This window comes from Streptomyces sp. NPDC090445, assembly GCF_044769385.1.
In the GTDB taxonomy this organism is placed as follows: domain Bacteria; phylum Actinomycetota; class Actinomycetes; order Streptomycetales; family Streptomycetaceae; genus Streptomyces.
Window position 1 is genome coordinate 680,598 of the sequence record NZ_JBIVXV010000001.1, and the last position, 230,686, is coordinate 911,283.

The window sequence follows — 230,686 nt, forward strand, 5'->3', positions numbered from 1 at the left end:
CCGCTGGCCGCACTGGGGCCGGTCGACGCCATCGTGATCTCCCACGACCACTACGACCACCTCGACCTGCCGACCGTCAAGCAGCTGGCCGGCACCGACACGGTCTTCGCCGTCCCGCTCGGCGTCGGCGCGCACCTGGAGCACTGGGGCGTCTCCGCTGACCGGCTGCGCGAGCTCGACTGGAACGAGACCACCGAGATCGCCGGCCTGTCGCTGACCGCCACCCCGGCCCGCCATTTCTGCGGGCGCGGGCTGCGCAACGAGCAGCACACCCTGTGGGCCTCCTGGGTCGTCGCCGGCGACGAGCACCGGATCTTCCACAGCGGCGACACGGGCTACTTCCCCGGGTTCAAGGACATCGGCGCCGAGCACGGCCCCTTCGACGCGACCATGATCCAGATCGGTGCCTACTCCGAGTACTGGCCGGACATCCACATGACCCCCGAGGAGGGCGTCCGCGCCCACCTCGACCTCCAGGGGGCCGCGCCGCACGGGGTGCTCCTGCCGATCCACTGGGGGACCTTCAACCTCGCGTTCCACCCGTGGGCGGAGCCGGGCGAGTGGACCCTCGACGCCGGCGCGGAAGCGGAGCAGCCGGTCGCCGTCCCCCGGCCGGGCGAGCCGTTCGAACCGGGCGGCGTCCTCCCCACCGACCCCTGGTGGCGCCCCGTGACCCGGCCCATCGACCGCCCGTGGCGGCAGCCCGCGCCGGCGGACCGGGCGGCTGCCGGCGCCGTCCCCCCGACCGACCGCGACCTGGACCTCGCCGGCGAGAGGTGACGGCCCCGCCGCGCGGGCGGCCCGGGTGAGAGCCGACGACCCGGCCGGCGGGCGGGCCGGGCGAGGGACGACCCGAGCCGGCCGCCCGCCGGCGGGTGGGACGACGGGGACGGCTCCCCCGAACGCTGACTGCGGCTTGTGATCGACGCCCGCGCCGAGCCGCCTCTCGCGGTCCGGCGCGGATCGCCAGGGGCCGTGCGCCGGTGTCATCAGCGACAGCAGGTGCACCAAGGTGAATGGGGGTTCATGTTGCGGACGATGGCTCTGCTCGCAGCGAGGCTGGAGTCGACGAGCTGCTGACGCAGGCGGGACAGCTCCTGCTCCCGCCGGACCTTGAGCGCGGCCGCGGCCGCCGGGTCGGTCTTCGCCAGCTCGGCGACCTCCCGCTTGTGGCTCTCGGCGAGCGCTCCGAGAGCGTCGGCCGGAGTCTGCGGGCGGTTGCGCAGAGCGGATGCGATGCCGCGCAGCACCTTGACGGCGATCAGGCCGCCCACGGCGAGGGCTCCCGCGCCGACGAGGGCCGCAGTGCCGCCGGACGGCAGCGTGGGGGGCGGTGTGTTCGTCGGCTGCCCCCAGGGCTGTGCACGGTCGTCGCCGGGGCGCGTCCCATCCGGGCCGGATGCCTGCCTGTCAGCCATGTTGCTCCCTCTTGTCGGCCGCCGCACGGCGTGCGGCGGCGGATGGCACCGGCCCCGCTCCACCACGGCGATCCGGGTGCTAGAACGGTGGATACGGCGACGAGGCCAAGGGGTCGATATTCGCGACGATCTGACTTTGGGTGTAGATGACGGACTGGACCATCCCGCTGAGCACGGCCGGGTCCATACCGGTGGGCGGCTCGACCTGAAGGCCCGTGAGGTAGTCGTCGGACGCATCCGCCGCGGTGAGCGAAGCGGGGTCGATGTCGTACGCATCCGCGCAGGGCAGCACCCCGAGTGACTCCAGGCTGTCGGCGAGGGCGTCCAGGCCGAGTTCGATCTGGTCCCCGAGGTCTTGCACCACTTCCAGCACGTGCTCGGTGACGTCATGGATCTCGTCGAACATCGTCAGCTGTTCCCTTCAGTCGAATCGGGGCCGGCGATCGGCTCCGGAGGCCGGCGTCCCGGCAACACCCGCTTGGATGCCGCCTTGACCGTGCGGAAGGTGTCGTGCGCCTTCCGCGTTTGGCCGGCGGCCACGGCCTTGGCGAAGGTGCGGGCATCGAAGTCGAACCCGAAGTACGCGACCCTGTCCGCGCCTCTGATCCGCCCGACCAACTGCACGTACTCGGCCTGACGCTGCTCGCGCTCGGCCTGCCGGAAGCGGATGTCGGCGATGACCTGCAGACCCAGCGAGTGCCCGCCGCGCAGTGCCAGTTCGGACGCCGCGATTGCCGAGGCGGTGTCACCCACCACCTGGTAGACCCGGGCGAGGGTGACCAACGGGGAACCTCGGCGGTCCGGCGGGGAGGTGTCGATCGCCAGCTTCGCGTATCGCAGCGCAGCGCGGTGATCTCCCCTGATCAGCTGGATCCGCGTGAGCACCTCCACGGCCGCAGCGTCTCCCGGGTCTCGCTTGAGGGCCTCAACGGACAGCAGCATGGCGCATTTCAGCAGATGCTCCGACGGAGAGGCCTGGTCTTCGGCGGCCATCCCGGTGACCCCCTGGATCAGGGCCCGCGTCACGAGCTGCGTGGGGTCGATGACGCTCCGCGCCGCAGAGTAGATCCGCCGGTCGTGTTCGACGGCCATCAGGACCTCGGCGAGGTTGAGGCTGCGGAGCGGGTCGTCCGGTGCCTCCACGAGCCTCGCCATGACCGCGGACAGGCCGTGTCGCTCGCCGATGACGTCGGTCGCGAGGGTCACACCCGGAAGTGTCGCCATGCCACGGGTCAGCCGACGCGCCCGGTCGCCGATGCGGGCGCCCGTCTCGGTCTCCCCGCAGGCCTGTACGACAAGGCTGCCGAGTCCGGCGACCGATGCCCCGGCCTGCTTCGCCCCCCTGCCCGCACGGCGGGCCAGCTCCGTCGCTTGCTCGTAGCGTTCCGGGTCCTTGGCTGCCACCCGCTCACCGGCCGACGCCGCCTGCTCCTTCGCCCGCTGGAGGCCCTCCTTGCCGATCCCGCGCGCTCGATCGATGAGACCCATGGCTCTCCAAGGTGCTTCCAGCTGATCGGGCCCGGCGGTTGATGCCGTGAGGATGAACCTGAACGGGGCCGCCCACTTCCTCATTTCATAGCACCGGCATGTCAGTGCCGGCCGAATGTTCGGGATTGGGCGACCTTTGCGCCATATTGCACACTGGCGAGCGTTTGGCTTGCTTTCCCCTGTACTTCTGATCGCTTCCTCTCGCGAGGAGATGAGGAGATGAGCTGTCCGATGCTCATCACGCTGAAGGCGCAGGGGGGTGATGCCCAGGTGCCGCCCTTGAGAGCGGTCCGGGTGGCGGGCGTACGGACGGCGTGCTGCTGCCGGACCGCCTCGCGCAGGCGCCGGGCGGCCGCGGCGTGCAAGCCGGGCGGCGGTGGAGAACGCGCGAAGCCGACCGTCACCCCGCCGGTGGGAGGGGAGGGCGCCGTCGGGGGCCGCGCGCGGGCGCTCGTACGGCAGCCCGAACACGCGCTCGCGGCGGATTCGGGCTGCCGTGCGAGCGCCCCCTCGGGAGCGGGAAGCACCCCGGTGAAGTTCCCCAACTGGGCGCCGACGGCGGGATTCTGCGGTCTAGCGTGGGTATCCGGTGATCAACACCGGGCCCGGAATCCATGGGGGCCCGGGCCCATGTATGAGGACACCTGAGGACGCCGATGTCCGGACCCCGCGCCGCCCGCCACACCCCGTCGAGACATGCCGCCGCCGGTCCGGAGCGGCAGATACGGCCCCAGATGGTGCGCGCCGCCGTGCTGCCCACCCTCGCCGCCGGTCTCAGCGGAACCGCCGCGGTGATCTTCACCCTGCAGCTCGGCGGCGGGGGCGGGCACCGGGACGCCCGGCTCTGGCCCGTCCTCTTCGGCTGCGCCCTGCTCGTCGTCGGCGCGCTCGCCGCAGCCCTGCTCGGCGCGCAGCGCAGCGCCAAGGCGGTCCGGGACCGCTGCGAGGACCTGCGCCGCTCCAGCGTGCGCGGCCGCCAGGAGCTGCGGACCAGCGCGGAACGGCTCGAACGCGGCGAGCAGCCGGCCCGGCCCGTCCGCGGCGGCCCGACCGCGCCGCCGCCCGGCACCGACCCCGGGCAGGTCGACGAGTTCTGGCTGCTGTCCCAGGAGCTGCGCGGCGCCCGGGAACAGGCGCACGCCGCCCTCGTACGGCTGGCCGGGCCCGCCACCCCCTGCGACAGCGAGCGGAAGGTCGAGGTCTTCGCCAATCTCGCCCGGCGCCTCCAGTCCCTCGTGCACCGCGAAATCTCGCTGCTCGACGGGCTGGAGGACACCGTCGAGGACCCCGACCTGCTGAAGGAGCTCTTCCACGTCGACCACCTGGCCACCCGGATCCGCCGGCACGCCGAGAACCTCGCCGTGCTCGGCGGCGCCGGCTCCCGCCGCCAGTGGACCCGCCCCATCGACCTGAGCGAGGTGCTGCGCTCGTCCGTCGCGGAGGTCGAGCAGTACACGCGGGTCAAGGTGGTCCCGCCGGCCGGGGGCACCGTCCGCGGCCACGCCGTCGCCGACGTGGTGCACCTGCTCGCCGAACTGATCGAGAACGCCACGGTGTTCTCCGCCCCGGACACCGACGTCGTCGTGCGCGCGGAGCGGGTCACCGCCGGCATCGCCGTGGAGGTCGAGGACCGCGGGCTGGGCATGCCGGCCGCGGAACACCACCGGATGAACGCCCTCCTCGTCGATCCCGACCAGGTCAGCGTGCGGCACCTGCTGGCGGACGGGCGGATCGGCCTGTACGTGGTCTCGGCACTGGCCCGGCGGCACGGCATCGCCGTCGAGCTCAAGTCCAACATCTACGGCGGGGTGCTCGCCGTGCTCGTCCTGCCGCAGGACCTGCTCGGTGCCGAGGCGCCCGGCGCCGCCGACGCGATCGGCGGCTCCCGGGCCACCTCGTGGGGGACGGGCGCGGGGGCTGGGGCCGCGTTTGGCCACGGGGCCGGGGCCGCAGTGGAGCCCGGGGCCGGGCCCGCGCCCGCGCCCGGGATGCCGCTGCTGGAGCCCGCGCGGGTGTCCGTGCCCCGGCCGGAGCCCGCAGCCCAGCGGCCGACGGCACCGGCCTGGGCGACGGCTGCCCCGGGGCCGCGGACCGGCCGTACGGGGCCGACGGGGCCGACGGGACCGGTGGCCTCGCCGCCGGCTCCGGTCCAGCACCCGGCACCTGCACCTGCCCCGGTCCGGGCTCCGGCGGTGGTGCAGCCGCCGCAGCCGCAGGCTCCGTACGCCGCCGAGGCCTGGGCAGCGGCTCCGGGTGCGGGGCGGGTGGCTCCCGCCCCGGCGGCGCGGCCCGACCGCAGGCCCGCTCCCGGGGCGGGCCCGGGCCTCGGACCGGATCCGCGGCTCGGCACGCACCCGGCGGACCCCTGGCCGGTGGCCGGGGCCCGGCCAGGGGGCTCGGCCCGGAACACGGCACCGGCGGCCGCGTCCGTGCCGGCCGCCCGGACCGACCCGGACCGGCCGCCCCTGCCCCGCCGGCGGGCCCAGGCCCACCTGGCCCCCGAGCTGCGGGACGCCCCCGCCCCGCGGCGGGCCCACACCCCCGACCAGCCCGTTCACGACCCGGGCCTGATGGCCGCCTTCCGGCGCGGCTTCGGCCTCGCCCAGTCGGAGAACGACGACGTATGACCCCGAACCCCCACCCCGGCAAGGAGCGCACCACCATGGGCGGCGAAACGGCCACCACGACGGCCCCGACAGCGGCAGCGGCAGCGGCCCCGGCACCGGCGGCGACCAGGACCCCGACCACCACGATCCCCACCACCACGACCCCGACCACGCAGGCCGTCCGGCTCGCCGATCTCGACTGGCTGCTCAGCGGCCTCGTCCAGCGGGTCCCGTACACCCGCAGCGCGGTGCTCCTGACCACCGACGGCCTCGTCACCTGCCTCCACGGCCTCGACTCCGACAGCGCCGACCACCTGGCGGCGCTGGCCTCCGGCCTGTACTCCCTGGGCCGCAGCGCCGGATCCCGCTTCGGCGACGGCGCGGAGGTCCGGCAGGTGGTCGTCGAGCTCGACACCGCGCTCGTCTTCGTCACGGCCGCCGGATCCGGCACCTGCCTGGCCGTCCTCGCCGACCGGGAGGCCGACGCGGGCGTCCTCGGCTACGAGATGGCGATGCTGGTCAAGAGCGTCCGGCCGTACCTGGCGGCCCCGCCGCGGCGGCCCGCCGCCGGCCGGGAGTGATGCGGTCCCGGGCCGCGCACGGCAGGGGAGCCCCGCGCGAGACGACGCCCTGGCTCGACGACTCGGCCGGGCGGGTGATGCGCCCGTACACGGCCAGCGGCGGGCGGACCCGGCCGGCCGTCGCCCTCGACCTGCTGTCCCTGGTCACCGCGACCGGGGTGCGGCCGCGTACCGCCCTCGGCGCCGAGCACACCCTGGCACTGCGCCTGTGCGCGGGCACCGCGGCCGTCACCGTCGCCGAGGTGGCCGGGCAGCTGCGGCTCCCGGTGGTGGTGGTGAAGGTGCTCCTGTCCGACCTGATGGAATCCGGGGCCGTCACGGCGCAGGCGCCGCGGTTCCCGGGCGGCGGAACGTCCGCCGCAGCCGATGACCAGACCCTGCTCCGGGCGGTGCTCGATGGCCTACGCCGACGACTGTGACACCCGTACCCACCCCCGCGCGGCCGCCGCCACCGCCGCGCTGCCCGTGACGCTGAAGATCCTCGTCGCGGGCGGGTTCGGGGCGGGCAAGACGACCTTCGTCGGGGCGGTCAGCGAGATCGAGCCGCTGTGCACGGAGGAACTGCTCAGCGGCATCGGCGAGGCCACCGACCCGCTGGACGGCGTCGAGACGAAGACGGCCACCACCGTCGCCCTCGACTTCGGCCGGATCACCCTGGACGAGCGCCACGTCCTCTACCTCTTCGGCACACCCGGCCAGCAGCGCTTCTGGTTCCTCTGGGAGGAGCTGTGCATCGGGGCGCTCGGCGCGGTCGTGCTCGCCGACACGCGCCGCCTCGCCGACTGCTTCCCGGCCGTGGACTTCTTCGAGCGGCGCGGCATCGGATTCATCGTCGCCGTCAACGAGTTCGACGACGGCCACCGCTACACCGCGGAGGAGGTCCGCGAGGCGGTGGGCCTCGCGCCCGGCATCCCCGTCGTACGGTGCGACGCGCGGCTGCCGGGCTCCGGTACGGGGGTGCTGGCCGCCCTCGTCCGCCATCTGCTGTTCCCGGCCGCACCGCAGCAGCCGGATCGGTATGCCTGAATCGGTATTCGTAAGGGGGGAACCGTCATGACGTACTACGAGTCGACCGGACACCTGCTGCTCACGCCGGTGGACCGGGAGGCGCCCGCGCGCGCCGTCCGGCTGCGCGAACTGGGCCTCGGGCAGCGGGCGGACACCGAGCTGGACGCCTTCGCCCGGCGGATCGCCGAGGTGCTGCAGGCCCCGTACGCGGGGGTCAACTTCGTCGGCGAGGAGCGGCAGTTCTTCGCCGGCCTGCACCACGCGCCGGACGCGCCGCTCAGCGGCTACCCGGCGCGGGTACTGCCGCGGGACCACGGGTACTGCCCGCACGTGGTCGTGCGGCGGCGGGCGCTGGTGCTGGAGGACGTACGGGACTTCGCGCGGTTCGCCGGGAACGCCGTGGTCGACGAGAGCGGGGTGCGGTCCTACGCGGGCGCGCCGCTGACCGACCGGCAGGGGATGGTCCTGGGCACGGTGTGCGCGGTGGACGTGGCGCCCCGCCGGTGGGGGACCGAGGGCCTGGCGACCGTGAAGTCCCTGGCGGCGGAGCTCGCGAACCTCGTCCGGGCGCGCGAGGACGCGGCGCGGGCCGGCTGAGCGGGCACCGGTCGGGCGGCCGCCGTCGGGGCGATCGTCAGTGCCGGACGCTACGGTCGCCGACGTGGCCGGTTCTTCGTCCGGACCGGCCACGACGACTACGCCTGGCTCCGGGTCCGCCTGGGGGCGCTGGAGGACACGGCCGAGCTGCGCGCGATCCTGGTCGACTCCTGGCGGCAGGCGGCCCCCAAGCGCCTGGCCGAGGCCCATCCGGAGCCGGCGGGGGAGTGACCGGGCCTGGCGCGCGGGGCACGCGGGGCGGGATCACCGCAGGAACGCGGTGATCCGCTCCCGCAGGGACCGCGCGTCCAGGCCGTGGGCCGCGGTGTGCTCCTCGATCGTGCCGTAGCGGCGCAGCTCCGCCCGGCCGACCCCCAGCCCGAGGACCCGGTGCGGCACGTCGACGAGCGCCTGCCCGGCGGCCGCCGACGAGGTCCCGGCCAGGTACGGCTCGACGAGGACGACGTCGGCCGAGGCCCGGCCGACGGCCTTGCGCAGCGTCTCCTCGTCGAAGGGCCGCACGGTGGCGGCGTACAGCACCGTCACGTCCAGCCCCTCGGTCGCGGCGAGGACCTCGTCGAGCAGCGGGCCCACGGCGACGACCACCCCGGCAGCGCCCTCCCGCACGGCCTGCATGCGCAGACCGTCCACCGTGCGCGGAGCCGCGTTCGACTGCATCGAGAGGCGGACGTACACCTTGTCGTCGCCCGCGGCGTAGGCGTGCCGGAGCAGGGCCTCGGCCTCGTCCGGGTGGCCGGGCACGTGGACCGTCCAGCCGTCCAGGGTGTCCATCAGCGCCACGTCACCCGGTGACATGTGCGTGAAGCCGCCGGCCGGCCAGTCGTAGCTGGCGGCCGCACTGACCAGGACCCCGCCGGTGCCCTGGTGCCCGAAGTCCAGCTTGAGCTGCTCGAACGGCCGCTCGACGAGGAAGCTCGCGAAGGTGTGCATGACCGGCCGCATCCCGGTGAGCGCCAGCCCGCCGCCCACGCCGACCAGCAGCTGCTCCCGGATTCCGACGTTGATCAGCCGGTCCGGATGGCGCCGCTGCGCCGGCCGGAACCCGTCCATGCTGATCTCGGCCAGCACCACGGCCAGCCGGGGGTCCTCGTCGAGCATCCGCGACGTGACCGCGATGAACCGCTCCCGCATGTTGTCCATGGTCTTCTCCCCTCAAGCCTTCTTCTCGACGCGGGCGACCACGGCGTGCGGCCGTCCCGGATGCGGTGCGGTGAACGCGGCGTACAGCGCCTCGTGGTCCCGGCCGTCCACGGTCACCGCGGACCAGCCCGCAGCCTCGAAGCGGGAGGCGATCCCGCCCCGCCAGCCGTGGGTCGCCGAGTCGTTGTCGATCACCACCGTGTGCAGCCGTTCCAGCCCGGCCGCACCCGCGTACGCCAGTGCCTCGTGGTTGCTGCCCTCGTCGAGCTCGGCATCGCCGACCAGCACCCACACCGCCGGATCGGCCAGCCCCTGGGCCCGCAGCCCGAGGGCGCTGCCGACGGCGAGCGGCAGCCCGTGCCCGAGCGAGCCGCTGGCGATCTCGACGCCGGGGACGAGCACCCGGTCGGGGTGGTGGCCGAGCGGGGAGTCGTACGAGCCGAAGCCGCCCAGCCAGTCCACGGGGAAGAACCCCTTCGCGGCGAGCACGGCGTAGTACGCCATCGGCCCGTGCCCCTTGGACAGCAGGAAGCGGTCCCGCGCCGGGTCCTCGGCGGTCCCGGGCCCGACCCGCAGCACCCGGTCGTAGAGCACCCACAGCACGTCGAGGGTGGACGTGGCGGCCGGCCCGTGCTTCTCGGCCCCCGTCATGAGCGCCATGAGACGCGCCAGATCCTGGTGGCGGAACTCCGTGTCCGCGGTTCCTTGTGTCATGCATGGATCATGCAACCTCAAGTGCGGTTGAGGTCAACTGCAAGCCCCGCAATCCGACGACCGAAATCCGCGCGCAACCACCCCGGGAAGTGCGGTATTGTTCTCATGCGCGTTCGGCCAGGGAAACCCCAGGTCAGCGGGCATCGGGACGTGGCGCAGCTTGGTAGCGCACTTGACTGGGGGTCAAGGGGTCGCAGGTTCAAATCCTGTCGTCCCGACTCGAAAGAGTCGCAGATCAGGGGCCGTTTTGGAGCACTCCAAGACGGCCCCTTGATTTTTTTGGGGACCAGTTGGGGACCAGTCTTCAGTTCCGCAACGCTTCTTGACCCAGTCAAGGTGCGCTACAGGCCGCAGGTCTGCGGCATGGACGGAGCGCCTGCCCATCGCAGTAGACATCGGCGGCCTTGTCGTAGGGGCTTCAGACCGGTCAGCGCGGGGCGGACGATCCTGAGTCGACTCCGACTTGTTCCCGCGAGGCGTCGCGCCGCGTTTCCGCGTCGAGGGCCGAGCGGAGGCGATCTGCGTACGGCAGGTCTTCGTGCCGGGTCAACCAGTCGGTTGCAAGGCGCATCACGTGGACTCTCTGGATGGGCGAGAGCGCCGGGAGAGCGAGGAGATCCTCGAGGACGAGACGTACCTTCGGCCCCATGTCGTGCTCTTCGAGCCAGCTCAGGGCGCTGTCGACGGCGTGGGATCGTCGGTCCTCGTCGAGGTCTGGGTGGCGCAGGACACCGGAGAGCACGGAGCGTGACTTCATCGACCGGTCGGTGCTCAGACGGTCCAGAGCGATGTCGATGCCGGTGCGTGCCTGCTCGGCGGACAGGTCCGGGCGTGTGAGGAAGGAGGCGAGCACCGGGCGCTGGACCTTGCCGCCGTGGTAGGCGAGCCACCGTAGGCTGACGTCCGCGAGGGACCGTGCCTGATCCCGCGTCAGTCCATCGGGCTGGCTGAGCATGACGGCCATGAGCACGTGATCATCTGGATGTGCGAGGAGCGCGGCGCATCCGAGTCGGATGGCACGTTCCAGCTGTGCGGACGGCAGGTCCGGCACGCGCAGCAGGGCGCCCAGAACGGCACCGAACGCCTCGTGCCCCGGGTGGCTGTCGAGCCACGTGAAGGCGAGCGTGACGACGGTCCGAGCCTGGTCCTGGGTGAGTTCCTCGCAGTGGATGAGCAGGCGAAGCAGTATGGCCGGGCCGGACGGGGAGTCAGGTTGCGACCCCAGTCGTTCCAGGAGAAGGGCGGCGGCGTCCGCCACGCTGTCGGTGGACAGCAGCGTGCCCAGGATGCGGGAGCCTGCCGGCTGGTCGGCAGGGCCCTCAGCCGCCCACCAGCGGGCGACGGCGATCATCCGGGTACGCAGCTCCGGCGGGCACCCGTTGGTGGACAGGAGTTTCTGCACGACCCGGCCCGTGCTCGGGTACACCTGTCCCGTCTCCAGCCAGTCCAGTGCGCTTCGGATCAACGTCGCGCGGTCCGGGTCCGGGAGGTGGTCGTCTTCGAGCAGAGCACACAGTTCCGGACCGATGTTCCAGCCAGGGCGCACATCGGAACGCAGCCACACGAGGGCGCGGTCCACGAGCTTCCGGCGGGCGACAGTGTCGATGTCCGCACGCCCGAGGAAGGCACGGACCACGGGTGCGACCCCGACGGACCGGTACGGAGTGAGCCACGCCAGGACGCCCGCGACCACTCTCTCCAGTCGATCCCCGGCGTGGTCCATGGCGAGCAGGCGCTTCAACAGCGCGGGCGTATGACGCCAGTCGGGCCGGAACGACACCCAAGTGAGGGTGCAGTCGACCACCAGGTCCTCGGTCCTCGGCGAAAGACCGGGGCGCTCGATCAGCGCGAGCAGAAGATGCTCCGTGTCGGTCTGTCCGCCCCGGCGGACGAGCCATCCGACGCACGCCTCGACAAGGAACGCGGGAGCGGGATCCATGCCTCTCAGGGCGGCGGTAAGGAACGGCTGCGCGGTGTGGTTGGCCTCGGCGCTGGAGAGCCAGGGAGTAACCAGCGTGTTCCACACGGAGCGGTCGAACCCCTGCCAGGGTGGGCTCGTCACCATCGTTAGCAGTGCCTGGCCGCCGTCGTCACGGGCGTCCGCCAAGAGCCGGCCGAGCGGACCCACCTGGGCCGTGAGCCATTCCCCGCAAAAGCGTTCCAGGGCGGCGATCCGATGGGCGGGGCCATGCGCTGCCATGTCGACGGCCAGCCGACGGAGATGGCCGGTGAATACGGAGAACGTACGTGCATGCCGCGTGAACGCGTCAAGGAGCGCACCGGCAGCGGCTGCGTCGATGCTCCATCCGGGAGAGGGCATCAGCGACTGCAGCAGGAGTTCGTCGGTGACGATGTCGTGCACCACGACCAGCTGACCGCCGACCTCGTCGAGCCACCCGAGTGAGATCAGCGTGTCGACGACGCGCCGCCCTCCGAACGGAGCGGCCAGCCCGCCAGCCACCCTGAGGAAGGTGTCGATGGCCTGCTCGACGACCATCCGGGACTGCGGGCTCGCTGCGACCGCCACGGTGAAGGCCAGCTGCTCGATGGCAGGCGTGGTGATACCCAAGGGGGAGGGGCTGAGTGCGGGACTCGTGGCGAGCGCGTCCCGGCGCATGCCCTCGCGCAGCCAGTCCAGCAGCTCGCCGGGCCGGACCGATGCCGCCACCCCCGGTGCGCGGTGGGCCAGTCCCTGCTCCTCGATCGCCCGCGCGATCAACAGCGCGATCACGGGACGCCGCCCGCAGATCCGGGACACCGCCTCGTTCCCCCATCGGCGTACTGTGTCCGGTGCCGCGCGGCGGACTACCTGGTCGATGATCGCGGACTGGTGCGGCCAGTCCTCTCGTACATAGATCTCGTCGAGCACCCGGCTGCTGCCACGGAGCTGAACCGTGTGCAGGGATCCGGGCCGCACGGAGGCCAGGCACGCCACGGTCACGCCACGTTGCTTGGCCTCCGGGATCAGCATTTCGGCGAGGACGCGCAGGTCGACCTGTGGGCAGGCGTCGAGGTAATCCAGTATCAGCAGCACCCGTCGGCGGCCGCACGAGACGACGGAAGCGGACACGTCGTCGACTGTCACGGCGCTGTCGGGCTGGACGTGCAGGACTTGCCAGCCCGCGCGGTCTGCCCGGTGCGCGACCTCGAAGCATGTCCGCGTCTTGCCCGAACCGGCTGGTCCGACCAGCAGTGCCCCTCGTGAACTGCCAGTGCTCAGCCGGGCGAACAGGCGGTCCGGATGCGATGGGTGGTCCATCCCTGGATGGATGAAGGGTAGGTGCTCCTCGTCGAGAAAGCTGCGTCGTCCGAGCAGGCGCCGCATGACCTCGGCATGGGCGCTTACGCGGCCGCGCACGGCTGGGTCGAACGGCGTCGGCACGATGTCCCTCGGCGGCACCGGCTCCACCTCGTGCTCGGCCAGCAGGCGCACGAATTCAGGATCTCGGGACACCTGGGAGAGGTCGGTCGCGGTGAGGCTCGCTGCGCCGGATGGAACGTGATGGCTCGTGCACACGCCGACGAGAACGCCGTCGTGCGTGATGACCCCTGCCCCGGATATCCCTCCCCAGGGAGAACCGCTCGACTCCAGCGGCGCAGGGCTGCTGAGTGAGAGCTCCAACTCGTGGCTCCCCAGGAAGGAGCCCAGAAGGATTTCCCCGGTCAACTGACGGGTTCTGGGAGCATCCTGATGCGATGCGTGATCCGGGAACCCGATCGCCACGAACGGCACCGCCTCCACGGTCCGAGGCAGGACGCCCCACCGGGCGGGAGGGATGAGGGGCCCGCCCTCCCCGAGAACCAGGAGGGCGAGGTCCACCTTGTCGATCCGGTGCCGTAGCACCGCGGTGACCTGAAGCCTCTGCGTCGGCTGCCCTGGAAGTCTCACCTCATAGCGGTCACCGGGCTGGGTAAAGCCGTGGCCGGCGCAGATGGCCAGTCGTGAGGCGAGCATGAATCCGGACGCGCTGAATCGAGGGGCGTCGTCGGATCCGCGGCGCACCACCATGGCCACGCGCTCCAGGGCCTGCTGCGCGGCGATCACACCAGCCACAGCCGATGCCGCTCTCGGAGGACCGACTCATCCACGAGGTCAGTCCTCCAGAACGGCTCCACGTCCCGAATTCGTCAGGACCGAACCGCCGTTGGCCGTCTCGGCCGAGAGCTCCAAAGACACGGTGTGGGTGGCGGAGACGCCCCCGGTCGTCTTCCCGCCGGCGGACAGCACCCAGAACTTGACCCCGCCCTGGGCCTCTGCCGATGCCGTCACGGCGACCTGCACGTCCAGCTTCACGGACTGCACCCGAAGCCGGACCGGTTGGCCCTCCCCGTCCGCCATGGCCTGCGCCAATTCACCACGCAGTGCCTTGATGGTCTCCGCCAGACCGATCTCCACTAGTCCCCCTATTCTGGACCGCTGCCGCCGCCATCGTGCCCGTGGGGCAATGGTGGTGGAGACGGCCTACGTGATCACCCAACCATGGTAGAGGGTCGGTCGAAGATGTTGGGGTCGACTTCGACGTCCTCTCTTCCGTGCCCTTCGCCACCACAGGCTCTCCCGTCACAGGGCGGGCATCGCAGGAACTCCCCCTCATCCTTGGAAGGTTCAGCCGTCTCGCGCCATGCCGTGGTGCGCCTACATCGAGGAGGGCTGACAGCGGAGCCGTGGTGCGGCGGCGAGGGGGGCGATGGACAACCACTTTCGGAGTCTCGTAAGCTTCATCCGAATTTCCGAATCAGGGCGGCGGGGGATCACCATGGCCGGACATGCCATCACGGTGGACGACGAGGTCTTCGAGCGGCTCCAGCGCGAAGCGCAGCCGCTGGTGGACACTCCGAACAGCGTCCTGCGCAGAATCCTCAAAATGGACGGTCCAAGCGGTGCTGGCCATCGGCGGCGGAAGCCCTCGCTTGCGCCCCTGCTCGCCAAGGGCCTCGTCCGTCCCGGCCAGCGGCTCACTTGGCAGCGCCGGCACCTGGGCGTCACGTACGCGGCCCAGGTGACCGAGGAGGGCCGGATGCGGCTGGAGGACGGCGTGGTCTGCGACTCGCCCTCCGGCGCCTGCGAGGCGGCGGCCCGGTGCAAGATCAACGGGTGGGCCGTGTGGTGCACTGACGGCGGCACGCCTCTCGCGGATCTCCGCGCCAGGGTGTGAGCGGCAGATCACACAGGTCTGAACCGTGGACTTCACTCAGCGCATGCTTGCGCGCCTTACCCTGCGCAGTCACCTCACCGATATGCCCGGCGAGCAGTTCGAGAAGCTGATTCATCACCTCCTGAGTCTTCGGTATCCGGATTTCGTGGCGGTCCGTACTCACGGCAACCTGGGTGACATGGGAGCCGACGGCCTCCTCCTGTGGGAGCGGGAGCTCTGGGCCTGCTACTCGCCGCAGACGGAGGACATCAACAAGGTCAAGGCGAAATTCCGGTCGGACTTGGAAAAGGCGCTCGCCAAGCGGCCCGATGCGTTCGACACGTTCCGATTTGCTGTCAATGACCTCAAGGGGATTCATCCCGAGCTCAGTGTTCTCATGACGGAGGCCCAGGAGAAGCTCCGCCCGCGGCGAGTGATCCCCTACGGATGGCATGCCCTGTGGGCCGACGTGATGCGCCTCGATCGGATGGCAGCGGAGGACTTGCTCGGATGCGAGCTTCCCGTGCAGGCGATGACGTACGGCATCGGCCTCACTGACGATCTGGAGGTGCTGCTCGCTCAGTTGGGTGAGCAGCGCCATGTCTCGGAACCCCTGGCCGCCATTCCCGAGGTGAACCAATACAAGATCCAGTGGAACGGGCTGACCGGCGATGTGCACAGTGCCCTGATCCAGGGGATGAAGCACAGCTATCTGGTGGACGGCTACTACCAGGGGATCGCCTCGCCGGACGAGTACGACCGGGTGGCAGGGGGATTCCGGGTCTACTACGAGCAGGTCCGAGCGGGAACGCCTGACGACGAGAAGCTGTGGGCGGCGCTGCAGCAGTACATCCTAGGCAACGCGAACCCGAGTCTGAGCTCCATGTACTGTGCCTGGATCGTGATCGCCTACTTCTTCCAGCAGTGCGATGTGTATGACGTCCCGCCCGAGGGCTGGGTGCCGGATGGGGTTGTGAGGAGTCAACCGTGATCACCCCCACCAAGGGGATCTCCCCCGACCGTTCCCTGCTCGCCGTCGGCGCCCAGATTGCCCGGGTCCTCGACACTCCCATGACCGTGACCCAAACGTGGTCGAGGTTCCGGGCCGAACGTACCCGTCTCGGACACCACTCCCCGGTCTCGTTCCAGTGGTTTGTCCTGGGGCTCGATGTGCTCTACTCGCTCGGCGTCGTCGAGCTCCGTGACGACCTGCTGACCCGGAGGAGGCGTGATGCTGCGACGGCTGACAGCTAACGACCCGCGTTTCCGTGCCGTCGACTTCCGGCCGGGAATGAACCTCCTTGTGGCAGAGGCGACGCCTGGTTCCGCCCATACCGACAGCCGCAACGGAACCGGTAAGTCCAGCGTGGTCGAGCTGCTGCACTTCCTGTTGGGCGCGGCAGTGAAAAAGACATCTCTCCCGGCCCGGCCCGCGCTGCGCACCACGGCCTTCTCTCTCCTCCTGGACTGGCCCGGTCTCGACGAACCCGTGCAGGTGTCCAGGTGCGGTGCGAAGCCGAATCTGGTACGGACGGTTCTCGCCGGTGCGGAGAGCGGCGAGAACCTCTTTTCCTTCCGCCACATGGCGGAGATGCCGCTGGCGGAGTGGTCGGCGCGAATCGAGAGGGAACTGTTTCGGCTGCCCGCCGACCACGCTGGGATCTCGGGGCGGGCGATGCTGGCGCTGCTCATGCGCCGGGTAGGGTCACACGCTTTCAACGATCCGGTAAGGACCTTCCCGCAGCAGGCTCCTTCGGAGGCCGCTGCCAACCTGGCCTATCTGCTCGGCCTCGACTGGAGACTGGCCGGCGGCTACCGAGCCATCGCCGTGCAGGAGGCAACCCGCAAGCAGCTGAAGGCGGCCCTGAACGACCCCGCCTGGGGCCAGGTCGTCGGTTCCACGGCGGATCTGAGGGCGAAGATCATCGTTGCCGAGGGCGACGTCGAAAACCTCAAGGCGGAGATCGCGTCCTTCCGGGTCGTGCCCGCCTACGAAGATCTCAAGCGGCGGGCCGACGAACTGGACCAGAAAGTACGCGCCCTGCCAGAGGACGATGTCATCGACCGGCGCAACCTGGCTGACCTTCGGCGAGCAGTCGCGGAGGCCAACGACCCTGACACCGCATATCTGGACGCCGCCTACCGCGAGCTCGGTGTGGTGCTTCCCGGCCAGGTGCACCGGACTTTTGACGAAGTTCGTGGCTTCCACGCGTCCGTCGTCCGCAACCGCCGGCGCTATCTCGCCGACGAGATCGACGAGACGGAACAGCGTCTTGCGGAGCGGGTACGGGAGCGCCAGCGCCTGGGGGAGGAGCTCGCTACCACGCTCAAGTCTCTGAGGGAAGGCGGGGCTCTTGACGGCCTGACGGGATTGCAACAGGTCCTCGCCCAGAAGCAGGCGGCCCTTGAAGCGCTCCGGAAGCAGCATGAGACCGCGCAGGTCCTAGAGTCGACGGGGCGGGAGATCGCGGTCCGGCGTGCCGAGCTCCAGGAGGAGCTTGCCCTTGATCTGGAGGAGCGCGCGGAGCAGACACGCGAGGCGACCTGGATGTTCTCCCGGTTCGCCCGCCGTCTGTACGGGCAGGACCGTGAGGCGTATCTGCGGATCAACGCAGGCACGCACAGCCTGGAGATCACCGCTCATGTCGACAGCCGGGACAGCACTGGCATTAACAAGATGGTGATCTTCTGCCTGGACCTGACGGCAGCGGTACTGGCGCACCGGCACGGAAGGGGCCCCGATTTCCTCGTCCACGACAGCCACCTGTTCGATGGCGTCGATGACCGCCAGGTAACCGAGGCGCTGCGGCTTGCTGCTGAGGTAGCCGAGCTGGAAGGGCTCCAGTACATCGCCACCTTTAACTCGGACAAGCTCCACCGGGCGCGTGACGGCGGCTTCGATCCGGCGCCGTACATGATTGAGCCGAAGCTCAACGACGAGTACGAAGACGGCGGGCTGTTCGGGTTCCGGTTCTGACCGGACACGCCGCTGCGGCTCCGGCGACGGCGCGGATGGTGTGCGTCTTCAGCAGGCTCCTCTGCAGTTTCGGTGCGTTACTGCCCGCCCAGACTGACTCGGAGACTCCTGTCGGAATCGCCTCTGCGAGGCGTCCGTGGGGACCAGTTGCGGACCATGTGGTGTGTGATGGCGCACGGCGGGGCCTTCCATGCACAACTCGCCCCCGGATTAAGTCTGTTATGGGCGGATACTCGAGGTGACCTGCTGGGGGGGCAAAGGGTGAGGGAGCGGAGTCGGCTCACAACCTCGCCTTGGTCCGCATAAGGCATCCTCCCCGCGCCTGGTGTCGGCGGGCGTTGCAGCGCGCCGTCACTCTGGCCGACAGGCAAGTGCACTTGTGCGCCGGTTGATTGGAGGGGTTGGAGATTTATCGTCTGGCGGCGTGTGTCACTGCTCGGCTCAAAGCTCGCGAGGCAGGAGAAGGGGGAGTTTGTGCGCGACCGCATGCTGACAGCTGATGTACCGCTCGGACCGTTTGAGGGCACCAAGATCACCGTCTATTCGGCGAAGGGCAAGAACGCCAGATTGCATGTCCGGAGGGAATGCGGCCAGCTCCGTACGACCAACGTGACGACGACCGAGGTCCCGTTGGGTGCGGACGTCGTGGACCGGTTCTGCTCGGGTTGTGCGGACTGGGGGCCGAGGGCGCGGCCGACGTCTGGGCTGGGCATCTTCATGGGGGCGCTCGGCGGGGCGGGACTGCTTCACCAGCTGCAGGCTTATGCGGAGCCGGACGAGGACGTGTACTGGGCGCAGGAAGAGGTGCGGGCCGCAGTCGAGCTCCTGCGCTCGGAACGGGATGCTGCGGACGAGGGCGACGAGGAAGATGGCGGGCGGTGGGAAGCGCGTAGGGAGGCTGACGAGCTGCAGGAGCAGGTCTTGTCCCGCTGGCGTCATGCCGCGGGGAGCCTTCACCGAGCGCAGGCCGTCATCGCCCACTTCCCTTGGCTGACGGACTGGGCGCGGCCGAAGCTGTTGGCGAAGGAGGGTTACCTTGAGAGTCTCCGGGCGCAGGCAGCCCTCTTCGTGGAGCCGGCCGGTCTCGTCGTAGCCGCTGCAGTTGCAGCACTGGAAACGCCCACATTGCCCGCCGACGATCCTGCTTTCGCGGTGCTTGGCAACCGCAGTCAGATCTCCACTGGCCTGAGCGCGCTATGGCGCAGGTGGCAGTACGCGGCCGAAGGCGGCTGGGAGGGACCGGCCGCCCGGGCGTTCAGGCGTTATGAACTGGTGGAGGGCATCAGGTCCAACAAGAAGGGGCACGCGGAAGCTCTGGAAGGAGCCGCCCGCCTGATCCAGTCCTGGGAGGACGAGGCCCGCGCCGCTGCCGCGACGACGGATTCGACACCGACGGTGTGGGTCACGGCACGCTTGCCGGAGGACACGGAGGAGCCTTCGCGCGGGAATACACGTGATGCCCTGGACGGCCTGGATCGGTGGACCCTTGGGGTGGTGGTGACCTGGACCGTGACCGCCGACTGGAGCCGACGCACCTTGACGCTGAAGGTACCTACCCTCGTCGCTGACAGACTCCTCGGATCTTCGAGCGCCCTCGCATGCGAGAGCGGGGCCGAAGCCGCGCCGGCGGAGGCCGTCCTCCAGGCACAACCCGGCTCCGTGGTGCCCGGGGTCTTCGACGACACCGCTGTCTTCGACCGCCAGCCCGTTACCCCTGCTCATTTGCGAGCGCTGCGGAACTTCTCGTACGCCGCCGACCAGCTCTACATCGTCTTCTCGACGAGCGGAGGAGCGGAGGTCTTGCCCCTCGAGGTCATCGAGAAGCGCGTCGAGCAGGGCTGGCTCGGCGTCATCGTCGCTGGCGCGTCGGACCTTCCCGACAGCGTGATCAAACCGTGGATGAAGGAGGTCCACCCCACATCGGAAGCTGACGAGGGCCCTCACCCGGGCCACGTCGGCGCAGGGCAGGATGACTGCTCCGGGACTGACCTGGGTCTTGCAGCCGGGGCTCAGGCAGTCGTCCGGTGGGCGCACGGGGAGCGGGCGAAGGAGCACAATCTGCGTACGCTCGCCATGGCACGCGGCGTTCCCGACCTGCGGAGCCTCGACACCGGACGCTCCGGCGTGCTGTCGGTCACGGTCTGGGAGGGCCTGCTCACGCCCGGCCCCCTGGACCTGACGCCGTTCCGACCGCCCAGCACCGACCGCTGGCGCGGCGGTAGCGGCCTACCGCTGGGCGTACTGGGACCGGTGCAGATCTACGCCACGAACGCGGATCCCGCGTTCGAAGGCAAGGGACATTCACCCTTCTGTCGGCACACGCGGGACCGTGGTCTCGCGCACAGCGACGATCTCCTGAGCGTCTCCGACCTGCTGGCCCGTGACGACTGGGACTGGTGCAGCAAGTGCGGCGGCTACTCTGCGCGCCGGCTGACCGACACCCAACTCTCCTACTACCGCGCTGCCCACCAACTCCACGACATCGCCGGCCAGCTCGACGACGAGCGCACCTACCGCGCTCCTGTCGAACCGGATGCCCTGCTCAAGCGGCTGGAAGAGCTCGCGGACTGGGAGCCCGGCGGCCACGAGAACGGCAGCTGGGAGGGAAGGTGGCGTTGGCGTGAGGTCGTCAGCGACCTTCGCCGCCGGGCCGAGAGGGAGCGGCCTTGGGGACCAGTTGGGGACCACCGCCCACGTCGGTGGGCGCACGGCAGGTACATAAGTACACGCTGTGCGCCCTGAGATTGGGGCGTATGTCACGATTTTCCCTCCGACCCATCGATCTGGGGGTCAAGGGGTCGCAGGTTCAACTCCTGTCGTCCCGACCGTGCTTTTAGCAGGTCGGAGGTCGTTCTCTCATCCACGAGAGGACGGCCGTTCGCGTGTCCGGAGCCATGGTGGTCGCAGCCGCGTTGCCGGGCGGCTCGTTTCGTGGACGGTGATCTGCGGGACGCCGGTTTCTTCGGGCAGTTGATGGAGTCGTTCGAGGACCTGGTGCGGACCCGGTGGTCGGCCGTCGGATCGGCGCAGAAGACGAGTCCGGTGAACGGATCGTCAGGATCACCCGCCGGTGCGGGGCGTTGTTCGTGCGTGGTGCCGGCGGGCGAGCCGGTCGAGGAGCCCGGTGCCGTGGATTCAGCTCCCGCAGCTGCAGCCGGCAGGCGCCTCACAGCACACCTCCGAGGGTTCCCCGGATGCCGCCGGGCCGGGCTTGACGGCGCGGACGATGGCGGAGTGCATGCCTTCGGCGACCTGATGGGTCGGGGTGATCTCGACGTCCGTGAACCCGGCGGATTCGAGCCCGTGACGGTATTCGGTGAAGGACAGGGCGCCGACGATGCAGCCGACGTGGTCGCCGCGCTCGGCCCGCTGTTCCGGGGTGAGGGTGTCGTCGGCGACGACGTCGGAGACGCCGATCCGGCCGCCGGGCTTCAGGACCCGGAAGGTCTCGGCGAACACGGCCGGCTTGTCGGTGGACAGGTTGATCACGCAGTTCGAGATGACGACGTCGATCGTCGCGGCCGGGAGCGGGATGGCCTCGATGGTGCCCTTGAGGAACTCGACGTTGCGGGCTCCGGCCTTGGCGGCGTTGGCGAGGGCGAGGGCGAGCATCTCCTCGGTCATGTCCAGGCCGTACGCCTTGCCGGTGGGGCCGACGCGGCGGGCGGAGAGGAGGACGTCGATGCCGCCGCCCGAGCCGAGGTCCAGGACGCGCTCGCCTTCGTTCAGGTCGGCGACGGCGGTCGGGTTGCCGCAGCCCAGCGAGGCGGCGACAGCCTCGGCCGGCAGCGCCTCGCGGTCGTCGGCGGCGTAGAGGGTGGAGCCGAAGCGTGCGTCGACCTCGACCGGCTCGGGCCCGCAGCATGCGGTGCCGCCCCCGGTGGCCTCGACGGCTGCCGCGGCGTAGTGGCGGCGGACGGTCTCGCGCAGGTCGGTGGGCTGCTCGCTCATGACGATGACTCCCAACGGACGAATGTCCTGCCCGTCGAGGGCAGGAAGAGGCTGATTTCAACCTTGCGCCTTGAATCGAAGGACGTCAACATAGAGACATGTCAAAACAGGAGCTCGTGGTTCTCGGCCAGGACGCCGAAGGCTGCTGCGGCCGGCTCGCGGCCGCTCCGCTGGACGAGGACCAGGCCGCTGACCTGGCGAAGGTGTTCAAGGCCCTGGGCGACCCGGTCCGGCTGCGGCTCCTGTCGATGATCGCCTCCCGGGACGGCGGCGAGGTCTGCGTGTGCGAGCTGACCCCGGCCTTCGCACTGTCCCAGCCGACGATCTCCCACCACCTCAAGCTGCTGCGGCAGGCCGGCCTCGTCGACTGCGAACGCCGCGGCACCTGGGTCTACTACTGGGTCCTGCCCGCTGCCCTGGAGCGGCTCTCCGCCGTGCTGAAGGCCCCGTAGGCCGCCGGGGCCGCGCCGCCGGGCGGTCCGGGGCCGTCCTTGCCGCGTCGGTGCTCGCGCAGCTCGGACAGCCCCAACCGGATGTTGTTCACGGTCGTTCAGCCGAGGCGGGTGAGCCTGGCTCCGGCGGAGGGTTCGATCAGGGCGCTTCGAACGGCCACCGGGATGCTCTTGGCCCCTTCACCGTCACCGGCCGTCAGGGTGCCGACCTCCGTGCCGGCCTTCGCCTTGTGCGGCAGCGGCGAGGCACCGGCGGCGATCGTCAGCTTGAGCTGCTGGCCCGGAACGCCGATCACGCTCAGGTCCTTGGTGGCCACGAGCGGCGTGCGGCCGCCGAGACCGTCGTCCACGTAGCCGACCGTGTCGCCCTTGCGGACGAGCGGGGTGGACGCCAGGGCCGTCCGCACCGCTTCGATGGTCTTCTTGCTGTTCGCCAGCACCAGGGCCAGGCTCTTCCGCCCGCTCTCGTCCGGGCCGTCCACGCGCTGATCCATCAACGTGCCGAGGATCAGCGGGGTTTCGTCGCCGACCGACTTGTACGCCGCCCACATCAGCGTTCCGCCGGCCGGTGTGCTGGAGCCGGTCTTGATACCGCGGACACTGAGGTCCTGCACGCTGAGCAGGTCGTTGTTGTTGATGAGCGGCTCGGCCAGGCCCTTGACGGGTGCGCTGGGCATCGCGACGATCGTGCGGAACACCTCGTCCTTCATCACCGCCTCGGCCAGCTTCAACTGGTCGGTGGCCGTGCTGACGGTGCCGGCGTCCAGGCCGCTCGGGTCCGTGTACGTGGTGTCCTTCATGCCGAGCTCCTTGGCGGCGGCGTTCATCTTCCCCACGAACGCGGCCTCGGAGTCGCTGCCTGCATCCCAACGGGCCAGCAGGCGGGCGACGTTGTTGCCCGACGGGATCATCAGCATCTTGAGCATGTCCAGCTGGCCGAACTTCGACCCGGCCGTGAGCCCCTGGATCCGGGACTCGCTCTCGGAGTTGCCGTCGGCCACGGCCTTCGCGTCGACCGTGATGGCGGGACCCGGCTCGTTCTTGCGCAAGGGGTGGCCCTTGAGGATCACGTAGGCCGTCATCACCTTGGCCACGCTGGCCGTGGGGACGGGCTTCTGCTCGCCGAACGTGCCGACGTCGCCGGAACCGGGGATGCGGACGGCCCCCTGGCCCTTGGCGGGCCAGGGGATGGAGAACTGCCCGTCGACGGCGTGAGCGGTCTCGGCGGCGACGAGCCGGGGGGCGGGGAGCGGACGCAGCAACTGGGCGCCGACGAAGGCCCCGGTGAGGAGCAGCAGGATCGGCGTCCACACCTTGACGCGGCGCAGCGCGGTCCGGCGGGGGGTCTCCGGCGGGGGAGGGGTGTTGGTGAGCTCGGCCAGCAGATCCAGCGGTGCCTGGGGCGTCGTGGGCGTGGAGGGCGTGGAGGGCGTGGAGGACTGGGGTTGCGGCCGGGGCCGCGGCGCGGCGGGAGCCGGCACGTCGGGCGGCACGAGGGCGACGAGCTTGCTCGTCCGCTCGGAGTCGCTTTCCTCCCCCTCTCCCCGAGCCCACGCGGGCACCCTCCGGCCGTCGCCCTCGGCGGCGGCCTCGGTCCCGTCCCCCGGCGCGTCGGTGCGCGTCGCGCGCTTGGTCCCGGCCTTGGCCCCGTGGTGCGGCAGCTTGGGGATCGCCAGCGTGCGGTCGGCCATCTCGTCGGCGTCGGCGTCGGCGTCGGCGTCGGATGCGGTTCCGGCTGCGGTCTTCCCGGTGCGGCGTGCGGGCGCGTCATCCGGCTCGGGCCCGGTGTCCTTTCCGGTGCCGGCGGCGGGCCGAGTCCCGCGCCCGGGTTCGCTGCCCGCCGCGGCAGCGTCGTCGGCTGCGCTCGGCTCCTCGGTGTCCGATGCAGGCTCTGACCCGGCCTTGGAGCCCGCCCCCGGCTTGTCGGATGCGGGCCGGGTGAGCTTCGGCCCGCCGTCGGCCTTCCCATCGGCCTTCCCATCGGCCTTCTCGTCGGCCTCGGCGTCAGGGGCGGGTCGCGTCCCGCTCGCGGGCTCATTGCCCGGTGCGGACGCCTTGGGCGCGGGCGACGCGACGGCACCCGTGCCATCGGTCCCGGTATCTCTCTTGGGCGCGGCGGCGGCGGTACGCGCCGGCACGGCGAGCACGTGCGTGTCGTCGTCCCGCTTCCCGGCCCCGGCCCCGGCTTCCGTCGCCGTGTCGCCCGCGGCCCCGGCTTCCGCGTCCGTGTCGTTCGCTGCCCCGGCATCAGCCTCGGGTTCGGCTTCGGGTTCGGCGTCAGCCTCGGGTTCGGCCTCGGTTTCGGCCTCGGTTTCGGGCTCGGTGCCAGCCTCGGGCTCGGCCTCGGTTTCTGCCTCGGCCTCGGCGTCGGCCTCGGGCTCGGAATGGGGCTCGGCCGTGTCGTCGGCCGGAGGTCCCGCAAGGGCGGGTGAACGGTCGGCTTTCCCCCTGGTGTCGGCCTCGGTTTCGGGCTCGGCCTCGGGCTCGGTTTTGGGGGTGTCGCCGGACGTGGCGGTGCCGCGCGCGGGCTGCGTGCGGCTGGTCCTCCTGCCGGGTTCCGCCTCGGTGTCGGCCTGACCGCCCGCCGACGGCCGGGCCTTCGGCCCGCTGGGCGCGGCTTCGTCGCCGCCTGCGGCAGGGGCGGGTGCGGACGGCGCTGCCGCGTCCTCACGGTCGGCCCCGGCATCCGTTTTCCGCCGGTCCGTGTCGTCGGCCGCGGGCGATGCGACGGCAGGCGTGTTTTCGGGCTCGTCGTCCCCGGTCTCGGCGACGTCCGCGGTGTCCGGTTCCGTGGGCGTGTCGTCGGGGCCCGCTCCCGCGGTGGTGCTCGTTCCGAGTTCCGGGTCGTCCGGAGAACCGCCCGCGACCGTCATCGCCTTCATCCCAGCCCCGCCTTGCCGCTCACACTGTGCAGATACCGTACGGCGATGCCCCGGTGGGGCCGCGCCGTACTGCTAGATGTGCGCAGCGCACGACTCGTTCCCTCCTACCCGATCTTGTGACCGTTCGGTACGGCATGCCGGACGGGTTCCGCCGAGCGGCCTGTCGGTGCCCGGAAGGTGCGTCAGCGCGTGGTGCGCGGCAGGTGCTGGGCTCGGGTGGCCAGGGCCAGGGAGAACAGGAGCACCACCACGCCCGGCATGGTGATCACCGGCCGGTAGGCGGCGTCGACGGCCAGCAGCCCGACCAGCTGGGCGCCGAGCCCGGCGGCGATGAGCAGCTGGGCCCAGCCGAACAGCCGGAGGCGGACGATGTGGCGGCGCTGCCAGGGCAGTATCCAGCCCCGGCTGAGGGTGGCGGTGCCGGAGGCGGCGAGCAGCAGTGCGATCGCGGCGATCGGCAGGGCGAGGTAGTGGGTGATTCCCATGGCGGTCCTCGGATCTGCGTTCTGGTCGGTGGTTGCGATCATGCCAGGGCGTGTGCGGCGGGAGGCGGCCCGCCGTCGGAAATCGGCCTGTGCCGGTGCGGCGTCAGGTGAGGACCGCGTGGGGGAGTTCCGGCCGTGTCGGGGGTGAGCCGACGGCCTGGGGGAGGGTGAGGACCATGGTCAGGCCGCCGCCCGGGGTGTCGTCCGCGGTGAGGGTGCCGCCGACGGCTTCGGTGAAGCCGCGGGCGACGGCGAGGCCCAGGCCGACGCCGGCGCCGCGCGGGGCGTCGCCGTGGCGCTGGAAGGGCTCGAAGATGCGGTCCTCGGCGTCGTCGGGGACACCGGGTCCGCGGTCGACCATGCGGAGTTCGACGCGGTCGTGCAGGGTGCTGGCGGTGACGAGGACCGGGTGTCCGTCGGGGCTGTACTTGACGGCGTTCTCGACGATGTTGGCGACGGCGCGTTCGAGGAGGCCGCGGTCGACCGCGACCATCGGGATTGTCTCGGGGATGTCGAGGTCGACGCTGTCCTCCGGTACGCCGCCCAGCGCCATCGGGACCACCTCGTCGAGGTCGGTCTCGCGGATGAGGGGGACGACCGTGCCGGTGTTGAGCCGGGACATGTCCAGGAGGTTCCCGATCAGCGCGGCGAGGCGGTCGGCGCCCTCCTCCGACCACTCCACGTCCTCGGAGCGCAGCGAGGTGACGGACGCCTTGATGCCGGCCGGCGGGGTGCGCAGGTCGTGGCTGACGGCGGCGAGGAGTGCGGTGCGGATGCGGTTGCCCTCGGCGAGCCTGCGCGCCTCCTCGGCCTCGCCGACCAGCCGCTGCCGGTCGAGTACGACGGCCGCCTGGGCGGCGAAGGCGGCGAGCACGCGCCGGTCCTCGGCGGGCAGTCCCCTCGCCGACCCGCTCACCGGGCCGCCCCGTGTCCGGGTACGTCCGCGGGCCGGCCGAGCAGCGGCCGGACACCCAGGTGACCGTCCTCATCCCGGAGACCGAGCCGGAACGCGTCTGGCAGCGGATCCTGCAGAACCAGCGCGGCTCGGTGGTCGCCCACGCCGTACGCCGGGACACCGACGCGGTCATCTGCCGCCTGCGCTTCCGCATCACCCTCACCGCCGACACCCGCTGACGCACCCCTTGGCGGCGCTCCGACGTCTCCCGCGGGTGGGTTCCCGGGCCGTCCGGAGGGTGCGGCGTTAAGGGCGCGTCAGGATTTCGTCAGACGACGATATGGACGTACTGGCCGGGTTCCGGCTGCGTACGCTGGCTCAGCCGTCGACGTCGATGGCTGAATCCGTGCCGTACGACAGGAGCGCCCCACGATGGCCACCCCTGCCCGCTCCTCGCGCCTGCGCGCGTGGCTGCTGGAAGGCTTGACCGACCGCCGCCACAAACAGCAGCAGCACCCCGAGACCGTGCACGAGGGCAAGCCCTGGTACCGCGTGATGTGCCTGACCGGCCTCGACTACTTCTCCACCCTCGGCTACCAGCCCGGCATCGCGGCGCTCGCGGCCGGGCTGCTGTCGCCGCTGGCGACGATCGTGCTGGTGCTGCTCACCCTGTTCGGCGCCCTGCCCGTTTACCGCCGCGTCGCCAAGGAGAGCCCGCACGGCGAGGGCTCGATCGCGATGCTGGAGCGGCTGCTGTCGTTCTGGAAGGGCAAGCTCTTCGTCCTGACCCTCCTCGGGTTCGCCGCGACCGACTTCCTGATCACCATCACCCTGTCGGCCGCCGACGCCACCGCGCACATGGTGGAGAACCCGCACCTCACCAGCACCCTGCACGGGCACGAGGTGCTCATCACCCTGATCCTGATCGCGCTCCTCGGCGCCGTGTTCCTCAAGGGCTTCAGCGAGGCGATCGGCCTGGCCGTGGCCCTTGTCGTCTCGTACCTGCTGCTCAACGCGGTCGTCGTCGCGGTCGGCCTGTGGCAGGTGGCCACCCACCCGCAGGTGATCACCAACTGGACCAACGCGCTGACCACCGACTACGGCAACCCGGTCATGATGATCGCCATCGCGCTCGTGGTCTTCCCCAAGCTGGCGCTGGGCCTGTCCGGGTTCGAGACCGGCGTGGCCGTGATGCCGCACGTCAAGGGCGAGCCGGGCGACGCCCCGGACCGGCCCGCCGGCCGGACCAAGGGCACCAGGAAGCTCCTCACCACCGCCGCGGTGATCATGAGCGTGTTCCTCATCTGCTCCAGCTTCATCACCACGCTGCTGATCCCGGCCGACGCCTTCACGTCCGGCGGCGAGGCCAACGGCCGTGCCCTCGCCTACCTGGCGCACGAATACCTCGGCTCGGGCTTCGGCACCGTCTACGACATCTCCACGATCCTCATCCTGTGGTTCGCGGGGTCCTCGGCCATGGCCGGCCTGCTCAACCTGATGCCGCGCTACCTGCCCCGCTACGGCATGGCCCCGCACTGGGCCCGCGCCCTGCGGCCCATGGTGATCGTGTTCACGCTGATCGCCTTCCTCGTGACCTGGATCTTCAACGCCGACGTCGACGCCCAGGGCGGCGCGTACGCCACCGGTGTCCTCGTCCTCATCACCTCGGCGGCCGTCGCCGTGACCATCGCCGCCCGCCGCGCCCGCGAACGCGGCTGGACCATCGCCTTCTCCGTCATCTCCGCCGTCTTCATCTACACCACGGCCGTGAACGTGATCGAGCGGCCGGACGGCGTGAAGATCGGCGCCTGCTTCATCGCCGGCATCATCGCCCTGTCGCTCCTCTCCCGCCTGGCCCGCGTTTTCGAACTGCGCGTCACCCACGTCGAGTTCGACGACATGGCGGAACGCTTCATCCGGGACACGGCCACCCGCACCATCCGCTTCATCGCCAACGAGCCGGACAACCGCGACACGGCCGAGTACCGGGAGAAGATCGACCAGATCCGGGCCGACAACGACATCCCGCCCGGCGACGACTTCCTCTTCGTCGAGGTCACCGTCCTCGACCCGTCCGAGTTCGAGGCCGGCCTCAAGGTCAAGGGCGAGGTCATGCACGACCGCCACCGCGTCCTGACCCTGGAGTCCTCCTCCATCCCCAACGCGCTCGCCGCCCTGCTGCTCCACATACGCGACGAGACCGGGCAGCGCCCCCACATCTACTTCGAGTGGACCGAGGGCAACCCCCTCGCCAACTTCCTGCGGTTCTTCCTCTTCGGGCAGGGCGAGGTCGCCCCGGTCACCCGCGAGGTGGTCCGCGAGGCCGAACCGGACCGGGCCCGCCGCCCGCACGTCCACGTCGGCTGACACCCGCCCCGTAAGGAACGCGCCAGGAAGTCGGCCACCGTGTCAGAAGGCCGTCAGCGCCGCTGTCGCGCGCTCCGTTCCCGTCCTTGGATGGTGGCGCGGATGCGGAAGGCGGAGCTGTGCGCCGTACTGGCGTGGCAGCCCCCGGGCGGCGGACCGGGCAGCGGTGCCCCCGTCCCCGCTGGAGGCGGCGTACGGCACGGCCCGCCGCCGCAACGCCTGACGGCGGCCGCTCGACCTGCGTGAACTCGCCCGGTGCGAGGGCGCGGTGCCGCTCGGCGCCGGGCCGACCGTACCGATTCCGCCAGAGGGGCGTAAGCGTGGCGTCAGGAGCGGCGGGATCCCCGGCAGACGCCTCTAGCGTCCTGCTCATGGAACGAGGATTCACCGGACCGGCGGCGGGGCGTGCGAGGCCGGGCGCGAGGCAGGGAGCACGTCCGCATCCGGGGTCGGTGGGCTCCCGCGGCACTGCCGCACAGGACACCCGCTGGGCCGGGGAACGCCGTACCGCGGTCCTCGCCGCCGGGCTCCTGACCGCATCGCTGCTGGCCGTCGACACGGCCGGCGGCGCGGCCTCCTGGCCGCGGGCCGCCCTGTGGGCCGGCCTCGGCCTGCTGGTCTTCGCCGTCCTGCTGCCGCCCCTGGTCCGGGTGGAGCCCGGCCGCCTGACCGTGCGCACGCTGTGCGGCGCGTGCACGGTCCGCACCGACGCCCTGGTGTCCGTCCGCTGGTCCGACGGCGTCGCCCAGCGCCTGCTCCTCCAGGACACCGGCGGCCGGCACGCCGAGATCGACCCCGGCGTGCTCGTCGCCAACCCCCTCATGTGGCACCGGTTCGACACCGATGCCCGGGCCTCGGTGCGGCGCGGCACGCTGCGGTACGGGGCGACCGCGCTGCGGCGACTGGCCGCACGCGTCGACCGGGAGGCAGCCGAGTCCGTGTTCCGGGCCTCCGGACTCGGCTGATCCCCGGGTCAGGACGACGGGTCGGTCAGGATCGCCGGGTCCGAGAGGCCGGCGGCGCCGGTCTCGACCTTGCCCGCGAAGCGGCGTACGAAGTCCGGGGTCCCGGACGCGGTGACCGTCACGTCGTACCAGCGGCGGCTGTTCTTCGAGGAGACGGTGTGCGTGACCGTGGCGCCCCGGGCGACCGTGAGGCGCTTCGGGTCGCCGCCGTAGGCGCTGGCGACCGTGAGGGTGGCCGTCGAGCCGCCGGCGTTGGTGCAGGTGAGGTCCAGGTTGCCGGTGGTGGTGTTGTGGCGGGCGGTGACCTCCGGGCCCGGGGTGGTGCCGGGGTTGCGGAAGCGGCGCAGGAAGCCGTTCGGGCCGTGCACGGTCAGGTCGGTGACCCCGGCCGAGTAGCGGGTGTTCCAGGTGTCCGCGATCGACTTCCCGGCCTCGGCCGTGTACGTCCAGGGGGCGTCGGTGCGGTTGCCGGAGGTGACGTGGAACTGCGCGCCCAGGCCCGGGCCGGCGCCGAAGGCCAGCCGGAACTTCCCCTCGCCGGTGAGGGCGGTGCCGTCCACGTACGGGGCGTACTTCAGCGGGCGGGTGGGGCGCAGGCCCTTCTCCTGGCGGGGCATGCTGCCCACCGCCGGCGGGACGGCGCGGAAGTCGGGGTGGCGCTCGCGGTCCTGCGGCTGCCAGCCGCCGGTGTCGGGCAGCCGGACCTCGCCGGTGTCCTTGCGGGCGAAGTCGAAGGCGGAGGTCAGGTCACCGCAGACGGCGCGGCGCCAGGGCGATATGTTGGGCTCCAGGACGCCGAAGCGCTTCTCCATGAAGCGGATGACCGAGGTGTGGTCGAAGGTCTCGGAGCAGGAGTAGCCGCCGGTGCTCCACGGGGAGACGACCAGCATCGGCACGCGCGGGCCCAGGCCGTACGGGCCGGCGACGTAGCCGGGCTTGCCGCCGAAGACGTCCAGTGCGGTGGGCGTGGTCGACAGGCCCTGGTTGGCGTCGGCGGGGGCGTACGGCGGGACGACGTGGTCGAAGAAGCCGTCGTTCTCGTCGTAGGTGATGAACAGGGCGGTACGGGCCCACACGTCCGGGTTCGAGGTGAGGGCGTCCAGCACCTGCGCGATGTACCAGGCGCCGTAGTTGGAGGGCCAGTTGGAGTGCTCGCTGAAGGCCTCGGGGGCGGCGATCCAGGAGATCCGGGGCAGCCTGCCGGCCTGGACGTCCGCGCGCAACCGGTCGAAGTAGCCCTCGCCGGCCTTGGCGTTGGTACCGGTGCGGGCCTTGTCGTGGAGCGGGTTGCCGGGCTGGGCGCCCCGGTAGTTGTTGAAGTAGAGGAGCGAGTTGTCGCCGTAGTTGCCGCGGTAGGCGTCGTTGATCCAGCCCCAGGAACCGGCCGCGTCGAGGCCGTCGCCGATGTCCTGGTACACCTTCCAGGAGATTCCGGCCGCCTCCAGGCGCTCCGGGTAGGTGGTCCAGCCGTAGCCGGCCTCGGCGTTGTCGAGGACCGGGCCGCCGCCCTTGCCGTCGTTGCCGGTGTGGCCCGACCACAGGTAGTAGCGGTTGGGGTCGGTGGAGCCGATGAACGAGCAGTGGTAGGCGTCGCAGATGGTGAACGCGTCGGCGAGGGCGTAGTGGAACGGGATGTCGTCGCGCGTCAGGTACGCCATGGTGGCGGGCGTCTTGGCGGGCACCCAGTTGTCGTACTTGCCCTTGTTGAAGGCGCTCTGTCCGCCCGCCCAGTCGTGGTTGAGGCCCTGCAGGAACTCCATGCCGAGGTCGTCCGACGGCGGCCGGAACGGCAGCGTCTCCTTGCCCGCGTTGTCGGCCTGGTGCCAGACGGACTTGCCGCCGGGCAGGGTCACCGGGCGCGGGTCGCCGAAGCCGCGCACACCGCGCAGCGTGCCGAAGTAGTGGTCGAAGGAACGGTTCTCCTGCATGAGCACCACGATGTGCTCGACGTCGGCGATGGTGCCGGTGGTCCCCTGTGCGGGGATCGCGGCAGCGCGCGCGATGCTGTCGCCCAGCATGCTCAGGGCGGCGGCGCCACCGGTGAGCTGCAGGAACCGGCGGCGGTTGAGTTCTGCCATGGCGGATGACCTCTGCGGTTGAGGGGGTGCGGAGCGCCCCCAGCACAGCGGGCCCGGGGGACCGGAGAGGGAGCCTGGCGTGGCCGCGGGGGATACGCCAGGCGAACGGCAGCCGGATTCCGGCGGGGTTCGGCCACATCCCGCCGCAGCCGGCTCGCCGGTGCCTTGCCCGGCCGCACCTGAAACGGAGTCACATGGCTGCGGTTCGGCGGCGCCCGAAGGGGCGCGGGGAACTGCGCGACCGGCCACAACGGGCCCGCAGGTTAGGGTGCGTACGGTGAACCTTCATGTTGTCGTGGGATTCGGGCCCGCCGGAGCCGCCACCGCCCGGCTGCTGGCCGCGCAGGGCAAGTCCGTACGGGTCGTCACCGCGTCGGGCCGCCGCCCGGAACCCGGGATCGAGCACATCGCGCTCGACGCGCGGGACGCCGGGCTGCTGGCCGAGGCCGCGAAGGGCGCGGCCGCCCTGTACGGCTGCGCCGCACCCCCCTACCACCGCTGGGCGGGCGAATGGCCGGCGCTGTCCGCGTCGCTCTGCGCCGCCGCCGAGGCGACCGGGGCCGTCCTGGCCGTGCTCGGGAACCTCTACGGCTACGGCCCGGTGGACGGCCCCCTGACCGAGCGGCTGCCGCTCGCGGCGACCGGCACCAAGGGGCGGGTCCGCGCCGCCGCCTGGGAGCAGACGCGGAAGCTGCACGAGCAGGGCCGCATCCGGGCCGTCGAAGTGCGGGCCTCGGACTTCTTCGGACCCGGCGTGACCGACGGCGGACACCTGGCCGCCCGGGTCGTGCCGGCGCTGCTGCGCGGCAGGCCGGTCTCCACCCTCGGGGACCCGGACGCCCCGCACAGCTGGACCTATCTGCCCGACGTGGCCACCGCCCTCGTGGAGGTCGCGGGCGAGGAGCGGGCCTGGGGGCGCGCCTGGCACGTCCCGACGGAGCCCGCGCTGTCCGTCCGCGAGATGGCCGGCCGCCTGGCCGAGCGGTCGGGGACGGGGCCGGTCGCGGTGCGCAGGCTCCCCCCGGCCGTGCTGGCGGCTGCCTCGCTCTTCTCGCCGCTGCTCCGCGAGCTGAAGGAGGTCCGCTACCAGTTCGACCACCCGTTCGTGGTCGATTCCCGTGCCTACGAGGCCGAGTTCGCGGTCCGGGCCACGCCCCTCGACCGGCAGGTCGAGGCGACCGTGGACTGGTGGCGTGACCGCCTGGCGACCGCCGGCTGACGGGCGACCGCCGGCTGGCGGGCGGTCGGACGGCGGCCGGTGCCGCCGCCCGGAGTCCCTACGCGGGCCTGCCCGGGGCCGGGGCCGTCAGCGGAGGGTTGAGGCGGGCGAACCCCTCCTGCCGCTCGTACGGGAAGTAGGGGTAGGGCGCCGGGCGGTGGCTGGCGGCGTCCAGGCGCGCGCTCTGCTCCGGCGTCAGGCTCCAGCCGACGGCCCCGATGTTCTGGCGCAGCTGCTCCTCGTTGCGGGCGCCGATGATCACGGAGGACACGGTGGGCCGGCCCAGCAGCCAGTTGAGGGCGACCTGGGGCACGGTCCGGCCCGTTTCCCGCGCCACGTCGTCGAGTACGTCGACGACGTCGTACAGCAGGTCGTCGTCGACCGGCGGGCCGTAGTCCGCGGTCGCGTGCAGCCGGCTCCCGGAGGGCAGCGGGCGGCCGCGGCGCACCTTCCCGGTGAGCCGGCCCCAGCCCAGCGGGCTCCACACGAGGGCGCCGACGCCCTGGTCGCGGCCGAGCGGCAGCAGTTCCCACTCGTAGTCGCGGCCGATGAGGGAGTAGTACACCTGGTGGGCGACGTACCGGGGGAAGCCGTGGCGGTCGGCCGCGGCCAGGGACTTCATCAGCTGCCAGCCCGCGAAGTTGGAGACGCCGACGTAGCGGATCTTCCCGGCGCGCACGAGCTGGTCGAGGGCGGACAGGACCTCCTCGACCGGGGTGGCCGCGTCGAAGGCGTGCAGCTGGAACAGGTCGATGTGGTCGGTGTCCAGGCGCCGCAGGGCGTCCTCGGTGGCCCTGATGAGGCGCGAGCGGGAGGTGCCGGCGTCGCCGGGGCCGTCCCCCAGGGGGAGGCCGGCCTTGGTGGACAGCAGCACCCGGTCGCGGCGGCCCCGCACGGCCGCGCCGAGGACGGATTCCGAGGCGCCCGCGGAGTAGACGTCGGCGGTGTCGAAGAGCGTGATCCCGGCGTCGATGCAGATGTCGACGAGGCGGCGCGCCTCGCGGGCGTCGGTGTTGCCCCAGGCCCCGAACAGCGGGCCCTCGCCGCCGAACGTGCCGGCGCCGAAACTCAGGACGGGAACGGTGAGACCGGAAGCGCCGAGTTGCCTGTACTCCATGACGAGCCCCCTCAAGACGGGTTAATGGAACTGTGGACCCCTTAAGCTGGCTCCACCGTAACAGCCGGAGCGAACTAATGGAACTGGAGAACCGTTATGGTGGATGAGGGTGCCGTGGAACCGGGCACACTGCGGCCCGGCGGCCGCACGGCCCGGGTGCGGGCCGCGGTCCTGCGCGCGGCCGGCGACCTGCTGGCCGAAGCCGGCTTCGACCGGCTGGACCTGGCGGAGGTGGCCCGGCGCGCGGAGGTGGGCAAGACCACCGTGTACCGCAGGTGGGGGACACCGTCGGGGCTCGTCGCGGACCTGCTGGGCGACATGGCCGAGCAGTCCGCGCCCCGCACCGAGACGGGCTCGCTCGACGGCGACCTGCTGGCCAACGCCGACCTGGTCCGCCGCACCCTGGCCGACCCGCGCCAGGGCCCGCTCTTCCGGGCCGTGATCGCGGCCGCCGGTACGGACCCCAGGGCGGCCGAGGCCCTGCACCGCTTCTACGCCGTACGCGTGGGGGAGTGGGCGCCGTGCGTCCGCCAGGCGGTGGACCGCGGCGAACTGCCGGAGGGCACGGACGCGGAGGAGGTCATCCGGTTCGTCTCCGCACCCCTGTACTACCGGCTGCTGACGACCGGTGCACCGCCGGACGCGGCCGCGGCCGAACGTGCCGCCCGCTCCGCCGCGGCGGCCGCCCGCGCAGGCGTCTTCACCGGGCCGGAGCCGGAGCCGGGGACGGCGGCGGCGGGTGGTACGGCGGAGGGCTGAGCGTCAGGTGTACAGGAAGACCGTGTCGAACCAGACCCGGTCGTCCTTCTCGTGCAGCAGGAACCGGCCCTCGGCCTCCTCGCCGGACGGGGACTGCGACGGCTCCCGGGCGAGGACCCGCAGGTCGTACGCCGTACTCGCCCGCCAGCCGGCCCGGTCGGGCACGTGCTTCGCCAGCGGCGCGGGGAGGTCGGCGGGCAGGGCCACCGTCTCGAAGCGCTCCCCCGCCGGGGCCGCCGCGAGCGTGGCGGCCACCGCGCCGGCGGCCAGCCGGGCCACGCCGACCAGCCGGATCCGCGAGTCCGGGCCCGGGATGGTCTGGCGCTTGCCCGCCTCGTCGAGGTCGTACCCGAGCCAGTGCGCGTCGGACAGCTCGCCCAGCGCCGGGAACCGCTCGCGCAGCGGCTCGATGCCGGTCCGTACGCGGAGGTGGTCCTCGTTCGGCCGGAGCTCCGCGCAGCCGGCCGTCGCGCCGAGGGGCACCAGTGCGGCCCCGCCGAGGAGGGCGAGGAACCGCCGGCGCCCCGTGGCGCCGCTCTGCCGTCCGGTCATCGGTTCCCCCTGCTTCGTTCGTGCCACCGGGCCCGGCCCCCGTCCTCCTGCCGTGCCGCGACGGCCGGGATGCCGGGGCCGGGATGCGACGGCCGGGATACGGGGGAGACGCTCTCAGGGTGCGGGCGGTTCCTCCGGGTACACGCGGGCCGCTTCCGCCGGCCGGTGCCCGACCCGGGTCACCGGACTCCCGCCGAAGCGCCCGGCGTGCCGCTGGGCGTACCGCCCGGGCCGGCCGGACCCGGCGGGGACGAGGGGCGGGCCTTCGGCGGCGTGCTGCGCACGGGCGACGGCCGATCCCGTCCGGCAGTCCCGCGCAGGGCGAAGACCCGCAGGAAGAACTGGGCGAGCGGGCCGATGGCCAGGGCGTAGACGACGGTGCCCAGGCCGACGCTGCCGCCGAGCAGGAAGCCGGCCGCGAGCACGGTGAGCTCGATCCCGGTGCGCACGAGCCGCACCGACCGCCCGGTCCGCCGGTGCAGCCCCGTCATGAGGCCGTCGCGCGGGCCCGGCCCGAAGGCGGCCGCGATGTACAGGCCGGTGGCGACGCCGTTGAGGACCACGCCCGCCGCCAGCGCACCCGCCTGGGCCGCAAGGCCGTGCACGTCGGGCACCGCCGCCAGCGTGGCGTCCATGGACAGGCCGACCGCGAACACGTTGGAGACGGTGCCCAGGCCGGGCCGCTGCCGCAGCGGCCACCACAGCAGCAGCACCAGTGCCCCGACGGCCACGGACACGGCGCCGATGGTCCACCCGGTGCGCTCGGCGAGGCCCTGGTGGAAGACGTCCCAGGGGCCGAGCCCGAGCCCCGCCCGGATCAGGAGCGCCGAGCTCGCGCCGTACAGGGCGAGGCCGGCGTAGAGCTGGAGGAGCCGGCGGGGGAGGCGTCCCGCGGGGCGTGCGGGGGGTGGGGCGGTGGACACGGACGGTGCCTTTCCTGGGAGCCAAAGACCGATGGACCACACCGTGTGGCATCTGCTCCGGGTGGGCACAGGGCCAATTCCGGGTCAGTGGCCTTACTTCTGCGCCGGCCGGCTGTCCGACATGGGCCCGCGCGTGAGAACACGCACATTTTTGTTCCTTTTCGCCCGAATTGGTGAATGCTGGAGGGCGGTCCGGCGCACGGTTCGTGTCTCGGGTGGATCGCCGGCCGCCACAGCCACAGCCACAGCCACGACTGCGACACGGCACACCGCCGCCACGGGAGAGACATGCGACGCGCACACCGCCTGCTGAACGACTGGCGTACGGCCCTGCCCCTCGCGGGCGGAGCCGTCGTACTAGGCTTCGGCGGCCTGTATCTCGCCGGCCTCGCGGCGGCGGGCGACAGCATCGCCGACGGCACCAGCGTGCGCGGCGTCGACATCGGCGGCATGAGCCGTACGGAAGCCCGGGCCGCCCTCGACCGCGGCCTCGGCCAGGCGGCTGCCGCGCCGATCACCCTGAAGGTCGAAGGCGGCCGCACCGCGCAGGCCGTCCCCGCCGCCTTCGGCCTGTCCCTCGACACCGAGGCCACCGTCGACCGCGCCGCGCAGTCCGGCTCCGACCCGTTCACCGTGATCGGGCGGCTGGTCACGCCCGCGGAGAAGCGCGAGGTCGAACCCGTCGTCCGCGCCGACGGCGCCGCCGACCGGGCGCAGGCCGCCGAGCGGCTCGCCGACTCCGCCGGGAGCCCGGTCCGCGACGGAGCCGTCACCTTCCAGGACGGCACCGCCCGGTCCGTCGCCCCCGCGACCGGGGTGACCGTACAGGCCGACCGGGCGGCAGAGGTCGTCCGCGCCGTCTACCTGAGCCCGCAGGCCGGCCCCGCGGCCCTGCCGGTGGAGCTCACGCAGCCGGCGGTCGGCGCGCAGGAGACCGCGCGGGCCATGAAGGAGTTCGCCGAGCCCGCGATGTCCGGGCCCGTCACCCTCACCGTCGGTGCCAAGCGGATCGTCCTCACCCCGGAGGTCCTCGGCCGGCACCTGGCGCTCAAGGCCGACGGCGCGGGCCGGCTCGTCCCGAAGCTCGACTCTGCGGGGCTGCTGGCCGACCCGGACGTCGCCCGGCAGGTGTCCGCGATCACCGCGCCCTCGCGCGGGGTCACCTTCGAGGTGGACGCCGCCGGCCGCGCGGTGGTCGCCGAGGACGCCCGCAGCGGCGTCCAGGTCACCGCCAAGGCCTTGGGGGACGCCGTCCTGCCGCTGCTGACCCGTACGGGCGACGCCCGCACGGCGGAACTCGCCACGACGGCCGTCCCGCCGCGGCTGACCGCGCAGGAGGCCCGGCGGCTCGGCATCAAGGAGAAGCTGTCGTCCTTCACCGTCAACTTCCCGGCGGCCCCCTACCGCACCACCAACATCGGGCGCGCCGTGGAGCTGATCAACGGCTCCGTGGTCCGGCCGGGCGAGACCTGGAGCTTCAACAAGACGGTCGGCGAGCGGACCGAGGAGAACGGCTTCGTCGACGGAATCATGATCAACGACGGGCGGTTCGTGAAGTCGCCCGGCGGCGGTGTCTCGGCGGTCGCGACGACCATGTACAACGCCATGTTCTTCGCCGGCCTGAAGCCGGTCGAGCACGGGGCGCACTCCTTCTACATCGAGCGCTACCCCGAGGGCCGCGAGGCCACCGTCGCCTGGGGCACCCTCGACCTGCGCTGGAAGAACGACTCCGGCAGCGCGGTCTACGTCCAGGCCGAGTCCACGGACTCCTCGGTGACCATCAGGCTGCTGGGGACGAAGGCGTACGACGAGATCCGCGCCGCCAAGGGCCCGCGCACCCACGTCACCCCGCCGAAGAAGATCGAGGCCTCGGGCCCGCAGTGCGAGGTGCAGACCCCGCTGGAGGGCTTCGACGTGGCCGTCGACCGGATCTTCGTCCGGGGCGGGCAGGAGGTCAAGCGGGAGACGTCCCGCACGCACTACATCCCCCGGGACGAGGTGACCTGCGACCCGCAGTCCCCGGCGGCCCCCACGCCGCCCGCGGCCCCGGCCGCTCCGGCCGCCCCCGCGAAGCCGGCCGCCCCCGCGGCTTCGGCGGCGGCCGCGTAGACGCGGCCACCGCCGGCCCCGGCGCCGACCCGTCCGGCCCCGCCGCCCTCAGTGGACGAACGGGGACGGCGGGCGGGCGCGCCAGGAGTGCACGGGATGGTCGGTCAGGGACGGCAGGTTGCGGTCCCAGTGGGCGCGGTGGCGCCGGGTCGAGTGGTGCCGATGCGGCACGGCCATCGCGCCCGTGCGCGCCAGGACCATCAGGGCGGCCGTGAGGGCCGCCAGTTCTATGTGGTCGGGGCGGCCCTTGACCACCTTGATCCGGTGCCGGCGTATCACCAGGACACCGGGAGGGCCTTGGGGCCGCGGATCAGTCCGCCGGTCTGCCATTCGACCTGCTCGGGCGGGATGGCCAGGGCCAGCCGCGGATAGCGGTTGAGCAGGGTGGCCAGCATGAGCTCGGACTCCATCCGGGCCAGCATCGAGCCGACGCAGTGGTGCGGGCCGTTGCCGAAGGCCATGTGGGCGATCGGGCCGCGGTCGAAGTCCAGGGTGTCGGGGTTGGGGAAGGCCTCGGGGTCGCGGTTGGCGGCCAGGTACGAGGAGTAGACCGCCTCGCCCGCCTTGATGCTGACCCCGGCGACCTCCACGTCCCGCATCGCGATCCGCGGCAGGCCCACTCCGCTGCGGTGCGGGATGAAGCGCAGCAGCTCGTCGACGGCCTGGGGGATCAGCTGCGGCTCGGTGCGCAGCCGTTCGAGGTGCTGCGGATGGGTGAGAAGGGCGTACACCATGTTGGCGCTGTTGTTGCGGACCGCGTGCGCACCGCTCACCAGGATGGCGGTGGCCAGGGAGACGGCTTCGTCGTCGGTGATCTCGCCCGCCTTCGCGGCGGCGGTGAGCACTCCGCCGAGGTCGTCGCTGTGCTTCTTGCGGCGCATGTCGAGCAGGGCCACGACGGTCTCGCGGACCGTCTTGAGGGCGTCGACGCTCTGGGCGGGGGCCGGGCCCGGCGTCATGGCCACGTTGGCCCAGGACGTCATGCCCGCGCGCATCTTCTGCGGCATGCCCAGCAGGTCCGCCACGGCCGCGAGGGGGAGCGGGCCGTGCAGGTGCTCGACGAGGTCCGCGGGCGAGCCGTGCTGCTCCATGGTGTCCAGGAGGCCGTCGAGGGTCTTCTGCACCGTCGGGCGGAGCTTGTTCATCGCCTTGCCGGTGAAGGCCCGCGCCACCACCCGGCGCATGTTGTTCAGGCGCGGCGGGTCGGCGTAGTTGAGGGACGCCTTCTGCGAGGCGATCGCGTGCGGGGAGGAGGCGGTCACGGACCGGCCGACCAGCTCCTCCCTGCTGAAGCGGGGGTCCGTCGTGGCCGCCTTGACATCGCTGTAGCGGGACATCAGCCACGCGCTGCCCTGGCCGAACGGCAGCTGGATCCGGGCGGCCCGACTCTCCTTCAGCCGGTCGTGCAGGAACGGGTCGAACTCGAGGGCCTCGAAGTCGTCCAGGCTCCAGAAGTGCACCGTCTCGTCCGTGTCCGGGCCCTTCCCGGGCTCCACGGCCGTGTGCGGGTCTGACGTCATCGTTCACATCTCCCTGCGTGGATGGCACCCCCCGCGGCCGCGATCCCGCGGAAAACCGGACGTCCGCGGACATATCGACCAGCCCATCCCTTCCCGTTCGCCACACCGGTCGCTGCCTTCCTCCGGCATCGTCACCGGATTGGCCCATGTCCACCAACGCCGTAGTCCCGCGCGCGCTTCCGCCCGGGGTCCGTGAGGCTGTGTCAGACACGAAAGGAGAGCCACCCATGGCGACTCTGTGCAGGCCAACGGTGTCCGTGCCCGAGCACGTGATCACGATGGAGCAGACCCTCGACCTGTGCCGGTCCGTCCACGCGGACCACCCGCAGCTCGAACTGGCCCTGCGTCTCATCCGGAACACCGGCGTCGCGAAGCGGCACATCGTGCAGCCCATCGAGGAGACCCTCAAGCACCCCGGTTTCGAATCGCGCAACGCCGTGTACGAGTCCGAGGCCAAGGCGCGGGTCCCCGCGGTGGTGCGGCAGGCGCTGGAGGACGCGCAGCTGCGTGCCAAGGACATCGACATGATCATTTACGTGTCGTGCACGGGCTTCATGATGCCCTCGCTGACCGCGTGGATGATCAACGAGATGGGCTTCCGGACGGACACCCGGCAGCTGCCCATCGCCCAGCTGGGCTGCGCGGCGGGCGGGGCGGCGGTCAACCGGGCGCACGACTTCTGCATCGCGTACCCCGAGGCGAACGCCCTGATCGTCTCCTGCGAGCTCTGCTCGCTGTGCTACCAGCCGAGCGACCTGGAGGTCGGCAACCTGCTCTCCAACGGCCTGTTCGGCGACGGCGTGGGCGCAGCGGTCGTCCGCGGCCGCGGCGGCACGGGCATGAAGATCCACCGCAACAGCTCGTACATCATCCCCAGGACAGAGGACTGGATCATGTACGACGTCAGGTCCACCGGGTTCCACTTCAAGCTGGACCGGCGAGTCCCCGGCACCATGGAGCCGCTCGCCCCGTCCCTCAAGGAGCTGGCCAAGGCCCACGGATGGGACGCCGCAGCCCTGGACTTCTACATCATCCACGCGGGCGGCCCGCGCATCCTGGACGACCTGAGCAAGTACCTCGGTGTGGCACCCGAGGCATTCCGCTTCAGCCGGGCCACACTGACCGAATACGGCAACATCGCCAGCGCCGTCGTCCTGGACGCACTGCGCCGACTCTTCGACGAGAACGGCACGGCCGACGCCGCGAAGGGCCTGCTGGCCGGATTCGGCCCGGGCATCACCGCAGAAATCTCACTGGGCAGCTGGACCTCGCAATGAGGAACCGGGTGAGGGAGGAATCCGAAGCATGCTGAAGGACGGCCCCGCAACCGCACGGCCACCCATCACGCACTGGCCCACCCCGGCCCTGGACGGGGTCGACTTCGACCCCGTCCTCGCCGGCCTGATGGAGGCGGGACCGGTCACCCGGATCCGCCTCCCCAACGGGTCCGGCTGGGCCTGGCTCGTCTGCCGGTACGACGACGTGCGGACGGTGGCCAACGACCCCCGGTTCAGCCGCAAGCTCGTCGCCGAACACGACGTCACCCGGCTGGCCCCCCACTTCATCCCCGCACCGGGCGCGGTCGGCTTCGAGGACCCGCCCGACCACACCCGGCTGCGCCGCACCGTCGCGGCCGCGTTCACCACCACCGGGGTCGAGCGGCTCCGCCGCCGCGCCCGGGAGATGCTCGACGGCATCGTCGGGCAGATCCTGGCCGACGGCCCGCCCGCCGACCTCACCGAGCGCCTCCTCGCGCCCTTCCCGCTCGCCGTCGTGTGCGAGCTGATGGGCGTACCCGAGGAGGACCGGCCCATGGTCCACGAATGGACCTCGCTCATCCTCTCCTCCGCCCAGGGCGCGAAGCGCAGCGAACGCGCGAAGGACGAGGCGCTGGCCTACCTGGCCGCACGCCTGCGCTCCGGGGACGTGCCGCACGACGACAGCGTCATCGGACTCCTCGACCAGGCGGTCCGGGACGGCGAGGTCACCCTGGAGGAGGCCACCGGCCTGGGCCTCCTCATCCAGATCGGCGGCGAGGCCGTCACCAACAACGTCGGCAACATGGTCTACATCCTGCTGACCCGGCCGGACCTGATGCAGAGGCTGCGCGACGAACCCGCCCTGCGGCCGGCGGGCCTGAACGAGCTGCTGCGCTACATCCCGCACCGCAACGCGGTGGGGCTCTCCCGGATCGCCCTGGAGGACGTCACCGTCGCCGGCCACCTCATCAAGGCCGGCGAGGCCGTCTACGTCTCCTACCTGGCCGCCAACCGCGACCCGGACGTCTTCCCCGACCCCGACGAGCTGCACCTGGAGCGCAGCCCCAACCCGCACGTCTCCTTCGGGTACGGCCCCCACTTCTGCCCCGGCGCGATGCTCGCCCGCCTGGAGTCCGAGCTGCTCGTCGACGCGCTGCTCGACCGCTTCCCGGACATCCGCTTCACCGTCCCCCCGGACGAACTGCGCTGGCGGCCGGGGGCGCTGATCCGCGGCCCCGAGGGCCTGCCGGTGACCTGGTCATGACCGCGCACGTGGTCCGTGACGGCCTGCTGGTCCCGCCAGGCCACGGGCGCACCCTGAACACCGACGCCCAGCAGGTCACCTTCAAGGTCACCGGCGAGCACTCCACGGTGGCCTCCAGTTTCGAGGTCGTCGTCCCGCCCGGATTCGACGTCGGGGCCCACCGGCACGTGCGCAGCGAAGAACTGTTCTACGTCCTGGAGGGTGAACTCGACGTCATGGCGTTCGAGCCGCGCGTGCGCAGCGGCGACGACTGGCGACACTGGGAGTCGCTCGACGGGCGCCAGGTGGTACGGGCCACCCCCGGAACGGTCATCGTGGTCCCGCCAGGCTGCCCGCACGCCTTCGCCAACCCCACCGGCCAGCCGGCCCGCATGTTCTTCCAGGCCTCACCGCCGCCCGACCACGAGCGGTACTTCGAGGAGCTCCTCGCCCTGCTCGACGCGAGCACCTCCCCGGATCCCGCCGCGGTCAGCGAACTGCGGGCCCGCTACGACATCGAACAGCTCACGCCGCTGCGCCACGAGCTGTCCTGACCGACCACCAACGCACCACGCACCACATCTCATGCGTCACGTACGCGCCACTCACCACCACCCACCCCACGCTCGGGAGAATTGATGCTGCGCACTCGCCGCAAACTTCGCACCGCCACGTACGCCCTGGCCGGCACGGTCGTCGCCGCTGCCGCCCTGGCGGCGGGCCCGGCCGCCCAGGCCGCCGACTCCCTGCCGTCCTACTGGTGCTACATCAACGGTGTCGAGGCCCGGTCCGGCATGACGGTGGTGAGAGGCACGTCCGGCGCCGACACGATCCTGTGCGAGAACGACGTCGAGAACGTCATCATCGACGGCATGGGAGGCAACGACAACATCCGGGTCAAGGGCATGGTCGTCGACTCCCAGGTGCTCGGCGGCGAGGGCGACGACACCGTCCAGGTCAACAACCTCTACCCGCGGGGCGGCAACTCGTCCGTCCGCGGCGGCGCGGGCGACGACACCATCATCACCGCGCTGGTCGTGGGCACCGCCGCGCACGGCGCCACCGTCTACGGCGACCACGGCGCCGACAAGATCACCACGGGCAGCGTGCTGGGCGAGCCGGGCGAGTACCAGCGCGGCGGCGGCCAGGTGTTCGGCAACGACGGCAGCGACACCATCCGCACGGGCAACGTCGACCTCGGCGGCCGCATCCTCGGCGGCAGCGAGCACGACATCATCGAGCCGAAGTCGGTGGGCGCGGAGTCCGCGGGCATCGTCCAGGGCGGCCCGGGCAACGACACCGTCCGCGGCCAGGCCGACACCGTCCTGGTCATCGGCCCCGGCTACGGCCAGGTCGACGGCGGCCTCGGGACCAACGCCTGCAAGATGAAGCACTTCTCGACCGGCGAGCGGGTCCGCAGCTCGATCGCGAACTGCACGGTGGCCCCGGCGCCGACGACCCCGACGGCCCCCTCGGCGGCCGCCCCCGCGAACCCGGCCGCCCCCGCGAACCCGGCCAACTCCGCGACTCCGGCCAACCCGGCGAAGCCGGCGGTCTCCGAGGGCTCCGGTGCGGCTCCCGAGGGTTCCGCCGCGGCTCCCGGGGGTTCCTCCCCCTCGGCGCCGTCCGCCTCCTCCTCGTCCCCCAAGGAGCCGGCGGCGCCCGAGCGTCCGGCGCGCCCCTCGGGCTCAGGGGCCTGACGGACGGCGGCCGCCCGGAGCGCCGTGTGCGCGCTCCATGGACAGGCCGCCCGGCAGCAGGAACAGGGTCAGCACGGCCCCGGCGGTGAAGATCGCCGCCGAGGCCGTGAACACCGTGTGGTAACTCTCCAGGGCAGCCCGCGCCATCAGTTCCGGCGCGGGCTGCCCGTCTGCCAGGACGCGGGCGAAGGTGCCGGCGGCCAGGGTGCTCATGAGCGCCGTCCCGACCGATCCACCGACCTGCCGCATGGCGTTGACCGTCGCGGAGCCCACCCCGGCGTCCCGCGGGTCGATGCCCGCCGTGCCGAGGTTCATGGCCGCGGCCGTGATCAGCCCCATGCCCAGACCGGTCGCCACCTGGCCGGGCAGTACCTCGACGGCGTACGGGCCCGAGGCCGACAGGTTCGACATCCAGGCCATCCCGCACGCCGAGAGCAGCATGCCCGTGACGATGCGCGGCCGGCCGCCCACCTTGCCGAGCAGCCCCAGGTTGCTGCCGATCGCGCTGAGCATGGTGCAGCCGGACATCGGCATGAACGCCAGGCCGGTCCTGGCCGGGCTGTAGCCGCGGGTGTGCTGGAGGTAGTACGTCAGGAACAGGAACACCCCGAACATGCCCACGCCCGTGATGAACACGGACATCAGGGCCGTCGCCCGGACCCGGTCGAGGACGATCCGCAGCGGCAGCAGCGGGTGCGTGCTGCGCCGCTGCCACCAGAAGAACGCGGCCAGCAGCACCGCACCGGTGGTCAGGAGGCCCAGGGGCTCCAACGACCGCCAGCCGTGCGGGCCCGCCGTGGCCAGCCCGTAGACCAGGCAGAACAGCCCCGACGAGGCCAGGACCGTGCCCGGCAGGTCCAGCCGGGGCGGGGCGGCAGGCGCCGTCCGGCGCAGCAGCAGCGCGCCACCGGTGACGGCGACGGCCGCGAACAGGACGTTCACGTACAGGGTCGAGCGCCAGCTCAGGTGCTCGGTGAGCACCCCGCCGAGCAGCAGGCCCACCGCGCCCCCGGAGGCGGCCAGCGCCCCGAACACGCCGAAGGCCCTGCCGCGTTCGGCGGGCGCCGAGAAGGTCGTGGTGAGCAGCGAGAGCGCGGCCGGGGCCAGCAGGGCCGCGAACACGCCCTGCAGGGTGCGGGCCGTGACGAGGACGCCGAACGTGGCCGCCGCGCCGCCGAGGGCCGAGGCGGCGGCGAAGCCGAGCTGGCCGGTGAGGAAGGCCCGGCGGCGTCCGACCAGGTCGGCCAGGCGCCCGCCGAGCAGCAGGAGGCTGCCGAAGGCGATCGCGTACGAGGTGACCACCCACTGCCGCTGGTGGTCGGTGAATCCCAGGTCGGCCTGGATGGAGGGGAGGGCGATGTTCACGATGGTCGCGTCGAGGACGACCATCAGTTGGGCCAGGCCGATGACGGCCAGGACCCACCAGCGGCGCGGGTCGGGCGGGGCGGCGGGGCCGGCGGCCGGGGCGGTGCCGGTGGCGGGGCCGCCTCCGGGGCCGGTGCCGGGTCCGGGGGCTGAGCCGGTCGGTTCTGCGGACATGGTGGACTCCATGGGTTCCGCTCGTTCTCGCAGGCGAGAGCGTGTGGGCGTGGGGGGACTGTCTGCTTCGACGATGCGTGAGACGGGCCCGCCGTCCGCGCGTCGCCACGCCACGGGGCCGCCCGGATGGACCAGCGGGGCACCCGCTCCCACCACCGGCCGAGCCACTGCCGCGGCCCGCACCCGCCCCCTTGCGCCCGCACCTTCGGCCCCGTCTCCTTGCGCCCGTCCCTTCGGCCCGTCTCCTTGCGCCGGGCCCTTCGCCCCGGGGCCCTTCACCCCCGGCCTTTGTGCCCGGCCGCCTTTGCGCCCGCCGGGAGCGGCCCCTACCGCTTCCGGCCGCCCGCCCCGCCCGCCCCAGCCGTCCCGGCCTCCCCGGCGGCCGCCGGGCGGCCGGCGTGCAGTTCCAGCGGGCCCGTGCCCTCCGCGCGCGCCCGCAGGCAGGCCTCGATCTGTCGGCGCAGGTTCGGCTTGACCAGGCCGCGCAGCTCCCCGGGCGCCGCCGTCCGCCAGTGCAGCAGCTCGCCGGGGGCCAGCCGGATCCGGGCCAGCGTGCCGGCGTCCAGGACCCCGCCGTCGTAGAGGAAGCGGATCCGGGCCGGGAAGCCCGGCTTGTGGGCCCAGTTGACGCCGAGCAGCCGGCCCGGCTCCAGTTCGAGGCCGAGCTCCTCGTGCGCCTCCCGCCGGGCGGCAGCGCGCGGGGTCTCGCCGAGGTCGCTGTCGATCCCGCCGCCGGGCAGGTTCCAGCGGCCCGGCCTGCCGTACGCGGGCTCCACCAGCAGGACGCCGCCCGCCTCGTCGGTGCACAGCATGCTCGCCGCGGTCAGGGCCTTGGGGCGGGCGGCGCGGTGGCTCGCCGCGTCGAACAGGCCCGCGTGCTCCAGCGCCGTACGCCGCTCCGGGTCCAGGCCGGCCGGCGAGCCCGGCTGGGGCACGCCGTCGACGAGGTGGGCGATCGAACCGGCGCGCAGGGCGGCCAGCCCGGCGCGCAGCCGGGGCGCGATCCGGGCGGGCAGCACCGCGTACGCCTCCTCCGGCGCGAGCCAGTGGGCCTCGGCGACCTCCCCGTCCGGGAACGAGAGCGCGGCGGCCTGCGCGGGGGCGAGCGGCCCCACGAGGTGGACGTGCACGACGAGGGAGCGCCCGAGGGATCCCGGGGTCCGCGAGTCCACCGCGAGCAGCCGGCCGACCGGCACGCTCAGGTCCAGCTCCTCCTTCAGCTCGCGTGCCAGCCCCTCCTCCGGGGTCTCGGTGCCCTCGACGGTGCCGCCCGGCAGCTCCCGGCCCGCCTTGTACGAGGGGGTCAGGACCAGGACCCGCCCGGTGTCGTCCAGGACGAGGCCGGTGGCGGCGACCAGCGGGGCCGGCCGGTCCGCGTAGTACGCGCGCACCTGCTCGGGGGAGGGGCGGTCGGACGGGGTGTCGGGCACGGGGGCTCCTGTGGTCGTGCGGAGGCGGAGGTGTGCGTACCCCGCGCCGGGCCGGGTCACGCCCGGCCCGGCGCCCCGGCGCCTTCGGCGGTCAGGCGCGGGCCAGCAGCATTCCGCCCATGGTGACCATGGTCGCCGCGACGAAGCCGTCCAGCACCCGCCAGGCCTTGGGGCGCGAGAGCAGGCCGCTGAGCAGGCGGGCACCGTAGCCCAGGGTGGTGAACCAGATCAGGCTGGCCAGCCCGGCTCCGATGCCGAAGGCCCAGCGCAGGTCGCCGCGGTCGGCGGCGAGGGAGCCGAGCAGCAGCACGGTGTCCAGGTAGACGTGCGGGTTGAGCCAGGTCATGGCCAGGCAGGTCAGGACGGCCCGGCGGCGGGAGGCGGCGGTGGCCCCCTCGGTGTCCAGGGCGGCGCCGGGGACGGGCCGCAGCACCCGGCGGGCGGCGAGGACTCCGTAGCAGACCAGGAAGGTGCCGCCGGCGAGGCCGACGACGGTCAGTGCGGCGGGCCAGGCGGTGACGAAGGCGCCGACCCCGGCGACGCCGAGGGTGATCAGGGCGGCGTCGGAGAGCGCGCAGATGGCGACCACGGCGAGAACGGCGTGGCGGCGCGCCCCCTGCCGCAGGACGAAGGCGTTCTGGGCGCCGATGGCGACGATGAGGGAGAGTCCGGTGCCGAAGCCGGCGAGAGCCGCCGCGATGATGCCGTGTGTCATGCGTTCGACCATATGAACGGCGTGGGGTGCAGTACAGCTAAAGATTTTTACGTACCCTTAGCGTTCGTGATGGACGAGCTTCCCCTGGACCAGGTGCGCACCCTCCTCGCCGTCGTGGACGAGGGCACGTTCGACGCGGCCGCGGCCGCCCTGCACGTCACCCCGTCGGCGGTCAGCCAGCGGGTCAAGGCCCTCGAACAGCGGACCGGGCGGGTCCTGCTGATGCGCACCAAGCCGGTCCGGGCGACCGAGTCCGGGCAGGTCGTGGTCCGGTTCGCCCGGCAGCTGGCCCGCCTGGAGCGCGACGCCCGAGCCGAGCTCGGGATGGCGCAGGACGAGGGCGGGCCGGTGCGGCTGCCCATCGCCGTCAACGCGGACTCCCTCGCCACCTGGTTCCTGCCCGCCCTGACCCGCGTCCCGCAGGACCCTCCGGTCCTCTTCGAGCTGCACCGGGAGGACGAGTCGCACACCACCGCCCTGCTGCGGGAGGGCCAGGTCATGGCGGCCGTCACCTCCTCCCCCGATCCGGTGGCGGGCTGCAGCGTACGGCGGCTGGGCCTGGCGCGGTACCTGCCGGTGGCGAGCCCCGCGTTCGTCGCCCGCCACCTCGCGGGGGCGGAGCCGGAGCCGCAGTCGCAACCGGAGCCGGAGCCGCAGTCGCAGTCGGAGCCGGCGCTGGCGCAGGCGCTGCGCCGGGCGCCGGTGATCGTCTTCGACCGGCGGGACGTGCTCCAGGACGTGTTCCTGCGCGCGCTGACGGGCGACGAGGACGCCGGGGCCGGTCCGCTGCGGCACCACGTGCCCACATCGGAGGGGTTCCGCGACGCGGTCGCCGCCGGACTGGGCTGGGGGCTGGTGCCGCAGCCGCAGGCGGAGCCGCTGCTCCGGTCGGGCGGGCTGGTCCTGCTGGTGCCGGGGCGCCCACTGGACGTGCCGCTGTACTGGCAGCAGTGGAAGCTCGACTCGCCGGCCCTGTCGCTCGTGGCGGACGTGGTCGCGGCCACCGCGGCCGAGGAGCTCCGGCCCGGGGCGGCACCCCAGGCCCCGCCCGGACCGTAGGCTGCGGCCATGGACTCCTACACGATCGGCCAGGCAGCCCGGCTGCTCGGCGTGAGCGTCGACACGGCCCGGCGCTGGGCGGACGCCGAGCGGTTCCCCACCCGGCGCGAGGGCGCCCGGCGCATGGTGGACGGGCCCGACCTCGCCGCGTTCTGCGTCCGGGTCGCGCAGGAGGCGGCCGAGGCCGAGGAGACCCCGAACACCTCGGTCCGCAACTCCTTCCCGGGCATCGTCACCGCGGTGAAGCTCGGCATCGTGGACGCCCAGGTGGAGATCCAGGCCGGGCCGCACCGGGTGGTGTCGCTGCTGACCCGCGAGGCGGTGGAGGAGTTGGGCCTGGAGGTGGGGGCGCGGGCCGTGGCCCGGGTGAAGGCGACGAGCGTGTTCGTCGACCGCGCCTGACCCGGCGCGGGCGGACGCGCGGACGCGCGGGCGGGGGCCGGCTGCCGCGGTGGCAGACTGGCCGGTGATCCGCCGAAGGGAAGTACACCGTTGTCCATGTTCAGCAATCTGCGCCGGGCGGTGCGCCGCGGCTACCGGCGGGCCGTCGACCTGAGCCACCCGGCCCGTTCCCCGCTCGGCAGCGCGGTGGTCAACTGCATCGTCTACCGGGACGGGGTGCGCCAGGACGGCTGCGCCGAGGTCGAGGAGGCACTGCGGCGGGTCCGCAGGACGGGCGAGGGCTTCGTGTGGATCGGCCTGCACGAGCCGACGCAGGAGGAGCTCGCCGGGCTGGCCAAGCTGTTCGGCCTGCACCCGCTCGCCGTCGAGGACGCCGTGCACGCCCACCAGCGCCCCAAGGTCGAGCGGTACGACGACATACTGTTCGCCGTCTTCAAGACCGTGCGCTACGTGGAGCACGAGGAACTCACCGCGACCAGCGAGGTGGTGGAGACCGGCGAGCTGATGGCCTTCACCGGGGACGACTTCGTCATCACCATCCGGCACGGCGGCCGCGGCACGCTCGGCCCGGTCCGCGAGAGCCTGGAAGCGTATCCGGAGCAACTGGCCAAGGGTCCGGCGTCCGTTCTGCACGCCATCGCCGACCACGTCGTCGACGACTACGTGGCCGTCACGGACGCCGTGCAGCACGACATCGACGCCGTCGAGACCGCCGTGTTCAGCGACACCGGAGCCCGGGGCGACGCGGGCCGCATCTACCAGCTCAAGCGCGAACTGCTGGAGCTGCGCCGGGCGGTGGCCCCGCTGGCCCGCCCCCTGGAGCAGCTGGCCACGCAGCCGATACAGGCCATCCCGGTGGAGGCCCGCGCGTACTTCCGCGACGTCGCCGACCACCTGACCCGCGCGACCGACCAGATCAACGGGTACGACGCCCTGCTCGACTCCATCCTGCAGGCGCATCTCGCCCAGGTGACGGTGGCCCAGAACGAGGACATGCGGAAGATCACGGCGTGGGCGGCCATCGTCGCCGTGCCGACGATGGTCTGCGGGGTCTACGGCATGAATTTCGACCACATGCCCGAACTGCACTGGACGTACGGGTATCCGGCGGTGCTCGGTGTGATGGCCCTGGCGTGCTTCCTCATCCACCGCGGGTTCCGCCGCAACGGCTGGCTCTGACGGACACCGGCGGCTCTCGGTACGGCCCCGGCGGAGCAGGCCACGGTGAGATCGCGGCGGCGTAACGATGTGGGCAACGGGGGGATGCGGTCCGCGGGTTGCCCGGGCCGACAGCGGCCGCGGGTCGCGGCACCCGGCGAAGGGGGCAAACCGGCACGCGTGCCCCACCGAGCACTTTCCGCCACCCCATTTCGTCACGCCGCGTGACCGGATGTCGTCAGCGTGTTCCAAGTGGCCCCAGGGGGCGGCGGAATTGACCGCCTGTGGAGCCGGAATCTGTCATTCCGCCCGCGCTGAAAGTGGCTTGACCTCGACGTAAGGGGGGCATAAGTTCTGCCCCGGCTTGCTCCAGCAGGACGGGCCGTCGATCCGTCCTCTGGGGGGACCCATGCACCACTACACCGACGTTCTGAAGAAGTACGCCACCTTCTCCGGCCGCGCCCGCCGGCAGGAGTTCTGGATGTTCTTCCTGCTCAACATGGGCGTCGCGATCGTCGTCGGGATCATCGACGCCGTCATAGGCGCGAACATGTTCCTCTACGGCCTCTACGTCCTGGCGATCATCGTCCCCACGCTGGCCCTGTCCGTGCGCCGCCTGCACGACCTCGGCAAGTCCGGCTGGTGGTACTTCATCTGCCTGGTGCCCCTCGTCGGCTCGATCTGGCTCCTCGTCCTGTTCGCGACCGAGGGCCAGTCGGAGCCGAACCAGTACGGCCCGAACCCGAAGGCCCTCCAGGCCTGACCCGGCCGCACGCCGGCCGGCAGGCCGGTACGTCCGAACGCCTGAGCGCCGCCCCCGGCTGGAGACAGCCGCGGGCGGCGCTCTCGCCGTCTCCGGAGCCGGCGAAGCCGCCGGTCAGGAGGCCGCACCGGGCACAGGGGTGACAAGCGTCTCGCGACGCATCGGGCAGGGGGCTGTCCAGACCGGCCCGATCACGAGATATCTTGATGTCGAGCAATCTTGCAGACGTGAGACGCAGACTGTGGAGCGGAGCATCCGGTGACTGACTCGACCATCATCTACACGCACACTGACGAGGCCCCGGCCCTCGCGACGTATTCCTTCCTGCCTGTGATCCAGGCCTACGCGTCGACGGCCGGTGTGAATGTCGAGACCCGTGACATCTCCCTGGCCGGTCGCATCATCGCCTCCTTCCCCGAGCACCTGGAGGAGGGCCAGCGCATCGCCGACGCCCTCGCCGAGCTCGGCCGGCTGGCGAAGACGCCGGAAGCCAACATCATCAAGCTGCCCAACGTCTCGGCCTCCATCCCGCAGCTGAAGGCCGCGGTCGCCGAGCTCCAGGGCCAGGGCTACGCGCTCCCGGACTACCCGGACGACCCGAAGAGCGACGAAGAGCGCGAGATCCGCTCCCGCTACGACAAGATCAAGGGCTCCGCCGTGAACCCGGTCCTGCGCGAGGGCAACTCCGACCGCCGCGCCCCCGGCTCGGTCAAGAACTACGCCAAGACCCACCCGCACCGCATGGGCGCCTGGACCGCCGAGTCCAAGACCAACGTCGCCACCATGGGCGAGAACGACTTCCGCTCCACCGAGAAGTCCGCCACCGTCGCCGAGAACGGCACCCTCCGCATCGAGCACGTCGCCGCCGACGGCGCCGTCACCGTCCTGCGTGAGTCCGTCCCGGTCCTGGCCGGCGAGGTCGTCGACGCCTCCGTGATGCGCGTCGCCGCCCTGCGCACCTTCCTGTCGGAGCAGGTCGCCCGCGCCAAGGCCGAGGGCGTGCTCTTCTCCGTGCACCTCAAGGCCACGATGATGAAGGTCTCCGACCCGATCGTCTTCGGCCACGTCGTGCGTGCCTTCTTCCCGCAGACCTTCGCCAAGTACGGCGAGGTCCTGGCCGCCGCCGGCCTGTCCCCGAACGACGGCCTCGGCGCCATCCTGAACGGCCTGGACTCCGTCCCGAACGGCCTGGGCGCCGAGATCAAGGCCTCCTTCGACGCCGAGATCGCCGAGGGCCCGGCCCTGGCCATGGTCGACTCGGACAAGGGCATCACCAACCTGCACGTCCCGTCCGACGTCATCGTCGACGCCTCGATGCCGGCCATGATCCGCACCTCCGGCCACATGTGGGGCCCGGACGGCCAGGAGGCCGACACCCTCGCCGTCCTCCCGGACAGCAGCTACTCCGGCGTCTACCAGGCCGTCGTCGAGGACTGCAAGGCGCACGGCGCCTTCGACCCGTCGACCATGGGCTCCGTCCCGAACGTCGGCCTCATGGCGCAGAAGGCCGAGGAGTACGGCTCCCACGACAAGACCTTCGAGATCGCCGCGGCCGGCGCCGTCCGCCTCGTCGACGCCGCCGGCAACGTCGTCCTGGAGCAGGAGGTGTCCGAGGGCGACATCTTCCGCGCCTGCCAGACCAAGGACGCGCCGATCCAGGACTGGGTCAAGCTGGCCGTCACCCGCGCCCGCGCCACCGGCGCCCCGGCCGTCTTCTGGCTGGACTCCGGCCGCGCCCACGACGCGCAGCTGATCGAGAAGGTCAACGCGTACCTGCCGCAGCACGACACCGAGGGCCTGGAGATCAAGGTCCTGTCCCCGGTCGAGGCCACCGCGTTCTCCCTGGAGCGCATCCGCCGCGGCGAGGACACCATCTCGGTGACCGGCAACGTCCTGCGCGACTACCTGACCGACCTGTTCCCGATCCTGGAGCTGGGCACCAGCGCCAAGATGCTGTCGGTCGTCCCGCTGATGGCGGGCGGCGGCCTGTTCGAGACGGGCGCCGGCGGCTCCGCCCCGAAGCACGTCCAGCAGCTGGTCAAGGAGAACTACCTGCGCTGGGACTCGCTCGGCGAGTTCTTCGCGCTGGCCGCCTCCTTCGAGCACCTGGCCACCACCACCGGCAATGCCCGCGCCCAGGTCCTGGCCGACACCCTCGACCGCGCCACCGGCACCTTCCTCAACGAGGACAAGTCGCCGACCCGTCGCGTCGGCGGCATCGACAACCGCGGCAGCCACTTCTACCTGGCCATGTACTGGGCGCAGGAGCTGGCCAAGCAGACCGACGACGCCGAGCTGGCGGCCGCCTTCGGCCCGCTGGCCAAGACGCTGGCCGAGGCCGAGCAGACCATCGTCGGCGAGCTCATCGCCGTCCAGGGCTCCCCGGCCGAGATCGGCGGCTACTACCAGCCCGACCCGGCGAAGGCCGCCGCCGTCATGCGTCCGTCGGCGACCTTCAACCAGGCGCTCGCGACCCTGGCCTGAAGCCCGCGGGCCTCGCTCTGAGGCTCCGCAGGCCATGCGCAGGTGATCCACGGGTCCGCCCCGGCCGGCAGCAGCCGGCCGGGGCGGACCCGTATCCGTGGGCGCGGAAACCCTTTCCGGCCCCGGCCGGGGTGCTTCCGCTGAGCCGCCGCTGGCCAACAGTGGCCCCTGGCGCGGGTGTTGCGCGTGCATTAGCGTGCGGCCCGGGAGCTGGGGGAGGCCTGGTGGCACGTCGCGACAACAGTTCCCGCGCGGGAACGGGCTGCGCGGGCTACCTGCTGCTCACCGTCGTGGGGCTGGTCGGCTGCCTGCTGGCCCTTCCCGTCCTGCTGCCGGACCTGCTGGCCGAGCAGGCCCCGCCGCTGAAAGTGGAGGGCGCCGGCCAGTGGGCCGTGGTCCACGGGATCCCGGTCGCCGCGGCGTGCGTGCTCACCGCCGTGGCGGGGCGGGGCGGGCGGTTCCTGTGGCGGCTGTTCCTGCTGCGCGCCGCCGTCCTGCTGGCCGCCGTCGCCGGGGTCGTGCTGTACGCCGAGGCGCGGGTGGCCGGGCAGCCGTGGAGCGTGCGGGCCCCGGTCGAGGGCCTCGCGGCCGGGCTGGCGGCCCTCGCCGTCCACCTCGCCGTACGCCGCTGGGACAAGCGGCGCGGGGCGCGCCCGTTCCCGGGCGAGGTGTGGCTGGCCATGGTGCCGCTGCGGGAGGACCCCGAGCGGCAGCTGCGGCACTACTGCGTGGTGCTGGAGACCGGCTCCGGCGGGGCGCAGGTCGCGCAGATCACCAGCAAGGACAAGGACGGGCGCCGCGACCACATCCGGATCCCGAACACGGGCTGGGACGAGGTGTCCGGCCGCCCGCACTGGGTGGAGATAGGCCGGGAGCCGCGCGTGGTGCCGTACCGCAGGTTCCTCAAGTCCCGCCCCCAGGGCCGCTGCCCGGACGTGGTGTGGGCGCAGCTCCGGGCCCGGCGGCCGGTGCCGCCCGTACCGGCGCGGCAGGCCGGTGCGGCCGCCCGGCTGCTGCGGCGGGTGCTCGCCAGGAACCGCGGCTGACCGGGCCCCGTACGTCCGGGCCGGGGCCGCGTACCTCCGTCAGAGGCGGTGGACGCGCTCCCCGGCGAGGCCGAGCGGCCCCCGCCCGGCGGCCAGGATCCGCACCCCGGGCGCCGCGGCGAGCAGCTCCCCGAGCCAGGACAGCGCCTGCGGGGTGAGGAACTCGCCGCCGTCCAGGACGAGCAGCATGTCCCGTTCCGCGAGCCACGACAGCGTGCCCGCCGCCCCGCACGGCAGGAACGCCATCCCCGGAACGCAGCCCAGCGCCGCCGTGAGCTCGCGGATCCCGAAGCCGCCGCGGTCGATGCGGACGACGGCGGCGCCGTCGCAGAAGTTGGACGCGAGCCGCTCGGCGATCTCCCGCACCAGCAGGCTCCGCGGCTCCCGGAACCGCCCGGTGACCGTCAGCACCCGGCCGCGCCGGACGGCGGTCAGCAGCCTGGACAGTTCGTCGGACGTCGCCGGGAGCGTCCCGGCCCGGCCGCCTGATCCCCTCATCGGCACGATGCCCCCCATTGCATGCGTGTCCATGCGCGGCCAAGGGTGGAATCGGGCCGCGTGTCGATGATTATCCGCCAGTTCTGACGCAGTGCCAGGGGAATGCCGCAATCCGGAGAAACGGTCCGCCTGTCGACGGCCGACGTAACCCTGCTGGGCCGAGGGCTGTACGCGCCGGGAGGAACGGTTGTCCGGAAGCCGGTAATCGGCTCTACTGCTCTTCAGTCCGGACGTCCGGGCATATTTCAGGGAGGGCACCACGATGAGAGCGGACCGGAGAACGGGCCGCCGCGCACAGCGGCAGGCCGGAACCCGATCCGAGCGGCCGCGCGCCTCGCACCGGCGCCGACGGGGCTTCCGCGGCCGGACCCCGGTGACCCTGCTGCTGTCCGGTTTCCTGCTCCTCGGCGTGTGCACGGCCGGCATGGCCCTGGACCCCTTCACCGCCGGAGCCGGGCAGGACTCCGCCGGGCACCGCACCGGTGCACCCCGGTCTGCCGCACCCGGCGACTCCGGCTCCGGCTCCGGCGGCCGGGCGGCTCCCACCCCCGGTACGGACCAGGGCGGCGCCGGGACCGGCAAGGCCCCGGCCCCGGCCCCGGACGCCGGCGACACCGGCGACCACCGGCCCGCGGGCGCCCTCCCGTTCGACATGCCCGAGCCGGCCGCCCTGCGCGCCGCGGCGGGCGCGGGCAGGAAGCTGGTGTTCGCGCACTACTTCACCCCGTACCCGCTGTCCCTCGACAACGTGCGCGCCGACAAGGACTACTACACCCGCAACTACCTGAACCCCGACGGCGAGAAGGGCAAACACGAGCAGTACGGCGGCCTGCTGCGCGACCGGCCCCTGCCCGTCAAGCCCAAGAGCGGCAACTGGGAGCTCGCCAACCTCCGCCAAGAGGTGCTCACCGCCCGCACCGCCGGCCTCGACGGCTTCACCCTCGACCTGCTCTCCCTCAACGGGCAGAACTGGGACCGGGCCAACCTCCTGATGGAGGCGGCCCGTTCGGTCGACCCCGGCTTCAAGATCATGCTGATGCCGGACATGACCTCGCTGAAGACCGACGACCCGGCCGTCCTCGCCGACGCCGTCGCCGCCCTCGGCGCGTCCCCCGCCGCCCACCGCCTCGGCGACGGCCGGCTCGTCGTCTCCCCCTTCAAGGCGGAGGCGAAGGACCCGGCCTGGTGGAGCCGCTTCACCGGCCTGCTGACGTCCCGGCACGGCATCCGCACCGCGCTCGTCCCGACCTTCCTCGACTTCGACGCCCACCGCGAGCGGTTCGCGCCGATCAGCCACGGCTTCTCCGAATGGGGCTCGCGCAGCTACGTCGGCCAGGAGGGCGCCGCCCGCGACGTGCGGCGGGCGCACGACCTGGGCAAGGTGTGGATGCAGCCCGTCTCCGTCCAGGACGTCCGCCCCAACCAGGGAGTCTTCGACGAGGCCGGCAACACCGCCACCCTGCGCACCACCTGGAACCGCGCCATCGAGGACGGAGCCGACTGGGTGCAGCTGACCACCTGGAACGACTACTCCGAGGGCACCCAGTTCGCGCCCTCCGTGCACAACGGCCACGCCTACCTCGACCTGACCTCGTACTACCTGACCCGGTTCAAGACGGGCAGCTGGCCGAGGATCGTCCGCGACACCCTGTACGTCACGGCCCGCACCCAGTTCGCGGCCGCCGACCCCACCGGCGACCAGTCCCTGGTGATGTCCCTGCGCAGGGGCAGCGCCGCGGCCCGCGACGCGGTGGAGGTGCTCAGCTTCCTGAAGGCCCCGGCGACCGTCCGCACCCGGACGGGACCGGCCACGGGAACGTACGAGGCCCCGGCCGGACTCCACTCCAAGCTGCTGCCGCTGCGGACCGGCACGAATGCGGCGGAGGTCGTCCGCGGCGGGAAGACGGGCGCCAGGGCGGAGCTGCCGCGCCCCGTGCAGCGCACGGTCGAGGTCCAGGACCTCCAATACCACGCCGTCACCAGCGGCCGCAGCTGAGGCCGTCGGGCCCGCGGGCCTGAGCTGCGGGCCCCCTCGGCCCCCGGCCCACGGCTGCGGGCCCACGGCAGCAGGACCGCGGGGCCCCCGGCCGGCTCCGGTGGCTCGCCGCCGCGCGATGGCCGTCCGCCGCGAGGTGGGCCACCCTGGCGGGATTGGCCCTTCCGGGCCGCCCCGCCGCCGCCGATGATCCGGAGGACGACCGCACCGTCCACTCCGCGGAGGATCCGTGACCCAGCCGACCAGCGACGCACCGACCGGCGATCCGACAGGCCGCCCGACCGGAACCCCGGCCCCGGCCGTGTTCCCCGGCGGGCCCGGGCTGTTCCGCCTGGACCCGGCCATCGCCCACCTCAACCACGGTTCGTTCGGCGCCGTTCCCGTCCCGGTCCAGGAGGCCCAGGCCGCACTGCGCGAGGAGGCGCACGCCGACCCCGACGCCTTCTTCATCGGCGCCCCCGACCGGATCGCCGCCGCCCGCACCCGGATCGCCGCCCACCTGGCGGCCGACCCCGACGGCATCGCGTTCGTCTCCAACGCCACCGAGGGCGCCAACCTCGCCCTCGCCGCCGTACCGCTGGCCGACGGCGACGAGATCCTGGTCACCGACCACGGCTACGGCACCGTCACCGCGGCCGCCGCCCGCCGGGCCCCCGTCACCACCGTGGCCCTGGACCCGTCCCTGCCCGACGAGGACGCCGTACGCGAGACCGTGCTCGGGGCCCTGACGCCCCGTACGAAGGTCGCCGTCCTCGACCACATCAGCTCGCCCACCGCCCGGGTCCTGGCCACGCCCCGGCTGCTCGCCGACCTCGCCGAGCGCGGGATCACCACCGTCGTCGACGGCGCCCACGCCCCCGGCATGCTCGCCGACCCGCTCGCCGTCGGCGCCGACTTCTGGTTCGGCAACCTGCACAAATGGGGGTACGCCCCCTCCGGCAGCGCCGTCCTCGCCGTGGCCCCCGCCCACCGCGGCCGGGTCCGCGCGCTGGTCCCCTCCTGGGAGGACCCGCACGGATTCCCCCGCTCCGTGGAGAACCGGGCCACCGCCGACTACACCGGCTGGCTCGCCGCCCCCGAGGGCCTCGACCTGCTGCAGCGGCTCGACGCCGCCAAGGCCCGGGCCCACAACGCCGCCCTCGCCGCCTACGGCGCCGCCCTGCTCGCCGAACTCCCCGGGATCACCCCGCTCCCGTACACCGAGGGCCTGGCGATGCGCTCCCTGCGGCTGCCGCCCGGGTCGGCCGGGACCCCGGACGAGGCCCGTGCCCTGCGCGAGCGGATCGCGGCCGAGCAGGGCATCCGGGTGCTGATCTGGCCGTGGCCGGGCGGCGGCGGCATCCGCGTCTGCGGGCAGCTGTACAACCGCCCCGAGGAATACGAACGCCTCGCCGCCGTCCTGCCCGCCCTCTTGAAGTGACCTGTCTCAGCCGCGCCTGAGCAGGTACGTGTCCATGATCCAGCCCTTGCGGGCGCGGGCCTCGGTCCGGAGCTCCTCGATCCGGCCCGCGACCTCCGCCAGCTTGCCCTGCACCAGGATCTCGTCCGGGGTGCCGACGTAGGCGCCCCAGTAGATGTACAGGTCCTGGTCCAGGTGGGCCGTGAAGGCGTGCCGCGCGTCCAGCATCACCACCACGTCGTCCGCGTCCGCGGGCCAGCCCTCGGCCAGCCGCCGGCCGGTGGTGATCTGGACCGGCCGCCCCACCCGGTTCAGGGTGGTGCGGTGCCGGGCCAGCAGCGAGGAGATGCTGCTGACACCGGGCACGACCTCGTGCTCGAAGGCCACCCGGCCCCGCTCCAGCACCTCGTCGAGGATCGCGAGAGTGGAGTCGTACAGCGAGGGGTCGCCCCACACCAGGAACGCGCCGGTCTCACCGTCCGCGAGGTCCTCGGCGATGAACCGCTCGAAAATCTCCGCCCGCGCGCTGCGCCAGCCGTCGACCGTCGGCGCGTACGAGGCCGGGGTCCGGTCCCGGTCCGGGTCGCGGCCCTCCACGAGCCGGTGGCCGGGGCGGGCGTGCGCGGTGAGCATCTCACGCCGCAGCCCGGTCAGGTCCGCCTTCTCCTCGCCCTTCTCCAGGATGAGGAACGCGTCCGCCGCGCCGATCGCCTTGACCGCCTGCAGGGTCAGGTGGTCCGGGTCGCCCGCGCCTATGCCGATCACTGAGAACTTCTTCACGCGGCTATTCTGCCCCCCATGCGTGCCGCCCTGTTCGTCACCTGCGTCAACGACGCGCTGTACCCGCGCACCGGGACCGCCGTCGTACGGCTGCTGGAGCGGCTCGGCGTCGAGGTGGACTTCCCCGCGGCCCAGAGCTGCTGCGGGCAGCCCCAGTACAACACCGGCTACCGGCGCGAGTCCGAACCCCTGCTGCGGCGCACCGCCGAGGCCTTCGCCGGCCACCGCTACGTCGTCACCCCCTCCGGCTCCTGCGCCGCCATGATCCGCACCCACTACCCGCGCATCGGCCGCCTCGCGGAACGGGAGGGCCGCGGCCCCGGGGCGGCCCGGCTCGCCGCCGACCTCGCCCCGCGCGTGTACGAACTCACCGAGTTCCTCGTCGACGTCCTCGGCGTGACCGACGTCGGCGCGTACTTCCCGCACACCGTCACCTACCACCCCTCCTGCCACGGCCTGCGCGGTCTCGGACTGGGCGACCGGCCGCGCCGGCTGCTCGCCGCCGTCAAGGGCCTGGACCTCGTCGAGCTGCCCGGCGCCGAGGAGTGCTGCGGCTTCGGCGGCACCTTCGCCGTGAAGAACCCCGACGTGTCGGCGGCCATGGGCGCCGACAAGACCGCCGCCGCGGCGGCCACGGGCGCGGAGGTGCTCTGCGGCGGCGACAACTCCTGCCTGGCCCACCTCGACGGCGTCCTGCGCCGCCGCGGCACCCCGCTGCGCACCCTGCACCTCGCCGAGATCCTCGCCTCGACGGAGGAGGACCCCCTCGTATGACGGGCACGTTCATCGGCATGCCGGCCTTCCCCGCCGCCGCACGCGAGGCCGTCCGGGACGAGGTCCTGCGCGCCAACCTGCGGCACGCCACCCACACCATCCGCGACAAACGGGCCCGCGCCGTCGCCGAACTCGCCGACTGGGACCGGCTCCGCGCGGCAGGCAAGGCGATCAAGGACCACACGCTGCGCCACCTCGACCACTACCTGCTGCAGCTGGAGGAGGCCGTCACGGCCGCGGGCGGCACCGTCCACTGGGCCGCCGACGCGGCCGAGGCCAACCGGATCGTCACCGCACTGGTCCTCGCCACCGGCGAGCGGGAGGTGGTCAAGGTGAAATCGATGGCCACCCAGGAGATCGGCCTCAACGAGGCCCTGGAGGCCGCCGGGATCGCCGCCTACGAGACCGACCTCGCCGAACTCATCGTGCAGCTCGGCCGCGACCGCCCCTCCCACATCCTCGTCCCCGCCATCCACCTCAACCGCGCCGAGATCCGGGAGGTCTTCGCCCGGGAGATGGGCCGCTGGGGGCGCCCCGCCCCCGACGGGCTCGGCGACGACCCGCGCGAACTCGCCGAGGCCGCCCGCCGCCACCTCCGCGAGAAGTTCCTGCGCGCCAAGGTCGCCGTCTCCGGCGCCAACTTCATGGTCGCCGAGACCGGCACCCTGGTCGTCCTCGAATCCGAGGGCAACGGCCGGATGTGCCTGACCCTCCCCGACACCCTGATCTCGGTGGTGGGCATCGAGAAGGTCGTGCCGACCTTCCGCGACCTGGAGGTCTTCCTCCAGACCCTGCCGCGCTCCTCCACCGCCGAGCGCATGAACCCGTACACCACCATGTGGACCGGCACCACCGACGGCGACGGCCCCTCCGCCTTCCACCTCGTCCTCCTCGACAACGGCCGCACCGACGCCCTCGCCGACGAGACCGGCCGCCGGGCACTGCGCTGCATCCGCTGCTCCGCCTGCCTGAACGTCTGCCCCGTCTACGAACGCGCCGGCGGCCACGCCTACGGCTCCGTCTACCCCGGCCCGATCGGCGCCGTCCTCAGCCCCCAACTGCGGGGCACCGGCAGCGCGATCGACGCCTCGCTGCCCTACGCGTCCACCCTGTGCGGGGCCTGCCACGAGGTGTGCCCGGTCGCCATCGACATCCCGGAGATCCTCGTCCACCTGCGCGAACGGATCGTCCAGGGCGGCCCGGTGACCCGCGAGGGCATCCGCGTTCGGATCCGGCCCGCCCACGGCCACACCGCCGAGCGGGCCGCCCTGCGCGCGGCCCGGCTCCTCCTGGACCGCCCGGGCGCGCTGCGCGCCGGGGAACGCCTGCTGGCCCGGGCCCGGCGCATCCGGCCGCGCCGGCTGCCGGGGCCGGGCCGGGCCTGGACCGACAGCCGCGAGCTGCCGCAGCCGCCGGCCGAGCCGTTCCGCGACTGGTGGACCCGCGAACGGGGCGGCCGCGACCGAGGGGGACGGGCATGACCGACAGGGACGTCATCCTGGGCCGGATCCGCCGTGCAGTGGCGGACCCCGGCCTACCCCGCCCGGACCGGACCCGCGCGTCCGAGGACCGGGCCCGCGCGTCCGAGGACCGGGCCCGCGCCGACCGGGACCGCATCCCGCGGGACTACCTGCGCGTCCACGCCGACGACCGCAGCCGCGCCGAGAGCGCCGACCTGCTGGCCGCCCACCTCGCCGAGTACCGGGCCCGGGTCCACCGCGCGGACGAAGCCGCCCTTCCCGCCCTCCTCGCGGAACTCCTGGCCGACCGGGGCGCGCGGACGGTCCTCGTCCCGCCCGGCCTGCCCCCGCACTGGCTCGGCGCCGCCCGGCAGCAGCGCGTACCCGACCTCGCCGGGGCCACCCCGCACGAACTGGACGCCGTCGACAGCGTGGTCACCGGCTGCGCCCTCGCCATCGCGGAGACCGGGACGATCGTCCTGGACGGCGGCCCCGACCAGGGCCGCCGGCGCATCACCCTCGTCCCCGACCACCACGTCTGCGTGGTCCGCGTCCCCGGGCAGCTGGTGGACTCCGTCCCCGAGGCGCTGGAGCGCCTCGACCCGGCCCGCCCGCTGACCTGGATCTCCGGCCCCTCCGCCACCAGCGACATCGAACTCGACCGGGTGGAGGGCGTGCACGGCCCCCGGACCCTGGACGTCGTCCTGCTCACCGCCTCCGCACAATAGGACGCATGCCCGCACACATCGCCCTCACCGCCCTCCTGGTCCGCGACTACGACGAGGCCGTCGACTTCTACACCCGCGCGCTCGGCTTCACGCTCGTCGAGGACACCCCGCGCCCCGACGGCTCCCGCTGGGTCGTGGTCCGCCCCCGGGGCGCCACCGAATCCGCGCTGCTGCTGGCCCGGGCCAAGGACGAGGCCCAGCGGGCCCGGGTCGGCGACCAGACCGGCGGCCGCGTCGGCTTCTTCCTCCACACCGACGACTTCGCCCGCGACCACGCCCGCATGACCGGGGAGGGCGTCCGCTTCCTGGAGGAGCCGCGCCACGAGGCGTACGGCTCGGTCGCCGTCTTCGAGGACCTGTACGGCAACCGCTGGGACCTCCTCCAGCCGGCCCTGGCCCCGGCCCCGGAGTCCTAGGCCCGCGGCGCGGCGGGGGCGAGCCGCGGGGCCTGGGCCGCGGCGTCGACCGGCTCGCCGGCCTCGACCCGCCGCGCCAGCTCCCGCGCCCACACCACCAGCCCCGGCACATCGATCCCGTACGCCTCCGGCACCGGGGCGGGATCCAGGGCGTCGGCCCCGCGCCGCAGCAGCCGCGCCCCGCCCACGGCGTTCCCGCGGGCGGCATGGGTCAGGCCGACCGCCAGCTGCGCGAGCCCGCGCCACAGCGGCGCCTCCGGCGCGGGCCCGGACTTCCAGGCGTCCTCGAACACCTCGTGCGCGTGGAACGGCATCCCCGCGTCCAGCAGCCGCTGCGCCTCCCCGACCGTCTCGGCCGGCGTCCGCACCACCCCCTCGGGCTGGCGCGGCACGCCGGGCTCCCCGTAGGGCAGCGGCCGCCCCAGCCCGTCCCGCGGCCGCGCATTCCGCGCCCGCCCGCCGGTGTCCCGGTCCCGTCCGTCCATGCGGCCATCCTGCCCCGCGGCGGATACCCGTGCATACACACCCCTCAACGTGGGGTAATGTTCTGCATGTGCCGCCGGGACGGCAAAACCCCAAGTGGGAAGCCCTCCGGAGCGGAACGGGACGTGGCGCAGCTTGGTAGCGCACTTGACTGGGGGTCAAGGGGTCGCAGGTTCAAATCCTGTCGTCCCGACTGGGAGCTCGCTCCGCAGTCGCAGCTGAGGGCCTTGTTTCACACACGTGAGACAAGGCCCTTGATCGTTTCCGGAAGCGCGTGGCACATTCCGCGCGTCGTACAGCCATACCTTCCGCACCCAACCTGGGCCGTCACTCCGGTGATGCAGTTCTGCGTGCCGGAGAGTGACCATGGCGGGACGCTGAGGCCATGGGCTTCACTGGTAACCCCTCGGCAGGCGAGCCCGAGGATGCGGCGGAAGAGCCGGCGCCCGACGCGCCCGGCTCGAAAAGACGTTACGAGCAGGCGCAAGCGTGGATCGGGACATTGGTCGGCGTCGTAGCCCTCGGGCTGTCGGTCTACAACTTGCTGGCCCTTCAGCGAGAGCCCACGGTCGACGTTGCCCTGCCGCACATCACCCGTATCGCCCAGGGCAAGGACACCTGGCTGTACTTCCAGCCGACACTGTCCACCCGGGTCAAGACCGAGCGGGTCGAGGTGATCACCCAGATCGAGCTTGAGCTGAGACCGGTAACGGGCGGGGCCAAGCAGCCTGCCTTCTTCTGGGATGAGACGGGTTCCTTCTCCTATGACGCTGCCGCTCATGACCTCACGTACCAGCGGGTGGCAGACCCGAGTCCCCTCCTGGTCAGTCAAAGCGCGCCGCAGCAGCCCCTGCTGCTGTTCAATGCTGTCGGATGGGGCTTCGCCGAGGGCCGCTACGAAGGCAGCCTGGTGCTTCATCGCGCGAGCGGACTGGCGCCGCTGAGGAAGCACCTCTGTCTGATGGTCTCGAAGGACGCCGTGTCGATCATGCGAAAGGCTGCCCAGTACCAGTTCCACGACTTCCGCGACGACGTTCCGGGCACTCAAGCGCAGCTGGGCTTGCCCAACAGCTGCTACGTACTATCCCCGGTATAGCCGTCCGCCAGGACGTGTGGACCCACTGAGCAAGCGCCGCTGCCCTGGGTGTCGCCCCAACCGCTCCGCTAGCATGTTCGAGCCAACACTGACCAAGTTGAATCATGAACATCGGCTGAAGAATTGATATCTGGGGTTTCGCGCGTGCGCGCGCGCATCGACGGGGGAGTCGAGTCGGCTGTGTGGCGTCGTCCACGGGTGGTGTTGTGGGCCGCGGCGGGCGTGGTGGCCCTCGGATTCCTCGTCGCCCTGGAGGTCGCCGCGCGCGGTTACGGCGTGCCGGGCCCGATCACGGCCCAGGCGCGCGAGGTGATCTTCGCTCCCGCGTCGGGGACGGTGCTGTACGCCAGCATGACCTTGATGCTGGTGGTGCTCACCTGGCGGCAGCGGTTCATCGCGGTCGGCGCCGCCATCGGCATCGACCTGGTCTTCTGGCTCGTGCGGTGGCTGGTCGGCGCCGAGATGATGTACGGCAACGGCGCGTTGTGGGTGACGCTGGCCTGTGCCGTCGTCGCCGTGGCGCGCCGCACCGGCCGGGAGCGCGTCCTGCTGCTGCAGGGCGTCGGACTGGCCCTGCTGCTGGTGGCCGGCCGCAAGACCGGCTACACGTGGCTGCTGATCACGTCGAAGACCCGCCCGATGGTGCTCGACCCGTACGTGGCGGCCGCGGACCACGCGCTGGGCAACCCGTCATGGGTGGCGGGGAAGATCGTCGAGGCCACCGGCTCGGTCGGCGCGCACGTCCTCGACTGGGTCTACGTGCAGCTCGCGGTGGCCGCGGTGATCGTCGCGCTGTACCAGCTGCGCAACGTGGCGGCCGAGCGCCGCTTCCCGGGCCACCACCTGGTCCGCACCTTCCTGGTCATCGGCCTGCTCGGACCGGGCATCTACATGATCTTCCCGGTGGTCGGGCCGATCTTCGCCTACGGCGCCGACGGGGACCAGTGGGCGCTGGCCGACCTGTGGCCGAACACGCCGCCGGCGGTCGGCACCCCGGGCCCGATACCGTTCGACGAGGTCACCCCGCGCAACTGCATGCCCAGCCTGCACACGGCGTGGGCCACCGCGATCTTCCTGCATTCCCGCAAGGGCCCGTTGGCCCTGCGCTTCCTGGGCGTCTTCTGGCTGATCACCACCCTCGGCGCGACCCTGGGCTTCGGCTACCACTACGGCGCGGACATCGTCGCCGGAGTCGTGTTCACGCTCACGATCGACGCGGCGATGCGCTCGCTCGACCGCGGCTGGGACCGGCAGGGAATCCGGCTGGTCTGCCACGGCACCGCGGTCTTCGTCGCGCTCCTCGCCTCGTACCGCTTCCTGTCGGTGGAGATGGCCGGACACCCGTGGGTGTTCGGGCCGCTGATCCTGCTGGCGATGGCCTCCGTGGCCTACGGCTACGCACGGGCCGACCGGCGGTGGGACCGGCAGGACGCCGCGCCGGTGCAGCTGCCGGAACAGCGGCGCGAAGCGCAGCCCGAACTGGTCTGACCGGCGGCGCCGGGGGCGCAGGCGCCGACGCGGGCGCCGACGCGGGCGTCGGCGCCCCGGGCGGTCAGCCGAAGTGCGCCGTGATGCGCTGGAGCGGGACGAACTTGAAGTTCTGGTTGCCGCTCGTGCCGGGCGATCCGTTGGCGCCGTCCTGGCAGACGAAGACGCCCTGCGGGAAGGCCGGGCCGAGGCCTGCGGCGGTGGCGTCGATGCCGTCGGTGTCCTCGCAGTCGTCGGCGGCGGTGCCGTTCGCTACGGAGAACCGGCCCAGGTAGGCGTGGGTGGTGCGGTCGTGGACGGTGAAGTCGCTGCTGCCCTGGGAGGACACGTAGATCCGGTTCCCGGCGGCGGTGATGCCCTCGGTGTCGGCGGTGATGTGGCCGCCCGACCCGGTGGAGTCGAGCCTGGTGCGGGCGGTTCCGGCGGTCGGCTCGGCGCCGTGGATCCAGACGCCGACGTCCTCCTCGCTGAGGTACAGCTTGCCGGTGGTGTCGTCGGCGTAGCAGCCCTCGACGGCCGAGCCCGCGTCCCACAGGCGGACCGGGGTCGCGGTCACGGAGTTCCCGCTGACCGCCAGCTCCCACTGCTCGACGCGGCCCGAGGTGGAGTTGGGGAACGCGTACAGCTTGCCCGAGGCCTTGGAGGTGTACAGGCAGATGCCGTGCGCGGTGACCTCGGTCGGGACGTCCTTGAGGTGGGTCAGCTTCCGGGTGCCGGGGTCGATCCGGTAGACGTGCATGGCGCCGCTGCCGCCGGCGGCCTCGTCGTCCGCCGAGACGGCGATGTCGCCGCGCAGGTCGACGTTGTTGCCGTGGTCGCCGCTGATGCGCTGGATGCGCGCGCCGGTCAGGTCGTAGACCTCCAGCGCGCCCTTCTTGTCCGTGCCGATGACCACGGACCTGGCCGGGTCGGTCGGGTGGACCCAGATCGCCGGGTCGTCCGCGGCGTCCCCGCTGTGCGAGACGGGGGCGGTCTCCACGGTCGCGGTGACGGAGGCGCCGGCCGCGTGGGCGGGCGCGGAGGGTATGAGCAGGGCGGCCAGGACGGCGGCGGGGAGAGCCGCGCGGCGGGCGGAGGCGGTGGAGGACACCGGGCTTCCTTCCGGTCGGGGGCGGACACGGGGAGGTCAGGGATCTTCGACGAGCCCCGCGTGAACGGCACTTGAACCGGGAGTGAGGGCTGCCGCGGCCGCGAAGAGGCGGGCGCAGCGCTGCGTCATGGCCTCCGGGGACTGTTCGGGGTGTTTCACCCACCAGCGGACGAGGGTGGAGACCAGGTCCCGCCAGACGTACTTGAGGGCGTCCGCGTCCAGCGGGTCGGTGGAACCCGCCGCGCGCAGCACGTCGGCGGTGCCGTCGGCGGCGAGCCGGTCGATGGGTGCCCGGAAGTCCGCCGCACGCCGGGCGGCCTCGCCGTCCGCCGGGAGGGAGGGGTCGTAGAGGACGAACCACGCCTCCCGCTGCCCTTCCAGGGCGGTGAAGATCCCATGGAGCACCCGCAGGGGCGTGGGCGGCGCGGTCGCCGTCTCCGTACCCGTTCCGCCCGCCGCCATCGCGTCCCGGACAGCGCCCAGGAGCCGGTCCCCGACGGGCACCAGGCAGGCGGTGTACAGGTCCTCCTTTGTGCCGAAGTACTGGTGCAGCAGCGTCTTGGTGACGCCGACCCGGGCCGCGATCGCGGCCAGCGAGGCCCCTGCGTAGCCGCGGGTGCCGAACTCCTCCGTGGCGGCGGCCAGGATCTGCTGCCGGCGCTGCTCGCGCGGGACGCCCTTGGTGCCGGCTCTCGGGGAAGGGGTTGCCATGCCTGAATATTATCAGTAAGTAATTTACCGCTCGGTAAATTCACTCTTCCCTCCGCCGGCGACCCTTGGAGTGCATCGCATGGACGGCACCACAGGCATCACAGGCACCACAGACATCACGGGCACCACCGCGCAGCCGAGGCCCCGCACCCGCTCCTGGTGGGGCTGGGGCTGGGCCGACGCCCACCCCGCAGACGACGCATGCCGCGCGATGGGCGCCCTGCTCCCCGGCACCCTCGCCCGCCCCCTGCCCGTCCCGCGCATACGCGACCTGCGCATCGGCGCCCCGGCCGCCGAGGCCCCGCCGAGCCTCGCGCACCTGGTCACCGCCGACCCCGAGGACCGCGCCGCCCACGCGATGGGGAAGGCCTACCGCGACATCGTGCGCGCCCTGCGCGGGCAGCCCGGACGGATACCGGACCTCGTCGCCCGCCCCACGGACGACCGGGAGGTCGCCGACCTGCTGGACTGGGCGGGGGAGCAGGGGATCGCGGTCGTCCCGTACGGCGGAGGGTCCTCCGTGACCGGCGGCGTGGAGTACCGGGGCAACGCCCACCGCGCCGTACTCTCCCTCGACCTGACCGCCATGGGCCGGGTCCTGGAGGTCGACACCGCCGGCCGGGCCGCACGCATCCAGGCCGGGACGCTCGGCCCCGGCCTGGAGGACCAGCTGCGGCCCCACGGGCTGACGCTGCGGCACTTCCCGCAGAGCTTCGAGTTCTCCACGCTCGGCGGCTGGCTCGCCACCCGGGCCGGCGGCCACTACGCGACCGGCCGCACCCACATCGACGACTTCGTCCAGTCCATGAACGTCGTCACCCCGGCCGGGACCAGCGCCTCGTGGCGGCTGCCCGCCTCCGGTGCGGGGCCCTCGCCGGACCGGCTGTTCCTCGGCTCGGAAGGAGCCCTCGGCGTCATCACCGAAGCCTGGGTCCGCCTCCAGCCGAGGCCCGTCCACAAGGCGTCCGCCTCCGTGGCCTTCGCCGACTTCCACGACGCGCTCCGGGCGGTGCAGGCCGTCGCCCAGTCCGACCTGGCCCCCGCCAACTGCCGCCTGCTGGACGCCGGCGAGGCCGGGCTCGCCGGCGCCGCGCAGGACGGGTCCGCCGTGCTCGTCCTGGGCTTCGAGTCGGCGGACGCGCCGGTCGCCGCCCGGCTCGCGCAGGCCGTCGACCTGGCCCGCGCCCACGGCGGCCGGAGCGGTACGGCACCGGCTGCCGGGCAGGACGCCCCGGCCGATGCCGCCGTGAGCGCCTGGCGGACGGCCTTCCTGCGGATGCCGTACCTGCGCGACGGGCTCGCCAGGATGGGCGCCGTCGCCGAGACCTTCGAGACCGCGGCCACCTGGGACCGGATCCCCGCCCTGATCGAAGCCGTGCGCTCCGAGGTCGGCGCGGCGGCCCTCAAGGCCACCGGGCACCCCGCGACCGTCAACTGCCGGCTGACCCACGTCTACCCCGACGGCGCGGCGCCCTACTTCACCGTCCTCGCCGCCGGGCGGCCCGGCGACGAAGCCGCCGTCTGGGACGAGCTGAAGGCCGTCGCGAGCGAGGTCCTGCACCGCCACCGGGCCACCGTCACCCACCACCACGCCGTCGGCCGGGACCACCGCCCCCACTACGACCGCCAGCGCCCCGACCCCTTCGCCCTGGCGCTGCGCGCCGCGAAGGGCGCGCTCGACCCGCGGGGCATCCTCAACCCCGGTGTGCTCGTCGACTGAGCCCGCGGCCCACCGGCCGCCGCCCGCGCTCCGGGCGCGGCCCGTCCACCGGCCGCCGCCCGGGTGCGGGCTACCGGTTGCGCGGCCGGGACGGGCGGCGGCGGGAGATGCGGGACCGGCGCCCGGACAGGGCCGGCGCGGCCAGCGCGAAGGTCACCGTGATGTGCGCCCCTCCCAGGGGGCTGCGGCCGATGCGCATCGACCCGCCCGTGGCCGTCGCCGCCCGCTGTGCGATGTCGAGGCCCAGCCCGGTGGAGCCGGTGCTGCTCCCGCGGGAGAGTGCCCGCTCCGGCTCGGGGATGCCCGGTCCGCCGTCCTCCACGACCAGTTCCACGGCCTGGGCCGTGCGGACGACATGGACGGCGAACGGGGTCCCGGGCCCGGTGTGCCGGAAGATGTTGCCGATCAGCGCGTCCACGACAGCGGCGATGTCGTCGTCCGAGAGGCCCACGGAAGTGGGCTCCGGGCTGAGCTCGACGGAGCAGGACCGGTCCTGCTGTCCGGCCAGGACCGCCCAGAACGCGGTGCGGCGGCGGACGACCTCGGCCACCTCGCAGCGGGGCCCGGCCCCTTCCGGCGCACCGGAGGCCGGCCGGCCCGCGGGGGCTTCCGCACCGAGCATGCCCTGGCCCATGGGGCCCACGGCGAGCGGTGTGCGCGCCGCGGCGATGATGGCCTGGAGCTCCGTCTCCAGTTCGCCGACCGCCGCCTCCACCCTCGCCGACTCCGGGGTGCCGGCCATCCGTTCCGACGCCAGGTGCAGGGCGGTCAGCGGGGTGCGCAGCCGGTGGGACAGGTCGGCGACCAGTTCGCGTTCCACGGCCAGCAGCTCGGTCATCCGGTGGGCCATCGCGTTGAAGGCGACACCCGCGTCCCGCAGTTCCTTCGGGCCCATCGGGTCCACGCGGGTGTCCAGATCGCCCTCGCCGAGGGCGCGTGAAGCCTGCGCGAGCCGCTTCGATGACCGTACGACCTTCGCGCCGAGCCGGTCGGCGACCAGCACCGAACCCGCGATCAGCCCCACGGCGAGGAAGCACATCACCGCCCACGACTCCATCACCCCGCGGGTCAGCTCCTCCTCGGGAACGAAGTTCTCGATGACGGCGACCTGCTCCCCGGGGAGCACCACCGGCTGCAGGCAGATCCAGCCGCCCGGTATCTCGCGGGAGATGGACTCCCGCCCCTTCTGCGCCCGTTCGAGCAGCGCGGCCGGGGCCTTGGAGCTGCCGAGCGGGCCGGAGTCCGGCAGATGGACGACCAGGTGCTCGGCCGCGTCCAGGCTCGCCGCGGACTCCCGCAGCGCGGACGGGTCCGTGGTCAGCGTGAGGACGGGTGCCAGGGCCGCGGCGCGCTGCTCGGCCGCGGTGACGCCCTGCTCCTTGACCAGCGACATCACCAGGGCGGCCAGCGGTATGAGGAAGGACAGCGCGACCATGGAGGTCACGGCGAGCGCCACTCCGGCCAGCGAGCGTCTCAACGGGGAGCCACCAGCTTGATGCCCACACCGCGCACGGTCAGCAGATAGCGCGGGGCGGCCGCGCGTTCGCCGAGCTTGCGGCGCAGGGACGACAGGTGCACGTCGACGGTCTGGTCGTCCACATACGGCTCCCGCCAGACCTCGGTCAGCAGCCGCCGCTTGGAGACGACCTGGCCGGTGTGGAGGGCGAGGAACGCCAGCAGGTCGAACTCCCGCCGGGTGAGGCGCAGCTCCCGGCCGGCCAGGCAGGCGGTGCGCGCGCCCGGATCCACCGTCAGCTCGCCGACGGTGGTGGCGCGCAGCGGATCCGAAGCCGCTGCCGCCACCGGCGCACCCGCCGCCGCGGGACCGGCGGCGGGGGCCTGGCCGGTGCGCCGCAGGACGGCGGACAGCCGCGCGATGAGCTGCCCCCCGGAGAACGGCTTGACCAGGTAGTCGTCGGCGCCCGCGTTGAGCAGGCTGATGATTTCCCGCTCGTCGTCGCGGGCGGTGGCCACCAGGACGGGCACGGAGGAGATGCCGCGGATCATGCGCAGGGCGTCTCCTCCGTCCAGATCGGGCAGCCCCAGGTCGAGGACCACCGCGTCGACGGGCGTCTGGGTGACCTCGCGCAGCGCACCGAACCCGTCGGCCGCGCTGCGCACGGCGAACCCGTGCTCCGCCAGGACCTCGATCAGTGACTGGCGGATGCTGGGGTCGTCTTCCACGACCAGGACGCTGGGCATGGGGACACCTTAGGGGCTCGTCCGGCGGAGGGTTCGGGCAGCCTAGCGGGCATCGAACACCGGGCCGTCGGCGGTGATGCGCAGGCGGACCGGGCGGTCGGAGACCGGGATGGTGCAGCCGTCGCGTTCGCTGCAGCTCGCGTAGCCGAGCAGCACCGTCGCCTCGCCGTTCCCGTCGGCGCGGACGGGCAGGGTGGTCGTGACCGGGCCGTCCGGGTAGACGGGTACCGGGGCGCCGACGCCGGGCACGCTGATCGACCGCACCTTCGCGGCGGCCGTCAGCTTGCCCTCCGCCTTGAGGGCCCCGGTGACGGACAGTGCGGTCGGGCGGCCCACGCCCTCGATGCCGTCGGCCGGCAGGTCGGTGCTGTAGAGGTGGAAACCCTTCTCCTCGGGGGTGAAGACCGCGGTGAGGGTGCCCTTCGAGGCCTGCCAGCCGGACACCGACAGGGTGACGGTGACGCCCTTCTCGCTGAAGCTCGTCGTGGTTCCGGAAGCCGGAGCGGACGCGGATGCGGAAGCGGGCGCGGACGCGGGCGCGGGTGCCGCTGCGGGTGCGCCGGCGTTGGCCGCGGGCTGCCCGCCGCACGCCGTGAGGGCCGTCAGGGCGACCAGAAGGGCGGCCGCGATACGGGTCTTCCGGGCCTGTCCGGCCTGCGGGGAAACGTTCATATGTGCCTCAATGTCACGTGTCACGGGATCAAATTCGGTTCTCGGGCGGGCGGTGGGCGCGGCGGGCGGTCGGAGGGCGCCCGTACGGGGGGCGAACCGCGGCTCTAGAGGGCCGGGGCGAAGTCCGCACTCCACACCTGCAGCCCGTACACCAGGTCGTTCCACACGCCGGTGGCCAGCAGTACGCCGACCAGGACGAGCATGCTCCCGCCGGTCCGCAGGACCCACGGGTAGTGGCGCTTGACCAGGCCGAAGGCGCCCAGCGCCCGCCGGAAGGCCAGCGCGGCCACGACGAACGGCAACCCCAGCCCCAGACAGTACGCGGCCATCAGCAGCGCCCCGCGGGCCGCACTGGCCTCGGACCAGGCGAGCGCCTGCACGGCGGCCAGCGTCGGGCCGATGCACGGGGTCCAGCCGACCGCGAACACCGCCCCCAGCAGCGGCGCCCCGGCGAGCCCCAGCGCGGGACGCCGGTGGCTGCGCAGCTCCCGCTGGGTCAGGCCCGGCAGGAAACCCATGAAGGACAGCCCCATGAGCGCGGTGAACACACCGAGCACCTGGGTGACCGCCTCCTGGTGGGCCAGCAGGCTGCGGCCGGCATAGCCGAAGAGGGCGCCGCCGGAGACCAGGACCGCCGTGAAGCCGAGGACGAACAGCAGCGCGCCGGCGGCCATCCGGCCGCGCTGCCCGCTGCGCGGGTCCGCCAGGTCGGCGACCGACAGGCTGGTCACGTAGCTGAGGTAGCCCGGTACGAGGGGCAGGACGCAGGGGGAGAGGAAGGAGACGAGCCCCGCGACGAGCGCCACGGGCGCGGCGATCAGGAGGGTTCCGCTGACGAGGGAGGGGGCGTCCGCGGCGGCGGCGAGCACGCCGTGTGCGACCGGTGTCATGACGGCTCCCCCGCCACGCGCGCGAGCAGGGGCCGCAGCTGCTCGTCCGTGACGGCGCCCCCGATTCCGGCGGCGATGCGCCCGCGCCGGTCGATCACCAGGGTCGAGGGGACGGCCTGCGGGTTGAGCAGGGCGGGCGGGAAGCGGAGCAGCAGCTCGCCCTCGGGGTCGTGGAGGCTGGGGAACGTCACGTCGTGGGCCCGTACGAAGGACCGGGCCGCGGCCCGGTCCCGGTCCCGGGTGTTGATCCCGAGGAACCGGACCCCGTCGGCCCGGGTCTGCCGGCTGAGCTGCTCCAGGTCGTCCGCCTCCGCCCGGCAGGGGCCGCACCAGGACCCCCACACGTTGAGGACGACGACGTTGCCCCGCAACTCGGCGAGCCCGACCCGGTTCCCGTCCAGGTCCTCGCCGGCCAGGGCGGGCGCGTCCTGCCGGGCGGCGGGGTCGAGGACCGCCGCCCGGGCCGCCGTACGGACCGAGCCCGCCCGCCCGCCGTCCGGTGCGCCGGCGCCGCTGCCGCCGTCCCCGCCGTCCGTCAGGACGCCGGCGAGGACGCAGCCGGCCGCCACCGCGAGGCCGGCCGCCGCGGCCCGCACCGCTCGTCTCATGACGCCCACTTGCGGAGGAAGGCGTTCAGGCCCTCCGAGGTCAGGGACGGATTGCCCGTGACGTGGGTGTCGGTGCGCACCGTGCCGGACGGGGAGACGACGACCAGGACGGGCATCTTGTAGGTGCCGCCCGAGGGGCTGTACTTGCTCAGGAGCGCGGAGTTGGCGGAGCTGTTGCCGCCGATGTCCACCTTGACCATGTGGTACGAGGCCCCGAGGATCGCCGCGGTCTGCGACTGGGCGAACACCTTGTCGGCGGCCTTGCAGTTGCCGCACCAGTTCGCGCCGAAGTCGAGCAGCACCATCCGCCCGTCCGCCTTGGCCGCGCGCAGCGCCGCGTCGATCTGCTTCTGCGCGTCGGCCGAACTGTCGTAGCCGGGGCCGGGGACCGCCGCCGGAGCGGGCGCGGCCGACGAACGGGACGTCGGCTTCGCCGACGTCCGGGCGGGGGCGGCGGCCCCCGTCCCGGACTGCGAGGACCCGGCGGAAGCGGATGCCGACGCGGAAGCGGAGGCGGAGGCGGACGGCGAGGCGGACGCGGACGGGGACGCCTCGGCGGACGCGCCGGCCGGCTCCGGAGCGGAGGGGAGGGACTCCGCGGCCGGGCGGGCCGCGGTGGGCTTCGCCGATCCGACGGGCTGCGAGGACGGCCCGCAGGCGGCGGTCAGCCCCACCGCGACCACGGCCGCGGCGGCCAGCGGCAGGCGTATCCCGAGCGGGGCGGCGGAGCGGGACGGCGTCGTCGTACGGCGGTCGGCGCGGACGGGTCGGAGCATGCGGGAACTCATGGCGAAGACACCCCAAGGCACGGTTCGGACTGCGGGACGGGCTGCGGATGCCCCCCGCTCGGTGGGACGGCGGCCCGCACGGTCCGCCGGGGAGCCGTCCCCGGCGCCGAGGGCCGCTCGGCTGACGCGAGCATAGGACCGCTCGGGGCCGCCGGAACCGTCTCGGCGCGGTCTTCAGCTTGCCCTAAGGAACAGCTCACCTTCCGCTTCGCCGGAGCTCGGCCCACGACCGCGCACAAGGCGGTTAACCCCGCGAAAGGGACCGGAACGGCCGAGTGGTGCGGATCGGTTCAGAACGACGTTTCGCGGACGCCGGCCCGCGGCCCCGGGTCGATCGTCGCCGTGATGACCGACGTGTGGTTGTCGCTGGTGAACGTGACCGTGAGGGTGTCGTCCGCGGTCTGCGAGGTGGACGCCTTGAAACCGCGTCCGGGGATCGCGGAGATCAGGCACACGCCCCGGCTTCCGTACCGCACGGTGGCCTTGCCGCCCTGTGACGGGACGGTGTGCAGGCCCACTCCGCCGCCCTCGCAGTCGACGTCCGCCTTGGGCGCGGAGGTTCGGGGGGTTCCGGAAGGGGCCTTGGCGGGGGTGGCGCTCGCGGCCGACGGGGAGGGCCGCTGCGAAGCCGAGGGGGAGGGGCTCGCGGACGCGGACGGGGAGGGCGAGCCCGACGGCGACTCCTGGCCCGCCTGCCAGGCCGGAGGGGTCTCGATGACCGTCGGGGCGGACCGCGCGACCGGGGGCGTATGCCGGGTCGTGCCGACCACGAACTGGACCGTGGCGAGCACGGCCGTCACGCTGGCGGCCGTGCACGACAGCCATATGAGCAGGTAACGCGGAAGACGGGGCACGGCCCCATACTGGCCGACGCGCCGGCCGGCGCGTCACCGGCTCCCCCGAAAGCGGGCGGGGGAGCCCGCGGCACCCGTGAGCCGGCCAACGCCGACGTCCTCCGGACCCGCGGACGGGTCGGAGGACGTGGCGGTGGGGGTATGGGGGGTGGCGGTACAGGGGTACGGGGGGTGGGTCCGTGGCCGGGGGGCCCGTCCGTTACCTCGGGGCGCCGAAGTTCTGGGTCCACCACGGGCCGCCGTCGCCCTTGTGGAGGCCTATGCCGATCTCCTTGAAGGCGCAGTTGAGTATGTTGGCCCGGTGGCCGGGGCTGTTCATCCACGCCTTCATGACCGCGTCGGCGTCGGCCTGGCCGCGGGCTATGTTCTCGCCCAGGTTGGACCACTTGTAGCCGGCGGCCTCCACCCGGCTGGTCATGGTGGACCCGTCCGGTCCGGTGTGCGACATGACGCCGGCGCGGGCCATCGTGTCGCTGTACCCCCGGGCGGCGGCGCTCAGCTTGGCGTTCGTGCTGAGGGGGCCGCAACCGGCGGCGGACCGCTCCTTGTTGACGATGGCGAGGACCGCGGACTCGGCGTCGGCGTTCACGGTGCCGCCGGAGCTCCCGGACCCGCCGGACCCGCCGGACCCGTTGGATCCGCCCGAGCCTCCGGAGCCGCCGCCCGAGCCCGAGGCGGGCTTGCCCGCAGGCTTGTTGCCGCCCTGGTTCGGCGCAGACTTGGCGGCGGTGTCCTTCTCCTCGCCCGCGGGGGCGGAGGGGGTGGCGGATGCCGAGGCGCCGGCCTCGGGCGAGCCGGACGGACTCGGGCTCGCCGACGCCGAGGCCTCGGTGGTGGGGGCGGCGGTGGTCGGGGTGGCGGTCGCGGACCCGTCGGCGGTGCTCGCCGCGGACGTCTTGCCGGCGGACCCGCCGGCCCGCTTGTCGACGCGGGCGTCACCGTCGGAGTCGGCCACGGCGACCCCGACCGCCACCGCCGCGGCCGCCGCGGTGACAGACAGGACGATGCGGGTACGCGCCGTCTTCCTCCGCCGGGCCTCGACGCGGGACGGGGTTCCGGTGGTTCGGCTGCGGCTCATGCCGGTAACACCTCACTAGAGCAGGGGGAGCGGAACTCCGTCCGAGCCTAGGGCGGTGACCAGCGGAAAAACCCATCTGGAGGGGTTCTTCAGGTTCCCTTAAGGAAGCCCGAAGGGTCGACTCAGGAACGAGCCGGGCAAACCGGCTGATTCGGAACTCGCGGCAGTCGGAACTCGCGGCAGAAACGGAGGGGTTGGCGGTCGGAGGGGCTCCACCTGCCGGCGAAGGAAGCCCCTACGGCCGGGGCGTCTCTTCCAGGTATGACCGCAGCTGTTCCTTCAGGGGTGCGACGGATGCGGCGTCGCACGACAGGACCACCACGAGCCTGCCGAGTTCGACGCCCTCGGGCTTCTGCGTGTACGACCACCGCTTCCCGGCCCGCAGCAAGCAGGTGAAGAGCGCCCACCGTCCGGAGGCATCGTCCGGCAGTACCTCGTCCGCGGCCTCGATGATCAGTACGTGGCGGTCCGCAGGAAGCCAGTTCAGGTCGCGCAGACAGTCGTAGAGGGCGTTCCAGTTCCAGCCGAAGTAATCGGGCAGCCGCAAACCGTCGTAGAACTGCCGGAAGGCGGCGTCCGTGTCGCGCATCTCGCGGCCGTCGAGCCGCGCTGCGTACGTCCTGCCCGTCGCGGGGAACAGCAGATCGACGGGCACGGCGCCGTGCTCCGGAACCACGTGCAACCAGGGCACGGTGTGCACCCGCCGCCCTCCCTTCCGCGGACCGGGCCGGCTGCCGCTGCCGGGGTCGGCGGCGGGCTGCACAGTCTAGAGCCCGGCGGACGCTAGGCGTTGAAGTCGGGGAGGGTCAGGGAGCCGTCCTCGGCGAGGGTGAAGCCGGGGTTGTGGGCGATCTCCCAGGCATGGCCGTCGGGGTCGGTGAAGACGCCCGAGTAGAAGCCGATCGCGTTGACGGCGGCGGGCCGGGTGACCGTGCCGCCGGCCCGGGCGGCGGCGTCGAGGACGGCGTCGACCTCGGCGTCCGTACGCACGTTGTGGGCCAGGGCGATGCCGCCGAAGCCGGCGGGCGGCGGGGTGTCGGGGAGCCCGCAGTCGGCGGCCAGTTTCCCGCGGTCCCACAGGACCAGGGCCAGGCCGCCCGCCTGGTGGAAGACCGTTTCCTGGACCTCCGTGCCCCGCCAACCGAGGGCCGTGTAGAAGCCCTTGGCGCGGGCGAGGTCCGTCACGCCCAGGGTGATCAGGCTGATCCGCTGTTCCATCCCGCCACCGTAGCGGCCGGACGCGGCGGTGTCCGGGAGGCGGCCGGGCGGGGGCCGGTACGGGTCAGGGCAGGAGCTGGCGTACGAGCGCGTCCGCGGCCCACTCCTCCCAGCGGGCGGGGGTCCAGCCGCGCCGGGTGACGAGCAGGTCGTAGGTTTCCGGGCCGAGCACGGTCAGCGCGATGTCGGCCGCCGCCGCGCTGTCGTGGCCGTGCCGCAGGGACCCGCCGGCCTTCTCGTACAGCGCCTGCGCGAAGCGGAGTTGGACGGCGTGGCGCTGCTCGTGGTTGAGCCGCCACAGCTCGGCGAGCTCCGGATCGGCGGTCGCCGCACCCCGTACGACCTCCAGGACCGGTGCGGCCCGCTCCAGGATGTGCCGGGCGCCCGCGGCCTGGAGGGCGAGCTGGGCGGCGGGGCCGGGTGCGTCGAGGACCTCGCGGGCCCAGGGGCGGTCGAGGGTGGCGACCGGGTCGGCGTCGCCGGCGACGGCCGTGTCCAGGAGCTCCTTCAGCAGCGCCCGCTTGCTGCCGAACGTGAAGTACACGGTCTGCACGCCGACTTCCGCGGTGCGGGCGATGTCCTCGACGGTCGTTCCGGTCCAGCCCTTCTCCGCGAACAGCCGGGCGGCTGCGTCGCGCATCCGCTGCCGGGTGCGGCGGGCCTTCTCCGCGCGGGTCAGGGGTGCGGCCACCGGTTCTCCTCGGGTCCCGGGAACTTTGACTGTAGTGAGACTACAGTGTATTTCACTGGAGTATGACTACAGTGAATTTGGGTCGCATCCTGGTGGTCGGCGGTTACGGCGCCGTGGGCGCGACGGTGGCCGACACGCTCGGCGACTGGTTCCCCGGGCGGATCGTCGTGGCCGGGCGCGACGAGGCGAAGGCGCTGCGGCTCGGCGGCGTCCGCGTCGACGTCACCGATCCGGACGGCTTCCGGCGGACGCTCGACGGCCTCGGCGACATCGCGGCGGTCGTGATGTGCGTCGAGCCGCCCGACGCCGGGATCGCGCACGCCTGCCTCGAACGCGGCGTCCACCTGGTCGACGTCGGTGCCACCCGGCGGCTGCTCGACGGCGTGGGGAAGCTGGACGGCCTCGCCGCGGGCAGCGGAGCCACGGCCGTGCTGAGCGTGGGAGTCGCCCCCGGGCTGACGAACCTCCTCGCCCGCCGGGCGGACGAGGCCGTCGGCGGCGCGGAGCGCATCGACCTCACGGTGCTGCTGGGCGCCGGCGAGCGGCACGGCGCCGACGCGGTCCGCTGGACCGTCGAGCACCTGGCCGAACCCGCGGCCGCCCGCCCGCTGCGGGTCGAACTGCCCGGATACGGCCCGCGCACCGCGTACGCCTTCCCCTTCTCCGACCAGTACACGCTGCCCCGCACCCTCGGAACCGCACAGGTGACCACCCGCCTGTGCCTGGACTCCAGGGCGCTGACCCCCACGCTCTTCGCGCTGCGGCGGGCCACCCGCCGGCCGGCGGTGCGACAGGCCCTGACCGCCGTCCTGCGCAGGGTCCACGCCGGGGGCGACGGCTTCGCCGTACGGGCCGACGCCCGGCGCGGCGACCGCCGCGCGGCGTACGCGCTCACCGGGCGGGCGCAGAGCCGCGTCACCGGACTGGTCGCGGCGTACGTCACCCGGGAGCTGCTCGCCGGCTCCCTGCCCGCCGGGGTCCGCCACATCGAGCAGCTCCCGGCCCTGGCCCGCATCCCGGAGGCGCTGGCGGAGCACGGAGTCGCCCTGCGGCGCCTCGACGGACCACAGGAGCGGTGACGGCGGGGGCCCGGGCCGAGTCCCAACCCCCGAAAGAAAAACGCTTGGACGGCCCGGGCTGCCCTGCGGGACACTGCGGACCCTGTCCTGCCGGTCCAACAGCACAGGGTTGCGATGGGATCGCCTGAAACACCCGAAAGTCCACCGCGCAGGGGCTCGGTGCTCCTCGCGCTCCGCTACTACGCAAGGGAGCTCGCCCGGCTCCGCCGACTGACGGCGCCGGCGATGCTGGCGCCGGCCCTCGGCAACATCGGCATCAACTACATTGCGCCGCTGATCGTCGCCAAGCTCGTCGGCCGGATGGCCGGAGACGAGGACATCGACATCGGGGCGATGCTGCCCTACGTCCTCGGCTTCGGCGGCGTCCTGCTCCTCGCCGAGGTGCTGTGGCGCATCGGCCTGCACTGCCTCAACCGCCTCGACGCCCACGGCATCGAGCACCTGTACGTGATCGGGATGGACGAGCTGTTCGCCAAGGACGCCGCGTTCTTCCACGACAACTTCGCCGGCTCGCTGACGAAGCGGGTCCTCAGCTTCGCCTCCCGCTTCGAGGAGTTCGTCGACACCATGACCTTCTCGGTCATGGGGCGCTTCGTACCGCTGGCCTTCGCCTCCGTCGTGCTGTGGTTCTACGAGCCGCTGCTCGTCGTGGGGCTCCTGGTGATGATCGCCGTGACGGCCCTGTGCGCGGCGCCGCTGATCCGCCGCCGCCAGGCCCTCGTCGACGAGCGCGAGGAGGCCGTCGCCCGGGTGTCGGGCCACGTCGCCGACAGCCTGATGAACATGGACACCGTCCGGGCGTTCGCCGCCGAGGAACGCGAGGCCGCCGAGCACCGGTCGCGCGTGGCGGAGTCCCGGCGGCTCATGCTCCGTTCGTGGGACTACGGCAACCTGCGCATCGACACGCTGGTCGCGCCCATGTCCGTCCTGACCAATGCGCTGGGCCTGCTGGTCGCCGTCGCGCTCGGTGCGGGTGAACACGGGGTCGAGGCGGTCATCGTGGCCTTCTCCTACTACTCCAGCGCCACCCGGATCATGTTCGAGTTCAACCAGATCTACCGCCGTCTGGAGAGCTCGATGACGGAGGCCGCACAGTTCACCGAACTGCTGCTGACACCGCCGACCGTGCTCGACCCGCCGTCACCGGAGCCGCTGCGGTCCCGGGCGTCCGCCGATGTCCGCTTCGAGCGGGTGACCTTCGCCCACGGGGGAGGGAAGCCGCTCTTCCAGGGCCTCGACCTGGACGTCCCCGGCGGGTCGAAGATCGGCCTTGTCGGCCGTTCCGGCGGCGGCAAGACCACGCTCACGCGGCTGCTGCTGCGGATGACGGACATCGAAGCCGGCCGGATCCTGATCGGCGGCCAGGACATCAGCAGGCTGGCCCAGGCCGACCTGCGCAGCCTGATCGCCTACGTGCCCCAGGACCCGGCGATGTTCCACCGCACCCTGAGGGAGAACATCGCGTTCGCCCGGCCGGACGCCACCGACGCCGAGATCCGCCGCGCGGCAGAGGCGGCGCACGTCACCGAGTTCGCCGATGCCCTCCCGAACGGCTTCGACACCATGGTCGGCGAACGCGGCGTCAAACTGTCCGGCGGGCAGCGCCAGCGGGTGGCCCTCGCCCGGGCGATCCTGCGCGACGCCCCGATCCTGCTGCTCGACGAGGCGACCAGCGCACTCGACTCCGAGAGCGAGATCCTCGTCCAGGAGGCGCTGTGGCGGCTCATGGACGGGCGGACGGCGCTCGTCGTGGCACACCGGCTGAGCACGGTCGCGAGCATGGACCGCCTCGCCGTCCTCGACCGCGGACGCATCATCGAACAGGGCACGCACGACGAACTCCTCACCTCGGACGGTGCCTACGCGCGCCTGTGGCAGCACCAGTCCGGCGGCTTCCTCCACGACACCCTCACCTCCGCCCCCGCCACCGCCCCCGCCCCGGGCAACGCCCCGGGCAACGTCCCGGGCAACGTCCCCGCCCCGGGCAACGCCCCCTGACCCCACGTCCGGCCCCGCTCCCACCCCCACCCCCCGAGCCCGCACCCCGCGTCACACGCGGGGTGCGGGTTCACCTGTGTGGTGAGAGGCGAATACACGTCCCCACCGTCCGTGCGATGTCCGGGGAGAAATCGCGGCGGATCCCTCTGCTGCGGGGGGCGGGAAGGTGATGGCCCGGCCGTCGGGGTCGGCATTGCCGGCGCAAAACCGGCGGTATTCCGCCCCCGCGTTACTCATCCCGGGTGACGGTGCACGAACGGCGCGTTTCGCTGCCGCTAGCCTGAGAGAGATGCGTCGATATGCGCATCGGTTTGGCCGTCTTCTTCGCTGACGATGTGCCGGCGGTCGGCGTGTTGCCTTGCGCGCGGCAATTTCCACCGCCCGGTGTTCCCGCCCGAGACCCCCGCTCCGTTCGACGACGCTCGTCCATCCCATGCAGAGAGGTAGCGGACCATGCCGCCCGTCCTTCCCCCGTTCCTGATCGGACTCATTGCCGCGCCTCTGGCCAAGCGCATCGCCAAGCCGCTCGTGCGCGGCATCGTGAAGACCTCCGTCGGGCTGGTGCTGGACGTGAAGCGGGCAGCTCACGAAGCCGGCGAGAGCCTGCAGGACCTCGCGGCCGAGGTGACCGCCGACGTGGTCGCCTCGCAGATGACCTCCGGCGCCGACCAGCAGACGGCTTCCGCCCCGCAGCAGCCCAAGGGACGCGGCCCCGCCGTCGCACCCGCCGAGGCGTGACGCCCCGTCCCGCTTCCGGCCGCCGCGCCGCCCGGTAGCCCTTGCCGAAAAGGGCACGAGAAACGTTCAGGAACTGCGGAGAAATGACACTGCTGGTGGGACCTGCGGACTTTCGACAGCCTCTCCGGCCGCCGGCGGACGCATACGCGTTGACGATGTGCTCCGCCGTTCCCGGCCGGCAACGCTGGAGGATTCCGGAGACGGTCGGGAAGCGGCACCTGGCCGAGGTCCTCCAGGAGGCGCTGGAAAGCCTTGCCTGGATCAGGTCCGCACGTGCGAACCATGTGACGGGTACGGTTCTCGTTCTGTACGACGAGAATTCCGGCCCGGCGGCCGATATGCGGGACGTCCTGGAGGACGTCCTCTCGGCGATCCACCGGTGCGCGGAGAATCCGGGTGGTTCCCTCGGTTCGCCCGCCGCAGGAGCCGCCCCTCGCACCGCCGGCGGTTCCGCCGGCGCCGGGCGCGTGCCGGGAGCCGTGCTCGCCGTCGCCGGCGGTGCGACCGCGGCCGCCGCCGTGCTCGCGCCCGGCAAGCTCCTGCGCAAGCCCCTCGTGGTGTTCGGCGCGGTCGTGGCGGCCACCGCCGTCGTCGTACGCCGCGCCGTGCGCAAGGCGGCCGGTGTCCCCGGGCCCGACACCGACACCGACACCGACACCGACACCGGTGACGCTGCCGACCGTGCGGCCGCCGCCGGGGCGGCGGGGGACGCGCCGCCGGGCCGCCGCTCCTCGCTCCGCGCCTTCCTGGACATCATCGGCCCGCACAAGGCCCGGCTCGGCCTCGCCTCCGGCCTGTCCGCCGTGTGCCAGATGGTCGAGGTCACCCTCGGCCTCTTCCTGGGCTGGACCGCGCTCGTGCTGATCAAGGGGGAGTGCCCGCCGCTGCTCGCGCTCGGCCTGACCAGCGCCTCCTCACAGCTGTGGTTCCTCGCGGCCGCCGCCTGCGCCGCCGTCGCCGGCCTCTCGTACGCGGCGGGCGTCACCTGGCGCAGGCTCGGCCAGGACGTGCAACACGACGGGTCCTCCTCGACGGCCGCGACGTCCGCGACCTGTCCCGGAACGGCCTGCGCAGCGCCGTCGGCTTCGTCGCCCAGGACCCCTTCCTGTTCGACGGCACCATCGCCGACAACATCCGCTACGGCAGCTTCGACGCCCCCGACGAGCACGTGGAGCGCGCCGCCCGGACGGCCGAGGCCCACTCCTTCATCGCGGAACTCCCCGAGCGGTACGACACGCACATCGGCGAGCGCGGCTCCGCCCTGTCCGGAGGACAGCGCCAGCGCATCGCCCTGGCCCGGGCGATCCTCAAGGACTCGCCTGTCGTCATCCTCGACGAGGCCACCTCCGCCGTGGACAACGAGACCGAGGCGGCCGTCCGGCACGCCCTGCGCGCCTTCGCCCGGGACCGCACCCTGATCGTCATCGCCCACCGCCTGTCGACGATCCGCAACGCCGACTGGATCTACGTCCTCGACCGGGGCGGCATCGTCGCCGAACAGGGCACCCACGGCGACCTGCTCTCCCGGCACGGGCTCTACACGTCCCTCTGGCGGCTCCAGGCCGGCGAGAGAGCCGACCGGCCCGCGGTACGCCCGACCCCCGCCCGCACCGCCCTGCCGCCCGGCGCCGCCGAACCTGCCGGATCCCGCCGCCCCGCCCCCCGGCCCGCCCCCCCCCGGCCCGCCCCCCGGCCCGCACCCTCCCGGTCCTGACGCCCCCCGGGGCCGCCCCTCCCGGTCCCGGCTCGTCCGCCGCGCCCCCGCCCGGCGCGCGAGCCGGCCGGTTCCTCCTGCCGCAGCGCCGACGGCACCGCATCCCCGGCCGGCACCGCTACCCGACCCGCCCCGACCACGAGGAGAACCCGCCGTGAACAACCCCTTCGAGGACGACGACGCCACCTACCTGGTGCTCGTCAACGACGAGGCCCAGTACTCCCTGTGGCCCTCCTTCGCCGACGTGCCCGCCGGCTGGACCGTCGCCCACCCGGAGGACGGCCGCGCCGCCTGCCTGGAGTACATCGAGCGGACCTGGACCGACATGCGGCCCAAGAGCCTCGTCGAGGCGATGGACGGCCCGGGCGGGGAGCCGGCCGCCCCGTGACCGCCGCCACCGGCGGCGGCGTGTCCGGCACCCCCGGGCCACACGGTGGCCGACCCGGTACGCCGACGAGGAACGGATCCCCGGCGGGCCGTGGACAAGCTCCCGTACTCCCTCTCCCCGCTGAACCCGCGGCAGTCCAGCGCGATCCGCCAGCCCGGCCGGCCCCCGGCCGGCTCCCCGAGGAGAAACCCCCACCATGACGTTCCCCCGTCCGGCGACGGCCCTGCCGCCCGTACACCCCGCGTCCCCGCGCCGCACCCCGGACCACTGGTTCCGGGTGCACCGCGCCCGGGCCCGGGCCGCGCTGCGCCTGGTGTGCCTCCCGCACGCCGGCGGCACCGCCCGGCTCTTCCACGGCTGGCCCGCCCACCTCCCCGACGACGTGGAGCTCCTCGCCGTCCGCTACCCGGGCCGGCAGGACCGCCTCGCGGAGCCGTGCCTCGACGCCATGGACGCCATGGCCGACGCCGTCACCGAGGCCCTCGCCCCCCACCTGGACCTCCCGGTCGCCCTGTTCGGCCACAGCATGGGCTCCGCCGTCGCCTACGAGGTGACCCGCCGCCTGGAAGCCCGCGGCCTGCACCCCGAGCGGCTCCTGGTGTCCGGGCGGGTCGCACCGCACCGGGCCCGCCCGGTCGGGGCGGCCGACGGGGACGACGCGGCGCTGATCGCCACGGTGCGCGGGCTCGGCGACTACCAGTCGGAGGTCTACCTCATCCCCGAGCTGAGGGAGCTCCTGCTGCCCGCCCTGCGCGCCGACTACCGCCTCATCGAGTCCTACCTGCCCGCCGCCCCCGTACCCGTACGCACCCCCATCACCGCATACACCGGCCGCGACGACGCCACCTGCCCCGAGGAGGCGGTCCGCGCCTGGGCGGAGCTGACCGGCCCCGGCCGCTTCGACCTGCGCTCCTTCCCGGGCGACCACTTCTACCTCGTCCCGCACGAGGCCCCCCTGGTCGCGGACATCGCCGCCCGCCTCCGCTGAGCCCACCCCGCCCCACCCCACCCCGCCCGGCCCCGCCCGCCCGGGGCGCGGACGGGGGCGCCCCGGCCCGCGTGCCGGGCGCCGCCCGCGGCCTTAGCGTTGAGGCGGGGAGGGGGAGGACGGGCCGCGACGGCGAAGGGACTCGTATGCGCCGGTATCCGCCGATCGGGGACCACGGGCTGATCGGAGACCTGCGGACGGCCGCCCTGGTCTCCTCGGACGGGGTCCTCGACTGGTTCTGCGCCCCGCGCTTCGACTCGCCCAGCCTGTTCGCGTCGCTCCTGGACCACGACCGCGGCGGGTACTTCGCCGTCACCGCAGACGATCCCGAGGCCGTCACCCGCCAGCTCTACCTGGCCGACACGGCGATCCTCGTCACCCGGTTCATGACCGAGGAGGGGGTCGGCGAGGTCATCGACTTCATGCCGCTGGGCGAGGCCGAGGCCCCCGGCGACCGGCACCTGGTCATCCGGATCATCCGGGTCACCCGCGGCACCGTCCGCTTCCTGCTCGACTGCCGGCCCGCCTTCGACTACGGGCGCGAGGAGCACGGCCTGGCCGTCGCCGAGGACACCGCCCACTTCACCACCCCGGACCTCACCGCCTTCCTCCAGACCGGGGGCCCGGTCCGGCTTGCCGCGGACGGGGCGGGCGTACGCGGGGAGGCGGTCCTCCGGGCGGGCGACACCGCCGCGGCCGTCCTGACGGTGTGCCACGACCCGGGGGCCGGAGTACCGGAGCCGCCGACCGAGGCGGGGGTGCGCCGGGCGTTCCTCGGCACGTACGGGTACTGGCACCGCTGGATTCGGCGCAGCCGGTACCGGGGCCGCTGGCAGCAGATGGTCAACCGGTCCGCGATCACCTTGAAGCTCATGACGTACGCGCCGACGGGCGCGCCCGTGGCCGCGGTCACCGCGGGCCTGCCGGAGCGGGTCGGCGGGGAGCGGAACTGGGACTACCGCTACACCTGGGTGCGGGACGCGTCGCTGTCGGTGAAGGCGCTGGTCGACCTGGGGCTGGAGGAGGAGGCGGCGGCGTTCCGGCGCTGGCTCGGCGCGCGGGTGCAGCACGGCCGGACGGTGACCGGCGAGCCGCTGCAGATCATGTACCGGGTGGACGGCGACCCGCACCTCGAAGAGGAGATCCTCGACCACTTCGAGGGGTACCGGGGATCGTTCCCGGTGCGGGTCGGCAACGGCGCGGCCGGGCAGCTCCAGCTCGACATCTACGGCGAGGCCGTGTACGCGCTGAGCCACGCCGCCGACCCGGCCCAGCTGGCCGGGTACGACGGCTGGCTGAACTTCAGCAGGCTCCTCGACTGGCTGGCCGGCCACTGGGACCGGCCCGACGAGGGCATCTGGGAGACCCGCGGCGGCCGCCGCGACTTCACCTACAGCAGGCTGATGTGCTGGACGGCCTTCGACCGGGGCATCCGGCTGGCCGGCGAACTGGCCCGGCCGGCCGACGTGGCCGGCTGGACGGCGGCGCGGGACGCGGTGTTCCAGCAGGTCATCGACCGCGGGTACAGCACCGCCCGGCAGGCGTTCGTGCAGTACCTCGACGGCGACGTGCTGGACGCCTCGCTGCTGCTGATGCCGACCGTCGGCTTCCTGTCGCCGAAGGACCGCCGGTGGCTGTCGACCCTGGACGCCATCGAGTCGGACCTGGTCTCCGACAGCCTGGTGCACCGCTACGACCCCGCGCTGTCCGAGGACGGACTCCCCGGCGACGAGGGCACGTTCTCCCTGTGCACGTTCCTGTACGTCAGCGCCCTCGCCCGGGCCGGGCGGCTCGACATGGCCCGCTACGCCTTCGACAAGATGCTGACGTACGCCAACCACGTCGGCCTGTTCGCCGAGGAGATCGGCCCGACGGGCGAGCAACTGGGCAACTTCCCGCAGGCGTTCACCCACCTGGCGCTCATCACCGCGGCCATGGCGCTCGACGGGCAACTGGACCGGGCCGAGCGCTGAAGCCCGGTCGCAGCGCTCGGCTGACATGTGGCGGTGATCAGCAGTGATCAGCGGTGATCAGCGGTGATGCGCAGTGATCGGCGGTGGTGCGCGGTGATCAGCGGTGGTACGCGGCGGCCGTCGCGAAGGGCGCCGCGCTGACGGCGGGCGTGGCCAGGACCGCGACCCACGAGCCGTCGGTGAACTCGATGTCCACCCGGCCCTTCTGCAGCATCCCCTTCGGGTTGGCGCGCAGCGCGGACACGGCCGCCCGCGGGGCCTCCCAGTACTGCTTCATGGCGGGTGTCGACCGCCACAGCGGCGAGACGTCGGTCAGGGCGATCCAGCGGCGGTCGGTCACGGCGAGGACGCCCTCCACCGAACCGCGGGCGCCGGCCCGGCTGATGAGGAAGTGTCCGGCCGCGCTCTGCCAGCCGCCCTCCATGCTCGTGCCGTGCACCATCCGCGTGCCGAGGTTGTCCACGGCGTCCGGCATCCGGTCGACGGCGTTCGCGACGGCGGCCGGCCGGGAGTGCCGGGGGTCGAGCTGAGAGGCGATCAGCCGGCGCAGCGGGCCCGGTATCCGCTCCTCGATGCGCCGGTTGATCGTGGCGGCCTCCGCCGGGGGGATCAGGTCCTCCGGCGGGGTGGGCACGCCGGGGCCGAGTTCGTAGCCGCATGCGGCGATCAGCCGCTCGCCCTGGTGCAAGAAGTTCTGGGCGTGTTCGCGCGCCTGACGGTTCAACGCGTGCGCTCCTGTTCCATTTCCGTGGTTCGGTCCTGAATGGGGTGCCGGACTGGGGATGATCTTGCCCGGTCGATGGTCATTGTCCACGGGGGGAAGGGTTTGTTCCGCACTGGGTGGGCCTGTGAACCGGACGGGCGTGCGAACCCCTTTCGACCGGCTCACAAACGGGATTCGGCCGGAACTGGAGCCCCCAACGTGCTTGCTGTGTCCGGAACGTGACCTGCTGTCAAGAGCAGTGTTCAAAGCCGCTAAGATTCCGGGCCGTTGTCATATGATCATTCGCTTTCGATCGTTTGAGGGTTCTGATGGTTCGCGTGGGATCGTCGCCCGGAAGTCCAGGGGCCACCTCACCCGCTGTATGGGCGCTTCCTGTCCTGGCAACCGCCGCTGCCACGGTCGTGTCCCTGGTGCTGGTGTCCGCACCAGCCCGCACGCCCGTGGCCTGGGTCGGTGCCGTCGCATGTGTCGCGGTCGCCCTGGCCTGCGCCGAGGCCGCCCGCCGGGGCAAGGCCATGGCCGCCCTGCGGGCCGTGGCAGCCGCCCAGGAGGCGGCGCTCGCCCGGCAGCAGGCGGAGACCGTACGGCTGGCGCAGGAACTGCTGCCCGACGTCGTCGAGCGGCTGCGCAAGGGCGAGTTCCCCGAGGAGGTGCTCACCTCCCTGGAGGAGCCCGGCACCCACGGGCCCGGCCTGACTCCCGAGTTCAGGGCCGCGCACCAAGCCGTGCTCCGCTCCGTCCTCGACGCCGTCGTCGCCGAGGAGGACCTGCGCGACTCCGCGCAGCGCGCCTTCGTCAACATCGCCCGTCGAGTTCAGGCCATTGTGCACCAGCAGGCCCAGGAGCTCCGGGAGATGGAGGACCGGCACGGCCGCAGCCCCGACGTCTTCGGCGACCTGCTGCGCCTGGACCACGGCACCGCCCTCATCGGCCGGCTCGCCGACTCCATCGCCGTCCTCGGCGGTGCCCGCCCCGGCCGGCAGTGGTCCAAGGCCGTCCCGCTCTACAGCGTGCTCCGCGGCGCCATGTCGCGGATCATCGACTACCAGCGCGTCGAGCTCCATTCGGTCTCCCAGGTCGCCGTCGTCGGCCCGGCCGTCGAACCGCTCATCCACGCTCTGGCCGAGCTCCTCGACAACGCCACCCGCTACTCGCCGCCGCAGACCAAGGTCCACCTGACCGCGGTGGACGTGAACTCGGGCATCGCCGTCGAGATCGAGGACGGCGGCGTGAGCATGAGCGAGGAGGCCCGCAGGCGGGCCGAGCGCATGCTCCGCCAGGCACAGCAGGGCATCGACCTCACGGACCTCGGCGAGACGCCCCGTCTCGGCCTCGCGGTCGTCGGCCGGCTGTCGCAGGCGTACGACTTCCAGGTCTCCCTGCGCTCGTCGGCGTACGGCGGCGTCCGCGCCGTCCTCGTGATCCCGCAGGCGCTGATCACCACGGCCGCGTCCGCGACCGGCGTCGCGCACGGCATCGGCACCTCCTCCGGCCCCCGGGCGGCCCTGCCGCAGGGGACCGGCCCGGTCGGCGCACCGGCCATGGCGGGCGCGCCCGCCGAACCCGCCGTACGCCCCCGTCCCGCCACCGGACCGCAGCACCCGCTGGAGATCGACGACGTGCCCGTGGTCACCGAGCGGACCTCCACCGGCCTCCCGCAGCGCCACCGCCGGAGCCGTATGACCGGGCCTGACCTGCCCGGCACCGGCACCGGCACCGGCACGGGCACCGACCCGGTCATCGACGCGGCGGCGGCCGCCGCGGCCCGCGCCGAGGCCGCACCGGCGGCCGCGCCGCAGCCCGAAGTACAGCCCGGCATGTGGCTGGCCGCCTTCCAGGGCGGCCTGACCGGAGAGACCAGCAGCAGGACCGTCGCGGGCCGCAGCGGCGCAGCAAGCCAGAACACAGACGCCTCGCCGAACCCGGCGAGCAAGGGGGAACAGCCGTGAGTCAGCAGCAGAGCAACATGGACTGGATGCTCAAGGACCTGGCCGAGAGCGTTCCGCAGACCCGGCACGTCATCGTCCTGTCCGCCGACGGCCTGCGCATGGCCCAGTACGGCGCGGAGACCGACACCGCCGACCGGCTCGCCGCCGCCTGTGCCGGACTGCAGAGCCTCGCCGGCGCCGTCGCCACCGAACTGCCGCACAGCAGCGGCCGGATGCGGCTCGTCGTCATCGAGATGGACGGCGGGTTCTTCTACCTCATGGCGGCCGGCGCCGGCGCCTACCTCGCCGTCCTGGCGAACGAGGGCGTCGACGCCGGACTGATGGGACAGCGGATGCGCGACCTCGTCGCCCGGATCGGAGAGCACCTCAGCAGCCCGCCCCGGCGCGACGGGCAGCCCGCGTGAGCAACCCGGGCCGGGACTGGGAAGACGGCACTCCCGAGCGGCTGTACGTGATCACGGGCGGGCGCAGCGGGGCGGTCTCACGGGCCCCGCTGGACCTGGTCACGCTGATCATCGCCAAGTCGGGGCCCAAACCCGGGATGCAGCCCGAGCACACGGCGATCATGCGGCTGTGCCAGTCGCCGCTCTCGGTGGCCGAGGTATCCGCGTACCTCGGCCTGCCGGTGAGCGTGGTCACCGTGCTCCTCGGCGACCTGATCACCGACGGCCACGTGCTCTCCCGCCCGCCCGTCGCCCCCGCCAAACTTCCCGACCTGGCACTGATAGAGGCAGTCATCGATGGACTTCGAAAGCTCTGAGCCGTCCGCGGCATCCCACCACGGACACCTCCGGGCCGGCCCGCGGCACGAGGACGCGCTCCCGGCCACGGCCGCCGCGGCGGTCAAGGTGGTGATCGTGGGCGGATTCGGTGTCGGCAAGACGACCCTGGTCGGCTCCGTGAGCGAGATCCGGCCGCTGACCACCGAGGAGACGATGACCCAGGCCGGGGTCGGCGTCGACGACACGGCCGGCGTGGAACGCAAGACATCCACCACCGTGGCCATGGACTTCGGCCGCATCAGCATCAACCAGGAGCTGGTGCTCTACCTGTTCGGCACCCCCGGCCAGGAACGCTTCTGGTTCCTGTGGCGGGGCCTGTTCGAGGGTGCGCTCGGCGCGGTGGTCCTCGTCGACACCCGCCGGCTGGAGGTCAGCTTCGACGTGATCGGCCGGCTGGAGGAGCGCGGCGTGCCGTTCGTCGTCGCCGTCAACTCCTTCCCCGACGCACCCGAGCACGCCCTGCAGGACGTGCGCGCCGCCCTCGACCTGCCCGATTCCGTACCGCTCGTCGTCTGCGACGCCCGGCGGCGCGACTCCAGCCGTGACGTCCTCATGACGCTCATGCGCTACCTGCACTCCCTCGCCGTGACCCCGGAGGCCTCGTGAGCACCCCCTCGTCGTCCGATCCCGCCGTGCCGCCGCCGGGCTGCCCGGCGCACCGGCTCTACGGCCCCGAGGCGGAGGCCGACCCGGCGGCCCTGTACGAGAAGCTGCGCGCCGAGTACGGCCCCGTGGCCCCCGTGCTCGTCCAGGGAGACCTGCCCGCCTGGCTCGTCCTCGGCCACCGCGAGAACCTCGACGTGGCCCGCACCCCCACCCGCTTCTCCCGCGATCCGCGCCGCTGGCGGGACATGCAGGAGGGCAAGGTCCCGCCGGACCACCCGCTGACCCCGATGACCGCCTGGCAGCCGGTGTGCCACCTCGTCGAAGGGGCCGAGCACGAGCGGCTGCGCGGCGCGGTCACCGAGTCGCTGGAGCGCTTCGACCGGCGCGGCATCCGCCGCTACGTGACGCGCTTCGCCAACCAGCTCATCGACTCGGTCGTGCAGACGGGCCGGGCCGACCTGATCGCGGACTTCGCCGAACCGCTGCCGATGCTGGTGATGACGCAGCTCGTCGGCATGCCCGACTCCTACGGTCCGCGCCTCGTGGAGGCCGCCCGCGACATGCTCAAGGGCACCGAGACCGCTCTCGCGAGCAACAAGTACATCACCGAGACCCTGGAGCAGCTGGTCGACCGCAAGCGGGTCGTCCCCGGCCGGGACTTCACCTCCTGGCTGCTGGAGCACAGCACGCAGCTCACCGACGAGGAGATCGTCGAGCACCTGCGGCTGGTGCTGATCGCCGCCTTCGAGTCGACGGCCAACCTGATAGCGAACACGCTGCGGGTGGTCCTGACCGACCGCCGCTTCCGGGCGAGCCTGTCCGGCGGCCACATGACCCTGCCGGACGCCCTGGAGCAGGTCCTCTGGGACGACCCGCCCTTCCTGACGATCCTGGGACGCTGGGCCACCGGGGACACCGAGCTCGGCGGAACGCCGATCAAGGCCGGGGACATGCTGCTGCTGGGCCTGGCCCCCGGGAACGTCGACCCCGAGATCCGCCCCGACCTCGCCGTGCCCGTCCACGGCAACCGCTCGCACCTGGCCTTCAGCAGCGGGCCGCACGAGTGCCCGGGGCAGGACATCGGCCGCGCCATAGCCGACACCGGCATCGACACGCTCCTCACCCGCCTGCCGGACCTGGAGCTGGCCGTGTACGAGGGCGAGTTGGAGTGGAAGTCCTCGCTGATGTCGCGCCACCTGATCGAGCTGCCCGTCGCCTTCTCCCCGGACGGGACGGCGGTCACCGGAGCCACCCCGGTCCCCGGGCGCGTGCCCGCTCCGGCGCCCGTACGCGTCCCGCTGCCCGTGCCGGCCGAGCAGCCGGCCCGCCGGGCCTCCTGGTGGTCCAGGATGGCCCGGCGGGGCTGAGCCGCCCGCTCCGGTCAGCCGTCGAGCTGCTGCCACCACCCGGCGAGAGTCGGCACCGGCAGCGGCTCGGCGCTCGGGTCGGACGGCGCGTCGCCGTAGACCACGTCGTACGAGGCCCCGTCGACCGGCAGGTCGTTCCGGTTGCGGGGGCTCGTGTACCGGGGCGCCCGGTTGTGGTACTCGGCGTCGCCCGCGATCCAGTGCTCCAGCGACCGCAGGTAGCGCAGGAGCTCCGCGTCGGCACCGCGCGCCATGTGGTCGCGGAGCCTGACGAAGAGCCCGACCACGCGGTCCCTGAGGGCCACCGCCTCCACCAGCGCCTGCGCCGGCGGGCAACCGCGCTCCTGGGCGAGGACGTTGACCAGGTTCTCCTCCAGGGATTCCTGGTGGTCGTCCTTGTTGTACGAGAAGAAGTCGTTGTCGCAGCCGACGATGAAGCCGGCCGCGTCGGTCAGGGCCTGCACCGGCGCCGAGTAGAGGACATCCGGCCGCAGGTCGATCCCGTTCGCCGCGTCGCACCACGTGAGGGTGAAGCGGGTGCCGTTCACCGCCATGCGCATCGCGGCGAACTCGTTCAGCGAGGGCATGACGCCCCGCTCCTCGTACCCGGTCTGCCAGGTCGAGCCGAACACCCAGTCCTGCATGCCCTGGAGGAACCGGTTCAGCCGGGCCGGGGCGAGCATCTCGTGGGTGCGGACGGCCAGGTCCTCCAGGGCCGCAGTGAACGGTCCGGGGGGCAGCAGACCGGACCCCGGGGCCTTGACGGACCGCACGAGCCGCGCGCCGTGGTCGGCCACGACGGCCGTCCGGGACAGCCCGGATTCGGAACCGGAGTCCTGCCAGTCGTCGATGGCGAACGCCCAGTAGTTCCACTGGGTGAACAGCAGCATCGTCTCCACGTCGCCGTACGGGATGATCCGGGAGGTGAACTCGGCGCTGCGCGTGGCGAGGCCCCAGGCGCGTTCGGTGTCGTCGGCGTACAGGCGGTGCCCGTCGAGCCACGCCACGGCGCGCTCCTCCAGCTCGGCGGCCTTCGGATGGATCAGGTCCCGCTCGAACGGGCAGTAGAGCGCCGGCAGCTGCCAGCCGATCCGGGAGGGCGCGGAGCCCTTCGCGTACGAGGGCGGCACGGCGTCAGTTCCTCCCCGTCAGGCGGAAGAGCAGCAGCCGGGTCTCCAGCGCGTGGTCGCGCCAGATGCGGAACAGCTTGCCGTGCGTGATCGTGGACTCCTGCAGCCGCTCGCGCGACCAGGCGGAACGGGCGCCGCGGAGCTCCACGTCGTCCAGCTCGGCGGCGTTCCAGGCCATGGACTGCACCCAGAACTCGGCCACCCGGTCGGTGACGTCCTCGTCCTGCTCCAGCTCGAAGCCGGCCGCCTCGGCGGCGCGCAGGTACTCGGTGAGGGTGCCCAGGCGGGTCTTGTAGTAGCCGTCGATGAACTCGGTCCACTCCGGCCGGCAGATGAAGTGCTCCTGGATGCCGAACCAGCCGCCCGGCTTCAGGACGGACGCGGCGACCTGGAAGAGCCGCTCGCGGTCCATGTAGCCGGAGCTCTCGTTGGCGTACGCGGCGTCGTACTCGCGGCCGGCGGTGAACTCGTGCACGTCGGCGAGGAGCGGGGTGACCCGGTCGGCCACACCGGCCTGGCGGGCGAAGTCCTGGATCACGGGTATGTGGTCGGCCGCGACCGTCAGGCCCGTCACGTGCGCGCCGTGCTCCTGCGCCCAGTAGAGGGAGCCGCCGCCGACCCCGCAGCCGATGTCGAGGACCCGGCCGGGCGGGTTGTCGTACGCGCCCCACGAGCGGGCCGCGTGCTCGACGATCGCTTCCTGGGACTCCACGATGCGGCGCTTGAGGACGCGCTGGGTGACCGTGGTGTTGGGGGTGCAGCCGGGGGCGAACAGGCCCATGTGGAAGTGCACTCGGGGGCCGGGGCCGTACTTGTGGAGGATGTCTGCTGTCTTGCGGGTGTAGTAGAGCGGCACTTGGCTCTCGTCGAACGCCTGGCCACCCCTGGGGGTCTGGATGACGAGGTTGCTGTCCATCGGTTCTCCGGTCCTGCGGTCCTGTGGGGGTGTTTCTCGGCCGCCCCACTCTGCCCATGAGTGATCGATATAAGTCCTCAGTCACTCAAAGCATGAGCATAGCCACAACTGAAACGGCTACAATTCCGGTCATTTGATGGCACGTCAGGGATAGTGTCCAGCCAAATTCCTTTAACCGGCCGCAAGTTGCCCGGAAAGCTTCCCTGTCCGACCTCCCGGGGTGGCGATGGTGTCGCGGCCGGTCCGGACCTTGCTGGTGCGCGGGAGGGCCTTGCCGAAGGCGTGTGCGGGGGAGTCCGACCGGCAGGCGGTGGCCGAAGTGCGCAGCACCCCTAAAATGGGAACATGAGTGCGAATATCGAGGAATCCCGGCCCGCCCTGAATTCGGGACTGTCCGGGGCGGAACTGCGGCGCTGGTACTGGACCCTCGCCGAACTGGCCTCCCTGGCCCGCACGATGGGACTGCCCACCGCAGGCGGCAAGGCCGCGCTGACCGACCGCCTCGCCGCCGCGCTCGACGGCCTCCCGGCCCCGGCCCCGGACCGGGCCCCCGCCGCCCCGGCGCGGCGCCGGGCGGGCCGCCAGCTCGCCGCCCCCGTCGACGGGGACACGGTGATCCCGGAGGGCCAGCGGTGCAGCCAGGTGCTCCGGGAGTTCTTCGTCCGGGAGATCGGGCCCGCCTTCCACTTCGACGCCTTCATGCGGGACTGGATCGCCGAGGGCGCCGGCCGCACCCTCGCCGAGGCCGTCGCCCACTGGCACGCCACCCGCGCGGAGGCCGCCGAGCCCCGGGAGGTCGGAGCCCAGTTCGAGTTCAACCGCTTCCTGCGCGACTGGCACGCCCGCCACCCGGACGGCACCCGTACCGAGGCCCTCGCCGCCTGGCAGGCCCACCGGGCCCGCCCGCGCAGCTGACGGGCCCCGCGCCCCTCAGGGGCGCGCGTACGACAGCAGCACCACCCCGTTGCCGAAGGTGCGCGTCCCCTCCAGCCGCAGCGGAACCCGCCCCTCGACGGGCGGGAACAGCGGCTTGCCGCGGCCGATCCGCACCGGGTGCACGTAGATCCGGTACGCGTCCACCAGATCGTGGCGCAGGAACGAGGCGGCCAGGTCGGCCCCGCCCAGCGCCAGGTCGCCGCCCGGGGCCGCCTTGAGCGCGGCCACCTCCTCCGGGACGACGTCCCGCACCACGGTGGAGTTCCAGGCGACGTCCTCCTGGCGCAGCGTGCGCGAGTACACGTACTTCGGCTTGTCCCGCCAGATGCCCGCGAACTCCGCCACGGGCCCGGCGTTCGCCGGATCGGCGTCCGCCGTCGGCCAGAACCCGGCCATGAGCTCGTGGACGACCCGCCCGCTGAGGAAGGCGCCCATCGCGCGGAGCTCATCGTTGAAGTGTTGGTGCAGCTCGTCGTCGACGACATGCCAGTCGATCTGCCGGTCCGGACCCTCGATGTACCCGTCGAGGGAGACCGACATCATCAGAACGATCCTTCTCACGACCGCCACGCTACCGGGCCCGCCCCGGTACACCGGGCTTCGGCCCGGTGTCGGGCCGAGCGGCCGCCGTACGGGCCGGGGACGGCGTCGAACATACTGGCTGCCGTGAAGAGCGAAGCCGCCGCAGACGAGCCCGTCCTGTTCCACACCGAAGGACGGACGGGGGTGATCACCCTCAACCGCCCCCGGGCCCTCAACGCCCTCACCCACCCCATGGTGCTGCGGATCGAGGAGGCCCTGCGCGGCTGGGAGCAGGACCCGGACATCGGCCAGGTCCTCATCCGGGGGGCCGGCGAGCGCGGCCTGTGCGCCGGCGGCGACATCCGCGCCATCCACGACGACGCCAAGGCCGGCACCTCGGCCTCCGCCGCCTTCTGGCGCGACGAGTACCGCCTCAACGCCCTGATCGCCCACTACCCCAAGCCGTACGTCGCCCTCATGGACGGCATCGTCATGGGCGGCGGCGTCGGCGTCTCCGCCCACGGCAGCGTCCGCGTCGTCACCGAACGCTCCCGCGTCGCCATGCCCGAGACCGGCATCGGCTTCGTCCCGGACATCGGCGGCACCCACCTCCTCGGCCGGGCCCCCGGCCTGCTCGGCACCCACCTCGCGCTCACCGGAGCGGCCGTGGGCGCCGCCGACGCGATCCTCTGCGGGCTCGCCGACCACTTCGTCCCCGCCGGCCGGCTCCCGGAGCTGACCGCCGCCCTCGCCGACGCGCCCGCGCACGAGGTGCTCCCGGAGTACTCCGCCGCCCCGGACCCCGGCGAGCTGGCCGCCCGCCGGGACTGGATCGACCGCTGCTACTCCGCCGACACGGTCGAGGAGATCGTCGAGCGGCTCCTCGCCGAGGGCGACCCCGCCGCCAAGGAGACCGCCGGGACGATCCTGGCCAAGTCCCCGACCGCCCTCAAGGCCACCCACGCCGCCGTCCGCCGGGCCCGCGGCCTGGGCAGCCTGGAGCGGGTCCTCGCGCAGGAGTACCGGATCTCCTGCAACGCGCTGCGCACCCCCGACCTGGTGGAGGGCATCCGGGCCCAGGTCGTCGACAAGGACCGCACCCCGCGCTGGTCGCCGCCCGCCCTGCACGACGTCACCGCCGAGGACGTGGCCCGGTTCTTCGCCCCGCTCGGCCCCGGCCGAGAACTGGAGCTGCCCGAACCGCCGGCTCACCGGTAGCCGGCGGTGTCGGCCGGGCGGCCCGGGTCCTGCACCTCGACCAGGTACCGCCAGGCGTCCGGCCGGCTCCCGTCCAGGTCGGTGAAGCCGTACTCCCGGGCGAGCTGCCCGCTGGACAGCGACCGGCCGTTCCAGCGGGCCACCCCCGGGTCCGCGGCCAGCGCCGCCACCGCCCGGCCGACGTACGACGGGGTCTCGGAGATCGCGAAGTGCGGGACCGTCTCCAGCGCGTCGCGCCAGTTCGCCTCCGCCACCCCGAAGGCGTCCAGCATCATCTCCGAGCGCAGCCAGCCCGGCGTCAGGGCCACCGCCGTCGCCCCGCGCGGCCCCAGCTCGTGCCCGAGCGCGAACGCCATCCGCAGCACGGCCGCCTTGGCGATGTCGTAGAAGAACGAGACCCGGTAGTGGCCGGCGTTGTAGTCGGCGGTGCCGTCCGTCATCTCCACCACCAGCCCGCCCGGCTCCCGCAGCAGCAGCGGCAGCGCGTGATGGCTGGTGATCGCATGGGTGTCCACGGCGAGCCGGAGCAGCCGCAGCCCCTTGTCGAGGTCGTGCTCCCACACCGTGCTGTCCCACTCGAACAGCCGCTCCCCGCCCCAGATGTCGTTCACCAGCACGTCGAGGCGCCCCTGCTCGGCACCGATCCGCCCGACCAGCGCCTCCACCTGCTCCGCCACCAGGTGGTCCGCGACCACCGCGATCCCGCGCCCGCCCGCCGCCGTGACCAGCTCCGCCGTCTCCTCGATCGTCTCCGGCCGGTCGTACTCCGAACGGCGGCCGCGCGTGCTGCGCCCGCTGACGTACACTGTCGCGCCCTGCGCTCCCAGCTGGACCGCGATGCCCCGGCCCGCGCCCCGCGTCGCCCCCGCCACCAGGGCGACCTTGCCTTCGAGAGTCCGCCGTGTCTGCGTCATCCCCCCAACCTATGCCGCCCGGGCGCGCCGCTGGCGGCGCTCCGGCGGCGTCCCCGACCGTGTCCCTGGCGGCGTCCGAGGCCGTGTTCCCGGCGGTGTTGCAGGCCGTGTCCCCGGCGGTGTCCCAGGCCGTGGCCACTGCCGTCGCCGACGGCCTGCCGCGGCGGCCGGACCGGCCTTCTTGCGGCGGCGCCCGCGCCCCGATACCACGGGACCGCGCCCCCGCCCCCACCGAACGGCCCCTCCGGCCCTCAGAGGAGAACCGCGCCCGATGAGCCCGACCGGCATGACCAGCTTCGACGAGGTCTACACCCTCCCCGACCCCCGCGGGTACTTCACCCGCCTCGGACCGTACGCGTACCAGACCCCCGCCCACGCCCAGCCGGTCTTCCGCGCCCTCGCCGCCGGACTCGGGCCCGCCCGGCCCGCGATGCTCGACCTGTGCTGCTCGTACGGGATCAACGCCGCCCTGGTGAACCACGACGTGACGCTCGACGAGCTGTACGCGCACTACACCGCCCCGGCGGCGGCCCGGCTCACCACCGCCGAGCTCGTCGCCCGGGACCGCGGCTTCTACGCCGCCCGCCGACGCCCCGACGCCGTCCCGGCCATCGGCATCGACGTCTCGGAGCCCGCCGTCGCGTACGCGGTCGCGGCCGGACTCCTCGACGAGGGCCACGCCGTGGACCTGGAGACCGCCGAACCGGGGGAGCGGCTGCGGTGCTCGGCCCCCGGAGTCGGCCTGATCACCGTCACCGGAGGCACCAGCTTCCTCACCGAGCGCACCTTCGGCCGGCTGCTCACCGCCGTCGGACAGCCCGTGCCGGTGGCCGCGTTCGTCCTGCGCACCCACGACTACCGGCCGATCGCCGACTGCCTGGAGTCGTACGGGCTCACCGTCGAACGGGCCGACGGCACCAGCCCGCAGCGCCGCTTCACCGGCCCCGAGGAGCAGCGGCGCGCGGTGGAGGCCGTCACCGCCCTCGGCGAGGACCCGGCCGGGAAGGAGGCCTCGGGCTGGTTCCACACCCGGCTGCACCTGGCCCGTCCGGCCACCACCGTGATCACGAGCCGGTAACCCGCTCTTGTCCAACCCGCCGTCCGCGTCGCACTGTTGGCCGAGAATCGTCGAACGGTCAGGAGAGCCCGCTTGTCACCCGACACACCCGCCCACGCCACCGCCCCCGCCCCCGCACCGGGGGCCGAGCCCGCGCCCCCGTACGCCGTCGACCCGTCCGGCGGCTGCCCGCACGCCCTCAACGCCTCCCTGCGCGCCCGGGGACCCGTCGCGGACGTGGTCCTGCCCGGCGGGGTGCCCGGCGCCGTCGTCCTCGGCCACGACGCGCTCAAGGAGTTCCTCGCCCACCCCGACGTGGCCAAGGACTCCCGGAACTGCCCCGCCCTGAACGACGGCACCATCCCGCCGGACTGGCCGCTGCGGGTCTTCGCCAACGCGCAGGGCATGCACACCGCCGACGGGGCCGACCACCGCCGGCTGCGCTCCCTCGTCGGCAACGCCTTCACCGCCCGCCAGGTGGAGCGGCTGCGCCCGCGCATCGAGGAGCTGACCGCCGGACTGCTGGACGACCTGGGCCGGGCGGCCGCCGCGGACCCGGACGGCGTCGCCGACCTGCGCACGCACCTCGCGCTGCCGCTGCCGATGAGCGTGATCTGCGAACTCCTCGGCGTGGACCCCGAGCACCGCGAGCGGCTGCACCACCTCTCCTACACGGTGATCATCGACACCGGCACCGGCCCCGCCGAGAAGACGGCCGCCGCCCGCGAGCTGATCGAGCTGATGGGCACCATCGCGGCCGCCCGCCGGGCCGCCCCCGGCGACGACCTGACCAGCGCCCTCATCGCCGCCCGCGACGACGACGGCGACCGGCTCAGCGAGGCCGAACTCATCGGCACCATGCGCCTGATGCTGGTCGCCGGCCACGAGACCACCCTCAACCTGATCAGCAACGCCGTCCGCGCGCTGTGCACCCACCGCGACCAGCTCGCGCTCGTCCTGGACGGCAAGGCGAGCTGGTCGGACGTGGTGGACGAGACGCTGCGCTGGGACGGGCCGGTCAGCTGGTTCCCGTTCCGCTACCCGACCCGCGACCTGGACCTCGGCGGACACGCCATCCCGCAGGGCACCCCGGTCCTCGCCGGCTACACCGCGGCGGGCCGCGACGAGGCCTTCCACGGCCCGGACGCCGACCGCTTCGACCTCACCCGCCCCGGCGCGGCCCGCCACCTCTCCTTCGGGCACGGCGTGCACTACTGCGTCGGCGCCCCGCTGGCCCGGATGGAGGCCGTGATCGCCCTGGAGGGGCTGTTCACCCGCTTCCCGGACCTCGACCTCGCCGTCCCCGAGGCCGAACTGCCCCGCCAGCGCAGCTTCATCGGCAACAGCGTCGAAGCCCTGCCCGTCCGCCCGACCTGACGCGGCACACCCGCTAGCCCAGCGTTTCGAGCGTGAAGTGCCGTACCCGAAGCGGTGCGACGAGGTACTCGTCCTCGCCCGGCAGGACCACGGGCCGGTCACGCCAGTGCTCGCCGGCGTAGCCGACCAGGTCCTGCTCGCTGCGCCAACGGCTGACGTACAGCAGCGAATCGGGCGGCGCGAGCAGGACCTCGTGCTGCACCAGCCCCGGGTACCGGCCGGGAAACTCGCGCACCGCAGAGACGATCATGTCGCGGAACGCCTCGAAGCGCTCAGGACGTACGCGTGCCTCGCTCACCCTGATGATCACGGTCGTCAGGGTGTCACGCATGCGGAGGCGGCGCCACCTTCCCGCCGCGCGCCCCGAGGGCCCTCCGCCGCGCCTCCGGCCCGGCTCCCGATTGTCGTGAATTCGTAACAACGCGCGGCGTGCAGGCGGTCGTTGCAGGTCAGACGGAGGGGCGCACGCATAAGCTCCTGTCGTTCATATGTACAGAAGTAGGGATGAACCCGGCTTCCGGCCGACGGTCGACGGTGTCTCGGACGACTGCCAGGGCAAGGAGCGGCGCTGGGGCGAGGCAGGTCGCCGGCGGGAAGACTGATCACGGAACGGGGGAGCATCGTGTCCGACTGGGACATCAAGCCGGATGGCGTGCGCGGGGTCCTGAGCAAGACAGCAGAGGCCGCCGGCAAGTTCGAGGAAGAGTTCACGTCGTACGGCGACGGCCTGGTGGGTGCCGCCACGTGGGCGGGCACGATGGTGCTGGGCGGGACCGAGCTGCCCAAGGGCGGTGCGTTCGGCCCCGTGGCCCAGGCTTTGCAGGAATTCCAGCAGAAGACGGAGAACGACCTGAAGTTCCTTCCCGTCCGGACGGGCAAGTCGATCACCGGCGCGCGCCTGGCCACCGAGGAGTACGTCAAGGGCGACCTGGAGATGGCGGCGAACAAGCAGAGGGAGTACTCCAAGGCTCCGACTGCCGAAGAGCTGAAGGGCCCCAAGAAGTGATCGATCTGGGGAAGATACCGACCTTCACGGGCAATCTGGATACGTTGGAGACGCATGCGGCTTCGCTGAAGAAGACCGCCTCAAGCATCCGCGGCACCGGCCGGGACGTTCACAACGCCTTTCAGGCGCTGGATCCGGTCTATGACGCTCCGGAGCAGGAGCAGTTGCTCAATTCGACGGTTCCGGTGCGGGACAAGGCGGATGACTTCGCAAAGAAGCTGGAGTCCGTCAGTGGTGCGCTGACGAGTTTCGCGTCGACCGCCCGTCCGCTCGTGGAGAAGATGAAGCAGCTCCGCGTGGACGCGGCGAAGTTCGTCGCGGACAACAAGGACGACGAGGACTGGCAGCAGGACCAGGGCAAGATCGACGAGAACGCCCGTCTCGTCCGTGAGGTCGGTACGACGTGGGTGGCGTTCCAGGGCGTCGAGCGCGATGCCGCGAACAAGATCACCGCGCTGGTGGGCGGTACGCACTTCGTCGTGGACGACGGTTCGCACAAGGCCGGCATGTACGGCTTCAAGGAAAGCGACGTCAAGGACGCGAAGGAGACGCCGTGGGGGACGGTCGACGAGCGTGAGTACACGGGCCTGCGGGCTGCGTGGGAGTGGACGAAGGACAATGTCGGCGGCGCGCTGAAAGGTTTCTTCGTCGACGGTGTCCTGGGCACGCTCAAGGGCCTGGGCAGTATGGTCAACGTCTTCGACTGGGACAACTTCAAGAAGACCTGGTCGGGCATCGGCGATGTCTTCGGCGGCGTCAGCGGGTACCTGATCACGCCCTACGACTGGGTGATGGACAAGGCGTTCGGCCCGGCCGACCACACCGAGCGGGAACGCCAGAAGGCGGCCCTGCGCACCTTCGGCAAGTCGCTCGTCGCGTGGGACGAGTGGGACAAGGACCCCTCCCGCGCGTTCGGGACGGTCGTGTTCAACGTCCTGACCCTCGGCTCGGGCACGGCACTCAAACTCGGCAGGGCCGGGAAGGCGGGCGTGGGCGCGGAAGCCCTGACCGCGGTGGGCAAGGCCGGCGCGCTCGTCGACCCGATGAGCTACCTCGGCAAGGCGGCGGGCCTCACCAAGCTCAAGGTCGGCGACCTCATGGAGAGCCTCAAGGCCAGCCGGACGGGCGTGGACGACATGGCCAGGAACATGCCCACGGGCACCTCGCCGCACCCGACCGAAGCGACCCCGACCCCCGGACACACGGGGGACTCGCCCTCGACTCCCGCCGGCTCCGGCGACAAGACGCCCCCGCCCCCCGGCCGCGAGTACGTCGACCACGCGGGCAACAAGCGCGTCATCGGCAAGGACGGTGTCATCAGGGACGAGCACGGCAACGCAGTGCCCGACACCGAACCCGTCAGGGAGCCGCACAAGGACGACCTGCCCAACGTCAAGGAGCACGAGACCGCTCCCGTCAAGGAGAAGGAGAAGGTCCTCGAAGGCGCGGGCGGCCCCGGCCACGTCGAGAACGGAGCGGGCCGCCCGACCGGCTCGGCACACCCGCCCGCCGGATCCCACCCGGGAGGCGGGGGCGGCGGCACGCACGGCACGCCGACCACGGGCGGCCACGCCGCGGAACACCCGGCCGGCAACGGCTCGGGCAGCGGCGCGGGCTCGCACACGCCGTCGGGCGGCGGGTCCGGCACGCACACACCGTCCGGCGAGAGCGGCGGCTCGCACACCCCGGGCGGCGGCAGCGGTCACGGCACACCGGGGCACTCCGGTCACGACACAGGGGGCCACGGCGACGCGGGCCGCCACGGCGACGGCTCGGACTCGCCAGGCGGCGTCGACGATGCCGCCGGCCCGTCTGCGGGTGACGGAGGTAAGGGCGGCGATGGTCCGGGAACCGGCTCCGAATATCCTGAGCGGCAGCCCGGAGTCGTTCTGGAACGCGACCGGATAGGTCAGCAGCCCAGCGGGCCCATGGCGCCTGAGAAGGAGGCCGCCGTTACGGCGGCTCTGAAGGACGCGAAGGTTCCACCCGGGGACCACGGTCGTTTCCTGACGCAGCTGAAGAAGTCGGAATACGGGGCAGCCGTTGCAGAGTACATATCGAGCGGTAGGTTTGCGGACGTCCCCGGGTTCAAGGAGCGTACGGGCCTCCTTTACCAGGTCAAGCAGGGAGACATGATCCCGGCCGTTCATCAGGCGATGGAGCACGCAGCGGAGCTCCAGGCCAAGGGGCTGAAGGGAATTGAGTTCGAGGTGAAGCTTCCCGGTGAGAAGCTCGACCTCGACGTGCTGGTCCGCCACAATGGACGCATCGAGTACGGCGCCCAACTCAAGGATGTCGACAGCGTGGCGGGCATCAAGTCCGCGGTCAAGAAGATTTCGAACAAGCAGCTCCTGGGCGCCCTGGACGACACGGGCCTCCCGAAGACCCCGATCGACGTCAAGGCCGGAATCCTGGATGTCCGAGGCCTGATGGGCGAGCTCACGGAACGTGATATCCAGGCTGTCCAACAGGCTGCCGACCGTTGCAACGCCTCTTTTGAGCTAAAATTTGATGACGGGTCCGTCACTATCTTTCCGACCAATGCGGCCAAGCCTTAAGGAGTTTTCTGACCATGCTGATGCGCGCGCCCAAAGAGAGCGGCTCGTGGTCCTGGAACCTGGAGGACGTCGAGGAGCCCGGTCTGGAGTTCGCGCTCACGACCGCGGCGCGCATGAGTGCGGTGCTGGAGAAGCACGACTTGCTCGTGCCGTCCTCACTCGAGTGGGCCTGGTTCCAGACCGGCAAGGGCGGCCTTGGTGTCCACAGTCGCCTGAACCTCGTCACGCGTTCGCTCGACGATCCGGCACTGCCCGATGCACTCCGCGCCTGTCGGCCGATCGGTCATCCGCAGGCAGAGATCGGCGGAATCCTCGTGCTGGGATCGGGCGCCTGGTTCGACGCGGACGGAGAACGGCACAGGGAATACCGTCTGGTGGAACTCATGGTGGCACCGGACGAGACGGACCTCTGGATCGAACTGTCCGTGTACCACGACGTCTGGGGCCAGTGTGATTTCCGGGGGGAGCCGCGGCCGATCATCCACGCCAACAACGCGCCGCGGCTCGCCGCGGCCCTGCAGGAGCTCGACCAGCTGCTCGGACTCGCGGCGGAGCCCGGTGAGCCGACGTACTACGGACGGGCCGAGGGCTACGGACTCAAGGCTCCCGACATCATCGACGGGCGGGGACCGGACCTCACGGATGCCACACTTGGGTAGACACCCAACCCGGAGCACATCGCTGTTCACAAGGGAGAGGCGCATGCGGTCGCAGGCGTGACTTCCGGGGCGCCGACCTCTCGGATGAGTGGTTCACCGATGCTCCCCGGGGGCGTGTGACGTGCCGGAGCGTCCTGCCACCGGGCCGACCTGCAGTCGGCGGGTCTGACCGGAGCCGTCCTCGTCAGGGCGAATCTTGACGGGGCCGTGCTCCGATCCGCGCGGCCGGATGCCCACATGGTCAAGGCTTCGCCCCCGGGGTAGATGCCGCGCCTTCGAAGACGAGCGGCAGTGACCGGTGATTGGCGTGCGTGGCGCTGACGACCTGGGGCGAGGCGGCAGGATACGAGATGGTGATCCGTGCCGCCGCGGATCCCAAGAGAACTCCCTGGTACGACCTCTCGATCGACCGGAAGTTCTCGGTGGACAGCACGTTCGCGCAGCTCGCGGGAGCCGTTGCCGAGCGGGATCTGACGCGGGAGAAGAGAACCGAGGCGACAGCTCTGCTGACCCGCCCGGGCCGGTCGCTACCGCGGGTGGCTGAGTGGTGACGGGCGTTGGGAAGGACGTGGGGGAGATCGTGTCAACTGGTATCCGTAACAATTGGAAGCCGACCGTGTTCCCGGCCGATCCGGAAGCCACACGGCAACTGCGGGAGTGGCTCGCCTCGGAGGAATACGACCTCAATGGCATGGGGTGCGACTTCCGGGGTGCAGACCTCTCGGGCGGAGACTTCTCGGATGCGTGGTTCACCGACGCGGTCCTCACGGGCGTGCGACTCGTCGGCGCGTCCTTCTACCGGGCCGACCTGCAGTCGGCGGATCTGACCGGTGCGGATCTGACCGGTGCCGACCTCGTCAGGGCGAACCTGGACGATGCCGTGCTCCGATCGGCACGGCTCGACGGGGCGCACATGGCCCGCGCCACGCTGTGCGATGCCGACGCGTCAGGAGCGAGCTTCTGCGGAACGCGAATCCTCGGCGCTTCGCTGCTCGACACCGATATGAGGGGGGCGGATCTGACCGATGCCGTCCTCTACGAGAACTCCTTCGAGATCAAGGTCGACGACTCCACGGTGGTGCACGGCCTGACCGGCACCGCTTTCGGGCCGATCACCGTCTTCAGCGCTGAATCGTCCCGGGAGCTGGCCGGCGCAGAACTCGAGTCATGGATCGGTGCGCGAGGCGGGCAGGTACGAGTGATTCCTCCGCGCCGCCCGCCGAAGTAAGGCCTGGCACGACCCGTTCGCCGGAATCCGAGGCTTCCGCAGCGGCTCGGCGGGCAACGAATCAGTGAAAGCAGGAGTCAGTACATGCACGGCTATCGTGAATTGCTCGGCACGGATTTTGATGGCCGGCCGACGGACGACATCGACGACGTGATCTACGAAGCCTTCGAAAGCCCACGTCACCTGGCCCGCGTCCCCGGGATCGTCGCCTTGATGAACGATGCCGGCGCACCCGAGATCGAGCGGTTCCTGGCCTGTGTGGTGCTGACGACCTGGGGCGAGGCAGCGGGATACGAGGCGGTGATCCGCGCCGCCGAGGATCCCAAGAACACTCCCTGGTACGACTTCTCTATCGACCGGAAGTTCTCGGTGGACAGCACCTTCGCGCAACTCGCGGACACGGTCGCCAAACGGGACCTGGCGCGGGAGAAGGGAACCGAGGCGCTTCGCCAGGACGCGGCCCGTGCACTGGTGCGGATCGCCGACAGCGAGTACTTCGAGGACAAACTGGGCGAGTTGTTCGATAACGCCACGCTTCAGACGTTGCTCGACGACATCAAGAACGTAATCGGTCGGGGCGTGCGATCCCTGGCGGCAGGCCAGAAGTGCCGGTTCGACCTGCCCACGCAGCTGGTGGACCTTGCGTCCGGCGCATCCACCGTCGACGGGTGCCTGGCCGTGGAGCTGGCCATGAGCGTGCTGAACGTCAGCTGCTCTACCCGTTCGCTGATCCATGCCGTCCCCATAGTCCACCGCGCCAAGGGGCCGGAGGGATTGCGGTTCGGCGAGTATCTGATGGCGGTCGGTGACGAGGAAGTGCGGCAGCACGTCCGCGAAGCGCTGAGCGAGTGAAGAGCCGCGCGATCATGTCATCTGGTACCCGTAGGAGCTGGAAGCCGACGGTGTTCCCTGCCGATCCAGGAGCAAGGCGTCAGGTGGAGGAATGGCTTGCCGAGGAGGGCTACAGCCTCTTCGGTATCGAGCACGACTTCCGAGGTGCGGACCTGTCGGGCGGCGACTTCTCGGGCTCGTGGTTCACGCAGGCGGTCCTGACGGGCGTGCGGCTTGCAGGAGCGAGTTTCTACCGGGCCGACCTGCAGTCGACGGATCTCACCGGTGCGGATCTGACCGGCGCCGACCTCGTCAGGGCGAACCTCGACGGGGCCGTGCTCCGATCGGCGCGGCTCGACGGTGCCGACATGGTCAAAGCTTCGCTGCACGGGGTCGACGCGTCCGGAGCGGGCTTCAGAGGGACGCGGATCATGGGGGCCTCGCTCTTCGACGCCGACATGAGGGGAGCGGACCTGACCGACGCGGTCCTGTTCCAGAACACCTTCAAGGTCACGGTCGACGACGCCACGGTGGTGCGCGGACTGACCGGCACCGTCTTCGGGCCGATCAGGGTCTTCAGCGGAGAATCCTTTCGAGAGCTGGCCGGAGCGGAGCTGGAGGCGTGGATCGGTGAACGGGGCGGGCAGGTCGAAGTGATCGCTCCCGGTAGCCCCCCGTAGGCGGATCGGGCACGCCCCGGACAACGAACGCAGGCACGCAGGAGCCGGCCCGTGCACGGCTGTCGTGCGGGGCGAGGAGGAGAACAGAGCAGTGATCCGCACCAAGTACTACGTCGAGGACGCCTTCGGGGTGCCGCAGTTCTGCGGGCCTGACGAGCTGATGTTCCTGGGCGAGTGGGTGACGGCCGACATCCAGCTTTCGCCGCTGTCCGTCCTGGAGGCGATGGACCTGGTGGCCGAGGCCAAGGCCAATCCGGGCTTCGGGCCGGAAGACCTGGACGGGAACGCGCACACCGTCACCATCAGCCCGCAGGGTGTGTGGGTGGAGAACCACTTCGTCGAGCATGTGCAGGGTGAATTCACCTTGGACGACGCGTTCCGCGTGCTGGTCGACTTCTGGGACTACTGCTGCCTGGCGAATCCCCAGAAGGCCGACTCGCGCCGGCGTGAGTACGCCGACGAGTTCGGACGTGATCCCCTGGCCGGGATCCGTGGCCCCCGCGACACGGGATTCGAGATCCGGGAGGGCCGCTGCCCCATCGGGCCGCGTCGGATCGCCGAGGCCGCTGATCTGGCGGATGCCGTCGGTGAGATGTATTCCTCCGAATCCGAGGACGCCGTCCTCGTGTGGAACCAGGTGCCGGTCCGGCTGACGTACCGCTACGACATCGCGGTGTTGCTCGACGATCTGGTGCCGCTGCTGGAAGAGGTCCGGCGACCGGAATTCTCGGCGGCCGAGGTCTTCTGGGGGTCGGACACCTTCTCCGCCGAATGGAAGCTGACCCGTGAGGGCGGCCACCTGAGGGTCCGGGCGCGGTGGCACAGCACGCTCGGGAACCACGAGTCGCTGCTCACCGAGCGGGGCGATGTGACGGTCGGGGCGGAGGATTTCGTCAGGGAATGGTCCAAGGTCCTGTGGCGCATCGTCACCGATGTCACAACAGGCCGCGTGAAGTTGGCGGACGACGACCTCCTCGTCCGTGCCAAGGCGCTGCTCGGGACGGCGGCGACCGAGCTGCCGGGCTGATCCGGGTGGCGACGCCGAGATGACAGTCGATCAGATATGACCAAAAGGAACAACACTGCATGACCAAGGACGTGATCGCGCTCACCGAGCGCATGCCGGACCCGCTGAGCATCCTGGCCGGCCTGCTCGCGGGCGGACCGGACCTGCAGGTCGAGACCACCGGCGAGGGTGCCGTGGTCCAGCTCTGCGATGCGGAGGGCCGGCCGCTCGTCTCGATCGAGGTGCCGCTGATGCTCCAGGTGCCGGGGGAGGCGGCCCGGCTGCTGGGGCCCGGCGCCGAGCCGTCCGGCGACGGCCCGGCGTGGTGGATCGAGGCCCGCGCCGCCGTGGGCGTCCCCCAGGCCGAGCAGCTCGCCGGCGCCTTCGCGGCCCGTCTGACCATGCTCCTGGGAGGCCGGGTCTGGCCGCCGGACGCCCCCGGCACCGTCGGTGCGGCCCGCCCGGTCGACGTCTCGGGCGTCACCGCCGTGCCGGTTCCCGCCGCCGCCCAGCCGGCCGTCGACATGCTCACCGACAAGGTCGCCGTCGTCCTCCAGGACCGGCCGGTCGTCCCCATGACGAGCTGGCTCTCCGAGGCACTGCGGGCCGCCCTGGAGAGCGACCGGACCCTGCAGATCGTCACCCCGCCGCACTGCCGCATCTCCCTGCCCACGCGCATGCTGCTGCAGTCCACCTCCTCGCGCTGGGTGGTGCAGGACGAGCGGTGCGGCTACTACGACGGGCTGACCGGCGCGGTACTGCACTGGCAGGACGACGCCTTCTCCCCGGCCCGCGACGAGAACGGCGAGACCCCGGTGGCGGACGCCTTCGAGGAGGTCTCGCCCACCGGCGAGCGCCAGCTCATCGTCTCCTTCCGCACCCTGCACCGCCCCACGGCGGACCTGGTCCTCGGCGGCTCGCTGGAAGCCGCCTGGCGGGCGCTGACCGGCAGCCCGCCGGCCGGCTGGGGGACGTCGGAGCCGGCCGGTCTGACCTGGTCGCGGCGGCAGCTGACCGACCTGGCGTACGAGCGCGCACCCCGGCCCACCTGGACGGTGGCCGTCGGCACCCCGGACCGGCCCGCCGTCGCCACCCTGCGCGTGATCCGCACCACGGAGGGCGTCGAGGAGGACGTCACCCTCACCCTCGGCTACGGCCCCGGGGAGGAGCCGGCCCTGGAGGCACTGCCGGGGCTGGCCGAGGAGCTGGTGACCCGGTACGGGCTGAAGACCATGATGTGCCAGCTGCGCGAGGCGCGCCGGGACCTGAGCGCCCCGCCCCGCTTCGAACACCCGCCGCTGCCGTACGCCTTCGTGCTCGGTCCCGCGGAGGTCCGGGAGGCAGGGCTCGACACCGCGAGGAGGACACCGCTGAAGGAACGCCCGGTACAGCTCGGCCCGAGCGCCCGGCCGAGCTTCTACTACCGCCTCGGCGACGGCAAGACCGCCGACAGCTGGACCGCCCTGGAGCAGCTCGCTCGCCACCTGCGCGGGGCACCGCCCCTCTAGCGCTCCGGCGACGGTGACGGAGACCGGCGTGACGAGCAGCGGCGTACTGGTGAGCTCCACGGCGTCCGGCTCCTGACGTGCAGTCGGGCGGGGGCGGGGGCGGGGGCGGGGTGGGGTGGATCATCCCGCCGCGGCGGCGGGAATCCGGGCAGGCCGTCACCTCTCCGGTGCGGCCGGGCCCGGCCGGACGCGCACGGTCACGGTGTGCAGTCCGGTCGCCCCGTCCGGAACGGTCGGCGTACTCCGCTCCGTCTGCACCGCGCCCGTCCCGTCGGTGGCCCGGACCTGGAGCGTGTGCCGCCCCGGCGTCGCCTCCCACGGCCACGTCCACAGCCGCCAGGTGTCGACCCCGTCCGCGTCGGCCAGCCGGGCCTCCTGCCACGGGCCCCCGTCCACGCGCACCTCCACCCGGGAGATCCCCCGGTGCTGCGCCCACGCCACCCCGGCCACCGCCACCCGGCCCGCCGCGGGTGCGGCGCCGGCCCGCGGGGTGTCGATGCGGGACTGCGTCTTGACCGGCGCCTGCTGGGCCCACGACCGGCGCACCCAGTACGCGTCGTACGCGGAGAACGTGGTCAGCCGCAGCTCGCGCAGCCACTTGCAGGCCGACACGTACCCGTACAGCCCCGGTACGACCATCCGTACGGGGAAGCCGTGCGCGAAGGGCAGCGGCTCGCCGTTCATCCCGACGGCCAGCAGCGCCTCCCGGCCGTCCATGACGGTCTCGACCGGCGTGCCGATGGTCATCCCGTCCACCGAGCGGGCCACCAGCTGGTCGGCCGGACCGCCCTGCGAGGGCGGTCGTACCCCGGCCTCGCGCAGCAGGTCGGCCAGGCGCACGCCGAGCCAGCGGGCGTTGCCCGCGTACGGGCCGCCCACCGGGTTCGACACGCAGGTGAGCGTGATGTCGTGCTCCACCAGCGGGCGGGACAGCAGCGCGGGCAGGTCCAGTTCGAGGGGGCGGGTGACGCCCTCGCCGTGGATGCGCAGCTGCCAGGTGCCGGCGTCCACCCGGGGGACGACCAGGGCAGTGTCCACGCGGTAGAAGTCCCGGTTCGGGGTGAGGAACGGGGAGATCCCGGGCACCGGCAGGTTCGCCCCGGGCGGGACGGGCGGGGCGGGCACGTCCGGCGGGGGCAGGGCGAACCCGGTGCGGGAGGCCGTCGCCCCGGCCGAGCCGTGCGCGCCGAGCCGCCGCCCCGCGTAGCCGATGCCGGCCGCGGCGGCGAGCGTGGCCGCGACGAGTCTACCGAAGCCGCGGCGGTCCAGTGCCCAGGCGCCGCCTGGCGGGGCGCCGGTCGGGTGGGCGCCGGTCGGGCGGGGTGTGCGCAGTGCGCGGACCAGCAGGTAGAGCACCGCGGCAGTGGTGAGGGTGCCGACCGCCGACGGCAGGGCGTCCCGCCAGGTCGCCTGGGGGCGGCTGACCGCCGCCAGCGCCCCGAGCAGGCCGACCGCGCCGACCACGGCCGTCCCGGCGGGCAGGCGGCGTACGGCGAGGATGCCGGCCGCGGCGGCAAGGAGGACGAGAACGGCGACGATGCCGAGGGTCAGGACCAGCTTGTCGGCGGTCCCGAACCGGGCCACGGCCCATTCCCTGAGCCCGACCGGTGTCCGGTCGACCACGGCCCCGCCGACCGCGGTGACGGGCGCGGCGTCGGGTCGGACCCATGCGGCAGTCAGCTGGGCCGTGGCCAGGCCGGCGCAGGCCGCGGCCAGGCCGGCGGTGGCGGCGGCGACGGTGTACCGGTGGCTGCTGCGCGGGCGTGGGTCGCCCTGCCCTGCCTTCTCCGAGGTCATGCGCACCACCGTCCGCCGGTTCGGCCCCGCCGCGTCCCGCCCCGCCCATCGGGTCCAGTGTGACGTGGCGTCGCGGGGGCGTCGTCCCTCCGACCGCCGCGGGTCGTCCTCCCCGTCCGCTGCGCGGAGCCGTTCCCCACCCCGCCCCTTCCCGAAACCGGGGGCTCCGCCCCCGGACCCCCGCGCCTCAAACGCCGGCGGGGCTGGGTGGTCGCGAAACGTCGGCGGGGCAGCATTGCCGCGAGCGCCGGCGGGGCTGGGTTGCCTTTGGGGGCTGGGTTGTGTCGGTCAGCCTCGGGGGCGGCGTTCGGCGGCGACCCGCTCGGCGGCCTGCCGGGCCACCGTCTCCAGGGGGTGGGCGGCCTCCCCGGCTGCCTCGTGTGGGGTCGGCCCGCCGCGCTTGCGCAGCTCCACCACCCCGTCGGTGAGCAGGTCACCCGGATCGGCGGGCCAGGGCACGGACGCGGGTGGGCCGGCGGGGGCCGGTAACCGGTCGGGGTCCGCGGCGCCCGCCCCGGCGGCGGGCACGTCCGGAGAGGGCGGGGCGGCGGGGGTGTCCGGGCTTCCGGCGGTCGGCGCCCCCTGTGCGGGGACGTCCGCTGCGGGGACGTCCGCTGCGGGGACGTCCTGCCCGGGCCGGCCGGGCCGCTCGTGTCCGGTCTGGGACATGCTCGGTGCACTCCTGCTCGCGTCGGGCCGTCACGGCGTCGGCAGGGCCGGCTGCCGTATCGATTCGGCGGCCTTCCCCGTTCGCTTCCGGGCCAGTGAAACGACTGACGGCCCCGAGCGGCGGTCCGCGGGCGGGGTTCTCCCCCGCAGGGGTACCGGAATTCCCCCGAAAGGGTGGCGGCCGTCCCCGTGCGGTCCGATGGTCCGGCCGTCGGATGAGGGGCGTCCGCCGGCCGGACCATCGGACCGCGCGGCCTACCCCGTCCGACCCGCCGCCTTCAGGAGCACCGCGACGGCCGTGGCCAGTTTGTGCGGGTCTCCGGTCGGGGCGGTCGGGGTGGTCGCGTCGGCCGGGTGCCGGGTGGTCCGGCGGGCCCAGGCCTCCTCGAAGGCGTGCCAGTCGGCCTCCGCCGGCGCGGTCCCCTTGACCAGCGCCTCGTCCAGCGCCTTGAAGTACGCCGCCCAGCGCGGCGCGTACAGCTCGCGGACCAGGCCGTGCCACTCCCGGTTCGCGTAGTCGTGCAGGAAGCCGCCCTCGCTGGTGCTCCGCGCGCCCCACACGCTCAGGATCGAGCGGGCGTCGTACTCGTACCGGTCCTGCTCCGCCCGGTCGGCGCCCGCGGCGCGGGCCGCGGCCAGCCAGTCGCCGAGCCGGAAGTTCGGGTCGGAGCCGGTCAGGGCGTCCAGCCGCCGCTCCGCGTCCTGCCAGGCGGCGGTCAGCGTCCGGAACCGGGCCAGGTCCTTCGCCTCGTAGGCGGCCCTGATCCCCGGCAGCAGCACCCGCGAGTGGTTGGCGAGCGCCTGCCGCGCGGTGTCCACCAGGTCGAAGCGGTAGGCGCTGGAGCCGCGCAGCCGCGGGTCCACCTTGAGGAGGTGGTCCAGGGCCCGGCGTACGGAATCGGCCGGGTAGCGCATCGACCGGGGGCTCCAGTACGCGGCCCCCGCCGCGGTCAGGCTCGGCCGGGCCGTGAACAGGCTGTCCTGGGACTCCGACCACAGCCCCGACGACGTGCTGTACGGGCCCTTGCGCAGCTCCTCCCAGGCGGCCGCCGCCTCCGCGTCGGGCCGCCCGTACCGGCGCGCCGCGAAGTCCGCGAACCACGCCTTCTGGTCGATCGGGCCCGGCTCCCACGCCATGTCGGTGAACAGGTCGAAGGCGGCCGGGTTGGTGCCGGTGGCCTCCGGCAGGTAGGCGATGCCTCTCAGCGCGCTGTTGGTCTTGGTCTGCCAGGCGCCGAAGCGGTCGAGCCACACGGAGGTGTTGGCCCCGACGGTGGTGTGCCCGCCGAAGTTGTAGATCGTGCCCAGCGCGTACGGCACCCCGCCCCAGCGGGTCTCCCGGTCCAGCCGGTTGTACCGGTCGGACAGCCCGTCGAGGATCAGCACCTTCGAGGTGTCCACCCCGGCCAGCAGCTCCTTGCGCGGGCTGTCCTGCCAGCCCAGCACCGCCCACAGCGCCCCCGGGTGCGCGGCGTGCAGGGCCGACTGGACGGCTCCGGCAGCCGCCCGCACGTCGACCGTGCCCACCGTCCCGCCCTCGTGGAGCGGGCTCATCCGGTACATCGTGCTGTCCCCGAACACGGCCCGCTGCTCCGCGTAGTACGCGGCCGCCACCTTAGGGAACGCGGCCGAGGACGGGTCCAGCCAGTCGGGCCGCTCGAAGCCCGCCCAGTCGCCCTGGGGGACCGTCACCGCGCCCGGGTTGCGGTCGGCGAAGCCGGGCGGCACGGTGCCGAAGTAGCCGGGCAGCACCGGGGTCATGCCGAGCCCGCGCAGCTGCTCCGCGATCCGGGCGCCGAGGGCGGCGCGCTCGCGCATCAGCCGCTCGGAGACCGGGCCGCCGAACCCGCTCAGGTTCTGCAGCAGCCACCAGCTCTGGTGGCCGGGCGCGGGGATCCACGCCCGCAGCTCCGCGGCGGAGTAGCCGAAGCCCTGGAGCGCCCGGTAGTACGGGTACTCGGCGCCGGCCTGCACGAACACCTCGTTGATGCCGTGCAGGGCCATCAGGTCGATCTGCCGCTGGTGCTGCGCGAAGGTGCGGTACGGCCCCGAGTAGCCGTCGTCGGTGTCGTTGAGGGCGTACCGGTGCGGGACGAGCGCGCTGCGGGTGACCGGGGCCGGCACCGCGGGCAGCCGGGCGGGCAGCATCCCGATGCTGTCGCCGGGCCAGCCGATGTCGACGCCGGCGACGTGCTGGAGGTACCAGCCGACGCCGGTCAGCAGGGTGGCGCCCGTCGACCCGCGGACCGTGATCGCCCCCGCCCGCCCGGACACGGTGAAGGTGTCCGCCCCGGCGGCCGCGGCGGACGCGTCCGGTACGAGCGTGAACCGGTCGGCATGGCGCGGCAGCAGCCGTTTCAGCGCGGCCCGCGCCGGGCCGGTGTCGAAGGCGGCGGTGCCGGGCCGTTCGGCACCGGGCCGTTCGGCACCGGGCCCGCCGGGCCTGCCGGGCCCGCCCGGTGCCGGGGCCGGCGGGTGGGAGGGTACGCCGGCGAGTGCGGGGGAGCCCGCGCACAGCAGGGCCAGCAGGGCCGCGAGGGCGGCGGTGCGGAGGTTCGTCATCCCGGGGCCCGTCAGACCGGCAGGGACCAGGCCTGGTCCACGCGGTGGTCGCCGCACTCGGCGAGCCGCAGCCGCTCGGCCGGGGTGTCGGCGGTCGCGGGCGCAGGGGGCGCCGTCAGGCACAGCCCGCTCACCTTCTCGACCAGGGTCCCGCCCCGCAGGTGGGTCCAGCTCTGCCGGGCCTTCCACGGCACGCAGCGGGCCAGGTCCACCACCTCGCCCCCGCTCGCCGTCAGGCACCTGCCGTCCAGCCGCAGGCTGTCCCCGCCGCCGAGGACCCACCGCTGGTCGGAGGCGGCGGTGCACGCGGAGACGACGACCGCGCCGACTCCGGTGGTGTTGGCGCCGTCCATGCACTTCACGCCGGCACCGGTGATCTGCCCGGTGGGCACGGCCCGGCCGCAGCCGGGGCGCGGGGTGAGCCGCCACACCGCCGTGTCGTGCGCGGCGAGCCGCCCGGTGAGGGAGTCGGAGACCCGGGTGCGCTGCCCGGTCCACAGGTCCTTGGCGTCGACCGCGCAGTCGTACAGGCCGATGTCGGCGAGCGGGACCGAGATGTCGCGGGTGCTGCCGGACCGGTTGAGGACGGCGACGGCGCGGTCGCCGTTGGCCAGTGGCCGGGCCAGCACCTCGAAGGTGGCGTTGGCGGAGACCACCGTGCCCTGGCGGCCCATCGGGTCCTGGTCCAGGGCGATCAGGTCGGTGTTGCCGAGGGCGGCGAGCCCGCCCGGCGTGAGCGCGGAGATGTCGGAGGACAGGATGAAGGGGGCCGCCATCATCGCCCACAGGCCGACCTGGCTGCGGCTTTCCGCGTCGGTGAGGCCGGGGGCGCCCGCGATGAGGAAGTCGGGGTCGTTCCAGTTGCCGGGGCCCGCGTACCGGCCGAGCCAGCGGTTGTAGCCGTAGTTGCCGAGGACGGAGCTCCAGCGGGAGGTCGCCGGCGCGGCCGGGCTGTAGACCTTGATGTCCTTGCCCTCGCGCCACAGCTGGCCGGTCGAGCCCACCCAGCCGAGCACCCGGTGCCAGTCGGAGCCGCCCCATTCGCCCTGCTGGAAGTAGGCGGGCGCGGAGGCGGAGAGCACCATGCTGCGGCCGCTCGCCCGCAGCGCCTGCGCCACGGCGGTGTACGCGTCGCGGTACGCCTGCTCCTTGGTCTTGCCCGGCGGCACCCACAGGTTGCAGCCGTCCATCTTGACGTAGTCGACCTTCCAGGACGCGAACTGCCGGGCGTCCTGCGCGTAGTGGTCCGGGCCGCCGCCCTCGGGGGAGCCGCTGCCCGGGTACTTCTCGCAGGTCAGCGAGCCGGCGTCCTGGTAGATGCCGAACTTCAGGCCCTTGGCGTGCAGGTACTCGCCCAGCCAGGCCATGCCGTGCGGGAACTTCTGCGTGTCCACGACCAGCGCGCCCTGCGCGTCGCGGCTCTTGGTCATCCAGCAGTCGTCGACGGTCACCGTGTCGTAGCCCTTGGCCGCGAGGCCGCCGGCGACCAGCGCGTCGGCGTTGGCGACCACCTTGGCCTCGTCGATGTCGCACATGTAGTGCGCCCAGTTGTTCCAGCCCATGGGCGGGGTGAGGGCGAGCGGGGTGTCCGAGGTCGCGGTCGGCTCGGCGGCCGCCGGGGCGGGGGCGAGGCACAGGGCGAGCAGGGCGGCCGCGGTCAGGCAGGGGAGCGACGCACGCAGGCGAGGCGGCACGGAGACTCCTTGCGGTGGGGAGGCGGGCGGGGACATGACGGCGCTGTGGTGCGCCCAGTGCAGCCGTGCGACTACCCGCTGTCAACGTAAGTCGATCGTTGTGCGGTGATGACCAGCAATATGGGTGCAGATGCCGTCACACGATCGGGGAGACGCCGGGGAGATACGGCGTATGTGACAGTGGCTGATACGGTGTATCTCATGCCGAGGAGATCAGCTGCCCTGGACCGTGCGACACCCGAGGCGATCGCCGTCGCCGCCCTGCGGATCATCGACGAGGAAGGGCACGGCGCGCTCAGCTTCCGAGCCCTCGCCGACCGGCTCGACGTCTCCCACGCCACCGTCCAGCGCCGCTGCACCGACCTCGCCGGCCTGCTCGACCTGTGCACCGAGCACCTCGCCGGACAGCTGCCCGAGATCCCCGCCGGGACCGACTGGGCGGAGGCCACCGAGCGCCGCTTCACCGCCCTCTACCGGCTGCTCACCGGCCACCCCGGACTGCTGGTGCTGCGCGGCGGACGGCCGTGGCTGGGCCGCCGGCTGCTGGCCCGGCTCGTCGAGCCCGCGCTCGCCGACAGCGTGGCCGCCGGGATGACCCCCGCCGAGGCGATGACCGCCTACCGCCGCATGTACCTGCTCACCCTGGGCTGCGCCGCCTTCGTCGACCACCGCGACCCGGCCGGCGCCGCTGCCGCCTCGCGGGCGGCCCTGGCGGCGCTGGACCCGGGCGAGTTCCCCGTCCTGACGGCCGGACTGAACGACGTACTGCCCGCCCTGACCGGCCACGACGTGTACCACGGCGCCCTGCGCCAGCTGATCGGGGCCGCCCGGCCCGACGCCTGACCACCCCTCACGCCCCCGAGGAGAGCGACCATGGAACAGCAGCTCGACCACGCCGCCGTGCGCGCCGCCGCCGGCCGGATCGCCGGGGCCGTCCGCCCCGCCCCGGTGGTGCCCGCCGCCGAGGGCGTCTGGTACGCGCTGGAGTACCTCCAGCACACCGGCTCCTTCAAGGCCCGCGGCGCACACAACTTCCTCGCCGCCCACCGCGAGGCCGGCGCCCTGCCCGACGCCGGCGTGGCCATCGCCTCCGGCGGCAACGCCGGCCTGGCCTGCGCCTGGGCGGCCCGCGCCCACTTCGTGCCCGCCACCGTGTTCGTACCGGTCAACGCGCCCCGCATCAAGGTGGAGGGGCTGCGCCGGTACGGGGCCGAGGTGCGGCTCGTCGGCGACCGGTTCGCCGAGGCGCAGGCCGCCGCCCGGGAGTTCGCGGCAGCCTCCGGGGCCCTGGGCAGCCACGCCTACGACCACCCGCTCGTCGCCGCGGGCGCGGGCACCCTGCTCGACGACATCCGGGCCGGGCTGCCCGAGGTGGACACCGTGGTCGTCGCCGTCGGCGGCGGCGGACTGTTCGCCGGTGTCGCCACCGCCGCCCGCGCACACGGCATCCGCGTGGTCGCCGCCGAACCGGAGCACTGCCGGGCCCTGAACGCGGCACTGGAGGCGGGCCGCCCCGTCGACGTCCCCGTCGACTCGGTGGCCGCCGACTCGCTGGGCGCCACCCGCGTCTCGGCGGACGCGCTCGCCGCCGCCCGGCAGGGCGACGTCCGCTCGGTCCTGGTCCCGGACGCGGAGATCGGCGCGGCCCGGCGGGCCCTGTGGGAGGAGCACCGGATCGTGGTCGAGGCGGGCGCGGCCACGGCCCTGGCCGCCCTGCGCACCGCACCGGAGCCGCTGGGCAAGCGCGTCGCCGTCGTGCTGTGCGGGGCGAACACCGACCCGGCGGACCTGGCGGCCGGCCCCGCGCAGGGGTAGCGCACGGGGCGTCACCCGCCGTACGGACGACCATCGTTGCACCGGCCAGCGACTTTCGGGGACAGTACACACCCGTGCCCAGCTGCGAAGGTCTGCGTGTCCCACAGGAACACGACGGATCGCACACGCACGGAGGAACGGGTATGGCACAGCGCAAGGGTTGTCTGATCGGCTGCGGAGTGGCGCTGGTCGTCGGCATCGCAGTGGCCGTGGCGCTGGTGTTCGGCATCGGGAAGATAGTCGACGCCGCGGGGAAGACCGTGCTCGAACCCGAGGTGTACGCCTCCGTTAAGGCGGGCGACCCCGAGGACGCCGTCCGCGCGAAGCTGCCCTCGGGTGAATCGTTCCTCAAGGAGGCCCTGAAGGAGGGCGGCCCGACCCAGCCCGCCGACAGCGTCTGCTCCTGGTACATCGCGGGCGGCGACACCGCGGCCGGCGAGGAGACCGTGTACCGCTTCTGCTTCAAGGACGGCAAGCTCGCCGAGAAGGTCGACTACCGCATGAAGTAGCCGATTACGGCATGAAGCAGGGGAGCAGGGGAGCAGGGGCCCGACGGTCCCTCACCCGGCCGCCCCGAACACCTTTTTGGACTACTTGCGCCGCCCGGACACCCCGGCCCGGAGTGCCGGACCCGGGCCGCCCGAGCGGTTTTGCAGCCGGCGAGGTAAAGCGCATTAGTGGAATACCGGCCATGTGCGGCCGGGGCCGCATTGACGGGTCCCGCCGCCGGGCCCAGCGTGGGCTGCGCGATCCGGCAGCGAGGCCGGAACTACCCCCGAGGCGGCCGACGATGAACCGTTTGCACCTGCCCCGCACCGCCCTCGCCACGCTCGTGGCCGGCACCCTCCTCTCCGTCTCCGCATGCGGCCTGAGCGGCGGCCCCGCGGACACGGAGGAGGCGCAGAGGACCGGCGAGGTGACCGGCGAGATCACGTTCCGCACGCTCCAGCTCAAGCCCAAGTACACCGCGTACGTCCAAGGCGTCATCGACGCCTTCGAGAAGAAGCACCCCGGGGCGAAGGTCCGCTGGGAGGACGTCCCCGGCGACGGCTACAACGAGAAACTCGTCGCCGACGCCCAGGCCGGCACCCTCCCCGACGTCGTCAACCTCTCCACCGACTCCTTCCAGCTCCTCGGCGACCGCGGCCTCCTCGCCGACGTCGCCAGACTCGACGGCGACTCCGCCAAGGAGTACGTCCCCGGCGCCTGGGAGCAGTTCAAGCTCCCCGGCAAGGGCGACGGCGTGTTCGCGTACCCCTGGTACGTCACCCCGGAGATCCTCACCTACAACGAGGACCTCTTCCGCCAGGCCGGCCTGGACCCCGCCGCACCGCCGACCGGCGTCGAGCAGTTCTTCGACTACGCCGAGCAGATCGCCGCCCGCTCCGGCGGCCGGTACTCCGCCTTCATGGCCGACCCCAAGGGCAGGCTCCCCGGGGACTGGCAGAAGATGGGCGTCCCCCTCCTCAACGACCGGCGGGACCGCTTCGTCTTCGACACCCCCGCCGCCGTCGCCTGGGTCGAGCGGATGAAGTCCCTCTACGCCAAGGGCGCCATGCCCAAGGAGTCCCTCCTCAAGGCCGACGACATCAACCAGCTCTACGGCAGCGGCAAACTCGTCTTCGGCCCCGGCTCCCCGGGCTTCGTCAAGGACATCAAGCAGAACGCCCCGCAGGTCTACGCACAGACCCGGGTCGCCGGGGCCGTCACCGGCAGGCTCGGCCACATCGGCATCTACGCCCAGTCCCTCGGCATCAGGAAGGACACCCGGCACCTCGACGCGGCGCTGGAGTTCGCCAAATGGGTCACCAACGGCCCCAACCAGGTCGAGTTCTCCAGGAACGCGACCATCTACCCCTCCAACGCCCAGGGCCTCGCCGACCCCCGCTTCGCCGACCGGGGCGACGGCAAGGACGCCGACACCGTCGCCCGCGCGGTCGGCGCCGAACAGCTGAAGTCCGCCGCACTCGACGCCAACACCCCCGTCCAGTGGACCAACCAGGTCGGCGACGCGGTCGTCCGCGAGGTGCAGAAGGCCGTCAAGGGAGAGCAGGACGCGCCGACGGCCGTGCGCAAGGCCCAGGAGGAGGCCAACAAGCTGCTCGCCGACGCGGCCCGGAAGTGACCCGCGCCCACAGGGCGGCCCTGCGGGCCATGGAGGCGGAGCCGGGCCTGTCCCACCGCCGGTGGTGGACCCCGTACCTCTTCCTCGCCCCCGGCCTGGCGACGGTGGCCCTGTTCAGCCTCTGGCCGTTCGCCAACACCGTCGTCCTGTCCCTCACCGACGCCCGGATCCTGCGCGGCGGAACCTTCACCGGCCTCGCCAACTACCGGCGCGCCCTCGCCGACCCGGACTTCTGGACCGCCGCCGGGAACAGCGTGCTGTACCTGCTGGTCGTCGTCCCGTGCCTGGTCCTGCTGCCGCTGGCCCTCGCCGTCCTCGTGCAGGCGCGGATCCCGGGCATCGGGTTCTTCCGCTCCGCCTTCTACACGCCGGTGATCGCCTCGGCCGTGGTCGTCGGCCTGATGTGGCAGTGGGTGCTGCGCAGCGACGGGCTCGTCAACACCCTCTTCCTGCGGCTGCGGATCGTCGCCGAGCCCGTCCCGTTCCTGACCGACAGCACCATGCTGCTCGTCTCCGCGATGATCGTGACCGTCTGGAAGGGCCTCGGCTACTACATGGTCTTCTACCTCGCGGCCCTCGGGAACGTGCCCGCCTCCCTCCACGAGGCGGCCGCCCTCGACGGCGCCGGCCCCGTACGCCGCTTCGTCAGCATCACCATCCCGCAGGTCAAACCGATGATGCTGCTCGTCGGCACCCTCTCCGCGATCTCCGCGCTGCGCGTCTTCACCGAGATCTACATCCTCGGCGGCGAGAGCGGCGGCCCCGGCGGCGGGGCCCGCACCCTGCCCTTCCTCATCCGGCAGGTCGGCCTCGGCTTCGCCGGCGAGACCGGCTACGCCTCCGCCATCTCCCTCCTGCTGTTCCTGCTCACCCTCGGCTTCAGCCTGCTGGGCCGCCGGCTGGCGAAGGGGGACGAGCCGTGAGCCCGACCGCCTCCCCGCCGCGCACCGCCGGACGGGTCCTCCTGGCCGGACGGGCCGCCCGGTACGCCGTGCTGCTGCTGGTGCTCGCGGTGCTGATCGGGCCGATCGCCTGGCAGTTCCTCACCTCGATCCGCGGCCGCACCGAGAACGTGTACGACGGGGTGCTGCCCGCGCAGCCCACCCTCGACAACTACGCCCGGGTCGCCGAGTCCTTCCCCCTGCTCCAGTACACCGGCAACACCCTCACCGTCGCCGCCCTCGCCGTCACCTCGAACCTGGTCTTCTCCGCCATGGGCGGCTACGCCCTGTCCCGGCCCGGCTGGAAGGGCCGCAGCACCGTCTTCACGGTGCTCGCCGCCACCCTGATGTTCCCCTTCGAGTCCGTGATGATCTCGATGTTCCTCACGGTCCGCGGCATGGGCCTGGTCGACACCCTCGTCGGCGTCTGGCTCCCGGGAGCGGTCTCCGTCCTCAACATCATGATCATGCGCTCGGCGTTCCTCGCCGTCCCCCGGGAGATCGAGGAGGCCGCCGTCCTCGACGGGGCGGGGGAGTGGACCCGCTTCACCCGGGTCTTCCTGCCCGCCGCGAAGGGCTCCCTGGCCGTCGTCTGCATCACCGGCTTCATGGGCGCCTGGGACGACTTCCTCTGGCCGCTGCTCGTCCTCACCGACAGCGAGCACTACACCCTCCAGCTCGGCCTGAAGACCCTGGCCGGCGCCACCACCACCAACGACCAGCGGATCATCGCCGCCGGCGCCATGGCGGCACTGCTGCCGATGATGCTCCTCTTCTTCGCCCTCCAGCGTTACTTCTTCAAGGGGGTGGGCGAGGGAGCCGTCAAGACCTGAGGCGTACGCCGCCCCCGGCCCCCTCCCCGGCCCGCCCCGTCCGTCCGCTCCCCGACCGCCCCCTCCACCCCTGGAGCCGCCGTCATGCACGACGACCGCAGCATCACCGAACACCGCCTGCGCCGCGTCCTCAAGGAGCGCATCAAACCGGCCGTCCACTCCCGCCCGGTCCCGCTCACCGTCGAGCGGTGGGAGGCCCCGGGCGAGCCCGTGCCCGTCGCCGAGGGCCTGGCGGCCCCGTACGGGCCCTGCGCGGTCGGCGCGCAGTGGGGTCCGGCCTGGGGCACCACCTGGTTCCGGGTCACCGGCACCGTCCCGGCCGACTGGGCGGGCCGCACCGTCGAGGCCGTTCTCGACCTGGGCTTCGACCGGATGATGCCCGGCTTCCAGTGCGAGGGCCTGGTCCACCGGGCCGACGGCAGCGAGGTCAAGGCGCTCAACCCGTACAACGACTGGGTGCGCGTCGCCGACGCGGCGGAGGGCGGCGAGCGGATCGAGTGGTACGTCGAGGCCGCCTCGAACCCCGTCCTTGTCGAGCACAGCCCCACGTACGAGGGCGACCGGCAGACCAGCGGCGACCAGCCCCTCTACCGGCTCGCCCGGATGGACCTCGCCGTCTTCGAGACCGAGGTCTGGGAACTCGTCCAGGACCTGGAGGTCCTCCACGACCTGATGGTGCAGCTCGACGGGGCCGACGCCCGCCGCTACGGCATCCTGCACGCCCTGGAGGCGGCCCTCGACGCGGTGGACCTGGCCGACGTGCCCGGCACGGCCGCCGCCGCCCGCGCCCGCCTCGCCCCGGTGCTCGCCGCCCCCGCCCACGCCTCCGCACACCGGATCAGCGCCGTCGGCCACGCCCACATCGACTCGGCCTGGCTGTGGCCGCTGCGCGAGACCGTCCGCAAGGTGGCGCGGACCGCGTCCAACGCGCTCGGCCTGATGGACGAGCACCCGGAGTTCGTGTTCGCCATGTCGCAGGCCCAGCAGCTGGACTGGATCAAGACCCACCGGCCCGAGCTGTTCGAGCGGATCAAGAAGAAGGTCGCGGCGGGCCAGTTCGTGCCGGTCGGCGGCATGTGGGTGGAGTCGGACACCAACATGGTCGGCGGCGAGGCCATGGTCCGCCAGTTCCTGTACGGCAAGAAGTTCTTCCTGGACGAGTTCGGCATCGAGACCCGCGGCGTCTGGCTGCCCGACTCCTTCGGCTATACGGCGGCGATGCCGCAGATCGTCCGGCTCTCCGGCTCCCGCTGGTTCCTGACGCAGAAGATCTGCTGGTCGCAGGTGAACGCCTTCCCCCACCACACCTTCTGGTGGGAGGGCATCGACGGCACCCGCGTCTTCACACACTTCCCGCCCGTCGACACCTACAACTGCGACCTCGGCGGCGCGCAGCTGGCCCACGCCGCCCGCAACTACCGGGAGAAGGGCCGGGGTTCGCGCTCGCTCGCCCCCTTCGGCTGGGGCGACGGCGGAGGCGGCCCCACCCGCGAGCACCTCGCCCGGGCCCGGCGGCAGCGGGACCTCGAAGGCTCCCCGCGGGTCGAGGTCGAGCAGCCCGACGTGTTCTTCGACAAGGCCCGCGCCGAGTACCCGGACGCGCCCGTGTGGGCCGGCGAGCTCTACCTGGAGCTGCACCGCGGCACCTACACCTCCCAGGCCAAGACCAAGCAGGGCAACCGGCGCAGCGAGTCCCTGCTGCGGGAGGCCGAGCTGTGGGCGGCGACGGCGGCGGTGCGGGTGCCCGGGTACGCGTACCCGTACGAGGACCTGGAGCGGATCTGGAAGACCGTGCTGCTGCACCAGTTCCACGACATCCTGCCGGGGTCGTCCATCGCCTGGGTGCACCGCGAGGCCCGGGCGACGTACGCGCGGGTGGCGGACGAACTGCGCGCGATCACCCTCGCCGCACAGGTCGCGCTCGCCGGGGAGGGCACCGCCGAGCTGGTCTTCAACTGCGCCCCGCACGCCCGGCGCGGCGTCCCGGCGGGCGGCGCCGGCGTGCCGCAGGCGCCGTCGCGGCCGGTGGACCTGGCGGAGCGGCCCGGCGGAGGATGGATCCTGGGCAACGGGCGGCTGCGGGTGGAGGTCGACGGCCGCGGGCTGATCGTCTCGGCGTACGACCTGCGGGCCGGCCGCGAGTCGGTGGCGCCGGGGCAGGCCGCCAACCTGCTCCAGATCCACCCGGACTTCCCGAACATGTGGGACGCCTGGGACATCGACGCGTTCTACCGGAACAACGTCACCGACCTCGTCGGCGCGGACGCCCTGGAGGCCGCGCAGACCGGACCGGACGCGGCCGCGGTCCGGGTCACCCGGTCTTTCGGCCGGTCGAAGGCCACCCAGTGGATCACCCTGCGGGCGGACGCCGCGACGGTGGACATCGTCACCGAGGTCGACTGGCACGAGACGGAGAAGCTGCTGAAGGCCGCCTTCCCCCTCGACGTCAAGGCCGAACGGACCGCCTCCGAGACCCAGTTCGGGCACGTCCACCGCGCCACCCACACCAACACCTCCTGGGAGGCCGCCAAGTTCGAGATCTGCGCCCACCGGTGGATCCACGCGGAGGAGCCCGGCTGGGGCGCGGCCGTCCTCAACGACTCCACGTACGGGCACGACGTCACCCGCGCCGTACGGCCCGACGGCGGGCAGACCACCACGGTCCGCCTCTCCCTGCTGCGCGCCCCCCGCTACCCCGACCCGGAGACCGACCAGGGCACGCACACCATGCGGTACGCGCTGGCGCCGGGCGCGCGGATCGCCGACGCGGTCCGCGAGGGGCACGCGCTGAACCTGCCCGAACGGGTGGTGCCCGGCGCGGGCCCGGTCGCCCCGCTGGTGTCGGTGGCGGGTCCGGCCGCGGACGCCGACGGGGTCGGGGCAGGTGCCGGCGACGGGGGTGACGCGGTGGTGATCGAGGCGGTCAAGCTGGCCGAGGACCGCAGCGGCGACGTGATCGTCCGGCTGTACGAGTGCCGGGGCGGCCGTGCGAGGGCGACCCTCACGGCGGGCTTCCCGCTGGCGGCGGCCGTCGAGAGCGACCTGCTGGAGCGGCCCCTGCCCGGCACGGCGGTGGGCCCGGTCGCCGCGGGGGACGCGGTTCCGCTGGCGCTGCGGCCCTTCCAGATCGTCACGGTCCGGCTCCGCCGCGCCTGAACGCGTGAACTGCGCCACAGTACGGGCCCGGCCGCACGGGGCCGGGCCCGTACTCCCGGCTCCGAGGGGCACGAGCACCCCGCACCCGGGTTATGCACCTAGTTGCAAAAGGCGGGGCGCCTCGCTACAACAGGGTCATCCCACCCGCGCGAGGAAGGCGCCCCCCATGAGTTCCCAGAGCCGGTACCCGCACCTGCTGAGCCCGCTGGACCTCGGCTTCACCACCCTGCCGAACCGCGTGATCATGGGTTCGATGCACACCGGCCTGGAGGAGCACGAGCGCGGCTTCGAGCGCCTCGCCGCCTTCTACGCCGAGCGCGCCCGCGGCGGCGCCGGCCTGATCGTCACCGGCGGCATCGCCCCCAACGACGCCGGCCGCCCCTTCGAGGGGGGCTCCCGCCTCACCACCGAGGACGAGGCCGCCGAGCACCGCCTGATCACCGAGGCCGTGCACGCCGAGGGCGGGAAGATCGCGATGCAGATCCTCCACTTCGGCCGCTACGCGTACCACAAGGACCTCGTCGCCCCCAGCGCCCTCCAGGCCCCCATCAGCCCCTTCGTCCCGAACGAGCTCAGCGACGCCGAGGTCGAGCAGACCGTCGAGGACTTCGTCCGCGCCGCCCGCCTCGCGAAGCTCGCCGGCTACGACGGCGTCGAGATCATGGGCTCCGAGGGCTACCTCATCAACGAGTTCATCGCCGCCGCCACCAACCGCCGCGAGGACCGCTGGGGAGGCTCGTACGAGAACCGCGTCCGCTTCCCCCTGGAGATCGTCCGGCGCACCCGCGAGGCCGTCGGCCCCGACTTCATCCTGATCTACCGCCTGTCCATGCTCGACCTGGTCCCCGGCGGCTCCTCCCTCGACGAGGTCGTCCACCTCGCCAAGGAGATCGAGGCGGCCGGCGCCACCATCATCAACACCGGCATCGGCTGGCACGAGGCCCGCATCCCCACCATCGCCACCTCCGTCCCGCGCGGCGCCTACACCTGGGTCACCCAGCGGCTGATGGGCGCGGTCTCCGTTCCCCTCGTCACCAGCAACCGCATCAACACCCCCGAGAAGGCCGAGGAGATCCTCGCCGAGGGCCGCGCCGACCTGGTCTCCCTGGCCCGACCCTTCCTCGCCGACGCCGATTTCGTCGCCAAGGCCGCCGCCGGCCGCCCCGAGTCCATCAACACCTGCATCGGCTGCAACCAGGCCTGCCTCGACCACACCTTCAGCGGCAAGATCACCAGCTGCCTGGTCAACCCGCGCGCCTGCCACGAGACCGAGCTCGTCCTGTCGCCCACGCGCCTCGCCAAGAGCGTCGCCGTCGTCGGCGCCGGCCCCGCCGGCCTCGCCTGCGCCGTCACCGCCGCCGAACGCGGCCACAAGGTCACCCTCTTCGAGGCCTCCGGCCACATCGGCGGACAGCTCGACATCGCCCGCCGCATCCCGGGCAAGGAGGAGTTCGAGGAGACCATCCGCTACTTCGGCAACCGGCTCGCCGAGGTCGGCGTCGAGGTCCGGCTGGACACCGTCGCGGACAGCGGCACCCTCCGCGGCTACGACGAGGTCGTCGTCGCCACCGGCGTCACCCCGCGCACCCCCGCCATCGAGGGCGTCGAGCACGCCAGCGTCGTCAACTACCTCGACGTGCTGCGCGACGGCGCCCCCGTCGGCGAGCGCGTCGCCGTCGTCGGCGCCGGCGGCATCGGCTTCGACGTCGCCGAATACCTCACCGACAGCGGCGAGGGCGCCTCCCAGGACCCCGCCGTCTACTTCCGCCACTGGGGCGTCGACACCGCGTACGAAGGCCCCGGCGGCCTCACCGCCCCCGAGCGGCCGGCCTCCCCCCGCCGGGTCCACCTCCTCCAGCGCAAGACCACCAAGGTCGGCGCCGGCCTCGGCACCACCACCGGCTGGATCCACCGCGCCGAGCTCAAGCACCGCGGCGTCGTCTCCGTCGCGGGCGCCGCGTACGACCGGATCGACGACGAGGGCCTGCACATCACCGTCGACGGCGAGCAGCGGCTCGTCCCGGCCGACACGGTCGTCCTGTGCACCGGCCAGGAGCCCCGCCGCGACCTGTACGAGGCACTGCGCGCGGCCGGCGTCGAGGCGCACCTGATCGGCGGTGCCGACGTCGCCGCCGAACTGGACGCCAAGCGGGCGATCCGCCAGGGCACCGAGCTGGCCGCCGCGCTCTGACCCGCGCGCCGGCAGATCACAGAGGGATCAAGGGTGTTGTGGCGGCCCCGCCGGGCCGCCACAATCTCCGGGTGACTCTGACACCGGCAGACGCAGACAAGGTCCTCAAGGACAACTTCGCCCCCTGGGTCCTCGACCTGGGACTGACCGTCGAGGAGGCCGGCGAGCGGCACGCCGTGCTCCGGCTGCCCTGGTCCGGCGCCCTGGCCCGGGACGGCGGCGGCCTGTCCGGGCAGGCCCTGATGGCGGCCGCCGACACCGCCACCGTCATCGCGATCAGCGCCGCCCGCGGCGGGTACGGGCCGATGACCACCGTCCAGCAGTCGACGAGCTTCCAGCGGCCCGTGACCGGCACCGACGTGCTGATCGAGGTACGGATCACCAAGCTCGGCAAGCGGATGGCCTTCGCCGACATCACCATGACCCCGGACGGGGCGCAGGAGCCCGCCGCGACCGCCTCGACCGTGTACGCCCTGCTGGGCTGAGCAGGGTGCCGGACTCCTTACCCCTGCGGCGGAACCGGGACTTCAACGTCTTCTGGCTCGGCCAGGCGCTGTCCGTCCTCGGCGGTTCGATCTCCCTGCTCGCGCTGCCGCTGCTCGTCCTCGACGCGACCGGGTCCCTGGTCCGGATGGGCGTCGTCACGGTGATCTCCGGGGTCACCGGCATCGTGACCGGCATGTTCGCCGGATACGTGGTGGACCGGACGGACCGCCGCCGCCTGATGATCGCGTGCGATCTCGCGCGGGCCGTGCTGCTGGGCGCGGTCCCGTTCGTCTGGCTGGCCGGGCCGCGCATCTGGGTGCTGTACCTGCTGACGGCCCTCGTCACCGCCCTGAAGACGCTGTTCGACGTGGCGTACGTGAGCTCCGTGCCGAACCTGGTGCCCCCGCGGGACCTGGCCACCGCCAACGCACGGCTCATGGGCACCTTCGCCGTCGGGACCCTGGCCGGGCCGGTGGCGGCCGGGTTCATCACGGCCTCGGTGGGCGCCGACTGGGCCCTCGGCGTGGACGGGGCGACCTTCCTGGTCTCCGCCCTCAGCCTGCGCTGGGTCTCCTTCGGCCGGTACGGGGGCGCCGACGGGGCCGCTTCCACCGCGGCCGCCCGTGGCTCCGGCTCCGTTTCGGATTCGGATTCGGATTTGGGTTCCGGCTCGGGCTCGGGTTCCGGTTCCGGGGGCGGGCGGATGCGGGAGATGTTCGTCGTCGGCTTCCGCTTCCTGTGGGCACACCCGCAGCTGCGCCCGCTGACCGTGCTCCTCACCCTGCTGACCTTCGTCACCATGGGCGCCACCGACCTGCTGATCTACCGGATCCGGCACGACCTCGGCCAGGACGCGGCCACCCTCGGCTATGTGATCGCCGTCAGCGGGATCGGCGTGGTCGGCGCGGCCCTCGCCGCCGGGAGGCTGCGCCGGGTCTTCGGCTTCGGCGCCTGCTGGCTCGGCTCGGTCGCCCTGATCGCCGTGGCCGTCGCGGGGGTCGGCGTCAGCCGGAGCGTCCCGGTCGTCGCCGTGCTGGCGGCCGTGTTCATGTTCGGGACGACCCTCGGCGGGATCGTCTCGATGACCCTGCGCCAGGAGGTCACCCCGGACCGGCTGCTCGGCCGGGTCACCTCGGCCTTCTGGACCGTCCACAACGCCTCGGGCCCGGTCGGCGCGGCGGTGCTGACCGTCCTGGCCGCCCGGCACGGGGTACCCGCCGTCAGCATGGCGGCCGGGGAGTTCTGCCTGCTCATCGTCGTCGCGGGGCTGCTGACCCCGCTGCGGGGCGGCGGCCGGCCCGCGGCCCGGCCGGCCGCGGCCGAGGCGTCGGCCCGCGTGTCCCGGCACCGGTAGCCGGAACGGACCGCCGCCCGGGCTGCCCTGCGGCAACCCGGGCGGCGGCGGGCCGGCCGTCCCGGATCAGAACCGGTGGGGTGCGGCGCCCGGGAAGCGCTGCGGCGACGACGGCACGAGGTCCGCCCGGCGCTCGTTGCCCGCCGGAGCGGCCTCGCAGGTCACGTCCCCGGCCGGCAGCCTGCCGGTGCCGAGGTAGGCGTTGACGGCGGCGTCCGCACAGGACTTGGGATCGGTGAGGTACACGCCGTGGCCCTCACCGCCCCGGACCAGGAGCATCCGCGAGCCCTTCAGAGCCCGGTGCAGGCCCTCGCCGCTGGTGAGCGGGGTCTGGGAGTCCCATTCGTTCTGCACGGTGAGCACGTTCGCCCTGGTGTTCATCTTCGTCGGCGGCTCGACGGGCCGCTGCCAGTACGCGCACGGCTTGACGTTGGACGCGAAGTCCCCGTACAGCGGGTACTTCGCCTTGTCCGCCGCGGCCTCCTCGGCGTACTGCTCGGGGTAGCGCGGCCACTCGACGTCCCCGCACACCACGGACCAGAACACGGCCGTGCTCGTGTCGGAGGAGGGCTCCGCCGCCGGCTTCAGCAGCCTGCGCTGCTCCGCGGGGAGCGCGGCGGGCCTGCCCTCGGCCGCGTCCTTCAGGGCCTTGACGGCCGGTGCCGCCTGCGCCGGGTAGAAGAACATGGCCCGTCCGGCGCGGATGTCGTCACCCGAGAACTTCTGCCCCTCGATCTCGATCGGCTCCCGGTCGGCCCGGGCCACCAGGTCCCAGAAGGTCTTGGACACCGCGTCAGGGGTGGCGCCGAGCCCGTACTCGGCGGAGCGCTCGGCCGTCCACTGCGCCCACCGCCTGAAGGCGGGCTCCGCCTCGGTCGCCCACACCTGGATCATGCCGCGCCAGGCCCGCTGCGGGTCGACGCCGCTGTCGAGGACGAAGCGGTCGGTGCGGTTCGGGAACATCTGCGTGTAGACCGCGCCGAGGTAGGTCCCGTACGAGTAGCCCACGTAGCTGATCTTCTTCTCGCCGAGGGCCGCGCGGATCGCGTCCATGTCGCGGGCGGTGTTGCGGGTGGTGATGAACGGCAGCACGGACCCGGACTTCTCACGGCACTTGTCGGCGACCTTGCGCGCCCACTCCACGTCCGAGGGGAAGGTCTCCTCCCGGTACGGCCGGTTGATGTCCTGCTCCGCATCGGTCAGTCCGCAGGTGATCGGGCTGCTGGCGCCGGTGCCGCGCGGGTCGAAGCCGATCAGGTCGTACTGGTCGCGGACCTCCTTCGGCATCAACTCCTGGGCCATCAGCGGCATGTCGAGCCCGGTGCCGCCCGGGCCGCCCGGGTTGAAGAGCAGCGCGCCGTGCCGCTTGGCGGGGTTCTCGCTCTTGATCCGGGACAGGGCGATGTCGATGGTGCGCCCCTGGGGCCGCCGGTGGTCGAGCGGCACCTTGAGGGTGGCGCACTCGTACGAGGCCGGCTGGTCGGCGCTGCACCGCGCCCACGCCGGCTTCTGCGGGGTGAACTCCGCCGCCGGGGCGGCCGAGGCCTGTGTGGCGGACAGCAGGGGGATGGAGGTGGCGAGGAGACCTGCGGCGGCGAGCGCCGGCCCGAGGCGTGTGATGTTCACGAAGAGCGGTTCCCTTCCCGTGAAGTCGGTGGCCCCATCACCCTGTTGCACGCCGCGGCCGGGCGGAATCCGTCCGAAGGTCCGGCTCGTATGCTCCTCGCGAATGACTGGATATCCGGACAAGTGGCCGACACGCCACCAGTGTTGGCCGCGTGATCCGACGGCCGGCCGCCAACCGTGCGTGCCGCGGCGCATCAGGGCAGGGGCGGGGCGGGTCCGACCGGCCTCCCAGGGGTGGGCCGGCGGGCGTACGACTTGGGGAGGACAGCGGGGACGGAGGGGCGGGGACGGGACGGCCGGCGCCGTGCCGCTGTGCGGTCGGTGCGCGCCTGCGCGGCGCTCCCGCAGTTCCGCCGCAGCCCCCGGCCACCCGGCCGGTACGCCGTCCCGGCCGCCCCGGTCACCCGTCCGGCCTTGCGCGCCCCCGCCCCGACCGCGCTCCCGTCCGCGCTCGGCTCCCACCCGCGCCCGGCTCCCGACCGCGCTCCCGCTCCCGGCCGCGCCGGGGCCTCGTACGGCCGAACCCGCGGCCGTTTGCGGCTGCCGGGCCGGGACGTCGGGGGGAGGATGGAGGCACCCGGGAGTCGGAGCCCGGAGCACCACGAGCGGGCCCGGCGCACCGCTCCCTCGGCGGCGGACGGGAAGGAGCGGTCGGCATGAACACGTCGGACGACCTTCCGGCCGGCCCCGGACCCCGGGCGGAGGAGGGCCCCGGACCCCGTTCCGCCTCCGGTGCCGCCGCCGAACCCGTCGGCCCCTCCAGCGGGCGCGGCCTGCTGGACGTGCTCGGCGTCGCCGCGGTCGTCCTCGACGAGGAGGGGCGGATCACCCTGTGGAGCCCACAGGCCGAGGACCTGTTCGGCTACACCGCGCAGGAGGCCCTGGGCCGGCCCGCGGCCCGGCTGCTCGTCGACCAGGAACACCTGGGCCTGGTCCTGGCCCTCTTCCAGAAGGTCATGGGCACCGGGAAGCCGTGGGCCGGGGTGTTCCCCATCCTGCACAAGGACGGCAGCACCCGCCTGGCCGAGTTCCGCAACATGCGCCTGGAGGACCAGCGCGGCCGGCACTACGCCCTCGGGATCGCCTCCGACCAGGCCACCCTGCGCCGCCTGGAGCGCGACCTCGCCCTGTCGCTGCGGCTCGTCGCCCAGTCCCCGATCGGCCTGGCCGTCCTGGACACGGACCTGCGCTACGTCCTGGTCAACCCGGCGCTCGAACGGATCAACGGCCTGCCGGCCGCACAGCACCTGGGCCTGCGGATCCACGAGGCCCTGCCCCACATCGACTCCGCCGTCATCGACGCGGCCATGGCCGAGGTGCTGCGCAGCGGCGTACCCCTGCTGGACCAGTTCACCACCGGCCGCACCCCCGCCGACCCCGACCAGGACCACGCCTGGTCGATCTCCTTCTACCGGCTCGACGACCCGGGCGGGCGGCCCATCGGCATCGCCGCCTCGATCGTCGACGTCACCGAGCAGTACAAGACCTCCAAGGCCGTGGCCCAGGCCCGGCAGCGGCTCGCCCTGATCGCCGACGCCTCCGTGCGCATCGGCACCACCCTCGACCTCGGCGTCACCGCCCGCGAGCTGGGCGACATCGCCGTGCCGCAGCTCGCCGACCTGGCCACCGTCGACGTCATCGACGAGGTCCTCACCGGCGACCACCCGCCCGGCATCGCGGAGGGCGGGACCGTCCGGTTCCGGGCCCTGGCCGTCAAGGCGGACCGGCCCACCCCCGCCACCCGGGCCGCGGACCCGGTGGGCTCGCTCGCGCGCTACGACGCCACCCGGGTGGTCACCCAGTGCGTACGGACCGGCCGCCCGGTCCTGCTGGCGCACGCGGAGAGACAGGACCTCGACCGCGTCGCCCGCGACGCCGAGGCCGCCGAGCTGTTGGCCGAGGCCGGACTGCACTCCTACCTCGCCGTGCCGCTCATCGCCCGCGGCGAGGTCATCGGCGCCCTCGGCCTCCAGCGCACCTCCAACCCGCTGCCGTTCGACGAGGACGACGTCCTGCTCGCCGGGGAACTGGCCGCCCGCGCGGCCGTCTGCATCGACAACGCCCGCTGGTACCAGAAGCAGCGCCACACCGCCCTGACGCTCCAGCGCCACCTGCTGCCGCACCACCCGACGCCCTCGCCGGGCCTGGAGATCGCCTACCGCTACCAGCCCGCCGGGAGCTCCGCCGAGGTCGGCGGGGACTGGTTCGACGTCGTCCCGCTGCCCGACGACAAGACCGCCCTCGTCGTCGGCGACGTCATGGGCAGCGGCATCAACGCGGCCGCGGCGATGGGGCAGTTGCGGACCGCCGCCCGTACGCTGGCCGAGCTCGACCTCGACCCCGCCGCCGTCCTGACCCGCCTGGACCACACCGCCACCGGCGTCGGCCACACCATGGCCACCTGCGTCATCGCCGTCTACGACCCGCACCGCGGCACCTGCCGCATCGCCACCGCCGGCCACCTGCCGCCCGTACGGACCGGCCCGGGCCGCCCGCCCGAGCTCCTCGACCTGCCGACGGGGGCGCCCCTCGGGGTCGGCGGCGTGCCCTTCGAGGCGACCGCCCTCGACCTGGCCGTGGGCGACGAACTGGTCCTGTACACCGACGGGCTCGTCGAGACCCGCGACCAGGACATCGACACCCGGCTGCAGGCCCTCACGGTGCTCCTCGACGACCCGGAGCGCCCCCTGGAGGAGACCTGCGACCTGCTGCTGGGCAGGCTCCGCCGACCGGACGACCGCGACGACGTCGCCCTCCTCATCGCACGGGCCCGGCCGCTCTAGGCGCGGCAGGCAGGACGGCGACAGGACGGCGACAGGACGGCGCGGACGCGCGCGTGACACGGCGTGCGATACGGCGCGCGGGGGCGCGCAGGACGGCGCACGAAGAAGGTGGCGCCGGGGCACCGTACCAGCCCTCCGGGGTGTTGTTCGGATGTTTGTCCATTCGTGATGGTCCTTCCAAACGGACACCACAACTGGCACTAGCGTCCCTTGCCACCCGGGGAGCGCGGGTGCACGACGGCATGACTGCCGCGGCCTACCGCCCCTGCCGCCCCTCCCGGTCCCTCGCAGCAAGGAGGCACAGTGCTCTCAATCCGCCGGTCGGCCGTCGGCAGCCTGTCGGTCGCCAAGAAACACGTGCTGGGCACGACCGCCGTCATCGGCGCCCTCGCCTTCACGCTGATCGCGTTGCTCATCCCCGTGCAGAGCTTCGGCGGCAAGTCCGCTTCGGCAAGCACGTCCGCCGGGGGCGACGACGACGGCCTCGGCACCCTGAGCACGGCCTTCGGGCCGCTCACCCCCCAGGACCGGGACTTCGTCCGGAAGGTGCGGCTCGCCGGGCTGTGGGAACTGCCCGCAGGACGGGACGCCGTCCAGCGCGGCAAACGCCCCACGGTCCGCACCGCCGGCGAGCACCTCATCGAGGGCCACACCGAACTGGACCGCCGCTCCCTGGAAGTGGGCCAGGCCCTCGGCATGGAGCTGCCCAACCAGCCCAACGCCCAGCAGCAGGAGTGGCTGGCCCAGCTCGCCGCGGCCCAGGGCCCCCAGTACGAGCAGCTGTTCGCGCAGCTGCTGCGCCGGGCGCACGGCAAGGTGTTCGCGGTGGTGGCCCAAGTGCGCGCACAGACCCGCAACTCGATGGTGAGGCAGCTGGCCAACGACGCCAACACCACCGTCCTGGACCACATCACCGTGCTGGAGGCCACCGGCCTCGTCGACTTCGACGGGCTCGCGGACACCCCGCCCGCGGGGTCCGGCACGGCTCCGGGCTCCGGTTCGGGCTCCGGTTCGGGCTCCGGCTCCGGTGTCGCCCCCGTGCCCCTTCCTGCCTCCTCCACCCTTTCCCGACCGACGAAGTGAAGTGATCGCATGAGTCAAAAGGGCCACAAACGCCGTCTGCGGACGTCGCACAAGGTCCTCGTCGTGATGTCCGCCCTGGTCCTGGGCGGCGGCGGGGTCGTGTTCGCATCGCAGGGCGCCTTCGCCGGACAGGACGGCCGCGCACCGGTGACCGCCACGATCGACTGTCCCGACGTGGGCGACAAGCTGAACAACGTGCCCGAGCAGGCCAGGGGCGAGGTCGACAAGAACCTCGCGCAGCTCGACACCCAGGTCGCCAACGCGTACGCGCAACTCGCCTCGGGCCGCGCCAAGGGCGACGCCCTGCTCGCCGGGCTGAAGCAGCAGCGCACCGGCACCATCTCCGCCATCAGCAACGAGCTCGGCAAGGCGGGCGCCCGCCAGCAGGGGCTGGAGGGCCTCAGCGGCTGCAAGATGACGAAGACCGCGGCCGCCGACCCGAAGGACGACCCGGCCGCCGCCGCACAGGGCGCCGCCGCGCAGAACGGGGGCGCCCAGCAGGCCAAGGGCGGCCCGGCCCGCAGCGACTTCGTCGCCATCGGCTCGATCCGGCCGAACGTCAACACCCCGGCGAACCGTTCGGGCGCCTCCAAGGGGACCTTCTCGGTCAACTGCGGCCGCAACGAGAACGGCCACTTCAACCCCGACAACGTCATCGTCGCGCCGGGCGTCAGCAACGGCGCCCACCACATGCACGACTACGTCGGCAACCTGACCACCGACGCCTTCTCCACCAACAACAGCCTCGCCGCCTCCGGAACCACCTGCACCAACGGCGACCAGTCCAGCTACTACTGGCCGGTGCTGCGCCTGCGCGACGGCCGGGCCGAGAAGGACGCCAAGGCGCCCGGCGGCGGGCAGGACCTGAACGTCGGCACCATCCTCAAGCCCAAGCAGGTCACGATCGAGTTCAAGGGCAGCCCCAACTCCAAGGTCGAGGCCATGCCCCGCTTCATGCGGATCATCACGGGCGACGCCAAGGCCCTCACCAACGGCAACGGCAACGCCAACGCATCCTGGAGCTGCACCGGCTTCGAGAACCGCCAGCTGAAGGACAAGTACCCGGTGTGCCCCCAGGGCAGTGACGTGGTCCGGACGTTCAAGTTCCAGAGCTGCTGGGACGGCAAGAACATCGACAGCGCCAACCACCGCACCCACGTGGACTTCGCCAAGAAGGACGGCTCCTGCAAGCAGGGCTTCAAGGCCATCCCGCAGCTGGTGCAGCGCATCGTGTACAGCGTGCCGCCCGGTTCGCGGTTCGCGGTGGACAGCTTCCCCGAGCAGCTGCACAAGCCGGCGACCGACCACGGCGACTTCATCAACGTGATGTCGGACGGCCTGATGGGGCGTGCGGTGCGCTGCATCAACGACGGGCGTGTCTGCCGCTGATCCCCGGTCCCTCGGCGGCGGCGCTCACCACCTCCCACCTCCACGGCGTCGCCCCGAGAGCGGTGCCGGCCCGAAGACGACTTCGGGCCGGCACCGCATATCTGCTTGTGCCGCCGCCCGCAGGGGCCCGAGGGGCCCGGAACACCACCCAGGAGTGCCCGCCATGTCCGGCTCCCGCCGTCCCACGGCCCGTCCGCACCGCGCGGAGGGGCCCGTTTCCGTGTCCGGCCGTCAATCCGCAGCCGGATCCGGATCGCCGCCGCGGTTAGAGCCCTCCGACGGGGACCTCATCCGGCGGCTCCGGCAGGCGTACGCCTCCGGTACGGGCGCCCCCGAGGTCTGCGAGCTCCTCCACCGGCGGCACGGCGCGGCCGCCTTCGCCTGCGCGCGCCGCTGCTGCCGCGCCCCGCAGGACGCCGAGGACCTCGCCTCCGAGGCCTTCCTCCGGACCCTCCAGGCCGTCCGCTCCGGTGCCGGCCCGCGCGAACACTGGCGCCCGTACCTGCTGACGGTGGTCCGCCACACGGCCATCGAATGGCGGGCGGGAGCCGGGCGGACCGTCCTGACGCCCGACGTCGAGCCGTGGTGTCCGCCCGGGCCGGGCGGGGACGACCCGCAGCGCCGGCTGCTGGAGCACGAGGACCGCAGGCTCGTCGCCCGCTCCTTCCACACGCTGCCCGAGCGGTGGAAGGCCGTGCTGTGGCACACCCTCGTCGAGGACGAGTGCCCGCACCCCGTCCCCCTGCTGCTGGGCATCACCCCGAGCGCCGTGACCTCGCTGGCCTTCCGGGCCCGCGAAGGGCTGCGCGAGGCGTACCTGCGGGCCCACTTCGACTCCGCCGCCGACGACCGCTGCCGCCGCTTCGGCAGTGTGGTCGGTGCGGCCGTCCGGCGCCGCGGGACGCCCCGCGGCCGGGTCCTGGCCCGCCACCTCGCCGGATGCCGGTACTGCTCACGCGCGTACGCCGAACTCCTCGACCTCAATGCCGCGTTGTGCTCCGCGGTCCCGCCGGTGCCCGCCGGCCGCTGAACGCACCGCGGCCCCGGGCCCCCGCGCCGTGTGGGCGGTGGGGGACCGGGGCCGAAGGGGGTGTGTTGCCGGACCGGGCCGGCGCGGGACGCGGTGGAGGAGGCTCCGCCCCGTGCGCGGCGGCGGCCGCTACAGGCCGTTGACGCGGGCCATGCGGCCCACGCCCAGGGGGCGGAAGTCGGTCGTGGCGGCGCGGGCCTTGCGTCCCACCCGCGAGTACTGGCGCCGTACCTGGGCCATCAGGCGGCGGCTGCGCAGGGCCATCTCCAGTTCGAAGCGGGTGCGGGGGTCGCGCAGTCCGGGGCCGAAGAGCTTCTCCAGCTGGCGCATGCGGTAGCGCACCGTCTGCGGGTGCACGCTCAGCGCCTTCGCGGCCTCGGGTGCTCCGCCGCCCTCCAGCCAGGCGAGCAGGGTCACTTCGAGCCGCTCGCTCTGGCGGGGTGTCAGATCCGCCAGCGGCCGCAGCCAGCGCGCGGCCAGTGCGTGCGCCAGCGGCTCGTCCTGCAGGAGCAGCAGGGTGGAGAGGTGGTCGTCGACGAAGAGGGGCCGCCCGTCCATGCCGGGGCGGATCGGGGTGAGCGCCAGCAGCCGCAGCGCCCAGCGCAGGGAATGGGCGGTGTCGCGGGGGGCGACCGGGTGGCCCACGGCGGCGAACCGGCCGCGCAGCAGGGCCTCCAGAGCGGTGCGGGCGTCCGGATCCTCCGGGCTGGGGACCAGCAGGCACGGCTGGCCCCCGACCATGCCGGCGAGGGCGTCGTCCAGGGCGCCCGCGAGCTGCTGGGTCTCGCCCGGCGTGGCCAGGGCGATGGCCCGGATCTCCGGGGGCAGCGGCCAGCCGGCCATGCGGGCCAGCTCCGACAGGGCAATTTCGGCCATGGGCATGTCAGATGTGAGGGCGGAAAACAGCTCCCGCCGCGCCCGTTCGGAGGAGGGGCCGCCGGTGCCGCCGGACGACACCACCGTCAGCGGGGCCGCGATCCTCCTGCGGCCCTGCTGCGGAATCCGGCCGCGGATCTCGCCCAGCACGCCCTCGTCCGGATCCAACTCCCGGCCCGGGGCAGGGTACCGGTCCTCGTCCGGGTCCTCGTAGTCCTCTTCCGCGACGGGGCCGTCCGCGTCCATGTCCGGATGTCCGGCCGCCGCGTCGTACGCACCCGCGCCCCGGGCCGCTCCGGCCCGGTGGTCGGGGGCGGCGCCGTGCTCCGCCCGCGGGCCCTGGTCCTGTGTCACCGGCTCGCGGTATCCGAGGGCGGTGAGCAGAGCCGCCTCGAACTGCGCTCTGACCACCTCGTCGTCGAGGTCATCGACCAGTGCCGCGAAGCCGGGGATCCCGTCCCTCAGCTCCTCCACCATCCCGGAAGCCAGCGCGGGCAGTTCCCTGCGCAGGACCCGGGTCCATTCGCCGCGGGGGCGGGCCCAGATACGGTTCAGCAGTTCGCACATTGTTACCTCGTTCATGCCGGGGTACGGCCTGCCCCATGGGGGTGTGAGCAGGCCCGTCGAGCTGCTCCCTCCCTCGTCGGCGCCTGTGCCGACAAGGGAGTCGAGCTCCTCGTACACCCTCCAGGAGAGGGTCGACCACTTGCGGTCCCGCGGCTTTGCCTCGATTTTGCCTACGGGGAGGTGTGGTGGCGGACTGGGGGTCAATCCCGGTTGCCACCACACCGCTGGAACGGAATCTTCCGGGGCTGATCGGCAGGACGATGCCACAGGCACAAGAACTTGTCACGATTCGATAAAACCTGTGGAGGCGTTGCAAAGGTCCACGATGCTTCTGCACTCCGGCCCCCGCTCCCGGCCGGCGCGGTCCTCATCTCCGGCCCGCCGCGGAGCAGTTCCGTCGACCACCCCGGGCGCCGAGTGCAATGTGGAGTGCCTCGGGCCCAGGTGTATGGGAGAACCCGATGCCCCTGTCCCAGACCCGCGCGCCCCGCTCACACCGGGCTCGCAGCACCAGACGCCGTGCCGACGCCGCCGCGGCCGTCGGCCGGCGCGCCCTGCGCCGGCCCGTCATGCTGTCCGCAGCCGGAGGTCTGCACCCCGCCGCCCTGGCCGCCGTCGCCCTCGCCGCCCTGCTCCTCCTGGGCGTGGCCGCCCGGGCGGGCGCGCTCACCAACCTGTGGGACTTCCTCGACTTCGGAGCGGGCGTCCTCTCGCTCGTCTCCCTCACCTCCGCCGTCCTGTGGGGCCTCGCCGCCACAGACCGCCTCCTGTTCACCTCCGGCCTGCGGATCGTCGCCCAAGGGGTGCACCGCGGGCTCGCCGTCTCGGGCCTCGGCTTCCTCGCCCTGCACATCTGGATCAAGATCGCCGAGTCGCGGACCGGCGTCGTCAACGCCCTCATCCCCTTCACCGACCAGGACCAGCCGGTCCTGATCGGACTCGGCAGCCTGGCCGGATACCTCTTCATCAGCGTCGCCGTATCCGGCGCGGTCCGCAGCGCGTTCGCCACCAAAGGGCGCTCGCTGTGGTGGCGGGCCCTGCACGTCGGCGCCTATCCGGCCTGGGGCGCGTCGCTGGTGCACGGCCTCCAGTCCGGCCGCCTCGCGGCCGGCTGGGTCACCGCCGCGTACGCGCTGTGCATCGTCGGCGTCGCCGGCGTGCTCCTCGTCCGGCTCCGCAGGAGGCTGCGCGCGGAGCGCGACAAGCCGCTCGCCGCACAGCCGCAGTCCGCGGCCCGGGCCGCCGGCCCGGACCAGACGCGGTCGAACGACCGGTTCCTGCGGCGGCCCGCGGAGTGGGCCGCCGAGCGCCTGACCGCACGGCTCGCCCGGCAGACGGACGACGGCGCCGTCGGCCCCCGGCCCGGCCCGCTCGGCGACCCGCCCACGCAGGTGTACCCCGGCTCCTACGCCGAGCCGGTCCAGGACCCGCTGCTCACCGCCGCCACGGCGCGGGCCATGCCCTCGCAGCGGCCGCCCCTGTCGCCCGTACCCGCGAACCCGCCGTACGGCGCGGGCGCGGCGTTCGTCACCAGCCGGCTCGACGTCTCCACCGACCGGCCCGGCGGCCGGTCCGCGGGTGGCGCGCGGAGGCGGTCGTGACGAAGACCCCGGCCCTCGGCTGCGTGGGCCAGCCCCGGGTGCTGGCAGGGCTCGACGCCCTGCCGCGCCTGGACCGGGAAGACCACCTCGCCGTACACGGGCCCGTGCCCTCGTACGGGCCGGAGGAACTCGTGGAGCTCGCCGAGGACATCGACCTGCGCGGCCGCGGGGGAGCGGGATTCCCGTTCGCCCGCAAGCTGCGCGCCGTCATGCGCACGGCCCGCTCGCGCGACGGGCGCACCGCCCTCGTCATCAACGGCAGCGAGGGCGAGCCGAGCTGCCTCAAGGACAAGGCCATCCTGCTCAACTCCCCGCACCTGGTGATCGACGGAGCCCTGCTCGCCGCCTCGGCGATCAACGCCGAGGACGTCGTCTTCGGCGTGACCCGGGAGGACGTCGAGCGGTCCCTGCGCACCGCCATCGCCGAACGGGGGGCCGGCGGCCTGGTGCGGGTCGCCATGCTGCCGGAGCGCTTCGTCACCGGCGAGGGCACCTCCATGATCAACGGCATCGAGGGCGGGCCCACGGTCCCGTCCGGGCAGAAGGTACGGACCAGCGACCGGGGCCTCGGCGGCGTGCCGACCCTGCTGTCCAACACCGAGACCTACGCCCAGCTCGCCATCGCCGCCCGGATGGGCGCCGCCGGCTACCGCACCGCCGGCCTCCCGACCGAGCCGGGCACGACCCTGCTCACGGTCGCCGGCTCGACCGTCCTCGAAGTGCCGCTCGGGACCTCGCTGGCGTACGTCCTGGAGCTGTGCGGCACCTCACCGGGCCAGGGCGTCCTGATCGGCGGCTACCACGGCCGGTGGCTGTCCCCCCAGGCGGCCCGCAACGTGCTGCTGTCCCGGCAGTCCCTGGCCACGGTCAAGGCCGTGCTCGGGGCCGGGGCGGTGCTGCCGCTGCCGGAGGACACCTGCCCGGCGGGGGAGATCGCCCGGGTGGCCCGCTGGATGGCCGACGAAACCGCGGGCCAGTGCGGGCCGTGCTTCCGAGGGCTGCCCTCGCTCGCCTCCGCCCTGGAGGACGTGGCCACCGGGGGAGGCCGCGCCGCCCTGGACGCGATCGAGCTGCGCATGCAGGCGGTGCGCAAACGCGGCGCCTGCAGCCATCCGGACGGCACCGCGAACTTCGTCGCCTCCGCGCTCGCCACCTTCCCCGACGAACTGCGCGACCACGCCCTCGGCAGCGGCTGCGGACGCCGTGTCGTCGGGTGCCTGGCGCTGCCCGACGACGACGAGAGCACCGAACAGCTCGTCGTGGACTGGACCCTGTGCAGGGGCCACGGCCTGTGCGTGGACCTCCTGCCGGAGGTCGTGCGCCTCGACATCGACGGCTACCCGGATAAGGCCGTCATGCCGCTCCCGGGACGGCTCCGGCCGAAGGCCGCGCGCGCGGTGCGCCGCTGCCCCGCGCTCGCGCTGCGCATCCAGGAATGAGCCGTCCCAACCGACTTGCCGCTGACCGGAGTTCAGCTGTTAGCGGGATCTGATAAATTCCCGAGAATTTCAATTCCGAGGCCTCCGCAGGGTTTATGAATTACTCAGCAAGGCAACGCCCCCGGGACCAACCCGAAGGAGTGACCGTGAACAAGATGCGCCGCGTGACGACTGCCGGATCAGTGGCCGCAGTTATTTTGCTGGCGGCCGGCTGCAGCGGCGGATACAACGCCGGCGGCAGCGCGAATTCCGTGCAGCCCGCGGGCGCCGGAAAGGCCCTCGCGGACACCAACGGCTCGGGAAACGGGACGGGCGGGTACGGGGCGAACCCCGGTCAGCTGACCGGCTCGGGCGCCGGGGCGGAAGCCGCCCCCGGCAAGGGCGGCGGGCCGGCGGGCCAGCTCGCCGTACGGGAGATCGCGAACGTCGGCAGCGTGGTCACCGACAGCGCCGGAGTCACCCTCTACCGCTTCGACAAGGACACCCCGCAGCCCCCCAAGTCCAACTGTGACGGGGACTGCGCCACCGTCTGGCCGGCGGTCCCCGCGGACGACGCGTCGGCCTCGGCCGGCATCGAGGCGAGCCTCCTCGGCGCGGTCACCCGCACCGACGGCACCAAGCAGCTCACCCTCGCGGGCTGGCCGGTCTACCGGTACGCCAAGGACACGAAGGCAGGTGAGGCGAACGGCGAAGGCGTCGGCGGCACATGGCACGCACTGGCGCCGGACGGCAAGAAGGCGGTCGACAAGAAACAGAAGGCAGGAGGCGATTCCGGAATGGAGGCGGGCTCGGGAGCGGGGTCCGGATACGGGTCCGGTTCCGGTTCCGGGGCCGGCGACCAGTCGGCAAAGACAGGAGCGGAGCTCTCCGTGGCGGCAAACGAAAAGCTCGGCAAGATTCTCGTGGACGGGCAGTGGCGCACCCTCTACCGCTTCGACAAGGACAGCGCGTGGCCCATGAAGATCGGGTGCGTCGGCTCCTGCACGGACACCTGGAAGCCGGCCGCCCCCGTGGACAAGGCGAAGACCACGGGCATACGGCCGGAGCTCATCGGCACGGTGAAGCGGCCGGACGGAAGCGAGCAGCTGACGATCGACTGCTGGCCCGTCTACACCTTCACCGGGGACACCGAGCCCGGCCAGACGAACGGCCACAAGAAGCAGAACCTGTGGTTCGCGGTCACCGAGACCGGCAAGAAGGCCGCCTGACGGCCCGCCGCCGACCCCCCGTCCCTCCCCCCACCGGAACCCTGTGAGGCAGCCGTGCCCCCGATCCCCCGCCACCTCGCCGCCTGCGCCGTCCTGCCGGTGCTGATCCTGTGCGGCGGCTGCGCCGGCGGGGGCACGGCCACCCCGCAGGACTCGGACGCCTCCTCCTCCGCGTCGGCGGCGGCGCCGGCCGCGGGCCCGGCCGCCCGCCCCGGCTCCTTCGACGAGATCGCCGCCGTGCTCGGGTGCACCCCCGAGGTCACGGTCGACGCGGAGGAGATCCGCGAGGGGGCGTGCGGCACGGGCCCGCAGTCCTACCGGATGGCCACCTTCACCACCGAGGAGGGCCGCAGCGCCTGGCTGGCGGAGTCACGCGTGTACGGCGGCACCTACCTCGTCGGCCCCCGCTGGGTCGTCACGGCCGCCACCCCCGAGGCCCTCGGCCCCCTCCACGACCGGCTGGGCGGCACCCTCGAATCCGGCACCGACCACGGCTCCGGACACGGCCCCTCCCAAGGGTCCTCCCAGGCCCCCTCCACCCAGGGGCCCTCCCAGGGCTCCCCGCAGGAGCCCGCCCCGCATACGGGCCACCCGTCCCCCTGAGCCGGCCCGCCGGCACCGCGCGGGGCGGCCCGCACCACCCGGCGGTGGTGCGGGCCGCGCCGCGTCCGGTCGCGCGCCGCGGTGGTCTACGGGTGTTCCGCGTCGCTCTCCACGCGGGAGAGGAACGCGTCCAGCCCGGCCCGGTACCGCTCGGGCTCCTCGGCCGTCGACAGGTGCGCGCTCTCCTCGAAGACCATCCACTGGGCCCCGCGGATCCCCTCCACCAGGGGCTGGACGGCCGCCGGGGTGATCTCGTCGTACCGGCCCGTCGTGACCAGCACCGGCAGGTCGAGCTCGCCGAGGCGCGCGGTGACGTCCCAGTCCTTGAGCGTCCCCGTGACGTTCCACTCGGCGCCGAACATGGCCCCGTACAGTTCCGCGTTGACGGCGTCGGAGGCCTTCGCCACATGCTCCGGGAGCGGTGTGATGCGGCACATCCACAGCCGGAAGAACGCGGCCGCGGCCTCCTCGTACTCCGGGCTGCCCGTGGTCCCGGCGGCCTCGTGCCGGGCGAGGGTCTCGCGCACCCCGGCCGGCAGGCGCTCCATCAGGCGCCGCACCTCGGAGGCGAGCAGCGGGACGCTCGCGCTGGTCCCGGCCAGGGTGAGGCTCTCCAGGCCCGGCGGGCGCCGCAGCGCGTATTCGAGGGCGAGCATGCCGCCCCAGGAGTGGCCGAAGAGGTGGACCCGGTCGAGCCCGATCCCGTCGCGGACGGCGCCGACCTCCTCGACGAAGGTGTCCGCGGTCCACTCCGCCGGGTCGTCGAGGGGATCCGACCGCCCGCAGCCCGCCTGGTCGTAGTAGACGACGGTGCGGCCGAGGGAGGTCATGCCGTCCAGGTCGGTGAGGTAGCCGTGCGGTACCCCGGGCCCGCCGTGCAGCACCAGCAGAGGCGGCCGCCCCCGCTCGGCGGGCCAGGGCCCGGCGATCCGGTACCAGGTGCGCCGGCCCCTGAAGGGCACGGTCCCTTCGCTGATCTCCACGGCGCCTCCAGCCGCTCGGGGGCCTCATCCTCGGCGCAGCCCGCCCCCCGTGCCCCGGCGACGCGCCGCCGCGTGCCCCCGCTCACCCAGGGGTCACCCCCGGGGGTCACCTCGGGGCGGCCTCCGGGCGGGCCGCCCCGCGCCGTGCCGCGAGGACGACGAGCACACCGGCCGCGGTCCCGGCGAAGTAGGGGGACGGCACCAGCAGGACCCCGCCCAGCGCACACCAGGCGGCGATTCCCCAGCCGATCCCGGCGGGCACCGCCACCCCGCGCCCGGCGAGGTGCCACATCAGGCAGCCGAGGAGGACCAGGGGCACCGCGAAGCTCCCCGGACCGGCCCAGAAGGTGAGCCGGCTCTCCAGGGACTCCACCGTCGGGCCGGCGCCCCCGTCCGCGAGGGTGAGCGGGACGGCGGCCCAGATGCCGCGGTCCGCCCACCCGGCGATGTCCTCCCAGGCGGCGAACGCCAGCAGGGACAGGTGGCCCGCCCCCAGCCCGATCAGGATTCCGCTCGCCCAGCGGACCAGTCGCTTCCCCGCGTGGGTGGTTTCTGTACGTCCCGGCACGGCTGCCCTCCCCGTTTCCATACGGCACCGTATAACTGATGTGTACGGCAGCGTACAACGCCGGGCGGCTGCGGGGGACCGGACCCCGGCGGCCCTGCAACAGCCCGGCGCCCTGCGGCGATCCGGCTGCGGCCCGGGGCGGTCCGGCTGCGGCCCCGCGGCGATCCGGCTGCGGCGCGCAGCGATCCGGCTGCGGCGATCCGGCCAATTGCGCACATCCGCCCGGCCGTCGGCGCGAGAGCCGGGAGCGCCGCCGGCGTCGCGGGTCGCGGCCACCCCCGCCGCCTTCGTGAACCCGCGGGCATTTGCCAGGCGTACTGTCACCCGCCCCCGAAATCCGGCACGCGGTGCGGGAATTCCGCCCGTACCGCCCGAAGTCCCCCTGGCTGAATCAAACTCGCCCCGGACGGTGGCGAGTTGTCGCTGTGGCATCATGGCCGCGTCGTCTGCTCGGAGATGGGGATGAAGATACCTGGCGCAGGATTACCGACTTCGGAGGGCAGACTGCTCAGACGCCGGCTCAAGCAGGTCCGCCGCACGTGCGAGGCGCGGATCGCGGAGTGGGGCATGGAGCAGGGATTCGGCATCGACGAACTCCACCGGTATTTGTGCGCGCGGCGCGGACGCCCGATCCATCTGATTCCCACCTCATTCCCGGACCGCCATCTGTTCGGCATCTGGCTGAAGCTGGACGAATTCGACATCGTCGCCTTCGAGAAGTCGGCCTCCCCGGCGCACAAGGAACACATCATCGCCCACGAACTCGCCCACATCGCCTTCGACCACCAAGGCCCCGTGCAACTGAGCCAGGACGATTCGAGCCGCCTGCTGTCCGACGTCGACCCGGCGGAGGTACGCGGCCTGCTGAAGCGCTCCCGCTACAGCGACGACGAGGAACAGGAGGCGGAGACCCTGGCGTCCCTGCTGCTGTCCCGCGCCGGCCAGCGCTGGGTGGAGCCCGCCTGGAGCGCTCCGGCCGAAGCCGCCGACGTCGTGGCCCGGATCGAACTCGGCCTCGGCCGCACGGACCAGCCGTGACGGCGCTCTACACGGCCCTGGCGTGGATCTGCACCTTCGTCGGCCTCGCCGCGTTCGCCTACCGGCTGCCCGACCTGCGCCGCCGGCCCCGCGACACCGCCCTGTGGGCGCTGTGCGTCTACTTCCTCTGCTCCGGCATCAGCTTCCTCGTCGACCTGGACCTGATCCGGCTGAAGATCTCCGCCTTCTTCGGCCTGCCGAACATCACCTCCCTCATCACCCAGGTCGCGGTCGTGGTGCTCACCGCCGCCCAGCAGGTCGTGCTCGTCCACTGGTCGGCGCCGCCCGCCGAGGCCCGCCGCAGGAGCCGCCGCCGCGTGCTGTTCTACGCCGCGGCGCTCGCCGCCCTGGTCACGGCCTCGTTCCACGTCGGCCCCGTCGCCAAGTCCGAGACGGCCACGTCGACGATCCTGCTCAGCATCCAGGACGGCGGATACGCCCTCTACATGGCCGGCTACCTGCTGATCTGCGCCATCGGCCAGTGGGAGACCGTCCGGCTGTCGCTGCGCTTCACCCGGGTCGCCAACCGCCAGTGGCTCGTCGTCGGCATGCGCACGGTCACCGTCGGCGCGAGCCTCATCCTGGTCTACTGCGTGACCCGCGGCATCCAGATCGCCGGCACCCGGCTGCACTTCGACGGAGCCGCCCTCGACCCCGTCCAGTGGACCTGCGGCAGCGTCGGCGCCCTGCTCCAGGTCACCGGCTGGACCATCCCCTCCTGGGGCATCCACCTCACCCGGGCCCGCGGCTGGATCCGCAGCTACCGCGCCTACCTCCGGCTCCGGCCCCTGTGGCAGGCCCTGCACAGGGCCGCCCCCGACATCGCCCTCGACCCGCCCCGCTCCTGGCCGCGCGACCTGCTGCCGCCCCGCGACCCGCACTACCGCCTCTACCGCCGCGTGGTCGAGATCCGCGACGGCCAGCTGATGCTGCGGGCCGGGCTCTCCCGGGCCGAGTTCTCCCGGGCCGCCCGCTCCCTGGGCCTGCCGGAGGACCCGACCACCCCCCTCGGCGAGGCCCTGCAGCTGCGGGCCGCCGTGGACTGCCCGACCGCCCCGAACGCCGAGCCGTCCGAGCCCTCCGACATGCCGGTCCGGCCCCCGTACGAGGACTTCCGCGCCGAAGTGGCCTGGCTGACCGAGGTCGCCGCCGCGTTCCGCTCCCTCGGCCGTACGGGCACGCGCACGGGCGCCGGCAGCGGCACGGACACCGACACCGACACCGGCACCGGTTCCCGGACCGTGGCCCGGTGAGCCGCGCCGCCCTCCGTGCGGTCGAGCGGCTCGTGGCCCTGGACGGGGAGCACGGCGCCACGGCCGCGGTCCCCGCCGCCCGGGCCGCCGTACGGAAATTCCCCGAACTCACCGCCGCCCCCGGCAGCCTGCCCGCCCGGCACCGGGACCGCGACCGGCTGGCCGCCCTCGCCGAACTGTGCGAGGTCATCGGCTGGATCCTCTTCGACGCCGGCCGCTACGGGCCCGCCCACGCCGCCAACCGGCAGGCACTGGACCTCGCCCACCTCGCCGGGGACCACTGGACCGCCCGCCTCGTCCACCTCAACCACGCCATGCTGCAGACCCACACCGGCCGGGCCCGGGCCGCCCTCGACACCGTCGCCCGGGTGCCCGGCGCCCGCCCGCTGCCCGCCCGGGTCCACAGCCTCACCCTGATCCGCCGCGCCCACGCGACCGCCCTGCTGGGCGCCCGCCGCACACCCCTGGACCTCATCGACCGGGCCCGCAGCCGCTTCCTCGACGGGATCTCCCGCCACGACCCGCACTGGGCCTGGTGGATCGACGAGATCGAGCTGACCGGCCACCGGGGCTGGGTGGAGGCCCGGCTGGGCCGCTGGGACCGGGCCGTCCCGCTGCTGCACCGGGCGGCGACCGCCCCCGGCCCCTCGTACCGGCACCTGTTCACGGCCCAGCTGCTGTCCGCGCTGGCCGGCGCCGGCGCCTGGACCGAGGCCGAGCAGCTGATCACCGACCTCGCCCCCCGGGCCGCCGGCATCGGCTCGGCCCGCACCACCGAAACCCTCGGCAGGACGGCCGCGGCCCTGTGCCGCACCGCCGGGGTCCCCCCGCGCCTGCGCGACGCAGCCGTCCACCTGCGGGCCGCCCTGCCCGCCCGCGCACGCCGCACCACCCCCACGTCCCCCACTTCCCCGACCGAACGATAGGACCCCTTTCCATGCGCCAGATCCGGATCCCGATGTCCGCGGCCGTCGCCGTGCTCGCCTCGGCCGCGTTCTTCGCCGTCTCCGGCAGCCCCGTATCCGACGCCGCCCCGGCCGCCCGCCAGGAGGCGGCCGCGGTGGAGCGCGGCCTCCCGTACGTCTCCACCCACCTCTATTTCGGAACCGGCCGGCACGGCGGCCAACCGCCCATCACCGACGAGGAGTTCTCGAAGTTCGTCTCCGACGTGATCACTCCCCGCTTCCCCGCCGGCCTCACCCTCCAGGAGGCCCGAGGCCAGTGGAGGGACAAGGACGGGGACATCAACCGCGAGAAGTCCTGGGAACTCACGGTCCTCTACCCGGTCGCCGAATCCCGCGCCCGGGACCGCGACCTCGAATACATCCGCGCCCTCTACTGCCGCATGTACGGCCTCGAATCCGTGGGCCGGGCCGACGCCCGCGTCCACGCCGACTTCTAGCCGGAGCCCTGCGCCGCGGGGACGACCGGCCCCGCCTCGACGAGCGAGCGGCACTGCCCCACCGCGGCCCTCCGGTCCCCGGAGCCCGCCACCGCGTCGAGTGCGGCGGCGAAAGCGACCCGGGGGCCGTACACAGCAGGACGGCGCTGCCGGACCCCGCACGTGGGGGGCGACAGCGCCGTCCTGGGGTCGAGCGCGGCTACATGGTGATCTTGTACGCCAGCTGCTCGGTCTCGGCCACTTCGAGATCCATCTCACCGATGTTTCCGGCGGACCGCACGTCCCCGCCGACCTGCCGGAGCGAGGAGAGCAGCGGCGCCGGACCGCGCGCCGAGAGCCTGGCGACTTCGGCCCGCATGGAGACCTGCGCGGCGCTCTTGGACTTGCGGATGGCCGCGATGGCCTCCGCGGCGACGTCCAGCAGCTGGGGGTCCCCCTTCAGCGACTGCTCGCGCAGCTGCGTCCCGCCGGGCCACTGCGCCCGGTGCACCGAGCCCTCCTGCCACCAGCTCCACGCCTCCTCGGTGGCGAACGGCACGAACGGCGCGAGGAGCCGCAGCAGCACCGACAGCGCCGTCGACAGGGCGGCCTGTGCGGACGCGGCGGCTTCCTCGCCCCCGGCGCCGTAGGCGCGGCTCTTCACCAGCTCCACGTAGTCGTCGCAGAACGCCCAGAAGGCCCGCTCGATCGTCTCCAGCGCCCGGGCGTAGTCGTACGCCTCGAACCGGGCCGTCGCCTCGTCCACCACGTCGGCGAGCCGGGCGAGCAGGGCCTGGTCCAGCGGATGGGTCACCGCCGCGCGGCGGTCGCCCGCGCCGAGCCCGAGGACGAACTTCGACACGTTGAGGATCTTGATGGCCAGCCGTCGGCCGATCTTCATCTGGCCGATCTCGAAGGCGGTGTCCGTCCCGGGACGGGCGGACACGGCCCAGTACCGCACGGCGTCCGATCCGTGCTGGTCCAGCAGGTCCAGCGGAGTGACGACGTTCCCCTTCGACTTGGACATCTTCTTGCGGTCCGGGTCGAGGATCCAGCCGCTGATCGCGGCGTGGGCCCAGGGGAGCGCGTCGTGTTCCAGCTCGGCGCGGGCGACCGTGGAGAACAGCCAGGTGCGGATGATCTCGTGGGCCTGCGGGCGCAGGTCCATCGGGAAGACCCGCTCGAACAGGTCGTCGTCGTGGCCCCACCCGCCGGCGATCTGCGGGGTGAGGGAGGACGTCGCCCAGGTGTCCATCACGTCCGGGTCGCCGGTGAAGCCGCCGGGGACGTCCCGCCGGTCCGCGGTGTACCCGGGCGGGGCGTCGCTGCTGGGGTCCACCGGCAGGGACTCCACCGGCGGGACGATCAGCTCGTCGGTGGGGTTGCCTTCCGCGTCGAGCCGGTACCACACGGGCACGGGCACGCCGAAGTACCGCTGGCGGCTGATCAGCCAGTCCCCGGCGAGCCCCTCCACCCAGGCCTGGTACCGGTTGCGCATGTGCTCGGGGTGCCAGCTCAGCTCGGTGCCCCGGTCCAGCAGCTGCTGCCGGAGGGCCGCGTCGCGCCCGCCGTTGCGCAGGTACCATTGGCGGCTGGTCACGATTTCGAGGGGCTTGTCGCCCTTCTCGTAGAACTTGACCATGTGGTTGAAGGGCCGCGGCTCACCGACCAGGCTGCCCTCGGCGCGCACCATCTCGACCAGGCGTTCGCGGGCCGTGTGCGGGGTCGCCCCCGCGAGCCGGGCGTACGCGGCCTGCGCGGCCTCGGACTCCAGCGCGGCGGGCGCCTCGCGGACGAAGCGGCCGTCCCGGCCGATCACCGAGCGGGTGGGCAGGTCGAGCTCGCGCCACCACACCACGTCGGTGGTGTCGCCGAAGGTGCAGATCATGGCGGCGCCGGTGCCCTTCTCCGGGTCGGCGAGGCGGTGGGCCACCACCGGCACCTCGACACCGAACACCGGGGTCCGCACGGTGGTGCCGAAGAGCTCCCGGTAGCGCTCGTCGTCCGGGTGCGCCACGACGGCGACACAGGCGGGCAGCAGCTCGGGGCGCGTGGTGGCGATCTCCAGTGCCGTTCCGCCCTCCGCCGTGAACAGCAGGTGGTGGTAGGCGCCGGGACGCTCGCGGTCCTCCAGCTCGGCCTGGGCGACCGCGGTCTGGAAGGTCACGTCCCACAGGGTGGGGGCCTCGGCCTGGTACGCCTCGCCGCGCGCGAGGTTGGCCAGGAAGGCGCGCTGGGAGATGGCGCGGGCACGGCTGTCGATGGTCTGGTACGTGTGGTTCCAGTCGACGGAGAGCCCCAGCCGGCGCCACAGGCGCTCGAAGACCTTCTCGTCCTCCACCGTGAGCCGCTCGCACAGCTCGATGAAGTTGCGGCGGGACACCGGGACCTGCTGCTTGCCGGGCGAGGCGGGCGGCGTGAAATCGGGGTCGTACGGCAGGGCCGGGTCGCACCGGACGCCGAAGTGGTTCTGCACCCGGCGCTCGGTCGGCAGGCCGTTGTCGTCCCAGCCCATCGGGTAGAAGACGGCCTTGCCGCGCATGCGGTGGAAACGCGCCAGCGCGTCCGTCTGCGTGTACGAGAACACGTGTCCGACGTGGAGGGATCCGCTCACGGTGGGCGGGGGCGTGTCGATCGAATACACCCGCTCCCGCGGTGCGGTGCGGTCGAATACGTATACGCCCTGCTCGTCCCAGGTCGGAGCCCATTTGGCCTCGAGGCCGTCGAGTGCGGGCTTGTCGGGTACGCCCTGGAGAGGAGATGCGTTCGTCATGACAGTAGATGGTATCGGGCCGCGAGCGGTCGTAATTCCCTTGCCGGAGCGAGCAGTTCAGGCCACCGTTCGGCGACCCGCCGTTCGATGCCGTCGGCGACGTATCCCGGCTTGCGGGAGACATCCGGCGGGGCAATGCGCTTGAACGGGTGATCCGGCCGCAACCCGATGCAGCCGGGCGGACAGAAGGGAGCGGCTGTGGCGCGAGGGCCCGATATCCGCATGACAAGCCGTCGCGGAGGCTCCTACCGTCGCCGTGCATGACGACCATCGACGCACGGATCGCAGACTTCTACGCAGAGTACGACGAGGCGTCCCGCCTCCATGCCACCGCGACCGGCCGCCTTGAGCTCCAGCGGACCCGGGAACTGCTCGGGCGCCACCTCCCCCCGCCGCCGGCGCGGGTCCTGGACGTCGGCGGCGGGCCGGGGACGCACGCCCGGTGGCTCGTCGAGGACGGCTACGAGGTGCTGCTCGTGGACCCGGTTCCGAAGCACCTCGCCCAGGCCCGCGTGCATGCGCCGGGGTGTTCGGCCGAGCTCGGCGACGCGCGCCGGCTGGCCCTCCCGTCCCGCAGCTTCGACGCGGTCCTCCTCCTGGGGCCGCTGTACCACCTGGCGGACCGTGCCGACCGGCTCAGGGCGCTCGCCGAGGCCCGCCGCGTCGCGGTGCCGGGCGGTGTGGTGGCGGCCGCCGGGATCTCCCGGTACTCCCTGATGCAGGACTACACCGTGAGCGCCGGCCTCACCCCGGACCTCCTGGCGGGGGAGGTCGCCGAGGTGGTGCGGACGGGCTCGTACGACGGCAGCCGGGGCTTCACGGTGGCCCACTTCCACACCGCGGCCGAGCTCGCCCGGGAGGCCGCCGAGGCCGGCCTGCGGGAGGTCCGGCTCCACGGCATCGAAGGCCCCGGGTGGGCCTACGTCGTCGCGGCCGGCCGGTGCGGGGGCCAGGACGTCGCGCAGGCACTGGTCCCGGACGCGGTGGCCACGGCCCGGCTGGCGGACGAACAGGGCGTGTTCACGGATGCCTCCGCGCACATCCTGGCCGTCGGAACGTCCTGACGGCCGGCCGCCAGGACGTTCCGACGGCCGGGTGGGCCGGGGACCGGTCCCGGCGCCGCTGCCGTGCGGTCCGGGGGGTCCGGATCCGGTGGCCGCCGGCAGCGCACTCGGGTGCGACATGCCGCGCGCGGAGCAATGGACGGGTGGAGCGGACGGCTGTGTGACGCTGTGGCCCTGTCGATGGCGGTTCGTGTCAGGGGGCCGGGTGCACCGCTCGCGGAGATCGTCCCAGGACCGGATCCGCCGCGGCCGCCGGGCGGCTCCGGTGGCGCCGCCGCGGGCACGGGCTGCCGGGCGGCGGTGATGGAGGAGCAGTCCAAGCACCCCCGGCCGCGGCGCGGCCGCGGGCTGAACCACCGCCTGGAAGCCGAGCTGGAGCGGATCGACGAGCAGCTGCGGCAGTCGGCCAGATCCAAGGACCAGCTGCAGGGCCTGCTGGACGCGGTGCTGGCCATCACGCAGGAGCTGGAACTTCCCGAGGTGCTGCACCGTATCGTCACCACGGCCATGGGCCTGGTGGGCGCCCGCTACGGAGCGCTGGGCGTGCTCCACGAATCCGGTGAGCACCTCGACCAGTTCATCACCGCCGGGTTGTCCGAGTCGGAGCGGGCGGACCTGGCCGGGATCGACTTCCCGCGCGGCCGCGGTGTGCTGGGACACCTCATCCGCCACCCCGAACCCATGCGGGTCGAGGACATCCCCTCCCACCCCTCCTCGGTGGGCTTCCCGCCCGGCCACCCGCACATGCGGACCCTCCTCGGGGCGGCTGTCAGGGTCCGCGGCACGATCTACGGCGACCTCTACCTGTCCGAGCGGTACGACGGACGGCCCTTCGACCGTGCCGACGAGGAGATCGTCGTCGCACTGGCCGGAATGGTCGGCATCGCGATCGAGAACGCCCGCCTGTTCGGGCAGATCCGCGCCGGCGCCGAACGCTTCCAACGCCTCCTCCTGCCGACCCTGCCCGATCTGCACCCCTTCGCCTCCGCCGCCATCTACCGGCCGGCCTCCGAGCCCGACCACATCGGCGGGGACTGGTACGACGCCATCATGCTGCCCGACGGTGTCTGCGTCGCCGTCATCGGCGACGTCGTCGGCCACGACCTGCGGGCGGCGGCCGCCATGGCCCAGACGCGCAGCATGCTGCGCGCCCTGCTCTACGACCTCCGCACCCCGCCCAGCGGGATCCTCGCGAAACTGGACCGGACCCTGGAGGCCACCACCGACAACCCCGTCACCACTGCCTGCCTGGCCCGCATCCAGTACGAGGGTCCGGGCTGGACGATGCACTGGAGCACCGCGGGCCATCTTCCCCCGCTGCTGATGACCTCCGACGGGCATGCGGAGTACCTGAGGGCGGAGCCCGGTGTGCCGCTCGGGGTGAGCACCGAACAGCACCGCCCGGACCACTTCTGCTCCGTGCCCGCGGGGGCCACGATGGTGTTCTTCACCGACGGACTGATCGAGCACCGCGCCCGGCCGGTTGACGAATGCCTGGACGCGCTCGCCGAACTCGCCACCGCTCACGCGGCGTTGCCGCTGGAGGACTTCGTCCGGACTCTGGCCGACCGCCATCCCAGCGACGGCCGCGACGACCTGGCGATCCTCGCCCTGCGGACCCCCGGCAGCGGCTGACCCCGACGGCGGGCGCACGGCCGGCCGGAGCCGCCCCGGTCCGGGGCCCGGCGGTCCTCCTCAGCCCGGGACGGCCTCGGCCCAGTTGCGGTTGACGGTCTCCCTCGCCTTCTCCCGCTGCGCCTCCGTCGGAAACGTCGGCGTGCCCTCGACCGTCGGCAGATTCTCCGCGGCGGCCTTGTCGAGGGTGCCGTCCTGCTTCATGGCGTCCATGAGCACGGGGCGTGCGTAGGCGCCGAGCCGGATGTTCTGGCCCTCCGGGCTGAAGACGTACTCCTGCCACAGGCGTGCCGCCGCGGGGTGCGGGGCGTCCTTGTTCACCCCGTGGGCGTAGTACTCGGCGAAGCTGCCGTCGAAGGGGATCGCGGTCCGCCAGTCGACGTCCGCGCCCTTCCTGCGGAATTGGTCGGCGTATCCGAGGTTGAGGAAGTCCCAGTCGATGCTGATCGGCGTCTGGCCCTTCTCGATCGTGGACGGGGTGGATTCGACCGGGATGAAGTTGCCGCTCTTGCTGAGCTCGGCGAAGAAGTCGATGCCGGGCTGGATGTCGTCGAAGGAGCCCCCGTTCGCCAGGGCCGCCGCATACACGCCGGCGAAGGCGGAGCCGGACCTGGTCGGGTTGCCGTTGAGCGCGACCTTGCCCTTGTACTCGGGCTTGCGCAGATCGGCGAAGGTCGCGGGGCAGGTCTTGACGCGCTTGGCGTCACAGCCGATCGAGACGTAGCCGCCGTAGTTGTTGTACCAGCGGGCGCGCGGGTCCTTCTGCTCCTTCGGAATGCTGTCCCACGCCGCGACCTCGTACGGGGCGAGCAGGCCCTGCTGGGCCGCGGACCGGGCGAACGAGCTCCCCACGTCGATCACGTCGGGGGCGCTGCCGTCGCGCCGGTGCTCCTTCACGGCGTTGATCTCGTCCTGGCTGGTGCCCTCCGGGTTCTCCACCGCGACCTTGATCCCGTACTTCTTCTCGAAGCCGTCGATCAGCGCGCCGTAGTTGGCCCAGTCGCCCGGGAGCGCGATCGTGTTGAGCGAGCCCTCCTTCTTCGCCGCTGCGGTCAGTGCCGCCATGCCGCCGGCGTCCGCGGCGGAGGTGGCCACCGCGGGTGCTCTGGGCGCGGAGGCGGGCTTGCCTCCGCAGGCGCCGAGGGGCGCCGCCGCGAAGGCCAGGCAGACGGCGACGGCAGCTGTCCGGAGACGAGGTGCGGGCACGAAGGCTCCATGGCGGGCGGTCGCGTACCGGTCGAGACCAGCGTACGTTCAGAGCGCCTCGTCGTCCCACCCGGCCAGGAGGTCCTCGCCCGGGACCGGCACAGGCGGTGCGGCCCCCTCGTGGAGGGCCTGCTCACTCCAAATGATCTTGCCTCGGGCGGTGTAGCGGGTGCCCCAGCGCTGGGCGAACTGCGCCACGAGGAACAGTCCGCGGCCGCCCTCGTCGGTGGCCTCGGCCCGGCGCAGGTGCGGGGAGGTGCTGGACCCGTCGGAGACCTCGCAGATCAGGCTGCGGTCGTGCAGCAGCCGCACGCGGATGGGCTCGGAACCGTAGCGGATGGCGTTGGTGATCAGTTCGCTGAGGATGAGCTCCGTGGTGAACGCGATGTCCCCGAGGCCCCAGTCCTCCAGCCGGCGGGCGCACGCGTTGCGCACGCGGGACACCGCCGCAGGATCGCGGGGCACCTCCCACTCGGCGATCCGCGCCGGGTCCAGCCGGCGGGTGCGGGCCACCAGCAGCGCGATGTCGTCGCTGGGGCCGGCGGGCAGCACCGAGTCGATCACCGCGGTGCAGACTTCCTCCGGAGTGCGGGCGGGCCCGGTCAGGGCGGCCCTCAGCGCCGCCAGACCCGCGTCCGGATCGCGGTCGCGGCTCTCGATCAGCCCGTCCGTGAAGAGCACCAGCAGGGAGCCCTCGGGCAGGGGCAGCTGCGTGGTCTCCCTGGGCAGACCCGCGCCCAGGCCCAGCGGCGGGGAGACCGGCACCTCGGGGAAGGACACGGTGCCGTCGGGGCGGACCAGAGCAGGGCCCGGGTGGCCGGCGGTGGCCGCCGTCACCCGCCCCGAGACGGGATCGTAGACGGCGTACAGGCAGGTGGCTCCGGTGATCCCCTGCCACTCCTGCTCGTCGGTGTCGATGTGGGCGACCAGCTCGTCCAGGTGGCTCACCAGCTCGTCCGGAGGCAGGTCGAGGGTGGAGAAGTTGTACACGGCGGTACGCAGGCGGCCCATGGTGGCGGCGGCGTGCAGACCGTGGCCGACGACGTCGCCGACCACCAGCGCCACCCGGGCGCCGGGCAGCGGGATGACATCGAACCAGTCACCGCCCACACCGGCCTGGGCGGCCAGGTAGCGGTGCGCGACCTCGACGGCGGACTGCTCCGGCACGCCCCGGGGCAGCAGACTGCGCTGCAGGGTGTCGGCCACGGTGTGCTCGCGGGTGTAGCGGCGGGCATTGTCGACGGACAGTGCCGCCCGCGCGGTCAGCTCCTCGGCGAAGGACACGTCCTCCTCGTCGAACGCCGGGGAGTCCTGCCCCCGCCAGTACCCGGCCATCCCCAGCACGACGCCCCGGGCCCGCAGGGGAACGGCGATCATGGAGTGGATGCCGTGGTCCAGGATCTGCGCGGCGTTGGCCGGGTCCTGGGTCCGCCAGCGCCGGGCGGTGCGCAGGTCCGCCTCCAGGACCCCGTGCCCGCCGGCCAGCCCGGCGGCCATGGGGCTGGCCGGAACGAACCGGATCAGTTCGCCGACGGGGTACAGCGGGTGGTCGCCCTGGAGGCCGACGGCGGCGGTGCGGCGCATCTCGGTGTTCACCTCGGGCGGCTCCTCGCCGCGCAGCACCGGGTCCAGCAGGTCGACCGTGACCACGTCGGCGAACCGCGGGACCGCCACCTGCGCCAGCTCCTCCGCGGTGCGCTCCACGTCCAGCGTCGTCCCCACCCGCACCCCCGCGTCGTAGAGCAGCTTCAGCCGCTCGCGGGCCACCTCGGCCCTGCCCGACAGCGCCCGCAGCTCCGTGGTGTCGCGCAGCGTGACGACGGTCCCGGCCGACCCGTAGGGGGCGGTGGGCCGGATGTTCACCGCCAGGAGCCGATCGGCCGCCATGTGCACCTCGTCGGTCGCGGAGCGGCCCGATGCGATCCGCTCGGCGATCCCCTCCTCCAGACCCAGCTCCGCGACGGGGAGCCCCTCCGCGTCCGCCGGCAGGTCCAGCAGCCGGCGCGCCTCGTCGTTGGCCAGCAGCAGCCGTCCGCCGGCGCCGACGATCAGCACGCCCTCCCGGACCGCGTGCAGCACCGCGTCGTGGTGCTCGTACATCCTCGTCATCTCGGCCGGTCCCAGGCCGTGGGTCCGGCGCAGCAGCCGGCGGCTCACCAGGGCGGTGCCGCCCGCCGACAGGGCGAGCACCGCGCCGGCGCTGCCGAGGACGACCGGCAGCTGGCTGTTCACCATGTTCTGGACGTTCTGGACCGTGACCGGGGAGGAGACGATGGCGATGACGCGGCCGTCGGCGTCCTTCACGGGCACCACCGAGACCACGGACTGCCCCAGCGACCCTTCGAACGTCTCGGTGAAGGACGTGCCGGCCACCGCCTTGGAGAAGGGGCCGACGACGCGCTTCCCGACCTGCCGCGGGTCACTGTGGGTGAGGGTGACCCCGTCGAGCGTGTACACGTTGATGCCGTCGACCCCGGCGATCTTCCGGGCCGCCTCGGCGCTCGGCTGCAGCACCGCGCTGGGATGGGCGCTGCGCAGGGCGGCTTCGATCCCCGGAGACTCCGCGAACGTTCCCGCGGCGGCGAGCGTACGGTGCTGGGCGTCCAGCATGGCGGCGCTGCGGGCCTGCACCACCAGCGCCGCGACCGCGGCGACGACGAGCAGGACCACGACGGCCAGCTGGAGCAGGAAGACCTCGCCGGCCACGCTGCGCGCGCTCAGGAGGGAGGACAGGCGCTGCGGCCGCCCCGCCTCTCCCTTCGCGGGCGGCGTGTGCTCCCGGAGCTCCTGCTCCCGGAGCTCCCGCTCCCGGCGGCGTTCCGAGCGGGTACGCCGAGCAGGAGCGGCAGGGCTCGTGGCCGAGCGGAGCAGCCAGCGCCGGAGGCCTCCCCGATAGTTGCTCATAGTCCATTTTCTAACCTCTGCGGGCCGTCGGCATCGGGCAGCCACGACCGGGGCGTGCGGCGTCGCAGCCGAAGGCCCCGCGGGCGGCACGATCAGGGCCCGTGCAGGTCGGGAAAGGCCATCGGCCGGCGGCTGCGTCCGTGGCCGGCGCGCAGGGTCCGGGGCCGTCCGAACCGGTGGACCGTGTCATGCCGCCGGGCGTGCCGCGGTCCGGGAGACCGGTTTGATGTGGGCGAAGGCGCTGCGGGCGTTCCAGGTGGGGAAGGCACGTACGAGCCACGAGGGACCGAGGAGCCGGATGCGGCTCTCCCGGACGGCTTCGGCCCAGGTCTGCTGCCCGGCGTGCCATTTCACGAAGGCCTCGGCTTCCGCCGTGACGAAGAGGTCCTCGTCGATGCCGGGGTACGTCTTGCAGATCTCGGTGTCGCCGTGCTCGATCAGCAGCCAGTACCGCTCGCGGTGCGGGCGGCCCGTGAAGTCGAAACGGATCACGACGCGTCGATGCGGCAGCCGGTCCAGGCGGAGCGCGTTGCACATCGACCAGAGGGCCACATAGGGGTCGAGGTGCTCGGGTGCGATGTCGAGCCAGGCGGCACCCCACTCGCCGAGCGATACGCAGACCTTGAAGAGGTCGTGGCCCGCGGGCGTGAGCGCGTAGTGGCGGCCGCGTCCGCCGGGCTTGGGCGCCGACTCGACGACGCCGAGCCGTTCGAGCTGCCGCAGCCGCTGCGAGAGCAGGGTCCGGGAGAGCCCGGGCGCGCCCTCCAGGATCTCGCCGAAGCTTCCGCAGCCCAGGTGCAGGTTGCGGATGATCACAGGCGTCCAGCGCTCGGCGAAGATCTCGGCGCCGCGTGCGATGGGGCAGTACTGGCCGTAGGTCCGCACGCTGCCAGTGTCGCGCGTCCGTTCCGGGGCGGGAAGTCCAGATTCCTGACTTCACGGCCGGTGTTCACGGTGCTGCGATGGGCGGTGGAGAGGGGAGGGGCGAGGAGGTGACCGTCATGGAGATCGACGGCTTCGAGGGCCTGCTGACAACCCCTGGCCACGATCGTTACGAGACCGCCCGGGCCGTGTGGAACGGCGCCGTCGACCGGCGCCCGCGGGTGATCGCCCGATGCGGAGGGACCGCGGACGTGGCCGCCGCGGTGCGCTTCGCCCGTCGGCACGACCTGGAGATCGCGGTCCGGGGCGGGGGCCACAACGTGGCCGGAACCGCGGTGTGCGACGACGGGATCGTCGTCGACCTCTCGGCGATGCGCGCGGTACGGGTCGACCCCGGCGGCCGCACCGCCCGGGTGCAGGGCGGTGCGCTCTGGGGCGACGTCGACCGCGGGACACAGGCCCACGGCCTGGCCACCACGGGCGGCATCGTGAGCCACACCGGTGTCGGCGGGCTCACCCTGGGCGGTGGCCTCGGCTTCCTGATGCGCCGGTACGGGCTCGCCGTCGACAACCTGCTGGCCGCCGAGGTGGTCACCGCCGACGGCAGCACCGTCCGGGCGTCCGCCGACGAACACCCCGACCTGTTCTGGGCGCTGCGGGGCGGCGGCGGCAACTTCGGGGCCGTCACCTCGTTCCGGTTCGCCCTGCACCCGGTCGGCCCGACCGTGCTGGCCGGACCGGTCTTCTGGGCGGCGGACGACACCGCGGACCTGCTGCGCTTCTACCGGGACTTCACCGCCGAAGCACCCGACGAGCTCGGCACCGTCATCAGGTTCGGCACGGTTCCGCCGCTGCCGGCCATCCCCGAGGAGCTGCACGGGCGGCCGGCCGTCGCCGTCGCCTGCTGCTACGCGGGCGCCGTCGGGGACGGCGAGCGGGCGGTACGCGCCCTGCGCCGTTTCGGCACGCCGCTCGTGGACCTGCTCGCGCCCGGTCCGTACGCCGGCTTCCAGGCCGCCCTCGACGACACCGTCCCGCACGGCTGGCACTACTACTGGAAGGCGAGCGACCTCGCGGGCCTCTCCGACGAGGTCGTCTCCGTCATCGCCGAGCACGCCTACGACTCGGGCTCGCCCCTTTCGTACACGGCGCTGTTCCACCTGGGCGGCGCCGTCGCCCGCGTCCCCCGCGATGCCACCGCCTACGCAGAGCGCGGCGTCGCCCACCACATCGTCATCGACGCCGTGTGGCTCCCCGGGGACTCCGCCGAGCGGGCCGTGTCCGAGCCCGCGTGGGCGCGCCGGTTCCTCCGCGCCCTGCGACCGCACGCCGCCGGCGGTGTCTACGTCAACTTCCTCGACGCGGACGACGACACCACCCGGGTCCGTGAGGCGTACGGTGAGCGCACCTACCGGCGGCTCGCGGAGGCCAAGGCCACGTACGACCCCGACAACGCGTTCCACCACAACAAGAACATCCACCCGGCTGAGCGGCCCGACGCACCGCCGGAGGCCCGTCATGCGGCCCCGGGGCCGGGGCCGCGGTCGGCCTCGTCAGCCCACCGGACGGCGAGTTCCGCGGCGCGCCGGGCCGCGTCCGCCACCGCGTCAGGACTGCCCCCTGCCCGCCCCGCCGCGTATCCGACCAGGAAGGTCGTCAGCGGGGCGGCGGGCCGGGCGACGCCGTGAGCGGCATCGCCCGCGAGGGCGAGGAGGAGGGTGCGGTCGACTGCGAAGTCGATGCCCAGTTCGGCCTTGAGGACGGCTGTCCAGTCCTTCAGCACATCGTCCATGATCAGTCTGCTTTCCGTCGTTTTTCGTTCGTTTCACGCGGCCCGGCGGGCGTCGGAGGCCGGCGCGGTCCGGCCCCCTGCCGTCGGGGCCGCCGTCGGTGTGGCTCGCCGCCGGTAGACCAGGTACGGCCGGGCCAGGTATCCGATCGGGGCGCTCCACACGTGGACCAGCCGGGTGAACGGCCAGGCGGCGAAGAGCAGGCAGGCGGTCAGGGCGTGCAGCTGGAACAGCAGGGGCGCCCCGGCGATCGCCTCGGGCTGCGGCTGGAGGACGAACAGGCCGCGGAACCAGACGGAGACGGTTGCGCGGTAGTCGTATCCGGGGCCGAACACGTTGTGGGCGGCGGTGGCGGTGATGCCCAGCAGGACGGTGGCGGACAGCAGCGGGAAGAGGAGCTTGTCGCTGCGGTCGGTGCCCAGGCGGATCCGGCGGGTCAGCAGCCTGCGGGCGCACAGCATGCCCAGCCCGGCGACCATGGCGACGCCCGCCACCGAACCCGCCCAGACGGCCGTGGTGTGGTAGGCGTGCTCGGAGATGCCGACGGCCTCGGTCCACGCGTCGGGAACGGCGAGCCCCACGACGTGGCCTGCGATCACCATGAAGGCGCCCAGGTGGAACAGCGGGCTGCCCCAGCGCAGCCAGCGGTGTTCGAGGAGCTGGGTGGTGCGGGAGGTCCAGCCGAACTGGTCCTGCCGGTAGCGCCAGACGTGTCCGACGGCGAACACGGCGAGGCAGATGTAGGGGACGGCGACCCACAGGAGCAGGTCGGCGCCGCTCGCCGGGGCGCCGCTCGCCGAAGCGGCGGCCGACGGGGGGAACACGGCATTCATCGGTGGCCTTCCGTACGGCTGGTGGCAGTGGGCGGAACACGGGTCGGCGGAGCGGGCATCGGCGGCACGAAAGTGCCCGGAGGAGCGAACTCCCCTTCCCCGTAAGACCCGTAGGGGTCGAGCCCGACCTCCTCGTTCGGCGGGCCCTCGGCGGCGAGCCGGTCCACCGCCGCGCGGTCCTCCTCGGTGGGCGGCGGCAGCAGGGTGAGCAGCGCGGCCAGGAGGTACCGGTACGGCGAGTCGGCGTCGGCCAGCGCCCGGTGGATCAACTCCAGCCCCCGCCGGTGCTGGCGCAGCGGTGCCTCACCGCGGCCGGGGCCGGCCAGGGCGGCGAACTCCAGCACGACCGGGAGGTGGTCCGGCAGTTCGCCGCCGCCGGTGTCCCAGCCGGCGGCCCGGTAGCGCTGGTTGAGGGTGAGCAGGGCCATGCCCCGGCGGCGGGTGTCGCCGTGCAGGTAGTAGGTGAGGTAGAGGCTGCTCTTGCGGCGCAGGTCGAACATCTCGACGTAGTGCCGCTCCAGCGCCTCGGGATCCTGTGCGGCGAACCAGTCGGTGAACCCGGCGAGGTGTTCCGCCGCGGGCGTGGCCGGCAGGGACTCCACTGCGGTGGTCAACTCCGCCCGTGCTGAGGCCAGTTCGGCGTCGGGGTACTGCAGGAGCAGCGACGCGAGCCGCAGTACCAGCGCCCGGCCCGCCGCCTCCTCGGCGGTGAGCCGGGCCGGGCGGCGTACGGCGGCCCGGACGCGGGTGCGGACGAGGGCGGGAAACGTTGCGGGCAGGGGGCTCACGGTCATCCTCCGGCGGTGGGGTTGCGGCGCAGGGTGGGGATGCCGAGCATGACCTTGCGGGGCCCGTCGTCGCCGGACGTCTCGACCGGGCAGCGGTTCTCGATGGCGGTCAGTGCGGCGGCGTCCTCCTTGTGGGCGGCGGGGACGACGTACCGGTCGGCGTACTTCGCGACGGCGAGCAGCCGGTGCAGGTCCTCCGCCTCGCGCGGAGTCAGTCCCACGGCCTTCAGCGCGGCCTCGTCGCCCGTCTCGCCGAGGGTGCGTTCACGCATGTACGAGCGGAGCGCGGTGAGCTTCATCAGCACCCCGCCGACGACGTCCGTGTCCCCGGCGGTGAACAGTTCCGCCAGGTACTCCAGCGGGATGCGCAGCCGGGTGACGGCGGCGAAGACATGGTCGGGGTCGTCCTGGTTTCCGCCCGCCGCGTCGACGGCGTCGAGGACGGGGGAGAGGGGCGGGACGTACCAGACCATCGGCAGGGTGCGGTACTCCGGGTGCAGCGGCAGCGCCACCTTGTAGCGCATGACGAGGTCGTACACGGGGGAGCGGCGGGCGGCGTCCAGCCAGTCCTCGGGTATGCCCGACTCCCGTGCGGCCGCCCGGACTTCGGGGTCGTTCGGGTCGAGGAAGACGCCCCGCTGGGCGTCGAGCAGGTCGCGCTCGTCGGGGGTGGCGGCGGCCTCGCCGACGCGGTCGGCGTCGTACAGGAGCAGGCCGAGGTAGCGCAGCCGGCCGACGCAGGTCTCGGAGCAGACGGTGGGCTGGCCGGCCTCGATGCGCGGGAAGCAGAAGGTGCACTTCTCGGCCTTGCCGGTGGCGTGGTTGATGTACACCTTCTTGTACGGGCATGCCGTCACGCACATCCGCCAGCCCCGGCACTGGTCCTGGTCGACGAGGACGATGCCGTCCTCGACCCGCTTGTACATCGCGCCGGAGGGGCAGGCGGAGACGCAGGCCGGGTTGAGGCAGTGCTCGCACAGGCGGGGGAGGTGGAAGAGGAAGGTCTGCTCGAACTCGAACTTCACCTTCTGGGCCCATTCCCCGCTGAGGTTGGGGTCGCCGCCGGCGTGTTCGGGTGCTCCGCCCAGGCCGTCCTCCCAGTTGGCGCCCCAGGTGATGGCGGTGGGCTCGCCGGTGAGGACGGAGCGGGGGCGGGCGACCGGGACGTCGTTCCCGGCGGGGGCGCTGACGAGGTTGTCGTAGTCGTAGGTGACCGGCTCGTAGTAGTCCTCGATGGACGGCAGGTCGGGGTTGGAGAAGAGGGACAGGAGCCGCTTGGTCCTCCCGCCGGAGCGCAGGACCAGACGCCCGTGCTTGTCGAGCATCCAGCCGCCCTTCCAGCGCTCCTGGTCCTCGTAGCGGCGCGGGTAGCCGACGCCGGGCTTGGTCTCGACGTTGTTGAACCAGGCGTACTCGACGCCGGTGCGGTTGGTCCACGTCTGCTTGCAGGTGACCGAGCAGGTGTGGCAGCCGATGCACTTGTCGAGGTTCATCACCATCGCGACTTGGGCCAGAACGCGTCCGATAGTGGCTTCGCCACGGGGCATGTCAGTACTCCACATCCTGCGAGCGACGGCGGATGACGGTGACCTCGTCGCGCTGGTTTCCGGTCGGTCCGTAGTAGTTGAAGGCGTAGGTGAACTGCGCGTACCCGCCCGCCAGATGGGTCGGCTTGAGCAGCAGCCTGGTCAGGGAGTTGTGGATGCCGCCGCGCTTGCCGCTGACCTCGGTCTTCGGCACGTTCACGTTGCGGTCCTGGGCGTGGTACATGTACACCGTGCCCTCGGGCATGCGGTGGGTGACCACGGCCCGGGCGGCGACGACACCGTTGCGGTTGTACGCCTCGATCCACTCGTTGTCCTTGACCCCGATCCTGTCGGCGTCGGCGGTGGACATCCAGATCGTCGGCCCGCCGCGGGACAGGTCGAGCATGTACTTGTTGTCCTGGTAGTTCGAGTGGATGGACCACTTCGAGTGCGGGGTCAGGTAGCGGACGGTGACCTCCGCACGGTCCTTGTCGTGCAGGTGCTCGTCGCCGTAGTGCCTGGGGGTGTTCAACGGCGGCCGGTACACGGGGAGCTGCTCGCCCAGTTCGGCCATCCAGTCGTGCTGGACGAAGAAGTGCTGCCGGCCGGTGAGGGTGTGCCAGGGCTTCTTGTGCTCGGTGTTGATGACGAACGGCGAGTAGCGGCGCCCGCCGGTCTCCGAACCCGACCACTCGTACGAGGTCATCACCGAGCGGGGCTGGGTGCGGGTGTCGGCGAACGTGATCCGGTCCGCCTCGCGCTCGGCGGCGAGTTCGACCAGGCCCTCACTGCCGGTCTGCCGCTCCAGCTCCCGGAAGCCCTCGGTGGCCAGGCGGCCGTTGGTGGTGCCGGACAGGGCGAGGATCGCCTCGCACATGTCGCTCGCGGTGGCGAGCGAGGGCCGCCCGGCGGCGACTCCGTCCCGGACGGTGCCGTTGCGGTGCCGAAGGTCTTCGATCTCCTGGTCCGGGTGGACCGTGACGCCCTTGGTGGTCGTGCCCAGCGTGTCGAGCAGCGGGCCGACGGCGCGCATCTTCTGCGCGATCGCCGCGTAGTCCCGCTCGATGACCACCAGCTTCGGCATGGTCCGCCCGGGAACCGGCTCGCACTCGCCGGCCTTCCAGTCCCGCACCACACCGCCCGGCTGGGCGAGTTCGTCCGGGGTGTCGTGCAGCAGCGGCACCGCGAGGACGTCGGTACGGGTGCCGAGGTGCTCGGCGGCCAGCTCGCTGAACCGGTCGGCGATCGTCAGGAACGTGTCGTAGTCGGTGCGGGCCTGCCAGGGCGGGGCGATCGCCGGCGTGAAGGCGTGCACGAAGGGGTGCATGTCCGTGCTCGACAGGTCGTCCTTCTCGTACCAGGTCGCCGCCGGCAGGACCACGTCGGCCATCAGGCCGGTGGACGTCATCCGGAAGTCCATGCAGACCAACAGGTCGAGCTTGCCCTCGGGGGCCTCCTCCCGCCACACCACCTCCTTCGGGCGGCCCTCGGGCGGGGTCTCCTCGGAGCGGACCGCCGCATCGGTGCCCAGCAGGTGGCGCAGGAAGTACTCGTTGCCCTTGCCGGAGGAGCCCAGCAGGTTGGCCCGCCACACGGTCAGCACGCGCGGGAAGTTGGCCGGGTCGTCGGGATCCTCGACGGCGAACCGCAGCCGCCCGGACTTCAGCTCGTCGACGACGTGCTCGGCGACCGGTCGGCCGGCCCGCGCCGCCTCGTCCGCCAGGTCGAGCGGGTTGCGGTTGAAGCCGGGGTGGCCGGGCGTCCAGCCCAGCCGCACCGCCTGCGCCAGGCAGTCCGCGAAGCCCTTGCCCTTGAACCGCCCTTCCCCCAGCGGGGAGGCCAGCTCCTCGGGCCCGAACGCCTCGTAGCGCCACTGGTCGGAGTTCAGGTACCAGTAGGAGGTGCCCGCCATGTGCCGGGTGGGCCGCTGCCAGTCGAAGGCGAACGACAGGTGCTGCTGGCCGGTGACCGGGCGGACCTTCTCCTGGCCGACGTAGTGCGCCCAGCCGCCGCCGTTGACGCCCTGGCAGCCGGTCATGGTGATCAGCGCGAGGAAGGCGCGGTAGATGGTGTCGGAGTGGAACCAGTGGTTGGTGCCGGCGCCCAGCGCGATCATGGACCGGCCGTTCGTGCGCTCGGCGTTGCGGGCGAACTCCCGGGCGATACGGGCCGCCTGCGCGGCCGGCACGGAGGTGATCGTCTCCTGCCAGGCCGGGGTGTAGGGCTCGGAGGCGTCCTCGTACGACGTCGGCCAGCTGCCCGGAAGACCCGGCCGCTCCACCCCGTACTGCGCCAGCATCAGGTCGAAGACGGTGGTGACGAGCCGTCCGCCGACACGCCGCACGGGCACCCCGCGCACCATGACCGAGCCGCCCTCCGTGCCGCCCTCGTCGAAGCGGGGCAGCGCGACCTCGGCCGTCTCCTCGGCCCGCTCCAGCAGGCTCAGTTCGGGCACGACGTCGCCGAGGTCCAGGTTCCAGTCGCCCTTCTCCTGCGCCCAGCGGAAGCCGAGCGAGCCGTTCGGCACGACCGGTTCGCCGGTGGCCGAGTCGACGAGGACGGTCTTGGACTCGGCGTGCTCCCCGTCCTGGCCCAGGTCGGCCGCCGTGAGGAAGCCGTCCGGGACCAGACCGCGCTCGTGCTCGCGCAGGGTCACCAGGAACGGGGCGTCGGTGAACGTGCGCAGGTAGTCCCGGAAATACGGCACCTCGCGGTCGACGAGGAACTCGCGCAGGATCACGTGCCCCATGGCCATGGCCAGCGCGCCGTCCGTCCCCGGGTGCGGGGCGAGCCACTCGTCGGCGTGCTTGACGTTGTCCGCGTAGTCGGGACTGACCGCGACGATCTTCGTGCCGTTGTAGCGGGTCTCGGTGAGGAAGTGCGCGTCGGGCGTGCGGGTCACGGGGATGTTGGAACCCCACATGATCAGGTAGCCCGCGTTCCACCAGTCGGCGGCCTCCGGCACGTCCGTCTGGTCGCCGAAGACCTGCGGCGAGGCCACCGGCAGGTCGGCGTACCAGTCGTAGAAGGAGAGGAGCGTGCCGCCGATCAGCGACGTGTAGCGGGCACCGGCCGCGAAGGACGCCATCGACATCGCCGGGATCGGGGAGAAGCCGGCGACGCGGTCGGGCCCGTACGTCTTGACCGTGTGCACCTGGGCGGCGGCGATCAGCTCGGACACCTCGTCCCAGTCGGCGCGCACCAGCCCGCCCTTGCCCCGGGCCCGCTTGTACGCGCGGGCCTTCGCCGGGTCGGAGGTGATCTCCGCCCAGGCCGCCACCGGGTCGCCGAGCCGCTTGCGGGCCTCGCGCCACAGCTTCAGCAGCGCCCCGCGCACGTACGGGTAGCGGACCCGGCTGGGCGAGTACGTGTACCAGGAGAACGAGGCACCGCGGGGGCAGCCGCGCGGCTCGTACTCGGGGCAGTCCGTGCCGATCGACGGGTAGTCGGTGGCCTGGTGCTCCCAGGTGATGATGCCGTCCTTGACGTACACCATCCACGAGCAGGAACCGGTGCAGTTCACGCCGTGCGTGGAACGCACCACCTTGTCGTGCGACCACCGGTCCCGGTAGAAGCCCTCCCAGTGGGGATCGCCCGTGCCGAACACCGCGCGTCCGTCGGCCGACACCTCGCTGCGCGTGAGCAGCCGGCGGGTGGCCAGCGGCCAGCCTTCACCGGTGTGCGACTTCCGTCGCCGTGCGTTCTGTTCGTTCTCCATGGCCGAAACGCTAGGTGGCCGAATCCCGGAGCACCCGGGGCCTGCGGTCCCTGCAGGAGGACCTTCCGACCCCATCCGGCCGGTCACGGCAGGGCCCATCGGCCCTGGGTAAGAGGCCCGGTCGGCCCGGTGGCCGGATGTGGCCGGTATCGCATGCTGGGCATCGATCGAACGGCCGAGCCGACCGCGACCTGCTGGAGACCGCCATGACTGTGCTCACCCTCGCCTCGGACCCCGAGGACGCCGCGGCCCTCGAAGGCGCCGAGGCGCACCACGCCCACCTGGCCGGGGAGCTGGCCGGCCGGGTGAAGATGCTGCTCATCGCCGCGGACCGCGACCCGAGCGCCGCCGAGCGGATTCGCACCGGGCTCGTGGCCTTCTGCGACCGCTCGCTGCTGCCGCACGCCGCAGCCGAGGAGGCCGCGCTCTATCCCGCCGCCCACCGCATGCCCGAGGCCCGCCTGCTCGTCGAGGGCCTCATCGGCGAACACCGGTGCCTCACCACGCTCGTCGACACCCTGCGCGCCGCACCCGGCCCGGCAGATGCGGCGGCGGACGCCCGGGCCCTGCAGGTGCTCTTCGAAGAGCACGTGGCCAAGGAGAACGGCCTCGTACTGCCGCTGCTCGCCATGGCGCCCGAGGTCTCCCTGGCGGCGCTGCTGGCGGACGCGCACCACCGGCTCGCGCACGGCACGGGCAGCGGCAGCGCACAGGAAGACCAGTACACCGAGGAAGGACAGGACATGTACGACGGGCAGATCGAGGAGACGGGCGGCTGCGGCGGAATCTGCGGTTGCGGCGGCGCGGAGGAGACGGCCGAGCCCGAACTGGATGTGAGGGAGGTTCCGCACGCCCTGCGCCACGCCACGGTGTTCGGCGCCCTGGACGCCGTGCCGGCGGGAACGGCGATGGTGCTGGTCGCCCCGCACGACCCGCTGCCGCTGCTCGCGCAGATCGAACAGCGCAGCCCGGGAGCGTTCGCCGTGGAGTACCTGGAACGCGGCCCCGAGAGCTGGCGGCTGCGGCTCAGGCACCGCTGATCGCCGTACCCGCCCCGCACACACCTGAGGAAAGAAGGAAGACACGTCATGGACGGATCACACCGTTGGGCCGGCCCCCTGCTCGGGACGGTCGGTGCGGCCCTCGCGGTCGCCGGACCGGTCATGCTGTTCCGCGCCCGCAGCGGCAGGAAGGAGATCCGCAGCGAACTGGCCGCCCAGAAGATCACCTTCCCCCGGCACGGCCTGCCCGCCGACCTTGCCGCCTACGCCGGCCGGAGCGTGGAGACCGGCCCCGAGGCGCACGCCTACGCCGAGTTCATCAACGGCAATGTCGCCCTCGCCACCGGCGGCCGCACCTACGCCGAGATCACCGCCGAGCTGCACGCCACCGGCGGCGACGACGAGAAGCTCGCCAAGCTGCGCCAGACCGCGTTCATGGGCCAGTCCCTGCGCGCCTCACTGATGTCCGCCTACCAGGCATGGCACCTCACGACCCTGGTCACCGGCCTGGGCGCGGCCCTGACCGGCCTGGGCGTCGCCCTGGTGGCCACCGCGGACACCCTGGCACCGCGCTCCCCGAACCGCTCCTGAACACGATCCCGGCCGGCCCTGCGGCACCCGCCGCGAAAAGGGACCGTCGGCCCTGTCGAAGAAGACCATCGGCCGCCGCGCCGGCCACCGCCGCCGGCGGATGCCGACGGTGACCGATCCGGAGGTATCCCGTGCACGACCACGTCGACCACCCGCAAGGCCGATTCCACCGCTGTCGTTCGCGGTGGGTGCCGCGCACGATCCGGCCCGGTCACCGTCCGGCCGCCCGCCTGGTCTGCCCTGACTCCAGGGCGGCCGGACACGGCACCCGGGTGCTCGGCAGGAACGTGCGATGAGCACCTCCGCACACGCCATCCGACGCCAGCGGCACGACGCCGGGGAACGGCCGTTCATCGTCATCTGGGAGTCCACCCGGGCCTGCCCGCTGGCCTGCCTGCACTGCCGCGCCGAGGCCGTGCCCGACCGCGACCCGCGTGAGCTGGACACCGCCGCCGCCAAGGACCTGCTGCACCAGGTGGCCGCCTTCGGGCAGCCCGCCCCGCTGTTCGTGATCACCGGCGGCGACCCGTTCCAGCGCCCCGACCTGACCGAACTCATCGCCCACGGCCGGGAGGCAGGGGTCCGGATCGCGGTGTCCCCGTCCGGTACCCCGACACTCACCCCCGAGCGGCTGCGGGAGGTGCACGCGGCGGGCGCCGTCGGGCTCTCGCTGAGCCTGGACGGCTCCACCGCCGAGATCCACGACACCTTCCGCGGCGTGCCGGGGGTGTTCCGCTGGACCCTGGACGCCTGGGGCACCGCCCGCGCCCTCGGCATGAAAGTGCAGATCAACACCACGGTCGCCCCGCACAACCTGCACGACCTCCCCGACATCGTCCGCCTGGTCGCCGAGCACGGGGCCATGCTGTGGAGCGCCTTCTTCCTGGTGCCCACCGGCCGGGGCCGAAGCCTGGGCGCCCTGACCCCGGGCGAGGTGGAGGACGTCCTCAACTTCGTCCACGACATGGGCCTGACCGTGCCCGCCAAGACCACCGAGGCCCACCACTTCCGCCGCGTCGCCCTACAGCGCCAGATCCTCGCCGCCGCCGGCGACGACCACGTGGCGGTGCTCGGACTCGGCTGGCTGTACCGGGAGCTGCGCGAGCGCGCCGCCGAGCTGGGCCTGGACGCCGGAGCGCGCCGGGTGCGGCGCCCGCCCCTGGACGTCAACGCCGGCCGCGGCTTCGTCTTCGTCTCGCACACCGGCACCGTGCACCCGAGCGGCTTCCTGCCCCTGGGCGCCGGAAGCGTGCGCGAGACACCGCTGACGGAGATCTACCGCACCTCGGAGCTGTTCACCGGTCTGCGGGACCCCGACCGGCTGGGCGGCCGGTGCGGTGCGTGCGAGTTCCGCCGGGTCTGCGGCGGCTCGCGGTCCCGTGCCTACGGCGTCACCGGCGACCCGTACGCCGAGGAGCCGTGGTGCGGTTACGTCCCCGGCTCCTTCCCCCACCGGCGGGAACTGGCCGCGCTGCTGGGCGGCGGCACCGCCACCGAGCCGCCCGCCCGCCCCTGACCGACCGCCGCCGCAGGCGGCAAGGAGCACCATGTACCGCAAGAACGACGACCCGGCCGCCGGCGGTGGCCCCCCGCCCAACAGGTTCAAGGCGTCCGGCCTGCGCAGCCGGCACCTGGCCGCCCACCTCCTGATCACGGCCTGGGCCCTGCTCGCCCTGCTGGCGGCCGCTGCCCAGGAGATACCGGTGGCCCGCTGGCTGGCCATCCACCTCTTCCTGCTGGGCGCCGCCACCACCGCCATCGTGGTGTGGACCGAGCACTTCGCCGTGGCCATGCTCCACGCCCGGCTGCCCGACCGGCGCTGGAGCAACGCCCGGCTGGCCGGTGTCAACGCCGGAGTGGTGGGCGTTCTCACCGGCGTGTGGGCCGACCTGAGCATCCTGACCGGCGTCGGCTGCGCGCTGCTGATCACCGCGATCGGCGCGCACCTGGTCGTCATGGTCCGGATGGGCCGGGGAGCGCTGGGCGGACGGCTCGCCCCCATCGCCGACTACTACCGGGCCGCGGCGGCGGCCCTGGTCATCGGCGCCGTGCTGGGCTGGCTGCTGGCCACCGGCAAGGCCGGCCCCGGGCACTACACCGGACTGAAGCCGGCCCACGTCCACGTCACCCTCCTCGGCTGGATCGGACTGCCCGTGCTGGGCACGCTGTTCATGCTCTGGCCCACCGTGCTGGGCGTGCGCATGGCCGAGCACACCACCCGGCTGGCGCGACGGGTGCTGGTCCTGACCGGGGGCGGCCTGCTGACCGCCGTCGCCGGACTGTCGGCCGGGTGGCGTCCCGCCGCCGTGGCCGGTGTCGCCGGCTATGCGGCGGGCGTCGCCATCGCGGTGCACCTGTTCGCCCGGACGGTGCGCCGACGGCCCGCGGTCTCGGCCGCCGCCGCGTGGATGCTGGCCGCCGCCGCGGGATGGCTGGTCGTCGGCGTGGCCGTGGACCTGGTGCTGCTGGCGGTACGGCCGCTCGCCGAGATCGCGGACGACGTCGGGTCCCTCGTTCCGGTCCTGCTCGTCGGGCTCGTCGCGCAGGTCCTCATCGGGGCCCTCACCTACCTGCTGCCCATCGTGCTCTCCACCGGTCCCCAGGAACGGGCCGCGCTGCGGGCCGTACTCGAACGGGGCTGGGTGCCACGGCTCGTCGTACTCAACCTCGGCGTGGCCCTGCTCGCGCTGCCGCTGCCCGCACCCTTCGCAGCGGCGGGCCTGCTGCCGGCCGGAGCGGGCGGGGCCGCGTTCCTCGCGCTGGTCGTGCGCGTGCTGCTCCGCAGCGGAAGGGGTCTCCTCCAGGACACGGACCAGGCCGCCGGTACGTCCCGTCGCCCCGTCCTGTGGGGCACCGCCGCAGGCGCCGTGGTGACCGTGCTGGCCGTGCTCGTGGCGAACAGCGGCGGGGACACGAGCGGCGGGACGAGTGCCGCCGGGACGGCGGGCGCGGGCGCCGGCACCTCCCGCACGGTCGCCGTCACCCTGGCCGACATGCGCGTCCGCCCCGCCCGGATCGAGGTCCCCAAGGGCACCGCACTGCGGCTGAAGATCACCAACACCGACGCCCAGCGCCACGACCTCAAGGTCGAGGACGGCCCCGCCACCCCGATGCTCGCCAGGGGCGACACCCGCGAACTCGACCTCGGACCCGTCACCCGGAACCGCGCGGCGTGGTGCACCCTGCCCGGGCACCGGGCCGCCGGAATGACCCTGGACATCGTGGTGAACGAGGACACGGCGCCCGGCAGCAACAGCGGACACGACGGTCACGGGGGACACACATCGGCTGCCGCCGGCACCACCGGACTGGACCTCTCCGCCGACTTCTCCCCCGGCTGGCGGGCCCGCGACGCCGAACCGGCCCCCGCGCCCGCCGCCGGCGGGACGGTCCACAAGGTCGAGCTGCACGCCGCACACACGACGGTGGAGGTGGCCCCGGGCGTGAAACAGCAGATGTGGACCTTCGGCGGCACCGCACCCGGCCCCACCCTGCACGGACAGGTCGGCGACGTCTTCGAGATCACCCTCGTCAACGACGACCGGGGCATGGGCCACGGCATCGACTTCCACGCCGGATCCCTCGCCCCCGACCGGCCCATGCGCACGATCCAGTCCGGCGAGCGCCTCGTCTACCGCTTCCGCGCCGAGAAGGCCGGAGCCTGGCTGTACCACTGCAGTACCGCACCGATGCTCCAGCACATGGGCAACGGCATGTACGGCGCCGTCGTCATCGACCCGCCCGGCCTGGCGAAGGCCGACCGCGAATACGTACTGGTCTCCTCCGCGCTCTACCTCGGCACGCCCGGCAGCCCCGCCCAGGTGGCGAAGATGCGGCAGAACACCCCGGACGCCTGGGTGTTCAACGGCGTCGCGAACCAGTATTCCAAGCAGCCCCTGAAGGTGAAGGCCGGCGAGCGGGCCCGCTTCTGGGTGGTCGCGGCCGGTCCGAGCGACGGCATCGCCTTCCACGTCGTCGGGACGGTCTTCGACACCGTGTACAAGGAGGGCGCCTACCTGGTGAAACCCGGCGACCCGGGCGGCGCACAGGTACTGGACCTGGCCACGGCGCAGGGCGGGTTCGTCGAGACGACGTTCCCCGAGGCCGGCCACTACGCGTTCGTCGACCACGACATGCGGCGCGCCGAGGCGGGAGCACACGGCATGGTGGAGGTGAGCAAGTAGTGGACACCGTCGGCTGGTGGTCCCTGGTGCGGTTCGCGCACGTGGCCGGCGCCGCCCTGTGGGTCGGCGGCCAACTGGCCCTCTCCCTGGTGGTCCTGCCGCTGGCCCGCCACCTCCTCGACCCGGAGGCCAAGGACCGCTTCACCGCCGCGGCCGGCCGCCGGTTCGGGCTGCTGACCGGAGCGGTGTTCCTGCCCGTGCAGCTGGCCACCGGCTGGGCCATGGCCTGGCACCGGGGCGTCACCTGGGCCTCCCTCGCCGAACCCGGATACGGCCGCACGCTCGCGACCAAGCTCGCCCTGTTCGTGGTGGTGATGCTCGCCGCGGCCGGACACGGCATCGCCCACGCCAAGGGCCGCTCCGACCTGGCGCGGGCCCTGGCGGTCGTCTCCCTCGTCGGATCGCTCGGCGTCGTCCTGCTCGCCACGGCCCTGCCCGCCACCTGAGCCGCAGGCCGCGGTCGCGTGGGTGATCGGGGTACCCGATGGTGGAGAGGGGGAGCGCCGGGGACGGAGGAGGGGGCCGGTCTGCCCACCGGTAGGGACTGATGGCCCATGCCGTCGCAGGGCCCGGATGCGGATCGTGGTGGTGGGACGCCTTTCCGCCGGGCACGGGGCCTGCCGGGGGCGTGCGATCCCGGTGGCGTCGTACCGCCGCGCTCAGGAAAGGGGCGGACACCATGGTCCAGCCGTTGAGGTCGAAGAGTGAGGGCTCACCCCCGGGTGCTCCGGTATCCGGCCGGGCGTGGCTGATGCTGGCCCTGGCCACGGTCGGTTTCGCCGTGAACTTCTGGGCGTGGGCCCTGCTGAGTCCGCTGGGCCCGCGGTTCAAGGACAGCCTCGACCTGTCGTCGTTCGAGCAGTCGCTGCTGGTCGCGGTGCCCGTCGTGGTCGGCTCCCTGGGACGCATCCCGGTGGGCGCGCTGACCGACCGGTTCGGCGGCCGGGTCATGTTCCCCATCGTGACGGCGATCACCATCGTTCCGGTGCTCTATCTCGGCCTGGCCGGGCACTCCTCCCTGGCCGCACTGCTGATCGGCGGGTTCTTCCTCGGCATCGGCGGCACCGCGTTCGCCGTCGGCGTGCCGTTCGTCAACGCCTGGTTCCCGCCGGAGCGGCGCGGCCTCGCCATCGGCGTCTTCGGCGCCGGCATGGGCGGCACCGCGATCAGTGCCCTGACCACGGTGAAGCTGGTCGACGCGAACAGCATGGCGACTCCGTTCCTGATCACCGCCGCGACGCTGGCCGTGTACGCCGTGGCCGCGGCGCTGCTGCTGCGCGACGCCCCCGGCCGTACCGTGCCGACCGAGCCGCTGGGACGCCGGCTTGCCGCCACCGCCCGGCTGGGCATCACCTGGCAGGCGTCCGCGCTCTACGCGGTGGCGTTCGGCGGCTACGTCGCCTTCTCCGTCTACCTGCCCACCTACCTCAAGACCGGCTACGGCCTGACCCAGGCGGACGCCGCGAACCGGATGGCCGGGTTCGTGCTCCTCGCGGTGGCGATGCGCCCGATGGGCGGCTGGCTGTCGGACCGGGTGGGCCCGGTCCGGGTGCTGGCCGGCTCTCTCGCCGTGGTCGTGGTCGGTGCGGTGGTGCAGTCGTTCACCCCGCCCCTGGCGCCGGTGGGCACCATCGCCTTCCTGGCCATGGCCGCCGCGCTCGGCGCGGCCAGCGGGGCGGTCTTCGCCCTGGTGGCCCTGCTGACCCCGGCGAGCCAGGTCGGCTCCGTCACCGGCGTGGTCGGCGCCGCCGGCGGACTGGGCGGCTTCCTGCCGCCGCTGGTCATGGGCTCCCTGTACGGGGCGTACGGAACGTACGCGGCCGGTCTCGCCCTGCTCGCGCTCGTGGCCGCCGCGGCACTGGCGTACACCCTCACCGGGGTCCGCTCCGCCGTCCGGGGCAGCGGCCGAGCGCCGCGCACCGGCCGGGGGCGGCGGCACCGCACCGCCCACACCACGGTGTGAGAACGCGGCCGGAATGACGAGGCGAAGGAGGAACACCGGTGTGTGAGTACTGCGGCTGCCAGTCCCTGGCGTCCATCGACGAACTGACCCGTGAGCACGACGAGGTCGTCCGCCTGATCAGCCACCTCCGCCCCGCCCACCAGGACGGTGACGTGGCCCGGATGGCCCGGATCGCCCGGCAGATCACGACCGTGCTCGGCCCCCACACGCAGGTCGAGGAGCACGGCCTGTTCCCCGCGATGGCCGGGGAGTTCCCCGAGCAGATCGCCGTCCTGGAGGCCGAGCACCGCCGCATCGAGTCGGTGCTGTCCGAGGCCGCCCACGGCGTCACGCCCCCGGACCCGACCTGGCCGGACCGCCTCACCGCGGCGATGGCCCTGCTGCGCGACCACATCCTCAAGGAGCAGGACGGCGTCTTCCCGGCCGCGCTCGCCCACCTCGGCACCGAGGAGTGGGAAGCGGTCGAGAAGGTCCGGGCAGAGGCGGGCAGCGCCCTGCCCGGGCAGGCTGCCTGACCTGCACGGACAGCTCATCTGACAGCCCACCGCGGCGGACCGGCCACTACAGGCGACCGGTCCGCCGCTCTTTTGGCGCAACCGCTCCGGCGCGCAGATGCTCTCCGCGGGCCGTGTTTCGCGTGACCGTGGTGCGGCTGTTGACCTTTCGGGGGATGGCGGTCATAGAGTCGTGTGCGGCCGGACTTGATCACGACTCGAACGGGCCTGCACGCCCGGGGCGGAGTGGCACGGTGGGCACGAGAAGCAGTCAGACGCGGGCGGCGGGCCTGGACGGCGAGCTGGCGCAGGCGCTGGTGCGCAGCCGCCGGTTCTTCACCCGGGCGGAGGTCTCCGAGGACCTGCGCTCGCTGCACAAGAGGGGCGGCCGACAAGCGGACGAGTTCTACCGGGACCGCTGGTCGCACGACAAGGTGGTGCGCTCCACACACGGGGTGAACTGCACCGGCTCGTGCTCGTGGAAGGTGTACGTCAAGGACGGCATCATCACCTGGGAGGCGCAGCAGACCGACTATCCGTCGGTCGGCCCGGACCGCCCCGAGTACGAGCCGCGCGGCTGCCCGCGCGGGGCGGCGTTCTCCTGGTACACGTACTCGCCGACCCGGGTCCGCTACCCGTACGTGCGGGGAGTGCTGCTGCAGATGTACCGGGAAGCCAAGCAGAGGCTGGGCGACCCGGTGGCGGCCTGGGCCGACGTCGTCTCCGACCCCGCGAAAGCACGCCGCTACAAGCGGGCGCGCGGCAAGGGCGGTCTCGTGCGGACGGGCTGGGACGAGGCGGTCGAGATGGTCGCCGCCGCGCACGTGCACACCATCAAGGAGTACGGCCCCGACCGGCTCGCCGGTTTCTCGCCGATCCCGGCGATGTCGATGGTCTCCCACGCCGCCGGGGCCCGCTTCTACTCGCTGCTCGGCGGCGTGATGCTGTCGTTCTACGACTGGTACGCCGACCTGCCGGTCGCCTCCCCGCAGGTCTTCGGCGACCAGACCGACGTACCGGAGTCGGGGGACTGGTGGGACGCCGGCTACCTGATCATGTGGGGCTCGAACCTGCCGGTGACCCGCACCCCGGACGCCCACTGGATGGCCGAGGCCCGCTACCGGGGCCAGAAGGTCGTCGCGGTGTCACCCGACTACGCGGACAACGTGAAGTTCGCCGACGAGTGGCTCGCGGCCCGGCCCGGCACCGACGGGGCGCTGGCCATGGCGATGGGGCACGTGGTCCTCAAGGAGTTCTTCGTCGACCGGCAGACACCGTATTTCACCGACTACGTCAAGCAGTACACGGACCTGCCCTTCCTGGTCACCCTCGACGAGGCCGAGGGGGAGCCGGGCACGTACGCGCCGGGCAAGTTCCTGACCGCCGCCGACCTCGGCGGTGAGGCTGCCGCGGCCGAGCACGCGGAGTTCCGGACCGTGCTGCTGGATGCGGCCACCGGGCGGCCCGTGGTGCCGAACGGCACGCTCGGCGACCGGTACGGCGATGCGGGCGCCGGGAAATGGAACCTGGACCTCGGCGACATCCGGCCCCTGCTGTCCGCCGAGGGCGGCGGCGAGGCCCCGGTCGCCGTCGCACTGCCGCGCTTCGACGCCCCCGACGGCAGCGCCGGCCGGCTGCGGCGCGGCGTGCCGGTACACCGGGTCGCCGGGCACCTGGTGACCACGGTCTACGACCTGCTGCTGGCCCAGTACGGCGTGGCCCGCGACGGTCTGCCCGGCCGGTGGCCCGCCTCGTACGACGACGCCACCCAGCCGTACACCCCCGCCTGGCAGGCCGCCATCACGGGAGTGGAGGCCGGGAAGGCCGCCCGCATCGCCCGGGAGTTCGCGGCCAACGCGGAGGAGTCCAACGGCCGCTCGATGATCATCATGGGGGCGGGGACGAACCACTGGTTCCACTCCGACACCATCTACCGGGCGTTTCTGACGCTGACCACACTGACCGGCTGCCAGGGCGTCAACGGCGGCGGCTGGGCGCACTACGTCGGCCAGGAGAAGGTGCGCCCCATCACGGGCTACTCGGCGATCGCGACGGCCGCGGACTGGAACCGGCCGGCGCGGCAGATGATCCAGACGGCGTACTGGTACCTGCACAGCGACCAGTTCCGCTACGACCCGTTCTCCGCCGACACCCTCGCCGCGGCCGGCGGGGGCGGCCCGTTCGCCGGGAAGTCCACCGCGGACGTGATCGCACAGTCGGCGCGCATGGGCTGGATGCCGTCGTACCCGACCTTCGACCGCAACCCCCTCGATCTGGCCGACGAGGCCCGGGCGGCAGGGCGTGCCGCGGGCGAGCACGTGGTGGAGGAACTCAAGGCCGGGCGGCTGCGGTTCGCCGGCGAGGACCCGGACGCCCCCGAGAACTTCCCGCGCGTACTGACGGTGTGGCGGGCCAACCTGCTCGGCTCCTCGGCCAAGGGCAACGAGTACTTCCTCAAGCACCTGCTGGGCGCCGACTCGTCCGTGCGCGCCACGGAGGCGCCGCCGGAGGCCCGGCCGCAGGACGTGGTGTGGCGGGAGGAGGCCCCCGCCGGCAAGCTCGACCTGCTGCTGACCCTGGACTTCCGGATGACCAGCACGACCGTCTACTCCGACGTCGTCCTGCCCGCCGCGACCTGGTACGAGAAGCACGACCTGTCCAGCACGGACATGCACCCCTTCGTGCACGCCTTCAACCCGGCGATCGCCCCGCCGTGGCAGACCCGTACCGACTGGGACGCCTTCCACACCCTCGCCGGGGAGTTCAGCCGCCAGGCCGCGGGACACCTCGGCGTACGGGAGGACGTGGTGGCCGCCCCGCTGCTGCACGACACCCCGGACGAACTGGCCACCCCGCACGGCCGGGTCCGCGACTGGAAGGCGGGCGAGTGCGAACCCGTGCCCGGCCGCACGATGCCCAAGCTGGTCACGGTCGAGCGTGACTACGGCGCCGTCGCCGAGAAGATGGGCGCTCTCGGCCCGCTGCTGGACAGCCTGGGCGCCACGACCAAGGGCGTCACCTTCAGGCTGGAGCGCGAGCTGGACCAGCTGCGGCACAAGAACGGCACCGTACGCGGCGGAGTGGCCGACGGACGGCCGTCGATCGCCCGCGACGTACACGCCTGCGAGGCGATCCTCGCCATGTCGGGCACCACCAACGGCCATCTGGCGACCCAGGGCTTCCGCACCGTGGAGGCACGCACCGGCACCCGGCTGGCCGATCTGGCCGCCGAGCACGAGGGCAAGCAGATCACCTTCGCGGACACCCAGGCCGCACCCGTGCCGGTCATCACCTCCCCGGAGTGGTCCGGATCGGAGACGGGCGGGCGCCGCTACTCGCCGTTCACCGTCAACGTCGAGCGCCTCAAGCCCTGGCACACCCTCACCGGGCGGCAGCACTTCTACCTCGACCACGACTGGATGGCCGCACTGGGCGAACAACTTCCCGTCTTCCGGCCCCCGTTGAACATGCACGCCCTGTTCGACGAGCCCCGGATCGGCGACACCGGCGAACTCGGCGTGACCGTGCGCTACCTCACCCCGCACAACAAGTGGTCGATCCACTCCGAGTACCAGGACAACCTGTTCATGCTCTCCTTGTCCCGGGGCGGTCCGACGATCTGGATGAGCACGCAGGACGCGGCGAAAGCCGGGGTCGAGGACAACGACTGGGTCGAGGCGGTCAACCGCAACGGCGTCGTCGCCGCCCGCGCGATCGTCTCGCACCGCATGCCGGAAGGCACGGTCTACATGCACCACGCCCAGGACCGCCTGATCGACGTGCCCCGCACGGAGACGACGGGCCGCCGGGGCGGCATCCACAATTCCCTCACCCGTCTGCTGATCAAACCCAGCCACCTGATCGGCGGCTACGCACAGCTGTCGTACGCCTTCAACTACCTCGGCCCGACCGGAAACCAGCGCGACGAGGTCACGGTCATCCGCCGCCGTTCCTCCCAGGAGGTGGAGTACTGATGCCCCGTGGCGAAGCCACCGTCGGACCCCGCGGCGGAGCCACCGTCGAACCCCGCGGCGGAGCCGCCATCGGACGGGTGATGGCCCAGATGGCGATGGTGATGAACCTCGACAAGTGCATCGGCTGCCACACCTGCTCGGTCACCTGCAAACAGGCGTGGACCAACCGCACCGGCGTCGAATACGTCTGGTTCAACAACGTCGAGACCCGGCCCGGCCAGGGCTATCCGCGCCGCTACGAGGACCAGGAGACGTGGCGCGGCGGCTGGGAGCTGAACAAGCGCGGCAACCTCGCGCTGAAGGCCGGCGGCCGGTTCAAGAAGCTGATCACGATCTTCTCCAACCCGGTCCTGCCCGTGCTCGACGACTACTACGAGCCCTGGACGTACGACTACGAGACCCTGACGAACGCACCCCTGCAGGAGCACACCCCGGTCGCCCGTCCCAAATCCCTGATCACCGGCAAGGACATGAAGATCGCCTGGTCGGCGAACTGGGACGACGACCTCGGCGGCTCGGCCGCGACCGGCGAGAAGGACGTCCTGCTGAACGAGGTCTCGGAGAAGGTCAAGCTCGAATTCGAGCAGACCTTCATGTTCTACCTGCCGCGGATCTGCGAGCACTGCCTCAACCCGTCCTGCGCGGCCTCCTGCCCCTCCGGCGCCATCTACAAGCGCACCGAGGACGGCATCGTCCTCGTCGACCAGGACCGCTGCCGCGGCTGGCGGATGTGCGTCACGGGCTGCCCGTACAAGAAGGTCTACTTCAACCACCGCACCGGCAAGGCCGAGAAGTGCACCTTCTGCTTCCCCCGCGTCGAGGTCGGCCTGCCCACCGTCTGCTCGGAGACCTGCGTCGGCCGCCTGCGCTACATCGGCCTCGTCCTCTACGACGCCGACCGCGTCCTGGAAGCCGCCTCCACCCCGGACGACACCGACCTGTACGAGGCACAGCGGCAGGTCTTCCTCGACCCGCACGACCCGCAGGTCGTCGCCGCGGCGGAGAAGGCGGACATCCCGCGGGACTGGATCGAGGCCGCCCAGCGCTCCCCGATCCACACGCTGATCAACACCTACAAGGTCGCCCTCCCGCTGCACCCGGAGTACCGCACCCTCCCCATGGTCTGGTACATCCCCCCGCTGTCCCCGGTCGTCGACGCCGTCCGCGACACCGGCCGGGACGCCGAGGACCACCGCAGCCTCTTCGCCGCCGTCGAGGCCCTGCGCATCCCCGTCGACTACCTCGCCCGACTGTTCACCGCGGGCGATCCGGCCCCGGTGGACGCCGTGCTGCGCCGCCTCGCGGCCATGCGCTCCTACATGCGCGACATCAACCTCGGCCGCGAACCCGACGCCGCCATCCCCGAGGCGGTCGGCATGGGCGAGGAGCAGATGTACGACATGTACCGGCTCCTGGCCCTGGCCAAGTACGACGAGCGGTACGTCATCCCGCCCGCCCACGCCGAACAGGCCCACCGGCTGGAGGAACTGGCCACCGAGTGCAGCCTCGACTACGAGGGCGGCCCCGGCATGGGAGGGGCCGGGCAGGCGGGAGGCTCCGGCCCCTTCGGCGAGGCCTCCGGCGGCGCCGCACCCATCGCGGTCGAGAACTTCCACGCCCTGCGCAACCGCCAGACCTCCGACACCCCCGCCACCCCCACCGACAAGGCCACCCGCGTCAATCTCCTCAACTGGGACGGCAAGGGCTCCCCACCAGGCCTGTTCCCCGACCGCCCGTCCGGCGGCAAAGGCACCGACGCAGAGAGCGGCGGAAAGGCCGAGCCGCAACCATGACAAGGAAGACCCCCCGCACAGCCCGCGGCCCCCGGCCCTGGCACCCCCACGCCTGGCAGGCCCAGTCCCTGCTGCTCGCCTACCCCGACGAGCAGTTCGAGCAGCATGTAACCCTCGTCGGCCGGGTTGCCGCGGCCGCCGGCCTGCCGGAGCCGGTTGCCGGCCCCCTGCTCCGCTTCACCGCCCACGCCGGGCAGACGGCCACCGCCGACCTGGCCGCCGCGTACGTGGCCACCTTCGACCACCGCAAGCGCTGCTGCCCGTACCTGACGTACTACGCCCACGGCGACAGCAGGAAGCGCGGCATGGGCCTGCTCCGGCTGAAGCAGACCTACGCCGCGGCCGGATGGCGCCTGGGCGACGACGAACTGCCCGACCACCTCGCCGTCGTCCTCGAATTCGCCGCGACCGACCCGGAAGCCGGACACCGCCTGCTCACCGAACACCGCGCCGGCCTGGAACTGCTGCGCCTGGCCCTGAACGACGACGGCTCGCCCTGGGCGTCCGTACTGGACTCCGTCTCGGCCACCCTGCCCCCGCTCGCCGGCGACCAGCGCGAAGCCGTCAGGCGTCTCGCCGTGCAGGGCCCGCCCGAGGAGCAGGTCGGCCTCGACGCGTACGCATCCCCGGTATTCCTGCCCGACCCCGTCGTAGGAGGTCCCCGATGACCGCTCCCGCGCAGCCCCTCACCCTGGCGGCAGAGACAGGCACCGGCGGCATCCTGCTCTGGGTCGTCCTGCCCTACGTCGCCCTGGCCGTCTTCGTCCTCGGCCACGTCTGGCGCTACCGCTACGACAAGTTCGGCTGGACCACCCGATCCTCCCAGCTGTACGAGCGGCGCCTGCTGCGCATCGGCAGCCCGCTGTTCCACTTCGGCATCCTCGTCGTGCTCCTCGGCCACATCGGCGGCCTCGTCATCCCCAAGAGCTGGACCGAAGCGGCCGGGGTCAGCGAGCACACGTACCACATCGGCGCGGTCGTCCTCGGCACGATCGCGGGCGTCGCCACGCTCGGCGGACTGGCCATCCTGGTCTACCGGCGCCGCACCGTCGGCCCGGTCTTCTCCGCCACCACCCGCAACGACAAGGCCATGTACGCCTCCCTGACCGTCACCATCGTCCTCGGCCTGGCCGCCACGGTGGCCGCGAACGTCGTCGGCGGGGGATACGACTACCGCGAGACCATCTCCCCCTGGTTCCGCTCCATCTTCTGGTTCCAGCCCGACCCGGCCCTGATGGCCGGAGCCCCGGTGCTGTTCCGACTGCACGCGATCAGCGCCCTGCTGCTGTTCGCGGCGTGGCCCTTCACCCGCCTCGTGCACATGCTCACCGCACCGCTGGGCTACCTGACCCGCCCCTACATCGTCTACCGCAGCCGCGACACCCGGCTCGGCACCCGCCCTCCGCGCCGAGGCTGGGAACGCGTCGGCTCATGACCGAACAGCCCAGACGGACGGTCAGTCCTCAGCCGACTCGAACTCCTCGGCCGCGCCGACCTGAGCCGGGATCTCCAGGTGGGTGCATCGGGTCAGACCGTTCCCGGTACTGATCCACCCCTGCTGATGACAGCGGGTGCAGGTGGCGATCACGGTCTTGTCGAACGTGCGCTTCACGGAAAGCGCGTCGAAGTCGCGGTCGAAGTCGCCGGTCCACTGGGCACCAAGGGTGTGGAGAGCGGGAACGGGGCGCCCGGGCGCTGCCGCCGCGCGAGGCCCAGGAGCGGTTCATGACGCGGATCGGCTCCGAGCAGCTCACGCAGCTCACACAGTGTGAGTCGAGCAGCAGGGCGTGCGAGACCGCGGTCAGGTCTCGGCCACCTGGCCCTGGACGCCGATGCTGCTGACGGTCCGGCCCAGGTGCCGTCATCCTTGATCTCCCGGTAGAGCGCGCTGAGCCTTCGGGCTTCCTCGGAGGCGTCGTGCACGCCCGTACGGATCGAATCCGGCCGTACTCCCAGTGCTGTTGGGCGCCCGGGACGTACTCAGCCGCCGAGCAGCCGCTGAAGTGCGTCCGACGTGAGGCGTGCCTCCTTGGCGGCTGCTCCCGCGTCGAAGCCGATGCCCTCGGCTGACAGGACGTCGGCGGGAGAGTCCGTGCGTGTGCGGTCGGTCCACCGGAAGCCGGGGCTGACGCGTCCCGCAGCGTTGAGGACGCGCCAGGCGTTGGGGCACCGGCCGCACGTGGCCAGGTGGGTGCCCACCGGCACCGCATGGCTGCGGATCACGGTCGCCACGTCCCCGTAGGTCGTCCACCGCCCGGCGGGGACGGCGTTCAGGAGGGTGTGCAGGCCCGCCCAGTCCTTGCTGGTGCCGCCCAGCTGCTTGGCCAGGCTCGCGAGGCTGGTGCCGGCCAGTGCCCCCCACTCGTCGGGGTCGACGGTGTCCGGCACGTGGGCCGTGTCGACGTCCCACCAGGTGGTGCCCTGTATGCCGTCGGCCTTGCGGCCGGTCACGCCGGTGAAGATGTGGTTGGCGAGTCCGGTCGGGGTGTACGGCCTGCCGTCGGCCTTCCACGTCAGCGGCTTGGCGGTGTTGTTGTTCCAGGTGACACTTGCTCGGCTGCCGTCCTCATCCACCCAGGACAGGATCGCCTCGCGAATGGCTTCGGTCACTCCGCGCCTCGGCGTCAGCCTGAGCAGGGTTCCGTCCGGGAGCAGTCCGGCGCCGACGATGACGTGCACGGCGTTCTGGGCACGCGAGCGCTCTTCCAGCTTCAGGGCGGCCGCCTTCGCCTCGATCCGGGCCGGCGCGAGGGTGAACTCCTCCACCTCCGGGGTGGGGTAGACCTTCGTGAACCCGGCGACGAGCCGGTCGTTCACCTTCCAGAGGCCCACCTGGACGAGGTCGATGTCGAGGTTCATCTCGGACAGCCAGACCACGGTGTGGGTGACCTGCTTCGGGAAGCCGGCGGCGGTGATCACCTGCCTGGGGCGTTGGAGCAGTTCCGGACTCCACTCCCCGTCCACGTGGTCGAGGAGGCGCTGCCGGCACTCTTCGACTTCGAGGCCCTCGCCCCGGCCCGCCAGGAAGCCGTGGTGCGCCTGGGCCAAGGTGTCGAGGTCGAACCGGGACACCAGGGCGGCGTACGTGATCGCCTGGAGGTGTACGTCGCGGTCGGCCGTTCCCCGCTTCAGCTCGACCACCACCAGGCGGCCGGTGGCGTCCCGCCGGACGCGTTCGCACGCCGACCGTCCCGAGCCTATGGGCGGGGTGTGCCCCGGGTCAGTTCCTTTGCGCAGGAGCGCCTGCATTCCGTGCTGCGGTGCCGCCGGACTCCGGCGTCGATCCGCACGGTGGGTTCGAGGAACATCCCCGTGTCGGACGGCGGGCCGTCGATGTCCAGGCGGCGCCCGCCGAACTCGACGCGGGCACCCTTGGCCACTGCGTCACGCAGGCACGCGAAGCAGTGAGAAGCGCTCGATGACGGGCGCCATGGCCGCCGCCGCCCGGCACGGCGGCGGCCATACCACCGGGATCGTCCCCCGCCGCTGGTCCACAAGGCCGACCACGCCATCGATCGGCTCCTTGCGGTCGACGGACGGTCCACGCGCAAACAGACTCCGCTTCGAACCATCCCTGCACAGCAGGGCCGCTTGCCTCGTCCTCGATGGGGAACCGGTGGCCGGCCGGCGTCAGGCGGCCCAGGGAGCCATCGGGTACCAGATCAGGTCGCGGCGGGCCAGGATCCGCACGTCCCAGTAGAGCAGCATGAAAATCCCGGCCGCGATGAACGCCGCCGCCATCACGGCGGACATCCGGCTGGGCCGCTCCGTGAACCACCGGTTCAGCCGGTCGCCGAACACCAGCGACACCACCACGAACAGCGCCGCGACGATCAGGATGTTGCCGAGTGTCTGGGCGCTGAACGCCACCGCGCCATACAGCGGGTTCTGGCTCTGCGCCGTGTCCCGGAACAGCTGACGGAACAGGCCGAACGGGCGCCCGATCAGGAACGCGCCGATGAACGCGCCCATCACGACCATCGGCGCGTTCGGGAAGCGACGGGTCAGCCGGGCCAGCGGGTCACGGACCAGACCGGCCGCCGCCAGCCCCAGGTAGGTCATGGCCAGCCCCAGCAGCCCGTAGACGACCATCGCCTGGATCAGCCGCGGCGAGAACCCGGCGCCCGACGACGCCGTGGCGGACTGCGGCATCCCGCTGCCGGCGAGCGCGGCGATCACGCCGTACGCCGCGGACACCGCGACGGCGCCGAGCGCCAGGTAGCCCAGCGGCTTCAGCAGCCCGGCGATCCGCCCGCGGCGGGTCGTCTTCTGTCCGGCCAGCGGGGCCATCGCGCTGAACACGGCGACGTTGCAGGCGGTGAAGGTGCCGCCGATGCCGGTCGCCAGGGCGAAGGCGACACCTGCCAGGGCGCCGGAGATCGGCGCGTCCTTGGCCGGGTGGCCGAGCAGGGTGTCGGCCACCGTCCCCGCGATGATCTTGTCGACGAACTCCGCCGACCAGACCACGGTGAGCGCGAACCCGAACACCGCGCCGAGCAGCAGCACCAGGGCGCGGCGGCGCGGCACATGGCCGTTGAAGAAGAACGAGGGCGAACGATGCGAGGCCGTTGGCCGCGAGGTCGGAGGATGCGCGAGCTGAGCCATGGGGGCGTCCCTTCAGCGAGGCGTCGGCAGTGCTGACAAGCTAAGGGCGGGACCGCGTCGCCGGTCGGCGCGGCGGGCAACAGCGCACATCCGAAGAAGCAGCCCACGCCCCGCACGGATCCAGGGCCGGAAGGCAGTCTGGAATATGGCCCGCCGCCCGTCCGGATCGGCAGGATGGGGGCGAGGACCCGATCACGCCGATCACCCCGACCACGCCAACCGCACACCGTGGAGCAAGCATGGGCAACGCCTTCGTCGTCCGGTACGAGATGCGTCCGGAGACCGCGGACGAGAACCAGGCCGTCATCGAGAAGGTCTTCGAGGACCTGGCGGAACGAGCCCCCGAGGGCCTGAGCTACGCGTCCTTCCGGCTGGCCGACGGTGTCACGTTCGTCCACATCGCCATCACCGAGGACGGCTCCGAGGGCCTGGCCGTCTCCCCGGCGTTCCAGGAGTTCCAGAAGGGCTTCGGCGACCGGGCGGCCGGGCCTCCGGTGGCGGGCGGCGCCACCCTGGTGGGGGCGTACGGGTTCACGCTGTGATCGGACTGCCGTCGGGCGCCGTCGTGCCGCCGTCGGAGCTGCGCGGAGTGCTCAGCACCCGGGAGAGTGATCTCGCCGCCGCGGCCCGGGACTTCGGCAACCTGGTGCAGCTGCGCCCGCGTGCCGTGCTGTTCCCCGCCGACGCCGCAGATGTCGCGGCGATCGTCCGGTTCGGCCGCGCGAACGGCCTCCCCGTGGTGCCCCGGGGGACCGGCCACGCGGTGGACGGCCAGGCCCAGGCCCCCGGCGGCATCGTCGTCGACCTGACGTCGCTCGGGCGCGTCCGCGCACCGGACGACCGGAACCTCATCAGCGTCGACGCCGGGGCCACGTGGCAGGCGGTCGCCGAGGCGACGCTGCCGCGGGGCCTCGTCCCGCCCGTGCTGCCCGACCACCTCGGGCTGACGGTCGGCGGAACGCTGGCGGCCGGCGGCTTCGGCGGATCGAGCCACCGGCACGGCAGCGTGTCCGACCAGGTCCGCGAACTCGACGTGGTCACCCCGGGCGGAGAACTGCGCACCTGCTCCCCGGCCCGGGACCGCGCCCTGTTCGACGCGGTGCGGGGCACCCAGGGCCAGTACGGCATCATCACCCGCGCCACGCTGGGCCTGCACCCGGCCGGCCGCACGGCCCTCCGGCACCGGATCGGCTGCCCGGACCCCGGCACCCTGCTCGCCGCCCAGGTGCGCCTGGCCGCCGGGGGGCGCTTCGACCACATCCTCGGCTCGGCCGTCCACGTGCCCGGGCGGGGCTGGCAGTTCGTCCTGGAGGCCGTGGCGGTGTTCACCCCGCCGCAGGCCCCGCCGCCGCTGCCCGGGATCCGGCCGGCGCACGGTTCGGCCCCGGAGACCGACACCCTGCCGTACGCCGACTACCTCGGCCGTCTCGCCCCGTTCGAACGGCAGTTGCGGGCCACCGGATCCTGGCAGCACCATCCGCACCCCCGGTGCAATGTGCTGCTGCCCGGCCGGCATGCCGCCGGGATCATCGCCGACACGCTTGCGGGGCTCGGCCCGGAGGACATCGGCGAGAGCGGCAGCGTCATCGTCTACCCGATCCCCAACCGGCGGCTGCGCGCCCCGCGGCTACCGAGGGCCCGCGGGATCACTTCGGTCCTGTTCGGCCTCCAGCGCACCGCGCCCCCCGACGACCCGGCCACGCTCCGGCGCATGCGCGAGGGCAACGCCCGGCTGCTGGCCCGCGCCCTGAGTGTCGGGGGAGCCCCGTACAGCGCCCGCACCCCCCACCACGACGCGCGCATCACGGGCGGCACCGCCGGCATCACCTGGCCGTGAGCCCGTGAGCCCGTGAGCCCGTGAGCCCATCAGCCCATGAGCACCCGGACCGTGGTGTCCACCACGTGCGCGGCGAGTCGGTCGATGGTGCCGCGGTCCTGCCAGGCCAGTGGGCCGCGGGTGGCCAGGTCGGCGAAGCCGTGCACAGACGACCAGCAGACCCATTCCGCGTTCACCCGCCGCTCCGGCGACATCGCACCGGCCCTGACCATCGTGTCGAGCGCGTCGACGAGCAGTTGGTACGGCGGAGCCACCCGGTCCGCCAGCGTGGCCGGCGGGGCTCCGGCCCGGGAGTCGTCGGGGGTGAGGATCGCGAGCTCGAACCAGCCGGGCTCCGAGAGCGCGAACTCGATGTAGCCGAGCCCGACTCCGTGCAGGTTCCGCACCGACTGCGCCACCGGGTCCGGGCCGACCGTGGCGCGCAGCGCCTCCATCCGGTCGAGCATCGCCCGGGCGAGCTTGTCCTGGGCCTCGGCCGCGACGCCGAGTACCAGCGCCTGGTGATCGGCGAAATGCCGGTAGGCGGCATTGGGCGTGACGCCCACGGCGCGGGTGACGCTCCGCAGCCCGAGTGCCGCGGACCCGCCTTCGCGTGCGAGTTTCAGGCCCGCGTCCACCAGTGCGGCCCGCAGGTCGCCGTGGTGGTACGGGCGGGTCTCGGCGGGTCTCCCCTTGGCCATCGTGTATCGCTCCCTCCGTGCCGGAGTATACAGGGTGAACATAGCCGAGACCTGCGGTTTGTGGAGCCGGGGAAGGCGGACGACGCCCTGAGCACTCCGGGAGAAGACACCACTGGCGGGGTGTGGAACCGTGAGGGCCGTGCACCCGTCGTCGTCGCAGGGAGGCCCTCCGTGAGTGCCGGCTCACCGTCCCAGGTGCTGACGCTGAGGGTGACCGCCAAGCAGGCGGCGGCCGACGGCGTCGTCGTGCTGGAACTGGCGCACAGCGACGGCGCCCGGCTGCCCGACTGGACGCCCGGCGCCCATGTCGACCTCGTCCTGCCGGGCGGCCTCACCCGCCAGTACTCGCTGTGCGGCGATCGCTGGGACGCCCAACGCTACCGGGTCGCCGTGCTGCGCGAGCCGGCCGGCCGCGGCGGCTCGGCGTACATCCACGAGCGGTTGCGGCCCGGCGACAGCGTGGGCGTCGGCGGCCCGCGCAACCACTTCCCCCTGGTGCCCGCCGACCGCTACCTGTTCCTCGCGGGCGGGATCGGCATCACCCCGCTGCTGCCGATGCTCCATCAGGCCGAGCTCGTCGGCGCGGACTGGACGCTCGTCTACGGCGGCCGGCGGCGCGCATCGATGGCCTTCCTCGGCGAACTCGCCCGGTACGGCGACCGGGTCCGCCTCGTCCCGGAGGACGAGGCGGGCCGTCCCGACCTGGCCGGCCTGCTGCGGGAGGTGCACGCCGGGACACGGGTGTACTGCTGCGGCCCGGCCGGGCTGCTCGACGCGGTCGCGGCGGCCTGTGCCCACTGGCCCGCCCGCACCCTGTACACCGAGCGGTTCGCGGCGGCCGGGCCGAGCGCGCCGGTCCGGGACACGCCGTTCGAGGTGGTGCTGGCCCGCTCGGGCGGGCGGGTGACGGTCACTCCGGACACGACCGTCCTGGACGCCGTGCGTTCGGCCGGGGTGGAACTGCTCTCCTCGTGCGGGGAGGGAATCTGCGGCACCTGCGCGACCACGGTGCTCGACGGTGTGGTCGACCACCGGGACAGTCTGCTCAGCGGCGAGGAGCGGGCGGCGGGGGACTGCATGTACCCGTGCGTGTCCCGGTCCTGCGGCGACCGCCTCGTGCTGAACCTGTGACCTGCGCCGACCTCCACACCTGTGCACCGCTGACTCCGACCGAGTTCCGATCCACCCGCCACGGAGGGCGAGACCCATGACCGCGATCCTCGACCTCGATCCGTTCGCCCTCGACGTGCTGGCGGACCCGCACCGGCATGACGCGCGGCTGCGCGACGCCGGGCCGGTCGTCCGCCTGCCCGCCCATGACATCTACGCGATCGCCCGCTACGCCGAGGTGCACGCGGCCCTGCGCAACTGGCAGGGCTTCCAGTCCGGGGCCGGGGTGGGCCTGGCCAACTTCCGCAAGGAAGCGCCGCGGCGCCCGCTGAGCGTGGTGGTCGAGGCCGACCCGCCGTACCACGACGCGCCGCGCCGGGTGCTCTCGGCGCTGCTCGGGCCCCGCGCGCAGCGCCGGCTCCGCGAGGGGTGGACCGTACAGGCGCGGGAGCTGGTGGACCGGGTGGTGTCCGGCGGCGACGGTTCGGTCGTCGAGTTCGACGCGGTGAGCGCGCTCGCGGAGGCGTTCCCGCTGCGGGTGTTCCCGGACGCGCTCGGCATTCCCGAGGAGGGCCGGGAGAACCTGCTGCCGTTCAGCGACTTCCTGCTCAATGCCTTCGGGCCGCGCAACGAGCTCGTCGCGGCGGGCGCGCCGCGGGCGCGGGCGCTGTCGGACTGGGTGGGGGAGCACAGCGTGCGCGAGGCGCTGGCCGACGACGGGTTCGGGGCCCAGATCTGGGCGGCGGCCGACCGGGGCGAGATCACCCACGGTCAGGCGCCGCACGTGGTCCGGTCGTTGTTCGCGGCCGGGGTCAACACCACCGTGCACGCGCTCGCCGCGGCTTTGCACGCGCTCGCCGCGCATCCCGGGCAGTGGCGCAGGCTGCGGGCCGATCCGGGCCTGGTCCGGGTGGCGTTCGACGAGGCGGTGCGCTGGGCCTCCCCGGTGCAGACGTTCTTCCGCACCACGACGGGGGACGTCCGGGTCGGGGACGCGGTGGTGCCGGACGGTTCGAAGGTGCTGCTGTTCCTCGGGGCGGCGAACCGGGATCCGCGGCGGTGGTCGGATCCGGACATGTTCGATGTGCACCGCAATCCCTCCGGGCACGTCGGCTTCGGCTTCGGCATCCACCAGTGCGTGGGCCAGCACATCGCGCGGCTGGAGGCGGAATGCCTGCTCGGCGCGCTGCTGGAGCGGGTGGAGTCGATGGAGCTCGCCGGGCCGGCCCGACGCCGCCTCAACAACACGCTCATGGCGTGGGATGCGGTGCCGGTCCGGGCGGTACTCACCCGTTAGAGCGAACATCTGTCCGAAGACCTGATCCGTGTTGCCCCGCCTCGAAGCCTGAGTCTACGATGTGAACATGGCCGATGTGGACAGTGTGAACGTCGAGACGATCAAGGGAGACCCAGCGTGACCACCGTGAATTCAAGTGCGGCCGCGGAAGGCGCCAAAGCCTCGACAGCGGAACCGGACCCGCAGCGGTGGACGGTGCTCGCCCTGCTGTCCGGCCTGCAGTTCATGATCCTTCTGGATATGACCGTGGTGAACGTGGCATTACCACGGATCCAGGACGGACTCGGCTTCTCGACCCCCGGGCTGGCCTGGGTTGTCAACGGCTATGTCCTCGCGGCCGGCGGTCTGCTCATGCTCGGCGGCCGACTGGCCGACTTCTTCGGCCGCCGCCGGCTGCTGCTGATCGGCGTGACCGTCTTCGCCCTGGCCTCGGTGATCTCCGGAGCGGCGACCGCCCCCTGGATGATGGTCGTCGGCCGGTTCGGCCAGGGCGCCGCCGAGGCGCTGGCCGCACCCGCCTCGCTCGGCCTGATCGCCCTGCTCTTCACCGACCCCAAGGAGCGCACCAAGGCGCTCGGCGTCTGGGGCGGCATCATCGGCCTCGGCGCGACGCTCGGCTCGGTCATCTCCGGTGTCCTGACCGACCTGGCCTCGTGGCGCTGGATCTTCTTCATCAACCTGCCGGTCGCCCTGGTGGTCCTCTTCCTCGTCCCGCGGCTGGTGCGGGAGAGCCGGATGGTCCGCGCCAAGGACACCTCGCTCGACGTGTTCGGCGCCGCCACCCTCACCCTCGGACTCGTCGGCGTGGTCTACGGCCTGCTGCACGCGGCCGACCACCCGTGGGGCTCGGCCGGGGTGCTGGTCCCGCTGATCGCCGGCGCGGTGCTGCTGCTGGTGATGGTCGCGGTCGAACTGCGCGGGAAGAACCCGCTGATCCCGTTGGGCTTCTTCGCCAACCGCACCCGGTCGGTCGTCAACTTCACGACCCTGTTCTACATGTCGGCCTTCATCTCCTACACCTTCATGCTCACCCTGTACGAGCAGCAGGTGCTGGACTACTCCCCGCTGTTCAGCGGGCTCGGCTGGCTGCCGCTCAGCGTCGGCATCGGCGCGGGCATGGCCCTGGGCACCGCGATGGTCCCCCGGGTCGGTATCCGCGCCGTGGTCTCCGCCGGGTACATCGGCGCCGGTGTGGGCCTGTTCCTCACCAGCATGGTCGACGTGGACAGCTCCTACTGGGGCGGCATCGTGCCGGGCATGGTCGTGTTCGGCCTGTTCGCCGGCGCTGCCATGCCGGCCGCGACCAACGCCGCCCTGCACGGCGTCACCGCCCAGGACTCCAGCCTGGCCTCCGGCGTGCAGAGCACCATGCAGCAGATCGGCAGTGCACTCGGCGTCTCCGTGCTGGCGGCGCTCGCCTTCCGGCACGCCGGGGACGCCATGGCGGACGGGGCGGCCGCGCCCGTTGCCGCCACCGAGGGCTACGCGCTCGGCTTCCGGATCGGCGGAGCGCTGATGGTGCTCGGCGGAATCCTGCTGCTGGCCCTGGTCGAGCGGGTCGGCACCGAACTCCGCGACCCGACCGCCGAGCGGATCGCGGCCGGCTGACCGGCACCCGGACCGCGTCCGCACACGCACCGCACCGCACCGCACCCGTAGCCGTACGCCGGAGCCCGCCGGAGAGGCCGACGCCTCCCGGCGGGCTCACCCACCCGATCCGAAAGGCAGACCCATGAGTATCGCGGAGACGAGCCCGGCTGCCACCACGGGCGGCATGGGCACGCGGGCCGAACTGCTGGCCGTGGACGCCGACTTCCTCTGGCACCCCTGGTCGCCCAGCCGCGTCAACCCGGACACCGTGCTCGCCGTCTCCGGCGACGGCTGCGAGGTACGCGACGCCGACGGCAGAACCTACCTCGACGCCAAGTCGTCCGGTCTGAACGCCACCCTGGGCTACGGCAGCCGCCCCGTCATAGACGCCGTGGCCGGCCAGCTCGCCCGGCTGATGACGTACGACATGGGCGAGGGCGCCAACGAGCCGGCCATCCGGCTGGCCGAGCGGATCGCCGGGCTCACCGGGCCCCGCCTGACGCGTACGTTCTTCTGCAACAGCGGCTCCGAGGCGGCCGAGGCCGCCATCCGCATCGCCCGCTTCTACCACGCCGTACGCGGGGAGCGGCAGCGCGGCCTCGTCGTGTCCTTCGAGAACGCCTACCACGGCGCGACCCTCGGTGCCGCCGCCTCTTCGGCGGGTGCCTCGCCCGTCTCGGCCGAATTCACCCCGGCCGGCTTCGTCACCCTGCCCGGCCGCACCGACGCGCTGCGGGACTTCCTCGCCGGACAAGGCGACCGGACCGCCGCCGTCCTCATCGAACCCGTCCAGGCCCGCGGCGCCCACCAGGTGCCCGACGACCGCCTCCGCGAGGTCCGGGAACTCTGCAGCCGGTACGGCGCCCTGCTGATCCTCGACGAGGTCACCACCGGATTCGGCCGCACCGGCCGGATGTTCGGCTACCAGCACGCCGGTGTCGAACCCGACCTGCTGACCACCAGCAAGGGCCTGGCGGCCGGCTACATGTCGCTGGCCGCGGTCACCACCACCGAACACGTCTTCGACGTCTTCGACACCCACCGCAAGCAGGCCGGCTTCGTCCACGGCCACACCCACTCCGGCCACGCCGCCGCCTGCGCCGCCGGCCTCGCCGTGCTCGACGTCATCGAACGCGACGGCTTGGTCGCCAACGCCGCCGCCCGTGGCACCCAGCTGCTGGCCGCGCTGGACGGCGTACGCGGCCTGCCGTTCGTTCGCGACATACGCGGCCGGGGCCTGCTGGCCGCGGTGGAGTTCGACGGCTCGCCGCGGGCCTCCTTGGTGCGCCGCCGGATGAAGGAGGACGGCATCCTCGTCCGCCGCACCGGACCGAACATCGTCATCGCCCCGCCGCTCATCATCGACGCCGGCCGGATCGACCGGATCGCGGGGGCGTTCACGGCGGCGGCCGAGGCCGCCGCCGACCCGAAGACCACGTGACGCCAGACCCCGAGAGAAACAGGGAGAACACACCATGCCCGCCGCGCAGAACAACGCCCAGGCCATCGACAAGAAATTCTCCGCCCCGGTCATCAAAGAGAACAACAGCGGCTGGATCTGCGTGATCGTGCCCGAATCCGGGGACTTCTTCGGCACCCGCAAGCCCGTGAAGATCGCCGGAACGGTCGACGGGCAGGAATTCCAGGCGACGTTGCTCCCGATGGGCGACGGAACCCACATGCTCCCGCTCAAGGCGGCGCTCCGCAAGACCCTGAAGAAAGACCAGGGCGACAGTGTGGACGTCCACCTGAACCAGCGGCTCTCCTGATTCCATTCCACGTTCGAAAGGCATAAACATGGTCGACGCATCCCCCGAGAACGGCCAGCCCGCGGCGCCCGGCTGGTTCGACATCTCCACCCCCGACGCGGCCCGCGCCCGCGACTTCTACCGGCAGCTGTTCGGCTGGCAGGTCAACGCTCTCGACGACACCTACGCGCTCGTCAGCGGCTCCGACGGCGCCCCCACCGGCGGCATCGGCCAGGCCGGCCCGGAGAGCCCGTACACCGGCATCGTCCCCTTCTTCCCGGTCGACGATGTCACCACCGCGCTCGCCCGGGCCGAGGAGCTCGGCGGCAAGCGGACGATGGAGCCGCAGCCCGCCGGCGACGGCCGGATCGCCGCGTTCACCGACCCCGACGGCAACACCATCGGCCTGATGAGCCCGTGACCCGCTGGCCCGCTGACCGGCTGACCGGCTGACCGGCTGACCGAGGTCCGGCAGGAACAAGGCGGCACCACCGATCCATGCGGTGGTGCCGCCTTCCGCGTCTGCGCGGCCGAACCGGGACGCAGCCCGTCCACGCAGAACGCTCGGCTGGGAAACCCCGGCCGAGCGCCTGCACAACCTGCCCGCGGTCTGATCAACACGACCACGGCCCTTCGGTTTTCGCGCTATGGCGCCGCGAAGAAGTCCATCAGCAGCGGCGCGCCCGCCTTCTGGTCGAAGAGGTGGTCATACCCCTCCATCGTCAGGAGCGCGGCGCCCGGGATCTCCTCGGCGACCCGGGCGCAGGCGTCGTGGATCTTCTTCTCGCCCTCGTCACCGCGCATGACCAGGGTGGGCACCGTGATCTTGTGCAGCTCCTCGTACGGGATCTGCAGATGGTGCTTGTTGATCAGCGCGTCGTAGTACGTCGACGGCACCATCGTCTTGAACGCCGCCCACGCCGGGTGGTTGCGGAAGTAGTCGATGGTGTCGTCCGTGATGAAGCCGACGATGTCCTTCGCGAACAGCGTGACGACCTCCTCGCGGCGGTCCTCGTCGATCAGCCGGCGGAGCGTCGACAGCTGCTCGTCGGTGGTCTCGCTGGACCAGTACGGGGGCTCGTACAGGCCCAGCTTCAGCATGGGCACGCCCTGCGCCGCCGCCAGCAGCGCGATCATGCCGCCGGTGCAGTTGGCGAACACATGGCTGGGTTCGCCCACGGCGTCCAGCACCGCGGCCAGGTCCTCGACCTCCCGCTGGATCGTCCACCGGTCCGGGTCGCCGTACGCGCTGTCGCCCCGGCCACGCCGGTCGTAGGTGTACACGGAGAAGCGCTCGGACATGATCGTGGCGAACGGGGTGAACATCGCCCGGTCGTTCAGGCCGCCCCCGATGACGACGACCGGCGGGCCCTGGCCCGCCTTCTCGTATGCGATGGACGTGCCGTCGGCGGAGTCCACCCGCCGCAGCTGCCGGGCCGGGCCGCCCGCGTAGTCGGTGTCGAGGTCACCGAGGATTCCGCCCTGCGCCGCCGGTGCTGGCTCAACCATGGTCTTCCTTTCGTTTGGCTCGGCTCAGCCGACGAGTGCGGGCTTGCCGTGCAGGTAGACCGGAACCTCCGCGTGGCCGTTGACCACGAAGCTGCCCTGGCCGACGAGCTCGCCGCGGTCCACCGCCAGTTCGAGGTCGGGGAACCGGTCGAACAGGGCGGGGATGCCGATCATCCACGCGCTGCGGGCCAGCCGGGCGCCGAGGCAGTAGTGCACGCCGTGGCCGAAGGACAGGTGCGTCTTGTCGTCGCGCAGCGCGTCGAACGCGTCGGCGGTCTCGCCGTGGACCGAGGGGTCGCGTCCCACGCCGGCGAAGTCGATCAGGACGACGTCGCCCTGGGCCAGCTTCACCCCGCCGATCTCCACGTCCCGGGTGACGAAGCGGAACGGGAGGTGCGCCACCGGCGACTCCACCCGCAGGGTCTCCTCGAAGACGGCGTCCCACGGGATCTCGCCGGACTTGGCCTTCGCCAGCAGGCTGCGGTCGGTCATCAGGGCCACCGACGCGTGTGCCAGCGCGTTCACCAGCGTCTCGGAGCCGGCACCGAGCAGCAGGTGCAGCGTGCCGATCATCTCGGAGTCGGACAGCCGGGAGCCGTCCTCGTCCATCGCGGCGATCATCCCGGTGGTCAGGTCGTCGCCCGGGTGCTCACGCTTGTACTGGACCAGGTTGGAGATCTCCACTTGCCAGTTCTCCAGGTTGGACGAGGCCACCTCGGCGGAGATCCGGGTGTCGATGTTCTTGTGGCCGCCTTCCAGGACCCGGGCCCGGCGGTCCTCCGGCACGCCGAACAGGTCGCACATCAGGCGGGTCGGCAGCTCCATGTGGAACCGGCCCTTGAGGTCGACGGTCTCGTCCCGGCCGGCCGACGCGAGGTCGTCGAGGAGCTCCTTGACGGTCGCCTCGATCTTGGGCCGCATGTCGTCGACCCGGCGCTGGGTGAACGCCTTCAGCAGCAGCTTGCGCAGGCGGGCGTGGTCGTTGCCGTCCTGGGTGGCCATGGTGTCCATGGCGGCCCAGGTGATCAGCGGCCAGCCGTTGGATATCTCACCGTTGATGTACGCGGGCCAGTTGCGCCGCGGATTCTTCGAGAACAGTTCCTGGTCGCCCATGATCTCCTTGGCGACCTCGTAGTCGTGCACGGACCAGGCGAGCACGCCGTCCGGGAGTTCGACGCGTGCGATCGGGCCCTGCCCGCGGAGCCGGGTGGTCTCACCGTGGGTGTCGGCACCTTGCGGGTCGAGAACATAAGGGCATACAGCTTCGGACACGGAACACGACCTCCAGCTGAACGGGACTGGTGACATGGGGGCGGACGGATTGGCGGTTGTCACGCTAGCCGCCGGAGCCGCTTTCGGACTTCTTCGGAATTGCCGCAGCGGCGGTGGTACCGAACGGAACTGGGGCACGCAGGAAGAAGAACGAGCGATGCGGCGCGGGCTATTTTCGAGGTCCCGATGATGTGAGGAGAAACCAGTGGAACTCGGCCAGATCTCCATGGAACTCGTCCAGGCCCCCGCCGACGCGCCGCTGCCGGAGACGCCCCCCGGGCTGGGCGCCGTGCACCACGTCGGCATCACCGTCACCGACCTGGAACGCAGTGTGCAGTGGTACGCCGAGCACCTCGGCATGGTGCAGTGGATGAAGGAGACCTTCCCGGGTGGGCGGACGGCGGGCATCATGCGGCCCGGCACGCAGATATACCTCGGGCTGACACAGCACGACGCCGGCGTCGACGAGGCGTTCGCGCCGCACCGCACCGGCCTCGACCACCTCACCTTCGCGGCCTCCACCCGCGAGGAACTCCACGCGTGGCGCGCGCATCTGATGGCCCGTGGGGTCAAGTGCAGCGACGTCCACGAGTACGCGGCCCCGCTGCCGTTCGCGCTGTTCACCTTCAACGACCCGGACGGCGTGGCCCTGGAGATCTTCCACCTCGCCGTCTGACCGGCTTCCGGCGGGCCGGTCCGCCCCGTGGTGGCCTCGGGGCGGACCGGCCGCATCAGGCCGGGGCCGCGCGCTGCCCGCTCCGGCTCCGCGCCCAGCGGCGCACCGCCGGCCGCTCCACAGCGGCGTGGAGGGCCCAGGCGAGCAGCACGGAGACCACCAACTGACCCAGCAGCAGCTCGACCGCGGCCGGGACCGGGAACAGCCGCTCGCCCAGCAGGTACCGGCTGACCACCAGCACGGGATAGTGCACCAGATAGAAGCCGAACGAGACCTCGCCGAGCCATACCGCGAAACGGTTGCGGAACGGCGTGAACCCGCGCCGCACGTCGACCCGGGCAACGGCGGCGATCAGGCAGGCCACCGGAACCAGGAACACGGCCCGCTGCCCGTACAGGAACGGCACCCGCAGCGCGACCGGGTAGGAGGCCGCGAGCAGCAGGCCCGACCAGCCGGCGCCGGGCCCGGACCAGCGGCCCGCGCGGACCGCCAGCGCCAGCAGGATGCCCAGCAGGAAGTCGAAGACGCGGACCGGCGGCAGCACGTACGCGAACCAGTACTGGAGCATCGAGGCGTCCTCGTCCGGCACCATCGGCCCGTCGCCCGGGACGAACGCGTACGTGAACCACGGCGTGAGCACCACCACCGCGACCGTACCGGTGATCCAGAGCATCAGCCGGGCGGGCCTGATCCGGCGGCACGCCGCGATCAGCAGCGGAAAGGCGACGTAGCAGAACGCTTCCACACCCAGCGACCAACTCGGCGGGTTCACGCTGAAGTTGGTGGGGAAGTCCGGCACCCACCCGTGCAGCAGCAGGAGGTTGGCCAGCGCCTGCCCCCGGCTGGTGACCGCGGCGGCGAAGGTGAGCATCGCCAGCCCCCACACGACGGCGTGGCTGGGGTAGATCTTCACCAGCCGGCGGCGCCAGAAGGCCCGCGCCGGGCCAGGGTCGCGGGCCGTCCAGGTCAGGATGAAGCCGCTGAGGACGAAGAAGAACGTGACCCCGAGGCCACCGGCCGGTGAGGCCAGCCGGTGGAAGGTGTGTTCCGCCGACTCCGATGCGAGCAGCTCGATCCACGGCACGGGGAGGGCGGCGTGGAACCAGAAGACCAGCAGGGCGGCGGGGAACCGCAGGCCGGTCAGGGACGGTAACCGGTGACGGTACTGCGACGGGGGGGATGCCTGCGCTGCGTCCGCCGGCCCCGCGGGGCCCGGCGAACGCCTCTCGTCGAGAGACATGCGAAAACTCTCCTGCAATGCGGGGGAGCGCAGGGGGTGGCATGGGTCCATTGCACCTCCTCCGTCTCCGGCGCGGCATCTCCTGAACTGCTCCCCTGTGACTCCCGCACGTTGTGAGACGCGGGCACCGCGCGCCGCGCCGTAGCGTCGGAGCACCGAACGTGCACTGGCCGACCCGGCCGGCCCGGCCGACCGAATCACCCCGGGAGTGACCATGTCCGATGCACCACTGGCCGTTGTGACCGGAGCCTCGTCCGGCATCGGCGCGGAGTTCACCCGCGTCCTCAGCAGCCGCGGGTACCGCGTCCTGGCGGTGGCCCGGCGCGCCGACCGGCTGGCCGCGCTGGAAGCCGAGTCCGACGGGCGGGTGATACCCGAGGTCCGCGACCTGACCGCCGACGGGGCCATCGAGGCCGTCGCGGCGCGCGCCGACGAACTCGGCGGGGCCGACCTGCTCGTCTGCAACGCCGGGCGCGGCGTGCACGGCCGGTTCGCCGAGACCGACCGGGACGAGACCGTCGGTGTGCTGCGGCTCAACGTCGTGGCGAGCGTCGACCTCGCCGCGCAGGTGGTGCCGCGGATGGTCGGCCGCGGCTCGGGAGGGGTGATCGTCGTGGCGTCGACGCTGGGCTACGTGCCCACCCCGTACCTGGCGGCGTACGCGGCCAGCAAGGCGTTCCTGCTGTCCTTCGCCGAGGCCCTGTCGGTCGAGCTGCGGGGGACCGGCGTACGGGCCATGGCGCTGTGCCCCGGGCCCACCGTCACCGAGTTCAGCGATGTCGCCGGACTCGGCGACGCGGTGGAGAAGACTCCGGGCCACACCACCGCCGCCGAGGTGGTCGGCGGCGCGCTGCGGGCCTGGGACGCCGGCCGTACGGTCGTCGTGCCGGGCACGGTCACCCGGCTGATGACGGCGGCGCTGGACCTGCTGCCGCGGCCGGTGGCGGGCCGGGTGATGGAGCGGATCTTCCGCTGAGCGGCCCGGACACGTGAAACCGGGGGGTGCCGCGGAACTCCGCGGCACCCCCCGGGTTTCGGGACCGTGGCTATGAGGGTCGGGCAGTGGCCAGTGCCGTACGGCGGAACGCCCGCACGTCGGCGACGAACTCCGCGGGCCGCTCCATCGCGGCGAAGTGGCCGCCCCGCTCGAACTCGCTCCAGTGCACGATCGACGGGTACCGGCGCTCGGCCAGCCGGCGCACCGGCTGGGCCAGGTCGTTGTGGAACACGGCCACGCCGAGCGGACCGGGCGGGGCCGGCAGCGGCGGCGGGGGAGTGGCCGAGGTCGGCATGAACGCCGCGTTGTCGTAGTACAGATGGGCCGACGAGCCCGCCGTTCCGGTCAGCCAGTACAGCGTGGCGTGCGCGAGCAGCTGGTCGCGGCCGAGCGCGTCCTCCGGGTTTTTCTGCGAGTCGCTCCACTCGTGGAACTTCTCCACGCTCCAGGCGAGCTGGCCGACGGGCGAGTCCGTCATGCCGTAACCCACGGTCTGCGGGCGGGTCGCGAACAGCTTCATGTAGCCGGAGCCCTGATCGCCGAAGTCCGCGAGCCGGCCCAGCCGGGCCAGGTCGGCCGGGGCCAGCCCGTCGAGCTCGCCCGGCTCGTCGGACGGCGGCGCAAACAGGAAGTTGACGTGGGTGCCGATCACATGGTCGCTGTCCAGCACGCCGAGCAGCAGCGCCACGCTCGCGCCGAGGTCGCCGCCCTGCGGGAGATAACGGTCATAGCCCAGCTCCGCCATCAGCGAGGCCCATATCCGGGCCACCCGCGGCAGCTCCCAGCCGTGCTCGGTGAGCGGGCTGGAGAAGCCGTAGCCGGGGAGGGTGGGCGCCACGACATGGAAGGCGTCGGCCGGATCGCCGCCGTGCGCCCGCGGGTCGGTCAGCGGGCCGATGACGTCGAGGAACTCCAGGAACGAGCCCGGCCAGCCGTGGGTGAGCAGCAGCGGCACGGCGTCCGGCTCCGGGGAGCGGGCGTGCAGGACGTGGAGGTCGGCGCCGTCGATCCGGGTGCGGAACTGGGGGAAGGCGTTGGCCCGGGCCTCGACGGCCCGCCAGTCGAACCCGTCGCGCCAGTACGCGACGAGTTCGCGCAGGTACCCCTGGGGCGCCCCGCGGGTCCACCCGGTGTCCGGGGTCTCGGCCGGCCACCGGGTCCGGGCGAGGCGCTCGCGGAGGTCGTCCAGATCGGCCTGAGGTATGTCGATACGAAACGGGCGCATGGCGAATTCCTCGCTGTTCGGTGGCTCGAAAGCTCGATGGCTCGGTGGCTCGACATCGCGGTGGGACGGCAGGTCGGAACCGACCCCGCGGAACCGGCAACCTACCGCCCGCCCACCGCGCCGCCTACGATTCCGCGAGCTTTCCGCAGTAACGGAGAAGTCCCGCGCGCCGGCGGGGCCCGCATCGCGCAACGTGGGAGAACAGCCCGGCCGGGCCAGCGCCTAGCGTGTCCGCATCCGCTCACTCTTCCGAACAGGGGAGGCGCATGTCCATGGCAACCAAGGGCGGCGAGCACGCCGTCGTGCTCGGCGGAAGCATCGGTGGCCTGCTGGCCGCCCGCGTGCTCGCCGACGCCTACGACCGGGTGACCGTCATCGACCGTGACGACCTCACCGGCGCGGGCATGGGCCTGCGGCCGGCGATCTCCTGGGCCCACCACATCCACGCCCTGCTGGAGCGCGGTCGCGTCATCATCGAGGACCTCTTCCCCGGCTTCCTCGACGACCTGCACACCCTCGGCGTGCCCGTCGGGGACTTCGGCACGACCTGCCACTACTACTTCAACGGCCGGATGTTCGCCCCGGCGGAGACCGGGATGGCGTGCGTCGCCGCCAACCGGCCCGTCATCGAGAACCGCATCCGCACCCGCGTCGCCGCCCTGCCCGGCGTCACCCTCCGGGAGCGGACCGACATCCTGAGCCTCGTCGCGTCCCCCGACCGGCGCCGGATCACCGGAGTCCGGGTGCAGGGACGGGACTCGGGCGACGGCGGTGCGCCCGGGGCCGAGGAGACCATCGACGCCGACGTGGTCGTCGACGCCACCGGCCGGGCCACCCGGACTCCCCGCTGGCTGGGCGAACTCGGTTACGAGCGGGCCCCCGAAGAGCGGATCCGGATGGATCTGACCTACACCACCATGGACTTCACCGGCCCGCTGCCGTACGACCCGCTGGGCGACGACATCGCCCTCGTTCCCACCGCGACCCCGGCCCTGCCGCGCGGCGCGATCTTCGCCCGGCTCGCCGACCGGTACGCCCTCACGCTGACCGGCATCCTCGGCGACCGCGCGCCCACCGACCGCGAGGGCTTCCTCGCCTACGCCGCCTCGCTGCCGGTGCCGCAGATCCACGAGGCGGTCCGGGAAGCCGAGCAGCGGGGCCCCGCCCACAGCTTCCGGTTCCCGGCGAGCGTGCGCTTCCACTACGAGCGGCTGAGCCGGTTCCCGGCCGGATACCTCGTCCTGGGCGACGCGGCCTGTATCTTCAACCCGGTCTACGCCCAGGGCATGACGGTCGCCGCGATGGGCGCGACCGTGCTCGCGGAGCACGTCGGAAAGGGCGGCGAGCCCAGATCGGCGGACTACTTCCGCGACCTGGGACAGGTCATCGACGCGCCGTGGACCATGTCGGCCGCGGCCGATCTCGGCTATCCCGCCGTACGCGGACGGCGCACGATCGCCACCCGCATGGCCAACCTCTACATGCCCCGGGTCCAGGCCGCCGCCGCCCACGACCCGGTGGTGGCGCGGGGCTTCATCCGGACCGCCTCGCTGGTGGACCCGCCGCAGTCGCTCATGAAGCCGTCGATGGTCGGGCGGGTGCTGTTCGGACGGAAGCCGGCCGCGCCGGCCGCACCCCGGGTCCCCGCGCCGAGATCGGAGGAGCTGAGATGACCGGCGTACGGCCGGCCCCCGTACCGGCCCCGCCGGCCGGCCCCGTCCCGCGCCGGCGCTGGGCGGCGCTGGTCCTGCTGTGCGCCGCCAACTTCATCGTGCTGCTGGACTCGCAGAGTGTGATCCTGGCCCTGCCCCGGCTGACCGACGAGCTCGGCATGGCCCCGGTGGACGCGCAGTGGGTGCTCACCGCCAAGCTGCTCACCTTCGGCGGCCTGCTGCTGCTCGGCGGACGCGCCGCCGACCGGCTCGGCCGCCGCCGGGTGTTCATGGCCGGCACCACGCTGTTCCTGCTCAGCTCGGCGGCCAGCGGACTGGCCTGGACCGGCGGGGCGGTCATCGCGGCCCGCGCGGTCGGCGGGGTGGCGGCGGCGCTGATGGTGCCCACCGCCCTGTCGATCCTGCTGAACACCTTCCCGGAGGGCAGGCACCGCAACACCGCCCTGGCCGGCTGGGCGGGCATCGGGGGCATCGGCGCCACCGTCGGGCTGCTGCTGGGCGGCCTGTTCACCGAAGTGGCCGGCTGGCAGTGGGTGTTCTTCGTCAATGTGCCGGTGGCGCTGATCGTGCTCCTGCTCACGCCGGTCCTGATCAGTGAGAGCAAGGCCGCCGGGCAGCACGGCCCGTACGGCGTCCTCGGCGCGCTGACCAGTACGGCCGCCCTGGTGCTGGTCATCCTCGCGGTCAGCCGGGCCGCCGGATCGGGCTGGACCAGCGGACAGACCCTGTTTCCGCTGGCCGCGGCGGTCCTGCTCGCCGGGGTCTTCGCGGCCGTCGAACGGCGCTCGGCGGCGCCCCTGCTGCCACCGGCCCTGCTGCGGCGCTCCACCCTGGTCGGCGGCAACCTGGTCACGCTCTGCATGGGCATGGCGACCTTCTCCCTGTCGGTCAGTGTCGCCGTGTACGGCCAGGCCGTGCTCGGCCACGGGCCGATGGAGTTCGGCGCGCTCCAGTCGGTGATGTCCTTCCTGGCGTTCGTCGGGGCCTACGCCGGTCAGCGCGTCGTCACCCGGATGGGCTTCCGGCCCGTCGTCGGCGTGTGCCTGGTGCTGCTGTGCGCCGGGTGCCTGCTGCTGGCCCGGGTTCCGGCGGACGGCAGTTACCTCCGCGACGTGCTGTGGGGGCTGGTCGTCTTCGGGCCGGCGCTCGGCGCGGGCACCGCCGCGGCGTCCGTCGCCGCGCTGTCGGGCATACCGGAGCGGTCCAGCGGCGTCGCCTCCGGGATCGTCGTCGCTGCCCTGCAGATCGGCGGGGCGCTGGGCGTGGCCGTGGTCACCACGGTGACGGCGACGTTCAGCGGTCCTGAGCCGGGTCCGGCCGGACTGACCGAGGGCCTTCAGGCGGCGTTCACCACCTGCGCGGTGTTCGTCGCCCTCGGCATGGTGGCGGCCGCCCTCACCCTGCGCTCCCGGGTCAAGCCGGCCCGGGTGCGCTGAGTCGGCACCCGGTACGGCAAAAGCCCCCGGCGCCCGTCCGAGACGGGCGCCGGGGGCTTTCGTACGTCCGGAGTCGGCCGCCGTCAATGGGCCGAGTCGGCCCGGCCGTCGTGGATGGTCTTCAGGTAGGTGCGGTTGTCGGGCAGCGCGGCGGCGTAGATCTCGCGCTCCTTGTCGATCTGCTCGAACGCCTGCCAGGCGGCGTCGTCGCTCATCAGCTCCACCGAAGGCGGCGCCTTGGTGAACGGGAAGTCCATTCCCGACAGGATCGCCCACAGGCTCCGCGTCTCGAAGAGCCGGAGCTGACTGCCGTCGGGAATGATGACGCTCTCCGCGTATTCGGTGAGTTTCTCCGCGAGACTGTCGGGAATCGGGTTCTCCCGTACCGCGCGCCAGAATTCGGTGTCCGTGCGGTCGGTGAGGGCGTAGTGCATGACGATGAAGTCGCGCAGATCCTCGAACGCGTTCACCATCAGCTCGTTGTAGCGGGCCTGCCGGCGCTCGTCGAGCTCCGCATCCGGGAAATGCAGGACCAGCAGCGCCAGCTGATATTCAATCAGGGCGATCGTGGTGGATTCCAGCGGCTCCACGAAACAGCTCGACAGCCCGATCGCAATGCAGTTGTCGACCCACGAGCGCCGGTTGTGGCCCACCCGCATCCGGATGTGATTGCCCGGTACGTCATGGGCGCGCGGGCCCAGGAAGTCGCGGAGGTCCTGCTCGGCCCGGTCCGGAGTCGTCGTCCGGCTCGAATACACATAACCGGTGCCCTCGCGGTGGAACAGCGGGATCTCCCAGATCCAGCCGTTCGGGCGGGCGTTGGCGACGGTGTACGGCCGGATGCCGTCGGGGTGGTGATCGGCCGGGAGGGCGATGGCGGAGTCGCACAGCAGCCAGTCCTGCGCGCTGATGAACGGCTCCTCCAGGGTCTGGTTGATCAGCAGGCCGCGGAAGCCGGAGCAGTCCAGGAACAGGTCGCCGGTGAGCTCCGCGCCGGTCTCGGTGATCACCTTGTCGATGTGGCCGCGCCCGTCGCGGGTGACCCGGGTGACATCGGCGACCACATGCCGTACGCCGCGTTCGGTGGCCAGGTCCCGGAGGTACTCGGCCATCAGGGCGGCGTCGAAGTGGTAGGCGTAGCGGAACCCGGGGTCCGGGGCGCCCGATCCGGGCAGCGGCTTCGGGGCCTTGTTCAGCTCGCACAGGTGCTGGAGCGCCATGCCGGCGTCACCGAAGGTCTCCCGCACCCGGGAGTCGCCGGCCAGCCGCAGCTTGGTCCAGAAGTGGGCCAGGGACACGCCCCGCCCGAACCGCTTGTGGAACGGCCGCTCGTAGCTGGGCACCGGCGGCTCGGGCACGGTGAAGAACGGGTGGTAGTAGGTGTGCCGGTCGGTGCCGGGGTGGGGATTGCGCCAGTCGTTGAACCGGACCGCGGACTTGAACGACGCGTTGGTCCGCGGCATCCAGTCCTCTTCCTTCATGCCGAGGAAGGCCAGGGTGGTGCGCAGGGTCGGCACGGTGGCCTCACCGACCCCGATCCGGCCGATCCGCGCCGACTCGACGAGGGTGATCTCGACCTTGCTGCCGAACGCGCGATTGAGGTAGGCCGCGGAGAGCCAGCCGGCCGTACCGCCGCCGACAATCACGATCTTCTGGACTGGACGTGCCACGGAAGTCCTCCTTGAGTCGCGTGACGCGGGTGAGTGCGAGAGGTGTTCGGGCGCGGCGCATCCGGCGGAGCAGCCGGCGGGTACTCATCGCCGTCCCGGCCGGGCGGCGGGCGCAACGCGGGGCCCGTCGCGGGCCGCGCCCCCGTCGGGGCGTCCGCGCTCCGCTGTGATTATCGGCGCCGCCCGGAGGCACGGGCATCTCCTGACGTGCGCTGACGTCCGCGGGACCGGGCAGGCGTGCAATGTCCGGGGCCGGGACCCGCTCCGGTCAGCGCGCGCTGCCCGGGCTGCCGGGCACCGCGCTGCCGTCCGGTCCGCGTCCCTCCCACGACTCGTGGTCGAGCAGCCGCAGTTGCTCCTCCTCGGTACGGGCGACCCGCGCCATGGTCAGCCGCAGCAGCGGCGGCGCCATCAGCGAGGTGGCGATCGCCACCAGGACGACCGCCGTGTACGCGGCCTCGCCGAGCACCCCCAGGCGCAGCCCGACCATGGCGATGACCACCTCCACCACCCCGCGCGAGTTCATCCCGGACCCCAGCGCCAGGCCCTCCCAGCGGCTCAGCCCGCCCAGCCGGGCCCCCAGGTACGCCCCCGCGAACTTGCCGAGGACCGCGACCGCGAGCAGCGCGGCGGCGGCCAGGGCGGTGGCCGGGTCGGCCAGCTCCGTCAGGTCCATCCGCAGTCCCGCGGTGGCGAGGAACAGCGGGGCCAGCACCGACAGCACGACCGTGCGCAGCGGCGCCAGCTTCGGCTGGGCGGCCGGGGCCCCGGCGATGAGCAGTCCGGCCGCGAAGGCACCCAGCATCGGCTCCATGCCCATGGCGTGGGTGAGCGTGCCGGCCCCGAGGACCAGCACGACCGCGGTGGCCACGGCCGGCCCCGGCTCCGGGTGCCGTGCCGCCCGCTCCATCAGCCGGCGTACCAGCACCCGCCCGGCGGTCGCGGCCACGGCCGCGAACCCGGCCAGCAGCAGCACCGGAACCGCGACCCCGGACAGGGTCAGTCCGGCCGTGGCCCCGGCCGCCACCACGGACAGCAGCAGCCAGCCCACGGCGTCGTCGACCAGCCCCGCGCACAGGATCAGCTGGCCGACCGTACGGTGGGCCAGTTTCAGGTCCGACAGGGTCTTGGCGATGACCGGGATCGCCGTCACACACATGGCCACCCCCACGAACACCGCGAACAGCCACCGGCCGGCCTGCGGTCCGGCCAGCCCGTCCGGCAGCACCAGCCCGGTGGCCACGCCCAGTGCCAGCGGAACCACCAGCCCGCACAGGCTGACCAGGACCGCGGCCCGGGCCCGTGCGTGCATCACCCGCAGGTCCAGATGCGTACCGGTGACGCCCACCAGCAGCAGCACGGCGAGCTGGCCCACCGCATCGAGCAGCGCCAGCTGCCCGGCCGGGCCGGGCAGGACGGCCGCCGCCACGCCCGGCGCCACCCCGCCCAGCACGCTGGGACCGAGCAGCACACCGGCGGTCAGCTCGCCGGTGAGGGCGGGCAGCCCGGCCCGCTGGGCGAGCGCCCCCAGCAGTCGGGCCGTGGCCAGCAGCGCGGTGACCGAGGCGAGGAACAGCAGCACCGCGTGGGACGACAGCGGGGGAACCGGGGCGGCGATCTCCATGGGGGCGTCCTTTCTGCGCGTTCGCTCAGCGGCCGGCCGGGTCCGCCGCGGCCGGCGCGGCGAACCCGGCCGGCGCGGCCGACAACCGGACCGCTTCGGCCCGCAGCCGCTGCTTGTCGACCTTGCCGAGCGGGGTGCGCGGCAGGGACGGCAGGGTGTGCAGCCGTTCGGGCACCTTGAAGGACGCCACGTCGGCGGCCCTCATCACGGCCCGTACGTCGCCGAGGTGCACCGGCCGGCCGACAGCGGCCGGGTCCGGGACGACGAACAGGCAGATGCGCTCGCCGAGTTCGGCGTCCGGCAGGGCCACGGCCGCGGCCTCGGCGACTCCGGCCACCCGGAGGGCGAACTCCTCGACCTCCTCCGCGTGGATCTTCTCCCCGCCCCGGTTGATGACATCCTTCTCCCGGCCGGCCACCACCAGGTTGCCGTCCGGTGTCCGGCGCACCACGTCGCCCGTGCGGTACCAGCCGTCCGCGGTGAACGCCCGCGCGTCCACGGCCGGCGAGTCGTAGTAGCCGCGCGGCGTGTAGGGGCCGCGGGCCAGCAGCACCCCGGGCTCGCCGCCCGGCACCGGCTCCCCGCCGGGTCCCACCACCCGGATCTCGTCGGCGGGGGAGATCGGCCGCCCCTGGGTGTGGTGGACCACCTCGTCCGGGTCGTCCAGCCGGGTCAGGCAGAGCAGTCCCTCGGCCATGCCGAACACCTGCTGGAGGGCACAGCCCAGCTCGGGGCGGATCCGTGCCGCCAGCTCCGGCGCCAGCCGGGCCGCGCCGACCTGGACCAGCCGCAGCGAGGCGAGGCCGGTGTCCGGGTGCTCCGCGCGGTGGTCCAGCCAGCGGCTGATCACCGGCGGGACCACCGAGGTGGCGGTGACCCGCTCGCGCTCGATCAGTTCGAACGCGACCTCCGGGGCCGGCGAGGAGCCGATCACCACCCGGCCCCCCGCCAGCAGCGCGCCGAGCACGCCGGGCCCGCCGTACACGAAGCCGTGGCCCAGCGGGAGCACGGCGAGGTAGACGGTGTCCGGGCCGAACGCGCAGATCTCACCGGCCCGTTTGATCATGTACGCGAAGTCGTTGTGGGTCCGCGCGGCCAGCTTGGGCACTCCCGTGGTGCCGCCGGACAGCAGGAACATGGCGATGTCGTCGCCGCCCGGGTCCGCCTTGTCGCATTCCTCGGCGGCTCGTGCCGGATCGTCGGCCGGGGCGCAGAGCTCGGTGAGCGACAGGCTGCCCGGCCTGCCCGGCCGCTCCGCCCCGTCGCCGTCGGCCGGGTCTCCCGCCACGATGACGTGCCGTGCCGCCGGGACCGCCGCGACGATCTCGTGCGCCATCGCCTCGTGGTCGAAGCCCTTGAGCACCCGGGGCACCACGAGCGCCCTGGCCTGCGCGTGGGCGACCACTCCGGACATCTCGTGGTGCCGGTGCTGCGGCAGCGCCCACACCGGCAGCGCGCCCAGCCGCAGGCAGGCCACCGTCATCACCACGTGCTCCCAGCAGTTGGGCAGCTGGATGACCACCCGGTCGTCCGCGCCGATGCCCACACCGCGCATCCGGCCCGCGGCCCCGTCGGCGCGCGCCATCAGCTCGCGGAAGGAGATCCGTAACGACCCGTCGACCAGGGCGATGGCGTCCGGTGTCCGGCGGGCGGTCGCCGCCAGGTGCGCGCCCAGCGAAAGCCCTTCCCAGTAGCCCTCGGCGGCATAGCGGGCGGCGACCTCGGCGGGCCACGGAACGGCCCCGGAACGGGAAGGCTTCACCGCAGTCTCGGACATGGCGTGCTCCTGAACTCGACGGACGGAACGCGGCGCAACGCGACGGAAGGCGTGCGTGCCGCGCAGCCTAGGGATATCCGGTGGCCCCGTCGACTCGTCAATTGCGGTATTCCGTCCCCCTCATGGAGCCCCGCGCACGCCGCACGTCAGAAGTTGTCAGGGCATCCCCGGCGGGCACAGCCTTTGCCTCAGTGGGGCGGGCGCGCCCTCGCACGAGCTCTTCCCGATTCTGGTTCGGAGATCTGAACAGGAGCGAGGACTTGACGAAAAAGGCAGCATCGGACGAAGCGATTGCCATCATTGGAATGAGTTGCAGGTTCGCCCCGGATCTCACCTCGCCCGAGAAGTTCTGGGAGTTTCTCGCCAACGGCAAGAGCACGGTCGGCGACATGCCGGAGAAGCGCTGGAAGCCATACGCGTCGGGCAGCCCGCAGGCGACCGCCATCATGCGGCAGACCATTCTCAAGGGCGCTTTCCTCGACGACATAGAGGGATTCGAGGCCGAGTTCTTCGGGATCTCGCCCCGCGAGGCCGACTTCCTCGACCCCCAGCAGCGGTTCATGCTCGAACTGACCTGGGAGGCGCTCGCCGACGCAGGCCTGCCGCCGCTCGCGCTGCGCGGCAGCGACACCGGCGTGTACGTCGCCGCGAACTCCAACGACTACGGGCGCCGGCTCTTGGAGGACATCCCCCGGACCGGCGCCTACGCCGTCAACGGCACCACCTTCTACGGGATAGCCAACCGGGTGTCGTACTTCCTGGACCTGCGCGGCCCGAGCATGGCCGTCGACACTGCCTGCGCGGGGTCGATCACCGCGCTCAACCTGGCCTGCCAGGCACTGCTGTCGGGCGAGACCCCGCTGGCCGTGGTCGGCGGCCTGAACATCATGGCCACGCCGGCCCTCAACGTCGCCCTGGACGGCGCCGGGGCCATGTCGCCCGACGGCCGCAGCAAGGCGTTCGACAAGGACGCCGACGGCTACGGACGCGGCGAGGGCGCCGGAGTGATCGTCCTCAAGCGGCTGTCCGAGGCGCTGCGCGACAACGACCCCGTACAGGCCGTCGTCCGCGGCAGCGGCGTCTACCAGGACGGCCGTTCCGACGGCATGATGGCGCCCAACCACGACGCCCAGGAGCACATGCTGCGGCAGATCTACCGGCGGGCCGGCATCGCCCCGGCCGGAGTGGACTACGTGGAGGCCCACGGCACCGGCACACCCACCGGGGACGGCGAGGAAATCGCCGCCCTGGCCGCCGTGTTCGGCGCCGGCCGGTCCGCGGAGGACCCCTGCCTGATCGGCTCGGTCAAGCCCAACGTCGGCCATGTGGAAGGCGGTTCCGGCATCACCGGCGTGATCAAGACTGTTCTGGCGCTGCGCCACGGACAGCTGCCGCCCAGCCTGCACCGCGAACCCCACCCCGCCGTCGACTGGGACACCTGCGGGCTGCGCCTGGTCGACGAGCTCAAGCCGTGGCCCGCGGCCGACGACCGGATCCGCCGGGCCGGCGTTTCCAGTTACGGAGTCGGCGGCACCATCGCCCACGTCATCCTGGAGGAGCCGCCCGCCCCCGCCCCCGCCCCCGCCCCCGCCGCCGAGGACGCGGCGCCGGCGACCGAAGCCCGCCCGGCCCGGCGGGCGACCGTCCACCCGCTCTCCTCCGCCACCGAGGCCGGCACCCGCGCGCTGGCCGGCGCGGTGGCCGACTGGTTGGCCGCACACCCCGGCACGGACCTCGCCTCCGCGGGCCACACCCTGGCCGTGCGCCGCTCCCACCTGGCCCACCGGGCCGCCGTCGTCGCGGACTCCGCCGAGCAGCTCACCGAGCGGCTCCGCGACCTCGCCGAGGGCCGCACCGGCACCGGCATCGCCACCGGCCGCACCACGCCCGGCAGCGCGGGCGACGTCGTCTGGGTGTTCTCCGGACACGGCGCCCAGTGGTCCGGCATGGGACGCGGGCTGCTCGCCGAGGAGCCCGTCTTCGCCGCCGCCGTCGACGGTCTCGCCGACGTGTTCCGCGCCGAGCTCGGCTGGACCCCGCGCGAGGCCCTCACCGAGGGCGGCCCCTGGACCGCCGCCCACATCCAGGCCCTCACCTTCGCCGTCCAGATCGGCCTCGCCGACGTCTGGCACAGCCGCGGCCTGACGCCCGGTGCGGTCATCGGCCACTCCGTCGGCGAGATCGCCGCCGCCGTCACCGCCGGCGCCCTCGACCGAACCGAGGCCGCCCGCTTCGCCTGCCGCCGGGCCGCCGCCCTCCAGCGGCTGGAGGGCCGGGGCGCCATGGCCATGGCCGGCCTGCCGTTCGCCGAGGCCGAGCAGCGCCTCGCCGGGCTGCCCGGACTCACCGCCGCGATCTCCGCCGACCCGCAGGCCACCGTCGTCTCCGGCGACCGGGACGCGGTCGAGCGGATCAGCCGGGCCTGGGCCGAATCGGGCATCTGGATCCGGCCGGTGGACTCCGACATCGCCTTCCACAGCGCCCATGTGGAGGAGGTCGCCGCCGAGGTCGAGGCCGCCGCCGGGCGGCTCGATGGGCGGCCCCCGGCGATCCCGCTCTACACCACCGCCCTGGCCGACCCGCGCTCGACGGCCCCCCGGGACGGCGGCTACTGGGTGGCGAACCTGTGCTGTCCGGTCCGCTTCACCGAGGCGGTGCAGGCCGCCGTGGCCGACGGCCACCGGCGGTTCCTGGAGATCTCCTCGCACCCGGTCGTGGCCCACTCCATCCGCGAGACCCTGCTGCACCTCGGCATCGAGGACGCGACGGTGGCCGCCACCCTCCGCCGGGACACCGACGAGACCGCCACCCTGCTGGGCAACCTCGCCGCACTGCACTGCGCCGGCGCGGCCGTCGACTTCCGCCCCGACCACGGCACCGGCGAGCTGCTCCCGCTGCCCGCCGCCGTGTGGCAGCACCGGCCGTACTGGATCTTCCCCGGCGCCGTGGCCGACACCGGCCTGGGCAGCGGCCACGACCCGGACAGCCACAGTCTGCTCGGCGGCCGGATGACCGTCAGCGGTTCGCCCGCCCGGCAGGTCTGGCAGACGCGCCTCGACCTGGACACCCGCCCCTACCCGCAGAGCCACGGCCTGGTCGGCGTCGAGGTCACCCCCGCCGCCTCCATCATCAACACCTTCGTGGCCGCCGCCCGGGCGGACGGGCCCGGCGCGCTCACCGACATCGTGCTCCGCACCCCGCTGGCCGTCGAACCGCCCCGCGTGGTGCAGGTCGTACGAGAAGGCAGGCAGCTGTCGCTGGCCACCCGGCTCGCCGACGACGCCGGCGCGGACGACGGCGACGGCGCCGGCGACGGCGAGGAATGGATCACCCACTCCACGGCGAACCACGCGCCGGGCCTGGAGCCGCCGGCCGGCCGTCTCGACCTCGACGCCCTGCGGACCCGGCTGCTGCACGGCTCCCTCACCAAGGCCGACGAGATGTTCGCCCGGATGGGAGTCGAGGGCTACGCCTTCCCCTGGGACCTGGCCGAACTGCGCCACGACGACGAGGAACAGCTCGCCGACCTGGTGATCGAACCCGGCGCGGCCCGGGCGAGCAGCTGGGCACACGTGATCGACGGCGCCCTCACCATCAGCGCCATGGTCGTATCGCCCGGCGACGCCACCGTGCTGTGGATGTCCCGGTCCATCGACAAGGTCACCTGGCACGGCGAACCGCCCGCCCGGATCCTCGTCCACGCCGTCCGCTCGCCCCGCTCCCCGCACGACACCGTCGACGTCCGCGTCGCCGACGAACACGGCAATGTCGTCTGCGAGGTCACCGGGCTGCGGTTCGCCGCCGTGGAACACCTCGGGACCGCCGTCCTGCCCCGCGACCTGGTCCACGAGGTCGTCTGGCGCCCGCTGCCCACCGGGTCCGCGGCCCGGGGGGCCGCCGGACTGGACGACGGGGAAACCGCCGTGGAGCGGGTGCTGCTGGTCGGCGACCCCTGTCAGACCGCCCGGCTGGCCCAGCAGTTCGAGGCGGCCGGCACGCCCGCCGAGATACTCGGCACCGGCCCCGAACTCGACCTGCGGCCCGAGCTGTTCGCCCGCCCCGGCGCGGTCCTCGTGGTCCCCGGCCTTCCGCCGCTCGACGAACCGCTGGAGACCGCCACCGAGCGGATCACCTGGTCGCTGATCCGCACCGTACAGCGGGTCGCCGAGGTACGCGCGCACGCCGCGTCACCGCTCGCACCCCACCGGGTGTGGTGCCTGACCAGCGGAGTCCGCGCCGCGGCCGACGAACGGAGCGTCGCCCACGGCCCGCTCTGGGGCGTGTCCCGCATCATCGCCGGCGACCACCCCGAACTCTGGGGCGGGGCCGTCGACATCGACGCCCTGGCACCGGACACCGGAGAACGGCTGCTCACCCTGCTGCGCACCGCCGCCGGCCAGGAGGACGTCATCTCCCTCACCTCGGCGGGCGCCGAGGGCGCGCGACTGAGCCGGATCGAACGCACCGCGGACGGCACACCGCTGCAGTGCTCGCCGGCCGGCACCGTACTGATCACCGGCGGCCTGGGCGCGCTCGGCCTGGAGGTCGCCCGCTGGCTGGTCGGCCGGGGCGCCCGCCGGCTGCTGCTGGTCGGCCGGCGCGGGCTGCCGCCGCGCGGCGACTGGCCGGCCGTGTCCGACCCCGAGGTCCGGCGCCAGATCGACAGCGTGCTCGCGCTGGAGGCCCTCGGCGTCACCGTCGGGGTGCTCGCCCTCGACATCACCGACGCCGAACAGGTCGCCGCAGCCCTGGCCCCCGGCGCGCTCGGGCTGCCGCCCGTACGCGGCATCGTGCACGCAGCCGGCGTGGTCAACAACGCGCTCGTCGACAAGGTCGAGCCGGACGGACTGCGCGAGGTGCTCGCGCCGAAGGTCGGCGGCACGCTGGTGCTGCACCGGCTCTTCCCGCCCGGCAGCCTCGACTTCTTCGTGCTGTTCTCGTCGTGCGGTCAGTTCGCGCGACTGTCCGGGCAGGCCGGCTACGCGGCGGCGAACTCCTTCCTCGACGCACTGGCCGCACACCGCAACTCCGGTGGGCACACCGAGACGATCAGCCTCGGCTGGACGGCCTGGCGCGGTCTCGGCCTGTCCTCCGACATCGCGACCACCATGCTGGAGGCCAACTCGCGCGGCCTGGAAGCCGTATCGGTGTCCGAGGCATTCGCCGCCTGGGCCTTCGGCGACCGCTTCCGGTCCGACTACCAGGCCGTACTGCGGGTGCTGCCGACACCGCCGCACGCCCCGCGGCTGCCGATGTTCCGAGAGCTGGCCGCCTCCGACCAGCACGCGGAAGCGGCGGGCAGCCAGCTGTTCGCCCTCGACACCGAGGGCCGCGACGACGCGGAGCAGCTGGCGCAGGTCACCGCGGACGTACGGGAACAGGTGGCCGCCGAGCTGAACTTCGACGCGGCGGACGTGGAACTCAAGCGCCCGCTGGTCGAGCTCGGCGTGGACTCGGTGATGACCGTCGCCCTGCGGGTCCGGCTGCGCCGCCGGTACGGGCTCGACCTGCCGCCGACCATCCTGTGGGCGAAGCCCACCGTCGCGGCGCTGGCCGAGCACCTGCACGGCGCGCTGCGAGAGGCGTACGGCGACACCGGGACGGAGACCGCCGCGGACGCGGTCGCGGCCGCAGCCGGGTAGCCCGCGCCGGACACACCACGGCCGGCTCCCGCCACACAGGCGGGAGCCGGCCGAAGGCGTCAGCCGGTCCGCGGCGGCGTCAGATGACGCCGGGCGAGCTGCACCAGCAGCCCGTAACCGGCGACCAGCAGCGCCAGCGTGAAGATCCACTCCCGGGACCCTTGCGGCCGGTACACCCGCCCCGCGTTGCCGACATCCAGCGCGGGGATGCTCTGCCCGGCCTGCAGCGCGCCCCGCTCGCTGCCGTACAGGGCGACTCCGGGCCGCTCGCCCGGGCCGTCCACGGCCCGGAACCGGCCGGACCAGGTGCAGGTCTCGTGCCCGGGATGCCGCACACAGTCCAGCCGTTCCGCCGTGAACGTGCCGGCCACCCCGCTGGCCGTGGCCGCGCGCAGCGCCGGCCCCAGATTGGACAGCCCGACGTACAGGCACAGGCAGGCCACCACGAGCAGCGCGGCGGAGGTGACACGCGAAGGCCGCCGTGCACGCGCGCGGGGCGCGTGCACGGCGGTGGACAGCTGGCGGGGCGGTACCGGTTCGGTCGACGCCCTCATCACTCGGCGCAGGAGCAGCGCGGACCGCCGCTGCGGTTGTGCAGCACCATGGCCACGATCATGGGCAGCGTGACCAGCGCGTTGTAGAACAGGTGGAGTTCCACCCGGGGCACCAGGAGCTGGATGATGCTGGTCGGCACGGCCTTGCCGGCGAGGTGCTCCCCGGTGAGCGCCTGGAGGAGCAGCAGCAGATGCTCCAGGTGGTGCCACACCTGGATGGCGAGGGTCACGTTCCACCAGGTGCGGGCCCGGCCGTCGAACCCGGGCCGCAGCACCAGGAACCCGACGAGCATGACCAGGGCGTAGCCGTAGTGCATCCACTCCGAGGTGACCAGCCACGGGAACGGCACCCCGAGCACCCCGCGGGCCTCGGGCAGCGGCCAGCCCAGGACGTAGATCTGGGCCGCCTGCGCCAGATGCTCACCCCAGTGCGCGAGGACGATCACCAGGAAGATCCGGAGTCCGGCTCGGTGCAGTCGGCTGTTGAGGGCGGCCACCGTACTCCGCAGCCCTCCCGCGACCGCCAGCTCGGTCGTCAACGTCCACCTCCACGATTGATGTCAGGGTCGTCATCTCAGCAGCCGGTGTGCCGGGCCGTCTTCTCTCCGATTGCCCGATTGTCGTCACCGGGTGCCGAGTTAGCATGGCCGAATGCTCAGGCGCACGTATGAAGGGCAGGACTGTTCGCTGGCTCAGGCACTCGAAGTGGTGGGCGAGCGCTGGACGTTGCTGATTGTCCGCGACGTCCTCCTCGGCATCAACACGTTCGACGCGTTCATCGAGGAGCTCGGGATCTCCCGCAACGTCCTCACCGACCGCCTCAACCACCTGGTCGCTTACGGAATCCTGGAGCGGGTCGCCTACCAGCAGCGGCCGACCCGCCACTGCTACGAACTCACCGCGAAGGGACGCGATCTGACGCCGGTCGTGGCTGCGCTCATGCAGTGGGGCGAGCGCCATGCGACCGGACCGGAGGGCCCGCCGCGGCGCACCGAGCACATCGGCTGCGGCGGCCCCGTGCACGCCGAGCTGACCTGCGCGGACTGCGGGCTGCCGGTCGCGAACGAGGAGGTCACCGCGCGCTGGGTGCGCTGACGCGGGGGGCTCGCAGGACCCGGCAACATGGAAGAGGAACCGGCGGATTCCGGCCAGCTACTTTGGACATCGTCGCTGTTCCATCGCTGCCCCGGGCCGCTGCGGAAATGAGGTGCGTCACGTGCGCGTTTCAGCACTCAGCGCTGTATCCGGCGTTCCCGTGTCGACCATCGACCGCTACATCTGCGAGGGGCTGCTGCCCGGCCCGGACGACGAGGCCGCCGAGGATGCGGGCCAGGTCCGGCGGCTCGCCCTGATCCGGGCCCTGGTCGAGGTCGGCGGCCACTCCCTGCGCGAGGTACGGGACATCGTCGGAGCCATCGAGGCGGCCGAGGCCGACCCGGCCGCGCGGCGGACCGCCGAGTACGGCCGGCTGCCGGCCGACGTCCCGCCCGGCGAACTCCTCGCGGACGCCCTGCGCATCGCCCTGGGCCGGCTGGCCCGCAGAGCGGCCGAGAGCGGGCCGGCCACCTAGGACCGGACTTCGAGGGTCACCGTTTTGCGAATCAACGACCCGCGGAGTACGGGACCAGGGGGTGCCCGGTGCATCAGGCCCGGCCGTGATCCGCCGGACACCCCAAAGCGCACGCGGAGAGATGCCCGCCCGGCAGGGCCGGTTCCACGATGGGGCCCGTACCCGACCCCGGCGAGCAACTGGAGGCAACCGACCATGCCGACCCTTCTCGGATCGCTGCGCAGGCTGCTGATGGCTCCGACCGCCATCGACGTGTCCTTCGCCACCCGCGGGTTCCCGGTCGAGCGCAACGAGGCCACGCACCGGCTGGAGGCGATACCGCAGGCGGTCGTGTGCGGTTTCGAATGGGCCATCGACGACCCCGGCACACCGGGCCCCGGCCGGGCGGACACGGACACCGAGCTCCGGATCCGGCTGATGGAGCCGGACCTGCGCGGCTTCGCCTACGAGGGGGCCGCGATGGCCCTCACCGTCCGGGACGCGATGGGACCCGGCCGCGGCGGGCGCACCCGCCGGCTGCTGCTGGGCCCCGCCCGCCCGCACATCTTCCTCGCCTACATCGGCGTGGGGTTCGCTCTCGCCCGGCTGCCCCGCCCGCTGTGGCGGAAGGCCGTGCCCGACCTGACCGGCGCCGACTACCCGCAGATGAGCTGGCTGGTCGTCGACGGCTACGGCTTCGACCGGGCCTACTTCGACACCGCGACCGTCGTCGACGGACAGAAACGCCTGCCGCCGTACCCGTGGGAGGGCGACCCGGACTACTTCGGGCGCGCCGTGGACCAGGGCATCGGCCGGGCCCTGTGGTTCATGCACGGCGCGAACGCGCCCGCCGTGGCCGCCGCCGTCGGCCGCTTCGCGAGCGAGCGGCACGCCGACCTGTGGAGCGGGGCCGGGCTCGCCGCGACCTTCGCCGGGTGCTGCCCGCCGGCGGGCCTGGAGGCGCTGCGGCGAGCGGCCGGCGAGCACGCCGGCGAGCTGGCTCAGGGGGCCGTCTTCGCCGCCAAGGCCCGCGCCCGGTCCGGCACGGTGCCCGAGCACACCCACACCGCGCTGACCGCCCTGGCGGGGCTCGACATCGGCAAGGCCGTGGCCCTCGCCGACGACTGCACTGCCGACCGGGCGGCCGGGCCGGGCCGGCCGGCGTACGAGCAGTGGCGCCGGAACGTGCGAGAGCGCCTGGCGGAAATGGCCGGTTGAGCACAAATGAAGTAGACGCCGCTTCGGCCGCGATGTGTAGATTCGCAAGCACGTTACGCAGGCACGAGTGGTGCGCCTTATCCGAGGGGTGGTAGAGCTCCATGTCGGCAAATCTGCGTGCGCTGCGGCGCCGTATTCTGACACCCGGTATTTCTGCGACAAGCCTTGATGTCCGAGGTTTCCACAAGAAGAGCCCGGCAGCGCAGGAGCTGCTGGAGACGGTGGGCCGGTACTTCCTCGAGGGCTACGGCCACGCCGTGGAAGTGCGTACCACCGCCGAACTTGAGGACCGCCTCGACCGGCTGCCCACCCGCTTCCGCGGATTCGCCTACGAGGGCGCCGCGATGGGTGCCACCGTGCTGGACGCACTGCCCGGCAGCCGGGGGACCCGGCTGCCGGGCCTGCTGGCCGGCCACGGCCGCGACCACATCTACATGGCCTACGTCGGCATCGGCTGGGCCATGGCCCGGCTGCCGCGCCCGCTGTGGCCCGACCTGAGCCGCACCGACCCGCTGATCCGCTGGCTCGTGCTGGACGGATACGGCTTCCACCAGGCGTACTTCAAGACCGAGAAGTATGTCCACGGCCAGTACGAGGACCCGCGGTTCGCCTGGTCCTGGGGCTCCCCGGAGTATGCCCGGCGCGCGGTCGACCAGGGCATCGGCCGGGCCCTGTGGTTCGTGGCGGGCACCGAGCCGGACCTCGCGGCCACCTTGATCGAGAAGTTCCCGGAGGGCCGCCGCGCCGACCTGTTCAGCGGCACCGGACTGGCCGCCGCCTACGCCTGCGGTGCCGAGGAGGGCGAGCTGGCCCAGCTGGCCCGGCGCGCCGGACCGTACCTGCGACAGCTGCAGCAGGGCGCCGCGTTCGCCGCCGAGGCCCGCGAGAAGGCCGGCCTGACGATCGCGCAGACCGAGGTCGCGGTGGGCACGCTGTGCGGCATCACCCCGGCCGAGGCCGCGGCGCTGTGCCGCGCCACCAGGCCCGCCGGCCCGGTCGCGCCGGACGGCTCCGGCTACGAGAAATGGCGACAGGACATCGCCGCCGCATTCGTCTCCCGAGAGGAGAACTAGACCGAAATGGCAGTGAGCTCCTGGCTGCGCAGCCAACTCCCCGGAATTGTCGCGCTCACCGCCATGGTGAGTGTCTTCTACGCCGTGCAATTACCGACCACATCGGCGGCGGAATCCTCCCGCATGGCCGAGGACTACGCGTTCACCCCCATGTCCGTCGCCATGCCCGCGGGATATCGGCACAAGTCCATCCGCGAGGTGAACAAGGCGTACAAGGGCATCGACGCGTGGATTTCCTCCGTCGGCGCCGCCGTCGCCATGAACGACGTCGACGGCGACGGACTGCCCAACGACCTGTGCATCACCGACCCGCGGATCGACCAGGTGGTCGTCACCCCGACCCCGGGCCGGAACGAAACCCGCTACCGGGCGTTCGCGCTCGACCCCGCGCCCCGGCCCATGACCGAGACCATGGCCCCGATGGGCTGCGTCCCCGGCGACTTCAACGAGGACGGCCGGACCGACCTGCTCGTCTACTACTGGGGTCGGACCCCGATCATCTTCCAGGCCAAGGCGGGCGCGGCCGGCGCACCCGGCGCGGGCGCCCCGGCGCTCGCCGCGGCCTCCTTCGACCCGGTGGAGCTGGTGTCCGGAGTGGGCAAGGAAACCTACACCGGCCCGCAGTGGCACACCAACGCCGTCACCGTCGGCGACTTCGACGGCGACGGCCACGACGACGTCCTGATCGGCAACTACTTCCCCGACAGCCCGGTCCTGGACCCGACCAAGGACGGCGGAGTGGAGATGAACCACTCCCTGTCGCACGCGAACAACGGCGGCGAGGACTTCATCTTCCGCGGCACCGGAAAGGGCTTCGAGGAGGCCCGCGACGCGCTCCCGGGGAGCGTCCGCCACGGCTGGACCCTGGCCGCCTCCGCCGCCGACCTCGACGGTGACCTGCTGCCCGAGCTGTACCTGGCACACGACTTCGGCACCTCCAAGCTGCTCTACAACAAGTCCCGCCCCGGCCGGATCGAGTTCGCCGTGGTCGACGGCCGGCGGGACGCCCTCACACCCCGGTCCAAGCAACTGGGCCGCAGCTCCTTCAAGGGCATGGGCGTCGACTTCGGCGACCTCGACGGCGACGGGCTGTACGACATGTTCGTCAGCAACATCACCACGTCGTTCGGCATCCAGGAGTCCAACTTCCACTTCACCAACGAGGCGAAGGACCGCGAGGCCCTGCGCGACGAGTTCAAGAAGGGCGTCGCCCCCTACACCGACCGCAGCGCCCCGCTGGGGACCGCCTGGTCCGGTTGGGGCTGGGACGTCAAGAGCGGCGACTTCGACAACGACGGCGACCTGGAGATCGTCCAGGCCACCGGATTCGTCAAGGGCAAGACCAACCGCTGGCCCCAGCTCCAGGAACTCGCCACCGCCAACGACGCGCTGACGTCCAACCCGTTCTTCTGGCCCAACGTCAACGAGGGCGACGACCTCGGCGGCGACCAGCGGCTCCGCTTCTTCGCCAAGGGCGACGACGGCCGCTACACCAACCTCGGGCAGCAGCTCGGTATCGGCGCGCCCGTCCCCACCCGCGGCATCGCCACCGGCGACGCCGACGGCGACGGCCGGCTCGACCTTGCGGTCGCCCGCCAGTGGGACCAGCCCGTCTTCTACAGCAACCAGAGCCCCAGTGGGCGCAGCAGTCTCTCCGTCAAGCTCGTCCACCCCGACGGCGCCCCGGTGGTCGACGCCCAGGTCGAGGTGACCCTGCCCGACGGCACCCGGCGGATCTCCCGGGTCGACGGCGGCGGCGGGCACTCCGGCAAGCGCAGCCACGAGGTGCACATCGGCCTCGGCGAGCACGGCTCGCAGCCGCTCGACGTCCGGCTGAGGTGGCGCGACCGGGCCGGCGACCCGCAGGAAGGATCGCTCCGGCTGACCGGCGGCCGGCACACCGTCCAGCTCGACACCGAGGCGAAGGAGAAGTGACGCACATGTCCGAGAAGTCAGGGCCGTTGCCCGCCACGGCAGCGGCACCGCGCCACGACCCCAAAGTCGTCACCGCCCTGCGCCGCTTCGCCATCTCCATCAGCATCTTCAACCTCCTCGGCTACACCGTGCTCGGCTTCGAACAACCGTGGACCTGGCCGCTGATCGCGCTCGCCACCGCCTACACCACCGAGATCGTGCTGGAGGTCGTCGCCGCCAAGGCAGAGCGCCGCACCCCCCGCTTCCTGGGCGGCGGCTTCCGCGGCGTACTGGAGTTCCTCTACCCGGCGCACATCACCGGCCTCGCGCTCAACATGCTCACCTACGTCAACGACCGCGTCTGGGTGATGGTCTTCGGCGTCATCGTCGCCGTCGGCACCAAGTGGGTGCTGCGCGCGCCTGTCCGGGGCCGGCTCCGGCACTACATGAACCCGTCGAACTTCGGCATCGCCATCATCCTGCTGCTCTTCCCCTGGGCCAGCATCGCGCCCCCGTACCACTTCACCGAGTACGTCGAGACGCCCATCGACTGGCTCATCCCGGCCATCATCATCACCGCCGGCACGCTGCTGAACTCCAAGCTCACCGGCCGGATGTGGCTGATCGTCGCCTGGGTCATCGGCTTCGCCCTGCAGGCGGTCATCCGCGGACTCGTCCTCGGCACGTCCATCTCCGGCGGCCTCGCCATGATGACCGGCGTGGCGTTCGTCCTCTTCACCAATTACATGATCACCGACCCGGGCACCACCCCCTCCAAGCCGTGGGCGCAGGTCGCCTTCGGCGGCGGAGTGGCCACCATGTACGGGGTCCTGACCGCGCTGCACATCGCGTACGGCATCTTCTTCGCCACCGCGCTCGTCTGCCTGATCCGCGGCCTCTACCACTGGGGAGTCCACCTGGCCGGCAGGCAGACCGCCGCCGCCCGCGCGGCCGAGACCGCGCCCCCGGCCGCCGGGGCCGCGCCCGCCGACTCCGCCGATTCCACCGAGTCCACCGGGTCCGTCGAGCCCGCCGCAGCCGCGGCGGGCGACGAGGCCGGGAGGCCCGCTGCGGCGGACGTGGACGCCGTCGACACCCAGCCGGCGGTGGCAGTCCGATGAACAGACTCGCCATCGTCGGCATGGCCTGCCGCTACCCCGACGCGGACACCCCCCGCGACCTGTGGGAGAACGCCGTGGCAGGCCGGCGTGCCTTCCGCCGCCTCCCGGATGTCCGGATGCGCCTGGAGGACTACTGGGACGCCGACCCCGCGGCCCCGGACCGGTTCTACGCCCGCACCGCCGCCGTGATCGAGGGCTACGAGTTCGACCGGCTCGGACACAAGATCGCCGGCAGCACCTACCGCTCGACCGACCTCACCCACTGGCTCGCCCTGGACGTCGCCGGCCGGGCGCTCGCCGACGCCGGCTTCCCGCAGGGCGAGGGCCTGCCCCGGGAACGTACCGGCGTCGTCGTCGGCAACACCCTGACCGGCGAGTTCACCCGCGCCAACACCATGCGGCTGCGCTGGCCGTACGTACGCCGGGTGCTCACCGCCGCCCTCAAGTCCCAGGACCTCCAGGGCTGGGACGACGACCGGCTGGCCGGCTTCCTCGACGAGGTCGAGGCCACCTACAAGAGCCCCTTCCCGCCGGTCAACGAGGACACCCTGGCGGGCGGCCTGTCGAACACCATCGCGGGTCGGATCTGCAACCACTTCGACCTCGGCGGCGGCGGATACACCGTCGACGGCGCCTGCTCGTCCTCCCTGCTCTCCGTCACCCAGGCCGCCCGCGCGCTCCTCGACGGAGACATCGACGTCGCCGTCACGGGCGGCGTCGACCTGTCCATCGACCCGTTCGAGATGGTCGGCTTCGCCAAGACCGGCGCCCTCGCCCGGCAGGAGATGCGGGTCTACGACCGGGGCGCCAACGGCTTCTGGGCCGGCGAGGGCTGCGGCATGATCGTGCTGATGCGCGAGGCGGACGCGCTCGCGGCCGGGCACCGCGTCTACGCGAGCATCGCCGGCTGGGGCATCTCCTCCGACGGCCACGGCGGGATCACCCGGCCCGAGATCCACGGCTACCGGCTGGCGCTGCGCCGCGCCTACGGCCGCGCCGGATTCGGCATCGAATCCGTCGGCCTGTTCGAAGGCCACGGAACGGGCACCCGGGTCGGCGACGCCACCGAACTCGGCGCGCTCATCCAGGCCCGCGACGAGGCCGCGCGCGCCGCGGCAGGGCGCGGCGGCGCCGCCGTCCCGCCCGCTGCGATCAGCTCCGTCAAGGCCATGATCGGGCACACCAAGGCCGCCGCGGGCGTCGCCGGACTGATCAAGGCCGCCATGGCCGTGGATGCCGAGACCCTGCCGCCCGCCCTCGGCCTGGTCGACCCGCACCCGCTGCTGCTGGAGAACCCGGACGTGCTGCGCGCGCTCCGCCGCGCCGAGCCCTGGCCCGAGGACCTCCCGGTCCGGGCCGGCATCACCGCCATGGGCTTCGGCGGCATCAACACCCATGTCGTCCTCGACCGGCCGGCCGCAGCCGGCCCCCGGCGCCGGGCCGCCACCGCGCCCGCCACCGGGCGCGAGGCGGAGCTCGCCCGTTCCGTCCAGGACGCCGAACTGCTGCTGGCCGACGCCGAATCGCCGCAGGAGCTGCGCCGCAAGCTGACCGAACTGGCCGGTTTCGCGGCCGGGCTGTCGTACGCGCAGCTCTCCGACCTGGCCGCCACCCTGCACGACGGGCTGCAAGCCGCGCCGTACCGGGCGGCGGCCGTCGTCACCTCGCCCGAGGACGCCGAGCGGCAGCTCCGGCGGCTCGCCGACACCCTGGACGCGGGCACCACCCGGCACATCCCCCAGGACGGCAGGGGCTTCCTCGGCGAGGCTCGCGGCCCGGCCCGGATCGGCTACCTCTTCCCCGGCCAGGGCTCCGGCCGCGGCACCACCGGCGGGGCGCTCCGACGCCGGCTGGCCGAGGCGGAAGCCGTCTACCAGGCCGCAGACCTGCCCAGCTCAGCCGACCTGGACACGGTGGCCACCGAGGTCGCGCAGCCCCGCATCGTCGCCGGATCCATGGCGGGGCTGCGCGCGCTCGCCGCCATCGGCCTGGAGGCGACCGTCGCCGTCGGCCACAGCCTCGGCGAGATATCGGCCCTGGCTTGGGCGGGCGCGCTGGACCAGGAGCTGGTGCTGACCGTCGCCCGGCTGCGCGGACAGGCCATGGCCGAACGCGGCGAATCGGGCGGCATGGGCTCCCTCACGGCGCCCGCCGCCACCGCCGAACGGCTCGCCACCGGCCTGCCCGTGGTCATCGCCGGCTACAACAGCCCCCGGCAGACCGTGCTGGCCGGCCCGGTCGACGCTGTCACCGCGCTGCTCGACCGGGCGGGGGCGGCGGGCGTGCCGGCCACCCGGCTCGCCGTCTCGCACGCCTTCCACTCCCCGCTGGTGGCCTCCGCCGCCCAGACCGTCGGCGACTGCATGGTCGAACTCGGCTTCGCGCCCGTCGGGCGGCGGGTCGTCTCCACCGTCACCGGGGACACGCTCGCCACGGACACCGACATCGCCGCCCTGCTGCGCCGCCAGATCACCGAACCGGTGCGCTTCGCGCAGGCCGTCGGACGCGCCGCCGAACGGCTCGACCTGTTCGTCGAGGTCGGCCCCGGCCGGGTGCTCAGCGGGCTCGCCGCCGACCTCGGCGACGTACCGGCGGTGTCCCTCGACACCGACGACGAATCCCTGCACTCGCTGCTGCGGGTGGCCGCGGCGGCCTTTGTCGTCGGCGGGCCGCTGTACCTCACCCGGCTGTTCCAGGACCGGCTGGTGCGCCCGCTGGCGATCGGCGAAGAGTTCCGGTTCTTCGCCAGCCCCGCCGAACAGGTCCCGGACGTGGTCGTGCCCCGGTCCAGGTCCGCCGCGGCGTCGCCCACCGCGACGCCCGAGGCCGGGGCCGAGGCCGGGGCCGGGGCCGGTGCCGGGACCGGCGAGAGCGGCCTCGACCTGCTGCGCCGGCTCGTCGCCGAACGCGCCGAACTGCCCCTGGACATGGTGCACGGCGGCACCCGGCTGCTCGACGACCTGCACCTGAGCTCCATCACCGTCGGCCAGATCGTCAACGAGGGGGCCCGGCAGCTCGGCCTGCCCCCCGCCGCCGTCCCGCTGAACTTCGCCACCGCCACCCTGGGAGAACTGGCCGACGCCCTCGCCGAGCTGGCCCGGACCGGCCGGGAAGGCGCGACCGCACCCGTCGCCGCAGCCGCCGGCGCCGCCGCCTGGGCCCGCGCCTTCGCCGTCGACCTGGACGAGCTGTCCCGGCCGGCCGCCGTACCCGCCGCGGGCACCACCGGGCCCGGCCCGTGGACGCTGTTCGCGCCGGACGGCCATCCCTTCGCCACGGAACTGCTCGACGCCCTGCGGGCCACGGGAGGCGGCGGGGGAGTCCTGGTCTGCCTGCCGCCGGACGCCGGCGAAGCCGACCTGGAAGCGGCCCTGACCGGCGCGCACACCGCGCTGGCGGGCCCGCCCACCGGCCGGTTCGTCCTGGTCCAGCACGGCCGGGGCGCGGCCGGCCTGGCCAAGACCCTGCGCCTGGAGGCCCCGGGCCTGCGCACCACGATCGTCCACCTGCCGCCGGACCCCTCCCCGGACATCCCCGACCCGGTCGCCCTGGTCACGGCCGAGGTCGCCGCCACCGCCCACTTCGCGGAGATCGTCTACGACGCGGCCGGTGCCCGCCGGGTACCGACACTGCGCGCCCTGCCCGTCCGCCCCGCCCGCACCGACCAGCCGCTCGGCCCCGCCGACGTGCTGCTGGTGACCGGCGGCGGCAAGGGCATCACCGCCGAGTGCGCCCACGCCCTCGCCCAGGACAGCGGAGCCGCCCTGGCCCTGCTCGGCCGGTCCGACCCGGCCACCGACCCCGAACTCGCGGCGAACCTGCGCCGGATGGCCGACGCGGGCATCCGGGTGCACTACGCCCGCGCCGACGTCGCCGACCCCGGCCGGGTACGAGCCGCGGTCGACACCCTCACCGCCGCCCTCGGGCCGGTCACCGCCCTGCTGCACGGCGCCGGACGCAACGAGCCGGCCGGCCTCCCGGCCGTCGACACGGCCCTGATCCGGCGCACCTTCGCCCCCAAGGTCGACGGACTGCGGGCCGTGCTGGCCGCCGTCGACCAGGACCGGCTGCGCCTGTTCGTCACCTTCGGCAGCATCATCGGCCGGTCCGGACTGCCCGGCGAGGCCCACTACGCCGTCGCCAACGAATGGCTGGCCGACCTCACCGAGGAGTTCGCACGCAGCCACCCCGCCTGCCGGACCCTCTGCCTGGAGTGGTCGGTCTGGTCCGGCGTCGGCATGGGCGAGCGGCTGTCCGTCGTGGAATCCCTCACCCGGAACGGCGTCACCGCCCTGACCCCCGACCAGGGGGTGGCCCTGCTGCGCCGGCTGCTGGCCGACCCGGACGCGCCGACGACCGTCGTGGTCAGCGGCCGGACCGAGGGCATCGGCACGGTCCGCCGCGACCTCCCGCCGCTGCCGTTGCTGCGCTTCGTCGAGAAACCGCTGGTGCGCCACCACGGAGTGGAACTGGTCACCGAGGCCCGGCTCAGCGCCGGCACCGACCCCTACCTCGCCGACCACGACCTCGACGGCAACCTGCTCTTCCCCGCCGTCATCGGCATGGAGGCGATGGCCCAGGCCGCCACCGCCTGCACCGGGCGCACCACGGTGCCGGTGATCGAGGCGGCGGAGTTCCTGCGCCCCATCGTCGTCCCGCCGGCCGGGGCCACCACCATCCGGATCGCCGTCACCGTCACGGACGACGACGACACCGTCGAGGCGGTGATCCGCAGCGCGGACACCGGCTTCGCGGCCGAGCACTTCCGGGCCCGGCTCGTGTTCCGCGAGGCCGCGGTGGACCAGGGGCCGCCCGACCAGACCCCGGACGACCTGCCGGCCGTACCGCTGGACCCGCACGAGGAGCTGTACGGAAGCGTGCTGTTCCAGAGCGGACGCTTCACCCGGCTGCGCCGCTACCACCGGGCCGCCGCCCGGTACGTCGACGCGGACGTGGCGACCTCGGCGACAGAGCAGTGGTTCGCCGGGTTCCTCCCCGGCGACCTGCTGCTGGGCGACCCCGGCGCGCGGGACGCGCTGATGCACGGCACCCAGGTGTGCGTGCCGCACGCGACCCTGCTGCCGCAGGCGGTCGACCGGATCCAGCCCTTCGGCGGCAAGCCGGTGGACACCGGCGAGCTGCGGTACGTCGCCACCGAGCGCAGCCGGGACGGCGACAGTTACGTCTACGACATCGCCGTCCGCGACACCCAGGGCGACACGGTCGAGCGGTGGGAGGGCCTGCGGCTGCGGGCGGTCCGCAAGAGCGACGGGCGCGGGCCGTGGCCGGTGCCGCTGCTCGGGCCCTACCTGGAACGCTCGCTGGAGGACCTGACCGGGGCCCGGCTGTCGATCGCCGCGGAACCCGACCCCGACCCCGACCCCGAACCCGGCCCCGAAGCCCGGCCCGGAACACCCGCGGGGGACGACCGGCGGGCCCGGACGGCCACCGCGGCGGCACGCGCTCTCGGCCGCCCGGCCGTGGTCCGCTACCGGCCCGACGGCCGACCCGAACTCGCCGGCGGCGGCAGTCTGTCCGCGGCCCACGGCCCCGGCCTGACGCTGTGCGCGGTGTCCGCCGACGGCGGCCCGGTCGGCTGCGACGCCGAAGCCGTCGCGCCGCGCGCCGAAGCGGAGTGGCGGGCGCTGCTCGGCACCCACGCGCCGGTCGCGGACCTGCTCGTCCGGGAACGGCCCGACGAGGGCCCGGACGCGGCGGCGACCCGCGTCTGGACGGCCCTGGAATGCCTGCAGAAGGCGGGCCTGACCTCGACCGCGCCGCTCACCCTGACCGCCCGCGGCAGCGACGGCTGGGCCGTCCTCGCCTCCGGGGACCTGCTGATCGCCACGCTCCTCACCACTGTGCGCGGGGTGGACCGGCCGGTCGTCCTCGCACTCCTGACAGAAGGGTGCTGAACCCATGGCGGACTACTTCGAATACCGGCACACGGTGGGTTTCGAGGAGACCAACCTCGTCGGCAACGTCTACTACGTCAATTATCTGAGCTGGCAGGGCCGCTGCCGGGAGATGTTCCTCAAGCTGCGGGCCCCCGCGGTGCTCGCCGAGATCCAGGACGACCTCAAGCTGTTCACCCTGAAGGTCGACTGCGAGTTCTTCGCCGAGATCACCGCGTTCGACGACCTGTCCATCCGGATGCGGCTGGCCGATCTCGCCCAGACCCAGCTGGAGTTCACCTTCGATTACGTCAAACTGGACGCGGACGGTACCGAGACCCTCGTCGCCCGCGGCCGGCAGCGGGTGGCCTGCATGCGCGGGCCGAACACCGCGACCGTGCCGTCCCTCGTCCCCGAGGCGCTGCTCACGGCGCTGGAACCGTACGCGCACACCACGGCGGCCCGGCCGGAGCGGACCGCATGAGGCCCGGCTCCGGGTCCGGGGCCGGACCGACCGACGTCACCGACCCCGGCCAACTGCGCCAGATCTTCGGCACGTTCGCCACCGGCATCACCGTGCTCACGGTCGGCGGGGCCGCCCCGCACGGCATGACCGCGAACTCCTTCACCTCCGTCTCGCTGGAGCCGCCCCTGGTGCTGGTGTGCGTCGCCGATGACGCCCTCATGCACAAGGTCCTGGAATCCGCGGACCACTTCGGCATCTCCATCCTCGCGGCCGGCCAGGACCAGGTCGCCCGGCACTTCTCGGACCGCTCCCGCCCGCAGGGGCTGCGGCAGTTCGACGCGGTGCGCTGGCGGCCCGGTCCGGCCACCGGCGCGCCGCTCATCGACGACGCGCTGGCCCACCTGGAGTGCGCCATGTGGCGCCACTACGACGGCGGAGACCACACGATCTTCCTCGGCGAGGTGGTACGGATGAGACGCCGCCCGGACCAGGACGCCCTGCTGTTCGCCGGCGGGCGCTACGGCCGCCTGGCGCCGTCCCGGAGGGAGGCCGTCGCGTGAACCCGGAACCCCGGGGCCGGGCCGGGCTCACCCCGCCCGGCCCCCGGCGCACCGAACTCCCCGCCCTCTTCCGCAAGCTGGTCACCGACCGGCTGGAGCTGCTGAGCCAGGCCGCCGACCTGGGCGACGCCGTCCGCGTGGCCATGGGGCCGCGTACGCTCTACATCTTCAACCACCCCGACCACGCCAAACACGTGCTGGCCGACAACAGCGCCAACTACCACAAGGGCATCGGTCTCACCGAGGCCAAACGGGCCCTCGGCGACGGCCTGCTGACCAGCGAGGGCGCGCTGTGGCGCGAGCAACGCCG

Annotated in this window: 189 protein-coding genes, 2 tRNA genes and 7 pseudogenes (2 of these 198 only partly in view); 126 read left to right on the forward strand and 72 right to left on the reverse strand. The window is 72.9% G+C overall.

From position 1 onward, the window contains the following. A protein-coding gene (locus ACIQUT_RS03060; protein ID WP_403558559.1) for an MBL fold metallo-hydrolase crosses the window boundary here: on the forward strand, positions 1-780 show its 3' portion. The gene continues 423 nt to the left of window position 1, outside the view; only the last 780 of its 1,203 coding nucleotides appear in the window; the start codon falls outside the window, past its left edge; the stop codon is at positions 778-780. Positions 781-989: 209 nt separating this feature from the next. On the opposite strand, the gene ACIQUT_RS03065 is transcribed toward ACIQUT_RS03060, so the two are convergent. The 3 genes from ACIQUT_RS03065 to ACIQUT_RS03075 all read right to left on the reverse strand — a co-directional run bounded on the left by ACIQUT_RS03065 (position 990) and on the right by ACIQUT_RS03075 (position 2,906). Next, positions 990-1,418, reverse strand: a complete 429-nt coding sequence (locus ACIQUT_RS03065) for a hypothetical protein (protein WP_403558561.1) — start codon at positions 1,416-1,418, stop codon at positions 990-992. A 79-nt stretch (positions 1,419-1,497) separates the two neighbouring features. Then, positions 1,498-1,824: a hypothetical protein gene (locus ACIQUT_RS03070; protein ID WP_403558563.1), complete on the reverse strand. Its 327-nt coding sequence runs from the start codon at positions 1,822-1,824 to the stop codon at positions 1,498-1,500. A gap of 2 nt (positions 1,825-1,826) precedes the next feature. Next, entirely contained in the window at positions 1,827-2,906 is a 1,080-nt protein-coding gene (locus ACIQUT_RS03075) for a tetratricopeptide repeat protein (RefSeq protein WP_403558565.1), read from the reverse strand. A gap of 656 nt (positions 2,907-3,562) precedes the next feature. On the opposite strand from ACIQUT_RS03075, the gene ACIQUT_RS03080 reads away from it, so the two are divergent. The 6 genes and pseudogenes from ACIQUT_RS03080 to ACIQUT_RS03105 form a co-directional block, all read left to right on the forward strand. Then, positions 3,563-5,533: a sensor histidine kinase gene (locus ACIQUT_RS03080; RefSeq protein WP_403558567.1), complete on the forward strand. Its 1,971-nt coding sequence runs from the start codon at positions 3,563-3,565 to the stop codon at positions 5,531-5,533. Positions 5,534-5,658: 125 nt separating this feature from the next. Next, positions 5,659-6,093 (forward strand): roadblock/LC7 domain-containing protein, encoded by a 435-nt coding sequence (locus ACIQUT_RS03085; protein WP_403559316.1) that lies wholly within the window; start codon positions 5,659-5,661, stop codon positions 6,091-6,093. Next, on the forward strand, positions 6,093-6,512 hold the full coding sequence (locus tag ACIQUT_RS03090; RefSeq protein WP_403558569.1) for a DUF742 domain-containing protein: 420 nt from the start codon (positions 6,093-6,095) through the stop codon (positions 6,510-6,512). The genes ACIQUT_RS03085 and ACIQUT_RS03090 overlap by 1 nt, the downstream gene beginning before the upstream one ends. Then, positions 6,490-7,119, forward strand: a complete 630-nt coding sequence (locus ACIQUT_RS03095) for a GTP-binding protein (RefSeq protein WP_403558571.1) — start codon at positions 6,490-6,492, stop codon at positions 7,117-7,119. The genes ACIQUT_RS03090 and ACIQUT_RS03095 overlap by 23 nt, the downstream gene beginning before the upstream one ends. Positions 7,120-7,146: 27 nt before the next feature. After that, positions 7,147-7,698: a GAF domain-containing protein gene (locus ACIQUT_RS03100; RefSeq protein ID WP_403558573.1), complete on the forward strand. Its 552-nt coding sequence runs from the start codon at positions 7,147-7,149 to the stop codon at positions 7,696-7,698. A gap of 69 nt (positions 7,699-7,767) precedes the next feature. After that, a pseudogene (locus ACIQUT_RS03105) lies at positions 7,768-7,929 on the forward strand (MmcQ/YjbR family DNA-binding protein); the annotation flags it as partial. Between the two features lie 33 nt (positions 7,930-7,962). Here the strand turns inward: ACIQUT_RS03105 and ACIQUT_RS03110 are convergent. Beyond that, positions 7,963-8,859: a transketolase family protein gene (locus tag ACIQUT_RS03110; RefSeq protein WP_403558574.1), complete on the reverse strand. Its 897-nt coding sequence runs from the start codon at positions 8,857-8,859 to the stop codon at positions 7,963-7,965. 12 nt (positions 8,860-8,871) lie between these two features. Beyond that, on the reverse strand, positions 8,872-9,573 hold the full coding sequence (locus ACIQUT_RS03115) for a transketolase (RefSeq protein WP_403558576.1): 702 nt from the start codon (positions 9,571-9,573) through the stop codon (positions 8,872-8,874). A 144-nt stretch (positions 9,574-9,717) separates the two neighbouring features. Here ACIQUT_RS03115 and ACIQUT_RS03120 point away from each other — a divergent pair. Continuing rightward, positions 9,718-9,791: transfer RNA gene (locus ACIQUT_RS03120), tRNA-Pro, on the forward strand. 209 nt (positions 9,792-10,000) lie between these two features. On the opposite strand, the gene ACIQUT_RS03125 is transcribed toward ACIQUT_RS03120, so the two are convergent. After that, positions 10,001-13,618, reverse strand: coding sequence for a hypothetical protein (locus tag ACIQUT_RS03125; RefSeq protein ID WP_403558578.1), 3,618 nt, complete (start codon positions 13,616-13,618; stop codon positions 10,001-10,003). A 48-nt stretch (positions 13,619-13,666) separates the two neighbouring features. Continuing rightward, positions 13,667-13,969, reverse strand: coding sequence for a trypco2 family protein (locus ACIQUT_RS03130; RefSeq protein WP_403558580.1), 303 nt, complete (start codon positions 13,967-13,969; stop codon positions 13,667-13,669). A gap of 361 nt (positions 13,970-14,330) precedes the next feature. On the opposite strand from ACIQUT_RS03130, the gene ACIQUT_RS03135 reads away from it, so the two are divergent. From ACIQUT_RS03135 to ACIQUT_RS03155, 5 genes are all read left to right on the forward strand, one after another. Next, positions 14,331-14,729 carry a hypothetical protein gene (locus tag ACIQUT_RS03135; protein ID WP_403558581.1) on the forward strand — a complete coding sequence of 133 codons (399 nt, stop codon included), beginning with the start codon at positions 14,331-14,333 and terminating at the stop codon, positions 14,727-14,729. 25 nt (positions 14,730-14,754) lie between these two features. Continuing rightward, positions 14,755-15,699 (forward strand): ABC-three component system protein, encoded by a 945-nt coding sequence (locus tag ACIQUT_RS03140; protein ID WP_403558583.1) that lies wholly within the window; start codon positions 14,755-14,757, stop codon positions 15,697-15,699. After that, positions 15,696-15,962: an ABC-three component system middle component 6 gene (locus ACIQUT_RS03145; RefSeq protein ID WP_123076716.1), complete on the forward strand. Its 267-nt coding sequence runs from the start codon at positions 15,696-15,698 to the stop codon at positions 15,960-15,962. Before ACIQUT_RS03140 ends, ACIQUT_RS03145 begins: the two co-directional genes overlap by 4 nt. Continuing rightward, positions 15,940-17,685 carry an ABC-three component system protein gene (locus tag ACIQUT_RS03150; RefSeq protein ID WP_403558585.1) on the forward strand — a complete coding sequence of 582 codons (1,746 nt, stop codon included), beginning with the start codon at positions 15,940-15,942 and terminating at the stop codon, positions 17,683-17,685. The genes ACIQUT_RS03145 and ACIQUT_RS03150 overlap by 23 nt, the downstream gene beginning before the upstream one ends. Before the next feature lie 426 nt (positions 17,686-18,111). Next, positions 18,112-20,427, forward strand: a complete 2,316-nt coding sequence (locus ACIQUT_RS03155; protein ID WP_403558587.1) for a hypothetical protein — start codon at positions 18,112-18,114, stop codon at positions 20,425-20,427. 393 nt (positions 20,428-20,820) lie between these two features. On the opposite strand, the gene arsM is transcribed toward ACIQUT_RS03155, so the two are convergent. Then, positions 20,821-21,636: an arsenite methyltransferase gene (gene arsM, locus ACIQUT_RS03160; protein WP_403558589.1), complete on the reverse strand. Its 816-nt coding sequence runs from the start codon at positions 21,634-21,636 to the stop codon at positions 20,821-20,823. A 98-nt stretch (positions 21,637-21,734) separates the two neighbouring features. Between arsM and ACIQUT_RS03165 the strand changes: the two genes are divergently transcribed. After that, a complete protein-coding gene (locus ACIQUT_RS03165) occupies positions 21,735-22,088 on the forward strand; it encodes an ArsR/SmtB family transcription factor (protein WP_403558591.1) in 354 nt (117 codons plus the stop codon). 98 nt (positions 22,089-22,186) lie between these two features. Here the strand turns inward: ACIQUT_RS03165 and ACIQUT_RS03170 are convergent, their stop codons facing one another. From ACIQUT_RS03170 to ACIQUT_RS03180, 3 genes and pseudogenes are all read right to left on the reverse strand, one after another. Continuing rightward, on the reverse strand, positions 22,187-24,970 hold the full coding sequence (locus ACIQUT_RS03170) for a serine hydrolase (RefSeq protein WP_403558593.1): 2,784 nt from the start codon (positions 24,968-24,970) through the stop codon (positions 22,187-22,189). Between the two features lie 182 nt (positions 24,971-25,152). Beyond that, on the reverse strand, positions 25,153-25,497 hold the full coding sequence (locus ACIQUT_RS03175; protein WP_403558595.1) for a hypothetical protein: 345 nt from the start codon (positions 25,495-25,497) through the stop codon (positions 25,153-25,155). A 61-nt stretch (positions 25,498-25,558) separates the two neighbouring features. Next, positions 25,559-26,362, reverse strand: a pseudogene (locus tag ACIQUT_RS03180) (sensor histidine kinase); the annotation flags it as partial. Between ACIQUT_RS03180 and ACIQUT_RS03185 the strand changes: the two are divergent. From ACIQUT_RS03185 to ACIQUT_RS03195, 3 genes and pseudogenes are all read left to right on the forward strand, one after another. Further along, positions 26,350-26,589: pseudogene (locus ACIQUT_RS03185) on the forward strand (amino acid permease); the annotation flags it as partial. The pseudogenes ACIQUT_RS03180 and ACIQUT_RS03185 sit on opposite strands and share 13 nt — an antisense overlap. 193 nt (positions 26,590-26,782) lie before the next feature. After that, positions 26,783-28,717, forward strand: coding sequence for an amino acid transporter (locus ACIQUT_RS03190; RefSeq protein WP_403558597.1), 1,935 nt, complete (start codon positions 26,783-26,785; stop codon positions 28,715-28,717). Positions 28,718-29,169: 452 nt separating this feature from the next. Further along, on the forward strand, positions 29,170-29,682 hold the full coding sequence (locus ACIQUT_RS03195) for a hypothetical protein (RefSeq protein ID WP_403558599.1): 513 nt from the start codon (positions 29,170-29,172) through the stop codon (positions 29,680-29,682). A gap of 8 nt (positions 29,683-29,690) precedes the next feature. On the opposite strand, the gene ACIQUT_RS03200 is transcribed toward ACIQUT_RS03195, so the two are convergent. Beyond that, positions 29,691-31,760, reverse strand: a complete 2,070-nt coding sequence (locus ACIQUT_RS03200; RefSeq protein WP_403558601.1) for a phosphocholine-specific phospholipase C — start codon at positions 31,758-31,760, stop codon at positions 29,691-29,693. Between the two features lie 277 nt (positions 31,761-32,037). On the opposite strand from ACIQUT_RS03200, the gene ACIQUT_RS03205 reads away from it, so the two are divergent. Continuing rightward, the gene (locus tag ACIQUT_RS03205) at positions 32,038-32,979 is read left to right on the forward strand and encodes an NAD-dependent epimerase/dehydratase family protein (RefSeq protein ID WP_403558603.1); all 942 of its coding nucleotides are present in this window, start codon (positions 32,038-32,040) and stop codon (positions 32,977-32,979) included. Positions 32,980-33,037: 58 nt separating this feature from the next. Here the strand turns inward: ACIQUT_RS03205 and ACIQUT_RS03210 are convergent, their stop codons facing one another. Beyond that, positions 33,038-34,096, reverse strand: a complete 1,059-nt coding sequence (locus ACIQUT_RS03210; protein WP_403558605.1) for an aldo/keto reductase — start codon at positions 34,094-34,096, stop codon at positions 33,038-33,040. A 96-nt stretch (positions 34,097-34,192) separates the two neighbouring features. Between ACIQUT_RS03210 and ACIQUT_RS03215 the strand changes: the two genes are divergently transcribed. Beyond that, entirely contained in the window at positions 34,193-34,855 is a 663-nt protein-coding gene (locus ACIQUT_RS03215; protein ID WP_403558607.1) for a TetR/AcrR family transcriptional regulator, read from the forward strand. A gap of 3 nt (positions 34,856-34,858) precedes the next feature. Here ACIQUT_RS03215 and ACIQUT_RS03220 read toward each other — a convergent pair whose 3' ends face one another. Continuing rightward, a complete protein-coding gene (locus ACIQUT_RS03220) occupies positions 34,859-35,407 on the reverse strand; it encodes a hypothetical protein (protein ID WP_403558609.1) in 549 nt (182 codons plus the stop codon). A gap of 179 nt (positions 35,408-35,586) precedes the next feature. Continuing rightward, positions 35,587-36,330, reverse strand: a complete 744-nt coding sequence (locus tag ACIQUT_RS03225) for a YitT family protein (RefSeq protein WP_403558611.1) — start codon at positions 36,328-36,330, stop codon at positions 35,587-35,589. A 288-nt stretch (positions 36,331-36,618) separates the two neighbouring features. Here ACIQUT_RS03225 and ACIQUT_RS03230 point away from each other — a divergent pair, with 288 nt between their 5' ends. Beyond that, on the forward strand, positions 36,619-38,439 hold the full coding sequence (locus ACIQUT_RS03230) for a VanW family protein (RefSeq protein ID WP_403558613.1): 1,821 nt from the start codon (positions 36,619-36,621) through the stop codon (positions 38,437-38,439). A 48-nt stretch (positions 38,440-38,487) separates the two neighbouring features. Here ACIQUT_RS03230 and ACIQUT_RS03235 read toward each other — a convergent pair whose 3' ends face one another. Both ACIQUT_RS03235 and ACIQUT_RS03240 read right to left on the reverse strand, forming a co-directional pair. Continuing rightward, on the reverse strand, positions 38,488-38,718 hold the full coding sequence (locus ACIQUT_RS03235) for an acyl-CoA carboxylase subunit epsilon (protein ID WP_403558614.1): 231 nt from the start codon (positions 38,716-38,718) through the stop codon (positions 38,488-38,490). Beyond that, complete coding sequence (locus tag ACIQUT_RS03240) at positions 38,715-39,959, reverse strand: cytochrome P450 (RefSeq protein WP_403558616.1); 1,245 nt, start codon at positions 39,957-39,959, stop codon at positions 38,715-38,717. Before ACIQUT_RS03240 ends, ACIQUT_RS03235 begins: the two co-directional genes overlap by 4 nt. Before the next feature lie 227 nt (positions 39,960-40,186). Here ACIQUT_RS03240 and ACIQUT_RS03245 point away from each other — a divergent pair, with 227 nt between their 5' ends. The 4 genes from ACIQUT_RS03245 (at position 40,187) to ACIQUT_RS03260 (ending at position 44,161) form a co-directional block, all read left to right on the forward strand. Then, positions 40,187-41,236: a type III polyketide synthase gene (locus tag ACIQUT_RS03245; protein ID WP_403558618.1), complete on the forward strand. Its 1,050-nt coding sequence runs from the start codon at positions 40,187-40,189 to the stop codon at positions 41,234-41,236. Between the two features lie 28 nt (positions 41,237-41,264). Further along, the gene (locus ACIQUT_RS03250) at positions 41,265-42,482 is read left to right on the forward strand and encodes a cytochrome P450 (protein WP_403558620.1); all 1,218 of its coding nucleotides are present in this window, start codon (positions 41,265-41,267) and stop codon (positions 42,480-42,482) included. Beyond that, on the forward strand, positions 42,479-43,015 hold the full coding sequence (locus ACIQUT_RS03255) for a cupin domain-containing protein (protein WP_403558622.1): 537 nt from the start codon (positions 42,479-42,481) through the stop codon (positions 43,013-43,015). The genes ACIQUT_RS03250 and ACIQUT_RS03255 overlap by 4 nt, the downstream gene beginning before the upstream one ends. 84 nt (positions 43,016-43,099) lie before the next feature. After that, positions 43,100-44,161: a hypothetical protein gene (locus tag ACIQUT_RS03260; RefSeq protein WP_403558624.1), complete on the forward strand. Its 1,062-nt coding sequence runs from the start codon at positions 43,100-43,102 to the stop codon at positions 44,159-44,161. Here the strand turns inward: ACIQUT_RS03260 and ACIQUT_RS03265 are convergent. The 3 genes from ACIQUT_RS03265 to ACIQUT_RS03275 form a co-directional block, all read right to left on the reverse strand. Continuing rightward, positions 44,150-45,700 (reverse strand): DHA2 family efflux MFS transporter permease subunit, encoded by a 1,551-nt coding sequence (locus ACIQUT_RS03265; RefSeq protein WP_403558626.1) that lies wholly within the window; start codon positions 45,698-45,700, stop codon positions 44,150-44,152. The two genes, ACIQUT_RS03260 and ACIQUT_RS03265, sit on opposite strands and share 12 nt — an antisense overlap. 326 nt (positions 45,701-46,026) lie before the next feature. Next, positions 46,027-47,130, reverse strand: a complete 1,104-nt coding sequence (locus tag ACIQUT_RS03270; RefSeq protein WP_403558628.1) for an NUDIX domain-containing protein — start codon at positions 47,128-47,130, stop codon at positions 46,027-46,029. Positions 47,131-47,221: 91 nt separating this feature from the next. Continuing rightward, positions 47,222-47,845, reverse strand: a complete 624-nt coding sequence (locus tag ACIQUT_RS03275) for a LysE/ArgO family amino acid transporter (RefSeq protein ID WP_403558630.1) — start codon at positions 47,843-47,845, stop codon at positions 47,222-47,224. Positions 47,846-47,914: 69 nt separating this feature from the next. Between ACIQUT_RS03275 and ACIQUT_RS03280 the strand changes: the two genes are divergently transcribed. From ACIQUT_RS03280 to ACIQUT_RS03305, 6 genes are all read left to right on the forward strand, one after another. After that, on the forward strand, positions 47,915-48,904 hold the full coding sequence (locus ACIQUT_RS03280) for a LysR family transcriptional regulator ArgP (RefSeq protein WP_403558632.1): 990 nt from the start codon (positions 47,915-47,917) through the stop codon (positions 48,902-48,904). A gap of 9 nt (positions 48,905-48,913) precedes the next feature. Beyond that, positions 48,914-49,306 (forward strand): molybdopterin-binding protein, encoded by a 393-nt coding sequence (locus tag ACIQUT_RS03285; protein ID WP_403558634.1) that lies wholly within the window; start codon positions 48,914-48,916, stop codon positions 49,304-49,306. Between the two features lie 96 nt (positions 49,307-49,402). Continuing rightward, entirely contained in the window at positions 49,403-50,485 is a 1,083-nt protein-coding gene (gene corA, locus ACIQUT_RS03290) for a magnesium/cobalt transporter CorA (protein ID WP_403558636.1), read from the forward strand. Positions 50,486-50,873: 388 nt separating this feature from the next. Continuing rightward, complete coding sequence (locus ACIQUT_RS03295) at positions 50,874-51,227, forward strand: DUF805 domain-containing protein (RefSeq protein WP_403558638.1); 354 nt, start codon at positions 50,874-50,876, stop codon at positions 51,225-51,227. 258 nt (positions 51,228-51,485) lie between these two features. Next, positions 51,486-53,711 carry an NADP-dependent isocitrate dehydrogenase gene (locus ACIQUT_RS03300; RefSeq protein ID WP_403558640.1) on the forward strand — a complete coding sequence of 742 codons (2,226 nt, stop codon included), beginning with the start codon at positions 51,486-51,488 and terminating at the stop codon, positions 53,709-53,711. A gap of 224 nt (positions 53,712-53,935) precedes the next feature. After that, positions 53,936-54,757 carry a hypothetical protein gene (locus ACIQUT_RS03305; RefSeq protein WP_403558643.1) on the forward strand — a complete coding sequence of 274 codons (822 nt, stop codon included), beginning with the start codon at positions 53,936-53,938 and terminating at the stop codon, positions 54,755-54,757. A gap of 39 nt (positions 54,758-54,796) precedes the next feature. On the opposite strand, the gene ACIQUT_RS03310 is transcribed toward ACIQUT_RS03305, so the two are convergent. Beyond that, on the reverse strand, positions 54,797-55,288 hold the full coding sequence (locus ACIQUT_RS03310) for a hypothetical protein (RefSeq protein WP_403558645.1): 492 nt from the start codon (positions 55,286-55,288) through the stop codon (positions 54,797-54,799). A gap of 229 nt (positions 55,289-55,517) precedes the next feature. On the opposite strand from ACIQUT_RS03310, the gene ACIQUT_RS03315 reads away from it, so the two are divergent. After that, a complete protein-coding gene (locus ACIQUT_RS03315; RefSeq protein WP_403558646.1) occupies positions 55,518-57,251 on the forward strand; it encodes a glycoside hydrolase family 71 protein in 1,734 nt (577 codons plus the stop codon). 229 nt (positions 57,252-57,480) lie between these two features. Further along, positions 57,481-58,671 (forward strand): aminotransferase class V-fold PLP-dependent enzyme, encoded by a 1,191-nt coding sequence (locus ACIQUT_RS03320; RefSeq protein WP_403558648.1) that lies wholly within the window; start codon positions 57,481-57,483, stop codon positions 58,669-58,671. Between the two features lie 6 nt (positions 58,672-58,677). On the opposite strand, the gene cobF is transcribed toward ACIQUT_RS03320, so the two are convergent. After that, positions 58,678-59,430, reverse strand: a complete 753-nt coding sequence (gene cobF, locus ACIQUT_RS03325; RefSeq protein WP_403558650.1) for a precorrin-6A synthase (deacetylating) — start codon at positions 59,428-59,430, stop codon at positions 58,678-58,680. 18 nt (positions 59,431-59,448) lie between these two features. Here cobF and ACIQUT_RS03330 point away from each other — a divergent pair, with 18 nt between their 5' ends. The 4 genes from ACIQUT_RS03330 to ACIQUT_RS03345 are packed head-to-tail and all read left to right on the forward strand — an operon-like array spanning position 59,449 to position 62,808. Continuing rightward, positions 59,449-60,204 carry a (Fe-S)-binding protein gene (locus ACIQUT_RS03330; RefSeq protein WP_403558652.1) on the forward strand — a complete coding sequence of 252 codons (756 nt, stop codon included), beginning with the start codon at positions 59,449-59,451 and terminating at the stop codon, positions 60,202-60,204. Continuing rightward, positions 60,201-61,685 carry a lactate utilization protein B gene (locus ACIQUT_RS03335; protein WP_403558654.1) on the forward strand — a complete coding sequence of 495 codons (1,485 nt, stop codon included), beginning with the start codon at positions 60,201-60,203 and terminating at the stop codon, positions 61,683-61,685. Before ACIQUT_RS03330 ends, ACIQUT_RS03335 begins: the two co-directional genes overlap by 4 nt. Beyond that, positions 61,682-62,392, forward strand: a complete 711-nt coding sequence (locus ACIQUT_RS03340) for a lactate utilization protein C (protein WP_403558656.1) — start codon at positions 61,682-61,684, stop codon at positions 62,390-62,392. Before ACIQUT_RS03335 ends, ACIQUT_RS03340 begins: the two co-directional genes overlap by 4 nt. A 5-nt stretch (positions 62,393-62,397) precedes the next feature. Further along, positions 62,398-62,808, forward strand: coding sequence for a VOC family protein (locus ACIQUT_RS03345; protein ID WP_403558658.1), 411 nt, complete (start codon positions 62,398-62,400; stop codon positions 62,806-62,808). Here ACIQUT_RS03345 and ACIQUT_RS03350 read toward each other — a convergent pair. Further along, on the reverse strand, positions 62,805-63,293 hold the full coding sequence (locus ACIQUT_RS03350; RefSeq protein WP_403558660.1) for a DUF309 domain-containing protein: 489 nt from the start codon (positions 63,291-63,293) through the stop codon (positions 62,805-62,807). The genes ACIQUT_RS03345 and ACIQUT_RS03350 overlap by 4 nt on opposite strands. A 117-nt stretch (positions 63,294-63,410) precedes the next feature. On the opposite strand from ACIQUT_RS03350, the gene ACIQUT_RS03355 reads away from it, so the two are divergent. From ACIQUT_RS03355 to ACIQUT_RS03365, 3 genes are all read left to right on the forward strand, one after another. Beyond that, a tRNA-Pro gene (locus ACIQUT_RS03355) sits at positions 63,411-63,484 on the forward strand. A 192-nt stretch (positions 63,485-63,676) separates the two neighbouring features. After that, positions 63,677-64,387, forward strand: coding sequence for a hypothetical protein (locus ACIQUT_RS03360; protein WP_403558662.1), 711 nt, complete (start codon positions 63,677-63,679; stop codon positions 64,385-64,387). 144 nt (positions 64,388-64,531) lie between these two features. Beyond that, the gene (locus ACIQUT_RS03365; protein ID WP_403558664.1) at positions 64,532-65,875 is read left to right on the forward strand and encodes a phosphatase PAP2 family protein; all 1,344 of its coding nucleotides are present in this window, start codon (positions 64,532-64,534) and stop codon (positions 65,873-65,875) included. A gap of 64 nt (positions 65,876-65,939) precedes the next feature. On the opposite strand, the gene ACIQUT_RS03370 is transcribed toward ACIQUT_RS03365, so the two are convergent. Both ACIQUT_RS03370 and ACIQUT_RS03375 read right to left on the reverse strand, forming a co-directional pair. After that, positions 65,940-66,965: a phytase gene (locus tag ACIQUT_RS03370; protein WP_403558666.1), complete on the reverse strand. Its 1,026-nt coding sequence runs from the start codon at positions 66,963-66,965 to the stop codon at positions 65,940-65,942. 36 nt (positions 66,966-67,001) lie between these two features. Continuing rightward, positions 67,002-67,676 carry a TetR/AcrR family transcriptional regulator gene (locus ACIQUT_RS03375; RefSeq protein WP_403558668.1) on the reverse strand — a complete coding sequence of 225 codons (675 nt, stop codon included), beginning with the start codon at positions 67,674-67,676 and terminating at the stop codon, positions 67,002-67,004. Between the two features lie 79 nt (positions 67,677-67,755). Between ACIQUT_RS03375 and ACIQUT_RS03380 the strand changes: the two genes are divergently transcribed. Next, positions 67,756-69,396 (forward strand): FAD-binding oxidoreductase, encoded by a 1,641-nt coding sequence (locus ACIQUT_RS03380; RefSeq protein ID WP_403558669.1) that lies wholly within the window; start codon positions 67,756-67,758, stop codon positions 69,394-69,396. Positions 69,397-69,466: 70 nt separating this feature from the next. On the opposite strand, the gene ACIQUT_RS03385 is transcribed toward ACIQUT_RS03380, so the two are convergent. The 11 genes from ACIQUT_RS03385 to ACIQUT_RS03435 all read right to left on the reverse strand — a co-directional run bounded on the left by ACIQUT_RS03385 (position 69,467) and on the right by ACIQUT_RS03435 (position 78,397). Continuing rightward, a complete protein-coding gene (locus ACIQUT_RS03385; protein WP_403558671.1) occupies positions 69,467-70,873 on the reverse strand; it encodes an ATP-binding protein in 1,407 nt (468 codons plus the stop codon). Continuing rightward, positions 70,870-71,598: a response regulator transcription factor gene (locus ACIQUT_RS03390; protein WP_403558673.1), complete on the reverse strand. Its 729-nt coding sequence runs from the start codon at positions 71,596-71,598 to the stop codon at positions 70,870-70,872. The genes ACIQUT_RS03385 and ACIQUT_RS03390 overlap by 4 nt, the downstream gene beginning before the upstream one ends. Positions 71,599-71,640: 42 nt before the next feature. After that, positions 71,641-72,270: a hypothetical protein gene (locus ACIQUT_RS03395; protein WP_403558675.1), complete on the reverse strand. Its 630-nt coding sequence runs from the start codon at positions 72,268-72,270 to the stop codon at positions 71,641-71,643. A gap of 104 nt (positions 72,271-72,374) precedes the next feature. Further along, positions 72,375-73,160: a cytochrome c biogenesis CcdA family protein gene (locus ACIQUT_RS03400; protein WP_403558677.1), complete on the reverse strand. Its 786-nt coding sequence runs from the start codon at positions 73,158-73,160 to the stop codon at positions 72,375-72,377. After that, positions 73,157-73,768 carry a TlpA family protein disulfide reductase gene (locus tag ACIQUT_RS03405; RefSeq protein ID WP_403558679.1) on the reverse strand — a complete coding sequence of 204 codons (612 nt, stop codon included), beginning with the start codon at positions 73,766-73,768 and terminating at the stop codon, positions 73,157-73,159. The genes ACIQUT_RS03400 and ACIQUT_RS03405 overlap by 4 nt, the downstream gene beginning before the upstream one ends. Beyond that, entirely contained in the window at positions 73,765-74,544 is a 780-nt protein-coding gene (locus tag ACIQUT_RS03410; RefSeq protein WP_403558681.1) for a thioredoxin family protein, read from the reverse strand. Before ACIQUT_RS03410 ends, ACIQUT_RS03405 begins: the two co-directional genes overlap by 4 nt. Positions 74,545-74,846: 302 nt before the next feature. Beyond that, positions 74,847-75,410: a hypothetical protein gene (locus ACIQUT_RS03415; protein WP_403558683.1), complete on the reverse strand. Its 564-nt coding sequence runs from the start codon at positions 75,408-75,410 to the stop codon at positions 74,847-74,849. Between the two features lie 199 nt (positions 75,411-75,609). Beyond that, on the reverse strand, positions 75,610-76,488 hold the full coding sequence (locus ACIQUT_RS03420) for a CAP domain-containing protein (protein ID WP_403558685.1): 879 nt from the start codon (positions 76,486-76,488) through the stop codon (positions 75,610-75,612). Positions 76,489-76,723: 235 nt separating this feature from the next. After that, positions 76,724-77,164, reverse strand: coding sequence for a barstar family protein (locus ACIQUT_RS03425; protein ID WP_403559318.1), 441 nt, complete (start codon positions 77,162-77,164; stop codon positions 76,724-76,726). Between the two features lie 107 nt (positions 77,165-77,271). Continuing rightward, positions 77,272-77,706: a VOC family protein gene (locus ACIQUT_RS03430; protein ID WP_403558687.1), complete on the reverse strand. Its 435-nt coding sequence runs from the start codon at positions 77,704-77,706 to the stop codon at positions 77,272-77,274. A 64-nt stretch (positions 77,707-77,770) separates the two neighbouring features. Continuing rightward, a complete protein-coding gene (locus ACIQUT_RS03435; RefSeq protein WP_403558689.1) occupies positions 77,771-78,397 on the reverse strand; it encodes a TetR/AcrR family transcriptional regulator in 627 nt (208 codons plus the stop codon). A gap of 71 nt (positions 78,398-78,468) precedes the next feature. Here ACIQUT_RS03435 and ACIQUT_RS03440 point away from each other — a divergent pair, with 71 nt between their 5' ends. The 8 genes and pseudogenes from ACIQUT_RS03440 to ACIQUT_RS03475 all read left to right on the forward strand — a co-directional run bounded on the left by ACIQUT_RS03440 (position 78,469) and on the right by ACIQUT_RS03475 (position 87,275). Then, positions 78,469-79,476, forward strand: a complete 1,008-nt coding sequence (locus tag ACIQUT_RS03440) for a saccharopine dehydrogenase family protein (RefSeq protein ID WP_403558691.1) — start codon at positions 78,469-78,471, stop codon at positions 79,474-79,476. A 114-nt stretch (positions 79,477-79,590) separates the two neighbouring features. Beyond that, entirely contained in the window at positions 79,591-81,474 is a 1,884-nt protein-coding gene (locus ACIQUT_RS03445; protein ID WP_403558693.1) for an ABC transporter ATP-binding protein, read from the forward strand. 453 nt (positions 81,475-81,927) lie between these two features. After that, positions 81,928-82,212: a DUF5132 domain-containing protein gene (locus ACIQUT_RS03450; protein ID WP_403558695.1), complete on the forward strand. Its 285-nt coding sequence runs from the start codon at positions 81,928-81,930 to the stop codon at positions 82,210-82,212. 155 nt (positions 82,213-82,367) lie between these two features. Next, positions 82,368-82,523: pseudogene (locus ACIQUT_RS03455) on the forward strand (HMA2 domain-containing protein); the annotation flags it as partial. A gap of 611 nt (positions 82,524-83,134) precedes the next feature. Further along, positions 83,135-83,926 (forward strand): ABC transporter ATP-binding protein, encoded by a 792-nt coding sequence (locus ACIQUT_RS03460; RefSeq protein WP_403558697.1) that lies wholly within the window; start codon positions 83,135-83,137, stop codon positions 83,924-83,926. 154 nt (positions 83,927-84,080) lie between these two features. Further along, on the forward strand, positions 84,081-84,314 hold the full coding sequence (locus tag ACIQUT_RS03465) for an MbtH family protein (RefSeq protein WP_403558699.1): 234 nt from the start codon (positions 84,081-84,083) through the stop codon (positions 84,312-84,314). 196 nt (positions 84,315-84,510) lie between these two features. Continuing rightward, entirely contained in the window at positions 84,511-85,302 is a 792-nt protein-coding gene (locus ACIQUT_RS03470) for a thioesterase II family protein (RefSeq protein WP_403558701.1), read from the forward strand. Positions 85,303-85,448: 146 nt separating this feature from the next. After that, the gene (locus ACIQUT_RS03475; RefSeq protein WP_403558703.1) at positions 85,449-87,275 is read left to right on the forward strand and encodes a glycoside hydrolase family 15 protein; all 1,827 of its coding nucleotides are present in this window, start codon (positions 85,449-85,451) and stop codon (positions 87,273-87,275) included. A gap of 97 nt (positions 87,276-87,372) precedes the next feature. Here the strand turns inward: ACIQUT_RS03475 and ACIQUT_RS03480 are convergent, their stop codons facing one another. Further along, entirely contained in the window at positions 87,373-87,999 is a 627-nt protein-coding gene (locus ACIQUT_RS03480; protein ID WP_403558705.1) for a hypothetical protein, read from the reverse strand. A gap of 308 nt (positions 88,000-88,307) precedes the next feature. Between ACIQUT_RS03480 and ACIQUT_RS03485 the strand changes: the two genes are divergently transcribed. The 5 genes from ACIQUT_RS03485 to ACIQUT_RS03505 are packed head-to-tail and all read left to right on the forward strand — an operon-like array spanning position 88,308 to position 92,703. Next, positions 88,308-89,948 (forward strand): sensor histidine kinase, encoded by a 1,641-nt coding sequence (locus ACIQUT_RS03485; RefSeq protein WP_403558707.1) that lies wholly within the window; start codon positions 88,308-88,310, stop codon positions 89,946-89,948. Between the two features lie 17 nt (positions 89,949-89,965). After that, positions 89,966-90,352: a roadblock/LC7 domain-containing protein gene (locus tag ACIQUT_RS03490; protein ID WP_179178042.1), complete on the forward strand. Its 387-nt coding sequence runs from the start codon at positions 89,966-89,968 to the stop codon at positions 90,350-90,352. Further along, a complete protein-coding gene (locus tag ACIQUT_RS03495) occupies positions 90,349-90,708 on the forward strand; it encodes a DUF742 domain-containing protein (RefSeq protein WP_403558709.1) in 360 nt (119 codons plus the stop codon). The genes ACIQUT_RS03490 and ACIQUT_RS03495 overlap by 4 nt, the downstream gene beginning before the upstream one ends. Continuing rightward, positions 90,689-91,336, forward strand: a complete 648-nt coding sequence (locus ACIQUT_RS03500; protein WP_403558711.1) for a GTP-binding protein — start codon at positions 90,689-90,691, stop codon at positions 91,334-91,336. Before ACIQUT_RS03495 ends, ACIQUT_RS03500 begins: the two co-directional genes overlap by 20 nt. Continuing rightward, on the forward strand, positions 91,333-92,703 hold the full coding sequence (locus ACIQUT_RS03505) for a cytochrome P450 (RefSeq protein WP_403558713.1): 1,371 nt from the start codon (positions 91,333-91,335) through the stop codon (positions 92,701-92,703). Before ACIQUT_RS03500 ends, ACIQUT_RS03505 begins: the two co-directional genes overlap by 4 nt. A gap of 14 nt (positions 92,704-92,717) precedes the next feature. On the opposite strand, the gene ACIQUT_RS03510 is transcribed toward ACIQUT_RS03505, so the two are convergent. Further along, positions 92,718-93,833 (reverse strand): hypothetical protein, encoded by a 1,116-nt coding sequence (locus tag ACIQUT_RS03510; protein WP_403558715.1) that lies wholly within the window; start codon positions 93,831-93,833, stop codon positions 92,718-92,720. Positions 93,834-93,837: 4 nt separating this feature from the next. After that, positions 93,838-94,749, reverse strand: a complete 912-nt coding sequence (locus tag ACIQUT_RS03515; RefSeq protein WP_403558717.1) for an SAM-dependent methyltransferase — start codon at positions 94,747-94,749, stop codon at positions 93,838-93,840. Between the two features lie 345 nt (positions 94,750-95,094). Here ACIQUT_RS03515 and ACIQUT_RS03520 point away from each other — a divergent pair, with 345 nt between their 5' ends. Then, positions 95,095-95,664: a DUF6434 domain-containing protein gene (locus ACIQUT_RS03520; protein ID WP_403558719.1), complete on the forward strand. Its 570-nt coding sequence runs from the start codon at positions 95,095-95,097 to the stop codon at positions 95,662-95,664. Between the two features lie 15 nt (positions 95,665-95,679). On the opposite strand, the gene ACIQUT_RS03525 is transcribed toward ACIQUT_RS03520, so the two are convergent. Then, on the reverse strand, positions 95,680-96,246 hold the full coding sequence (locus ACIQUT_RS03525) for a dihydrofolate reductase family protein (protein WP_403558721.1): 567 nt from the start codon (positions 96,244-96,246) through the stop codon (positions 95,680-95,682). A 96-nt stretch (positions 96,247-96,342) separates the two neighbouring features. Between ACIQUT_RS03525 and ACIQUT_RS03530 the strand changes: the two genes are divergently transcribed. Next, positions 96,343-97,425 carry an enoyl-CoA hydratase/isomerase family protein gene (locus ACIQUT_RS03530; protein WP_403559321.1) on the forward strand — a complete coding sequence of 361 codons (1,083 nt, stop codon included), beginning with the start codon at positions 96,343-96,345 and terminating at the stop codon, positions 97,423-97,425. Here ACIQUT_RS03530 and ACIQUT_RS03535 read toward each other — a convergent pair. Beyond that, positions 97,416-98,339, reverse strand: a complete 924-nt coding sequence (locus tag ACIQUT_RS03535) for an SDR family oxidoreductase (RefSeq protein ID WP_403558723.1) — start codon at positions 98,337-98,339, stop codon at positions 97,416-97,418. The genes ACIQUT_RS03530 and ACIQUT_RS03535 overlap by 10 nt on opposite strands. A 271-nt stretch (positions 98,340-98,610) precedes the next feature. Here ACIQUT_RS03535 and ACIQUT_RS03540 point away from each other — a divergent pair, with 271 nt between their 5' ends. Continuing rightward, positions 98,611-99,417, forward strand: a complete 807-nt coding sequence (locus tag ACIQUT_RS03540) for a hypothetical protein (protein ID WP_403558725.1) — start codon at positions 98,611-98,613, stop codon at positions 99,415-99,417. A gap of 72 nt (positions 99,418-99,489) precedes the next feature. Beyond that, positions 99,490-100,773, forward strand: a complete 1,284-nt coding sequence (locus ACIQUT_RS03545; RefSeq protein WP_403558727.1) for a cytochrome P450 — start codon at positions 99,490-99,492, stop codon at positions 100,771-100,773. A 13-nt stretch (positions 100,774-100,786) separates the two neighbouring features. Here ACIQUT_RS03545 and ACIQUT_RS03550 read toward each other — a convergent pair whose 3' ends face one another. Continuing rightward, positions 100,787-101,104: an antibiotic biosynthesis monooxygenase gene (locus tag ACIQUT_RS03550; protein ID WP_403558729.1), complete on the reverse strand. Its 318-nt coding sequence runs from the start codon at positions 101,102-101,104 to the stop codon at positions 100,787-100,789. Positions 101,105-101,395: 291 nt separating this feature from the next. Between ACIQUT_RS03550 and ACIQUT_RS03555 the strand changes: the two genes are divergently transcribed. From ACIQUT_RS03555 to ACIQUT_RS03600, 10 genes and pseudogenes are all read left to right on the forward strand, one after another. Further along, a complete protein-coding gene (locus tag ACIQUT_RS03555) occupies positions 101,396-101,779 on the forward strand; it encodes a DUF6507 family protein (protein ID WP_179175706.1) in 384 nt (127 codons plus the stop codon). After that, the gene (locus ACIQUT_RS03560; RefSeq protein ID WP_403558731.1) at positions 101,776-104,337 is read left to right on the forward strand and encodes a hypothetical protein; all 2,562 of its coding nucleotides are present in this window, start codon (positions 101,776-101,778) and stop codon (positions 104,335-104,337) included. The genes ACIQUT_RS03555 and ACIQUT_RS03560 overlap by 4 nt, the downstream gene beginning before the upstream one ends. 14 nt (positions 104,338-104,351) lie before the next feature. After that, complete coding sequence (locus ACIQUT_RS03565) at positions 104,352-104,996, forward strand: hypothetical protein (protein WP_403558733.1); 645 nt, start codon at positions 104,352-104,354, stop codon at positions 104,994-104,996. Positions 104,997-105,137: 141 nt separating this feature from the next. Then, a pseudogene (locus tag ACIQUT_RS03570) lies at positions 105,138-105,260 on the forward strand (pentapeptide repeat-containing protein); the annotation flags it as partial. Between the two features lie 47 nt (positions 105,261-105,307). Next, on the forward strand, positions 105,308-105,547 hold the full coding sequence (locus ACIQUT_RS03575) for a hypothetical protein (protein WP_403558735.1): 240 nt from the start codon (positions 105,308-105,310) through the stop codon (positions 105,545-105,547). A gap of 17 nt (positions 105,548-105,564) precedes the next feature. Beyond that, on the forward strand, positions 105,565-106,224 hold the full coding sequence (locus ACIQUT_RS03580) for a pentapeptide repeat-containing protein (protein WP_403558737.1): 660 nt from the start codon (positions 105,565-105,567) through the stop codon (positions 106,222-106,224). Positions 106,225-106,308: 84 nt separating this feature from the next. After that, positions 106,309-107,076 (forward strand): hypothetical protein, encoded by a 768-nt coding sequence (locus ACIQUT_RS03585; RefSeq protein ID WP_403558739.1) that lies wholly within the window; start codon positions 106,309-106,311, stop codon positions 107,074-107,076. 83 nt (positions 107,077-107,159) lie between these two features. Continuing rightward, the gene (locus ACIQUT_RS03590; RefSeq protein ID WP_403558741.1) at positions 107,160-107,735 is read left to right on the forward strand and encodes a pentapeptide repeat-containing protein; all 576 of its coding nucleotides are present in this window, start codon (positions 107,160-107,162) and stop codon (positions 107,733-107,735) included. A 91-nt stretch (positions 107,736-107,826) separates the two neighbouring features. Then, complete coding sequence (locus ACIQUT_RS03595) at positions 107,827-108,762, forward strand: hypothetical protein (RefSeq protein ID WP_403558743.1); 936 nt, start codon at positions 107,827-107,829, stop codon at positions 108,760-108,762. Between the two features lie 59 nt (positions 108,763-108,821). Continuing rightward, entirely contained in the window at positions 108,822-110,249 is a 1,428-nt protein-coding gene (locus ACIQUT_RS03600; protein WP_403558745.1) for a DUF6177 family protein, read from the forward strand. 156 nt (positions 110,250-110,405) lie between these two features. Here ACIQUT_RS03600 and ACIQUT_RS03605 read toward each other — a convergent pair whose 3' ends face one another. The 4 genes from ACIQUT_RS03605 to ACIQUT_RS03620 all read right to left on the reverse strand — a co-directional run bounded on the left by ACIQUT_RS03605 (position 110,406) and on the right by ACIQUT_RS03620 (position 116,971). Beyond that, positions 110,406-112,046, reverse strand: coding sequence for a molybdopterin-dependent oxidoreductase (locus tag ACIQUT_RS03605; RefSeq protein ID WP_403558747.1), 1,641 nt, complete (start codon positions 112,044-112,046; stop codon positions 110,406-110,408). Between the two features lie 288 nt (positions 112,047-112,334). Beyond that, a complete protein-coding gene (locus tag ACIQUT_RS03610) occupies positions 112,335-112,715 on the reverse strand; it encodes a hypothetical protein (protein WP_403558749.1) in 381 nt (126 codons plus the stop codon). A 255-nt stretch (positions 112,716-112,970) separates the two neighbouring features. Beyond that, on the reverse strand, positions 112,971-115,277 hold the full coding sequence (locus ACIQUT_RS03615; RefSeq protein ID WP_403558751.1) for an alpha-N-acetylglucosaminidase: 2,307 nt from the start codon (positions 115,275-115,277) through the stop codon (positions 112,971-112,973). Positions 115,278-115,288: 11 nt separating this feature from the next. Next, positions 115,289-116,971, reverse strand: coding sequence for a ricin-type beta-trefoil lectin domain protein (locus tag ACIQUT_RS03620; protein WP_403558753.1), 1,683 nt, complete (start codon positions 116,969-116,971; stop codon positions 115,289-115,291). Between the two features lie 201 nt (positions 116,972-117,172). Here ACIQUT_RS03620 and ACIQUT_RS03625 point away from each other — a divergent pair, with 201 nt between their 5' ends. From ACIQUT_RS03625 to ACIQUT_RS03670, 10 genes are all read left to right on the forward strand, one after another. After that, the gene (locus tag ACIQUT_RS03625; RefSeq protein ID WP_403558755.1) at positions 117,173-117,814 is read left to right on the forward strand and encodes a TetR/AcrR family transcriptional regulator; all 642 of its coding nucleotides are present in this window, start codon (positions 117,173-117,175) and stop codon (positions 117,812-117,814) included. A gap of 30 nt (positions 117,815-117,844) precedes the next feature. Continuing rightward, positions 117,845-118,786 carry a serine/threonine dehydratase gene (locus tag ACIQUT_RS03630; RefSeq protein ID WP_403558757.1) on the forward strand — a complete coding sequence of 314 codons (942 nt, stop codon included), beginning with the start codon at positions 117,845-117,847 and terminating at the stop codon, positions 118,784-118,786. A gap of 143 nt (positions 118,787-118,929) precedes the next feature. After that, on the forward strand, positions 118,930-119,295 hold the full coding sequence (locus ACIQUT_RS03635) for a hypothetical protein (protein ID WP_403558759.1): 366 nt from the start codon (positions 118,930-118,932) through the stop codon (positions 119,293-119,295). A gap of 281 nt (positions 119,296-119,576) precedes the next feature. Continuing rightward, positions 119,577-120,911, forward strand: coding sequence for an ABC transporter substrate-binding protein (locus tag ACIQUT_RS03640; protein ID WP_403558761.1), 1,335 nt, complete (start codon positions 119,577-119,579; stop codon positions 120,909-120,911). Positions 120,912-120,940: 29 nt separating this feature from the next. Continuing rightward, complete coding sequence (locus ACIQUT_RS03645) at positions 120,941-121,834, forward strand: carbohydrate ABC transporter permease (protein WP_403559324.1); 894 nt, start codon at positions 120,941-120,943, stop codon at positions 121,832-121,834. Further along, the gene (locus ACIQUT_RS03650) at positions 121,831-122,685 is read left to right on the forward strand and encodes a carbohydrate ABC transporter permease (RefSeq protein ID WP_403558763.1); all 855 of its coding nucleotides are present in this window, start codon (positions 121,831-121,833) and stop codon (positions 122,683-122,685) included. The genes ACIQUT_RS03645 and ACIQUT_RS03650 overlap by 4 nt, the downstream gene beginning before the upstream one ends. Positions 122,686-122,769: 84 nt before the next feature. Continuing rightward, positions 122,770-125,841, forward strand: coding sequence for an alpha-mannosidase (locus ACIQUT_RS03655; protein ID WP_403558765.1), 3,072 nt, complete (start codon positions 122,770-122,772; stop codon positions 125,839-125,841). A gap of 166 nt (positions 125,842-126,007) precedes the next feature. Further along, positions 126,008-128,032 (forward strand): FAD-dependent oxidoreductase, encoded by a 2,025-nt coding sequence (locus ACIQUT_RS03660; protein WP_403558767.1) that lies wholly within the window; start codon positions 126,008-126,010, stop codon positions 128,030-128,032. A gap of 71 nt (positions 128,033-128,103) precedes the next feature. Then, positions 128,104-128,517, forward strand: coding sequence for a PaaI family thioesterase (locus tag ACIQUT_RS03665; RefSeq protein ID WP_403558769.1), 414 nt, complete (start codon positions 128,104-128,106; stop codon positions 128,515-128,517). Between the two features lie 5 nt (positions 128,518-128,522). After that, positions 128,523-129,872: an MFS transporter gene (locus tag ACIQUT_RS03670; RefSeq protein ID WP_403558771.1), complete on the forward strand. Its 1,350-nt coding sequence runs from the start codon at positions 128,523-128,525 to the stop codon at positions 129,870-129,872. 66 nt (positions 129,873-129,938) lie between these two features. Here the strand turns inward: ACIQUT_RS03670 and ACIQUT_RS03675 are convergent, their stop codons facing one another. Continuing rightward, positions 129,939-131,498 carry an alpha/beta hydrolase gene (locus tag ACIQUT_RS03675; RefSeq protein ID WP_403558773.1) on the reverse strand — a complete coding sequence of 520 codons (1,560 nt, stop codon included), beginning with the start codon at positions 131,496-131,498 and terminating at the stop codon, positions 129,939-129,941. A 656-nt stretch (positions 131,499-132,154) separates the two neighbouring features. On the opposite strand from ACIQUT_RS03675, the gene ACIQUT_RS03680 reads away from it, so the two are divergent. From ACIQUT_RS03680 to ACIQUT_RS03695, 4 genes are all read left to right on the forward strand, one after another. Further along, positions 132,155-134,281: a SpoIIE family protein phosphatase gene (locus ACIQUT_RS03680; RefSeq protein ID WP_403558775.1), complete on the forward strand. Its 2,127-nt coding sequence runs from the start codon at positions 132,155-132,157 to the stop codon at positions 134,279-134,281. A gap of 303 nt (positions 134,282-134,584) precedes the next feature. Further along, a complete protein-coding gene (locus ACIQUT_RS03685; RefSeq protein ID WP_403558777.1) occupies positions 134,585-135,364 on the forward strand; it encodes a DUF4142 domain-containing protein in 780 nt (259 codons plus the stop codon). Between the two features lie 9 nt (positions 135,365-135,373). Continuing rightward, positions 135,374-136,753 (forward strand): DUF1996 domain-containing protein, encoded by a 1,380-nt coding sequence (locus ACIQUT_RS03690; protein WP_403558779.1) that lies wholly within the window; start codon positions 135,374-135,376, stop codon positions 136,751-136,753. A gap of 220 nt (positions 136,754-136,973) precedes the next feature. Next, positions 136,974-137,783 (forward strand): RNA polymerase sigma factor, encoded by an 810-nt coding sequence (locus ACIQUT_RS03695; RefSeq protein ID WP_403558781.1) that lies wholly within the window; start codon positions 136,974-136,976, stop codon positions 137,781-137,783. A gap of 129 nt (positions 137,784-137,912) precedes the next feature. Here ACIQUT_RS03695 and ACIQUT_RS03700 read toward each other — a convergent pair whose 3' ends face one another. Next, on the reverse strand, positions 137,913-139,241 hold the full coding sequence (locus tag ACIQUT_RS03700) for a PucR family transcriptional regulator (RefSeq protein ID WP_403558783.1): 1,329 nt from the start codon (positions 139,239-139,241) through the stop codon (positions 137,913-137,915). A gap of 446 nt (positions 139,242-139,687) precedes the next feature. Between ACIQUT_RS03700 and ACIQUT_RS03705 the strand changes: the two genes are divergently transcribed. The 4 genes from ACIQUT_RS03705 to ACIQUT_RS03720 all read left to right on the forward strand — a co-directional run bounded on the left by ACIQUT_RS03705 (position 139,688) and on the right by ACIQUT_RS03720 (position 144,077). Next, positions 139,688-140,827, forward strand: coding sequence for a hypothetical protein (locus ACIQUT_RS03705; RefSeq protein WP_403558785.1), 1,140 nt, complete (start codon positions 139,688-139,690; stop codon positions 140,825-140,827). Next, positions 140,824-142,266: an NADH-ubiquinone oxidoreductase-F iron-sulfur binding region domain-containing protein gene (locus ACIQUT_RS03710; protein WP_403558787.1), complete on the forward strand. Its 1,443-nt coding sequence runs from the start codon at positions 140,824-140,826 to the stop codon at positions 142,264-142,266. The genes ACIQUT_RS03705 and ACIQUT_RS03710 overlap by 4 nt, the downstream gene beginning before the upstream one ends. A 146-nt stretch (positions 142,267-142,412) precedes the next feature. Further along, positions 142,413-143,474 (forward strand): SCO0930 family lipoprotein, encoded by a 1,062-nt coding sequence (locus ACIQUT_RS03715; protein WP_403558789.1) that lies wholly within the window; start codon positions 142,413-142,415, stop codon positions 143,472-143,474. Positions 143,475-143,528: 54 nt separating this feature from the next. Beyond that, positions 143,529-144,077 carry a hypothetical protein gene (locus ACIQUT_RS03720; RefSeq protein WP_403558791.1) on the forward strand — a complete coding sequence of 183 codons (549 nt, stop codon included), beginning with the start codon at positions 143,529-143,531 and terminating at the stop codon, positions 144,075-144,077. An 86-nt stretch (positions 144,078-144,163) separates the two neighbouring features. Here ACIQUT_RS03720 and ACIQUT_RS03725 read toward each other — a convergent pair whose 3' ends face one another. Both ACIQUT_RS03725 and ACIQUT_RS03730 read right to left on the reverse strand, forming a co-directional pair. Then, a complete protein-coding gene (locus tag ACIQUT_RS03725) occupies positions 144,164-145,060 on the reverse strand; it encodes a proline iminopeptidase-family hydrolase (protein ID WP_403558793.1) in 897 nt (298 codons plus the stop codon). A gap of 106 nt (positions 145,061-145,166) precedes the next feature. Then, positions 145,167-145,628 carry a hypothetical protein gene (locus ACIQUT_RS03730; RefSeq protein WP_403558795.1) on the reverse strand — a complete coding sequence of 154 codons (462 nt, stop codon included), beginning with the start codon at positions 145,626-145,628 and terminating at the stop codon, positions 145,167-145,169. 567 nt (positions 145,629-146,195) lie between these two features. Here ACIQUT_RS03730 and ACIQUT_RS03735 point away from each other — a divergent pair. From ACIQUT_RS03735 to ACIQUT_RS03750, 4 genes are read left to right on the forward strand one after another with little or no spacing between them, the layout of a single operon-like run. Continuing rightward, positions 146,196-146,666 (forward strand): hypothetical protein, encoded by a 471-nt coding sequence (locus tag ACIQUT_RS03735; protein ID WP_403558797.1) that lies wholly within the window; start codon positions 146,196-146,198, stop codon positions 146,664-146,666. Next, positions 146,663-147,919 carry an MAB_1171c family putative transporter gene (locus ACIQUT_RS03740; protein WP_403558799.1) on the forward strand — a complete coding sequence of 419 codons (1,257 nt, stop codon included), beginning with the start codon at positions 146,663-146,665 and terminating at the stop codon, positions 147,917-147,919. Before ACIQUT_RS03735 ends, ACIQUT_RS03740 begins: the two co-directional genes overlap by 4 nt. Beyond that, the gene (locus ACIQUT_RS03745; protein ID WP_403558801.1) at positions 147,916-148,845 is read left to right on the forward strand and encodes a DNA-binding protein; all 930 of its coding nucleotides are present in this window, start codon (positions 147,916-147,918) and stop codon (positions 148,843-148,845) included. Before ACIQUT_RS03740 ends, ACIQUT_RS03745 begins: the two co-directional genes overlap by 4 nt. An 11-nt stretch (positions 148,846-148,856) precedes the next feature. Beyond that, a complete protein-coding gene (locus tag ACIQUT_RS03750) occupies positions 148,857-149,321 on the forward strand; it encodes a DUF3574 domain-containing protein (protein ID WP_403558803.1) in 465 nt (154 codons plus the stop codon). A 199-nt stretch (positions 149,322-149,520) separates the two neighbouring features. On the opposite strand, the gene valS is transcribed toward ACIQUT_RS03750, so the two are convergent. Then, entirely contained in the window at positions 149,521-152,073 is a 2,553-nt protein-coding gene (gene valS / locus ACIQUT_RS03755) for a valine--tRNA ligase (RefSeq protein ID WP_403558805.1), read from the reverse strand. A gap of 260 nt (positions 152,074-152,333) precedes the next feature. Between valS and ACIQUT_RS03760 the strand changes: the two genes are divergently transcribed. Further along, positions 152,334-153,137, forward strand: coding sequence for a class I SAM-dependent methyltransferase (locus ACIQUT_RS03760; protein WP_403558807.1), 804 nt, complete (start codon positions 152,334-152,336; stop codon positions 153,135-153,137). A gap of 303 nt (positions 153,138-153,440) precedes the next feature. Next, on the forward strand, positions 153,441-154,772 hold the full coding sequence (locus ACIQUT_RS03765) for a PP2C family protein-serine/threonine phosphatase (protein WP_403558809.1): 1,332 nt from the start codon (positions 153,441-153,443) through the stop codon (positions 154,770-154,772). A gap of 60 nt (positions 154,773-154,832) precedes the next feature. Here ACIQUT_RS03765 and ACIQUT_RS03770 read toward each other — a convergent pair whose 3' ends face one another. The 3 genes from ACIQUT_RS03770 to ACIQUT_RS03780 form a co-directional block, all read right to left on the reverse strand. Next, positions 154,833-155,978, reverse strand: a complete 1,146-nt coding sequence (locus ACIQUT_RS03770) for an extracellular solute-binding protein (RefSeq protein ID WP_403558811.1) — start codon at positions 155,976-155,978, stop codon at positions 154,833-154,835. 48 nt (positions 155,979-156,026) lie between these two features. Continuing rightward, the gene (locus ACIQUT_RS03775; protein ID WP_403558813.1) at positions 156,027-158,882 is read right to left on the reverse strand and encodes a SpoIIE family protein phosphatase; all 2,856 of its coding nucleotides are present in this window, start codon (positions 158,880-158,882) and stop codon (positions 156,027-156,029) included. 186 nt (positions 158,883-159,068) lie between these two features. Further along, entirely contained in the window at positions 159,069-159,767 is a 699-nt protein-coding gene (locus ACIQUT_RS03780) for a winged helix-turn-helix transcriptional regulator (protein ID WP_403558815.1), read from the reverse strand. Positions 159,768-159,883: 116 nt separating this feature from the next. Here ACIQUT_RS03780 and ACIQUT_RS03785 point away from each other — a divergent pair. After that, positions 159,884-161,230: pseudogene (locus ACIQUT_RS03785) on the forward strand (FAD-binding oxidoreductase); the annotation flags it as partial. Positions 161,231-161,280: 50 nt separating this feature from the next. On the opposite strand, the pseudogene ACIQUT_RS03790 reads toward ACIQUT_RS03785, so the two are convergent. The 5 genes and pseudogenes from ACIQUT_RS03790 to ACIQUT_RS03810 form a co-directional block, all read right to left on the reverse strand. Next, positions 161,281-161,547 (reverse strand): annotated as a pseudogene (locus tag ACIQUT_RS03790) (DUF6457 domain-containing protein); the annotation flags it as partial. A 42-nt stretch (positions 161,548-161,589) separates the two neighbouring features. Further along, positions 161,590-162,387 (reverse strand): respiratory nitrate reductase subunit gamma, encoded by a 798-nt coding sequence (gene narI / locus ACIQUT_RS03795; protein WP_403558817.1) that lies wholly within the window; start codon positions 162,385-162,387, stop codon positions 161,590-161,592. Then, complete coding sequence (gene narJ / locus ACIQUT_RS03800) at positions 162,384-163,175, reverse strand: nitrate reductase molybdenum cofactor assembly chaperone (RefSeq protein WP_403559326.1); 792 nt, start codon at positions 163,173-163,175, stop codon at positions 162,384-162,386. Before narJ (ACIQUT_RS03800) ends, narI (ACIQUT_RS03795) begins: the two co-directional genes overlap by 4 nt. 2 nt (positions 163,176-163,177) lie before the next feature. Next, positions 163,178-164,722 (reverse strand): nitrate reductase subunit beta, encoded by a 1,545-nt coding sequence (narH, locus tag ACIQUT_RS03805; RefSeq protein ID WP_403558819.1) that lies wholly within the window; start codon positions 164,720-164,722, stop codon positions 163,178-163,180. A gap of 1 nt (position 164,723) precedes the next feature. Then, positions 164,724-168,419, reverse strand: coding sequence for a nitrate reductase subunit alpha (locus ACIQUT_RS03810; protein ID WP_403558821.1), 3,696 nt, complete (start codon positions 168,417-168,419; stop codon positions 164,724-164,726). 206 nt (positions 168,420-168,625) lie between these two features. On the opposite strand from ACIQUT_RS03810, the gene ACIQUT_RS03815 reads away from it, so the two are divergent. From ACIQUT_RS03815 to narI (ACIQUT_RS03865), 11 genes are all read left to right on the forward strand, one after another. Continuing rightward, positions 168,626-169,459, forward strand: a complete 834-nt coding sequence (locus ACIQUT_RS03815; protein WP_403558823.1) for a DUF2249 domain-containing protein — start codon at positions 168,626-168,628, stop codon at positions 169,457-169,459. A gap of 48 nt (positions 169,460-169,507) precedes the next feature. Beyond that, positions 169,508-170,011, forward strand: a complete 504-nt coding sequence (locus tag ACIQUT_RS03820) for a hypothetical protein (RefSeq protein ID WP_403558825.1) — start codon at positions 169,508-169,510, stop codon at positions 170,009-170,011. 292 nt (positions 170,012-170,303) lie between these two features. Continuing rightward, positions 170,304-171,527, forward strand: coding sequence for a TIGR04053 family radical SAM/SPASM domain-containing protein (locus ACIQUT_RS03825; protein ID WP_403558827.1), 1,224 nt, complete (start codon positions 170,304-170,306; stop codon positions 171,525-171,527). Positions 171,528-171,558: 31 nt separating this feature from the next. Continuing rightward, positions 171,559-174,195, forward strand: a complete 2,637-nt coding sequence (locus ACIQUT_RS03830; protein WP_403558829.1) for a multicopper oxidase domain-containing protein — start codon at positions 171,559-171,561, stop codon at positions 174,193-174,195. Next, a complete protein-coding gene (locus tag ACIQUT_RS03835; RefSeq protein WP_403558831.1) occupies positions 174,195-174,641 on the forward strand; it encodes a hypothetical protein in 447 nt (148 codons plus the stop codon). Before ACIQUT_RS03830 ends, ACIQUT_RS03835 begins: the two co-directional genes overlap by 1 nt. A 305-nt stretch (positions 174,642-174,946) precedes the next feature. Continuing rightward, entirely contained in the window at positions 174,947-176,158 is a 1,212-nt protein-coding gene (locus tag ACIQUT_RS03840) for an MFS transporter (protein WP_403559329.1), read from the forward strand. Positions 176,159-176,196: 38 nt separating this feature from the next. Next, positions 176,197-176,673, forward strand: coding sequence for a hemerythrin domain-containing protein (locus tag ACIQUT_RS03845; RefSeq protein ID WP_403558833.1), 477 nt, complete (start codon positions 176,197-176,199; stop codon positions 176,671-176,673). 269 nt (positions 176,674-176,942) lie between these two features. Continuing rightward, positions 176,943-180,626, forward strand: coding sequence for a nitrate reductase subunit alpha (locus ACIQUT_RS03850; RefSeq protein ID WP_403559331.1), 3,684 nt, complete (start codon positions 176,943-176,945; stop codon positions 180,624-180,626). An 80-nt stretch (positions 180,627-180,706) separates the two neighbouring features. After that, positions 180,707-182,419, forward strand: coding sequence for a nitrate reductase subunit beta (gene narH, locus ACIQUT_RS03855; protein ID WP_403559334.1), 1,713 nt, complete (start codon positions 180,707-180,709; stop codon positions 182,417-182,419). After that, entirely contained in the window at positions 182,416-183,087 is a 672-nt protein-coding gene (narJ, locus tag ACIQUT_RS03860) for a nitrate reductase molybdenum cofactor assembly chaperone (protein ID WP_403558835.1), read from the forward strand. The genes narH (ACIQUT_RS03855) and narJ (ACIQUT_RS03860) overlap by 4 nt, the downstream gene beginning before the upstream one ends. Next, a complete protein-coding gene (gene narI, locus ACIQUT_RS03865) occupies positions 183,084-183,854 on the forward strand; it encodes a respiratory nitrate reductase subunit gamma (protein ID WP_403558837.1) in 771 nt (256 codons plus the stop codon). The genes narJ (ACIQUT_RS03860) and narI (ACIQUT_RS03865) overlap by 4 nt, the downstream gene beginning before the upstream one ends. A 21-nt stretch (positions 183,855-183,875) precedes the next feature. On the opposite strand, the gene ACIQUT_RS03870 is transcribed toward narI (ACIQUT_RS03865), so the two are convergent. The 3 genes from ACIQUT_RS03870 to ACIQUT_RS03880 form a co-directional block, all read right to left on the reverse strand. Further along, on the reverse strand, positions 183,876-184,031 hold the full coding sequence (locus ACIQUT_RS03870) for a hypothetical protein (protein ID WP_403558839.1): 156 nt from the start codon (positions 184,029-184,031) through the stop codon (positions 183,876-183,878). Positions 184,032-184,399: 368 nt separating this feature from the next. Continuing rightward, positions 184,400-185,563 carry a DNA-binding protein gene (locus ACIQUT_RS03875; RefSeq protein ID WP_403558841.1) on the reverse strand — a complete coding sequence of 388 codons (1,164 nt, stop codon included), beginning with the start codon at positions 185,561-185,563 and terminating at the stop codon, positions 184,400-184,402. 486 nt (positions 185,564-186,049) lie between these two features. Further along, positions 186,050-187,024, reverse strand: a complete 975-nt coding sequence (locus tag ACIQUT_RS03880; protein ID WP_403558843.1) for a hypothetical protein — start codon at positions 187,022-187,024, stop codon at positions 186,050-186,052. 239 nt (positions 187,025-187,263) lie between these two features. On the opposite strand from ACIQUT_RS03880, the gene ACIQUT_RS03885 reads away from it, so the two are divergent. Next, a complete protein-coding gene (locus ACIQUT_RS03885; protein ID WP_403558845.1) occupies positions 187,264-187,566 on the forward strand; it encodes a hypothetical protein in 303 nt (100 codons plus the stop codon). Next, entirely contained in the window at positions 187,563-188,861 is a 1,299-nt protein-coding gene (locus ACIQUT_RS03890) for an FAD-binding protein (RefSeq protein ID WP_403558847.1), read from the forward strand. Before ACIQUT_RS03885 ends, ACIQUT_RS03890 begins: the two co-directional genes overlap by 4 nt. Positions 188,862-188,890: 29 nt before the next feature. On the opposite strand, the gene ACIQUT_RS03895 is transcribed toward ACIQUT_RS03890, so the two are convergent. Then, positions 188,891-189,541, reverse strand: coding sequence for a TetR/AcrR family transcriptional regulator (locus ACIQUT_RS03895; protein WP_403558849.1), 651 nt, complete (start codon positions 189,539-189,541; stop codon positions 188,891-188,893). 171 nt (positions 189,542-189,712) lie between these two features. Between ACIQUT_RS03895 and ACIQUT_RS03900 the strand changes: the two genes are divergently transcribed. The 6 genes from ACIQUT_RS03900 to ACIQUT_RS03925 all read left to right on the forward strand — a co-directional run bounded on the left by ACIQUT_RS03900 (position 189,713) and on the right by ACIQUT_RS03925 (position 195,707). Next, the gene (locus tag ACIQUT_RS03900) at positions 189,713-190,672 is read left to right on the forward strand and encodes a PDR/VanB family oxidoreductase (RefSeq protein ID WP_403558850.1); all 960 of its coding nucleotides are present in this window, start codon (positions 189,713-189,715) and stop codon (positions 190,670-190,672) included. 76 nt (positions 190,673-190,748) lie between these two features. Then, complete coding sequence (locus ACIQUT_RS03905; protein ID WP_403558851.1) at positions 190,749-191,948, forward strand: cytochrome P450; 1,200 nt, start codon at positions 190,749-190,751, stop codon at positions 191,946-191,948. Between the two features lie 117 nt (positions 191,949-192,065). Next, positions 192,066-193,556: an MFS transporter gene (locus tag ACIQUT_RS03910; protein WP_403558852.1), complete on the forward strand. Its 1,491-nt coding sequence runs from the start codon at positions 192,066-192,068 to the stop codon at positions 193,554-193,556. 124 nt (positions 193,557-193,680) lie between these two features. Continuing rightward, the gene (locus ACIQUT_RS03915) at positions 193,681-194,979 is read left to right on the forward strand and encodes an aspartate aminotransferase family protein (RefSeq protein ID WP_403558854.1); all 1,299 of its coding nucleotides are present in this window, start codon (positions 193,681-193,683) and stop codon (positions 194,977-194,979) included. 34 nt (positions 194,980-195,013) lie between these two features. Next, entirely contained in the window at positions 195,014-195,307 is a 294-nt protein-coding gene (locus tag ACIQUT_RS03920) for a DUF1905 domain-containing protein (protein ID WP_403558856.1), read from the forward strand. Between the two features lie 28 nt (positions 195,308-195,335). Beyond that, positions 195,336-195,707, forward strand: coding sequence for a VOC family protein (locus ACIQUT_RS03925; protein ID WP_403558858.1), 372 nt, complete (start codon positions 195,336-195,338; stop codon positions 195,705-195,707). A gap of 224 nt (positions 195,708-195,931) precedes the next feature. Here ACIQUT_RS03925 and ACIQUT_RS03930 read toward each other — a convergent pair whose 3' ends face one another. Further along, positions 195,932-196,795, reverse strand: a complete 864-nt coding sequence (locus ACIQUT_RS03930; RefSeq protein WP_403558860.1) for an alpha/beta fold hydrolase — start codon at positions 196,793-196,795, stop codon at positions 195,932-195,934. A 24-nt stretch (positions 196,796-196,819) separates the two neighbouring features. After that, a complete protein-coding gene (locus ACIQUT_RS03935; protein WP_403558862.1) occupies positions 196,820-198,067 on the reverse strand; it encodes a cytochrome P450 in 1,248 nt (415 codons plus the stop codon). A 205-nt stretch (positions 198,068-198,272) separates the two neighbouring features. On the opposite strand from ACIQUT_RS03935, the gene ACIQUT_RS03940 reads away from it, so the two are divergent. Next, positions 198,273-198,743: a VOC family protein gene (locus tag ACIQUT_RS03940; RefSeq protein WP_403558864.1), complete on the forward strand. Its 471-nt coding sequence runs from the start codon at positions 198,273-198,275 to the stop codon at positions 198,741-198,743. 55 nt (positions 198,744-198,798) lie between these two features. On the opposite strand, the gene ACIQUT_RS03945 is transcribed toward ACIQUT_RS03940, so the two are convergent. Next, positions 198,799-199,983: an acyltransferase family protein gene (locus ACIQUT_RS03945; RefSeq protein ID WP_403558866.1), complete on the reverse strand. Its 1,185-nt coding sequence runs from the start codon at positions 199,981-199,983 to the stop codon at positions 198,799-198,801. 214 nt (positions 199,984-200,197) lie between these two features. On the opposite strand from ACIQUT_RS03945, the gene ACIQUT_RS03950 reads away from it, so the two are divergent. Then, positions 200,198-200,959 carry an SDR family NAD(P)-dependent oxidoreductase gene (locus tag ACIQUT_RS03950; RefSeq protein ID WP_403558868.1) on the forward strand — a complete coding sequence of 254 codons (762 nt, stop codon included), beginning with the start codon at positions 200,198-200,200 and terminating at the stop codon, positions 200,957-200,959. A 70-nt stretch (positions 200,960-201,029) separates the two neighbouring features. Here ACIQUT_RS03950 and ACIQUT_RS03955 read toward each other — a convergent pair whose 3' ends face one another. Next, a complete protein-coding gene (locus ACIQUT_RS03955) occupies positions 201,030-202,205 on the reverse strand; it encodes an epoxide hydrolase family protein (RefSeq protein WP_403558870.1) in 1,176 nt (391 codons plus the stop codon). 266 nt (positions 202,206-202,471) lie between these two features. Here ACIQUT_RS03955 and ACIQUT_RS03960 point away from each other — a divergent pair, with 266 nt between their 5' ends. Then, positions 202,472-203,878: an FAD-dependent oxidoreductase gene (locus ACIQUT_RS03960; RefSeq protein WP_403558872.1), complete on the forward strand. Its 1,407-nt coding sequence runs from the start codon at positions 202,472-202,474 to the stop codon at positions 203,876-203,878. Further along, positions 203,875-205,314, forward strand: coding sequence for an MFS transporter (locus ACIQUT_RS03965; RefSeq protein ID WP_403558874.1), 1,440 nt, complete (start codon positions 203,875-203,877; stop codon positions 205,312-205,314). The genes ACIQUT_RS03960 and ACIQUT_RS03965 overlap by 4 nt, the downstream gene beginning before the upstream one ends. Positions 205,315-205,397: 83 nt before the next feature. Here ACIQUT_RS03965 and ACIQUT_RS03970 read toward each other — a convergent pair whose 3' ends face one another. From ACIQUT_RS03970 to ACIQUT_RS03980, 3 genes are all read right to left on the reverse strand, one after another. Further along, entirely contained in the window at positions 205,398-206,984 is a 1,587-nt protein-coding gene (locus ACIQUT_RS03970; protein WP_403558876.1) for a tryptophan halogenase family protein, read from the reverse strand. Positions 206,985-207,252: 268 nt separating this feature from the next. After that, the gene (locus ACIQUT_RS03975) at positions 207,253-208,608 is read right to left on the reverse strand and encodes a cation:proton antiporter (RefSeq protein WP_403558878.1); all 1,356 of its coding nucleotides are present in this window, start codon (positions 208,606-208,608) and stop codon (positions 207,253-207,255) included. 25 nt (positions 208,609-208,633) lie between these two features. After that, on the reverse strand, positions 208,634-210,385 hold the full coding sequence (locus tag ACIQUT_RS03980; protein ID WP_403558880.1) for a (2,3-dihydroxybenzoyl)adenylate synthase: 1,752 nt from the start codon (positions 210,383-210,385) through the stop codon (positions 208,634-208,636). Positions 210,386-210,507: 122 nt separating this feature from the next. Here ACIQUT_RS03980 and ACIQUT_RS03985 point away from each other — a divergent pair, with 122 nt between their 5' ends. Then, positions 210,508-216,027 carry a beta-ketoacyl synthase N-terminal-like domain-containing protein gene (locus ACIQUT_RS03985; RefSeq protein WP_403558882.1) on the forward strand — a complete coding sequence of 1,840 codons (5,520 nt, stop codon included), beginning with the start codon at positions 210,508-210,510 and terminating at the stop codon, positions 216,025-216,027. Between the two features lie 59 nt (positions 216,028-216,086). Here ACIQUT_RS03985 and ACIQUT_RS03990 read toward each other — a convergent pair whose 3' ends face one another. Together ACIQUT_RS03990 and ACIQUT_RS03995 are read right to left on the reverse strand one after the other, a co-directional pair. Beyond that, positions 216,087-216,581, reverse strand: a complete 495-nt coding sequence (locus ACIQUT_RS03990) for a hypothetical protein (protein WP_403558884.1) — start codon at positions 216,579-216,581, stop codon at positions 216,087-216,089. Then, positions 216,581-217,120, reverse strand: coding sequence for a hypothetical protein (locus ACIQUT_RS03995; protein WP_403558886.1), 540 nt, complete (start codon positions 217,118-217,120; stop codon positions 216,581-216,583). Before ACIQUT_RS03995 ends, ACIQUT_RS03990 begins: the two co-directional genes overlap by 1 nt. 112 nt (positions 217,121-217,232) lie before the next feature. On the opposite strand from ACIQUT_RS03995, the gene ACIQUT_RS04000 reads away from it, so the two are divergent. The 10 genes from ACIQUT_RS04000 to ACIQUT_RS04045 form a co-directional block, all read left to right on the forward strand. Next, positions 217,233-217,676, forward strand: a complete 444-nt coding sequence (locus tag ACIQUT_RS04000) for a winged helix-turn-helix transcriptional regulator (RefSeq protein ID WP_403558888.1) — start codon at positions 217,233-217,235, stop codon at positions 217,674-217,676. 121 nt (positions 217,677-217,797) lie between these two features. Next, a complete protein-coding gene (locus ACIQUT_RS04005; protein WP_403558890.1) occupies positions 217,798-218,151 on the forward strand; it encodes a MerR family transcriptional regulator in 354 nt (117 codons plus the stop codon). A 195-nt stretch (positions 218,152-218,346) separates the two neighbouring features. After that, positions 218,347-219,348: a DUF1702 family protein gene (locus ACIQUT_RS04010; protein WP_403558892.1), complete on the forward strand. Its 1,002-nt coding sequence runs from the start codon at positions 218,347-218,349 to the stop codon at positions 219,346-219,348. Between the two features lie 101 nt (positions 219,349-219,449). After that, positions 219,450-220,421, forward strand: a complete 972-nt coding sequence (locus ACIQUT_RS04015) for a DUF1702 family protein (protein ID WP_403558894.1) — start codon at positions 219,450-219,452, stop codon at positions 220,419-220,421. Positions 220,422-220,427: 6 nt separating this feature from the next. Beyond that, positions 220,428-222,356 carry a CRTAC1 family protein gene (locus ACIQUT_RS04020; protein WP_403558896.1) on the forward strand — a complete coding sequence of 643 codons (1,929 nt, stop codon included), beginning with the start codon at positions 220,428-220,430 and terminating at the stop codon, positions 222,354-222,356. 5 nt (positions 222,357-222,361) lie between these two features. Next, positions 222,362-223,456: an enediyne biosynthesis protein gene (locus ACIQUT_RS04025; protein WP_403558898.1), complete on the forward strand. Its 1,095-nt coding sequence runs from the start codon at positions 222,362-222,364 to the stop codon at positions 223,454-223,456. Beyond that, entirely contained in the window at positions 223,453-229,371 is a 5,919-nt protein-coding gene (locus ACIQUT_RS04030) for a type I polyketide synthase (RefSeq protein ID WP_403558900.1), read from the forward strand. Before ACIQUT_RS04025 ends, ACIQUT_RS04030 begins: the two co-directional genes overlap by 4 nt. A 4-nt stretch (positions 229,372-229,375) precedes the next feature. After that, entirely contained in the window at positions 229,376-229,834 is a 459-nt protein-coding gene (locus ACIQUT_RS04035) for an acyl-CoA thioesterase (protein ID WP_403558902.1), read from the forward strand. Continuing rightward, the gene (locus tag ACIQUT_RS04040; protein WP_403558904.1) at positions 229,831-230,376 is read left to right on the forward strand and encodes a flavin reductase family protein; all 546 of its coding nucleotides are present in this window, start codon (positions 229,831-229,833) and stop codon (positions 230,374-230,376) included. Before ACIQUT_RS04035 ends, ACIQUT_RS04040 begins: the two co-directional genes overlap by 4 nt. Next, a protein-coding gene (locus tag ACIQUT_RS04045; RefSeq protein ID WP_403558907.1) for a cytochrome P450 crosses the window boundary here: on the forward strand, positions 230,373-230,686 show its start. 1,042 nt of this gene lie beyond the right edge of the window; 314 of the gene's 1,356 nt are visible here — the first part of the coding sequence; its start codon is at positions 230,373-230,375; its stop codon lies off the right edge, out of view. The genes ACIQUT_RS04040 and ACIQUT_RS04045 overlap by 4 nt, the downstream gene beginning before the upstream one ends.

Excerpts from the sequence above, each read along its gene's own strand:
- ACIQUT_RS03635 (WP_403558759.1), top strand. The coding sequence starts at position 118,930 with ATGGCACAGCGCAAGGGTTGTCTGATCGGCTGCGGAGTGGCGCTGGTC.
- ACIQUT_RS03095 (WP_403558571.1), top strand. The coding sequence starts at position 6,490 with ATGGCCTACGCCGACGACTGTGACACCCGTACCCACCCCCGCGCGGCC.
- ACIQUT_RS03605 (WP_403558747.1), bottom strand. The coding sequence starts at position 112,046 with ATGACCTCGGAGAAGGCAGGGCAGGGCGACCCACGCCCGCGCAGCAGC.
- ACIQUT_RS03640 (WP_403558761.1), top strand. The coding sequence starts at position 119,577 with ATGAACCGTTTGCACCTGCCCCGCACCGCCCTCGCCACGCTCGTGGCC.
- ACIQUT_RS03950 (WP_403558868.1), top strand. The coding sequence starts at position 200,198 with ATGTCCGATGCACCACTGGCCGTTGTGACCGGAGCCTCGTCCGGCATC.
- ACIQUT_RS03280 (WP_403558632.1), top strand. The coding sequence starts at position 47,915 with ATGGACGAGCTTCCCCTGGACCAGGTGCGCACCCTCCTCGCCGTCGTG.
- ACIQUT_RS04010 (WP_403558892.1), top strand. The coding sequence starts at position 218,347 with ATGCCGACCCTTCTCGGATCGCTGCGCAGGCTGCTGATGGCTCCGACC.
- ACIQUT_RS03885 (WP_403558845.1), top strand. The coding sequence starts at position 187,264 with ATGGGCAACGCCTTCGTCGTCCGGTACGAGATGCGTCCGGAGACCGCG.
- ACIQUT_RS03170 (WP_403558593.1), bottom strand. The coding sequence starts at position 24,970 with ATGAAGGCGATGACGGTCGCGGGCGGTTCTCCGGACGACCCGGAACTC.
- ACIQUT_RS03760 (WP_403558807.1), top strand. The coding sequence starts at position 152,334 with ATGACGACCATCGACGCACGGATCGCAGACTTCTACGCAGAGTACGAC.
- ACIQUT_RS03880 (WP_403558843.1), bottom strand. The coding sequence starts at position 187,024 with ATGGCTCAGCTCGCGCATCCTCCGACCTCGCGGCCAACGGCCTCGCAT.
- ACIQUT_RS03830 (WP_403558829.1), top strand. The coding sequence starts at position 171,559 with ATGTACCGCAAGAACGACGACCCGGCCGCCGGCGGTGGCCCCCCGCCC.
- ACIQUT_RS03915 (WP_403558854.1), top strand. The coding sequence starts at position 193,681 with ATGAGTATCGCGGAGACGAGCCCGGCTGCCACCACGGGCGGCATGGGC.
- ACIQUT_RS03925 (WP_403558858.1), top strand. The coding sequence starts at position 195,336 with ATGGTCGACGCATCCCCCGAGAACGGCCAGCCCGCGGCGCCCGGCTGG.
- ACIQUT_RS03340 (WP_403558656.1), top strand. The coding sequence starts at position 61,682 with ATGACCGACAGGGACGTCATCCTGGGCCGGATCCGCCGTGCAGTGGCG.
- ACIQUT_RS03395 (WP_403558675.1), bottom strand. The coding sequence starts at position 72,270 with ATGAACGTTTCCCCGCAGGCCGGACAGGCCCGGAAGACCCGTATCGCG.
- ACIQUT_RS03515 (WP_403558717.1), bottom strand. The coding sequence starts at position 94,749 with ATGGACAGCAACCTCGTCATCCAGACCCCCAGGGGTGGCCAGGCGTTC.
- ACIQUT_RS03820 (WP_403558825.1), top strand. The coding sequence starts at position 169,508 with ATGGACGGATCACACCGTTGGGCCGGCCCCCTGCTCGGGACGGTCGGT.
- ACIQUT_RS03400 (WP_403558677.1), bottom strand. The coding sequence starts at position 73,160 with ATGACACCGGTCGCACACGGCGTGCTCGCCGCCGCCGCGGACGCCCCC.
- ACIQUT_RS03625 (WP_403558755.1), top strand. The coding sequence starts at position 117,173 with ATGCCGAGGAGATCAGCTGCCCTGGACCGTGCGACACCCGAGGCGATC.
- ACIQUT_RS03135 (WP_403558581.1), top strand. The coding sequence starts at position 14,331 with ATGGCCGGACATGCCATCACGGTGGACGACGAGGTCTTCGAGCGGCTC.
- ACIQUT_RS03585 (WP_403558739.1), top strand. The coding sequence starts at position 106,309 with ATGCACGGCTATCGTGAATTGCTCGGCACGGATTTTGATGGCCGGCCG.
- ACIQUT_RS03150 (WP_403558585.1), top strand. The coding sequence starts at position 15,940 with ATGCTGCGACGGCTGACAGCTAACGACCCGCGTTTCCGTGCCGTCGAC.
- narH (WP_403558819.1), bottom strand. The coding sequence starts at position 164,722 with ATGCCCCGTGGCGAAGCCACTATCGGACGCGTTCTGGCCCAAGTCGCG.
- ACIQUT_RS03775 (WP_403558813.1), bottom strand. The coding sequence starts at position 158,882 with ATGAGCAACTATCGGGGAGGCCTCCGGCGCTGGCTGCTCCGCTCGGCC.
- ACIQUT_RS03990 (WP_403558884.1), bottom strand. The coding sequence starts at position 216,581 with ATGAGGGCGTCGACCGAACCGGTACCGCCCCGCCAGCTGTCCACCGCC.
- ACIQUT_RS03220 (WP_403558609.1), bottom strand. The coding sequence starts at position 35,407 with ATGACCGGACGGCAGAGCGGCGCCACGGGGCGCCGGCGGTTCCTCGCC.
- ACIQUT_RS04015 (WP_403558894.1), top strand. The coding sequence starts at position 219,450 with ATGTCGGCAAATCTGCGTGCGCTGCGGCGCCGTATTCTGACACCCGGT.
- ACIQUT_RS03680 (WP_403558775.1), top strand. The coding sequence starts at position 132,155 with ATGAACACGTCGGACGACCTTCCGGCCGGCCCCGGACCCCGGGCGGAG.
- ACIQUT_RS03700 (WP_403558783.1), bottom strand. The coding sequence starts at position 139,241 with ATGAACGAGGTAACAATGTGCGAACTGCTGAACCGTATCTGGGCCCGC.
- ACIQUT_RS03955 (WP_403558870.1), bottom strand. The coding sequence starts at position 202,205 with ATGCGCCCGTTTCGTATCGACATACCTCAGGCCGATCTGGACGACCTC.
- ACIQUT_RS04020 (WP_403558896.1), top strand. The coding sequence starts at position 220,428 with ATGGCAGTGAGCTCCTGGCTGCGCAGCCAACTCCCCGGAATTGTCGCG.
- ACIQUT_RS03335 (WP_403558654.1), top strand. The coding sequence starts at position 60,201 with ATGACGGGCACGTTCATCGGCATGCCGGCCTTCCCCGCCGCCGCACGC.
- ACIQUT_RS03215 (WP_403558607.1), top strand. The coding sequence starts at position 34,193 with ATGGTGGATGAGGGTGCCGTGGAACCGGGCACACTGCGGCCCGGCGGC.
- ACIQUT_RS03275 (WP_403558630.1), bottom strand. The coding sequence starts at position 47,845 with ATGACACACGGCATCATCGCGGCGGCTCTCGCCGGCTTCGGCACCGGA.
- ACIQUT_RS03240 (WP_403558616.1), bottom strand. The coding sequence starts at position 39,959 with ATGACGTCAGACCCGCACACGGCCGTGGAGCCCGGGAAGGGCCCGGAC.
- ACIQUT_RS03430 (WP_403558687.1), bottom strand. The coding sequence starts at position 77,706 with ATGGAACAGCGGATCAGCCTGATCACCCTGGGCGTGACGGACCTCGCC.
- ACIQUT_RS03500 (WP_403558711.1), top strand. The coding sequence starts at position 90,689 with ATGGACTTCGAAAGCTCTGAGCCGTCCGCGGCATCCCACCACGGACAC.
- ACIQUT_RS03065 (WP_403558561.1), bottom strand. The coding sequence starts at position 1,418 with ATGGCTGACAGGCAGGCATCCGGCCCGGATGGGACGCGCCCCGGCGAC.
- ACIQUT_RS03895 (WP_403558849.1), bottom strand. The coding sequence starts at position 189,541 with ATGGCCAAGGGGAGACCCGCCGAGACCCGCCCGTACCACCACGGCGAC.
- ACIQUT_RS03360 (WP_403558662.1), top strand. The coding sequence starts at position 63,677 with ATGGGCTTCACTGGTAACCCCTCGGCAGGCGAGCCCGAGGATGCGGCG.
- ACIQUT_RS03420 (WP_403558685.1), bottom strand. The coding sequence starts at position 76,488 with ATGAGCCGCAGCCGAACCACCGGAACCCCGTCCCGCGTCGAGGCCCGG.
- ACIQUT_RS03380 (WP_403558669.1), top strand. The coding sequence starts at position 67,756 with ATGGACGGCACCACAGGCATCACAGGCACCACAGACATCACGGGCACC.
- ACIQUT_RS03540 (WP_403558725.1), top strand. The coding sequence starts at position 98,611 with ATGAGCCCGACCGGCATGACCAGCTTCGACGAGGTCTACACCCTCCCC.
- ACIQUT_RS03630 (WP_403558757.1), top strand. The coding sequence starts at position 117,845 with ATGGAACAGCAGCTCGACCACGCCGCCGTGCGCGCCGCCGCCGGCCGG.
- ACIQUT_RS03260 (WP_403558624.1), top strand. The coding sequence starts at position 43,100 with ATGCTGCGCACTCGCCGCAAACTTCGCACCGCCACGTACGCCCTGGCC.
- ACIQUT_RS03920 (WP_403558856.1), top strand. The coding sequence starts at position 195,014 with ATGCCCGCCGCGCAGAACAACGCCCAGGCCATCGACAAGAAATTCTCC.
- ACIQUT_RS03445 (WP_403558693.1), top strand. The coding sequence starts at position 79,591 with ATGGGATCGCCTGAAACACCCGAAAGTCCACCGCGCAGGGGCTCGGTG.
- ACIQUT_RS04000 (WP_403558888.1), top strand. The coding sequence starts at position 217,233 with ATGCTCAGGCGCACGTATGAAGGGCAGGACTGTTCGCTGGCTCAGGCA.
- ACIQUT_RS03470 (WP_403558701.1), top strand. The coding sequence starts at position 84,511 with ATGACGTTCCCCCGTCCGGCGACGGCCCTGCCGCCCGTACACCCCGCG.
- ACIQUT_RS03285 (WP_403558634.1), top strand. The coding sequence starts at position 48,914 with ATGGACTCCTACACGATCGGCCAGGCAGCCCGGCTGCTCGGCGTGAGC.
- ACIQUT_RS03945 (WP_403558866.1), bottom strand. The coding sequence starts at position 199,983 with ATGTCTCTCGACGAGAGGCGTTCGCCGGGCCCCGCGGGGCCGGCGGAC.
- ACIQUT_RS03390 (WP_403558673.1), bottom strand. The coding sequence starts at position 71,598 with ATGCCCAGCGTCCTGGTCGTGGAAGACGACCCCAGCATCCGCCAGTCA.
- ACIQUT_RS03110 (WP_403558574.1), bottom strand. The coding sequence starts at position 8,859 with ATGGACAACATGCGGGAGCGGTTCATCGCGGTCACGTCGCGGATGCTC.
- ACIQUT_RS03690 (WP_403558779.1), top strand. The coding sequence starts at position 135,374 with ATGAGTCAAAAGGGCCACAAACGCCGTCTGCGGACGTCGCACAAGGTC.
- ACIQUT_RS03210 (WP_403558605.1), bottom strand. The coding sequence starts at position 34,096 with ATGGAGTACAGGCAACTCGGCGCTTCCGGTCTCACCGTTCCCGTCCTG.
- ACIQUT_RS03765 (WP_403558809.1), top strand. The coding sequence starts at position 153,441 with ATGGAGGAGCAGTCCAAGCACCCCCGGCCGCGGCGCGGCCGCGGGCTG.
- ACIQUT_RS03490 (WP_179178042.1), top strand. The coding sequence starts at position 89,966 with ATGGACTGGATGCTCAAGGACCTGGCCGAGAGCGTTCCGCAGACCCGG.
- ACIQUT_RS03345 (WP_403558658.1), top strand. The coding sequence starts at position 62,398 with ATGCCCGCACACATCGCCCTCACCGCCCTCCTGGTCCGCGACTACGAC.
- ACIQUT_RS03295 (WP_403558638.1), top strand. The coding sequence starts at position 50,874 with ATGCACCACTACACCGACGTTCTGAAGAAGTACGCCACCTTCTCCGGC.
- ACIQUT_RS03825 (WP_403558827.1), top strand. The coding sequence starts at position 170,304 with ATGAGCACCTCCGCACACGCCATCCGACGCCAGCGGCACGACGCCGGG.
- ACIQUT_RS03905 (WP_403558851.1), top strand. The coding sequence starts at position 190,749 with ATGACCGCGATCCTCGACCTCGATCCGTTCGCCCTCGACGTGCTGGCG.
- ACIQUT_RS03610 (WP_403558749.1), bottom strand. The coding sequence starts at position 112,715 with ATGTCCCAGACCGGACACGAGCGGCCCGGCCGGCCCGGGCAGGACGTC.
- ACIQUT_RS03520 (WP_403558719.1), top strand. The coding sequence starts at position 95,095 with ATGAGTGCGAATATCGAGGAATCCCGGCCCGCCCTGAATTCGGGACTG.
- ACIQUT_RS03165 (WP_403558591.1), top strand. The coding sequence starts at position 21,735 with ATGTCAAAACAGGAGCTCGTGGTTCTCGGCCAGGACGCCGAAGGCTGC.
- ACIQUT_RS03315 (WP_403558646.1), top strand. The coding sequence starts at position 55,518 with ATGAGAGCGGACCGGAGAACGGGCCGCCGCGCACAGCGGCAGGCCGGA.
- ACIQUT_RS03375 (WP_403558668.1), bottom strand. The coding sequence starts at position 67,676 with ATGGCAACCCCTTCCCCGAGAGCCGGCACCAAGGGCGTCCCGCGCGAG.
- ACIQUT_RS03660 (WP_403558767.1), top strand. The coding sequence starts at position 126,008 with ATGAGTTCCCAGAGCCGGTACCCGCACCTGCTGAGCCCGCTGGACCTC.
- ACIQUT_RS03115 (WP_403558576.1), bottom strand. The coding sequence starts at position 9,573 with ATGACACAAGGAACCGCGGACACGGAGTTCCGCCACCAGGATCTGGCG.
- ACIQUT_RS03705 (WP_403558785.1), top strand. The coding sequence starts at position 139,688 with ATGCCCCTGTCCCAGACCCGCGCGCCCCGCTCACACCGGGCTCGCAGC.
- ACIQUT_RS03080 (WP_403558567.1), top strand. The coding sequence starts at position 3,563 with ATGTCCGGACCCCGCGCCGCCCGCCACACCCCGTCGAGACATGCCGCC.
- ACIQUT_RS03600 (WP_403558745.1), top strand. The coding sequence starts at position 108,822 with ATGACCAAGGACGTGATCGCGCTCACCGAGCGCATGCCGGACCCGCTG.
- ACIQUT_RS03075 (WP_403558565.1), bottom strand. The coding sequence starts at position 2,906 with ATGGGTCTCATCGATCGAGCGCGCGGGATCGGCAAGGAGGGCCTCCAG.
- ACIQUT_RS03190 (WP_403558597.1), top strand. The coding sequence starts at position 26,783 with ATGGCCACCCCTGCCCGCTCCTCGCGCCTGCGCGCGTGGCTGCTGGAA.
- ACIQUT_RS03245 (WP_403558618.1), top strand. The coding sequence starts at position 40,187 with ATGGCGACTCTGTGCAGGCCAACGGTGTCCGTGCCCGAGCACGTGATC.
- ACIQUT_RS03090 (WP_403558569.1), top strand. The coding sequence starts at position 6,093 with ATGCGGTCCCGGGCCGCGCACGGCAGGGGAGCCCCGCGCGAGACGACG.
- ACIQUT_RS03930 (WP_403558860.1), bottom strand. The coding sequence starts at position 196,795 with ATGGTTGAGCCAGCACCGGCGGCGCAGGGCGGAATCCTCGGTGACCTC.
- ACIQUT_RS03535 (WP_403558723.1), bottom strand. The coding sequence starts at position 98,339 with ATGACGCAGACACGGCGGACTCTCGAAGGCAAGGTCGCCCTGGTGGCG.
- ACIQUT_RS03980 (WP_403558880.1), bottom strand. The coding sequence starts at position 210,385 with ATGTCCGAGACTGCGGTGAAGCCTTCCCGTTCCGGGGCCGTTCCGTGG.
- ACIQUT_RS03475 (WP_403558703.1), top strand. The coding sequence starts at position 85,449 with ATGCGCCGGTATCCGCCGATCGGGGACCACGGGCTGATCGGAGACCTG.
- ACIQUT_RS03350 (WP_403558660.1), bottom strand. The coding sequence starts at position 63,293 with ATGGACGGACGGGACCGGGACACCGGCGGGCGGGCGCGGAATGCGCGG.
- ACIQUT_RS03175 (WP_403558595.1), bottom strand. The coding sequence starts at position 25,497 with ATGATCGCAACCACCGACCAGAACGCAGATCCGAGGACCGCCATGGGA.
- narJ (WP_403558835.1), top strand. The coding sequence starts at position 182,416 with ATGACAAGGAAGACCCCCCGCACAGCCCGCGGCCCCCGGCCCTGGCAC.
- ACIQUT_RS03405 (WP_403558679.1), bottom strand. The coding sequence starts at position 73,768 with ATGAGACGAGCGGTGCGGGCCGCGGCGGCCGGCCTCGCGGTGGCGGCC.
- narI (WP_403558837.1), top strand. The coding sequence starts at position 183,084 with ATGACCGCTCCCGCGCAGCCCCTCACCCTGGCGGCAGAGACAGGCACC.
- ACIQUT_RS03250 (WP_403558620.1), top strand. The coding sequence starts at position 41,265 with ATGCTGAAGGACGGCCCCGCAACCGCACGGCCACCCATCACGCACTGG.
- ACIQUT_RS03485 (WP_403558707.1), top strand. The coding sequence starts at position 88,308 with ATGGTTCGCGTGGGATCGTCGCCCGGAAGTCCAGGGGCCACCTCACCC.
- ACIQUT_RS03985 (WP_403558882.1), top strand. The coding sequence starts at position 210,508 with ATGGAGCCCCGCGCACGCCGCACGTCAGAAGTTGTCAGGGCATCCCCG.
- ACIQUT_RS03410 (WP_403558681.1), bottom strand. The coding sequence starts at position 74,544 with ATGCTCCGACCCGTCCGCGCCGACCGCCGTACGACGACGCCGTCCCGC.
- ACIQUT_RS04035 (WP_403558902.1), top strand. The coding sequence starts at position 229,376 with ATGGCGGACTACTTCGAATACCGGCACACGGTGGGTTTCGAGGAGACC.
- ACIQUT_RS03655 (WP_403558765.1), top strand. The coding sequence starts at position 122,770 with ATGCACGACGACCGCAGCATCACCGAACACCGCCTGCGCCGCGTCCTC.
- ACIQUT_RS03330 (WP_403558652.1), top strand. The coding sequence starts at position 59,449 with ATGCGTGCCGCCCTGTTCGTCACCTGCGTCAACGACGCGCTGTACCCG.
- ACIQUT_RS03975 (WP_403558878.1), bottom strand. The coding sequence starts at position 208,608 with ATGGAGATCGCCGCCCCGGTTCCCCCGCTGTCGTCCCACGCGGTGCTG.
- ACIQUT_RS04025 (WP_403558898.1), top strand. The coding sequence starts at position 222,362 with ATGTCCGAGAAGTCAGGGCCGTTGCCCGCCACGGCAGCGGCACCGCGC.
- ACIQUT_RS03840 (WP_403559329.1), top strand. The coding sequence starts at position 174,947 with ATGCTGGCCCTGGCCACGGTCGGTTTCGCCGTGAACTTCTGGGCGTGG.
- ACIQUT_RS03100 (WP_403558573.1), top strand. The coding sequence starts at position 7,147 with ATGACGTACTACGAGTCGACCGGACACCTGCTGCTCACGCCGGTGGAC.
- narI (WP_403558817.1), bottom strand. The coding sequence starts at position 162,387 with ATGAATGCCGTGTTCCCCCCGTCGGCCGCCGCTTCGGCGAGCGGCGCC.
- ACIQUT_RS03750 (WP_403558803.1), top strand. The coding sequence starts at position 148,857 with ATGCGCCAGATCCGGATCCCGATGTCCGCGGCCGTCGCCGTGCTCGCC.
- ACIQUT_RS03615 (WP_403558751.1), bottom strand. The coding sequence starts at position 115,277 with ATGACGAACCTCCGCACCGCCGCCCTCGCGGCCCTGCTGGCCCTGCTG.
- ACIQUT_RS04040 (WP_403558904.1), top strand. The coding sequence starts at position 229,831 with ATGAGGCCCGGCTCCGGGTCCGGGGCCGGACCGACCGACGTCACCGAC.
- ACIQUT_RS03735 (WP_403558797.1), top strand. The coding sequence starts at position 146,196 with ATGGAGCAGGGATTCGGCATCGACGAACTCCACCGGTATTTGTGCGCG.
- narH (WP_403559334.1), top strand. The coding sequence starts at position 180,707 with ATGGCCCAGATGGCGATGGTGATGAACCTCGACAAGTGCATCGGCTGC.
- ACIQUT_RS03450 (WP_403558695.1), top strand. The coding sequence starts at position 81,928 with ATGCCGCCCGTCCTTCCCCCGTTCCTGATCGGACTCATTGCCGCGCCT.
- arsM (WP_403558589.1), bottom strand. The coding sequence starts at position 21,636 with ATGAGCGAGCAGCCCACCGACCTGCGCGAGACCGTCCGCCGCCACTAC.
- ACIQUT_RS03965 (WP_403558874.1), top strand. The coding sequence starts at position 203,875 with ATGACCGGCGTACGGCCGGCCCCCGTACCGGCCCCGCCGGCCGGCCCC.
- ACIQUT_RS03645 (WP_403559324.1), top strand. The coding sequence starts at position 120,941 with ATGGAGGCGGAGCCGGGCCTGTCCCACCGCCGGTGGTGGACCCCGTAC.
- ACIQUT_RS03565 (WP_403558733.1), top strand. The coding sequence starts at position 104,352 with ATGCTGATGCGCGCGCCCAAAGAGAGCGGCTCGTGGTCCTGGAACCTG.
- valS (WP_403558805.1), bottom strand. The coding sequence starts at position 152,073 with ATGACGAACGCATCTCCTCTCCAGGGCGTACCCGACAAGCCCGCACTC.
- corA (WP_403558636.1), top strand. The coding sequence starts at position 49,403 with ATGTTCAGCAATCTGCGCCGGGCGGTGCGCCGCGGCTACCGGCGGGCC.
- ACIQUT_RS03255 (WP_403558622.1), top strand. The coding sequence starts at position 42,479 with ATGACCGCGCACGTGGTCCGTGACGGCCTGCTGGTCCCGCCAGGCCAC.
- ACIQUT_RS03265 (WP_403558626.1), bottom strand. The coding sequence starts at position 45,700 with ATGTCCGCAGAACCGACCGGCTCAGCCCCCGGACCCGGCACCGGCCCC.
- ACIQUT_RS03070 (WP_403558563.1), bottom strand. The coding sequence starts at position 1,824 with ATGTTCGACGAGATCCATGACGTCACCGAGCACGTGCTGGAAGTGGTG.
- ACIQUT_RS03310 (WP_403558645.1), bottom strand. The coding sequence starts at position 55,288 with ATGGACACGCATGCAATGGGGGGCATCGTGCCGATGAGGGGATCAGGC.
- ACIQUT_RS03960 (WP_403558872.1), top strand. The coding sequence starts at position 202,472 with ATGTCCATGGCAACCAAGGGCGGCGAGCACGCCGTCGTGCTCGGCGGA.
- ACIQUT_RS03550 (WP_403558729.1), bottom strand. The coding sequence starts at position 101,104 with ATGCGTGACACCCTGACGACCGTGATCATCAGGGTGAGCGAGGCACGC.
- ACIQUT_RS03810 (WP_403558821.1), bottom strand. The coding sequence starts at position 168,419 with ATGGAGAACGAACAGAACGCACGGCGACGGAAGTCGCACACCGGTGAA.
- ACIQUT_RS03230 (WP_403558613.1), top strand. The coding sequence starts at position 36,619 with ATGCGACGCGCACACCGCCTGCTGAACGACTGGCGTACGGCCCTGCCC.
- ACIQUT_RS04030 (WP_403558900.1), top strand. The coding sequence starts at position 223,453 with ATGAACAGACTCGCCATCGTCGGCATGGCCTGCCGCTACCCCGACGCG.
- ACIQUT_RS03200 (WP_403558601.1), bottom strand. The coding sequence starts at position 31,760 with ATGGCAGAACTCAACCGCCGCCGGTTCCTGCAGCTCACCGGTGGCGCC.
- ACIQUT_RS03815 (WP_403558823.1), top strand. The coding sequence starts at position 168,626 with ATGACTGTGCTCACCCTCGCCTCGGACCCCGAGGACGCCGCGGCCCTC.